Raw genomic sequence first — 230,686 nt, 5'->3', positions numbered from 1 at the left:
TCTTAATTATTCAGCCGGATTTTGGAATGCTTGTAATGATTACGGCAGTTTTCGGTATTCAACTGTTTATTGCGGGTATGCCGATATTTTGGATTGTTTTAGCCGGTTTTTTAGGAATGATAGGAGTAACTATTGCTTATTTTTGGTTACCGCACGTAACGCAAAGAATTAATTCGTTTTTAGATCCAGATAGTAGCGAGAATTATCAAGTTAGTAAGTCTCTTAAGGCGTTTGAGCATGGCGGGTTATATGGACGAGGTCCAGGGGAGGGGGCAGTAAAGCAGGTACTACCCGACTCGCATACGGATTTTATTTTTGCTGTAGCAGGTGAGGAGTTTGGAGCTATTATTTGCCTTATTGTTATAGGTATATTTGCTTTTATAGTATTAAGAAGTCTTATTAAGTTATTAAACGAAACAGATAAATTTGTACAATTTGCTGCTAGCGGTATAATTGCACAATTAGGGCTTCAGGCAATAATTAATATGGGCGTGACTTTACATTTACTTCCTACTAAAGGTATGACATTACCGTTTATTAGTTACGGTGGTTCTTCAACGCTTGCAATAGCTATCGCTACCGGTATGCTTCTTGGCTTTACAAGATACCGAACGCCGTTAAATTCGTACAAAATTCGTAATATTGAAATATGAAAAAAATCATTTTGGTAGCAGGAGGGACGGGGGGACATTTTTTTCCGGCAGTTGCTCTTGGAGAAGAATTAATCAAACGTGGCTATGAAGTTCATTTTATTACTGATTTAAGATGCAAACAATATATAAAGCAGGATATGAAAGTAATTTTTCATATCCTAGATTTAAAACGCTCAGGTAATATTTTCTTGTTTTTACCTAGGTTATCAATTGCAGTTTTAAAGGCTATTAAATTATTATATAATATGAAGCCTTCCGTCACTGTAGGGTTTGGCGGTTATCCTGTTATAGCTCCAATGTTTGCGGCAATTTTTTTAAGAGTACCGATTATAATTCATGAACAGAATTCTTACCTTGGAAAAGTTAATAAATTTTTTGCAAGCTTTGCTAAAAAGATAGCTATTTCTTATGAAAAAATAAAGAATTTACCGGAATTTGCAAAAAGTAAAATAGTAGTTACCGGTGGGGTAGTTAGAGAGAATATTAGGGAATTAAAGGTTATAGAAATGTCGTCCCGTGGCTTGACCACGGGGGCCAAAAAGTCTTTAATAAAAGCACTGGACTCCGTGGTCAAACCACGGAATGACAAGCTTTTTACAATATTCATCTTTGGCGGTAGTCAAGGAGCTAAGTTATTTTCAGAGCTGATACCTGCAAGTATCCAAATTTTGATGCAAAAACAGCCAAGTCTTGCATTAAATATAATCCAGCAAGCAGCATTAGATGATCAAGTAAAAATAAAAGATATATACTCGAAATTAAACATTACTTATGAGTTTGCTGAATTTTTTGATAATATGGCATTGCAATATAAAGAAGCCGATTTAGTGATTTCAAGAGCAGGAGCATCTACTATAGAAGAATTGACCTATATAGGGTTGCCGGCAATCTTTATTCCACTGCCTAGTGCTGCGGATAATCATCAATATTACAATGCACAATTATTGGAAGATAAAAAAACAGGATGGTGTTTAGAGCAGAATAATATTTCTGCAGGAAAATTAGCAGATAAAATACTCGATTTGATAAGTAATCCAAAAATATTAGAGGATGCTTCACAAAATTTATTAAAAAGAAGAAAAGAAGGGCATAAGCTATTAAGTAACCTCATAGAAGAGGTGATTGCGAGGAAAGACTGTAAGTTTTGATGAAGCAATCTCGTGCTAAAGTCCTGAGATTGCCACGCTCCTTTTAGTTGCTTGCAATGACGGGGTGGAGACATACAACAATACCAAAAATACCTCAGAATAATAATAATTTAATTAAGCACATAGCAGTTCAGCTCTTTATCCTTGCAAGTTTGGCTATTATGTGGCATTAATCATATTAGACTTTCTGCATAACTTGCTTCTAAGGGTAATTTGTGCGTTGATCCGGTACTCGCATCCTCACGTACCAAAGCGTACGCTGCGGTGCTGCGTTCCGTGTCTTCTACAAATTCCTTCTTATTAGCTAAGTTGTACAGGAAGTCTAATAAAAGTTTTGGAATAATATAAATATATGTTAAAAAAAATTATAATATTATTTTTAGGAATGTTTTTACTTTCAGCTTGTACAGATAATTTTAGAAGCTATTTTCAAAGATCAGCAAATAACAGATTGGTTGATAGCAAAGGTGCTAAAGGCGGCAAGAGAAAACCTGTATATAATAATAAATATATTACTTTGGCTAAAAAGAATATAGTAGAAGATAATCTTGATTATGATAACGATGATGATGACTATGATAGCGATAGTCCTTTAAGAGGAGAAAGAATCGATCCTGTAAAGAGAAATCGTGAAATGTATCTTAAGATGATTAAAAGGGATATAGCAAGGCAAAAAGCGGAAGCCGGTTTCGCTGAATCCGATGATGATATGACTTTAAGTAGAGCGAATAAAAAGGTTAGAAAAGACGATAGTGATAAAGAAAAAAAGATACAAGAGGAATTAAATCAGATAAAAGCCATGCTTAGAGAAACTAAGCGTGATATATCAAAATATACTTGTCCAAATGCTGTAGTAAATCAAAATTATGCCCCGCCCGTTACAAATTATGAGCCTGTAAATTATCCACCGGTAAAAAATAGTAAGCCGTATAATAACAATTCTAAGGTAAAGCAAAAATTTATCCGTGAAGATGATGATAACGGCAGTAATGCTTGTTCGATATAATAAGGCTATTCTTAGCTAAAAGCAGAAATCTCCAGTCTTTAGATATATACAGCAATCTCTGATGTGATATATTTATCACTATCAATAGGTTTATTATTTTTAAGTAAATTTATTAATAAAAATTAATATTTGAATATAGAAATATGTTAAATTATTAATAGGTATATTATGAAAAGTAAACTCTCAGCAAGTACTGCTAGTCTTACCTTTATAAAAGGCCTTCAAAACCCTATTGTTACTGAAATAAAAGAATTAACAAAAAAATTACATTTTTAAAAGATCAAGAGCTTGAAAAAGCTTACGGTATGGCTTCAGATGATGTTTCTATTCAAGCAACAAGAGAACAGATATTATATGCTTTAAGAGCTGTGGAATCTACAAAACAACATTCAACAGACAAGACACAAGCATTTATGAAATGACTACGGTATTTGTGTTGCTTACTCATTTGCTAATTATAAAAGAAGCGGTAAGGACATACTAGAATTTGTATCACCTTATTTATTAAAAAACGTATCTGATATGGAATATATTAAGGTATATATTCCTGGAGCATATATAAAAGAAAGTAATAAAAATGATGCTATGGAATTGCTTGGTAAACGAGAAGTAAGAGACTATTTAGATCAAAAGTCTTCTGAGTTAGTAAGCACATCGCTTGTACCGTCTACTCCTTCTACAACGGACACATTTAATTATGAGAGTGATGAAATTACGGTTGCTGGAGAAGAGAAAACGACGCCGAATACTGAATACGCTTGATACCACTATCACGCTGTGGCTTGTCCACGGGATCTAGTTAAAAATACTAATAATATTAGTATTGTTAGTTGTTTTCTGGATGTCGTGGTCAAGCCACGGTATAACACCGAACGAGTTTCTCGTGCCATACAAAAACATTAAGATTTCTAATTTAATTCCGGATAGTTTCTAATTTCAGCTTTATAATTGCTGTGCTTTAACCATTTCTTAGCTGTTTCTAAATATAGGCAAATTATCGGTGTGATGTAAAGAGTAAGTAATTGCAATTTGAGTAAACCTCCCACTACTGCAAGCCCTAGTGATCTTCTCTCTGCTCCTGTTGCTCCGACTCCAAGCGCAATAGGCATACTCTCATTAAGGCAGCTAGGGTAGTCATCGTAATCGGTCTGAATCGTATTATACATGCTTCATAAATTGCTTCATGCCGAAGATTTATTGCCAGTTCTCTCAAGTTCTAAGGCAAAATCGATAATCATGATAGCGTTTTTCTTCACTATACCGATTAACATTATAAGTCCGACAAATCCGTACATATCAAGTTCGCTATTAAATATTAGTAGAGTGAGTAATGCTCCCAATATAGCGGTATGTGGTCCTAAAAGTATAGTTATAGGATGCACAAAACTTTCATATAACATGCCAAGGATGATGTAAATAACTATAACAGCCAGTCCAAGCAATAAGCCAAGATTGGAAAAAGACGCCTGATATGCCTGCACTGTTTCTTGGAAGTTTCCCGTAATCGTAGCCGGCATTTGTAACTCCCGTATTGTTTGATTAACTTTTGGAACGGCATCACTAATTGAATATCCATCTTGCAGGTTAAATGATACCGTAACTGAAGGTAATTGCCCGAAATGTGAAATACTAAGCGGGCCAACAGTATTAACAATTTTAGCAAGGGTAGTTAGCGGTACTAAATTGCCGCTTGCGGAGTTAATATTGACTAAAGATAACATTGACGAATCTGTTTGATATTTAGGATCTAGCTCTAAAATAACGTCATATTGAGCTGTGGGGGTATATAATGTGGAAATCTGCTCAGCACCGTAAGCTGCATATAAGATATTTTGGACGTGCTCGACTGATATACCGAGTTTTGCAGCCTTATATCTATCAATCTGCACTAAAGTTTATGGCTGTGCTATTTGTAAATCCGAAGTGACGTCAATAAAACCTGGCAGCCAGCCGTGCGAGCTTGTCCTTTAATTTCGGTGCAAAGCTAAATAGCACATCTTGATCGAGTTCTTACATGGTGTATTGATATTGGCTTTTGGTTGCTTGTCCGTCGATCGTAATAGTAGGTACGTTCTGGATATATACCCTTAAACCTACTAAATGATTTAGTTTTGAACGTAACTGATCTATAACGGCGTCAGCTCCTATTCTTTGATCACGAAGTTTTAAGCTAATCAAAATCGTACCCTGATTTACGGCAGAGTTTCTACCTGAAACACCTACGGAATTTATTAAGTAATACATCACTTACTTGTTGCTGTTCTTGCACCATCGCATCAAAAGAAATAATTTGAGCGGCGTCGGTAAAAACTAAGATTTGTCCCGTATCGGAATAAGGCATAAAGCCTTTACATACTTTCCCAAATAAATAAGCCGTTGCGATGATTACTAAGAGAAAAATATAAGCATAGTAGTTTTTGAATGCTCTACTACTGTTTTTAGACTGTTACCATATTTTTGTTTGACATATTCAAAGGCTTTTTCGGTTAGTGGTAGGTCGTCATTGCGAGGCGTCAAAGACGCCGTGGCAATCTCGGTTGGTTGCCCTGAGAGTGCTTAGTCACTATGTTCCTCGCAATGACGATCCCTCAAAAACACATTACATAACATAGGAGTTACGGTTATCGAGATAACTCCCGAAAGCAAAATAGCGGTCGTAATAACAACGGCAAGTTCGTGCAGTAGCTTCCCTAAAATTCCGCTCATAAATAATATTGGGATGAATATCGTCATTAGGGATAAAGTCCTTGAGACGATAGAAAATCCTATTTCTTTAGTACCGTTAATACATGCTGCTATTTTACTCTCGCCTTTTTCCATATGTTGTGTGATATTTTCAAGCACTACTATTGCATCATCCACGACAAAACCCATCGCAAACGTTAGAGCCATTAAAGACATATTATCGATGCTATAACCGAATAGATACATAAAGGCAAAAGTACCGACAACTGATACAGGAAGGGCAATAGTTGGAATAATCACGGACCGTCAGTTATGTAGAAAGAGAAATATAGCACTCACTACGAGTATTAAAGCGAGTAGAATAGTAAAATTGGTATCATTTACCAATGCTCTGATATAGAAATTGATCTATCAAATATGATATTAATATTAATAATGCCTTCAGGGATTTGCCTGCGAAGCAACGGTAATACTTCTTTTATAGAGTCGACTATTTCAATAGTATTAGTATCCGGTTGTTTTTGAATAGCAAGTATTACCCCCGGCTTATCCCTATACCAAGCAGCTATTTTATTATTATTATCAATGGCTTTCCCGATATTTTTAAGAAAAAGCGGATTACCGTTTTTATAAGTTAATATTAACTCATTATATTCTTTAGCATTTTGTCATTTGCCCAGGGGCTCTAATGCTTGAGTAGATATCTGTACCGTATAAAGCTCCGGTCGGTAAATTAACGTTAGCAGAGCTTATAATGTTTGATACTTGGTCAAGCCCTATATTATTTGCTGCCATTTTAACAGGGTCAACCTGCACACGCACTGCATATTGCTGTGAGCCGTAAACTTGTACCTGTGCAACACCCGGCAGCATAGATAAACGCTCAGCCATAATTGTTTCGGTGTAATAGTCCACGGTATATAAGGGGAAGAGTCTCAGAGGTTAAAGATAAATAAAATATAGGTGCGTCGGCAAGGATTTACTTTACGATATGAGGGGCGGGGTAGGTAAGTCGTTCGGTAGCTGCTTGTACGTCTTGTGCCGCTGCATCTATATCTCGGTCTAAATTAAACTGCAAAGTAATTTGAGTAGTACCGTTACTATTAACCGAACTCATCGAGTCAATATCTGATATCGTCGAGAATTGCTTTTCAAGCGGTAATGCAACTAAAGACGCCATAGTAGTAAGGTCAGCAGCTCCAGGCAAGTTTACTGAAACCGGAATAGTCGGGCAGTTGATGTCAGGTAAAACGCTTACCGGTAATATCCTATAGCTGCATGCTCCAAACAGCAAAATAGTTGCCATGAATAAAGTAGCAAGAACCGGATGCTTAATAAATATTTCTGAAATACCAAATTATTTTTTTCTTGTTTTATGGATTTTTTCCGTCATACATATTGTCATTGCAAGCGACTGTAAGAAGCGTGGCAATTTCATGAAATAATGACAAACTCCTAAGATTGCTTCGTCAATTACTTTGTAATTTCCTCGCAATGACGATTTGACACTACTCCTCCCTAACACTCACCTCTGCTCCGTTAGATAATCGTAGCTGCCCGTTGGTGATTACCGTTTCTCCCTCATCTATACCGCTTTAATAACAATAAAATCATCATTAGAAAACACTATATCTATATTCTTGACTACGGCTTTATTATCTTGATCGACAACAAATATATAAGGACCTTGATCGTTAGTTTGCATGGCTTTAGATGGAACTATTAAAGCCGCTTGTTCGATGTAAATCGTTAGGGATACACGAACACACTGTCCCAGCCATAATATTTCGTTTTGGTTAGGTAGTGTTGCTTTAACTTTGATAGTGCCGCTATTTGGATCAATCGAATTATCGACAAAAACGATCTCACCGTCTTTAATTTCTTGGTCGCTTACGGTTCTAACCGTCAAAGCTAAATCATTAGATTTTTGAGATTTATTAATACGATCGAGATATTTTTCAGGTACGGAGAAGCTGACATAAATAGGCGAGCTAGTATTGATAGTTACTAGACACACAAAATCCGGCGATACTAAATCACCTATATCCACATTACTCTCACTAAGTTTACCATCAAAAGGAGCTACTATTTTTGAATACTCGATTTGTAAATTAGCGTCTGCAATAATTGCTTTATCGCGTTCCATGGTGGCCCTAAGCATATTCATATTAGTTAGCATTTGTAAATACTGCTCCTCCGAAACGGCTTTTTCCTCGTATAAAGCACGATATCTTGCCTCTTCTTTTATAGCATCTTCAAGGTTATAAGTATCACTTAGTAAATTTGCTTGTGCTTGCTGTAATTGATTTTGAAACGGACGAGAATCGATTTCATATAATAAATCACCTGTTTTTACTTCTTGTCCGTCATCAAAATTTACACTTAATATTTGGCCCGTAACTTGAGATTGAATATCGGCACTTTGGTAAGTTTCAGCTACTCCTGCAAGTGCTATCACATCAGGTACGTCTTTTCTGATAACTTGTGTTACCTCAACCGGAGCTGCTATAGTGATTTGTTTACTGCTTTTATGATGATGTTTTATTACCCAAACCTAATATTACTATTAGTACTAGTAATGTTATCAATATCAAATTCTGCATTATTGTTTTAAGCATTGTTATTTGCCAAAATCAAAAATAGGTCCTGCTATGTTGCCGCCTACCTGCCAAGTCTCAGTTGAGTTAGTAAACAGAGTATTAAGTTTATTGCTACCGAATCCTAATAAGCCTGTTAAAGAAATTTGTGGAAAATAAGTAGCTTTTATTGTTTTTAAGTTTACATCTGCTGCTAGTAAATTCTGCTCTGCTGCTTTAATATCCGGTCTTTGCTCTAAAAGCTCTGATGGTAATATTTTAGGTAATACCGGTAGAGCAGGGAAGTAATCTATTGGTTTATCACGATAAATTAAGCCGTTTACTATATTTTTAGGTCTACCTACTAAAATTTTTAAAGCGGTTTCCTGCTCATGTCTTTGTTGTGTTAAAGGCGGCAATGATCACTTAGTAAGTGCAAACTCGGAAGCAGCTTCACTAACCGATATTAAATCACCTATGCCAAGATTATATAATTTCTGATTTAATTTATAAATTTCCGTTTGAGCCTCAATTAGCTTTTCAGTGAGATAGATTTGTTTGTCTAATGCTAAAAGATTAAAGTAACTTATAGTGACGTTACTTATAACTGATAAACGTACCTCTGCCTTGCTATACTCACTTGCAAGGAAAGTTTTTTTAGCCGATTCGCTAGCGTTGGCGGCTGCCTCCATAAATCCAGCTCGTAATTAAGCACGCTTGCTAGCCCAAAATTATTAGAGAATTTCGGTTCATTCGGTGCTTTTGTTTCTTTACTGTTTTTTGTGCGATTTGTTCCGCCTTGTAAATTGATTTGTGGAAATCTATAAGAATTAATAAGGGTAAGCTGTGCTTGCGCTGCTAGCACATTACTCATTGCTAAGCTCAATATCGGAGTTACCGGTTAAAGATTCTTCGATTAGGTTATTTAACACCGGATCGTTAAATTGCAGTCACCACTTGGAGGATGCATTATTATTTTGTTCTAGAGAATAATTATTCCAAGTAGTAGGTAATGAGAGTTTAGGGGGGCATATTATCGTGTTTTGCATTACAACCACATAGAAGAAATGATGAAATCGATAAAACTAGAATATATTTTAAGTAAATGAAAAATCGGCATACGAAGTTCATAGATTAGGTTCATTAAAATAAATTCATATTACTTAATATTAATTATGAATCTTTAAACCGTTATGTCAATATAGACTATTATTTTTTCAACTAAATATTTTTATAATTACGTAATAATGTTGCTACAGCATATTTTAGAAAGCTTGATATAAGTGAATTTTACAGGATTCGCTTGTGTTCACGTATTTTTATAAGCTGTGTAGGCTCACCCTTAAATTCATCTTATCTGAAGCTTTCTAAAATATGCTGTAACTTTTCAGAAACAACTTTAACGTCATAATTTTGTTGGAGAGTAAGGTAGGCGTTTTTAGAAAATTCTTTTGCTTTTATAGGGTTCTCTATTAGATAAACAATTTTTGCTGCTAAATCTTCAGCAGAGCCGGCTTTACAAATAAGCCCATCTTGCATGTCGTTTAAGATTGCTGCAGGCCCTTCAGTATCTGTACTAACGATAGGCATGCTTGCCTCCATTGCTTCAAGCACTATAATTCCAAACGGTTCATGAAGAGACGGTAAGCAAAAAATATCTATTTGTTTAAAGAATTTATCTCTATCGTTAACCCATCCCGTAAATGATATTTGATCTTGTAAATTAAGTTTATGTGCTAAAGCAATTAAATTATCTTTTTCCTCGCCGCTGCCACCTATAATTGCATGAAGATCATATTTTTTTTCTTTTAAAATTTTGATAGCTTTAATAAAAACATCAACACCTTTCTTAGCTACAAATCTTGCTAGTACACCAATTACGACAGGTTTTCTATATGTTTTATTTGGAATAAAGTCTTTAGCAATATTTATCATATTCGGTAGGATGCATATCCTAGATTCGGCAAAGTTATTTTTTAGTAAAAATTCTTTCATATGATGAGTCAAGGCAATAACAAAATCACATTTACGTAGTCCTTTTAAACTATAATTATGAGCGATACCGATTAATTTTATATTGTGTGATTTAGCAAATTTACTAAAATTTATTGCTCTATTACCGTGTGCTATAATTATATCGGGCTTAGTCTTATGAATTATATACTTAAGAATAAGTATCGAGAGTAAAGCAAACGGTACTATATTAGGTAGTTTTAAGCTTTGTTTGTGTAGAAAGGAATTTATTTTTGCCTTGTAAGAAGTGATATTTATAACCTCAATTTTTTGCATCTCTAAAGCAGTGCTATAATCTAAAAATGCTTGTTGAATGCCACCAAGGTCACGACTTAGCATAATATTAAGGATCTTCATTACTTTAATTGCTCGATTTCTTTTTCTGTTAAACTGGTAAAATCTATAATTTTATCTAAAGGTTTATTTTTTGCTAACATTTTTTTAACTATAGAAATTTTTTGTCTTGCTTCCCCTTTAGCTTTAGCATCCATAATTTTCTGCTCCTCTAAGGCTAGATTATCCATGTCGGTTTTTATCATTTTTTCATAAGTATTTAACTCTTTTTCAGACCAACCAGCTTGATCCAAAGCATAAAAAGCTTTTTTAATAATAAAATCATGACCTATCAAATTCTCCATTTCGTCTAGAGTGCTTTCATTTGCATGTTTAAAGAAATATGCCTATTTTTCTTGAAGGTTCTCTAATTGATCTAATTCTTTATTAAATTTCTCAAGCTCTAAAAAGATAAAATAAAAATCTTGTAAGTCGTTCTCATAAGTTTTAGTATCAAGTAATCTATGATCTGATCTCCAATCTTTTTTATCGGGCAATAAAATAAAATCGGCAATAGCTAAGAATATTACTCCTCGAAGTTTTGCATATACTGCCATTTTTTTTATGATCTTCATCTTCTTTTATTATTTATCTTGAATAGGCCTTTGCTGTATAAAGCTGAACTCGTTTTTCAAAACCTGGATGTTTGCTGACCTGCATCTCTACAATAAATTGAGTACCGTATTTATCTCTACATAATACGTCAACTATAGATTGTCTATAAGTAGCGATATCGGGATCTTAGATTGTTTTTAAAAAAGTAACTGCGGTAATTACTTCTTTTCCCGTATAATCTAAAATGTTATTTAGAAAATGAATAAGTATATCCTTATTTTTTTCTGTACCGAAAATTTTTAAAAATGCATAGTTATTTTTAGGGTCTAAGAAACGTGAAATTAGCATAATAGTCTATATTTTTATATATCATCACTTCATTATAGCAAATTCCAAGAAATTTGCTATAATACAATTTCCTAATATGTAAAACATTATGATTAGTAAAATTAATTTTGTAAAAATGCATGGTCTCGGTAATGATTTTGTTATTGTTAACAAACGAGATTTATCAAGTTCATATGATTTATCGCAGTTAGCAAAAAATATGGCTGAGCGTCATACAGGTATCGGTTGCGATCAGTTCATTATTTATGAAGAGCATAATGATTTTTATGAAATGATTATATATAACATAGACGGCTCTAGTGCTAAATTATGCGGTAATGCTACAAGATGTTTAGCCAAGTTAATTTATCTTGATACGGGAAAGCAAGATATTACCGTAATGGTAGGCAATAAAAAATTGCTATGTAATGTCAATGATGAAAATAATATTAGTGTTAATGTAGGAAGCGTTAGTTTTAATGAAGCTTGGATGCCAAGTCGTGATAAAGTTTGGGAATTTGCAGAGCGTTATATGATTGATTTAAAGGAAACTATTTGCGTTGATATAGGTAATCCGCATGTAGTTATTTTTAGTAAGTTAGAACCTCAAGATCAAAAAATTGTCGGTGCACAATTGCAGGCTAAGGAATTATTCGCAGATGGGGTAAACGTTAATTTTGCTGAAGTAAAAGATAATAAAATCTATTTATCCGTTTGGGAGCGGGGGGTAGGGTTAACGCTTGCTTGCGGAAGTGGAGCTTGCGGTAGTTTTGCTGCCGGTTTAAAGCGCGGTTTTATCCATTCACCAAGTACTATAGTCTTTAAGCACGGTAACCTTACTATGAAAGAAGAAAACGGTAATATAATAATGCAAGGTGCAGCTACGCTTGTAGCACGTGGGGAATATTATTGTGAGCAATAATTTAAGACAAGACGTAGTAACATTTGGCTGTAGACTTAATATTTACGAAAGTGAGATAATACGAAAAAACTTGGAATTGTCGGGTATCGATAATGTAGCAATATTCAATACTTGTGCGGTAACTAAAGCAGCTGAGAAACAAGCAAGACAAGCTATACGCAAGGCTAAAAAAAATAATCCTGATTTAAAAATTATTGTTACCGGCTGTAGTGCTCAAACAAGTCCGCAAATGTACGGTAATATGCCGGAAGTTGACAAAGTTATAGGTAATGAAGAGAAGTTATTACCTAATTACTACCAAATTACCGATGCAAAAATAACAGTTAACGATATAATGTCGGTGAAAGAGACGGCAAGTCATTTAGTAAGTAGCTTTGACGGTAAGTCTCGTGCTTTTATTCAGGTACAAAACGGTTGTGATCATTTTTGTACTTTCTGTATTATCCCTTATGGTAGAGGAAAAAGTAGATCAGTAGCAATAGGAGCTATAGCAGAGCAGGTAAAGCATTTGGTATTAAACGGCTTTAAAGAAGTAGTTTTTACCGGTGTCGATGTCACGGCTTACGGTAGTGATTTGCCAGGAAGTCCAACATTCGCACAAATGATTAAACGAGTGTTGAATTTAGTCCCTGAATTAAAGAGGCTTAGATTATCTTCAATAGATGTTGCAGAAATAGATGATGAACTTTTTGAGCTTATAGCTTATAGTGAAAGGATAATGCCGCATTTTCATATTAGCTTGCAAGCAGGCGACGATATGATATTAAAACGTATGAAAAGACGTCATAATAGAGCAAACGTAATAGAGTTTTGTCGGAAGCTGCGGGCAATAAGACCGGAAGTATCTTTTGGTGCGGATATTATAGCTGGTTTTCCGACTGAAACCCCTGAAATGTTTGAAAATACAAGAAAATTAATTTCAGAAGCGGAATTACAATATTTACATGTTTTCCCTTATTCGGAAAGAGAAGGAACGCCTGCAGCACGTATGCCACAAGTACCTCAAAATATAAGAAAAGAAAGGGCAGAAATTTTAAGGCAAGAAGGGCAAAACCAGTTGACCGAATTCTTTAAAAAACATATAGGACAGAAAGTGGAGTTATTAGTAGAGAATAATAATATTGCCCATACCGAAAATTTTATTCCGGTAAAGCTAGATAAACCTTTAGAAATAGGGCAGATATTTAAAGCGAAGTTGGTGGGGATAGAAGAGAATTATATGAAGTGTATGTTGGTTTAACGTCATTGCAAGGAGGTATTGTTGTGTAGATACTGAAGGTCGTCATTGCGAGGATCCGTAGGTGACGCGGCAATCCAGAAAATAATTAAAAAAATTCTGTAAATCAGAATTTTTAACTGGATTGCTTCATCAATTGCTATGCAATTTCCTTGCAATGACGGATAAATAGGTCCACGCAACAATGCCCACTCGCAATGACGTTCTACCGTACAATAAAAAATCAAAAACAAAAAAACAATCATGGAACATATAGAAACAATATTAAGGCTTGCTGAGGACAAAATCTTATTAGTACAAAACTTAAAAGCTCTGCAAGAATATAAAGTAGAATTTTTAGGCAAGAACGGTATAGTGACCGGTGAGCTTAAAAAATTAGGTAGTTTAAATGAACAGGAACGTAAAGAATTTGGTTTAAAAATCAATAAATTAAAAGATAAAATACAGAATATAATAAAAGCAAAAGAAGAAATTTTAGAGGAGCAGGAACTAAATTTTAAACTTGCTGCTGATAAAATTGATTTAACAATCCCTGCACGGAGATATAAACAAGGTTCTATTCATCCAATAACACAATGTAGTGAGGAGTTAATACAAGTATTTTCGCAGTTTGGTTTTACTATAGAAAACGGACCGAATATCGAGAATGATTTTCATAATTTTACCGCTCTCAATTTTGAAGATGATCATCCCGCAAGGCAAATGCATGATACTTTTTATTTGAAAAGTCAGGAAAATAATAAGCCGCTGTTATTACGTACTCATACCTCAACAGTGCAGATTAGAGCTATGAAAAATGGCAAACCGCCTTTTAGGTTTATAGCACCGGGTAGGACTTATAGATCGGATTCAGATATGACGCATACGCCAATGTTCCACCAAATAGAAGGGCTTGTTATGGATAAAAATATCAATATGGGACATTTAAAATATGTTATCACGGCATTTATAAAAAGCTTTTTTGAAAATTCTAATATTGAATTACGTTTTAGACCCAGCTTTTTTCCATTTACCGAACCTTCTGCCGAAGTTGATATTCGGATGAATAAAAACGATAAATGGCTTGAGGTCCTCGGTTGCGGTATGGTTCATCCAAACGTGCTTAAAAATGTTGGTATCGATAGCAGCGAGTATCAAGGTTTTGCTTTTGGGCTGGGAGTAGAGCGTTTTGCAATGTTAAAATATAATATCAAAGATTTAAGACAATTTTTTGAAGGAGATATGCGTTGGCTTAAACATTATAATTTTGGGAGCTTTGATATACCGAATTTAGCAGGAGGGCTTACGAAATGAAATTTACGTTATCATGGTTAAAACAATTTTTAGAAACATCGGCTTCAGTTACTGAAATTGCCGAAGCCCTAACAGCTATTGGCCTTGAAGTGGAAGAGGTGATAGATAAAGCGACGGAATTACAAAAGTTTGAAGTAGCATATATTACAAATATTAAACCTCACCCGTCAGCTGAGAAATTAAAGCTTTGTGATGTTGAGACTAAAAGCGGTATGCTGCAAATAGTTTGTGGTGCGCGTAATGCAAGAGCAGGTATAAAAGTAGTACTTGCAAATATCGGAATAGAAATACCAAACGGCAAATTTAAGATTAAGGAATCTGTTATTAGAGGCGAAAAAAGCTGTGGTATGCTTTGCTCTGAAGAGGAATTACTGCTAGCTTCAGAGTCTGAAGGGATTATAGAGTTATCTGAAGATGCCGTAGTTGGAGAGAATTTTACTAAATATTACGGTTTAGATGATCCTATATTTGTTATTAACGTTACTCCTAATCGTGGTGATGCACTTGGAGTTTACGGCATCGCAAGAGATTTAGCAGCTAAAGGAATAGGAATACTTAAAGAGCTAGAAATTTCGGCAATAAAGAGTACATTTTTTTCTAAAATGAAGCTTAAAGTGCAAGATAAAGAAGCCTGTCCGTTATTTACTTTTAGAGAGATAAGAAATTTAAAAAATAAACCAAGCCCTGATTGGTTACGGAAATTATTAAAAAATGTTGGGGTAAAAACTATTTCAAGCTTAGTGGATGTAACAAATTATATTTCCTATAGCTTTGGGCAGCCGATGCATGCTTACGATGCAGATAGGATAAAAGGGGGAATTACTGTAGCACGTCATTGCGAGAAGCGTAGCGACGAAGCAATCTCAGGACAACAAAATGAGATTGCCACGGCTGCTTTGCAGCCTCGCAATGACGTAGCTAAATGCCACGCCCTAAACGGCAAAGAATATTTACTTACAGAAAATGATTTAGTTATAAAAGATGAAAGCGGTATTCAAGGTCTGGCTGGTATCATTGGCGAGGCTGATAGTAGTTGTACTGATAGTACGACTAATATAATACTCGAGGCTGCTTGTTTTAATGCTAAAATGGTTGCAGCTAGCGGGCGAAGATTCCAAATTGATACGGATGCTAGATATCGTAATGAGCGTAATATCGATAGAAATTTTACGGAAAAGGCTTTGGATATAGCAACTAATCTTATTTTGTCAATATGCGGAAACGGTGAAGTATCGGAAGTAGTGAAAGTCGGTGAAAAAGAGTCACAAAAAAAACCTTTAGATTTTTCAGCATGTTATTTAGAAAAAATTACAGGAATTAAACTAAATATCAAAGCGATAGAAGCCATATTAAATAAACTAGGATTTATTACGGATGTTAAAGGTAAGATTATAAAGGTAATAGCTCCTTCTTGGCGTCACGATATAACTATTTTAGAAGATATAGCTGAAGAAATCGCTCGTATTTACGGCTATGATAAAATAGAGAGTATAAAATTACCCGAACTAGATCAAGATAATAATAAGCTAAGAGCGCATAAAAGAATATCTAGTTTTAAAAGGATATTAGCAAGCAAAGGCTATGATGAGGTAGTAACTAACTCTTTTATGAGTAGTGAAGATGCAAAGTTGTTTGCTGAATTAAAAGAAGAGTTATTTTTGCTTAATCCTATTAGTATAGGAGACAATTATATGCGTCCTACTATACTGCCGAATTTGTTAAGTATAGTAAGTAAAAATCTAGCACGCTCTATAAAAGATATGGCTTTTTTTGAAGTTGGACCAAGTTTTATAGATTTAAATACGGAAGCAACTTATTTGACGGCAATTATAAGCGGTTCATATAATAATAAAAATCCTCATTCGCTTGGACGAGGCTATGATGTTTTTGATCTTAAAGGCGATTTAGAGTTGGTAGCTGGTTATGCAGGACTATCTATAGATAAATGTATAGCAACAAATGGGACAGTATTGCCACAATATTATCATCCAACTAGAGCAGTAAATATAGGGCTTGGTAAAAATTTATTAGGTCATTTTGGGCAGATACACCCTAAAATATTGAAATATTACGATATTAATCAGGAAATATTTGCATTCGAGCTAAATATTACGAATTTGCCGTTGATAAAAGCTAAATTTGGTAAAAGAGACAAATTTGCAGTATCGGATTTCCAAGCTAATTTTAGAGATTACGCATTTATTGTTGATCAAGATCATAGAGTCGGTGAAATAATATCATATATAAATAATTTTAATAAAAAGCTTGTCAAATCAGTTATATTATTTGATATTTATAGCGGTGATAAATTACCTGAAGGTAAAAAATCTATAGCGGTTAAAATAGAGCTACAAGCAGATGATCGGACGTTATCTGATACTGATTTAAATTCGTTCAGTAAAGATTTAGTTGCTGCCATCTCACAAAAATTTCAAGGAACATTAAGAGAATAACAATATGTTAAAATTAATAGTTGAAACAAAAACGTTAGTTCAGTCCCTAGGGTTTGCAAGTTCCGTTGTTGAAAAACGTAATGTAATACCTGAATATGCAAACATTAAATTGTCGGCAAAAGACGGCAATCTAGAGCTTAGTTCTACTAATATGGATTTGTACTTAAGTCAAAAAATAGCAGTACAGGTAGTAAGTGAAGGTGAATGTACCGTTTCTACGAAAACTCTAAATGATATAGTCCGAAAACTTCCGGATTCCGAGCTTACATTAACAGATCTCGGTACAACGGGACTTGAGATCAAAGGAAAAAATTGTAAATTTAATTTATTTACTTTGCCGGTTAGTTCTTTTCCTGCAATGGATAGTATTAATCCTGAAGCAAGTTTTAAAATTTCCTGCACGGATTTTGCTAAAATAATCGAATCGACAAAATTTTCGATTTCTTTAGATGAAACTCGTTATAATTTAAATGGTGTTTATTTACACATAAAAGACAAAGAGTTTTGTTCGGCAAGTACCGATGGGCATAGACTTTCGATTTCATGGGTAACATTAGAAAAACAAATAAAGAATTTTGGAGTTATATTACCGCAAAAAAGTGCAGAGGAAATTTTAAAAATCGTTAAAGATCCTAAAAATATAAATGAAGATATAGAAATTTTATTAAATAGCAATAAGATTAAATTTATATGTAATGAAAATACTATTATGCTATCAAAGCTTATAGACGGTACTTTCCCTGATTATAGTACTTTTATTCCGGAAAGCAGCAGCTCAAAATTAGTAATTAATCGAAAAATGTTTGCAGATAGTATAGAAAGGATAGCGATAATAACCGTTGAAAAATTTAGAGCAGTAAAATTATCGTTATCTCGTGAAACCTTAGAGATTAGTGCCGTCAGTGAAGCAAGAGGTAACGCAAAAGAGGTTATTAATTCTTCACAAGATAAGGAAAGTTTTTATGAATATAATAGTGATGAGTCTTTAGCTATAGGCTTTAACCCGCAATATTTGGAAGATGTCTTAAAAGCAGTGAAATCGGATTTAGTAGAACTATATTTTTCAGATGTTTCAGCACCGGTACTTATTAAATTTCCTGAGAATCCTAAAGATACTTTTGTCGTCATGCCTGTTAAGGTGTAAGTTTTATGAGAACCGGAATATAAATATATAAGCATTACAAAGAAAAATTATATAAAGTTATAGATACTGTAAAACATAAACTTTGCAAGAGTTATATGATAATTTCCAGCTTTTGGGTAAGGCCGCTTGAAATGTTTAACGAAAAGGTTTTATTACACGGCAAAAATATTCCACGTTTTGAATTTATTTCTGAGAAATAATTAAATCTGCCCTATGTCATTCCCGCGTAGGCGGGCATGACATCGAGTGGGTTTTTTGAGCCATATAACAATGCCAAAGAACGGTGGGGAGAAATATTTTTTGACTAATAGCTAAAGCTTCTCTATTATTTACCTCAAGCACACTAATTAAATATTGGTTATGAAGAAAATTACCGGATTATTTTTTGTAATTATACTTAGTGCAATAAGTACTAGTATCTTAGCGGGTGATTATCCAAAAACAGAACGAGAGCAGAAATGGGACGAAGTAGGTTCTATAGCAGGTGAAGAAGGATTAGTTTTTAGACCGGGTAGGGTTAAGAATGAATCTACTAAAGCTGTAGGAGGTTCAGTTAATAAATATCTCTGGCAAGCAGCATTAGAGACTATAAGTGTCGTGCCTCTTGCATCAGCCGACTCAAACGGTGGCGTGATTATTACGGAATGGTATAGCCCACGTTCTAATCCTAATTTTCGATTTAAAATAAATATATTTATTAAAGACGATGTAATTAGCCCTGATTCAATCGAAGTGAAAGTATTTGAAGAAATGCTTAAAAATAAACAATGGGTACTTAATGAAAACACCTCAAATCTTGCTATCACGCTTGAAGATAAAATTTTAAGAAAAGCTAGAGATATATATATTAATAGTGTGAGGTAATAACAGTATTGCCGTCATTGCGAGGAAATTACGGGGTAATTGACGAAGCAATCTCAGGATATTTGATGAGATTGCCGTGCAGTCTACGACTGCTCGCAATGACAATGCAGTATATAAATTAAAAAAATATGAACCAAATAGAACAAAAATGGCAGTACATTTGGCAAGAAGAAAAAGCTTTTGAGGTATCAAACGCGAGTAGCAAGCCAAAATATTACGTACTTGAAATGCTGCCTTATCCTTCCGGTAAAATCCATGTAGGTCACGTACGCAACTATTCTATAGGTGATGTTATTGCAAGGTTTATGACTATGCAAGGTTTTAATGTGCTTCATCCGATGGGCTGGGATGCTTTCGGGCTACCTGCCGAAAATGCCGCAATAAAAAATAATTCTCACCCAAAAAAATGGACATATTCTAATATCGAGAATATGAAAAAGCAGCTAAAATCTATGGGCTTTTCTTATGATTGGTCTAGAGAGATAAATAGTTGTGATCCTGAGTATTATAAATATGAGCAGAAATTCTTTTTAGAGCTTTATGAACGAAATCTTGCTTATCAAAAAGAAGCATTTGTTAATTGGGATCCGGTTGATAATACCGTGCTTGCGAATGAACAAGTTGTAGACGGGCGTGGTTGGCGTTCAGGTGCAATAGTTGCAAAACGTTATTTAAAGCAATGGTTCTTAAAAATTACCGATTATGCTGAAGAATTATTAAACGAAATTCAGAATTTAAAAGAGTGGCCTGAAGCTGTTCGGTCTATGCAAGAGAAATGGATAGGTAAATCGATAGGTGCTAATTTTCATTTCAAAATTAAGGATAATGAAGAGACTACTATAGAAGTATTCTCAACCAAACCTGAAACCATTTTTGGTGCTAGCTTTATAGGAATTGCCTTTAATCATCCAATAATAGAGCGGTTAGTTTCTAAAACACCTGAAATACTCGCTTTTATAACTAAATGCTCGCATATTACAAGAAGTAGCGAACTAGAAAAGGCTGAAAAGGAAGGTGTATTTACCGGTCTTTTTGTTACTCATCCTTTCGATTCAAATATAGTTTTACCGGTTATTATTACTAATTTTGTGCTAATGGATTATGGCACTGGTGCAATATTTGGTTGCCCTGCTCATGACGAACGTGACCATGAATTAGCTGTTAAAATGAATTTATCTATTAAACAAGTAATTAAAGCAGATATGGATGTACAAAAGAGCGCTTATACGGAAGATGGAATTTTAATTAATTCGGATTTTCTAAACGGCTTAACTAGTAACGAAGCAAAACAAGAAGTCATCGGAGAATTTGAGAAACTAGGCATAGGTAAACGCAGCGTAAATTATCGTCTAAAAGATTGGGGGATTTCAAGGCAGCGCTTTTGGGGATGTCCTATTCCTATGATTCACTGCGAAACTTGTGGCATAGTGTCCGTACCTTACAAAGACTTACCCGTTACTTTACCTGATGATGTAAATTTTGATGGCCACGGTAATCCGCTTGATCATCATCCTAGTTGGAAACATGTTAATTGTCCGAAATGCGATAAGCCGGCTGTGCGTGAAACCGATACTTTTGATACATTTTTTGAATCATCTTGGTATTTTACGAGATATTGCAATAGCAATGCTACAGAGATGACTGATAAAAAAGCTTGTGATTACTGGCTACCGGTCGATAAATATATAGGCGGCATTGAACATGCGGTAATGCATTTATTATATGCAAGATTTTTCACAAAAGTAATGAACGAACAGAATTACGTAAGCGTTCGAGAGCCTTTTAAAGGGCTATTTACTCAAGGTATGGTGCTGCATGCCACTTACAAAGATGAACATAATAATTGGTTATATCCTGAAGAAGTAGTGAAAAAGGGTAATGAATTTTTTCATAAAGAAAGCAATAATAGAGTAGTGCAGGGACGCATTGAAAAGATGAGTAAGTCTAAAAAGAATCTCATCGATCTTGAGACAATACAAGAGCAATATGGGGCAGATGCTATTAGGCTTTTTGTACTGTCCGATAGTCCGCCTGAGAAAGATCTAGAATGGTCGGCAAGCGGTATTGAAGGCTGCTCACGTTTTATTAATAAGCTTGAGTATATGTTTAAGGCAATAGATTCTTTAAAAGATGATGTGAATAGCGAGATTAATAAAGAGCTTAATAGGTTAGTACATTTTACAATAAAGCACGTCGCCGAAGATATAAAGCATTTTGCCCTAAACAGAGCAATAGCACGTATGCGCGAGCTTTCTAATGTTATATCTGCTGAAATATCCAAAGATAAAATTGATGTTAAAACCGTAAGGCATGGCTTTAATGTTTTAGTACAGCTACTAAATCCTTTTATCCCGCATATTACGGAAGAAATTTGGCAGAAGCTTGGCAATAAAGAGCGATTATATAATTTGTCTTTTCCTGCATTTGATGAATCAATGCTAGAGTTAGATACATATATTATGGCAGTGCAGGTTAACGGCAAACTCCGTGACACCTATGAGTTTAAAACGTCCGTAAGTGAAGATGAAATAAAGCAAGTTACCGTCAGTTTGCCAAAGGTACAAAAGTTCTTAGAAGGGAAAGAGCCGAAGAAGATTATCCTCGTTCCTCGTAAAATTGTGAATATACTCGTTTAATTTGGAAAATTGGCTACGTCGTTTTGGTAAGTCTTCGGATGCTCACGTATTAAGTATACGCTCCGCTCCTCGGCTTACAGACCCCTTGTTCTTTCCAAATTAAACTGCGTCTATCTACTTTTCATTTATCAGAAGTATATTATTTTTTGAATCTGTCATCCCGCGACTTGATCTAGTTTAAAATGCTAAAATTATTAGTACTTTAAGTTGTTTTTAAATACCGTGATCAAGCTGCAGTATGACACCTAGCATACTTTTATTGTATTACCACCATACTAACCCAAAAAAAGTAGTAGTATGACCTAAAACGACCTCCTTATGTTTATCTAATGAAGCGTCATAATGCTGCTTCATCTCATTTATAAAATTACTGCAATTATTATGGTAAGTACCTTTTGAAGCACCCTTATAACTCTGATAAGATGAAGTTTCATAATGCCTCTTCTCTAAGGTAATAGTAAATATTGTTTATTAGCATACTTTATCTATTATATAATTGGCTGCCTACCAAAATGCGGCAAAAACACCGCCATCAATACTTAAAGTGTCTGCTTCTGTTTCACAAGTTATAATCCTAGTATAACAGAGGTTTGCTATACTATCTAGACTTAGATTTAAATCTGACTCTGAATCTAGCACGTCTATTTTTTTTCTATTAGTCATAAAGATCCCTTTTTAATTACTAATTAATTAAACTTTTTGTATAACTTGCGTCAAATTTGTATGTCAATCCGGTACTCACATCCTCACGTATTTTTATGTATGCTGCGGTGGCAAGTGTTTCCGTGTTTCCTTCAAATTCTTCCTTATTAGCTACATTATGCAATAAGTCTATTGTAGGCTCAGTAATTTAAAAAAATCAATTAGCTACTAATAGACTGTCTGTAATAAATTTTAACCGGTAATTTAATTTTTTTTGCTGTAAATTATAAGATTTTTTTGGAATAGGAACTGCTATTTCTGCAAAAATCTTCAATTATTAATTAAAATTTATTACAGATAGACTATTAAATAGTGCGCCTGATTTTATACCTGAAGTCAATAAATAGTATTAATAAATTAATGCATGAAAATATCGATTTCATTCCAACCGATAAGGTCTAAATTAGCTCTTATCGGTAAAAAACGGAAAATATCTTGGGCAAGTTCATACCTATTTTCTTTAAGTAGCATTTTTTGTAAAATATCCTTTAACTGATGCAAATAAAGCACATCTTTTGCTGCATATTCTTTTTGTTCTGAAGATAAATTATCCGCACCCCAATAGGAAGATTGTTGTTGTTTTGAAATATTTATATTAAGCAATTCTCGGCACAAATCCTTAAGCCCATGACTATCGGTATAAGTTCTAACTAGTTTTGAAGATATTTTAGTACAAAAGATATTTTCTAAATCTATATTTAAATATTTTTTTATGGATGCTAGATCAAATCTAGCAAAATGAAATATCTTGCATCTAGTTTTATCTAGTAATAATGCTTTTACATTAGGAGCTGTATAATCTTGAGTTGTAAAATGAACAAGATGAGCTTCACCATTGCCATTACTAAATTGTAGCAAACATAGTTTATCTCTATGTAGATTTAGTCCCATTGTCTCGGTATCTATAGCTAGATCTCCTTCAAGTTCAAAATTATTCGGTAGGTCGTTTTGATAAATTTTTATAGTCATAAATGATTTTTAATTCCTTTTAATCAATAATGTTGTTGTGCGGATCGAAAAACGCGTTCTGTGTCATACCGTGGCTTGACCACGGTATCCAAAAAAAATTAAAACAGACTGGATCCCGCGATCAAGTCACGGGATGACAACAAAGTTTTGTTATTGGTGATTAAACACCTGCTCATTTGGAGCAGCTACTCCTAAAACTTTCTTTGCTTGTTCTTCTAACATATCTTTATTTAGAGATTCCGTTCGAAGTAATTTGACGTTATGCTCAAGTTCTACTCTTTCTGCTCGTAAGCCTTTTAGTTCATCATAAGCTTTTTCAAGCTGCCTATTTACTTTTAAATATGCAATAATCCCTTTGTTACCATATATGCAATGAAAAACAAAATATCCAAGCAGTAAAGCTAAAAAGATATTTAAAATTATTTTTTTAGAATGATTATTTAAATGTATTATCATAAATATATCTTCATAAGAAATAATATCAGAGCGGTTAAAATAATACTATCAAATCTGTCTAGCACTCCTCCATGACCGGGTATTATATGACCGCTATCTTTAATATTAAATTTTCGCTTAAAATATGAAATAAATAAATCACTTAATTGAGCTATTAATGCTAATATGCAACTAATTATAAACAAATAAATTTTATTTGAAAAATAGTAATTTTCAATATGAAAGTTTGGTATAAAACTAACTAATACCGCAACTAAACCTGCTGATAATACTCCCGTCACTAAACCGCTCCAGGTTTTTTTAGGACTAAGTTTCGGAGCAAGTTTTGCTCCTTTAAAAGTTTTGCCGCCAATCATAGCGAAAGTATCTACCGACCACATTATGCAAAAATAAAGCATAATAAGCCATCTATTGGTATCTTCCATACTTAAAAATATTAATAGGCTTATAGGAATCGGAATAATAATGAGCCCGATTAATAGATCAGGAATAGAAGAGTAGGTCATATTATACCATTCACTTAACATTCCCGTACCTACTAATATCATTAGAATATAGAATAAAGGCTTACACCATAATATAGCTGTGACAAATAACGGAACTAAAACTATACTGGACAGGATTCTTAAATATATGTTTGATTTTTGTTTATCTTTTGCCAAATGTTCTTTTTCTTTTTGAGTAATCATTTATAGCTTCTTGTATATCATATTTATTAAAATCAGGCCAATATTTGGGTGAGAAATATAATTCAGCATAAGCTGCTTGCCAAAGCAAGAAATTACTGATGCGATAAACCCCGCCCGGTCTTATTAATAAATCTACATCCGGCATTTCAGGATCATATAAAGCGTGTTGTATATCGCTGTCACTTACTGCTTTTTTACCGCTTGTAATAATTTTTGTGCAGGCATCAACTATTTCTTGACGACTTCCATAACTAAAAGCTATACAAAGCGTTATTTTATTATTATTTTTTGTTAATGCTATAGCATTATTTATTTGTTTTTGCAATGAGCTACTTAATAAATTAAGCCTACCTATTACTTTTATTTTAACTCCGTTTTTATGTAAATTATTTAATTCGGTTTTTAAATAAATACTTAATAATTTTATTAAGAAATCTACTTCCGTGCTTGAGCGTTGCCAATTTTCGGAAGAGAAAGTATATAAAGTTATATAAGGTATGTTAAGGTTAATAAACTCAGGCAGTAATTCACGAATTTTATCGGCTCCTGCTTTATGCCCTTCAGATTTTGTTAAGTTATGCTGATCTGCCCAACGAGCATTACCGTCCATTATTATTGCTAAATGTTTTATGTTAGTCATTATTTTATATTTTAGATGTTGCTGCATGGATCGATTTTTCCGTCATTGCGAGCGACTGTAAGGAGCGTGGCAATCTCATGAAACAATATAAAATTTCTGAGATTGTCACGCCCTCGGCTTTGCCTATCCTTGTAATGACGATTTGGTATCTACACGGGAATGACATCGGTAGTCATATTTTAGGTATTTCGATTCTTACCGATAGCCCGCCTAAATCCTTGCTATCTTCTAAATAAATAGAGCCTTTATGATCGTTTATTATTTCTTTAGTAATAGCAAGCCCAAGTCCTACGTTACTTGCATTATCAAGCTGTCTTGCTTTATCCGATCTATAAAACGGTTTAAATACAAGGTGTGTTTCCGTATCATCTATACCGGGACCGTTATCCTCAATAATTATAGCTACGGTAGATGAATTATCTTTTGAGGATATCTTAATTTTAGTTCCATATTTTATAGCGTTACCGATTAAATTAGACAAGGCTCTTTCAAAAGAATTCGGCTTAATGCATACTTCTAGTTTATCTAAATTAGTAGATTTTATAAATTCAATATTTACATGTGACCATTTGTTAAAAAAACGTTCCATCCAAGGTAATAATAAAATGTCTTCAAATTCTTCTTTACTTTCACCTTTAGCAAAATCTAAATAAGAATTTATCATTTGCTGCATAGTTAATATATCTTGTTTTAACCCTTCTATTTCTTCGCTTTCTTCCATCAATTCAAGTTGTAGCTTCATTCTTGTTAAAGGAGTTCTAAGGTCATGAGAAATCATAGCAAGCATAGTGGTTTTTTTAGTAATTTGTTTTTCAATACGAGCTTTCATTTTTAAAAAAGCAAGCCCTGCTTTTCTTATTTCTAAGGCTCCTGAAGGTTTGAAATTTTTTTCTTTTAAAACACCTCGACCAAATTTATCCATGCTATCCGCAAGAGTAAGTATTGATTTAATTTGATTTTTGGAGAAAATAATAGAAACAGAAAGTAATATAACAGTTAAAGATATAATCCATAAAACAAATATATATACTGTAGGATTAAGTAGTAACTTTGCAGGAAAAGTAATATATAATACTCCATCTTTTAATTCTAAAAATACTTCAATTTTATTTTCCTTATTTAGTTTAACTATATTTTTTTCATGGATTTTTGTAGCTAAAATATTTTTGAATATAGTTAAAGGTTCACCTAATTTAGGCTGTTTTATAGATAACTTTTTATTAAGCTGAAACTGATAAGATAAATTAAGATAATTTTCCGATAAATGGGTTATCTCTCTTGAATTATTTCTATGTTCTTTAATCAATGATTCTATTTCATTGATAATAATAGTACTAGTATAATATGAAACATTATACCAATGACGATCGTAAAACAAAAATATAGCAACGATTTGTCCTATTAAAATCGGAATGATTATAATAAACATAAACCGTACAAATAATGTTCTCGGTAAAGCATATTTCAAAGAGCTTGATACAAGCGAATTTTTCAAGACTCGTCTGTGCTCACGTATTTTTATACGCTGTGTAGGCTCGCTTTTAAATTCATCTTGTCTGAAGCTCTTTGAAATATGCTGTAATAATTTAGATATAAAGTGCATAGCCCTCATTACGCACGGTTTTTAAATATTTCGGCTCTTTTGGGTTGTCTTCTATTTTGCTTCTTATTCTTGTAATTTGTACATCGATAGAACGCATGCTAAGCCCTCCCATTATTTTTGACAGTTCAAAACGACTAGTAGATTTACCGGAATTTTTTATTAATATCTCAAGTAATTTTTGTTCAGTAGAGCTAAGAGATACAATTTGATTATTCTTGGTAAATTCTTTTGTATCGGAATTATAAAAATTATTGCCGAATTTAATTATATTCGTTTCTTTTGTAAAGTTATTATAATTATTGATTAAGTTATTTATCCGAAGTAATAATTCTCTCGGTTCAAAAGGTTTAGTTATATAATCAGAGGCACCGGCTTCAAGTCCTTTAATACGGTCATCGGCTTCCGATAAAGCAGTAAGCATAACTATAGGAATATTATTACCGGCATCCCTTATAGTAGTAGCAAAATCAAGCCCTGTTATTTCAGGTAACATAACATCTAAAATAATTAAATCATAATTAGAAGTTTTTAATAGATTTTTAGCTTCTATGACTGAACTTGCCGTTGATACTAAAAACGCATTTTTATTTAAAAATTGCTTTAAAAGTGCTAATATTCTGCTATCATCATCAACGATTAAAATATGTGCTTTGTATGTATGCATGTATACTCGTTTAATTTAAAAAAATTGTATTTCACTATTGTCATCCCGTGGCTTGACCACGGGATCTTATGTCTCAGGCTGTGTTCTGAGATCCTGTGATCAAGTCGCGGGATGACGTTAAATACTACTGGATTCCCGCCTACGCGGGAATGACATAAGAACTACGGCCGTATAGCTCATGACGATTGACAATACTTTAATATAAATATAGGTTAATGACAATGATAAAACTAGAGCAAATTGTTTGGCATGTTTGGATTAACGGTGATTTAGTTCCTTATCAATTTGCAAGGATTCATGTTTTGACTCATAGCCTGCATTATTCAGGATCGGTATTTGAGGGTGAGAGAGCTTATAACGGCAAAGTTTTTAAACTAAAAGAACATACGGCAAGATTAATAAAATCAGCAGAAGCATTAGGTTTGAAAGCACCTTATAATGTAGACGAGATAATAAAAGCTCATGAACTTGTAATAAAACAAAATAATATTAAGGATGCATATATAAGACCGCTTATTTGGTGCGGAGACGAGTCGCTAAATATCACTAATCAGTATTTATCTACTAATCTTTTGATTGCTGGTATTCCATCTATGCCGAGGTCTTTTGAGAAAGGTATAAATTTGCATGTAAGCCGCTGGCGTAAAGCAATGCCTGATAGCACCCCGGTACAATCTAAATCCGCAGCTCAATATAATATGGCAATAACGAGTAACAAAGAAGCTAAGGCTCTTGGCTATGATGATGCATTATTACTTGATTATGAAGGGTATATTGCTGAATGCACTACAACAAATATTTTCTTTGTTAAAGATAAAATATTATATACTCCAATTGCCGATAGGTTTTTAGACGGTATAACAAGACAGACTATTATTGACATTGCACAAGATTTAGGTCTAGAAGTAAAAGAAGAGCGTTTAAAATTAGAGCAAATAGAGGATTTTACCGGATGTTTTGTTACAGGCACGGCAATTGAGGTACAAAATATTGATTCTATAGATCTTGGCAATAAAAAGATTATTTTTGATGATCATAAAATTGCAGATCGTTTGAAAGAAGAGTATAGGCGTGTTGTTAGGGAGTAGAAGAAACATCATTGCGATGAGGTATTGCCTTTGTATGGATACCGAGTCGTCATTGCGAGCAGTCGTAGACTGCGTGGCAATCTCATGAAATAATAACAAACTCCTGAGATTGCTTCGTCGAATTACTACGTAATTCTTCTCGCAATGACGATTTAATAAGCTAAACAATTAAAATCAAAAAAATCATGCATAACATATTTAAAGGTTTAATTACCGCACTTATAACACCTTTTAAAGATAATAAGTTAGACTTATATGCTTTAGAGAGAATTGTAAAACATCAAATAAAGCATGAAGTCGATGCAGTATTAATTGCAGGCTCAACGGGAGAAAGTAGTAGTTTAAGCTTTGAAGAATATAAATTATTACTGCAAACTAGCGTAGAAATCGTTAATAAGTGTATTCCTATAATAAGCGGGTGTTCATCAAATAATACTACTTATGCAAGAGCACTTGCAGCGGAATCTACAAAAATCGGTGTAGATGGTTTTATGGCTAGTCCACCATCTTATGTCAAACCTACCCAACACGGGATTTATAAGCATTTTGAAGCATTGCATGAAGCGTGTAATCTACCTATTATGTTATATTCAGCTCCAACTAGAAGCGGAGTAGATTTTTCTGATGAGACAATATTGAGACTTAGCAAGCTACCGCGTATTTTAGCATTAAAAGATTGTGGTGTAGATTTAGAACGTCCATTGCGGATCAGAGCAACAGTTAAAAAGGATTTCAATATTTTAACCGGTAATGATGAAGTAGTCTTAGCTTTTAACGCTCAAGGTGGGGTAGGGTGGACTTCTGTAGCCTCTAATATTGTTCCTAATATATGTAAAGAGCTATTAGAAAAATGGAATAAGAACGATACTCAAGGAGCATTAGAAATCCATCAGAAATTACTACCTTTATATACAGCATTATTTGTAGAATCTAATCCGATTCCGATAAAATATGCTGCACATTATTTAGGTTTATGTGAAAATGAAATTAGACCCCCATTAACTGAAGCAAGCGATAGTGCCAAAAAACAAATTGAAAACATCATAACATCACTATCTATAAAGATATGACCGAATATAAGAAAGTTATTGCACAAAATAAGAAAGCCCTTTTTAATTATTTTATTGAAGAAAGATTAGAAGCGGGTATTGTATTAAAGGGTAGTGAAGTACAGTCTCTGCGTCAAGGCAAAGCTTCTATAGAAGAAAGTTATGCGGCAGATACCGGACATGAGGTATTTTTGTATAACTGTCATATTGCAGAATATGAAAAAGCGAATAGATTTAATCATGTTATTCGTAGACCGCGTAAATTATTGTTGCATACTAAAGAGATAAAGAAAATTATCGGTAGAATTAGAATAAAAGGTTATACGCTAGTAGCTCTTTCTATGTATTTTAATAAAAAAAATAAAGTGAAAGTTGAACTTGGTATTGCTAAAGGTAAGAAATTACATGATAAAAGAGAGTCAATTAAGGAAAAAGACTGGAAAAGAGATCAGAGCAGATTAATAAGACAGAAGTAATGGACTTTGCTACACCAGATGACAAGCCGGCTTTGTTACATAGCTCGTTTTATGTCATTCCCGCGAAAGCGGGAATGACATATAGAATTACTTAGACTTTAGGAAGATATAAAATTTTTAAAAAAGGTATTTATGCAGCATATTATAGGTAAAATATTGGTTATATTTATAGTTGTAATAGGAGTTTTATTTGTTTTCAAAACAATGAAAACTTATTCTACAAATCCGGTTTCCGTTGAGGTTAAACAAAGCGAAGATGCAAGAAAATGTGAAGAGGAAAGAGTACAAGAAATAATCAAAGATTATTTGCTTAAAACTCCGGAAATAATAATAGAATCAATAGAAGGGTTGCAAAAACGTAAAGTACAGGAAAATGAGACTAAAGTTAATAACTATCTAAAAGATAATAAGTTAAGTATTGAAGATAGCACAAGCTTTCCTGTTATAGGAAATAAAGACGGTGATGTAACAATAATTGCTTTTTATGATTACAATTGTTCTTATTGTAAAAAAGGCGATGTTTCTATAAATGAATTATTGCAAAACGATCCAAAAGTTAAAGTTGTATTAAGACCGCTTCCTATCCTGGGAGATGCTTCCGAATATCTTGCAAGAATAGTTTTAGCCGTTTATAAGGTTAATCCAAGTAAATTCAAAGCTGTTCATGATGAATTAATAAAAATAAGAGATGTTTCTAAGGAATCTATAAAAGAATTATTAACTGAGAATGGCTTAAATGCTACGGAAATTGAAGAAATTGCCGATAGCAATGAGATTAAAGATTTAATTACTCAAAATATGAAAATAGCTAGAAGCCTTAGAATGCAAGGAGTACCTGCGTATATAATCGATTCAGAATTAATACCTGGGTTAATAGATTTCCCACAATTACTAAATATAGTTAAAGAAATTAGGTATAATAAGAGTTCTTAAGAAGTGTTGTGTAGACCAGTAAATGCTTTTTATGTTATTCCCGCGAAAGCATTGTTGCATGGATACCAAATCATCATTGTGAGGAACGAAGCGACGTGGCAATCTTGTCAAACATCCTGAAATTGCTTCGTCAATTACTTACGTAATTTCCTCACAATGACGACCTTCAGTCTCCACGCAACAAGGCCTAGTAGGAATGACAGCAATTGCTCTTGAATAACTTTAGCCTTTATTTAGTAGATCTAACATAGTTTTACCGATATCGGCAGGGGATCTAGTGATAGTTACGCCGGCACTTTGTAGAGTTTCAAGCTTATCTTCGGCACTTCCTGTTCCTCCGACAATAATAGCTCCGGCATGTCCCATTCTTTTACCTGGAGGTGCTGTAATACCTGCAATAAAGCTTACTATAGGTTTCTTGATTTTTGACTGCTTGATAAACTCAGCGGCATCTTCTTCTGCATTACCGCCAATTTCACCGATCATAATAATTGCTTTTGTTTCATCATCTTTCAAAAACATCTCAATACAATCAACAAAATTAGTGCCGTTAACAGGATCGCCGCCTATACCGACACACGTAGATTGTCCAAGTCCTACTGCTGTTGTCTGTGCTACTGCTTCATAAGTTAGAGTACCTGATCTTGAAACAATACCTATCGTTCCTCTTTTATGAATATGCCCAGGCATAATACCGATTTTACATTCACCCGGTGTGATAACTCCAGGGCAGTTAGGACCGATTAATCTAGTTTTAGAACCGACTAAAGCACGTTTTACTTTCACCATATCAAGCACCGGAATTCCTTCCGTTATACATACTACTACTTCAATTTCGGCATCGATTGCTTCTAATATCGAATCAGCGGCAAAGCTGGGCGGAACATATATAACGCTTGCATTTGCACCGGTTTTTGCTTTTGCTTCATGTACGGTATTATATACAGGTAAATCAAGGTGAGTATGACCGCCTTTGCCGGGTGTAACACCGCCAACCATGTTAGTGCCGTACGCTATAGCTTGTTCAGAGTGAAAAGTTCCTTGTGAACCAGTAAAACCCTGACAGATAACTTGTGTTTTTTTATTTATTAATATTGCCATGTTAAATAATGTTTATTGTTTTTATTTGACTTTGATGTCATCCCGTGACTTGATCGCGTGATCCAGTCCTTTTTTAATTTTTTTATGGATAGGTCAAGCCACGGTATGACACTGAACTGGTTTTTCGAGCCATACAACAAGGTCAATGCCTGCATAGCTTATGACGGTTATCTACCGTATCGCTTCAACTATTTTATTTGCCGCATCTGCTAAATCATGTGCCGGTATTATTTCTAAACCGGAATTTGATAAAATTTCTTCGCCTTTTTCAACGTTTGTACCGGCTAAACGAACTACTAACGGTACTTTTATACCTATGTCTTTTGCAGCTGCAATAATCCCTTCTGCTATAATATCACAACGCATGATACCGCCGAAAATATTAACTAGAATCCCTTGTACTTCTTTATCAGATAAAATTATTTTTAAAGCTTCTTTTACACGCTCACGATCAGCTCCACCACCGACATCCAAGAAATTAGCAGGCGAAGCACCGTAAAGTTTAATAATATCCATAGTGGCCATGGCAAGACCGGCACCGTTAACCATGCAACCAATATTACCGTCCATTTTTACATAGCTAAGTCCTGCATTTGCTGCTCTAGTTTCTAGAGGATCTTCTTCATCATGATCACGCATTGCCGTAATATTCGGATGCCGAAATAAGCCGTTATCGTCAAAAGTAATTTTTGCATCTAAAGCTAATAAATTCCCGTCGCTATTTACAATTAATGGGTTGATTTCAATTTGTGCTGCATCGGTTTCAATAAAAGCATTATAGACTGATTTTACTATTTCTTTCATCTGTTTGGCTTGGTTATCCTTAAAGCCTAACTCATAAGCTATGCCTCGCATATGAAAATCTTGTAAACCGGTTGCAGGATCAACGGAAAATTTAATAATTTTTTCCGGAGTTTTTGCTGCTACTTCTTCAATATCAACTCCTCCTTCTGTAGAAGCTATGAAAGTAATACAGCTAGCCGATCTATCAAATACTATACTAAAATAATATTCTTTTAAAATATCACAACCTGATTCGATATAAAGACGATTTACTTTTTGTCCTTGAGGTCCTGTTTGATGCGTTACTAAATTAATACCAAACATGTCATGAGCAACTTTTTTGGCTTCTTCTTTACTCTTAATAACCTTAACACCGCCTGCTTTACCTCTACCGCCGGCATGTATTTGTGCTTTAACCACATATACTTCCGTATTTAATTTATCTATGGTTTCATTAATCTTTTCGGTTTTCGTAACAACTAGCCCGGTGGAAGTAGGTACGCTGTATTTTCTTAAAATCTCTTTTGCTTGATATTCATGAATATTCATTTTAAATAATTTATTTAAATTGCTATTAATTTTTATGGATAAGATGCATTTTTAACTTCTCTTACTATGTCTTTATCAAAAGTGATAAACTTATTAGCACTATTGACTTCTCCTTCTGCAATAATCATATAATCGGCAAAGTCTGCTTGACCTTGAAAGCTGATATTATTATGTCTTGATACCCAATGATAAAGCTGGAATTATCAATAAGATTAATTACTGCTTCATAAATTTCCTGGCGAGTAAATTTATTTACTTTTAGCACCCATACAAATTCAAGTAATGCATATGATGCAATAAAAATCTTATTAGTGATGTTATTTTTTAAGAAATTTTGAGCTGCTTTACCTTGTATTGCATCATCTGCAAGAAAAGTACGAGTTAAGATATTAGTGTCAATGCCTATCATTTTCGATAACCGCAATACTAACAGCTTCATCTACATCTACCGGACTGTTTTTAGCTTTATATTTACCTTTACCAAAAAAGCTATAGATATCTTTTTTTATAGGAAGCAATTCTAATGTTTCATTTTTTTTGTAGTTAATTATTAACTCAGAGCCTGAATGTAAACCAAGTTTATTTCTTATATATTTAGGTATAACTACCTGTCCTTTCGATGAGATTACTACTCTGGCACTTTTACTCATAATACTAATATAGTAAGTTATCTGATCTTACTTTGTATATAAAACACAATTTATTATATGTCAATAAGTTTATAATGAGGTTACTCATTCAATATCCTCAAGCAGCCTTTTTATGGATTTTTTTTAAAGATTTTGGCAAATTGTAAATCTGGAGCAAAAGAATTTATAGTAAACAAACCATAAAAATCAATATGATGGTTTGATAAAATAGTTATTAGAAAGCCGCTTATCGGCATTAATAACATTAAAAGCTATAGCAAATTTATATTAATATTAGCGGCTTTTTTTGCCAATTTGGCATATCTTCCGGTAGCAAAACATTAGCATTATAGAATTTCCATAAAAGCCTTATTATTACTAAAGATAAAACAACTATACCGGTTGCTTCATGTATCCCGTATAATTTTTTAAAGGAAGTTTTACGAAATTATCCATTAAGAAACCGACAACGAGCATTAATAAATATAATGCTCATGATCCAGTGAAAAAGTTTTGCAGTTAAGCCGTAAGAATTTTCAGTATTTGTAAGTAGCATGATAGTACTCAAACTTACTTAATGTCATTGTCGCTCTTCTATGTCATTCCTGCGAAAGCAGGAATCTAAAAAACAATAAAAAATACTAAAATTATTAGTATTTTTAACTAGATCCCATGGACACGCCACGGGTGGACACCGAGTCACGGTATGACAGTTTCTTCTTAATGCCCAACTGCCGTATCTATAATCTTTTCTGCCTCTGTACCGCTAATTTTTTCTTTATCATTCAGAATGAGATTAGCATTCTTTAAGTCGTCTCCTATATGTTCCGCTCTTCCTTTTAAAATCTTAGCTAAAAACTGCTCGGCAAGAGCATAATATGAGATTCTATTACCGGGTTTTGCAAATCCATGGCCTTCATCTTTGTAAAGTGCATAAACTACCGGTATATGCTTTGCTTGCATGCTGTTTACAATCTGTTCTGATTCTGCCTGCACGACTCTCACATCGTGAACACCTTGTGCTATAAATAAAGGCTTTTTGATATTATCAACAAAATTAATCGGTGATCTTTGTCTTAAAAACTCTTTTTCTTCTTCAGTATCCCAAGGTCCTATACGTGTTTTATATATACTTAACAATGGTGTCATATAAGGAGCTTTAGATTGCACATGAGTTAATAAATTAGACATACCGACAACGTCAACACCGCAAGCAAATACGTCAGGCGTCATGGTAAGACCTACAAGCGTTGCATAACCTCCATAGCTTCCACCCATAATACAAACTTTGTCAGAATCAACTATATTATTCTTAATAGCCCAGTTAACACCATCAATTAAATCGGTGTGCATTTTACCGGCATATTCTAAATTACCGGCGTTTAAGAAATCTTTCCCAAAACCGGTAGAACCACGGTAATTTATACTTAAAACTGCGTAACCACGATTTGCAAGCCACTGATGTTCAGGATTGTATCCCCAGCTATCACGTACCCACGGACCGCCGTGGACATTTAAAATTAGAGGTACTTTTCTATCGGGTATATTATTTTTATCGAGCTTTACATCATTTGGAAAAGTGATATAGCTAACTAAATCAAGACCGTCACGTGACTTGATAATTATCGGTAGCATCTTAGCAAGATTATATTGCTCAAGTTCTTTGCGATTAGTAAATAAAAACTCAGCTTTTTTATTTGCCCTATCATATTTATAATATTTCACCGGTGCATTATCAGCCATATAAGCAACGACCCAAGTTTTATCGTCTAGCGTCCTACTATTAATAATTAAATCACCGCGATCAATAGATTGCAAATATTTAATATCATCTTCAATATCTTTATCTAATATTTTATATGAGACTCTATCATAATCTATAGATACTGCTTGCGGAGTTTGTTTTGTGGGATGAACTGTAAATAAACCGATATCGGCTTTTGCATCTTCAGCTAATATTTCTTCACTACCTGTAGCTAGTGTTATAGCTTTAAGTGCGGAGGTATTACGATTACGTCCCTCTAGCATATATAAAGTTTCACCGCTAGCATCAAAACCAAGTATGGAAGTGTTAAAAGAATCTTCCATTGATATCTTAGTAAATAACTTTGGTTCTCCGTCTTTGAATTCATAATATTCAACAGCTCCATCTTTATCTAGTAAGCTACCGAATCTTAAATTTAAATTTTCATCAGTTACATAATCAGTAAATCTATCATTTTTATAAATCAGTTCTTTTTCTAGAGTATCTAGATTTAATTTGTAAATATCAAAATATTCAGGATTACGCTCATTTAAATATATTAATATCTCATTTGGCTTCTTATGACTTGCTCCGGCTATTCCGGCTTTAACTCCTTTTTCGGGAGTAAGTAATTTTGTCTCTTTTGTCTCTATGTTATAGCTATAAATTCGGTCATTTTCATCACCGTTAAAATCTTGGGTATATAAAATATTTTTATTATTATAAGCTTTAGCATAAGACCAAATACCGCGTCCTGTGTCATGAGTTATGGCTTCTGCTTTACTAATATCATCTGAGGGTGCTAGCCAAATGTTTAATACACCGTTTTTCGGTGCAACATATAGAATATATTTGCCGTCGTAGGTTAGAGAAACCCTTGCTTTATCAGGGTTACCGAATAAAACTTTTCTGGGGATTATTTGATTGTTATCCGTTATCGTTTGCGTTTGAAACATAAAAATACCGACACTTATTATTAATATAGTGCCTATAATATAGAAAATTTTACTCATTACTAATAGTTTGTGATTTAGTTTTATAGTCTTTTTATGTCATGCCCGATTCCGCGGAAATGACATTCAGGTCATAAGATATAATTGCTACACTCTCTCAATATTGCTTAAAAACCAATCAACTTCTTTGGTATTAGCATTACGTGTAAATGTCCATTCTTCTTTTAAATCTTCGATTTTGTCAACTACATTTTTACCTTGAAATAGTAATTTAATAAATATGTTATTACCGAACATGTAAATTTCTGAATATTTTGCACTTAAAGCCGATGAGTCAAAAAAATCACCATAGGATGGTGTTATTTTTTCAAATTCTTCTAAGTATCTTTTATCTATCAGCTCAGATAATTCTTTAGTATCTTTTTTATAAGCAGCTTCTATAATCATTTGAAAAGCAGTTTTAGCATTATTTATGAATTTAACCGGATCAAAGGAGTAAAGGCGTTTATGGACTTGTTCCATTCCATCTACGACCGCAGTTATATTATGTTCTACTATTATATCTTTAAAAACTTTAATATCTTGGGCTGTTGGAATATTTTTTTCTTCTTTATTAGATTTAACTGTACTGTAAGTTACGTCCTTAATAACCGGTTCGCCAAAATAAGATTTTTGCTTTGTCTGTTCCTCTTCTGAAGTAGAACCGAGAGTCGTCATTAATTTGTTGATAATGTAAAAGGCAATAATGGCAAAAATTAATAACTCTATTATTTGAGGAGACATTTTCTATTTATTTTTATTAAAAGATTATTCTTATATTTTAATATAAAAAAATAATCTTTTAAAGTTATTTAATAAAAATAAGGATTTATTTTTATTTGAGTTATACTTAAAATTTAAAAAATAACTAAAATATCTTGATTATTTTAATTATTATGATATTATCGTTTTGTAAATGATGTTTACACTCCATCATTGCAAAACATTTATAGCCTTTAGTCCATTTATGCTAGGGGGCTGTTGTACTAAAGCTTAATTTTTAAGTGTTTTTAGTATAATATTGTTTTCAATGATTGAGTTTATCCCCTAGCACCTATCTATCTATTCACTTTTAATTGACGAATGAACTGGTGAGCTGGTAATTCAATTATATAATGCAAAATAGTAGCTATTGTAACCGAAGTAGCAAATTTAAGCCATAAAGGAGTTGGATAAATCCAGTAATATTATGCTACAAAAAATTCTGTAGTTAAAGCAGAAAGGTATAAAGAATATGAAATTTGACCTAGAAAATATGTTATTGGATTACCGACAATAAGTCTACTTAATCCTGAATCATTAGATGTTCCAATAATTATTAAGGATGAGCCAACTGCAAGCCACCAAAGTGTTTTTGCATTAATTGTAATAAAAATATAAGCAAAAACAGCAATTCCTACAAATGTAATAATATCATAAATAATATAATTAAGTTTCAAAGATTTTATATATTTTGTAATAAAAAATGTTATACAACCAAAAATAAATACACCTAAAAACATTATTAAGCTTTTACCGTAAGCAAATTGTACTCTTTTGTTACTAATATGGGTCTGCAGCCATTGAAAAGCATAAGGAGCAGAAATTATCCCATAAGGTATAAATAACAAGATTATCAATAACTTAATTATTGATAATCTTTGCATTAATGATATTAAAAAAGGAAATAATTAATATGCAAACATTGCTGTACTTATTGAACATGAAGGTTGATTCCAAGATACTAAATCCGTGAACCCCCATGCTTGAATAAGGAACACATTAAGAAGAAAAGTATAAGAATTATCGTAGGGTGAAAGAATTTCTAGCAAAATCGACTCTGCATTAATACGCATAAAAGCATAAATAAATGTAAGGGATAAACTCTGGCAATACGTAAAAAACTTTTATAACTAACGATATGCGTATAAAATCTAGTATTATACATAACATAAAATAAAGCCGGATAACACAAAAAATATTACAACCCCAAGACTGCCAAGTCTTGCTATATTCATTATATCCGCGTAAACCTGTTAATCCTTTTATTTCTTTTAAGTTATCTATTTTGTTATGCCATATTTAAGTTATAACATTACTGATTAAAATATGGTATGATAATAATTTTTTTAATAAATTATTAGATTCTTATATTCAGAGATCTTTTAATAAGTGTGCCACTTTTATAGCATTATCAAATCCGTGATCGTAATGAAATCTTATATCAGGCGAGAATTTCATATTTATTTTATTAGTAATAAAATTTCTGATAGCATTTTTAGAATTATTTAATGCATCCATAATTTCATCTATTGTTAGTTTAGTATTAAAAGGCAAGAAATGACAATTAGCTATTTTGAGATCAGCAGTAACTATAACTTTTGTAATAGTGAGAGGATAATCCAAAAGTCTGCTATCCAGCATTTTGCCACGCCTTAGAATTTCTATTAATGCTTCATTTATAATGCTTGCTAATTTTTGTTGTCTATAAGAATTAGTTTTGGTTAATTTTTTCATGCGTTAAAATATATACAATTCTAAGGCATAATAGCATGCTTTTGCCAAACAACCAATACCTAAAAATTTTAGAAATTTTGTTTTAAAAAAACCGGAGAACAAAGAAATAAAGCTTCCCCAAAAAGGAAATGCCATTAAGAAAATTATAAATATCTCATATTTATAATATAGTTTTGTTAAATTTTTATGTCTTAAAATATTTTGTGCATTTTTGGAAGCATAAAAGATATTTAAAACTATTTTTCCAAAAATATAATTGATTGCATTACCGCTAAGAGAAGCACAAATAGCTACTAACAGCATTATTAAACTATTATAGCCTCCGAACATTTTCATAGAATGAAATATTAATTCATTCTGAAAACCTATAACAAGATTTGAGACAAAACTATCAACAAATAATAAACTATATGCTTCAAATTGATTCATGAATGTAATATATTGAATTTTGATTAGGGGTATTAATCGTCATTACGAGGAAAAACTGTAAGTTTTGATGAAGCAATCTCATGCCAAAATCCTGAGATTGCCATAACCCTTACTATCTAACACCAAAATAAAGTAACTGGCAATGAAAAAGCAAATTATTTATCCTGATTTTATAGCACGAATTTTTTCTACGGCACTTGATTTATCAGTATTTGCCTTTATAGCAATCCCAATATCACAATTTTGTTCTTTTAATTTATTATGGTTGTTCTTTAATGATTATTTCCTTAGCAATAACATTAATCTTCATAATCCCAATGAAATGTTTAACTCGGTTATGAGTCAGGAATTTTATGAATATCTTAAAGCAGGAAATTTTAATAAATATATTTTGTTTAATATTTCAATTTTTGCTACTAATATATTAGTAATAGGCTCATATTTCATAACGCTTTGGTATTATAAAGGTGCAACGCTTAGTAAAATGTTTTTACGTATGAAAATCGTAGATGCCGTAACATTAAAGCGTCCGACCTTAAAGCAGTTAATTAAAAGATTTTTAGGGTATATGACTTTTCCTATCGGTATTTTTTTCATACTTTTTTCTTCTAAAAAACAAGCATTACATGATAAAATAGCTGGAACCGTCGTTATTAAGTCTTAAATATACTCCTAAGTAATAGACGAAGTTTAATTTGGAAAAGAGCAAGGAGTATATAAGGCGAGGAGCGGAGCGTATACACTTAATAGGTGAGTACCGCAGTTCTATAATACGACGTAGCTCATTTTTCAAATTAAACGAGTATATTTATGAATGAAACAAATGATAATGATATAGATCAGCTAATTTATCTTTTTTCAAAATTACCCGGCCTTGGTAGTAGATCGGCAAGGCGTATAGCGCTTTACCTATTGCAAGATAAAGACGTAAGGTTAAAAAGCCTAATTAATAATCTTGTAGAGATAGATAAGAAAATAGTAAAATGCGAGATTTGCGGTAATATGGATACGGAAAATATTTGCCGTATTTGTTCTTCTGAATATAGAGATAAATCAATTATTGCTATTGTCGAAACTGTGGCTGAATTATGGGCAATGGAACGTAGCGGTAATTTTAAAGGTTTATATCATGTACTCGGTCATAATTTATCGGCAGCTAGTAGACAAAACCCTAGCATACTTCGGTTACCTGAACTACTCACAAGATGTTTTGCAGAAAATATTAAAGAAGTTATTATTGCTACTAATTCTACTTTAGAAGGTCAGACTACTGCTTATTTTATTACAGAATATTTAAAAGAGCATCCTGCTAAAATTTCTCGCCTTGCTAGCGGTATACCTATCGGAGGTGAACTTGATTATTTAGACGAGGGTACCGTATCTGCCGCTATTAACCTACGCCAACCTTTTGAGTAAAAATTAATAATTTTATTAAAGTTATAGTGAATCTTGATGAAATTCTAGATGATGTTCGCCGGCGAATTTTATTACATCATTATGATTTCCTTGATGATCAAAATGTATCAGTAATTCACCTTGTTCGTTTGAATGTAATATATTTGTGAATAAACGCTGGTCACCATCAATTTTAATGTCAACTACTTTTTTACCGATAAATTTAACGCCGTTATCTCCCTGTTGTCTATATATTATATCTTTCTTTAAGGTATTTATAAATTTATTACATTTATTCTTATCTAATTTTTCTTGTAATTTTGCGCTAATTCTTCCATAACATTCAAGTCCTTGATATTTGACTAAAGCAGTAGTGTTATTACTTGTAATTTCTCCTTCTTGATTAACTTTCCAACTGCTGTAACTAGGAATAACCTGTCCGATAGTATGAAGTAAATGTGCATTTTTTATTGATTGATAATATTCATGAATTTTTATAGGATTTTGATTTTCATACTGCTCTAGCTCTTCTTTAAGTGATAATAAACCAATATATGCCTGTATCTTTTCGTGATCATTAGTTAGCCTTGCAGCTGTGAATCCATTCTCAATGGCTTCCTGATTTTTATTATCATATTATAAAATTTCCTCAACTTTCTTTAACGCTAAGTTGTATTTCTTAATTGCGATTAAACAAGTGATAATCTTATTAATTTTTTCTATAGCTTGTGCTTGTGCAAAATTAAGGTTGCTAACAAGAGCTTTGATATGAATTTGGTTAATATATTCTTCATCTTCAGGATTTAATAAAAATTCTATTGCCTGGAAGATATTACTGAGATATGGAGTTATTTTATTTTTAGGTATTTTTTGTATAAATTGTTTAGCTAATTCATATTGTTTGGTATATAAGGCTGTTGTAGATAGTAATATAACACCACTAATAGAGTTACTAATTTCGATTCACTCATCCTTTAGGTTTTCTTCATTCACAATTTTCTCAGCATCAGAATATTGATTGTATTTGGTAATATATTGAAAACATCGAAACTGTTCTTTACTATCTTTAGATAAATTGTCTTGGTTAATTAGATTTAATTTAGCTTCAGCAATGTCAGCTAAATTAAATCTCATTGCTGTCAAAGTTTTGATATCTGTAGGAGCATTTTTGATTAAATTTTTTGTTTCTGTTGCCCTTTCGTTAAGTAGTTAAGTAAATAAATATTAAATAAGCTATAGATTGAATCGCTATAGTTTGGTCGATCCTTTAAAATGCGTAATAATTGCTCTTCGTCTAATGATAATTTTCCTGTATTATTAGGCTACTAATAGATTATAACGGCAAAAATAGATGAATTTACTTTCCTGTTTTTGCTCATTGTTTACTAGATTTGCTAGTCGTGGTGCAAGTAATGTTATTATTTCATCATATTTTTTGGTAGCAAGCAATATTTCAGAAAAAGAGCATAGAATAGCAAAATCTTCTATATTTGCTAATTGTTTAATAATATCAGGTTGAAATTCAGGTTTTACAAATAATAAAATTTCTGCAATAAAATTTAGATATTTTTGATACCATTCTCCTTGAGTTTTGAGTAAATTTAAAACTATAGGTGCTGATTTATTGAAGAAGTATATCTTTAGCTACTTCTTCAATTAATGCAATATTCTTTTCTACTACGGCTAAACGAAAAATATTTTCCTTAGCGATAAATTTATTGATAATCTTAGTGATAGGGTTAGAAGAATTGGAGCTAGGTTTGTATTCAAAAAATATTTCTACTTTAGAATTTTTATTAATTAAAGCATTATATTCACTAATCTCATAATCTTTAAATAACTCATGATTTTTAAGTTCTGCGTAACTGTATTTTTTAATACACATTCCAATAGCTTTTTTGGGGTTTTTACCTCTTTTATCTTCTTAATTGCTAAATTAGCAAATTCTGGAGCTAATTTTGAATTTTTTATTTCTTCAATAGTTCTTAAATAATTATTTTTTATATTAAAATCCTTAACTATTGCTGAGTACAATTCTATAGCTGTATTTAAGGTAATATTGGAGCTTCAAGTAGTAACCATAAAATATGGTTATTTTCAGAGAAGTTAATAGAAGACTTTTTTGATTTCATATATGATGCCCAGTTATTTTTAACAAGGCATCATACATTAGTTTAATTCTTAGTAAAAAAATTATTAATATTTTTTAATAATTACCCACCGAATTGCTCTTTAATAATTCTATCTTCCAGCGTATGGTTTTTATTAAAGAGCAGTTTGACAGGCTTATCCTTAGTAGATTTAACGGTAACATTTGTGATATTATTAAACTCCTGAAAGTCGGCAGTAGCATTTACCGGTCGTTTATTTGTATTAAGTATTTCAAATTTAATCGTAGCAGATGAAAGCAGTAAAGCACCGTGCCATCTACGCGGTCTAAACGAGCAGATAGGGGTTAGGCATAACATGTTTGACTCAAGCGGTAAAATAGGACCGCTGGCAGATAAATTATAAGCACTACTTCCGGCAGGTGTTGCAACTAAAGCTCCGTCTGCTACTAATTCGCTCATTCTCTCTATCCCGTTTACGTCTATTCTAAATTTAGCAGCTTGATTAGTTTTACGAAATATCGATACTTCGTTAATAGCAAGTGCCGTATATATTTGACCGCTCGTATCTTCGACTTGCATAAGAAGAGGATTTAGGATAGAAACCGTACTTTCGTGTATATTTTGTAATAAGTTTTTGGTATCTAAAGGATTCATTAAAAAGCCGAGGCTTCCTAAATTAACTCCGTAAAAAGGTATATTAAGATGCATATAGCGGTGAATATTATGTAGTAATTCTCCATCCCCGCCTATTACGATAATGACCTCCGCTTCCTCTATTTTACAATAATTATAGAGTTTTTTTATTTCCTCTATAATAGCTAAATGTTTGGAATTTTGGTTATAAATCAATGCTATTTTATTTATATTCATTATATGAATTTCTTTTTTAATATATAGACGCTTAACTAATAATAAGTTATAAGAATAAAGTAATAAAATAAATATTAAGTTAAATTATGTCATCATTCAACATCAAAAATCATAAAAATGATCTGCTATTTGTACCGCTAGGGGGATCTAATGAAATAGGTATGAATCTTAATCTTTACCATTATCAAGGTAAATGGTTAATGGTTGATTGTGGTAGCGGTTTTGCCGATGATTATTTACCCGGTGTTGATATGATAATTGCTGATAGCAGCTTTATCGAGAAATATAAAAAAGATATAGTAGGTCTGATTTTAACTCATGCTCACGAGGATCATTTAGGTGGAGTCCAATATTTATGGAATAGCCTTAAATGTCCTATTTATACTACTACTTTTACAGCAAATTTTTTAAAAATTCGTTTAAATGAATATGATTTTGCTAAAAATATAAAAATTCATGAAGTAAAACCCGGTAGTAAAATAAATCTAGATCCTTTTTCCTTAGAGATGGTGCCACTGACTCACTCGGCTCCTGAAATGCAAGCAATTATGATCCGTACGGATGCAGGTAATATTTTACATACGGGGGATTGGAAATTTGATAACGATCCGATACTTGGGCAAAAAGCCGATGAGGAGCTTTTAAAATCTTACGGAGATGAAGGGGTTCTTGCACTTGTTTGTGATTCAACTAACGTATTTAATAAAGGAAGCTCAGGTTCTGAGGGGGATGTTAGAAAAAGTTTAGTAGATATTATAGCCGGTTGTCCTCAAATGTTAGTAGTTTCAACCTTTGCCTCTAATTTAGCACGGCTTGATACAATAATTCATGCTGCAGGGCTTGCGGGTAGAAAAGTAGTCTTAACCGGTAGAAGTTTGCACCGTATGATGCTTGCTGCGCAGGAAAGCGGCTATTTGAAAGATATTGCTCCTCTAATTAGTGAACGTGATGTTAGCAGATTTAGAAGAGAAGAATTATTAGTAATTGCTACCGGTTGTCAAGGTGAGCCTATGGCTGCCACCGCAAAACTGGCTAGTAATTCTCACCCGTCTATAAAGCTTGTTCCTAAGGATACAATGATTTTTTCTTCAAAAATTATTCCGGGTAATGAAAAGAAAATATTCAGGCTATTTAATATATTTGTTAAAGCCGGTGTAGAAGTTATTACCGAGCGAGACCATTTTGTACATGTTTCAGGACATCCATCGATTGACGAGCTACAAAAAATGTATTCTCTAATTAGACCGAATATTTGTATACCTGTTCACGGCGAGCCTGTACATATTCATGAACATGTTAAGCTTGCTAAGAAAAACGGCATAAAACAGGCAGTAGAGGTTGAAAACGGTAGTGTAGTACTGCTTGAACCTAATAATGCAAAAGTAATTTCAAAGGTTGAAAACGGTTATTTAGCTGTTGACGGTAATTATTTGCTGCCCGTTGAATCTCCGATTTTCAAAGCTAGAAGACGTATGCGTGAGTCGGGTATCGTGGTAGCATCAGTAGTCATTAATAAAAAAGGACTGCTTGCTGCAAACCCAATGCTGTCTATGCCCGGGCTGCTTGATCCGAAAGAGGATATGGCATTAGTTAACCTCATTAAAAACGACATTAAAGAACTTGTTACCATTCAAAATAAACAGGCAAAAAAAGCATTGTCGGATGAACAAGTAATCGAGGCAATAAAAGGAACAATTCGTAAAACCTTAAAACAAGAAATTAATAAGTCACCCGTTATAATAGTAAATCTTGAGAAAGCTGTGGAGTAGTGAAATTGTTATTGTGAGTAGTATTGTTTTATGGCTCAAGCAATTCGCTCGATGTCATTCCCGCCTTCGTGAGAATGACATAAACAAGCCAAGCAACGATACCTACAAACCTGCAAGTGACAAAGAAAAAATAAGCACATGAACAAATTTAAAAATATTGCGGTTTATGGGGGAGGGAGTTTCGGTACTAGCCTTGCTTCTTTAGCAGCACAAAACTGTAATAACGTTACTTTATTTTTACGTGATGAGGCAATAGCAAAGGAAATTTTACATAACAAAACTAATGTAAAATATTTAGGGGATATTAAATTACCTGCTCATTTACATGCTACTACAAACTTAGATATAATTAAGGATTTTGAACTAATTATTATTGCAGTGCCGTCTTACGCTTTTGATGACTCAATCAAATTATTAAAAACTCACAGCATTTCTAAAGACAATACTCTTCTAATTGCAACAAAAGGCTTTGCCCGTAATCCTACCGCATTATTTTCAGATAGGTTAAAAACTCTATTACCGCATAGCCCTACAGCGTTTTTTGTAGGTCCGAATCTAGCAAAAGAACTTGCTAAAAATTTACCTGCTTCGGCAAGTATTGCAAGTTTAGATATAGATATAGCAAATAAAATAGCTTATAACCTAAGTTCAAAAATTTTTACTACTAATGTGTCAAGCGATATTGTAACATTACAGGTAGCAGGAGCTTTAAAAAATATTTTTGCTATTAAAAGCGGTATTGATTTAGCAAGAAAGCAGGGCGAAAATGCAAGAGCAACGCTTATAGTAGCTGCCTTAAAAGAAATTGCTATTTTGTCGAAAGCTTTAGGTGGTATGCAAAAAAATTCTGATATTTTACTAGAGGGTGTAGTAGGTGATTTAGTGCTTACTTGTTATTCGTTAGGTTCACGTAATACAAAATTTGGTTATGAACTTGGAATTAGTAGCGATAAAAAGAAATTTTTACAGGAATATAAAGAGCTAGTAGAGGGAAGAGAAGCATTAAAATTAGTTTTGGATTTGATAAAAAAATATAATTTATGTATGCCTATAATTTCCGAAGTAGCTTCGTGTGTTATTCCTTATGTCATTCCTGCGAAAGCCGTAATCCAGAAAAAAGTATAAATACAGCAAATTTTTGAAATTAAAAGCTCGATTCATCTCGCTTTATGCTAGATTCCTGCTTTCGCAGGAATGACATATGACTCCACGCGAGCAATACCAATCAAGTATTACAGCAATCTCTTCATCTGTTCTTGCTCTAATTTTTCTTCTTTATCTAGTTTGTTTAAAAATTCTTTATAAAAACCGTTTGTTATATATACAAGTTCCATTTCGGTATTTAAATTCAGAAGATTTAAGTATGATTACACATTCACCATCCTTGAAAGTAACCACTTTATCATTTTCTTCTTCTAAACTATATTTATCTTTTAAAATGTTATAAAACTCTTCAAATGAAGAGTTTTATAACATTTTAAAAGATAAATTTTATTTTGATCTATAGTTAAAATAACGGCTTTAAAATCATTACATATCACTAAAGCTTTATATATAGTTTTTGTATTTGGTTCTATATAACTATATAATAATTATATCCTTGCCAATAATTAGGTTCTTTATTGATGATTTTGTATTTTTTTGTTAGATCTATATTGGTAGTTTTATTTAATTCAAGCCCAAGTGGTATAGGATTAGAACAGATATTTAAACAAAAAAATATAATGAATAAGGATAATAGATTTTGCATAAATAATATGAAAATTTCATATCTAATCCTATACCACTTAAATTTAAATAACATAAAATTTTTAAAGTTTCAATTAGAAATTTATTTTGGTCTGATGAAGTAAAAATCTTTACAAAATTTAGTGAAAAAAAATAACACCTCATATATTATAAGTAATTATATCTTTAGCTCATTACATGATAATCTTTAGTATAGTTTTTTTTAAAACCGTTTCGGTATTATTAAGTTTAGTAATAGGATTTTTAGCCGGTAAATATTCAAATGTTGAAAAAGATAGTATCTCCTCGTTACTATTCTATTTTATATCACCTATAGTATTTTTTACGATACCTGCTAGTACAACCTTAACACTTGCGGCATTAAGCGTTACGGTTGTAACATTTGTAATTGCAACACTCTTATCACTCTTTTCTTATTATTTTTTTGGTAAATTTTGGCAGGATCATACACGTAATATTATAGCTTTGTCTGCAGGTACGGCAAATGGCGGGTATTTTATGTTGCCTATAGCTGCAGCACTTTTTGATGATTATACATTAAGTATTTACATGATGGCTGTTATAGGAGTGAATATTTATGAATGTTCCGTCGGCTTTTATATTTGTATGAGGAGCTTTGCTAATACTACCGATAGTATATTAAAAGTAGTAAAATTACCGATTTTAAATGCTTTTTTCTTGGGATGTTTATTTAGTTTTTGTGGTTTTACTTTACCGGATTTTTTAGATGATTTTATATATAATATGAAAGGCTCTTTTTCGATACTCGGTATGGTGATGGTGGGTCTTGCTCTTTCGTCTCTACAAAAATTTGAAGTCGATATCAAATTTACTCTTGCTACTTTTGCTGCTAAATTTCTATTCTATCCTTTGGGAGTAGGGTTATTTATCATGTTTGATCATTTTGTAACAAAATGGTATAACAATGATTACTATAATGCCCTAAAACTACTTTCTACGGCACCGCTCGCAGCAAATACTATAGTTATAGCGAATTTACAGAAATTTTACCCTGAAAAAGTTGCAGCTACTGTGTTTTTATCTTTGCTTTTTGTAGTTATATATATGCCGACCATGGTCAGTATATTTTTAAGTGACTTAAATTAATAACATGATGACAATGATTTTTTTTACAATTTATTCTAAATTGGTATTAATAGGTTCATATGAAAATTAATTCAATAAAAATTGGTCCCTATATTAATTTATTACCTCTTCAATATATACCGAAACATAAAATTTCTTATTTGGAATTCGGTGATCCTAAAAATAAAAATATAATAGTATGTGCTCACGGTTTCACTAGAAATGCTCATGATTTTGATAAAATAGCTAAAGAGTTGAGTAAAAATTATAGAGTAATTGCAATAAATTATCCCGGTCGCAGTGATAGCGAAAATTTTAAAAAAGCTAATCATTATAACTATACGACTTATATTAAAGATACGTTATTTTTTTTAAAAAGGCTCAATATCAAAAATCCTATTTGGCTTGGTACTTCAATGGGCGGTATTATAGGTATGGTACTTGCCAGTAAATATAAAAATATTTTTAAAGCCTTAATATTAAATGATATAGGGGCGTTTATTGATGCTGCTCCTTTAATTAAAATTGGAGGTTATGCTAAAAAAACGATACTCTTAGATGATTTGGCTAGTGCAAAAGAACATTTAAAACTTATTTATGCACAAAGCGGTATTAAAGATGAAGAAGATTGGGATTATTTAACAAAATATAGTGTAATTTCTACATTCGGCGGAAAATATAAAATGAATTATGATCCTGCTATAACAAAAGGAATGAAAAATGCTAGTAACCAGGAAGATATTAAACTATGGTCTGTATGGAATAAAATAAAATGTAGAATATTAGTAATTCATGGGATGAAATCTCAAATTTTAACAAAATCTACTATTAAAAAGATGAAAGAAACAAAAATTTTTGATCTTTATGAAATAAAATATGCCGGTCATGCTCCTTCTCTAATGAATCCTGAAGAAATTAACTATGTCAAATCTTGGTTAGAAAAGAAGTCTTAGATTGTGTGACTTTGTATTGTACGAACGTTCAGGATGTCATTCCCGCAGAAGCGGGAATCCAGAAAAATAACCTTAATCTTGGTACAAAAATTACATATTTAATAAAATAAACATATAAAGAAACTGTTTTTTATATGTTTTTCTGGATTCCTGCTTTCGCATGAATGATATAGGCATCATTTAAATTAATAAATAATAATTATGAAAATTACTACTAAAGTACTAATAATAGGTTCAGGACCTGCGGGCTTAAGTGCCGCTATTTATACAGCTAGAGCTGCTTTAAAACCAATATTAATAAATGGTATGCAGCCAGGCGGGCAGCTTACAATTACCACCGATGTTGAGAACTATCCAGGATTTGCGGAAACGGTGCAAGGCCCTTGGCTTATGGAGCAGATGTCTATGCAGGCTAAAAATGTCGGTACGGAAATTGTTAGTGATTACGTAGAAAAGGTGGATTTATCAAAAAGACCTTTTAAAGTATTTACAGGAGCAGGAAATGAATATAATGCGGAGAGCATAATAATTTGTACCGGTGCGGAAGCAAAATGGCTTGGTATAGCTTCAGAGCAGAAATTTCGTGGTTTTGGTGTTTCGGCATGTGCTACTTGCGATGGTTTCTTTTTTAAGAATCAAGAAATAGTTGTAGTAGGGGGAGGAAATAGTGCAGTAGAAGAAGCTTTATATTTAACCAATCATGCTAACAAAGTCACTATAGTGCATAGAAGAGATAGTTTTAGAGCTGAGAAAATATTACAGGATCGATTATTTAAAAATTCTAAAATATCAGTAATTTGGGATCATGTAGTAGATGAGATTGTAGGTAGCAATAAACCAAAATCCGTTACTGGAGTTAAAATTCAAAATGTTCACACCAAAGAGATTAGTTTATTGAATTGTAGCGGTGTATTTATAGCTATTGGGCATGCACCGAATACGGGGCTATTTACCGGACAAATTGTAATGGATGACGATAATTATATCATCACGAAGTCAGGCACTACTAGAACTAGTGTAGAAGGTGTTTTTGCTGCTGGTGACGTTCAGGATAAAATTTATAGACAAGCAGTAACTGCTGCAGGAACAGGCTGTATGGCGGCTCTTGAGGCTGAAAAATTTCTAAATAAATAATTTAGATTTTTTAGCTGTAAATTAACATATAAGTTAATAAAAAATTGTTGCATTCAGTAAGACACTTATTATAGTCATTGTGTATTAATTTAATTAGGTACAAATATATAATGACTTGGAACATAATAAATATACCACCACAAAAACAAAATATTGATACATATCCATTACTTATGAAATTTTTAGTTGGATGAGATAGTTTTAACATACAAAATTTAGAAGCATTGAAAAATGCTAATTTAGAAATAGAGCTAGCAGAAGCCGCATTTTCACAAAAATTTTTAATATATTCTGCAATAAAATTTTACTGAAATCATTTTTATCCAAATAGCCAAAGTGAAAAATTTATAAAGCTAGAAATAACCGGAGTTAGATATGATCAAGTAATAAAGGCTCCTGATATTAGGTTAGCTACTGATAAGCCTACGACTACTAATATATTTAAAAATTTGACTTTTGACTCAATGTTACATCAGAATTGGATTTTTAATGGAAATGACTCAAGTGGTTGGCTGTTAGCAAATATAAATCTTAATAAAGGCGGTTATTTAATAACTTAGAAAAAGTATTTCTCTCAGCTGTGATCTCTTTAGAGTCACAATTAATAAATCCTAAGAAAAAATATTACTCTGATATTTCATCTGAGGTTATTGAGTATGCATGGGGAAATATTAAAGGAGTTAAAGGTAATGATTTAGAGCCATTCAAGAATTTAATAGCTTTTGGCAAAGAAGAAATGAAGTCCCTCTGAGTTATGGGTTAAAATAGCTGAGGCTATAAAAGTAGGTAAAGTATCAAATTTATTGTGAGAAAATATTCTAGAAGACTTAAACAAGGCAGGTGTATAGACTTTAATTATAATATAACTGAAAACTCTGCTATATTATCTGACATTGGATATAAATTTCCTCAAGAAATATTGAATCTTATATTAAACGCAATAGCTCCTGAAGATATCATTAATATTATAAAACATGCTAATTTGGAAAATATTTCTTATGATGTATTAGAAAGCCAAATGGGTGGTGAAGATTTTAGTATAAATAATTCATTATAAATATTTTTCTTGTTAGTATTGCCGTATAATTTTAAGATAAGTTTGTAACACTTTTCGCGAGCCATGCAACAACGCCAATGTTCGTTCGCAATGACGATTTTAGTATCCACGCAGGTAAAAATATATGAGCTTACTTAAAAACATTACGGGAAAGAATTATATAAACGGTGAATTTATAGAGTTCGGGAAGCAAATATCCGTTATTAATCCTGCGACCTTAAAAGAAATTGCTACAGTTCCGAATTTAGGATTATCTGAGATTAATTCAGCGATTAATAATACGGTGACTAGTTTTTCTTTATGGTCACAAAGCTCATTTGAAGCGAGAATAGCGATTCTTAGAAGATGGTATAATTTAGTAATAGAAAATATTGAGGAGTTAAGTCATATATTAACCCTAGAGCAGGGTAAAATACTTGCTGAATCAAAAAAAGAAATTTTATATGGAGCCTCTTTTATTGATTGGTATACATATGCTATACATAATATTCATTCGACTATCAAACCCGGTAATAGTAAAACTCATAAAATTGTTACGCAATATGAGCATGTAGGACCGTCTGCTGCTATAACTCCTTGGAATTTTCCAAGTGCAATGATTACTCGCAAGGTAGTACCTGCAATAGCTGCGGGTTGCAGCGTTATATTAAAACCGTCAAGTCTTACGCCTCTATCAGCTTTAGTACTTGCGAAATTTGCAAGCGATGCCGGTTTGCCTGCCGGAGTATTTAATGTAATTACAGGTAGTGCAGATATTATAGGTAAGGCTTTTTGTGAAGATTTTAGGCTTCGGAAATTATCATTTACCGGTGCTACAAATGTCGGTAAAATTCTATATCAAAATGCCGCAAATACTCTAAAACGTTTATCTTTGGAACTTGGCGGCAATGCTCCTTTCATTATAACGGCAGATAATAATTTAGAGAAAGTAGTAAGTGATTTAGTAATCGCTAAAACTAGAAATAGTGGACAGTCTTGTATTTCACCTAACAGAACATTTATAGAAGAATCTATATATGAAAAATTTATAGAAATTCTAAAGGCTAAATTTACTAAGCTTAAAGTCGGTGACGGATTTGATAAGGAATCGGATGTAGGTCCGTTAATTAATTCTGCTGCCATAGAAAAAATACAAAAGTTACTCGCTGATGCACAAAGTAAAGGAGCTAAATTAATTTGCGGCGGTAAAGCTGTTGATAATTTTATTGAGCCTACTATTATTATTGACTGTTTGGATAATATGGATATCTTTAGAATAGAAATATTCGGTCCGGTAGTTGCTTGTTATAAATTTAAAGATTTGGATGAAGTAATAGAACATGCAAATAATACCGAATACGGCTTGCAAGGATATGTATATTCAAATAATATATCCGTGGCACAAATGATAGCGTCTAAGCTTGATTTTGGTATGGTATCGATTAACGACCCGTTACCTGCAAATGCAAAAGCACCTTTTGCAGGACGTAAAGCGTCAGGTTTTGGAGTTGAAGGCTCATTTGAAGGGATATTTGAATATCTAAATACGAAATATATAAATTTACAGAATTAAGAATGCCCGCATGGTTCCTTTTATGTCATTCCTGCGAAAGCAGGAATCTAGTAAAGAATATAAAAAATTATTTTATATGCTTATTTTATAAAAAAAATAATTCTTTGTAGCAGTATTAAGATTATTTTTTCTGGATTCCCGCTTTCGCGGGAATGACATGGAAAATATAATAATCTTAACAGTAAAAATTATGCTAGTGCTTGTAGATAATATTGAAGTACAAATTGAAAAAATTTATGAAGTATTTGATTTAATAGATAATGAAAGAGCTGATCTTTTGTTATGAGCAGTATCTGATTGTCTTGCCAAGCTATTAGTATTAGATCAATATAAAGAATCGTTAATAATTGAATATTTTGATCCTTTGATGCAACTAATTAAAAGGTTTGAAGAGCAAAATACTATAATACCCAAAATGCTTAATAATGCTTTAAGCAATATATTATTAATCCTTGAAGATGGATGTAAAGCTGAAGAATCATCACTAATAGAAAATATAATTAATAGTTTAAATACTCTTGATATGTTAGGAGGACATGCATAGTAATCTTCCAAAAATCTCAATAGTTTTACCAGTTTATAATAGAAAGAAGCTATTACCTTTTGCTATTGAGAGCTGCCTTAATCAAAGCTTTAAAGACTTTGAGCTTATTATTATTGATGATTGCTCAAAAGATAATAGCGTTATAGTAGCTAGGACATATGCAGAGCAGGATTCACGTATTAAGGTAATAGTAAATGAGACCAATAAAAGATTACCGGCAAGTCTTAATATTGCTTTTAAAGAGGCCAAAGGGGAGTATTTGACTTGGACTTCGGATGATAATCTTTTCCATGAAAATGCTTTAGAAAAAATGGTTAAGATACTTGATAATTCACCTGAGATAGGGCTTGTATATACTGATTATACTTTGATCGATGACCACGGTAAAGTAGGAATAAGACTTTATCAAGAACCTCCTGAGTTTTTACCGATTAGAGATTGCGTCGGTGCATGTTTCTTATATAGAGCCGATTTAGCAAGGCAAGTAGGTGGATATAATGAAAATATGCAGTTAGTGGATGATTATGAATATTGGCTAAGGTTTGGGCTTGTTACGAAATTTGCTCATATACCGGAATCTTTATATTTCTACCGAGTACATGATCAAAGCTTAACAATAGAGAGTAAAGTAGAAGCAAAACAGGCAAAAAGAGTTTTAAAAGAATTATTTAAAGATCAATATATTATTCCTGCTGAGATTAAACCTATAAATGATTTATATAATTGGTTTATTGAAGATAGAAATTTAAGCTCTTATTTTAGGTTATTGAAAATAATTATTTGTAGTCCGATAATTACTATTTCATATATTATTAAAAATCTAAGAAGAATAAGGTGATATTTTAATGCTTTAATGTCATTCCCGCAAAAACGGGAATGACATAGTAAAGCCATAGCACAACATCCTTAAAACAAATGCAAAATCAAGATTTCATACATACATTAAATCCAGAGCAGCAACAAGCAGTTCTTCACACTGAAGGACCGCTTTTATTGCTTGCAGGTGCAGGGACAGGTAAAACAAAGGTACTTACCTCAAGAATAGCTAATATTATTCACCAAAATTTAGCTTCACCTCAAAATATTCTAGCCGTTACTTTTACTAATAAAGCTGCTAAAGAAATGGCTGAAAGAGTTAATAGTCTAATTAATTGCTATGGTCTTAATATAGGCACTTTCCACTCAATGGCAGCTAGGATATTACGTGACCAGATTGAGCATTTAAATCTTGGTTTAAATAATAGGTTTACTATTATTAGTCATGATGATCAATTAAAACTAGTGAAAGATATAGTAAAGCTAAAAGATATTGATACTAAAAAATATGCTCCTAAATTAATACATATCATAATTTCTAGATGGAAAGATCAAGGATTATTACCAACTAAACTATCAGTATCAGATACTAATTTACCGCTACAGAGGGTTGCAAAACTTGTATACGAAGAATATCAGAAAAATTTACTTATTTCTAATGTTTTAGATTTTGGAGATTTGCTACTTTATAATAATGAGCTTTTTATTAAAAACCCTGAAATACTAAGATATTACCAAGAAAAATATCGATATATTTTAATCGATGAATATCAAGACACTAACGTTGTCCAGTATTTATGGGCAAGAATGCTCGCAAGTTTATATAAAAATATTTGCTGTGTAGGGGATGATGATCAATCTATTTATGGTTGGCGAGGAGCAGAAGTCGGGAATATATTACGTTTTGAAAAAGATTTTGCAGGTGCAACAATTATTAAATTAGAGCAGAATTATAGATCAACTTTGCCAATACTTGCTGCTGCTTCCAATGTGATCAATAATAATAAAAACCGTCACGGTAAAACGTTATGGACGGATAGGGAAAACGGTGAAAAGATAAAAATTATCTCTTGTTGGAGTGATAAAGAAGAAGCAAGATATATAGCCGGTGAAATAGATAAGTTAGTGCGAGAAAACCGGTATAATGCCGGTAATATTGCAATATTAGTACGAGCCGGATTTCAAACAAGAAGTTTTGAGGAAGCGTTTATAAATAGTGCTATGCCTTATAAAATTATAGGCGGTTTGCGGTTCTATGAACGTATGGAAATAAGAGACGTGCTTGCTTATATCCGTATATCTTTGAATCAAAATGACAATCTAGCACTGGAGCGTATTATAAATGTGCCGAAAAGGGCAATAGGTGCAGCTAGCTTAAATAAAATTAGAGTCTATGCACTTGAGCGAAATATTTCTAATTTCGCAGCCATTAAAGAAATGCTAGCAATAGGTGAGATTAAAGCAAAATCATATGAAACTCTAAAAGATTTGATTACTAAAATCGATAATTGGTACGAAAGATTTAGTATAGATGCTCCAATAAACGTAGTTAAAGCAATACTTGATGATTCCGGTTATCTTGAAATGCTTCAAGAAGAAAAAACCGAAGAAGCATTCGGTAGAATCGAAAATATTAACGAAATGCTTAGAGCTATTGCTGAATTTAACGATGTTCATGATTTTATCGAACATTCAAGCTTAGTTATGGAAAATGAAGTGCTTGAAACCAATTACGGTGGCTCTGTTACTATAATGACCCTGCACGCAGCTAAAGGGCTTGAGTTTGACGTGGTATTTTTACCGGGCTGGGAAGAGGGGGTATTTCCATCTCAAAGATCTCTAGACGAAGACGGCGAAAAAGGCTTAGAAGAAGAACGCCGCATTGCTTATGTTGGCATTACGAGAGCCAAAAAAGACCTCTATATTACTCATGCTGAAAGCAGAAAAATATTTTATGAAATAGTCCGTTCTTACCCTTCAAGGTTCATAACCGAAATCCCTGATGAAATTACGATCAGGACCTCTTCTATGAAAAAATACAATTCTTTTTATAAGTTTTAATTAATTTTCATTCATAAATTTTAAATTGGTTTGCCATAGATTTAAGTGAGTCTCAAGTAGAGCAAATGAACGACAAAAAACGTAATGGTTTAAGCGAAGATGAAGTGATGGATATTAAAAAACCATTAGAAAAAGCTATGTTAGAATTAGCTAACCAAAAAATATATAAAGAACAATATAGAGAGAAATTAATAGATAAAACATTAGATAACCTTAAAGAAAATGTTTCAGAAACAACATTAGGTAACTATAGAAAATTTCTTACTAAAAATACTACCCCTAAACTTGATAAACAAGAGCAAATTAATGATCCAAAACAAGTAGAAGCATTAACACAAGCAGCATTAAAGATATCTGAATTTTTAAAAATTACTTTTCAAACAAATGAAAAAGAAGCAAAAGCTTTATTGTCTATTAATGAGTTAGGAGTAAATGAGCCTAATATAATTAAAACTTTATTACCAGCGATAAGTAAACGACCGTCTGAAAAAATGATAGAGCAAGGTAAAGAAATTATCAAGAATTTTGCCCCATTACTTGAGAGCAGCAATTCTGCACTTGTTAACGGTACTAAAAGAGTATTAGCAGAGTTAAATCCTGGATATTTAAGGAACACACGGATGGGGGGGAAGTATAGCATTAGAATTACAAAGAGTAACCAAACCTAAGCTATGGCAAAGAATAGTAGCAGTTTTTACCGGTACGGATTATGCTCAAAAAAAATATAGATCAAGCATTTGCTAACTTTGAAAAAAGTAATAGTCTACATATAGAAACGAAAAATTTGTCGGAAGAAATACAAAGAGAAAAACAAGCACCAAATATTGTAAAGCAAAATAAAACAATACCCCAAGGCTATAAGTCTTCTATATCAACCCCTATATCTCATGTTGAAAACCCTAATAAAAGTAGAGAGAGTGGGCAACAGTCAGGGTATAGTAAGTAGTGATTTATATGATAATATAGTTGCGAATTTTTAAAAAGTTTGATAATTTAGTTCATTATATCAAATAACTTAATAATGAATATTATATGGCAGAGATTATAACTAATATAGATGATACTATTAAAAAAAACGATGAAGTGACTGAGATATCGGCTGCAGTAAAAGATAAAATAGTTGATATAAAAAACGTAGATAGTAGATTAGATACTTTGAATAAAAATATTGTTACTACCGATCCTATTCAACAATATTTACAATCTGAAGAATATATCACTAGTACGCTTGAAGTACTTGCCAGTAAAATTATTAGTGAAGTTGTAGAAAATAAAGATATACAAAAATTAGTAGATAACTTGCATATCAATTTAGAACAAGATATAAAACTAATACCTAGTGTAGCAGATAAGCTAAAGTTTGATGTCGCAAGGGCTGAAGCAGCACTTAAGGGTTTTGTACTTCCTCTAAATAAAGGGGGACCTTTTGATGAATTATTATTGATGGGTATAGAAGATGAAGAAGAAATCTTTGCCAATCCTATAAGAGCAACTAAAGAAGCATTAATAGCCGTAAGCGGAAAGTCTATACCTAAAGAGCAATATGCACAGGCTGTAAAAGATCAAGCTATAGAAATCTTAAAACAAGATCCTAAAAACACTCCAGACAAACTTGAGAAATATGAAAAATTTATTATGCAAGGGGATAAAAACCAGAAATTTAATGAAGATAGTAAGCAGTTTATCCCAAGAGTAAATCAATTATCTCAAGTGGAATTTAAGGAATTACAAAAGGCAGCCACTTATACGGTGCAGCAGATTAGTAATAGATTAGAAAAAAATAATAAAATTAGTAAGCAATTAGAACAAACTATTATACTGACTAACTCATCAGGCATAAAGAATCCTGAAATAATAAGGGAATTAAATAAGTTAGATTCTACTTATCTAACTGAGAATAGTACTAAAATAGCCACTGAATTAAAAGATATTAATGATAGAGGCATGTCTTTATGGGAAAAATTTAAGCAGATATTTACAGGTAGAAACTATTTGGAAAAAAGATTAGGAAAAGTTGTAGATAAATATATTACTCTGAGTGATGGATATGTAGTGAAGACAATTAATGATAAAATCTTTTCAAATGCTTTAACAAATCCTGAAATTACTGCAGGTCTAACAAAATTTTTAAATGACAATAAAGCTAAAGTAGCAACTAATCCTGAATTTAAAAATTTAATTCCTGTTACGGGTGAGCCTATTATAGTTCAACCGCAACAAATGAATAATTTTAATTTAGCGGAACTCAGAAAAATCAATCCAATAGCATTTGATAAAACCATATTTGAAGATTCAATAAAACTAAGAAGTGCTAATATAAAAATTCCGCAAATCACTCCTAATACTTCTACTAAAAATCAAGCAGCAGTAAGAAGAAATGGTTAAATTTTAATATAACTTCATCATTGTGAGGAGGCTTTGTTACATTACTTCTCTGTCATTCCCGCGAAAGCGGGAATCTAGATTTTTTATTGTCACCCCGTGGTGTGACCACGGGGTCTTGTATTACCAGCTGAGTCCTAAGATACCGCGATCAAGTCGCGGTATGACATTAAAGGTTACTAGACTGCTGCTTTCGCAGAAATGACATCAGAACATAAAGATTTAGGTGAGATGCTTAAATACTCCTCTTTCCATAATTCATTATAAAGAATAGGATCGATATTACCGCCTGAGATTAGTACTAGTAATTTTTGAGGTTTGGATTGTGTTTTTAAAAAATTTACCACTGAAATCATATTTATACTACTTGACGGCTCGCATATTACTTTAAGTAAATGAGTAAGCCACGCAGTCCAGTAATATATTTCATATTCTTCTGCTAAATAAAAAGCATCAAGTTTTTTCAGATATTCAAATGTACGAGCTGATATACTCAAGGTTTTAAGACCGTCCGCAATAGTATTCGGAGCATAGTTAAATCTATATGTTTTATTATCTTTAACAGATAAATAAGCATCATTGGCATTTAAAGGTTCTGAACCTATTAACAAGCTTGTCGGTGATATTAATTCTTTGGCAAGATATGCGCCGGAAATTAAACCGCCGCCACCGCAAGAGGCAAAAATAGCATCAGGACTAAAACCTAGCTGCTGTAATGCTTCATAGCATAACGTGCCTGCTCCTGCTATTGTAGAATCACTATCGGAAGGATGCATATAGTAAAATCCTTGCTTTTCATCTTCTTTTGCTTTTTCTTCTGCTTCTTGTCGAGTATATGTATATATAACTTCACCGCCGTAATAAAGAGCTGCTTGTTGTTTTACTTTTGAAGTATTTAACGGTAAATAAATCCTTGTTTTAATACCGAATAATTTACTCGCATAAGCAAGACCGATTCCATGGTTACCCGTACTATAACCGACTATTTTATCAGGTAATTTTCCTTGCTCTTTTAATTCTAATAAATGATTTAACACGCCTCTAACTTTAAATGCACCGGTTTTTTGTAATGATTCAACCTTAAAAAAAATCTCATGACCGAGCATCTCATTTAAGCTTTCAGAGTGAACGATCGGAGTTAAATGTAGATATTGTTTTATTCTATTATGTGCGGCTGCTACATTTTGAGGAGGTTGTAGTAATAAATTCATAAATATAATTAATAATGGTAGCTTGAAATCAGGTTGATCCTATATTATATAGTTAATAATTAGAAAATTTAAAAGGTTTTAATTGATGAATAAAAAATCCCTTCCGTTAATGGCACTGAGAGATATGGTAGTATTCCCGGGAGTAATTGCTCCTATTTTTGTGGGTAGGCCAAAATCGTTGCAAGCACTCTCTCATACTACCATTTCCGAGGAAGATAATAGTAAATATATTTTAGTAACTTTACAGAAAAAATTTGATCAAGAAAACCCTAGTACACACGAACTTTATAACACAGCTATACTTGCCAAGATTATCCAAATAGTGAAGCTGCCTAATAATACGGCAAAAATCTTAATAGAAGCAGTAGCAAGAGTAAAGTTAAGCAATATCAAAGGCGAGGAAGCTTTTGAAGCAAATTACGAAATTATTCCAGATGAAGAAATATTTGACGTTAATAACATGCGTTCACTCGTTGATAATGCAGTACAACTATTTAGTAAATATGCGATTAATGATAAGAAAGTTAATGCAGAAATTATTGAAACTATCAATAAAGAAATAAGTAATAGCACTAATTTCATAGATATTATAAATATATTAGCCTCACATTTGATAACTTCACTTGAGGCAAAGCAGCATTTATTAGAAGAAACTAGTCCTTTTAAGCGTATCACTACGGTTATTAGTACGCTTACTTCCAATATAGTAAATTCAGAAACCGAGCAGGCATTGCAGCAAAGAGTAAGAAAGCAAATCGAAAAAACGCAGCGTGATTATTATCTGCACGAACAAATGAAAGCTATTCAAAAAGAGCTTGATGAAGATAAATCAGAACTTGCCGATATTGAGAAAAAAATTAAAAGTTTAAAATTATCAAAAGAAGCAAAAGAAAAAGCTGAGGCTGAACTTAAGAAACTCCGTACCATGAACCAAATGTCAGCGGAGTCGGGAGTAACGCGTAACTATCTTGAGACATTGCTTAGCCTGCCTTGGGGTAAGTATGATAATAGAAAAATAGATATTAACCAAGCAGAGAAAATTTTAAATCGTGACCATTTTGGACTCGAAAAAGTTAAAGAACGAATTATAGAATATTTAGCGGTATTACAGCGTTCAAGTAAAATTAGAGGACCTATATTATGTTTAATAGGTCCGCCAGGGGTCGGTAAAACTTCACTTGTAAAATCTATTGCCGAAGGAATGGGCAGAAAATATACTAAACTTGCGCTCGGCGGTGTTAGAGACGAAGCAGAAATCAGAGGGCATAGAAAAACTTACCTTGGATCAATGCCCGGTAAAATTTTAGGTCAACTTAAGAAAGTTAAGACTAGTAATCCTGTAATGCTGCTTGATGAAATCGATAAAATGAGTTCTGATTTTAGAGGTGATCCTGCATCCGCTTTGCTTGAGGTATTAGACCCTGAGCAGAATAGTCACTTTGTTGATCATTATCTAGAAGTAGAATATGATCTATCAAATGTAATATTTATTGCTACTGCTAACTCTAATGATTTACCTAGAGCTTTAAGTGATAGAATGGAAAAAATATATATTTCCGGTTATGTAGAGGAAACAAAGCTCCAAATTGCCAGAAATTATTTAGTTCCAAAACAATTTAAAATGCATAAAATCAAAAAAGATGAAATTACTATATCCGAGACGGCAATTTTGGATTTAATTAGATATTATACCAAGGAATCAGGTGTAAGAGCTTTAGAGCGTGAAATAGGGGCATTAACTAGAAAAGCATTAAAGCAGATTTTAGCAGGTAAAAGTGTTAAGCATATCGCCATAGATAGTAATCATCTTGAAGAATTTTTAGGAGCTAAGAAATATAATTTCGGGCTTGCCGAGAAAGAAGATCAAATAGGAAGTACTACGGGACTTGCTTACACTGAAGTAGGAGGAGAGCTTTTAACTATAGAGGCTTTAGCATTTCCAGGGAAAGGTGAAATAAAGACCACCGGAAAACTCGGTGATGTTATGAAAGAATCGGCAATGGCTGCCTATAGTTGTTTTAGAAGCAGAGCAACAAATTTTGGATTAAAGTACGATAATTATAAAGATTTTGATATTCACATTCACGTACCGGCCGGAGCTATTCCAAAAGATGGACCGTCTGCCGGTTGTGCTTTGTTTACGACTATTGTTTCGTTGATGACTAAAATACCCGTACATTGTACTGTAGCAATGACCGGTGAAATTACTTTAAGAGGCAATGTTTTACCTATAGGTGGTCTTAAAGAGAAGTTACTTGCTGCAAGTAGAGGAGGTATTAAAACCGTGTTGATTCCTGAAGAGAATGTCAAAGATTTGAAAGATATACCGCCGAATATAAAAGAAAGCCTAGAAATTATATCTGTATCAAATATTGATCAAGTACTTAAGCATGCTTTGGTAGGAACACCGATAAATAAATAGAGATTTGTTAATAGTTAAAATATCATATATTAAATTAATGCAAGCTATAGTAAAGTAATTCTTTTTGACTTTTCAATCAAACTGCGATTTTTCTTGCTTAATTCCTGACTATCTTGAACTCGCCTATTATATTATAGACTCTCTTCCTTACGCCTGTCACTCAATTGGGCTGAATTGACTATATTGTTGAGTGGATCAATTTCACCTCTGTCATACCGTGGCTTGACCATGGGATCCAGTTAAAAATACTAATAATTTTAGTATTTTTTATTGTTTTTATGGACCCTGTGGGGGGTGACACAGTAATGCTGCTACTACTGCGGCAGCTACTCAAAGCGGCGTATTTGAGGTAGTAAAATCCATGCCTACAATAAAAGACAAAACAGCTTAGTTTATCTTTCTGCTTTCCAACTTTCATTGAGAAATTCCTTTAACTTAATTCTAAATACATAATTAAATTTCTACACTACCAAGTAACAATATTTTTTTGGTACAGCGTCGTTCAGAAAGTTTGATACAAGTGAATTTTCTGACATGCGCCTTTGCTCACGTACTGTTGTACGTTCCGCAGGCTCAGTAGTCCATGCATCTTGTCTAAAGCTTTCTGAATCTAGCTCTATCTGCTTCTATTTTATTATTGTAAAAAAGTTGCTACAAATTATTAATTAAATGTATTGGGGTTAATATTAATGAAAGAATCACAAATATTAAGAAAATTTTTAGCAACGGCATCATTATGCGGAACATTATTCACTAGCTCTAATACTGCAGGAGCAACAATTCCTAATCTCGGTAGCGTAAGCTTGAGTACCGGTGCTGGTCTTGTAGGAGGAGTATTGAATAACGGCAGTATTTATTCAAAGGGCTTGGAATTAAAATATCGGCAGATAAAACAAATGCTGTTATTGGCGGGATAAATACATTAATAGCACTACCTGCTTTTGGTGGGGGTGAGGTAAGTCAAAATGTATCAATAGGTGCTCTTAGTGAAACAGTAGGTCTTACTCCTAATTTCGCTCCTCTTAAATTTATTAATAATAATGTTACGTCAATTGTTACCGGAGTCGTTAATCAAACATTTAGTAATATAGATTGCGCCGGTAAGAATTCTACTTTACAAATTAATAACGGTTTAAATATTACAACTCAGATAGATAATACGGTAGCTGGCAATAACTGTACAATAACATTTGTATATCAAATCACATAGGTCTAACTAACTCTCTTTCCGGAATAAATGTAGGAAACGGGTAATATAAATAATACTACCGGCGTTGACGGTCAAGGGATACTAAATCTAGCTCATGATCTTGGTAGTAGTAACATAATAACAGGCGATATAGGTAATATGGGCTCATTAGCTGCAGTACATTTTTTTTGGGCGGCAACACTTAATTCTACAATATTAAAAGCTACTAATATTAATTTACAAAGTAATACGTCCGTACTTAATTTATATGACGACATAACGGTTACGGGTAATATAGACGGTGCTAACGGAGTAAACAGAAATTTTATAGGGAATGCTATACTTAACGGAAATATAAATAATTTCAATATACTTCAGTGTAATGGAGGTAACGGTAAGATTCTTGATTTACAAGGTAATACTACGGTAAATAGTATTGTTTTTGCAGATAGTGTTTTAGCTTCGGGAACTATAAGTGTTAATGGTCTATTAGATGTAGGAGGTATTACTTTTAATAATAGTAATGCTAGCGGCGGTACTTTAATAATAAATACCGAAAATACAATCAATGTTGCATTATTAAACGCTATAAAAGCAAAAATACAAATAAATGCTAATTTAACAATCAATGATCCAAGTGCCGGAGATATAGGTGATATTAGAATAGCAGATAATACGACATATACAATAGATGCAGCAAATGGGAATGTAAATTTGCTAAAATAATAATTTAAACAAATCTGGCAATGATGAATATGGAATAGTGAGAATAGGAACAATCACAAAATACCTAACTATAGCAAATAACGGTAGACCTTATACTATAGAATACCCATCGCCTTAAGAATTTCATAGTAGACGGAGCAGGTGATATCGTAGTCGATAATACGGTATTTACGAAGACTTAGTATGAATAGCAGGTAACATTTAACCAAGCTTTAGACCTAGGAGCGGGTGGTAACATATTATTTAGGGCAGATGGTGAGTTAATAGTAAATGGTGTGACCAGTTCAGTTTACGACCTCTGCAAATAACCAAGGCACACTGACAATACAAAGTGGTAATGTTAACGGTACGATTGGAGCTAACGGCAGCAGCTTAAAACTCGTAAATATCGGAGCAAACCCCATTACGTTCTCAGCTAATGTATTTGTTCCCGTAGCTTTAAATAAGAATGGCTCTATCTTAGCTTTAGCAGATGGGGGTACGCTAACCGGTAACGTAGGAGCAAATGGAGCAGTACTTAGCACCGGCGGTGTAGGCGGTACATTGAATTTTATAGGTGACGGTAATGTAACTCATAGGTACGGATGCTGCAAATAGCCCTGCTAATATAAATATCCCTAACTTTACTTAATTCAGTAATATCCATTGCGGCAATTAATTTTTGTGTTTCTGCGGTATTTTCTTTCTATATAGTTCTTATTAATTCTTGATTTGAGGGTTGAAACCATCTAAACATAATTATTTTCTTATTAAATTCTATAAATTTTAATATTTTGTTAAAAATGAACTTATAGATAGAATCACAATAAAAAGTTTTAAGGATACAATAGAAATTTAACTAAAAGTACGAAAATGAGTTGAGGTTGCTTTAAGGAATATACAAAGTTAGTTTTTTATAATATTTAAAATTCGGAATTGAAAAGAGTTTAATATAACAATTAAAACAAAAGGCGAATAAAAGGAGCATATGAATTTTTTAGAAAATGACAGGAAATCCCGAAACTCTGAAAGGGCTTGGCGAGAGTGACGGGACTCGAACCCGCGACCTTCTGCGTGACAGGCAGATGCTCTAACCAACTGAGCTACACCCCCTTGTATACTCTTCTGCTTTTAAGAATTGCTCTTTCATTTTATCAAGGATTGCATCCTCATCTATTAAGTATAGGCTGCGGGTGCTCACCTCTCAAAATAAAATTCAATTCTTGAAATCATTTGGGTGTACATAAGAGATAACAATGTATATAACAATTCTTCTATTTCTGCAAGAGTAAAATATCGTATTTTATCAAAAAATATACAGAACCTAACGTTTAGATTTTATAGCTTATTCCTAATATTATAATTACTAGATATCTCTATTAATCCAAATTAGTCACTACTAGTTGAAGCCTTGAAAATTATTATCCTTTTTAAGGGCTTTGTTAAAAAAGAAAAACCTATTGGTTACATTTATATTAACAAGATCTTACTTTATTAAAAATTATTATAGATTTTATATGACTAAACCATATGTCATTAAATGAACTACTCCTTTTGAGCGTATTAAACTTTATAATCCTATACCCAATATTGCTCTTAGCAGTGCTATTATTATGCAGGCAATAATAGATGCAATACTTCTACCAAGAAAGAGGCAACAAAAGCAGAATATAACGCTAAAAAATGTTTTTTTGAAAATAATGAAAATTTTAATGCTACCTAAATCAGCATTGAGACTAATTATGTAAGAAAGACTGCTAAAAAACTAATTAAATCGCAACAAAATAAGGATAAGCGTCCTAAACTCTACGGCTAAAGTTTAAATAAATTAATTTGTAATAAAACTTGAAATTACTCTAAATATAAATTAATTGTATAGGTGTTACTTAGTAACGCCTATATATTAATTATTTTCAGATTATAAAGGTTATTTATGATTATTTCAGTTTCAGGTCAACATATTTCTATCGGTAATAATTTACAAGAATATTCAAAAGAGAGGGCTACGCAAGTCGTTAAAAAATATTTTACCGATATAATAAATATAGATATACATTTTTCAAAAGAGGGAATTAACTTTAAATGTGATATTATAGTAAAATATGGTTCAGGTAAACATAATATAGTCAAAAGTAATGATAGTTGTAGCGATATATATGTAGCTTTTGATAAAGCTATGTCAAAACTAGAAAAACAGCTTAGAAAATATAAATCAAAATTCAAAAATCATCATGCGGGTAAAGTAAAAATATCAGAAATTGCTTACGAAGGTACCAAATATATTATTAATCCGCAATCTGATAGTGAAACTTCTAACGCCGAAGATAATGATAATCCGGCAATTATTGCTGAAAAGCCTTTAGAAATATTAAAATTATCAGTAAAAGAAGCGGTAATGAAAATGGATTTAGAAGATTTACCTGCAGTAGTATTTAAAAATATAAATAATGATCGTATCAATATAGTTTATTATCGTAAAGATGGTAATATTTCTTGGGTAGATTATAATTAATGCTCATTATCCCTTACAAAGGGGTTACACCAAGAATCGATAAAAATAGGAAATAATACTAACGTACAAGACGGTAGTGTAATTTATACTTCAAGATTTAATAGACCGGTAGAAATAGGCGAAACTATCGGTCATCTCTCTCTTATTCATGCCTGTACAATACATAATAATGCTTTTATCGGTATGAGTGCTACGATAATGGATTATGCAGTAATAGAAGAATATGCTTTTATTGCTGCAGGCAGTCTTATCCCGCCAAAGAAGATAATTAAATCTCAAGAATTATGGATGGGATCCCCTGCAAAATTTGTTAGATATTTAACTGATCAAGATTTAGAATATATGCAAGATAATATAAGAAATTATGTAGAACTTGCAAATGTTTATAAGATACTCGTTTAATTTGAAAAATTGGCGTCGTCTATCTACTTTTCACGTATCAAGAGTATATAAGGAATCCTTAAATGCCTTAACCGTATTTTTAAGTAAAAACGCAATAGTCATAGGTCCGATGCCGCCTGGTACGGGAGTAATATATTGTACTTTAGACTGAACATTTTCAAAATCAACATCACCGATAATTTTATTGTCGCTAATTCTATTAATGCCTACATCAATTACTATAGATTCAGGATTAAAATATTCTGCAGTTAATTTTAAAGGTGAGCCTATTGCAGCAACGACAATATCGGCTTTAGAAGTAATAGAGCGTAAATTGTGTGTCTTAGAATGACAAATAGTAACGCTGCAATTTTCTTTTAACAGTAAAGCACTTAAAGGTTTTCCTACTATATTTGAGCGTCCAATAATTACAACGTTTTTACCGGTTAAATTAGATTCGTATTTTTTTATAACTGCAAGACAACCAAGAGCAGTGCAGGGAATAAAGCCTTGACTAATTCCGCTATGCAAGTAACCGACATTTAAAGGGTGGAAACCATCGATATCTTTGGAAGGTGATACTGCCGATAAAATTTTATTTTTATCTATGGAGCTTGGCAAAGGAAGCTGAACTATAATTCCTGAAATCTCGTTATCAAGGTTTAACTCATTGATTTTTGATATTAAATCATTAGTATGAATAGTAGCAGATAGATTTATTAATAAAGTATAAATTCCTATTTTATGTGCATTTTTTATTTTGTTTCTTACATAAATAATGCTTGCCGGATTATCGCCTACTAGGACTATAGCAAGCTTCGGTGAAGCGTTGGTTTGGCTTGTAAGTTCTTGAATTTCTAGCTTTAAGTCTGCTAGTATCTCATTGGCTAATGCTTTACCGTCAATTATATTATTCACTCTTATTTTTGTCTCCGTTCAGTTTTAACGTCATTGCAAGGAAATTACGTAAGTAATTGACGAAGCAATCTCAGGAGTTTGTTATTGTTTCATGAGATTGTCACGCTCTCTACGGTTGCTCGCAATGACGATCTCTTTATTTAGTAACGCTCTTACTTCTTTTTCCCGTATTTTTGGTAGTAGAATACTCAAAATGTAGAGCCTTGCCGTCAAATACTCTACTATAAGCATGATGAAGACTGCTTGCCGCTTCAGCAAAACCTGTAAGAATCAGCTTAAGCTTACCAACATAATGAGCAATATCGCCAATGGCGTAAATACCTGCTATATTAGTTTGATAATAGGAAGAGTCTACTTCAATATGGTGAAGTTGAACATTTAACCCCCAATTTGCTAAGCTACCTAAATCTTGTTTTAAACCAAAAAAAGGTAGTAATATATTGGCATCCAATTTGCGAGTATTATTTTGTAAATCTTTAACTATAACCGATTGAAGTTCACTATTATTACCATCTAAAGCATTTAATTGATAACCGGTTACTAACTCGATTTTATCGGTTTCTGCAATATGCCTTAATTGCCTTACGCTTTCAGGAGCTGCCGTAAATTTATCCCGCCTATGTACTAAATATATTTTATTTGCAATATCTGAAAGAGAAATAGCCCAGTCAACAGCCGAATCCCCGCCGCCTGCTATAACTACATTTTTACCCGCAAATTTGCTTTTATCATTGATGAAATAAAAAACCGACTTGCTTTCAAAGTCTTCAATATTCGCAAGGGGCGGTTTGTTTGGACCGAATGAACCTGCTCCTGCTGCAATAATAATAACTTTGCTTTTAATAAGAGTGTTTTTTGAGGTTTTAATTTCAAAAAAATCATCTTGTTTATTTAGCTCTATAGCTTGCTGATTTAAATGATATATAGGGTTAAAAGGAGCTGCTTGAAGTTCTAACTGTTTTATTAGCTCTTCTGCTGCAATTTTAGGATATGCCGGTATATCGTAAATAGGCTTTTCAGGATATAGGGTAATACACTGACCACCGATAACTTCTTGTGCATCAATAACATGACATTTCATGCCAAGCATTCCTGCTTGAAAAATTGCAAATAATCCAACCGGACCGGCACCTATTATTACAACATCAGTATTATACATACTTTTTATATTTAAATTTTAAAAAGGATTTTATTGGATATTGAGGAAATAATCAATGGTTATATGAGTATATTTATAGAAATCCAATACTTTCGCAGGGGGATTTTTAAAAACTGTCGGATATTATACTAGACAAGATGCATTTAAAGGTTGTGCTGCATTCCACTTTTCTTCTATGGGTTCTAATATATCCGATTTTATCTCGGCTTTGTTTTTTAGCATACCGAATAATGAGATTTTTTTAGTATTTATAGGTAATATTTGTGCTATTTCCCTATCTCTTTTGGTAATTATAATAGATTCTTTATCTGTTTGTAATTTTTCTATTATTGCAAGGCAATGAGATTTAAATTGACTGATTGCTATTTTAATAGTCATTTTATAACCTGCAAAAAATAAAAGCATTATTATACTATAATAGTCAAATAAAGTGGTCAATTATATTTCTATTTATAGCTAATTTGGGCTATATTCATTATATTTTAATGTAAAAATAAAATTTAAAGAAAAACCAAAACAAATTCTGTGGGGAAAATATCATCAATTCATATTTAAATATAACCATTTCTTAAACTAGCCTTGTAAAATCGTTAAACTTTGTAAAAGATTAATAATAGAAATTAATTATTTTTATTATAAATTATGAAAATTAAGATTCTACAAAATATTATCGGTTTTATTATCTTAACTATAAGTACGGGCAATAGTTTTGCCTCCTCCGCCAATGTTTTTTCCTTGTTAGTGCGATGGTTTTACCGTCTTGTATAGTTCGGCTACTCCTTTAGCTTTCGGTACGTATGTTCCAACTGTCTATACTCTGCAAACAAATACAATTATAATAAAGTGTACTTTAGGCACTAATTATACTCTATATTCTTGACTTTTAATTCTTTTGCCAGTTCCACTATCGTACCTGTCAATATATAGATAAACAAAGGTAATAGAATAGCAACTATGACGATACAAAATAATGATTATGCACCTAAAAAGTTTCAATTAATTCGTTTAAAGTATACATATAAAGATGGTATAGAAGAATATAAAGAAACTAAAGATTTAGTGGCAACTCCGGTAACATTTACCTTACATGATGATAAAATAATACAATTGATACGGGTAGCTTTAAAAAACACACAGAATTATTCTACTAAAGCAAAAGACTATAGAATTTTTATAAAAGAATTACCTCGTAGAGTGAAGTTAGAGAATAGTGTTACCTCCACCGTAGATCTTGTTGTTCAGCATAGTATACCTATAACAATATCAGGTTAAAAATCTTTAAAACTAAATAAATTAAAGTAATGTGCTTTTTAAATACAATAATATCGGTTTTTATAGGTATTATTTTTTTATACCGGTGAGTTTTGCAGATGGAGTTATCTCTGAATCTCTTGGCGATACTTCGCCTTGAATCGCAGCGGATACAAACGTACATGAGGATCAGGAGTTAGGGTTATTGCCCCAATTACCTCTAGCAGTAGAATTTGAGAATAGCGCTAATGAAATTGCGGGTGAGGGTGAATTGATGGTTTCGTTAGAAGTGAAGTATAACGAAACCGATATATTGCCGACTATAGTACAAAACGCTCAAGGTCATTATTTAATTCCTCTTGAAGATATAGAACATTTTGATGTTCAAGAAGATGATCTTAAGCAGGGTTTAGTGAATTATCATGATACTGCATATATTAATTTAGATTTGCTTGAGGGTACTAAATATGATTTAAACTTTGAGAATTTAAATTTAAATATTACTTTTCCAGCGGAAAAAATGCAACCTCAATCATTTGATGCTTCAGGTGGTCCTATGAAGAACGTCGATACTAAACTTATTAGTGGGGTATATTTAAACTATGATGTGACTCTTAGTCCAAATGATGATATTAATTATTTAGCCGGAGTAGAGGAACTCAATTATTTCACTTAAAACGGTGTATATAGTCATAGCTTCTTATTTTAAACTGAAGCCGTTAAATCAAATTTTTCTAAAATCACAAATACCACAAAAAACCAAAATAAATTTACACGTTTAGACACAAATTGGACATATGAGAATGTGGATAAGATGACTAATTGGTGGGTAGGGGATCATAGCATAACTAAAGTGTCTTCTTGGTCTAATTCAACTAGATTTGCTGGTATTCAGTATGCTACTAATTTTGCAGTTAGACCGAATTTAGTTACCTATCCATTACTGGATTTTAGAGGGAAATCAGAACTTCCAAGCAGTATAGAGATATTTTCAAATAGTATACCTATATATAATGCTAAAGCTCATATGGGGGATTTTGATATAACCAATATTCCGGTTATCACCAGTAGAGGTGATTTAATAGTTAAAACGCAAGATATAACCGGCAAAGTTCAGACAATTACTATGCCTTATTACGCATCACCGAGTTTATTACGTCCCGGGCTTTCACATTTCTCTTACGAAGTAGGTTGTCAAAGACAAGATTTTACTATATATAGCAATGCTTATAAATATTTAGTTCTAAATACTGATTATATGCTTGGTATGAATGATTATTTAACAAGCGGCGGACATTTTGAATTTTTAAAAAATAATGGAGCAGTAGGGGCACTAATAATTTAAAAATCGGAAATTTTGGCATTATAGGCATTTCAGCTGCAAATAATATCAAAAATTTCGGGCGCTCTCAAAGAATTAATTGCGGCTATACTTATGAATCGGAATATTTTGATATTAATAGTAATTTAGATTGGAATAATAGTAATTATCAGGACGTATATAACTATCCCGATAAAATTTTCTCAAGTTTAAATTATCAGATTGCAGCTAGCTGTGGTAATACCGATTTTGGTAATATAAGTGTTAATTTTGTGTCTTTTGTCGTAAATAACACAATGCAAAAAGGTAAACGCTCAAATATATTATCATCAACTTATCAAAGAAATATTACTAAAAAAGGTTTCTTAAGTTTTACTATAGGTACCGATTTAAACAGTAAACGTCAAAATAATTTTGCCTATATACCATTTAACTTAAATTTAGATTCCAATAAAAGCATTTCAGTGACCGATTTATATCAAAATAAATATAATACGAAGCAACTTGGTGTTTCCTCACCGATTACTTCAAATATGGGATGGGGATATAATGCTAACCTGATCAAAGCTAAAGCTACAAATTACAATGTACAAGTTAACCGTAACGGTAAAAATAATGATATTGGAGTTTATCTGCAGAAAAATGATACCGAACATAATGAAACAGTTTAATATCAAAGGAGGAATTTTCTCTATTGATAAAAGCTATTATGAGACAAGACCGATTAACGGAGGTCTTGCTTTGATTAAAGTAAATAGTTTAAAGAATGTCGGGGTTTATAATAATAATCTATTAGCGGGTGATACCGATGATAAAGGTAAAATGCTTGTACCTCACTTAACACCGTATGTTCCTTCCAAAATAAGACTAGACGTACTTTTTAATACAGAGTTTGAAGAAATGGCTTTGAAAGTTGCTCCAAGAACAAAATCAGCGGTATTATTAGACTTTAATATTAAAATAATTAAAAGCATTGAAATGACAGTATTTGATAGTGATAAACATTTTATTCCATTTGATAGTACGTGAGTATTGAAGTTTTAGATGAAGAAATATTTGTAGGCTATGACGGTAAGATACATATTAAAGATCTTGAATTATTAAACGGTTCTATTTGTGACGAGAATGAGGAGAATAATAAATGCTGTCATTTTAGCGTACCGGTTAATAGAGATTTAAATGACCCTGTAATTGATTTAGGCGAAGCAATATGCAAATGAAGACTTTATTGTTGCTCCTGTGTGGACTAAAAACGCTCCGTTGTCATACCGTGGCTTGACCACCACGGTATGACAAATTCTTTTTAAGCAATGTCAAGAAATCAATAATAATATTATTAATCAACATGATTATATCAGGAAATGCTATGGCGTTACTTGCAACATGTAATCCTTCAGTTCCAACCGTAAATTTCGGTAGTTTTAATGTCGGTGCCGTTAGCACAAATTCCGTTACTGCTTCAGTTACTTGTAGTACTTTATTATCACTACTTGTTAGTTATACCATAACTTTTAGTACAGGAGCTGCTAATATTTATAACCCAAGAAATATGATTAATGGGGTACGTAAGCTGAATTATAATTTGTATAAAGATGCCGGTTTTACTCAAATCCTCGGTCACGGTACTAGTAGTACTGTAACATTTACCGATAGCTATACACTAGGTCTTGAACCGGTCACAAAAAACTATACCGTATATGCACGCCTGCCGTCACAACCTCTTGCTGCTGCCGGCACGTTTCAAGACACTATTACCGTAACCCAGCCATGGCTATATAATAAAAAATCTTTAAAATCAAAATTCTTCAGCCTAGGTTCTAACTTTGTTGCTTGCATGGATTGACTCCTAGGGTGCTAGACATTGTTGTCCGGTATTATGAAGCTGTATTTTTATTATAATATCAAAAACAATTTAATAGTATTTTGTAGTTACTTAATATTTTTAACTTAAATAAAGGTCGAATTTATGAAAAATGAAGCACAACACAATTTTACACAATGGGAAAAGTTTGTGTAGATAAGAAGCTAATAGATGAAGAGTGGAAACTTAACGAATTTGAAACAGGGAAAGGGAGTGATGAGCGTTTTGGAAATGATGTCGCAGGGGAACCGCTACCACTAGATGGGCATATTCTTAATGGTGGGCGTACAGATTACAGATTGGGTCAATGCTACTAATCAAGAAATAAGAGCGGAATTAAAAGATCCAACGTTTAACTGGATAAACTATATCATTAGAAGGTGAGAAAAAACTTACAATAGAATGGGATTATACTGCGTCACATAAAACTTGCGGTTATATAGTGCAAATGACAAAAGCAGAGTGTACCTTTGAAAATAGACTGAAACACTATGCAACACTATGATTTAGAAGAAATTTATAGTGAACTTTCTGATAAATTTCCTTACTGGGATCATACATTAGCTCCTTCTAAATGGAATCGATCCTTAAACTTATGTCTACGCGAAAATGCAACCGGGAACCACGCAACGTTGCCTTACTTCCGCAGGATAAGACTGTTTGTGCCTTAAGAAAGCATAATATTTGTACAAACTATTCTATATAGTAATCAATAGTGATTTGTGTCAAGTTAAAAATCTAAAAAAAAATAAATATTTATATTGAATAAATTATTATTCTCGTGTCTACTTAAGTGAAGATTCTATACACTGAATATGGTGTCATTTTTTCAAAATAAGCATTATAAATAACGCCTACAACCCCATTAGTACCTATAATGAACACGCTTAAAAAAAATAAATTTCAAATCACTATAAACAACAACCATAACAATTTACTTACTCCTTTCGGTAAAGCTATTCTGCGAGATCGATATCTTATGAAAGGTGAGGATTTTCAAGATTTATTTGCAAGAGTTTCTAGTTATTATGCCGAAAATAAACAGCATGCTCAGAAGTTATATGAATATATGAGTAAAATGTGGTTTATGCCAGCAACACCAATCTTAAGTAACGGCGGAACGGATAGGGGGCTTCCTATTTCATGCTTCTTGAATGAGACCGATGATAGCTTAGACGATATAGTAAATTTATGGACAGAAAATGTTTGGCTTGCTGCACGCGGTGGCGGGATTGGTAGTTATTGGGGTAATGTTCGTGCTATTAATGAAGGGATTCGTGATAAAGGTCATTCATCCGGTATTATACCGTTTATTAAAGTAATGGATTCTATGACTCTTGCTATTTCGCAAGGTTCTATTAGACGAGGTTCATCGGCTGTATATTTGCCTATTAATCACCCTGAAATTGAAGAATTTATCGATATAAGACGTCCGACAGGTGGGGATGTTAACCGTAAAGCTCTTAATATTCATCACGGTATAGCTATAACCGATGAATTTATGAAAGCAGTTGAAAACAATACGGATTTTGACCTTGTTAGTCCTGCTACCAAAAAAGTCGTAAATAAAGTTAGAGCAAGAGATTTATGGGTTAAGTTATTAACTACTAGAATAGAAACAGGTGAGCCTTACTTGTTATTTATCGATAGTGTTAATAAATCTATCCCTGAGCATCATAAAAAATTAGGGCTTCAAGTTAAAATGTCTAATCTTTGTAGCGAAATTACATTGCCGACGGGAATTGACCATCTAGGAAAGTCAAGAACTGCTGTTTGCTGCCTTTCCTCTTTAAATTTAGAGTATTATGAAGAGTGGAAAGATGATAAAGAATTTATCCATTCTATTATGTTGTTCCTTGATAATGTTTTGGAAGACTTTATTAATAAAGCACCGGATACTATGGCAAGAGCTAAATATTCGGCTTTACGTGAGCGAAGCGTTGGACTTGGCGTAATGGGCTTCCACTCATTTTTGCAAATGAAAAAAGTACCGATAGAATCGGTTATGGCAAAAGTTTGGAATAAAAAAATATTTGAATATATATCTGCTGAAACTGATAAAGCCTCAATAGAAATCGGTAAAGAAAAAGGAGCATGTCCTGATGCTCTAGATGCAGGCAGTAATGAACGATTTAGTAATAAAACCGCAATAGCACCTACCGCCTCAATTTCGGTAATAGCAGGTAATGCCTCACCCGGAATAGAGCCGTTTGCCGCTAATAGCTTTGTACAAAAGACTTTAACCGGTTCTTTTAACGTGCGTAACAAACATTTAGAAAAGTTATTAGAGGAGAAAGGATTTAATAATGATCAAGTTTGGTCTTCGATTGCAACACATGAAGGATCAGTACAACATTTAACATTTTTATCCGAAGAAGAAAAACAGGTTTTCAAAACCGCTTACGAAATTGATCAGAATTGGCTAATTGAACTGGCAAGCGATCGTACTCCTTACATTACGCAAGCACAATCTTTAAACATCTTTTTACCGGGGAATGTTAGTAAGAAATATTTAAATAATATTCATTTTAAAGCCTGGACAAAAGGAGTAAAAAGTTTATATTACTGTAGATCTACATCAATACAGCGAGCCGATAAGGTCTCGCATGACGTATTAAAGGCCGATTTTAAAGATTTAGAGGAACAAAACGATAAGTTATCAGAAGCCGGTAACTACGAAGAATGCTTAGCTTGTCAGTAAGTATAATATAACTATTCAAAGATATTTTTAGACCCAACAAATGATGTAGCATTTAAAAAATTGTTTACGGATAAAACAAGGTGACTAGGCTTTCTCAATAATATTATGAGGTTACCTGAAGAGTTAAGGATTATCGACCTTGAATATATTTCAAACGAACAAGTGCCGGATTTAGGACAGAATAAAAGGAGTATAGTAGACGTAAAAGTTCGAGATAACTCCGGCAATATTTATATTGTTGAGATGCAAAACGGCTATGCCGATGCTTTTTTAGCAAGAGTACAATTTTACAGTTGTATAGCATTTTCTTCGCAATAAAAAAGAGGAAAAGAATATGCTGATCTAGCTTCTGTAGTAATGGTAGTAATTACTTCTGGATTTCAGGCATTGCCCGAGGAAAAAGAATGTATTAGCTATCATCAAACTATTAATGTCGGCAACGGTAAGCATCAACTGAAATGCTTGTCTTACGTATTTGTTGAATTAGACAAATTTACCAAAGAAGCAGATGAGTTAGAAAGTTTAGAAGATGATTGGTTATATATGATGGCTAAATTCGATAGAGCAAAAGAACCCCCGCAACATACAAAAGATGAAAATAGTACTATCAGTTTATAAAACTATTGAATAATTTAACTGGAGCGAAGCAGAATATGATAATTATATTAAAGTGATACTGGATACTCAAACGGAAGAGTTAAATCAAAAAAGTAAATATAATGAGGGGGGAAAGCTGAGGGTATTGAAATTAGAGACACTAGAAGAAATACAGAAATAGCAAAAGAAATGTTAGCGGATGATGAGCCGATAGAGAAAATAATTAAGTATACTAAGCTTTCAAAAGAAGAAATAGAAAAATTAAAAGAAGAAAAATTATGTCACTACTTGATGCAAAGCCAATTTATAAACCGTTTTCATATCCATGGGCATATGAAGCTTGGCACACTCAACAAAAAATTCATTGGCTACCGGAAGAAGTACCGCTTGCCGACGATGTTAAAGATTGGAAATATAACTTAACTCCAGGGGAAAAACATCTATTAACGCAAATATTTCGTTTTTTTACACAGGCAGATATTGAAGTGAATAATTGCTATATGAAGCATTATTCACGAGTATTTAAACCGACTGAAATATTAATGATGTTATCGGCATTTTCTAATATGGAAACGGTACATATCGCGGCATATTCACATTTACTTGATACGGTAGGTATGCCGGAAGTAGAATATTCAGCATTTCTTAAATATAAGGAAATGAAAGACAAGTATGATTATATGCAGCAATTCGGAGTGGATGCCAAAGAAGATATAGCAACTACACTCGCAGTATTTGGAGCTTTTACTGAAGGATTACAGCTATTTGCTTCTTTTGCGATCATGCTTAATTTCCCTCGTTTTAATAAAATGAAAGGTATGGGACAGATTATTGCTTGGTCAGTGCGTGATGAAACACTTCATACTAACTCAATTATTACTCTGTTTAAGACTTTTGTAAGAGAAAACCCTGAAGTTTGGACAGAAACTTTACGTAAACGTATTTATGCAGCTTGTACGACTATTGTGCATTTTGAAGATGCCTTTATTGAACTTGCTTTTGAAGTTGGCGGTATTGAGGGATTAACGTCATATGAAGTAAGACAATATATTCGTTATATTGCCGACCGTCGTTTAATGCAGCTAGGACTCAAAGATGTATATTTGGTAAATCATAATCCCCTTCCTTGGCTTGATGAAATGCTAAACGGAGTCGAACATACGAACTTTTTTGAAAATAGAGCAACTGAATATTCAAAAGCAGCGACTACCGGTTCATGGGAAGAAGTATTCACTGAGATAGACGCCAAAAGCGGAGGCTAAATAATATACTCAGATAGCACTTGAAAAATTGGCAGCCATGTCTTTGTAAATCCTAGGATGCTGAACATGTTGTATCGAAGTATACATATTAAAAACAACAATAACAAAAAATTAAAAATACCTGATCTTTATTTTTAAAAATTTTTTAAAATAGATTTAGAATATTTAAACATTTCGAGTAATTTTATGGCTGTTATAAATAATAAAAACTATCAAAAAGTTATAGAAAAAGTTTTATCTTCTTCTAAACTTAATAAAGTACTAAAGAGTGTAATTCAGGACTTATCATCTTCAAAGAGTATAAGCTTAAGAACGATATTACTCGGAGCAAGATTTATTTTAACTAATCCTATAAATACTTATAATCTTGTTAAGCTTGCTAACTCTTCTGAGATATATCTTGATCCGGAATTTCAAAAATCACTTCTTAAACAATCTCCAATATGGGAATTTTTAAAAAAACATTCGGATGATTTGCCTAAAATAGGTCAAATCTTAGCAAATGTGGGCTTTAGAGAATTTCAAGATAAAAGTGCTTTAGATAAAAAGGGACTCAAAATACTAAAAGAATGTTTTAAAAATGAACAAGTACTTAAAAAACTTCAAGAAATTGCAGTTGAAGTAAAGCAAGAGCTACCGAACTGGAATAAAGTGACTTCTAGAACTTTAGATATGCTGGTTACCGATAAAAACTTCCAAAAATTCTTTAACGAAAAGAGTGAAGATATTACGAAATACATACGTACAGGAGCAACTGAAATACTTCCAAGCGATTATATAAAAACTTTTGATGATATATTACAAAAACCCGAAAAGAAAAATTTATTAAAAATATTTAATGAACATCCTGAGTTTAAACAAGAGCTGGCTAAAAATATAAACAATCCTAATACTCTAAAAAGATTTAATAAGTTATCTCCTGAAACACAAATAATTATTGAAAATTTCTTAGAAGAAGCAAAAGAACAAGCTAAACCTTTCTTAAAAGAACATTTTGAAACCTACAAAATTGATCTTAAAATTTTAGATATTATTCCTACTTTATTAAATAAAATGCCTGAGACAAAAGAGATTTTTGATACTCTTAATGCTCCAAATCAAGGTGTAATGATATCTCTTGAGAAATCCTTAGAAATGGTAGATGGTGATGATAAATTAAAAAGTTTTTTTGCTAATAATAAAACAATCTTACCAAATATTGCTTTAGGTATTATTGAAAATACTCCTAGCGTACAAAGCATAACAAAAGAATATTATTTTGATAAACAAATGCTTAGTATTGTAGGCGAAGTTATGTCAAAACCAGAAATTGCTCATGAGATTATTGCAGACTTAAATAAAGGCGATTATATGAGTTTAACCGGTAATATAATCTCCGCCCTTAATGATCCTTCATTTAAATTAAAAGATATATTAGTAGAGCAAAATAAAGAAGGTCTATTTGATAATTTAATTACAGGAGTTTTAGAACAAGATGCAAAAAATAGCCAAACTATAAAACAACAACTTATAAATTATGGTCTGGAAGCGAGTGATGTTACAAAACTAACGAGCATCATGCCTATATTACTTGATAAATCTGAATCATTAAAAAAGGTTTTTCGAGATTTTATTAAAGGTGATTATACGGGAATGGCAAAAGAGTTAATAGCTTTAACTAAAGATAATCCTGAAATTAAAAAATATTTAAACAATAATAGAGAAATATTTGCAAGTATTTTAGATAAAACTTTAGTAGAAATACCAGGTATAAATAACCTTGATAAGAAAGAATTATATAATGTACTTCCATCAATGTTAAACCATCCTAATGAATTAGTTAAAGTTATAGAAGAGGTTGAAAAAAGTAATTATCGTGGGGCTGCTAGTGCTATATATAATCTAGCTCAAAAAACAAATTATTTGGAAGGGCAATTGCCGAATATTATAAAAGCAGGTTTTAGCTATGCTACTGAAAAAGTAAAAGACGTATTTAGTCCATCACAAGATTTTAAAGATAAAACTATAGATGAAATTACTCTTAGAAATAATTTACATAAAATACAAAATGGAAAATTCAGCTTAGAGGGAGCTATATTAGTAGGTAATTTATCTAATATCGACTTCTCAGGCATATCATTAAAAAATGCAGATTTAACTAAAGTAACTTCTTTAAAAGATTGTAATTTTAAAAATATTAATTTAGCAGAGGCTAAATTACCTGATAATTTAATGCTACTTACTGATACTTACAATCTTGATAAGGCTATCCCTCCTTTAGTACCTAAACTAATTAAAGAACAACAAGCAAAATTAATTGATAAGGCAGTTGATAAAGTATTTTTACAAATACAAGCTGAAGGAAAAAGAAATGTACTTAGTAAAAAAAAAATTGCTCAACAAGTAAAAAGATTATATGAAGAAAATCAAACGATTCAAGACTATATTATAGAAAAACTAAATTCACTACCTATGAATATGGTTACTAACCTAGCTACTCCTAGAACAAATCAATATAAACATATTACAAATCATGTACATTCTCCATTACAAATATTGAACCCTTTATATGAAAATATTACAAATAAACAAAATATTAAAAGTAATTTATTGGCAAATATTTTAAGCGAGAAAATATCACAAAAACTTTTTGATAAAGGTGATAATAGAGGTGAAGATTTTTACATGATGAATCAGATGCTAAAACCTATCGTTTCTGAATATTCTAAAGAAAATCCTGATAATATAAATAATTTTTTAGAGCCAAAAAATCTAGAAAAGTTAGCAAGTAATATTGCCTCTACTTTATATTCTAAATCTAAATATACTGGGGTAGGCACTATCACCGGTGGAATTTATTTACCAAAAGAAATCTTCAATGAACAGTTAAAAGATAACTTGAAAAATGAGTTCAAAAATATTAATAAATTAAATGTTTTAAAAGAAGCAAAAAATATAGTTTCAAATTTAGATAGTAAAGTGCATATAGTAGATAATCACGATAAACCACATACTTACGCATCATTACCTACAAAAAGTAAACAAATACAAAGATAACTCCATACATCTTAGATCAAATTGATTTAATTACCATATTATGTAATATAAATTAAAATATTTAAGTAGTGCTTAATTTATTTCTTTGAATCAATTTTAAGATAATTTAATGTTTATGTAATTAAATATATTTCATTATTTTTATGGCAGTTACAAATTCCATTAAAGATATTAAATTAAAGAATTTTAATAAAACTGTTAAAAGGACATTATCTTCTCCTGATGCAGAAAGGCATTGACAAACTTTATTTATGACCTTGCATCTCCAAAGTAAAAAATATTACCAGTTAGTATAGGAGCATTATTAAAAGGCGCGAAGTTTGCCTTCACTAATCCCGTAAATAGTTATAATCTTGTTAAACTTGCAAGCTCCTCTGATATATATCGTGATTCAAAGTTTCAAAAATCTGTTCTTGAAAAATCCAAATATAGGATTTTCTAAAAAAGCATGCCGATGATTTACCAAAAATAGGACAAATCTTAGCAAAAGCAGGTTTTAGAGAATTTCAAGAAGGTAGTTTTCTAGATCACAAGGGTCTTACAACATTACAAGAATGTTTTAAAAATGATGCTGTACTTAAAAGCCTTCAAGACATTGCACTTGAGATACAGCAAGAAGTACCGGACTATAATAAAGTAACTTCTAAAACATTAGGAATGTTATCCACGGATAAAAATTGCTTAAAATTTTTTAATGAAAAAGGTAACGATATTGCGCATTACATAACTGAAATACTTCCAAGCAACTATATAAAAGCTTTTGATGATATATTACAAAAACCTCAAAGTAATGACACATATGCAAAAGTTATAAAAATATTTAATGAACATCCTGAGTTTAAACAAGAGCTGGCTGAAAATATAAACAATCCTAATGCTCTAAAAAGGTTTAATAAATTATCTCCTGAAAAATAAATAATTATAGAAGGTTTCTTAATAGAAACTCAAGAACAAGCTAAACCTTTCTTAAAAGAATATTTTGAAAGCTATAAAGTTGATGTAGATACTATTCCTACTTTATTAAATAAAATGCCTGAAACAACAGAGATTTTTGATACTCTGAATGCAAATCAAGGAGTAATGGTGGCTCGTGAGAAATTTTTAGAAATGGTAGCGGGTGACGATAAATTAAAAAGTTTTTTGCTGATAATAAAACAGTCTTACCAGATATTGCCTCAGCTATTATTGAAAATACTCCGAATATACAAAGCATGACGCAAGAATATAATTTCGATAAACAAATGCTTAGTATAGTAGGTGAAGTTATGTCAAAACCGGAAATTGCACATGCTATTATTACAGATATAAATAAAGGCGATGATATGACAGTAACAAGCCGTGTAATTACTGCTTTTAACGAACCTTCATTTAAGTTAAAATATATTAGTAGAGCAAAGTAAAGAAGGTTTATTCGATAATTTAATTAAAGGCATTTTAGAGCAAGATGAAAAAAATAGCCAAACTATAAAACAGCAGCTTGAAAATTATGGACTAGAAACAAAAGATACTACAACACTGATGAATGTAATGCCTATATTACTTGATAATCCTGAATAATTAAAAAAGGTTTTTGATGGATTTGTTAAAATACGGGAATAGCTAAAGAATTGGTAATGTTAACTAAAGATAATCCCGAGATCAAAAAATATTTAAACGATAATAAGGAAATATTTACAGGTATTTTAGATAAAACTTTAAAAGATGTACCCGGTATAAATAAGCTCGATAAGAAAGAATTATATAGTATACTAACACCTATGCTCAATCAACCGGATAAGCTGATTCAAATCTTAGAAAATATTGAAAATAAAAAATATATTAATGTTGCTACTAGTATAGGTAGTTTAGTTTGGAAAGAAGGGCAAGCACTAAATATTATTAAACAAATACTAAATGTTGTTAAAGCGGGAGTTGGTTATTGTAATCAAAAATCTGATAAGAAACCAGAATTAGAAAATAAAGTTCCGGCTGATGTATTAAAAAGAAGCACAAAGTATCGTCTCAAATTTAAATAGTAAGATTAATATTGTAGGACCTAAGACAAATACAATTTCCATTACTCCTATTTCCAATAATAAAAAGAAAGAAGAAATACATAGATAAGCTATATAATTTTAAAAGGGTTTTTTAAAGTTTGAGTAAATTCTTCTTGGTTAGCATATTCCAATGTGATTTTATCTTGTATCTGATTTTTAAACCAAGTAACTTGTCTTTTAGCATACTGACGGGTTCGTATTTGAGCTGCATTTAAAGCCTCATCTAAAGTGAGATTGCCTTTTAAATAAGCTAAAATTTCTTTTATCCCTACAGCTTTCAAATGCGTATAATCTTTAGGAGCAAATTGCTTTTTTATTAAAGCTATTTCGTCAATTGCCCCTTCTTTAAATATCTTATCTAAACGCTCATCACATGTTTTATATAAAAACTTTCGCTCAGGATTTAAGAAAATAATTTTGAAATTAAAATCAGATAAGATTTGTTCTTTTGGCAAAGTTTGAAAAGAAAAGATAGATTTACCGGTTTGCATGAATACTTCATAAGCTCTAATTAAACGCTGAGTATCATTTTGGTTTATTTTAGAAGCAGCAAGCGGGTCAAGCTTCTCTAATTTTCCCCATAATTCTATATTGCCTATTTTAACATATAAGTTTCTTACCTGTTCTCGTAAATCTTCTGATATATCAGGAATATTATTATAGCCAAAAACTAAAGAATTAATATATAAACCCGTTCCACCTATTAATATAGGTAGCTTACCCTTGTCGGTTATTTCTTTTATTTTTTCTGTCGCAAGTTTTAGATATTTTATTACCGAGAAATCTTCTGTCATTGATAAGAAGTTATATAAGTGATACAAGATTTCAGTTTTGTAGTTTTTCGGAGGGGAGGCAGTAATAATAGGAATTTCCTTATAAACCTGCATTGAGTCGATATTAATGATTTCGCCGTTATAAGCTTTAGCCAGTTCATGACCTAAATAAGACTTCCCGCTAGCAGTCGGCCCGCATAATATAATTATACTCTTCTGCTTTGAAGAATTGTTTCTGCAAAACTTCGGATCACCTATTAAATATAGGCTGTGCGTACTCGCTCCTCGTTTTACATTCCCATTCTCCAAATCATTTGAGTATATTTCTTTCTTTATCATTTGTTTAACTAATAAATACGAACTTGTATCGTCATTGCGAGAAGGCATTGTCTACAAAATCGTCATTGCAAGTCAGCATTTATGCTGGTGTGGCAAGCTCAGGAGTTTTTTTATATTATCTTATAAGATTGCCGCGTCGTTGCTAACGCAACTCCTCGCAATGACGGAAAAACCTATCCATGTAACAACGTCTCGCAGGAATGACCTCATACCCTTAAACGGTTTCATCAGTATTAATAGTATTTCCTAAAGTCTCAGTATTAGCATTACCATCTGCTGGTCCACTAAATATTATTGTACCAAGTTTGTTGTCATAACTAATAGTTGGACCACTAAATAAGCCCGCATCACTGTAGTCAATGGTCAGACTATTTAAACCGTTAGATGCGGCTATGTCACTATTAAGAGGATTATCAGTAGGCTCAAGGTCTTTATGTTTTATTACTAATGGTGCCTCAATGTTAATATTTAATGTATTTGCACCTATTGGCGTTATTGTAACTAATTTAGTATCAACAAATGAGTGATTGATATCTGAGATTTTTCATATTATTTTTCTTTATATTAATTTAATGTAAGAAAAATATATAAAATAATATTTTAGAAAGCAATAATGTTTTAATAATTAATTAATAACCCGTATTTTTCAAGATATTTATTAATTATAGTGATTATTTCCTCTAAACCATTCTTACTATCTGATTCAGCCCTTGCAACTATAATAGATTCGGTATTAGAGCTACGCAAGAGCCACCAACCATGTGCAGTATTTACCCGTACACCGTCTATATCATTAAACTCTATTTTCTCTTCTAATGATTTTTCTTTAATCTCTTTAATAATTTGTAATTTTAACTCTGAAGGAACAAAAATTTTAATTTCCGGTGTACTATAGCTTTTCGGTACATCCTCTATTATCTCATCTAGAGTTTTACTTGATCTACTAAGTAAATCTAAAAATCTAAGAGCTGCATAAATTGCATCGTCAAAACCAAAATATTTATCGGCAAAGAATATATGCCCGCTCATTTCGCCAGCGAGTAAAGCCTTTGTCTCAAGCATTTTGCTTTTAATAAAAGGATGACCTGTTCGCCATATTATAGGATGTCCTCCATATGATTTTATTTTAGCGACTATAAATTGGCTGACTTTTACATCAACTATTATAGTTGCGTTTGGATTTTCCTTTAAAATATCCTCAGCAAAAATGCATAAAATTTGATCACCGAATAATATTTTACCGCTTGAGCTTATAATACCGATTCTATCACCGTCACCGTCAAAAGCTATACCAAGGTCACAATTTTGTTCTTTAACCACTTTTATTAGCTCCTGCAAATTAGCAGGATTTGTAGGATCAGGATGATGGCTTGGAAAATTCCCGTCAATCTTACTATGTATGATTATATTCTTGTTTGAGAGATGCTTTTTAAGTTCTTCAACAATATTGCCGGTTGCTCCATTGCCACAATCCCAAGCTACTTTTAATTTTGGATTAATGTTTATTCCATCTAAAATACGTTTTAGGTATTTAGATTGTATATTATGGATTCCTGCTTTCGCAGGAATGACATAAGGGGATGCTGGTGTGGTATTGGAGTAGTTATCCAAAATCTTAGTCAATAACTCCTGTATCTGATCACCAAAAAAAGGTTTACCGTTTTGTAGTATTTTAAAGCCGTTATCGTCACGAGGATTGTGTGACCCCGTGACCATAATACTACCGGCGGGCGTAAAGTGTTTATCGGCAAAATATAAAACTGGTGTTGGAACTACGCCAATATTTATGATTTCAGCCCCTGCATTAGTTAATCCTAGTTCTAAAGCTTTACAAAGGTTAGGGGAGCTAAGCCGACCGTCTAAACCGACACAGATTTGATCGTTATCTTTCGTTATAGTCATCTCGGCAAAACCAAAGCCGATTTTATAAGCTACTTCTTCTGTTAAATCTTTAAGGCTATTGCCTCTTATATCATAAGCCCTAAAAATTTCTTTGTTAATTTGCATAGAAAACTGTTTTGAATATTATTACATTGTCATTCCTACAAAAGAGCCTTGTTGCATGGCTCAGAAAACCTACTCGATGTTATCCCTGCCTACGCGGGAATGACATAAAACAATCCATGCAACAACACCTGCAAGTCGCTCACAATGACGAATTTGCATAGTCTAGAAACTAAAGCTCTCACCTAAATACACTTCCTTAACTTTCTTGCTATTCGCTATTTCCTTAGCACTTCCTTCTAATAATACTTTACCTTCAAAAATAACATAAGCACGGTCGACTATATCTAGAGTATCACGTACGTTATGGTCGGTAATTAATATACCTATATTAAATTCCCGTAAATAAGTAATTAGATTTTTGATATCGGAAATAGCAAGCGGGTCAATACCGGCAAGCGGTTCATCAAGCATGATAAATTTAGGCTCTATTGCAAGTGCACGTGCAATCTCAAGCCTACGCCTTTCACCGCCTGATAAGCTAGCAGCGGATAAATCTTTTAAATGAACTATCGAAAACTTCTCTAACAAATTATGGGTTTTTTGTTCAATTACTTCTTTATCATTGTCAGATATCTCAACTACAGCCTTAATATTATCTTCAACCGACAATTCCCGAAATATCGAAGGTTCTTGAAGAAGATAGCCGAGTCCAAGCCTTGCTCGTAAATAAATAGGCAAGTTGGTAATATTTATATCATTTAAAAGTAATTGCCCTGAGTCCAGTTTCATTAAACCGATAATAATGTTAAAGCAAGTTGTTTTACCGGCTCCATTTGGACCGAATAAACCAACTATCTCTCCTTGTTTTATATTCAGAGATATATCAGTTAATATATTCCTTTTTTTGTAGGATTTTGATATATTTTTAACGTGTAAGCTGTCCATCTTTTTTATTTGTTAAGATTTTGTTGTGTGGATTAATTTTCAACGTCATTGCGAAAAAATTACGTAAGTAATTGACGAAGCAATCCAGTTAAAAATATTAATCTTTAGCATTTTTTAAATTATTTTCTGGATTGTCACACTTCTTGTAATCACTTGCAATGACGTACCAACGGTAAATAGCTCTATTTTTTAATAATATCTACATAGTAGATTAGTTTATTAGTTTTTAACACATTATCGTCACGCTGTAATATTACATTACCAAGTAGAATAAGTTGTTTATTATCGCAAAAATATTTAGCACTATCTGCAAGTAATAATTCATTATTTATTTTTCTTTCTACAGTCAATTTAGTAGGGACAACTATATGATCAATAGTTTGCTTTTCATCTATTGTTTTATAAAAAATATATAATTCTTTCGTTCTAAGTATCGCATTATCGAAGTAAACAATAACATTTCCAAGATATGCTGCTTTTTGTTTGGTTCTATCAATAATTAAACTATCAGATGTGATATGTAAATTTGAAATATTTTTATCATTAGCATATATTATGGTATTAATTATAAGAAGTAAAACAAGTTTAATAATAGAAATCTTTCCAAACTTCGCTTCTAGAGGTAATTTATACATCAAGCCTAGACTCGTATCCTCACGTACTAGTGTATACGCTGCGGTGCTGCGTTCCATGTCTCCTTTAAATTCCTCTCTATAAGCTGGTTTGGCAAGATTTCTAATCCGATAAATCGATGATTGTAGAGACATTGCCTTTAAAAATTATAATATTATTTTCATCTTTTGTATTAAAACTATCCGAAGTAATTGAAGAGTTTTTGTAAAGTAACTTAGCAGGGGAATGACCGGTTATATTCTTATTTACTAAATCAATCCTTGCATCGTTAGTGTTAAATATGATCTCATCAAAAAAAAGTTTTACATCGTTTTTTAAATCTAATATGTTTGATTCTTCATCTAAAAAGCCTTCTTTCGCATTGATAATAAGAGTTTGGTCTTGATTTACGTTATAAATAGCATTTATTATATCTAGTTTATATTTGTTATTTGACTCTTTTATAGCTCGTTCAGTTTTAATCTTATACGCATTTAAATTTTTATTTACTCCTTCAAAAATTGAATCTTTCAATATAATATTATACTTTAAATCAAAATTTTTATTACCTTTTAAACTTTTTTTTGTAACGTTAATATCGTTTTCTTCATGAATATAACCGCTTTTAATTAATATATATCCTATATACAAAATTCCAACTGTTATTAAAAGATATACAGATTTCCAAATTTTTTTTCGCCGTTTATAAGAAGAGGGCATAGATTTTAGCTAACCCCTATGCGTAGTAAATCATGAATATGAATAATGCCTATAATAATATTATCATCAACAATCGGTATATTAGTGATATTCTTGGCTTTCATTAAATTTAAAGCCTCTTTTGCAAATATTTCCGATGAGATATGAATAGGATTTTTGGTCATAATGCTTGATGCTGTTTTTAAGTAAATTTGATCGTTAATATGACAACGTAAATCCCCATCGGTTATAATTCCCACCAAATTTTGGTTTTTATCTGTTACAAGTGTACAACCTAAATGTTTTTTATTCATAATAATTATAGTTTCGGCAAAGGAAGTATCTTCATATACTAAAGGTATTTCATCACCGCTACGCATTAGGTTTTTAATTTTTGTTAAATTAGCGCCGATTGTACCTCCCGGATGATAAATTTTAAAATCATCTTTAGTAAAGCCTCGTTTTTCATGTATAACAGTCATTAAAGCATCACCGAGTGATAGCATGATTAAAGATGATATAGTAGGAGCTCCAATTACAGAAGCTTCCGGGTATTCAGGTACTATTAATAAAAAATCGCTTCTTTTAGCTAAAGTAGAATTTTTATTCATTGTCATTGCAGCAATTTTTATGGAAGAGTTCTTGCAATATTCAATTATATTAAATAGTTCTTTAGTTTCGCCGGAATTAGATAACATAATTACTAGATCATTTCTCGTCACCATACCTAAATCGCCGTGACTTGCTTCTGCTGGATGTAAATAAAAAGCAGGCATACCGGTTGAAGAAAAGCTAGCAGCTATTTTTCTTGCAATATAACCGCTTTTGCCTATACCGGTTAGGATTATCCGTCCTTTGAAAGATAGTAAAAATTCTATAATTCTGTTAAAGTCTTCAGGGATATTTTCGGATAATTTTTCTAAAGCACTTGCTTCACTAGAAATAACCCTCTTTGCGATGATTCGGTAATTATTTGTGTTGGTCATTTATTTACTCATTGTCATACCGTTGCTTGTCCACGGTATCCATCAAATTATTAGTATTATGAGCTATTTTTGTAGATACCCGAACCGTCATTACGAGCAGCCGTAGGCTGCACGGCAATCTCATGAAATAATAACAAACTCCTGAGATTGCTTCGTCAATTACTTCGTAATTTCCTCGCAATGACGATTAAGCTTCATATCAATTAAAATACTTACGTTCTGTAATTACTTCAGCAGTTTCAGCATTATTGTCTTTATTCCAAGCTCGTTTTTTACTAGAATCACGTCGCTGCTCAGGTTCTGAATTGTCCTTAATATTATTAACATTAGTTTTTGGCTTTGTATTATTTGAAGATTTATCTTTATCGGCATTTTTAATAGTTAATTTTGCTTTGCCTTTATTATCAAAGCCTATTAGCTTAACTTTTACTATATCGCCTTGTTTTAAAACACTGCTAACCGTTTCTATTCTTTCTTCTGACACTTCACTAATATGAACAAAGCCGTCTTTATTACCTAAATAATTAATAAAAGCACCGGAATCTAAGACTTTCATTACCGTACCGTTAAATATTTCACCGATTTCAGGTTCAACGGCAATAGCTTTAATTTTATCTAAGGCAACTTTTAGCTTATCTCTATCTGAAGCATAAACAGACACCGTACCGTCATCGCTTATATCTATTTTAGCACCGCTAGTTTCACAAATTTCCTTTATTACTTTACCGCCCGGTCCTATAATATCTCTAATTTTATCCTTATCTATTTTTATAGTAGTAGTAGAAGGAGCATTTTTACTTAGTTCGTTATTTGGTTTACTGATCACTTTATTCATTTGCTCCAGTATATGCAAACGACCGAGTCGTGCTTGCTCTAAAGCTACTTTCATTATTTTAAAATCTACTCCAGATATTTTGATATCCATTTGTAATGCAGTAATCCCTTCGCTAGTTCCTGCAACCTTAAAGTCCATATCACCGAAATAATCTTCATCGCCGAGAATATCCGATAATACGGCAAAATTTTTACCTTCCTTAACAAGTCCCATAGCAATACCCGCAACCGGTGCTTTTATCGGTACGCCGGCATACATTAAAGCAAGAGAACTACCGCAAACAGTTGCCATTGAAGAAGAACCGTTAGACTCCGTAGTTTCAGCAACTACTCTAATAGAATAAGGAAATTGTACTTTATTAGGTAATATTGGATTAATAGCACGCCATGCAAGTTTACCGTGTCCGACTTCACGACGACTAGGTGCTTTCATCGGCATTGCTTCATTTACAGAGTAGGGCGGAAAGATATAATTGAGCATAAAACGCTCTTTATACTCACCCTCTAAACTGTCAACTATCTGCTCATCTAAACTAGTACCGAATGTAGTACTAACTAAGCTTTGCGTTTCACCTCTAGTAAATAAAGCTGAACCATGTGCGGAAGGTAGTAAACCTATTTCGCAAGCAATTTGTCTTATATCCGTGGTACTTCTTCCATCGATACGTCTATTTTTTTCTAAAATCTCGTTACGTAATATATCTGATTCAATAGCTTTTAAAGCTGATTCGATTTGATAATTACTATATTTTTTATTTTCTATGTTGCTTACAAAGTGTGTAAGAACTTTTTCAAGTATTAAATCTAAATTAGTGCTACGTTCTTGTTTAGATTTAATTGCAAAAGCTTGTTCAATTTCTTTTACAAATAACTTCTCAATTTCTTTCTTTAATGAAGCAGGATATAAAGCTTGCATTTCAAGTTTTGGTTTTTTAGCTTCTTCTGCTAGTTCTTTAATTATCTTTATTACCGGCTGAAAGCTTTCAAATCCAAATTTTACGGCTTCTAACATTTGTTCTTCAGAAAGTAAATGAGCTTCCGATTCAACCATCATTACTGAATCTGATGTTCCTGCAACTACTAAATCAAGCTGACTTGTTTTTAATAATGCAAGTGTCGGATTTAAAACAAATTCACCATTGATTAAACCTACTTTACTTGCCGCAACTATTTCTAGATAAGGAGCAGGGGATAGGCTAAGTGCAGCCGATGCACCGATAATTGCAAGTATATCTACCGGAGCTTCAGGATCATATGAAAGAACACTGCAAGTTACATGCGTTTCATTCATAAAAGCCGGATGAAATAATGGTCTAATCGGTCTATCTATTAAACGAGATACTAAAACTTCTCTATCTGATGCTTTTCCCTCATGTTTTAAAAATCCCCCTGGTATCTTACCGGCAGCATATGCCATTTCTCTATAATTAATTGTTAAAGGAAAAAAACCTATGTCCTCTTTTGCTTTGTTAGCTACTACTGCCGTACATAATAAAACGGAATTACCCATTTTTACCGTAACTGCCCCGTCAGCTTGCCTTGCTATTTTACCTGTACTAAGCTCAAGAACTTGTCCGTTCCATGTAACACTCTTAGTTATTTCGTTAAACATCTATTTATCTCATTTCATAATTTATATTTTATTGTATTCTACCACGTCATTGCGAGGAAAATTACTAAGTAATTCGACGAAGCAATCTCAGGATATTTGACGAGATTGCCACGCAGCCTACGACTGCTCGCAATGACGATTATCCAACTACTTAATCTTTCTAATTCCTAGTTTACTTATTAAATCTAAATATTTGCTAACATTATTCTTTTTAATATAGTTAAGTAATCTGCGGCGGCGCCCGACTAAAATTAATAATCCGCGTCTTGAAGTATGATCTTTATGGTTAGATTTAAAATGCTCGGTTAAATTATTGATTCTTTCAGTTAAGATAGCACATTGCACTGCACTTGAACCGGTATCATTTTCCGTTATAGCATATTCTTTAATTAATTGTTGTTTACGTTCTGTAGTAATCGACATCGATAATTTCTCCTTAAATATATAGACTTCCAGTTTTAAAAGAAGTCTTGTGTTAAATTAAATACTCGTAAAGAATTAAAGCAACTCTTGTTTAAGCTACCTATTGCAAGCAAAGTGCCTTTATAGCGAACCCATAAAAGATCAACAGACATCTGGCCAAACTCTACTTCTAGAGGTAATTTGTACGTCAATCCGGTACTCGCATCCTCACGTACTAAAGTGTACGCTGTGGTGCTGCGTTCCGTGTTTCCTTTAAATTCCTCTCTATAAGCAAATTTGGCCAGATGTCTAAAGTCTTTTTCATAATTAAATAAACATTTCTGTCCATATTTAATTTGCTGCGCTTGGCTGTCATTTGCATCAAGAACCAGGATGTCGTCCAGTATTGCTTCTATCTTTATACTTTTTTCCTCTAGGGAATTTTTGGTAATTTCGTCAGGCGATTTAATTCGGATAGCATTTTCTTCTTTAAATATTCCAACCTGAGTACGGCGTAATTCTATCACAAATCCTAAACTTTGCAAGGACAATGCCAAATCTTCTGCTAAAGTCCTTATATAAGCACCTTTTGAGCATTCCGTATAGTATGTAGCGGTAGCATTTTTCTCATCAAAATTTAAACATTTTAGATCATAAATAGTTATATTTCGTGGCTTTAATTCTACTTTTTTTTCCTCTCTAGCCAATTTATAAGCTCTTACACCGTTAACTTTAAGAGCTGAAAAAGCCGGCGGTATTTGTGTTACGTTACCGATAAATTTAGAACATACGGCATAAGCTTCTTCTTGAGAAGGGATACAATCTTTTGTTGCTATTACTTTACCGGCATAATCGCCGCTATTGGTTTGCGTTCCGAATTTTACGGTAAAAATATAGGTTTTTCTAGCATCAATTAGCAGATGTATTAGCTTTGTAGCTTCACCTACGGCAAGCGGTAATATTCCTTCCGCTTCTACGTCTAAAGTACCGGCATGTCCTATCTTGGTTTTACCGAGTATTTTTTTTACTATGCTAACAAGTTGAGCAGAACTTATACCTCTTGGTTTATAAATATTTAACCAATAATTACTCATTTTAATTTGATTTTAACTTGACTTAAATTTAGAAAATCTTTAATATAGAACTCTAGCCAATAGCAAGATAGGTTAGACCAAATAATGACGATTAACCCCAGTAATATAGAAAATTCTTCCTCTAAAATCAATAACTGTTTTTCCAAACTTACCGATTATATCTGGCCTATAAAACGCCACGAAGTTTCTAAATTTTTATTCATCACTTTATTAATGTTCTGTATTTTATTTATCCAAAATCTAATCAGAGCTTTAAAAGATAGTATTGTTACTACTATGATCGGTGCCGAGATTATCTCGTTTTTGAAGTTTTGGGGAGTGATGCCGTCAGCTTTTTTAATGACTGCTATATATGTAAAGCTTGTTAATAAGATGAAAGCAGAAAATATATTTTATCTTATTATATCAATATTTTTAACATTCTTTGCTCTTTTTGCTTACGTTATTTTTCCAAATCATGAAATGCTGCATTTCAGTCCTATAACCGTTCAAAATTTAACGGCAAGTTTACCTAATTTAAAATGGTTTATATTGCTTTTATCAAAATGGAGTTTTTCGTTATTTTATATAATAGCCGAATTATGGCCAAACGTAGTGTTCGCATTACTTTTTTGGCAGTTTGTTAATAATATTACTACAGTAGAAGAATCTAAAAGATTTTATCCGTTATTCGGTTTACTTAGTCAAACAGGTATTTATTTAGCAGGGCAGTTTTTAGAAAATCTAAGTAATATTAATGATTACGTAACTAATAAATTTGCATTGCAATCGTCTTTTCATACACTTTCTATACAAATTATACTAACTATAGTATTAATTTTAGGAATAATAGCTATTAAAACTTTTTGGTTGCTTAATCATAAAGTACTAGACAAAGAGCATATGGCATTACTCAGGTTTAAAGCAAAGAAAAAATCTATGACTATTGCCGAAAGTTTTCAGATGCTTCTATCGTCAAGACATATTAGATTAATTGCAACTTTGCTTATCTGCTATGGCATTGCCATTAATTTAGTAGAAGGTCCTTGGAAAGCAGCAGCTACTAAAATTTATAAAACTCCAACCGAATATGCAGCTTTTATAGGAAGTTATTTGAGCTATACCGGAGTATTTACTATTTTATTTGTCGTACTTGGTTCAAATATAGTTAGAAGACTTGGCTGGTTTACGGCGGCTGTTATCACTCCTTTAATAGTTTTTATTACCGGTATATTATTTTTTTCCGTTAATAATTTTGAAAGATTTGCCGGCTTAATAATAGCAAATTTTATTCTAACCGATCCTGCTTTAATTGCTATAACAATAGGTGCTATTCAAAATGTGCTTAGTAAATCAAGCAAATATACCTTATTTGATTCAACAAAAGAAATGGCCTATGTTCCTTTAGATCCGGAAATAAAAATAAAAGGCAAAGCTGCTGCTGACGTGATAGGTACAAAACTCGGTAAATCTGGTAGTGCATTTTTACAATCATTGGTATTTATAATATTACCTTCCGCTAGTTATCAATCTATTTCCATCTGTTTAATGATTATATTTATAATTACTTGCTTAACCTGGCTTTGGGCAACTAAAGCACTCAATAAAGAATATAAAAATTCTATTAAATTTTCTCAATAATATTAGTTTTTTCTTGATATTACTAAAATCTCTATATACTATCTTTGACAGTATAACACAAACTGTGAAAAAAGGATATGTTATGTCATTCCCGCGAAAGCGGGAATCCAGTCACTAAAAAGTCTAAGCACACTAGATTTTTAAATTAAAAGCTCGATTTATTTCGCTTTTTGCTGGATTCCCGCTTTCGCGGGAATGACATAGAGGGTAAAAATCAATGTCACAACATCGGCTTGACTACATATCACTTACAGTTTATGCTAATTAATTTTTGGTTAAATGAGAGGTTTTATGAGTAAAGACGGTAACCTAGATACAAGTGCATTTGATCCTTTAGCAAATAAGGAATATACAGAAGAACAAAAGCAAACATTAGAACAAGAGCAAAAAGAATTTTCATCTCAAACTACAACCCCAGAACTAGAAGCTGACGATGGTTTTATCGTTACTTCTGCATCTTCTGCTCAATCTACCCCTTCAATTAGTGCTTTATCGGGCAATATCTCTCCTGACAGTCAGACATCAGACCCAATAACTAAGGCTGTAAGAGAAACAATTATACAACCGCAAAAAGATAATTTAATAGAACAAATATTAAAAGACCTGGCAGCCCTTACAGACCGTGATTTAGCTGAACAAAAAAGAAAAGAAATAGAAGAAGAAAAAGATAAAACATTAAGTACTTTTTTCGGTAATCCGGCTAATAGAGAATTTATTGATAAGGCTTTAGAAAATCCTGAGCTTAAAAAGAAATTAGAATCAATAGAAATAGCCGGCTATAAAAATGTTCATAATACATTTAGTGCCGCTAGTGGATACCCTGGTGGATTTAAACCGGTACAGTGGGAACATCACGTAAGTGCAAGCGATCTTAGAGCAACAGTAGTTAAAAATGATACAGGTGATGAACTCTGTACCTTAAATGAAACAACTGTTAAAACTAAGCCTTTTACTTTAGCTAAACAAGACGGTACTCAGGTTCAGATCAGCTCATATAGGGAAATAGATTTTCCTATAAAACTTGATAAAGCCGATGGGTCAATGCATTTATCGATGGTAGCATTAAAAGCTGATGGCACAAAGCCCTACAAAGATAAAGCCGTATATTTCACTGCCCACTACGAAGAAGGACCAAACGGTAAACCTCAACTTAAAGAAATAAGCTCACCAAAACCTTTAAAATTTGCCGGAACCGGAGATGACGCAATAGCTTATATAGAGCATGGTGGAGAAATTTATACACTTGCGGTAACACGCGGTAAATATAAAGAAATGATGAAGGAGGTAGAACTAAACCAAGGGCAGAGCGTTGATTTATCGCAAGCTGAAGATATTATAATAGGACAAGGACAAAGTAAGGAACAACCGCTAATAACTCCACAGCAAACAACCAGTTCATCGGTTGAACCACCTCAGTATAAACAACAAGTACCGCCAATTACTCCTACTAACCAACCACTGAAACCTGAGACTTCACAAATGCCACAGTCGCAACAAGTAAATCTAAACCTTCTTAATGCAGTTACGGCTTTATCAGGCAGCATGCAAGATTTATTAAATTATGTAAATGCAGGTTTAACAAAAGAAATTGATTTAATTAAAGAAGCAGTCACGGCAATTCTTAATAATGAGAAAAGTGATATTGCTGAAAAGCAGGCTAATATTATTGCTTTAGCTGAAAATACGGTCAATAATAAAAACCTCAAACCGGATGCAAAAGTAGCTGGAGTCAATGCAGTATTAGAAACCATCAAAAATGATCAGAATACTCCAGACCTAGAAAAATCAAAAATGCTTGAAGCTACAGTAGCTATCGCTTTAAATTCAGAGAATCTTGAGCCGAAGCAAAAACAGCAGATGTTAGAAAAGGCAGTAGATGTCGGTTTAAGTCTTAAAGATGATTCAAGTAGAGCTGCAGCAATTGACTGTATTACGGATGCTGTAATAAAAAGTCACCTTTCTACTGAAGATAAAGGGACAATGCTTATAGCAGTAGGTGATAAGGTTAATGTCTCTGAATTAAGCAATGCGGAAAAACAAAAATTATTAGGTTCTGTACTAAAGAAAGGTGTAGAAGCCCAAGTTCTCAGTCCAGCACAACAACAATTGATGCAGCAGAATTTAGATAAGATTACGGCGGAACAAACTAAAAAAGATACAATAAAAAAAGTAAATGATATTTTGTTTGATCCTCTAAGTAATACTGAATTAAAAACAATAAACATACAAGCCATTACGTCTAATGTTTTAGATGGTCCGGCTACAGCAGAAGTCAAAGGCGAAATAATTCAAGAAATTACTAACACAGTTGCAGGAAGCTCGCTTGAAGCTCACGACAAAGCAGCGATTGTTAAAGGGGTAGGCGAGACTATAGCTACTCATAGTGATACCTCTTTATCCTTACCTAATAAAGCACTTATTATGGCATCAGCGGAAAAAGGTATTGCAGAAAGTCAGACCAATTTGCCTGATAGAGAGCTAATGACTAAAGGGTTAGTAGACGGTATTTATGAAGGCAAAGGAGGTCCTGAAATAACTAAGGCAACTTCTAGCGGGATCGATAATAGTAATATTAATGACTCTGAGAAAGAGGCACTTAAAAAAGCTAAAGATGCAGCGAGTGAGGCAGCTTTAGATAGAGAAACTCAAAATTTAACTGAAGGGTTAAAAGGACAGAATATAGAAGAACACAAGCCTCACGATGATATATATAATAAAGCTCGAGAAGTAATTAACGCTGTTAATCCTGTTATAGAAGCATTAGAAAAATCTAAAGAACCGGTAGTGTCGGCAGAAGAAAGAATTGTACAAGAAACTTCTAGTATATTAAATAATATCTCTAAGCTTGCAGTTGAGAAAGTCAATAATTTTCGTGCTATGCTTTCTCCAAATGGTAACCTTAAAACTCTTGAAGAAAAAAAAGAGGAATCAATAAAAAAAGTAGATGAGCTGGTAAAGGCATTTGGTACTAAATCTTCTACTGAAGAACAGCAAAGTTTCATTAAAGCTAATTTAATTGATGATAAAACTTTATCTAAAGAGATACGTTTACAAACTATAGATAAGTTATTACAAGAACAAAAACGAGCAGAAGCAATTGAAAACCCTAGTGTTAAAACGGAAGATGTAAGGGTAGTATCAGGAAAGTCTAAATTAAAACCTATAAGTAAAGATAAGCCGGATATTGAAAAAGCTAAAATGGTAGTAGGAAGAGATAGAGTTAATATCAAAGATAATATAAAAATTATGGGAGCATTAATGAATGCAAGAGATAGCATTCAGTCGGAAAATTTAAATAAATCAACACCTATTAAAAGAGAGTCGCCCCCTCCACAACGCTGATCAAGATTTATATTCTGTATATTATCAAGGCAAGCAATGTTATTCCCGCTTCTGCGGGGATGACATAAGTGATATCACAACATAATCAGGATGGTAGCTTGTCTTTATGCATTAGTTTTTCTTTCCAGCTAAACATTTTACTAAATTATTAATGGCTTGTTGTTCTTCCGTGCTATTAATTTTCATAAAATTTCTTGAAACTTCAATGCACATACGTTGATGTTGAGTATGTACGGGCTGCGGTTTATTAGCTTCTTCTAAACCTTCAAAGAAATAATCAATATTTCTATCTAAAGCTTCTGCGATTAGTACTAGCCTTCCTACAGAAATTCTATTAATTGCTTTTTCGTATTTTTGTAATTGTTGATGCGTAACATCAATTACTTCAGCCAGTTGTTGACGAGACAACCCCTTAGCGAGTCTTAAAGAATAAATTTTCTTGCCGATAAAACTATCGATTTTTTGTATAATATCGTTTTTTCTACCCATTATCCTCTCCTTGGTTACTAATTATATCTATATTTAAAAATTTTCTTTGAACAACAATGATATTATCCTATATTATTATAAAACATGTGGTTATTAGTAATTTAATACCATTAAACTTATCCAAGTGTAGGTAGAAATAATACCATAAATTAATATTACAAGCAACTATAAAATAACATTTTTTAAGTTTTTTGTAATCATTTGGTAAATAATTATTAAAGAATAAAATTATTCCTTATCAAATAAAAATATCATAAGAACTTTAAAATTATTTTTAAAATATGAATACCTTATGTTTTAAAAACTTATTTACTGAAGCATAAATTAACAATTTATAAAAAATAAAATTTTGGTGCATTATAGAAAAATATAAAATGAATGCAAGGAAAAATTTCATTTCTATATTAGTATTTCAAATCAAGGATAAAGTATAGTTTCATTTTAATTGTAAATTAATTATTTACAGCGAACTTATTTAAGATTAAATATAAAATTAATAATAACAACTTAGCTTTTATAATGAGAAAAATTTTTAATTGTCTTTACGTAGCCTTATTTAGAACAATAGAAGATGATGGCGTTGAACATTCGGGATATATGTCATTCATGATACTTTTATCTATTTTCCCTTTCCTAGTATTCTTATTAGCTTTAACAAGCTTTTTAGGAGCTTCAGAACTTGGTCAAAATTTTATACAAATTTTTCTAGAGAGTCTTCCGGAACAAGCAACGGAATCAATAGAAAAAAGAATACGCGAATTACTAAGTGCTCCTCCTCAAAGTTTAATGAATCTTGCCATAGTAGGCAGTATTTGGACTGCTTCTTCTTTTGTAGAATGTTTAAGGACTATTTTAAATCGTGTATATCAAATAAAATCTCCACCCCCTTATATAAGAAGAAGATTACTTAGTATTATACAGTTTCTTATAATTAGTGCCTTGATTACCTTTACTATGTTTCTTTTAGTGGTGATTCCAATATTATTTACAAAAATTCCGATAATACTAGAGACCATTGAAAAATATAAGATCATTTTAAATTTTATAAGATATTCTTTAATTTTAATTTTATTATTTTTAGGTGCCTCATCTTTGTATTATATATTACCTAATGTAAAACTAAATTTTATTGATGTATTTCCAGGGGCTTTATTAACTGTGATATTATGGATAATAAGCGGCTATTTGCTTTCAACTTATATAGTCTACTATAATCAATTAAATCTAATGTATGGTTCACTTGGTAGTATAATAGTTACATTAATATTCTTCTATATTATAAATATGATATTTATCTATGGTGCGGAATTTAATTATCTAATGAAAAATTATGAAAATATAGAGTGAAGTGCAGCTTAAAGCACTTCATCAGTATTTAGTTTTACAAAAATAAAATAATTAATTGAAACAATTTTCAGCAGTTTTATATTTAATATTTTATATCAATCTTTATTTTAGTTGTAAAAAACAATTATTGTTTAGTTTTTAGGTTTTGTAAACAAAATACAAATTATTTAAAAAAATCCGGTTTAAATAACATAAAGCTCTCCTGAGATGATGTTGGTAATGGAGTTAAATTATATTGTGGATCGAAAGCATTCCCGTAAATTTTTTCTATTGTTTGGAGCGAACTTGGAGATTTTAAAGCCAACAATATTGACTTTAAAATAGTAAAAATTGCTATATATGGATCGGTTTCGGGGGAAGATAAGCGATGTTCTAAACGTTTGGGAAAAGCATTTGGAGTTCGTACGGCTACGCTTCTATTATTTCCACCGTACGATATATGCGTAGGAGCCATAAATTTTTTATTTATCCGTGAATAATCTAGAGTAGTAGGCATAAAAGCGAGTAGGGTGTCTAACATATAGTGACATAGCCCTTGTGCTGCTAAAATTATATAATAATCATTGAACTCGGAATTAAAATTAATATGAAAATGCATACTATTACCATAATCATCCAAAAACGGCTTAGGCGAAAAATCTATATAACCGTTTAACTGCTGTGCCATTTTTTTTAAAATAGTTTTAACATCTAATATATTTTTTATATATTGTATTAAGTTTACAGAAGGGGGAAGATCTATTTCAAATTGGTTATTGCCTTTTTCTTTTTTTATTTTAGCAATTTTAAATCTAGCTAAGTATTTTCGTGAAAGTATTTCAAATTTAGCTATATCAATATTGTGACTTAAATAAAACTCTATTTCTACGCCGATAATAGGGATTAGGTTATAGTCTTGATGAAATTGTGCTATTATTTTTTCTAGCTGTTTATTTTTTTGTAAACGACCGGATAAAGTGTTAATAAAACTATTATAATTAATATGGGATATTTTCATGGAAGGATTAATAAACGGATCAGTTTATTATAAAATTTTTGATAAAACATTCAATAATTCTAGTCATAGATATATAAAAAAAAATAACTCTATAAATGAAATAGAAATAGTTGAAAACAAAAAATCTATTACTACTTATTTTAAAGCACAAGATATTTTAATTTTAAACCAAGTACATGGCAATCAAATTGTTAATGCTGATGAGTCCATAATTGCCTTACCTGAAGCAGATGGCAGCATTACAACTAAGAAAAATTTAGTATTAGCGGTACAATCGGCAGATTGTGTACCGGTATTACTTGCAAGCGGCGACGGTAAAATAATCGGAGCGGCACATGCAGGTTGGAAAGGAAGTATAAATAATATTATTAGTAATATAGTTACTAAAATAATAGAAAAAGGAGCAAAGAATTTAATAGCAGTGATAGGCCCTGCTATAGCTCAAAGTTCATATGAAGTTGATGATGAATATTATAAAGCTTTCTTAAGTAAGGATATTAACAATAAACAGTTTTTTATAAACTCTATAAAAGAAAAGCATTATATGTTTGATTTACCGGCTTTTGTAGAGTTAAAACTTAAAGAAGCAGGCGTCAAAGATATAAAAAATATTGCTGAAGATACTTACACAAATCCATTAAAATATCCAAGTAAAAGACGCTCATATCATTTGCAAGAACCTTATAATCAGAATATATTATCAGCTATCGTAATGAAATAATGGCATTGCTAAATAAATATTGATGGTTTGAAAAAGCTACACCATTGCAAGGAGGCGTTGTTGCATGGACACTGAGTCATAATTGTGAGCAGCCGTAGGCTGCGTGGCAATCTGGATTGCTTCGTCAATTACTTTATAATTTCCTTGTAATGATAGGAAAACCGGTCTACGCAACAATCGCAATAACGATATCTATCTTTATGTAGCAATGCAAAAATAACTCTTCATTTATCGGAGTATATTAATGAATCAAGATAAACCTTACTATCAAATAGTTTATGCACCAAACGATATTTTTAAAAAACAAGCAGAATATATAGACATTGTTGATGATAATATTCGTACTATTGTCGATAAAATGCTTCAGAATTTACATATAGAAAAGTGGGCTTGGGTGCTAATATGGTAGGAATATTAAAGCGTATAGTGGTAGTTGACCTACATGAAAATAATAAATCATCGCCTATAGTTTTTATTAATCCGGACATAACTTATTTTTTGGAAGAAAAACAAACTTTTATTGAGGGTTCTTTATCGTTTCCAGGCATTGAAGCATCTATTACACGATCAAAAGCAATCAAGGTAAAATATCTTGATTATAACGGTAATAAGCAAGAACTAGCAGCAGAAGGCTTTTTAGCAACTGTAATTCAACAAAACTTTCTTAGATTATTTATCAAAACTTAAGCGTGATACACTACTTAAAAAGATGCTAAAGCATATAAAACTCCATCCTCCACATATTCACGGTAGCGGTTGTAGGCATTAGACATTTTCTTAAACTTCGCTTCTAGAGGTAATTTATACATCAAGCCTAGACTCGTATCCTCACGTACTAGTGTATACGCTGCGGTGACAAGTGCTTTCGTGTCTCCTTTAAATTCCTCTCTATAAGCGTTTGGAAAGATTTCTATTAAAGTTTTTGACATTTAAATTTAAAATATGTTATAACTGACTAGTTAATTAACTAGTTAATTGTATGAAAAACACAATTACAGCCTTTGATGCTAAAACCCATTTTTCTAAATTATTAGACCGAGTTAGTAAAGGTGAAGAAATTTTAATTACTAAAAGAGGAAAAGCTGCTGCAAAAATTGTTCCTATTGATTCTCATAATAATATTGAAATAACAAAGATTGCAGCTCTTAGACTTCGAAAACTTGCAAAAGAAATTAATTTACAACCATCGGATTTAGAAGTATGGCTAAATTACAAAAATGAGGGTAAGAAGTAAAAAATGGTCTCTTTTGTTTTAGATTCTTCAATTGCTTTATCATGGCTTATGCCTGATGAAGTAGCAAGCTTGGATATACTAGATAAAACCATAACAGAAGAAGCAATTGTCCCTGCTATTTGGGGGCTTGAGATTGGAAATGTATTATTATGTGCAGAGCGTGCAAAACGTCTTACTGCAAATCAACGTCACCAAGCAATTTATACTTTAAAGGATCTTTACATCAAAATTGATCAAATAACATTGGAACATATATGGTTTGAGACAATGGATTTAGCCGTACAATATGGATTAACACTTTATGATGCTAGCTATTTAGAGCTAGCATTACGCTGTGGGTTACCAATAGCCACACTTGATAAATCCTTAAAACAAGCAAGTAAAGCCGCTGGGGTCATAGTATTGTGATCACATCTTCACAAGTCGTAGCCAAGCTACCCAGTCACGTTTGCCTAAATCTTCTTCAAACGATAATAAGTCCTTTACCGTCTGCTTACATATTTCTACGGAATGGATTATAAGTTCTTATTCTTTTGTAGAATTTAGTAGGCATTGCGTTTTACAAACTTGTTCTAAATGGTAAGTATAAAACATAGCTTCATGCATAGTTTTGCCGCAGGTAATAGCACCGTGATTACGAAGTAACATCACATAATTCTGTTTAAGGTCAGTAACAAGTCTACTACTCTGTTTGTCGGCATCTAGTACTAGAGCATTATAATTATGATATTCTGTCGTAAAAATGTAATACCCATTGACTGATCGGTAAAAGCCCGCATTTTAAAGCAGAAACGGCAATAGCTGCAGGAGTATGATAATGAAAAATGGCAGAAATATCAGGGCGTGTTTTATAAATACTACCATGAATAAAGTAACCGGTTTTATTATATTGCTATTCTTCTCCTTCTAAAATTTGTCCGTCTAAACTAACTTTTAAAAGATTCTCTGTAGTTACTTCTTCAAATCTTAGTCCAAAAGGATAAATACAGTAAAAATCGGCATTTTTAGGTCTTGCGGATAGATGCATATAAGTATGATCATCCAGCGATAAATACGCCATTATTCGGTAAGCGGCAGCTAAATTATATTTATTGTTAAAATCTATATTGGTTTTATGTTATTCTTGCGTGATGTTGTTGCGTGAATCAGCTTTCCCGTCTGAGCTACGGCAATTGCATAGCATATATACATAATTGATGAAGCAATCTCAGAAGTCTGTTATCATTTTATGAGATTGCCACGCAAGTACTACAACTGCTCGCAATGATGGGGTAATATCTACACAACAAGGCCACACAGGAATGACATAGGAGCTGTGCAACAAATCCTCCATGCTATTTAAAAGGAGTGTATACCGCTTCTTCCTTTGTTTCTATAATCGCTTCTTTAGGAGCTTTTATGCATTCTTGTAAGGATTTCTTACCTAAATACGGTACTAGATTATAATTTAATATATAACATTGTAAATTATCTTTCTTACCGCTAAAGTTAAATTCAATTTTATTGCCTTGCTCTAATAGCTTTTTAACTTCTGTTGTTTGCTGGATAAAATTCTTTTGTTCTAAGTTTAAGTGTTTGATTCTTAGTATATTTTTTACTACGGAAAACGTAGAAACAGCAAGCAGCAGAAGGAATATAAATAACTCTTTATTACTTTGCTTGTGTAAGAAAATACTATTTTTAACATACGAAGCTGCAATCATTCCGATAGCTATAACATAACATCCAAGATATCTAAGTAACGATGCCCCTCTAATTGCCTCTTCATAACTAAAGTTAAAGAAATATAAATATAACCGCCACAAAGCAAAAATTATAAAACACGCAAACGTATTTATCAGGAAAAATTTATATTCTTTCAGCAAATCCGGTTTATATTTACGAATTCCGTACCATGCAGCTATACAAATAGTATATACAACTAAACTTCCTTCTTTTAATAAGAATAACAAGAGAAATTTACCGTAATTTAGTAATAATGATCTATGCTGTTCATTAAAATTTTCAGCAATATATACTAAATTGCTAAAACTATGTTCGAATCTGTCAAAAAAATCATGGGTGTTTTTAAAATAACTCATCCAAATAAAATTATACAAAATAGGTAAAGTAAGTAAAATCAGATACGTAATATAATCACTTGATCTTTTAGGCTTTTTATAAAAAATTGTATAATGAGCTATAAGAATTATCGAAGCAAAAATAGCAAGCCATGTTCCAATTTCTCGGAAAGAGGCAAGTAATATCGTAATAGGTAAAATAAGCAATAATGCTTTTTTCTTGTCTTCCGCAAGGATATAAATTGCAAAAATAGCTCCGAACATTAAGCCAATAGTACTATCGTTATATATTGAACGAATTCCGGTCGTATATAATACTACGCCGCAAAGTAAAAGTGAAAACAACATTCCGGTTTGCCACAATTTCTTATTTGCGGCTAAAGGAGCTAGAAATGCTAAATGTAATAAGAAATGAGCAAATAATACGTTACCGTCCGAATAACCTGAAAGTAGCAGCATAAAATAATGATAAACAGCAGCTCCTCTTGGATAATGGGCATGAGTAGTAATAATGGAAGTTAACGAAGACTGATTTTCAAAAACACCGAAATATAACAATTCTTTAGTAAATATTCCCCAATGTGAGAAATCATCATAAGCATGCAACGATGCATCTCTGGTATAAAGAAAAAACAAAAGAATCAATAAAGTAAATACAATGATTTCAATTATATTTTTTCTAGATTCCTGCTTCCACAGAAATGACACGAAGGAGGTATTATTGCGTAGATCAAGAAATGCGTGCGGTGTCATACCGTGGCTTGACCACGGTATCCAAAAATATAACTTAAAAATACTAAACATTTTTAACTGGATCCCGCGATCAAATCGCGGGATGACAGGAGCGGAGCCACCCCCTACAACAACGCCTATGAAATGCAAGAATGACATGAAAGCTAAAAATATACCGATGAAATAATATATATATGTTACAGCCGGTAATAGCTTTAACATAGCAAAACAATATAAAATTGGTACTAATATGCTGATTATTACGGGAATAGCGAAAGTCAATCTTGTTTTGAAATATTTGGCAAAAAAAGATGAAAACCCAAAAATGCTTAATATCGGTATTATGATCATATTAATTTGTAAATAATTTTTTGATCATTGCGTGGACCGGTAAAACCCACTGTGTCATTCCGTGGCTTAACCACGGGGTCCAAAAAACAATAAAAAATACTAATAATTTTAGTATTTTTAACTGGATCCCGTAGTCAAGCCACGGTATGAAAGAGGTGAAATTGATTCACACAACAAGGCCACACGGAAATGATATAGAACGAAAATGTCCGGTACTATAGGTATCTAATACCCGATCGCAACAACGCCTTTATCACCCGTGTTTAATTTTAGCTTGTGCTGCGGCGATTCTTGCTATAGGGATACGGTATGGAGAACAAGAAACATAGTTTAAATTCATTCTATGAAAAAATTCTATAGAGGCAGGGTTCCCTGCATGTTCTCCGCAAGCTCCGAGTTTCAAATTAGCATTACTGCTTTTTCCGCGTTTTATAGCAATTTCAATTAATTCTCCTACTCCTTCTTCATCGAGAGTAGTAAATGGATCGGATTCAAAAATCTTTTCTTCTAAATAATATGGAAGAAAAGAGGCAATATCATCTCTAGAAATTCCATATGTAGTCTGAGTTAAATCATTAGTGCCAAAACTAAAATAGTCAACTTCCTTAGCTATTTTCTTACTGCCGAGTGCTGCCCTGGGTAGTTCTATCATAGTACCGAGCGTAAAGGAAAACTTATATCTATAACGTTGCTCTAATTCCTCTATTACCGAATAAATATCCATTTTAAGCTTTTTTATTTCACCTACATTGCTAATTAAAGGGATCATTAATTCTAAGTTACATTTTATATGTTCTTTTTTATGTAGCTCAAAAATAGCTGTAAAAATTGCTTCAATTTGCATTTGGTAAATTTCCGGCGAACATATACCAAGTCTACATCCACGGTGACCGAGCATAGGATTTACTTCATGCATAGCATGAAGACGTTGATTAATCATGGATAAAGGTAGATTTAAGCTATTGGCCAAATTCTTTTTATCTTCTTCGGTGGTAGGTAAAAACTCATGTAACGGCGGATCAAGTAATCTAATATTTACCGGTTTATCTTTCATTACTCTGAATAAAGCTTTAAAATCCTCAGTTTGCAGAGGTAATAATTTCTGCACGGCAAGCTTTCTCCGTTCTATATCAGGAGCAATAATCATGTCTCTTACTAAAGGAATTTTATTTTTATCAAAAAACATATGTTCGCTACGACACAAACCTATACCTTGAGCTCCAAACTTTATAGATACTAAAGCATCGTTAACTGTTTCAGCATTTGCACGCACTTTTAAGCTACTAATCTCGTCTGCCCAATCTAAAATTAATTTTGATTCCTCACTGAAAGTAGGTTGAATTAACGGCATTTCACCTAAGAAGATTTTACCGCTACCTCCGTCAATCGTTATAATATCACCTTGTTTAATAACTATGTCGCCTGCTGTTAATATTTGCTTTTTCTCATCTATAGATAAATTACTTGTACCGCAAACACAAGGCTTCCCCATACCTCTTGCCACAACTGCAGCATGTGAAGTCATTCCCCCTCTAATAGTTAAAATACCTGAAGAAACATGCATTCCGTTAATATCCTCAGGACTAGTATCATGGCGTACTAAAATTACTTTATGATGATGAGATAATTTTTCGGCATCATAAGGTGAGAATACTGCAATACCTGTTGCAGCCCCAGGAGAAGCAGGTAGCCCCTCAGCAATAGCAGTAAGCCCCTTACTGTAATCAATTCTTGTATGTAATAATTGATTTAATGATTCCGGATCGATTCGCATTAAGGCTTGTTCTTTAGAAATAAGCTTTTCTTCTACCATTTGTACGGCAATATTAATAGCAGCGATGGCTGTTCTTTTTGCAGTACGTGTTTGCAAAATATATAGCTTATTATTTTCTATAGTGAATTCTATATCCTGCATATCTAAGTAATGTTCTTCAAGCTTTTGTGCAATTTGTGATAACTCCTTAAACACTTCCGGCATCATTGCTTGCATAGAATTGGAATCATTTGCAATAATAGGCATAGGTGTTCTAGTTCCCGATACTATGTCTTCACCTTGAGCATTTATTAAAAACTCTCCAAAGAGCTTTTTTTCTCCTGTAGAAGGTGATCTAGTAAAAGCAACTCCCGTAGCTGAAGTTTTACCTAAATTACCGAAAACCATTGCTTGGATATTAATAGCCGTACCGAAATCCTCCGAAATATTATTGATTTTTCTATATATAACAGCTCTATTACTCATCCAAGAATGTAGCACCGCTTTAATTGCCGATTCTAACTGTTCATAAGGATCATTAATTAGTTGCTTAGTATACTTAATATGTAACCGTTTGAAATCATCAATAATTTTTTCTAATAATTCTACGGTAATATCGCTATCTTTATGAATATCGGCTTGTATCTTGTGCTTTTCGTAAATTTGTTCAAATAGATCACTAGGTATAGATAATACCGTTGAACCGTACATTTCTAAAAATCTTTTGTAACTATCAAGGGCAAATCGTTTATCACCGCAGGAATCCGCAAGAGCATTACACACTTCGTTATTCATTCCAAGATTAAGGATAGTATCCATCATTCCAGGCATTGAAATCGTAGAGCCCGAACGCACCGATAACAATAAAGGATTGCTTGTACTGCCGAAAATTTTACCGGTAATTATTTCAAGTTCAGTGATAGCTTTTTTTAAGTCGCTTTGAAAGTTTTTAGGAAAGTTATTATTGTGGGTATAAAAGTAATTACATAGCTCTGTAGTTATTGTAAAACCATCAGGAATAGGTAGTTTTAGGTTGGACATTTCGGCAAGACCAGCACCTTTGTTACCAAGTATATTTTTCATGCTAGCGTTTCCATCACTACCATTACTGCCAAAATAATAAATTAATTTTTTCATATCATATATCAAAATTTGCTAACAATTTATGGGTTTAGGAGTATTAAATACATATTTATACAGTATGAAAAAAATAGTAGCAACGTTAAATTAAGAATATCTTTAATAAAATAGTTGAAATTTTAAATTTGTTATTATACTTACTAATTTAATTATATCCTGTGTACAAAAGTCAAATGTTCAAAAAAAAATCTTATTAATTTTCGCTAAAAAATATCTCAAAATAGCAAATCAATTAGAAACCTTCACAGAACCTAATAAGTTAATTGAACTTATTCTAAATGTTATTGACTAATTTAAGAAAATTGACCATAATTCTAAATGGTCGTGCAGTTGCGTGATGATATAGCAAAGCTATAGATCACGAGGAAAGTCCGGACTCTATAGAGGTATGGTGCCGGTTAACCTCCGGCAGAGTATTATTACTTTAGGGACAGTACCACAGAAAATACACCGCCAAGTATGAATACGAAGATCAACTTCAAAAAGCGCTAGGAGTTCACAAGAGGAGGAACGGAGCGTATACTTAATACGTGAGTACCGTAGTACTTGTGAAATGACGCAGCCAATTTTTGCAGTTGATCGAGTATTTTTGGTAAGGGTGAAAAGGTACGGTAAGAGCGTACCGGTAAGTTGGTAACAAATTACGCATGGTAAACCCCACCAAGAGCAAGATCAAATAGGCGTTACAGAACTTATCAAGTTCCCGGGTTATCTCTAACCGGCTTGTAATGCGGGTAGATCGCTTGAGGTAAACGGTAACGTTTATCCTAGATAAATAACTGCAATGAATTCATATTCATACAGAATCCGGCTTATAGACCTTATTGTCATCCCGCGACTTGATCGCGGGAGCTTAGACAACAGCTTAATAAATATTGATAGATCCTGCGATCAAGTCGCGGAATGACTAGGACTGTAAAACAATTTAATGAAAAAGTTATATCATAATCCTATTTGTCCTCTTTCAAGACAAGCCCGTGTCTTCTTAAAAGAATTAGATATAGAATTTACTACGATTAAAGAAGATTATTGGCAATTCAATAAAGATTTCTTAAAAATAAATCCTGCCGGAACTTTACCTATTTTAGCAGAATCATACGGCTTATTTGTGGTAGGTATTTATCCTTTTGTTGAATATCTTAATAGCAAATATCCGAATTTTAATTTTTTAGATGAAGATATTGATATTTGTTGCGAAATTAGACGATTATTCTTTTGGTTTAACGATAAATTTTATCGTGAAGTTACTAAGATTATTATCGATGAAAAAGTTATAAGATCAATTGCTAAAATGAGCAGCCCACGAACCGAGTTTTTACGTGTTGCAAAAAATAATTTAAATTATCACTTAGAATATATAACTTCTTTACTAGAAAAAAGAAGTTATCTTGTATCGGATTCACTAACTATGGCCGATATTGCCGCAAGTTGTCACTTATCGGTACTCGATTACTTCGGTGAGATTTATTGGGATAAATGGATGCTTATCAAACATTGGTATTCACTAATTAAATCAAGACCGGCTTTTAGGTTATTACTACAAGATAGAATCCCTGGCTTTACCCCTCCAAACTATTATACAGATTTAGATTTTTGAATAGACTTCTTCGGAAACTCTACTTCTGGAGGTAATTTGTGCGTCAATTCGCTGCTCGCATCCTCTCACGTACTTCTATGTACGCTGCGGTGCTGTGCTGCGTGTTTCCTACAAATTCCTCTCTATAAGCACGTTTTCGAAGAAGTCTAATATATAATTTAATAATTTGATTCTTTCCGTATCATGAGCTTTTAGTATTTTATGAATATTATTAAGAGATTGATTTTTTATGAGTGCAGGCTCATATTCAAGATGAACTCCACTTAAAATAGCTGTCCCGTCGCCGTAAGTACATCTTATTATTGCAGCCTGAGAATCCTCATAACGTGCTATTATTTCAGTATCTTTGGTATTTTCTGCATCAATAAAATATCCACCGCCATTATAAAAAGCATAACAATCCTTAATATTTAAATTAAGTGTTGGATTTATTTTTAGATAAGCAGCTCTTGCTCCTTTATGTGAGTTATAATAATAAGGAGCAAGCAATGGTCCTCTAACCGTTCCATCGAAAATCTTTAATTCTCTTTTACTTATAACCTCTATATTTGTTCCTTTAGCGAATTCTACATAGTTACCGCTGTAGTAACTGCCTGCACATATCCCAAGAAAATTACCACCGTTTTTAATATAATTCTTTATATTAGCATTTCCTTTGCCTTGCAATTTTTGTACATAGTATAAATCTCTTCCACCGAGTAAAATAAGTAATAAGGTATTTTGAACCCACTTTTCGTCTATAATTTCTTGTGCAGTAATATAATCTACGTTATACTTTGGAGCATAAAGTCTTAAGGTATGCACGCAATGCTTAATACTTTCTTTTGAAACTCCTAGATCATTATAAATTTTTATTTTCATTTTTATATTCTTGACAAGGACATTATATAATTCTATTTAGTTTAATTACTTAAAAATAAATCATGCGGTAATTTTATGCAACTTAATTCAATCCCACTACCGTTAACCACAAGGCAAGCAACAGAAATAGTTTTAGGAGTGGCATTACTTACTATTTGTTCACAAATAGTAGTACCTATAAAGCCTATATTTATTTCATTGCAAACCGTTGCAGTGATATTCATCGGACTTACATATAATAAGACTACCGCACCTTTAACAATATTATCTTTCATAACTCTTGGAGCAATGGGAATCCCTGTGTTCGGAGAATTTTCAAGCGGTTTACGAATATTATTCGGTCCTACCGGAGGATATCTAGCAGGTTTTGTAATTGCCGTATATGTTATGGCTAGCTTAAAAGATAAAATTTTTACTTCTAATCAATGGTTAAATCAGATATCTTTATGTTTGATCGGTAATATAATTATTATGAGTTTAGGCTGGATGTGGCTCTCTACACTCTTAGGAGCAAGCGGTGCATTTTACGGCGGCGTATTACCTTTTATAATACCGGGAATAATTAAATCAGTATTATTAATTGGACTTATCAATGCAGTAAAACCAAAAACTCGATGAACTTCAGTATTGCCTAAAAACAGTTGATCTAAAGTTTCGATGTCATTCCCGCTTGCGCGGGAATGCGCTACTTTTAAGCTTTCTAAAAGCTTGATTTATCTCGCTTTACCCTGGATTCCCGCTTTCACGGGAATGACATAGAGTAGGTTTTTCGGACCATGCAAAAACACCACATTTGCAGGAATGGCATCGATCTTTAAGTTGACCACAAATATTGTATAACTCTATCATTCATGAAAAAAATCAATAACAATGCTAATACCGCATTTTCCGGTGCCGACCTGGAAAAATAACATTAAATATGACCTTGAAAATATAACAAGACTTTTAAGAGCCTTAGGTAACTCTCATTTAAGACTTCCTCCCGTCATACATATAGCAGGTACAAACGGTAAAGGTTCAAGTAGTGCTATGCTTAAAAGCATCTTTACGCTTGCCGGTTATAAGGTACATTGCTATACATCGCCTCATTTATTAGAATTTAATGAACGAATTGTAGTAGCAGGTGAGAAAATCTCGGATAATGAATTATGGCAGGTTTGTGAGCAGGTGAGGGTAGCAAGCAAAAAATTTAATATTGAACCTAGCTTCTTTGAAGGTACTACGGCAGCAGCATTTCTAGCATTTGAGAAAACAAAAGCCGATATATTAATTTTAGAGACGGGACTAGGCGGTCGGTTAGACGCAACAAATATAGTAGAACAACCTTTAATTACTTTAATTACACCTATTTCATATGATCATATGCATATGCTGGGTAATACATTACCCCTAATAGCAGTTGAGAAAGCTGGTATTATGAAGTCTTGCGTTCCTTGCGTTATAAGTATGCAAGTTTTGGAAGTTTATGAAACATTATTTGCCAAGGCTGAAGAGTTAGAAGTACCGAGTTTCTGTTATGAATATGATTTCGGTATTAAAAAGACGGACAACGGATTTATTTATTCATCACGAAATTTTACCTATGAGTTTCCGACTCCTTCGCTACTTGGTGATCATCAATTAATAAATGCTGCAAGCGTTATTGCCTTAATAAGCCTTATTAACAAACAATTTAATATTAATAATGAGGTTATTGCTAAAGGATTACAAAATACTATTTGGCCTGCTAGAATCGAAAAAATAGAACCGAAAAAATATTCTAAATTAATAGGTGATAATGTTCAAATTTGGATAGACGTAGCTCACAATAATAGCGGAGCTCAAGTTTTGGCAAATTGGATGCGTGATAATTTAAAATCATCGATATATTTAATACTCGGTATGACTAAAAATAGGAATATTGAGGAATTTTGCTCTTACTTTAAGGGTTTGACAATTAAAGGTTACGGCGTTAAAGTTTTATCTGAACCGCTAAGCCATAGTGCAGAAACAATAAATTTGGAAGGCAGAAAGAGTGGTATTGATTTTAGCGCAAGCGACTCACTCGAAGAAGCGATTAGTGATATAAAGAAGATAAACGGCGATAATAAAGCAAATATTATAATAACCGGATCGCTTTATTTAGCTTCCGATTTTTATAAGTTACTATGATGTCATGCCTGCGTGGATACTAAATCGTCATTGCAAGCAACTGCAAGGAACGTGGCAATCTCATAAAGTAGGACTCCTGAGATTGCTTCGTCAAAATTTTCAATTTTTCCTCGCAATGACGTATTGATTCTCGCTATAAATATATAAAAACCAACATAGGAGAAAATAACATGACCTATTGCAACAAATCTAATCAAACCTCATATCCTTTTATCTTACCTGATTTACCTTATGAGAAAGAAAGTTTTAAACCACATTTTACTCTCGAGACTCTTGATTATCATCATGGTAAGCATCATAATACTTATGTACAAAATCTAAACAATTTACTCAAAGATAAAGAAGAATTACAAAAAAAAGATTTAGAAGAAATAATAGAATGGTCATCACAAAACTCAAATGCGGCTATTTTTAATAACGCAGCCCAAATATGGAATCATACCTTTTTTTGGCATTCAATAAAGCCGCAGGGCGGAGGTAAGCCAAGCGGTAAAATATTAGAACAAATTAATAAAGATTTCGGTAGTTTTGAAGAGTTTTGCGAACAGTTTAAGCAAGAGGCAGTAGGGCAGTTCGGTAGCGGCTGGGCATGGCTTGTATATCACGATAATAGGTTACAAATTATAAAAACCGCTAATGCCGGTACACCTATAGCAAACGGTATGAAGCCGCTTCTTGCATGTGATGTATGGGAACATGCTTATTATATTGATTATCGTAACAAACGACCTGATTATGTTGACATATTTATTAAGCATATGATTAACTGGAAGTTTGTAGAAGATAACTTAATAAAATAAAACTATGGCTGATATAAAGGTAAGAAAACATCCTATTATTAATAATCTGAAGCAAGAGTCAAAAACTCCTGTAGTTAATGAGCAATCTGATATATTAGAGGAGTTAAAAGACCTAAAAAAATTCAACAATCTTCTAGCAATCAAACAAAAACATTGCAGGAGTTAGAGCAAGCACAGAAAGCTCCTATCGAATATATAGCTTTTAGTGGAGGAGGAGCTAAGGGAGCACAATATATTCCGGAGCTTATGAGGCAGCAAAAAAAGCTGGTATTTTAGATAATGTCAAGGCGGTAGCAGGTTCTTCCGCTGGTGCTATAACTGCCACAGTGGTAGCTCTTGGGACACTCGCCTGAGCGATTTGAAGAAATTTCTAAAAATACAAATCTGCAAACTTTACTTGGAAAAAAAGGATTTTCTGCGGATATAGTACAGTTAAATAAAGACGGTAAACCTTTATATGCTCTATTAGAACTTGTTATTAAAGAAAATATAGGAAATTTTTTACAGAGATCAGATATAGTAAATGTTAAATATTATAAAGCTCTTGATGAATTAAGAGAAAGATACAACCAAAAAAACGGTAAAATATATTTTAAGGATATAGCGTTACTGCGAAAATACGATCCAGTGCAGTATAAAGATTTAGTAATTATGGCAACTCAGCAAGAGACAAGTGAACTAACTATTTTCAATAGCTTTGATACGCCAAATGTTGAAATTGCTTTAGCTTGCCGTACTTCTGCTTCTATACCGCTTGTTTTTAAGCCGGTAGAAATTGACAGTAAAAAATATATAGACGGCGAATATAGAGATAATATACCAACAAAATATTTTAAAGGCAATGAACTGGAATTTGATACAAAAGCAGAACTGATAATATGGAGGAGATTACCTTAGCTAAAAAACAAGGTAGAACTCTAGCTATGGCGTTTGGTACGGGTATGGAAGCTGATGCAAATATTGCTATATATAGTGCAAAAAAATTTGACAGCCCAAGTGATATCGTAAAGTTTTTAGCTGATATATTATTTAAGACGCTTGCAAAAGTAGGAGGAAAATTTAAATATACTGAAACTCTAAGAGCAACTAATGAACAGTTACGTGAAAATGCTTTAAACACTGTTGTTTTAGATACTGCCGGAATAGATACTTTGGATTTCAAAGATGCACCAAAATATTCTAATTATTTGCATATTAAAGGATATTGTCAAACTAGAGAACATTTGAATAATCATGACCTTGGCAAAGAAGCAGATAAAATATTTGACCATCAAAAATTTCTACTAAATGTTTATGAAGTTTATGATAATAAAAATCTACATAAAACATTTGGCACTAAATTGTTAGAAATGTTTATTCAGTCAAAAGAAAATAATACTTCTAAATGGCAAGAAGGAGTTATTGAAAATCATGATGGTAAAGCAAAGATGTTATTATCATTTTGTAAAACCGGAGCATTAAACAAAAAAGAATTAAATGAAAAGCTTATTGAACACTTTATTGTATACCTTAAATGATACTGCTGCTTCAAGTAAAATAAAAGATAGTTTCATCGAGGTACTTGGAATAGATAAAAATAAAGATGTAAGATTTGATAAAACTAAAACCTTTGATGAAAATATTGCTAAGTTTAAATTTACTAAACAAGATTTAGAAAGCTTTATAACTAAGAGTAAAAGCGAAGCACCAAAAATTCAAAGCAAACATAGTGTAGCTACAAGTCATGTCAGTAGGGGGCAAGTTAGGTGTTTTTATGTCATTCCCATGAAAGCGGGAATGACATCGAGCGGGTTTTTCGAGCCATGCAACAAAGCTCGCCTTTCCTCGCAATGACGGATACTAAAAAAATGAATATCGGTAAATTTAAACTAATTGTTTTTGACAAGCTAGACAGTACAAACTCTGAGGCTATGAAAATGGCTCAGAATGCTAAAGTTGATTCAAACTATGCAGTACTTGCCAAATCTCAAACTAATGGACGTGGTAGAAGCGGCAAAAACTGGCAGTCTAGGTCAGGTAACTTACATGTAAGTTTACTAATAAAGCCTGATAAAGAGCTAGAATTATTGCCGCAATTATCTTTTGTTATGGCACTTAGCGTTTATGATAGTATAACCTCTTTATGTCACTCCCATAGTTCTATATGTCATTCCCGCGAAAGCGGGAATGACATAAGGAACGAAAATAACATTATACAACTAAAATGGCCCAATGATGTATTAATTAACAGTCGGAAAATTGCTGGTATACTTCTTGAATCTGTTAAAGTAGAAAATAATTATTACCTTATTATCGGTATCGGCATTAATATTACCTATCAACCTGATAATATCGACCAGCCTACTGCTAGCTTAATAAGCGAAAATCTACCACCTATAGAACCACAAGCTTTACTTGAGATATTAATAGAAAATTTTGAAGAACATTATCAAATTTGGCATAATAACGGTTTTCCTTTTATTAGAAAAAAATGGTTAGAACATGCTTATAAGTTATATGAAAATATTAGCGTTAAATATCAAAATGATATAGTAACCGGTCTTTTTAAAGATATCGATAATACCGGCAGAATAATATTGCAACTACCTTCCAAAAAAATAATCTCTTTTTCCACTGCTGAACTTTTTTTTAGTAAAAATATTACTAAATTTAAATTGTAGATTTATTTAACTTCTACTTAAGCTCCAATTTAACAGGGTAATAAATATATACCCCAAGAGAATAAAAACCCAAGTTATCTGTCTCAAGAACAATTTATAAATACCTCCTTATTGTCAGTAAATATTAATGAAAAATTTCTCAAACCAAGTGTTGTTACTCAAGTAAAAACTATTGAAATATGTCAACAGCAAAATAGTGAAGATCCTTTCGCAATTAACGAGTCAGAAATATTTAATCAAAAATGCAAGGTTAAGCAGTACGGAATTTGAGCAATTTAATAGCTTTTTTAAAGCAAGATGTGGAAGTAATTCTACTTTGAGATTTAGGAATTATGCAGATTATAGAGGAATTAACGAAGTTATTGCTAAAGGGGACGGTAATTTAAATAAATTTCAGCTAAGGAAGATATATAGCGATCCTATTGTTCCTTACGAACGAGTTATCACTAAACCGGTTAATAATAGCGTAATTCTATATATTAATAATGTAAGAACTATGGGCATTGTAGATTACAACGATGGTATAGTGACCTTACCAAGTCCCTTAGGTCAAGATGTAATTTTAACTGCTGATTTTACTTTTGACGTAGTAGTTAGATTTAGTATAGATAGTTTTGAATATTCTTATTGTAATGACGGTTCTATAGCGTTATCCAACATAGAGTTAGTGTAGGTGATTATATGAGTATTGCGATTGAAGAGGTAATTACAAAGCTTACGAATTTTGTTTATTGTTTTCAAATTAAGTGAGCTAGCGGTGAGGAATTAAACTTAACAAATAGCGATCATGCTATAAAAAGTGAAGAGAGAGTTTTTTTACCGAATTCCAGTTTAGATTTAAAAGAAGCGGAATTTAACGATTCCGCACAAAACCATATAATCATTGAAGGTATTTTTGAGGACAACGGCATTACGACAACAATCGATTTAAATAATGCTATTGTTAAAATAATAATATATATTGACAAAGTTTTTGAGCATTTCGTTACATATTATTGCACTTTATATACAAAATACGATTTAAACTTTTAAATACATTTAAAACCCGAAACGGTAAAATATAATCAGACTATAATTAATCGATATAACAAAACATGTAGAGCAGTTTGCGGAGATAGTCAATGTAAAATAGATAAAGCTTTATATAGTGGCATATATAAGGTTAAAGAAATGCTCAAGGACAGTTTAAGAATACTAGATTTAGATAAAGAAAACGGCTATTATAACGGCAGTCAAATTATATTCAGCGAAAATCGTTTTAACAGTAAAGTTCTAAGCAATTTCGGTGATTTGATTATATTAGAGGATATTATACCGGATTATGTTAAAGATGCCGAGGAAGTAAAAATTACTGCCGGATGTGATAAAAATTTTATAACCTGTTGCAATAAATTTAATAATGCTATAAATTTTAGGAGCGAACCGCTAATACCAAAAACAGATTTTATAAATTTAGTATAATCAATGAAACAAAGTTTTATAAAACTAGTATATGCAGAGCTAAAGAATATAATAAATATGAAAAGCTCCAAACAACAGCAAAAAAAAGAAACGCAATTAATTGATTATTTTAAAATAGTTGAAAGTAATATATTATATACATTTCAAAAAATAAAAAAGGAATATGAAAGAGACTAAACGTTTTTTTAACAAAAATAATAGATTAAATAAAGGTTATGCTAAGACTTTTAGTGTAAACGAACCTGATAATAATTTTTACCGTAAAAAATTTGAACATATATTACCGCCAATTGATTTAATCAGTGAGTATGAGAGTATTTATCCCGGTACTTTACAGGAATTAATGCATATGGCACAACAAGAGCAAGCTCATAAGCATGCTATAGACCTAAAAAACTTGAAAATACAGGCAAGAGTCGCTAAATTAACACGAATCTGTTTATTAATATTTGGAATTTGCCTTGTAGTTTCAATTTTTTTAAAACTGTCTAAATAAAATTAAAGATAAAATATTTTATTTACTTGTAATTTTAAATAAAATAAGTTAAATGCAATATATATTTATTTATAAACATAATACGGAGAAATTTTATTTCTAAAAATAATTTTCCTAAGGCTAATAGAGAAATCAGAGCTAGAGAAGTTCGTTTAGTAGGCGAAAACGGCGAAATGCACGGCGTCGTAAATATTAGAGAAGCATTAGATATGGCGGAAAGAGCTGGTCTTGACTTAGTCGAGATATCACCGAATGCTGTACCCCCTGTCTGTAAAATTCTAGATTTTGGTAAGTTTAAGTACGAAAGCAAAAAACGTTTGCATGAAGCACGCAAAAAACAAAAAATCGTCGTACTTAAAGAAATGAAATTTAAACCTAATATTAGTATCGGTGATTTTGAAACTAAATTAAGAAAAATAAAAGAATTTTTAAAAGATGGAGATAAAGTAAAAATTTCTTTATGGTTTAAGGGACGAGAGATTCTTCATAAAGAGGTCGGTCAAGAACTATTTAAACGTATAGAAGTAGGGCTCGAAGGACTCGTTAAAATCGATCAGCATGCTAAAATGGAAGGTAAACAGATGATAATGATCGTTAGCCCTGATATTAAGGTACAATAGCTACTCAAATCGTCATTGCGCGCGAACGTAGAGAGTGTGGCAATCTCAGGAATTTTACTGTTTCATGAGGTTGCCGCGTCGAGGCTTTGCTTCTCCTCGCAATGACGTGTAATAACAACAATAAAAAGTCAAATCTAAATAAGTTATGCCGATTAAAATTTTAATGCCTGCTTTATCTCCAACTATGACGGAAGGAAATCTAGCTAGGTGGTTAAAAAAAGAAGGGGACAAAGTGAATCCTGGAGAAGTAATTGCTGAAATTGAAACCGATAAAGCAACGATGGAAATAGAAGCGGTAGACGAAGGTATACTTGCCAAAATAGTTATCCCACAAAATAGTCAAAATGTACCTGTTAACTCTTTAATTGCTGTGTTAAGTGAAGAGGGAGAAGAAAAAACGGACATTGATGCGTTTATTGCAAAAAATAATAGTGTATCACCGTCACCGAAAACAGATGCTAATCTTCCGAAACCCCGCGAGAATATAGCTAATGTAGAAGAACAGGTAACAGTTATAAAACATGATGCTAGTAAAATATTCGCCTCACCGCTTGCAAAAAGACTTGCAAAAATGGGAAATATTAGATTGGAGAGCGTGAAAGGTAGCGGTCCGCACGGTAGAATAGTCAAACAAGATATCTTATCATATACTCCTAGCACTGCTCATAATAAAATAGTTAGCAGAAATCCTGAAGAATATCGTTTAGTACCAAATAATAATATCCGCAAGATTATAGCCAAGCGTCTGCTTGAATCTAAACAAACAGTTCCACATTTTTATTTATCTATAGAATGTAATGTCGATAAATTGTTAGATATAAGAGAAGACATGAATAAATCTTTTTCTGAAGATAAATCAACAAGGATATCGGTTAATGATTTTATTATTCTAGCAGTAGCCAAAGCTTTACAAGAAGTGCCAAATGCCAATGCTAGCTGGGGAGAAGATGCAATTAGATATTACAATAATGTCGATATTTCAGTAGCGGTAGCGATTGAGAACGGGCTTGTTACACCGATAGTTAAAAATGCCAATCAAAAAAACATTCTAGAACTATCTCGTGAAATGAAAGCATTAATAAAGAAAGCAAAAGATAATAAATTAACCCCTGAAGAATTTCAGGGCGGAGGGTTTACCATTTCTAACCTCGGTATGTACGGTATTAAGAATTTCAATGCTATAATTAACCCACCGCAAAGTTGTATAATGAGCGTCGGAGCTAGTGCAAAACGTGCTATAGTCAAGAATGATCAAATAACTATAGCAACAATTATGGACGTAACTCTTTCTGCCGATCACCGAGTAGTAGACGGAGCAGTCGGTGCTGAGTTCTTGGCAGCATTTAAAAAGTTTATAGAGAGTCCCGCTTTGATGTTGATATAAGTCGTCATTACGAGCAGCCATAGGCTGAGTGGCCATCTCGTCAAATATCCTGAGATTGCTTCGTCGAAACTTTCAGTTGCTTCTCGCAATAACGTTGAAATCTCACCCATAAACAAATCACAATAAAATAACATGCGTTTTTCAGATAATTTAGCAAAAATTTTAGATAAATACGAAAATTTAGGCAACAAACTATCTTCCGGCATTATGGGAGACGAGTTTGTTAGGGCATCTAAAGAATATGCAGAACTTGAAGATGTTGTAACAAAAATTAAAGAATATAATAAGGCTAAATCTGAGCTTGAAGAAGCAAATAATTTTAAGCTAGAAGTGGGACTTGATAATGCCACTTTAGAAATGATTGAAGACGAAATATACACTCTTGAAAATTCGTTACCAAAACTTGAAAGAGCCGTAAAAATTGCTTTATTACCAAAAGATGATGCGGATAGTAAAAGTGCTATTATTGAAGTTAGAGCAGGAAGCGGTGGAGAAGAAGCTGCACTTTTTGCTGCCGTACTTTTTAATATGTATCAAAGATATGCTGAGTTAAAAGGATGGCGTTTTGAGATATTAGCAATTTCCGATACGGGAATAGGCGGTTATAAAGAAGCATCAGCATCAATAAAAGGCAAAGATGTATTTTCTAAGCTCAAATTTGAGTCAGGCGTTCATAGAGTACAGAGAGTACCGGAAACGGAATCACAAGGACGTATTCATACTTCGGCAGCAACGGTTGCAGTACTTCCTGAGGCTGAAGAGGTTGATATTAAAATTGAAGATAAAGACTTAAGAATCGATACTTATAGAGCTTCAGGGGCTGGTGGACAGCACGTTAATACTACCGATTCTGCCGTACGTATAACTCATATCCCTACCGGTATTACCGTAGCCTTGCAAGATGAGAAGTCACAGCATAAAAATAAAGCAAAGGCGTTAAAAATTCTACGTGCTAGAATTTATGAAGAAGAACGACGTAAAAAGGAACAAGAAAGATCCGATAGCAGAAGAGGGCAGATAGGTTCGGGAGATCGTTCGGAGCGGATACGTACTTATAATTTCCCACAGGGAAGAGTATCCGACCATAGAATAAACTTAACACTTTATAAGATAGACGAAGTAGTTAAAAACGGACAATTAGATGAGTTTGTTGAAGCTTTAATTGCGGATGATGAAGCTAAAAAACTTTTGGAGATATAAGTGTATATTGTCATTGTGAGTAGGCATTGTTGCGTGGATCAATTTCACCTCTGTCACCACGTGGCTTGATAAAGGTGAAATTGATCCACGCAACAATGCCTACTCACAATGACAATATACAGCAAAAATACAACCTAATAAACAAATGAAACCACAAGCATCTATAAACGGTAAAATCTGGCAGCAGAAAATGATTAACGAAGATATAGTCACCGAGTTATGTCGTAGTTTCAAAATTAGTGATTTACTTGCTAGGATAGTATCATTAAGAGTAAATAATCTAGAGGAAGTAGAAAATTTCTTGAGACCGAAAATCAAAAATTTATTACCTGATCCTTTTCATCTACTTGATATGGAAAAGGCTGTAGATAGAACCGTTACAGCTATTTTAAATAACCAAAAAATATGTATCTTTGCCGATTATGATGTAGACGGTGCTACTTCAGCCGCTTTACTTAAAAATATTTTTAGAGATTTAAATATACTATGTGATATTTATGTTCCTGATCGTATAGCTGAAGGATACGGTCCAACTCCTTTTGCTATACAAAAAATTAAAGATAACGGCACAGAATTATTAATTACGGTTGATTGCGGTGCTATGGCACATAAAGCCCTAAAATACGCAAAAGACGTTAACCTTGATGTTATAGTAATCGATCATCATATAGCTACGGAAATATTACTGGATGCAGTAGCTATAGTAAATCCAAATCGTATTGATGAAAAAAGCGAATATAAACATTTGGCAGCCGTAGGAGTTGCTTTCTTATTTGCAACTGCAATATTATCGAATTTAAAGAAGCAAAATTATTTCACACAAACAATGCTTCAGCCTAATCTAATGCAGTATCTAGATTTAGTGGCTCTTGGTACTGTTTGCGATATGATGAAATTAACAGGCTTAAATCGTGCATTTGTTGCAAGCGGATTGAAAGTAATGCAACAAAGGCAAAATATAGGGATTAAAACATTATATGATATGGCAGGGCTTAATGAAATACCAAAATGTTATCATTTAGGGTTTATTCTAGGTCCGCGTATCAATGCGGGCGGTAGAGTAGGAAAGTCAAGTTTAGGGGCTAATCTCCTATCTACTAGTTGTTCTAATGAAGCAAATAAATTAGCTAAAGAACTTGAAAAACATAATAATGAGCGTAAAGTAATTGAGTTATTAATGATAGAAGAAGCGATGGAAATTGCTTTGACACAACAAGATAGTAGTTTATTATTTATCGTAAAAGAAGGATGGCATCCAGGCGTTATAGGAATCGTTGCCGGCAAATTAAAAGAAAAATTTGATAAGCCGGTGGCAGTTATAGCTTTAAATGATGGGATTGGTAAAGCTTCATGCCGTTCTATTTTAGGTATTGATTTTGGTGCTGAAATTATCAATGCTAAAAGCAAAGATTTGCTAATAGCAGGCGGAGGTCATGCTATGGCGGCAGGTTTTACCGTAACGGCTGAAAAATTACAAGAATTGCAGAATTTTTTTAATAATGCTTTTAGAATTAGTATAAATAAACTAGAAAATTATAAGCATGCGGAATATGATATTGATTTAACGGTTAATAGTGTGAATTTCCCTTTAATGGAGGAATTAAACACTTTAGAGCCTTTCGGTCAAGGAAATCATGAGCCTATATTTAAATTTGATGATTTATTTGTATTAAAAGCGGATATCGTTGGAAGTAAGCATATTAAATGTATGCTTGTTCCAAATAAGCGAGGCTTTGGTAATAAAGCCTTATCTGCTATTGCTTTTAATTCGGTAGGAACTGCATTTGAAGATGTTTTATTAAGCCCTAAAGCAAAAAATATTGCCGCAATAGGAACGTTAAAAACTAATAATTGGCAAAATAATTATACTATTCAATTAATTATAAAAGATATACTTCTAAAAGAGTAGAGATAGACAAGTATATATAATAACAACTTAAAAAATAATAATTTATGCGAAATTTAAAGAAAACAAAAAATACTACAATTTCTAAAGACGTAGCAGAAGTACAAGAGCATTATCAAGGTTATCCTTATCCTTTCAGAGACCCAAATCAAGAAAAAGAATATTTACTTGCAACATGTGGTGAGTTCTTAGGAGAATTAAACCATTTTCTATATCAAGGAAAAGAAAATTTTAATAATAATTTTAGATGCTTAATAGCAGGCGGCGGCACCGGTGATTCGACTATTTATCTTGCCGAGCAGTTAAAAGATAAAAATGCCGAAATAATATATCTAGATTTCAGCAAGCCTAGCATGGAAGTAGCACAAAAACGTGCAGAAGTACGAGGTCTTAAAAATATTAAATGGATTAATGATTCAATATTAAATATACCTAATCTAAAACTTGGAAAATTCGATTATATAAATTGTACCGGCGTGCTTCATCATTTAGCAAATCCTGATGAAGGTTTAAAAAATCTAAAAGATTCTTTAAAGCCGACCGGCGGTATGGGTTTAATGGTATATGCTAAATACGGACGTACCGGTGTTTATCAAATTCAGGATTTAATGAAAATGATAAATAAAGATACTAAAAGCCGTGTCGAAGAAGTAATGAACGGGAAGCTAATTCTAGATAATTTGCCTGCTACTAACTGGTATAAAAGAGGTTGGGAATTATTTTCAGATTACCAAAATTTCGGTGACGTCGGAGTTTATGATATGTTCCTGAACAAACAGGATAGAGCCTATTCCGTTCCTGAGTTATATGAATTCGTAGAAAAAGCAAGCTTAAATTTTGTTGATTATCTTGATCCTTTAGAGAAAATTTTATTAAGACCGGAAAATTATATAAAAGATTTTTCACTTCTACAAAAAGTTAAAAAGATGGATAAAGTAACTAGAGAAGCAATTTCCGAAATACTTACCGGTAATATTATTAAACATTCATTTTACGTATCAAATCAAAAAGATAGTGTAGCCTCTCTTGATGACCTTGATAATATACCGTACTTCCATAATATTGCCAATTTTGCTAAACAAATTTATGAGCATTTGGAATCTAATCCTTCAGCAGTAAATAATGCCATTAATTTTACTATTAATAATGGGATATTAAATAATGTTAATATCTCAATGTCGATATTTAGAAGCACTAAATATATTTTTAAATATATGGTAGAAGAGAAAAGTTTAAGAGAAATATTTGATGCGGTACGCAACGAATTAAACCAAGAAATAAGCAATGAGGCCTTATTAAATGAAGTTAAAAACGTATGCATGCCATTACTTAATACAAATGTGTTATTGTTAAAATCAAAGGATTGCTAGAGTTACGTGGATTGATTTATCCGTCATTGCGAGAAGAGGTTACCAGGGTCGTCATGAGCTACGCAGCCGTAAGCTGTGCGGCAATCTCATAAAATAATAATAAACTCCCAGGATTGCTTCGTAATTTGCTCGCAATGACCATTTACCGATTACCTGCTCGCAATGACGATTTGGGTTGACAATATGCTATTAACGTTGTTAGTATGCTTTTACATACATAGCCAGCTCTTATAAACTAACAAGATAAATAATTCTTTAAACCGCAAGAATAAATAAAACTTTCTAAAAATCTAATTTGATTCCTAACTTAAATAAGTATATTACTTACCTTTAAACTTGATTGCTAACTCAACTTTTCAATTATAATCTATTAATAATAAAATAATGAACACAACTAATAAAGAATCCACAGCAGAACTTAACAATACCGAATCCAATAACAATTATAATAATTTTGCAGAGAACGGTAATATTATTAATTTAAAACAATTAAAACGTAAATTACCGGAGGAACTACAAGCTCAAGCAGAAGAATTAAAAATTGAAAATATTAATTCATTACTTAAACAAGAATTAGTTTTTGCAATTTTGAAAAAATCCGTAGAGCAGGGAGTTTTAATAGTGGGAGAGGGGGTACTTGAAGTACTACCTGACGGATTTGGTTTTTTACGTTCGCCGGAAGTAAACTACTTAGCAGGCCCTGATGATATTTATATTTCTCCTAGTCAGATTCGTCGCTTTGGTCTGCGTACCGGTGATACTGTAGAAGGTCAGATCAGAGCTCCAAAAGCCGGAGAACGTTATTTTGCTTTACTGAAAGTCAATAGAGTAAATTTTGAAGACCCTGCTAAAGCTTATCATCGTGTTCATTTTGATAATTTAACCCCCTTATATCCTGATGAAAAATTAGGATTAGAACTTGAAAATAATAGTAAAGATAGTAAGGATTTTAGTACAAGGGTTATTGAACTTGTTGCCCCTATGGGCAAAGGACAACGTGCATTAATAGTAGCACCGCCTCGTACAGGTAAAACCGTATTATTACAAAATATAGCACATGCAATTACAACCAATAATCCGGAAGTATTTTTAATAGTACTGTTAATAGACGAAAGACCTGAAGAAGTAACCGATATGCAACGTTCCGTGCGTGGGGAGGTTGTTAGCTCTACTTTCGATGAACCGGCAAGTAGGCACGTGCAGCTTGCAGAAATGGTTATCAAAAAAGCAAAGCGTTTAGTAGAACATAAAAAAGACGTGGTAATTTTAGTAGATGCGATAACACGTTTAGCTCGTGCTTATAATACCGTAGTGCCGTCATCAGGTAAAGTATTAACGGGCGGTGTTGATGCTAATGCTCTTCAGAGACCTAAAAGATTTTTCGGAGCAGCAAGAAATATTGAAAACGGCGGTTCGCTTACTATAATCGGTACGGCTTTAATTGAAACCGGTTCTCGTATGGATGAGGTAATTTTTGAGGAGTTTAAAGGTACAGGTAATTCCGAGATAGTTCTAGATCGTAAGATTGCCGATAAGCGTATTTATCCGGCTATTGATATAACTAGATCAGGAACTAGAAAAGAAGATTTATTAGTAGATAAAATAATATTAAATAAAATGTGGGTTCTTCGTCGTATTATCGATCCGATGGGTAGCAGTGAAGCAATAGAATTTTTACTCAAAAAACTTGAAAATACTAAAACTAACGGTGAGTTTTTTGAGATGATGAAGAGTCCTGAACGTCCTAAGAACGGTCTATAGTCAATTGATACCTATATTGTGATTCGTTGTGCGTCGGCTTGCCTATTATATTATAGGCTGCGCTCCTCACGCCTGTCACAGTATAGGTCTGCATTGACTATAGTATTCTAAAAAAGTATATAAGATCATGAGTATAACACCTGATTATTTAATTGAAAGAAGACAAATAAAATCTCATTTGTTAATTTGGAAGCTAGTAGCTATTATTTTAATTGCGATCGTATTCTTACTAGTCGGTAAAGATTTTGCTCTAAAAGAGGTGTTACCTATTAATAGTAATGAAGACTATATAGCTTCCGTATTAATAGACGGAATAATTCTTGAAGACGAAAAGCGTGACAAAAAGCTCAAAAAAATAATCGATGATTCTCATATTAAAGCGTTAATAGTTAACGTAAATTCTCCCGGCGGTACGGTAGTCGGCGCTGAAAAAATTTATAATATTCTGCGTAAAATATCCGCAAAAAAGCCGGTAGTGATCGTTATGGGAACAATGGCTGCAAGCGGCGGTTATTTAATCTCTCTTGGAGGTGATTATATTATCAGCCATAACGGAACTATTACGGGTTCAATCGGTGTAATACTACAAACAGCCGAGGTAACGGAGCTTGCTCAAAAATTGGGGATTAAGTTTAATAATTTCAAATCGGGTGAATTAAAAGCTGTCCCAAATCCTACCGAAAAACTGACGGAAGCAGTACGGGTAGCCATTATGGAAAATATAGAAGATACTTATAATTTCTTCCTTGAACTTGTTTCAAAGAGGCGTAATCTTCCTATAGAAGAAGTAAAAAAGCTCGCAGACGGACGAGTATATTCAGGTCGTCAGGCTTTAAAGTTAAAGCTTGTAGATGCTATAGGCTCGGAAGATACTGCATTAAAATGGTTACAGGAAGTTCAGAAAATTAATGTTAATCTACTAGTTAAAGATTATCAATTAAAACCAAAACCAAAATTAATGGACATAATACTTGAAGATTTTGATAGTATAGCACCTAGTTTTTTTAAAAATAGTTTTAACGGAATCAAAGCGATTTTTTAATAATGATTACTAAGAATTATTTAATAGATAAAATACATGATAAGCTGAACTATCTTTCTAAAGAAGATGTTAAAGATTCAGTAGATTTAATTTTAGATTATTTAAACGAATCTCTTAAAAAACAAAAGCGTATCGAAATCAGAAATTTCGGTAATTTCTCTATCCGCAAACGCAAATTTCCTGACAGCGAAAAATTCTATAATACGGTTTATTACAGAATGCCTAAAAATTTATTTAAGGAGTAAATAATAATATTCCATGGCTCTTCATATTGAAGATTTAGAACTCTTCAAAAAAATATTATCGATAGATGGGAAGCTGATTATTCAAGCACTTAATATAGACTCTATATATCACGATTATAGGTAATGGGAAATATGATTCTTTTTTTGAAGCATTATATAATTACTTAAATGATAGTACACCAACAATCATGCCTTTAATATCTGAAAGAAAGAATATTATCCTATTGTTGAAGAATTATGTAATGAATCTTTAAAGGAAAAAACATCATCAATAATGATATATTTAGAAAAAGAATCTGATAATCACCCTCACCTAGATGGGAATATGAAGACACTTTAGAATATTCTTTAAAAACTAGAAAAAATTATGATAAGCTTAAACCTGAACCCGAAATAGAAAGAAGCGAAGATGAACCTAATTTAAATTATGCAGAATTAGATTTAAAATATTATGGAGAATCTTTAGACTATTACTGAAAGGTTATAGGGTAGGGTAATAAAATTTTCCTCTCACTTGACATTATAATAATAGGCAGCTATCTTAAGTGTAAAATTAAAACAGGGTATTTATGATAAGGTATTTAATAATTTTATTTGCTTCTATAGCTTTAATTGGCTGTACCGGTCAAAAAACTACAAAACCCAAAGAAGTAGTAGAGCTTGACGGTGATCCAAGCTATGCAATTATGCAAACAATCGATAGTACTAACAGAAATATCGCTAGCACTACTTCATCTCTTCCGAGTACTCCAGCTAGATAGAAATGCTTGCTATTATTTCTTCTGCTAAAACTCTAAATTTCGAGAAGTTAGCTCCCAAGACGGAGCTGACGACTCCAATGTCCCTTACGTTAACTAATCAACTACTTTCTACACTCCAAAGATATTCTGAGAATCAATTATCGAAAATAATGAATATAAGTGCAAAACTTGCACATATAAATAAAGAAAGATTTAAGGATTTTGATAATCAAGAGAGTAAAGCGGCTATTTTTGCTTATGCAGGAGATGTTTTTAATAATATACATATAGAAAAATTAACTAATCATGAATTAAATTTCCTGCAATCACATTTGCTTATTATATCAGGACTTTACGGAGTCTTAAAACCGCTAGATACTATTAAGCCGTATAGATTAGAAATGGCAACAAAATTAAATGAAATAAATTTAACAAACTTTTGGCAAGATGAAGTCACTAATTATATTAATAAAATTCTTGCTAAACAGGAAAATAAATATTTACTCAACCTAGCATCACAAGAATATGCATCTGTAATAAACCCAAATAAACTTAAATATCAATTAGTTAACGTTCATTTTAAAGAAAATAGGAACGGTAAATTATCAACAATCGGTATAAATGCTAAAAAAGCTCGAGGGACGATGGTCAAGGTTATTGCTAACAACCTAATTGACTCACCTGAACTACTTAAGAATTTCTCATATTTAGGTTATGCATTTAGTACTAAACACTCATCCGATAACGAATTGGTGTTTATTAAGAGTTAAAATAGCAGGGGTGAAATACCAATAGGAATGCTTCAAGCTATTAACTTTAATTAAAAAATTAGTATTTTCTTTACAAAATAGTGAGTTTACTTTATAATACATGCCTATGTATTAATAAGTATTTATTATGATAAAAAATCCTAAATCTTCAGCACTCTCAAAATTTAATCCTATAGCATTGTCACACAATAAAATAATAGAGTCTAAATCAAAAAAGTCTTGAATTGTAGCGGGGGCATGAATAGAACCATTAAAAAATGTAAAAAGTTCTATAGATGCCAGTGCAGCAATAGCAACAACTCTTTTAAACTCTTTAGATAGCAAAACAACAAAAAAATTGGGTATTCCACAAGTAACAAGCCTAAAACTTAATACACTAAAAACTTTATTTGATAATTATGAATATAAAAATATTCAAGAACATAAAGTGCTGAAAGAAGCCTTAAGCAAATATCATGTTGCATTAAAAGCGAATAAAGAAATTAGCATTTTCAAAACTTATAGTACTCCTATTGTAAATAAAGAACCCGAAACTATTAATTTTATAAATATTTTTCTTCAACTTCAAGGGATGATCACTGCTATACATTGTAGTATAATGAATAACCATGTGGAAGTAGCAGAAAAATTATTTATAGATATATTGTCAAAAGCAAATTTAATATATTCCCAATACGAATTTCAAATTCATAAAGCTTATACCAATACTTTATTTGAGTTAGTCAATCATTTTATATCATGGAGTATGGAGATAAAATTATTAAAGATTTAACGCCTCATATAAGGCATTATTACAATATTACATATACGCTCTCTACCATGTTAATTAATAATAATCTTAAGCTCTGATGCTGCTTTATGAGTAGGAGCAAGTCCTATAATATTTTGCCCATGGTTAGTGGCAATTTTATAAGCTTCAGCAAGTACTTGCGACTTACCAGTGCCGGCTCTACCTTGAAGGGTTCTAATACCTTGACTATTAATTAAAATATGCTGCAGGCTTGCCCTTTGTGCTTCATTAACACTAGCAAGATTATCGATAGCACTCTTAAGCTTAATAATGTTATTAAAATGAATCTGACTATTGATCTTATCTGCTATTCTTAGTATCCTTAATTCTTCATGCCGTATGTCTTGAGTAGTATAGTATTTAGTATCCGTGCCATCTTCATTATATAGTTTGATTAATCTATCAGAATTTAATACCTCCCTTATTAGTTTTTGCTTTTCTGCTTCTTCCGGAATCTCTTTTACTGCTTTTTCTATATCCAATTTAGTAAAAATAGCTTGATGACGAATAATACGATTTAATACTCCATCTGCTCCTTTGATAATTTCAAGATGGGCTAGCCTGCATATTTTATTTTGCTCAGATATTTTATTGATAATACTTCTCATTCTAGTAGGGCCAACATGCTGCTCAGGGCTAAAGCTTATCGGATCTACTCTGATTTCTAAACCTAATTTAGCAAAATATTTACTTCTTTAGAAATATATTATTGAATCTATTAAATTTACCCATTAAAGAATTTGGTGCTGCTTCAACTAACTGCATCGGTAAACTAGCAAGCACTACTGCTAAATGATCATATTTACAAGGGACAAAATACCAGCCACTTCGACGAAGCTGTGAGCAAAACTGTGATGCTGATCCTTTTGCTTTATTCTTCTGATCCCACATAATGACATTTAAGTGGATATTTACTACTCTATCACCGCTTTGTAAACACGCTACTGCCCCTGCTAAATCTTGTGCTTCACTAGCTAAGTTAGGAAAAAACTTACCCATCCCAGCATTAATATTTCTCTCTAAAGCTTCTCTTTTAGTAATAGCAGCTGTTTTGGTCACTAGCTGATTTGGTATAATCTGCAAACCAAAATGAATCAGAAAATTTGATCTAATATATTCATCTCGTCTTAGCAAGGATTAAGTTCAGGATGTTCTTCTTTCCTCCAACCAAATATTAAACGGACAAATTTTAATAGCAATGTTGCCTCAACATTATAAGTAGTAAGACCAATTGATTTAAATGTATCTTGCAATATTTCTCTTCTTCGTATCATCTCATTAATATCAATCGTCAGCGTCGGAATAGTAACTGAAATTAATAAAACTATATCTTTGATATTGCCCTCTGCCTTTGCTTTTTGCTCTAAAAATTTTGCTCTTCCACTAGCAAGCTCAGCAAAGATGCTGCCTTTTCTATGTAATTGCCAATTATCTAGATATTCTCTTATATGATCAGAGCCAATCATCAATATTTGAAAACTACTTCCTGCAAGTAATAATCATTATCAATGGACTACTCCAGAAAGAATCGTTTCACCGCAATATTTCCGTGATCATCATATCCCTCTAAAGCAAGATAATGGAATAATCAGTTGTGGAAATCCAGTAATTACTTTCTTTAATAATCAGTTACTCATTTTTAGTAAAATTGGACCTTATCCAAGAACATGGAGTGGAATATTATCTCGTTCTTATGATCAGGGATTAACATGGCAAAAACCAGAACTATTACATGGTATTCTAGGACCAGCACGTAATAAGCCACTAATTTATGAAAATAATATTTTATCTCCGTGTTCTCGAGAAAGTTGTATTGATGATTTTTCATATATAGAATATTCATCAGATTTACATACATGGAATTTAAGTAATCCTATATTACCATCCAACCCTCAAATTTTTCAAAAAGGTTACAGAGGTTTTATACAGCCAACTTTAGTTAGTAGTAATTTACCAAATAAAATCATAATGTTAGTAAGACCTAGAAAAACTGGTTCCTTAATGTCTACTTACATACACAGATCAATATCCATAAATAATGGAATATATTGGAGTAATTTAGAACCAGTAAACTTATTAAACCCTGATAGTGCCATTGATGCCATTAATTTAGGTGATGATACATTACTACTTACATATAATCGAGTAATCAATAATCATAAATCACGAAATATATTAAGTGTAGCTACATCCTATGATGAGGGGTTAAATTGGCACCCTATCACTATTAGAAATTCTATCTATCCTGAAGGGGATATAGAATATAATAACATTCTGTCTGAAGAATATTCATATCCTGCTATTATTATGAGGCCTGATAACAATGAAATTCATGTAATATATACATTTAATAGAATTAACCTAAAGCATAAAGTATTTCAATTACTACCAAAATAATCTATTCTATAAATAATCAAGTAGTATGCTAAATTATATTTATAGCTTCAGTGTTGTGTTTAAAATAACTCCAAAAGTTATACTTAAGATTACTAGTTAATAATGTATTTTCTACTAATCTATTTTTATGTGTAATATTAAAACATAAACGATAAAAGTGTTTTTCTAATGATGAAATTCCAAGGTAAGGCATCAAAACAATAAAACTTATCAAAGTTTCATTTATAATTTTTTTAGCTTTTTCAGGAGATTTAGCACCTATTGTCTGTATATTATGCAGTCTATCAAATAACTTTATCAGAAGTACATCATATTTCTTCTCTTTGTATAACATCTCTACCATTTCAGCAGAACTAATCTTTATACCATTCTCCTTAATCCTCGTCAAATCCATTACTTGATTGGCTATATTCGCTCCAAATTCTTGTAATATTTTCTCCTTGGTAAGTTCTGTATCCTCTATAGTATCATGCAATATACTAGTTACTAGTATATCTGTTCTAAATAAGTAATCAGATATCATATATGCTACTTCTATCGGATGTGAATAAAATGGTTCTCCTGATTGACGCATCTGACTACCATGATATTTCTTAGCATAGTATATAGCTTTCTTTACCTCCAATACACCCACTGGTGGTACTTTTACTACACTATTTAAATATATTACTTTATCTAATAACTTCTTAGCATAAATACATATCTCAAAATTTGTTTGATAATCTTCTATCTTTTTCATTAATGCTTATTAATTATTTTCAATACTTTTTACCTAAATTTTCCAAGTAATCCTATATCTTTTAATTATATGATTATATATATAACAGCTGTGATTTCTCCACCAGCATATGATCCAACAAAAAAGCCAGTTTTTCATACCTACCACTATGCTCGTTCAGCAACATTGTTATCAATCTCTATTTTACCATTATCTAAAAACCTCATTACAGAGTTGCCTCATTATTTAGAGAACATAAGCAATAGCTCTATTCTTGGCACTTTTTTAAGTAGTATATGATACAATATCTCCTGTTAACTCTGTTGGTTTTATAAAAAAGTTATCTTGTTGAACCGTAAAAACAAATTCATTATTAACAAAACAGTTATTTTATTGTTGTTTATCTTGTATACCAACATCATAATTATTGAGTCTTGTTAAACCATCTATTGGTATAACAGCATCAAAGGATTTTATTATTATTAGATCTCTTGCGAAACTGGAGTTTAAAGAATAAAAGTTAGTTGTAACTTCATATACTTTGATCTTACATTATAACTATGTCTATAAATCACACATTTTTTCCATTTAACTGATACGTAAATCACCGCACAAATTGATTATACTGTCTGTCTGATCATCTGGTAACATTGTTTCTAAATTAATGTCTGCACCGCCTAATATGAAAGATTTTAAAATATTACAATTGTTAAACTCCATAATACTGTTTAATACTGTTTCACCACTATTATTTTTAGTATTGACATCAGCACCACTGTGAATTAGCAATGGTACTAAATCTAAGCTATCAAACATAATAGCATAGTGTAATGGTGTTTCACCACTATTAGTTTTAGCATTAACATCAGCACCATTTTTAGCTAATAATTTCGCTAAATCTAAGTTACCATTCTTAGCAACACAGTGTAATGATATTACACCATGACAATTTGTAGCATTAGGATTAGCACCATGTGTGATTAATAATGGCACTGATTCTACACAGCCAAGTTTGAAGTCCAAGATTTAATAACTGGTCCTTATTACTATCTGATATATCATTTATTCTCTTATTCAGCTCTGATGGATCTACTAATAAGGTTATTATAGGAAGCATTTGAGTAATGTTTGTGTTTATAGTAGTTGATAAAAATTCCTTTTGACCATATTGTTCCAAAACAACTTTATCGTTTATGGTAGCCAATAATGTATTGTATGTTGTGTTAATTATATCTGTTTTTGGTGAGGGTGGCTTAAATATTGATCTGATATTGGAATCTTCATGTCTCTTTGTATAAGTTATAGTTGCCGAAAAAGCACATTCAGCTAATATTGGTTTGTAAGTGATGTTAATAAAAACACTATTATGTTCGAATAATAGATTACTTACCGGAATCTGTACTACTGCTAAAGGTACTAATTTATATTCTAAAATATTATGCAAATTGAGATTTATATTTAGAGAAAAGTTGTAAGGTATAGTATTAGTGTCTTTTATCAAAAGTGATAAATTATTATTATAATACGTTATATATTCTGGGGTGGTGGTCCGAGACAATGTACATGTTGTAGTGTTATTGACAACAAAATGAGTACTATGTTGAGTGTGGGTAAATGAAGCAAAAGTATTATAAGTACTCACGTTATTGATTATTTTACTGGTAATAGTTACGATGCTTATATCAATATTGAGTATCCTATTACTATAACTTAATGTAATATTACACTGACATTATTATTAGTACGAGATACATAATACTTATTTGCTTTATAAGTGTGATGTGCACTACCGTATTGTGTTTGCCTATGCATAGTGGTAGAGCGTATTTGAAGTTCAATATTACCTTTATTACTACCACCTGATATGACTAAATGTATTGATTGATATCCATTATTCTTAGGATATCTAATATAATCAACAAACTGTGATGTTATGGTATTATAATGTAGATGAATTAATTTAGAAAAATTGTAACATGCTTTTTTATTTGGTACAATTGCTCTAAAAGCCAAAATATCATTAAGTGCTGTAATATGGATATCTTTAACAAGTGTTTTTATCCATATAGAATATGGGGACTTAATTCTGTAGCTTAGGCTTGCTTTTATATTTAGTTTTCTAAATATATTTCTGAATTGCTGTTCTATATTGTGAATTATATTATCTATGTCAGGATATAGCCAATGTATATAATGAAGAATTCTATTACGTTCTTCAGGATATTGAATCTTAAAACATAAATCTTGTAAAAGATAAGCAAGGTCATTGTGTGCTGTATATGATAAAAGATAAGGGATATAACAATTAGTGATGATCTTTGATATATGCTGAGCATCGATATTATTATACTCAAGGTTAAAGATACTAACCTTATGTAATAATGGAACAAGTGAAGTTAATATTGCCGTTTCCTGTAGTTTGGGATTAATAGTTAGTAACAGCTCATGAAAATGAATATATTGCTCAGCATATGGTTTATAGTTAATAGTAGATAATTTATTAATAACATCAACTAGATATATAATATTATTAAAATGATTATAATCTTCTAGATTAAGATGTTGTATATTTTCATGTAATAGTACTGCTATGAATGAGGAAGAATCTAGTTGTAATGGTATGTATTTGGTCAGGATAGGTTGTTTTATCAGAGCAGTATTGATGGTATAACTCTAAAGCTTGATTAATGCATGAATTATTGGTGATATTTTGATATAACATATTTACTTAAGCATCTGTGAAAGTGTTGCAAGATAAAAAATTTTTAACCACACTATAAAATCTATCAGGAGTTTTGCACTTGCGTAAAATTAGTTGCAATATATTAATACTAACGCACCTTAAAGGTATAAAAATTGCATAAATTTATTACTGTGGATGGAAATAACTATAAATATTTCTATCTAATTTTAACAAGTGCGAAACTCCTATCTATATCCGAAATCGTAATACTTTCATTCTGAAATAAAAGTTTTATCTTGCAACATTCTCAGTACATTTAATTTTTTGTAATTTGCAGCTATATTAAAGCAATGTGTATATAATTGCCTTGCAACTCTCGGTACCTTGAGATAAGTAGCAATAGTTAAGAAAAATTGTAAAGTCTCTAAAATTATTTTCCATCCTTTCTCAGGAATTTTAGCTCCGATTGTTTGTATATTATGTAATCGATCAAATAATTTAATTAATAGCAACTCTTTTTTCTTCTGCTGATATAATATTTTAACTATTTCTGCTGAACTAATTTTTTTATCATTTTTAACTCGTGTTAAATCTTCAACTTGATTAGCAATCTTATGGCCAAATTCTTGTATAATCATTTCTTTAGTAAGTAACGTATCTTCAATACAATCATGTAATATGCTAGTTACTATAACATCTGTCCTAAATAAATAATCAGAAACCATGTATGCTACTTCTAAAGGATGTGAGTAATAGAATTCTCCTGTTTCTCTCTTTTGCCTGCCATGATACTTTTTAGCAAAATAAATTGCTTTTTTAATTTTATTAAGATCAACCATGTTCTTAGAGATCTTATTAATAAGCATGATCTTCGTTAATAGCCTTTTACTATATCGGCAATTTGATAGAGCTGTAATTTTTACTTTTTCTAATTCAAGATATATACCCTTAGGTTTTAACTTTCCTATAATAGGATCTATAGTTTTTTGATGATTTTCTTGACTTCTTGCCATATATCTATCCCTACTATAATTTTATTTAAGTGTAGCAAGTGAAGCACAATAATCAAGAAAATCATCATTATTAATTAATACATAATCATCAAAACCTTATCAATATCAACATTATGTATCATAAATCAGATCATCAAGAAGAGGTAACTTAATTGGTATATTACAGACAATAGTAGTACTTTTACCTTTTTCACTTGTTACTTCAATCTCTCCATTTAACTCACCAATTAGACGCTTTACAAAACTTAATCCTGATCCAAGTCCATGATATTGCATAGCAACATCAAATTTATCAATCTTTTCATGAAGATGTTGCCTGATTTCTTTAGACAGACCAATACCACTATCATGCACCATAAATTGGAATACCATTTCTCTGTGTTGTTGTTCTGATTCTGAAACGGCTGGACTAATAGCAAACATGTTCACTGTTACCACAACTTTACCTTCTTTAGTAAATTTAATAGCGTTATCTATTAACTGCTCTAATATTGCCCCTATTCGATAAGTATCACTAATTATAGCATTTGTTAAATCATACTGAAAATTACAAGATAAATTTAATCCCTTACGTTGAGCTATTGGCATCGCTTTATCAATAATCTTATTTACCAACTGTTTTGGATCAAACTTATTTAAAACTATAGGAGGTAATCCAGAATTGTTCTGTAGATAACTAAGTATATTGTTATAATAATCCAGTAATTCTTCAGCACAACTTACCACACTAGCTAAATAATCCTTTTTTTCAGGATTATCTTCTATTTCATAAAGAGCTGTTACTAATGAAAAAATCCCATTACATGGAATCTTTAATCCATGTACCATATTTTGCACCACATCTCTTTTAAATAACTCAGATTCTTTCAATTTATTATTTGCTTCTTGTAATTCTAATTTATATTTAATTATATCAGTATAATTTGTGATCGTCGAGTTAATGATATTCTCTTCTTGCTGATATGGTATTAATGTGACAGATATGGGAGATAATTGAAGATTCCAATTTGTTTTAGTAAGATTATGATTATCTTTTTGTTGATTTTGGTTATTAATTGTCATAGCATTTCCTTGCTGTTAAAGTTAAGAAAACAGCTCAGAGGTTAAAGAGATAAAATTTTGCAGTTTTAACTTAACCTCTGAACTAGAGTTGCACCACGGCCGCTCTTAACAAGGACAGATATCACCACAATTCTTTGAAGTAAAGAGGGTTTAAGAGCTTTTTTGACAAATTTTGCATAATCTAACAAAGAGCTGTAAAAAAGAGACAGAGCTAAATTGTATTGTTTGTTAGCTCAACTCTTTATCTATTACATACAAATCAAAACTAGCATTAATGATGCTAGAGAAAAATCAAGAATTCCTTGAAAATCTCTTGTAATACAGTATTTTGCTGGCATTTAAGCCTATTTTATACTATAATTATAGTATAAATATTTTAATCATAATTTCATGTCAGTAAATAACTCAAATAAGGCACAACCATTTCTGCAATGGGTTGGTGGTAAAAGAAAAATAGTTGATCAATTAGTTAAATTTAGTCCTGCAAAATTAAATAACTACTATGAACCATTCCTTGGAGGCGGTGCTTTATTTTTTCAAGTTAGAGATAAATTTAAACATTGCTATTTATCTGATATTAATCTGGAGCTAGTAACTAGCTATAACGCGGTTAAGAAGAATCCAGATAAAGTTAGTAAATTACTAGACTCCTATAAAGAAAAACACTCTAAAGAACATTATTATCAAGTTAAAAGTAATAATGACAGTAATGACCCAGCAAAGATTACTGCAAGATTTATCTATCTTAATAGATATTCATTTAAAGGCATTTACCGGATTAATATTGATGGCAAACCAGCTCAAACTTTCTCTGGTAGGAATTATAGTAAATCTGATATTGCTTCTCGATTAAAACAATGTAGCAGCTTGCTTGCTGGCACATCTATTTGTGCTATGGATTTTTCTTTCATTGAACCACAAAAAGATGATTTTGTTTATTTTGATCCGCCTTATCATAAATCAGGTGAGAAATTTTATACCAGATTACCCTTTGATAAAAATGAGCAAATGAGACTTAAAGATTTTGCAACAGAGCTCAATGATAAAAATGTTAAAATAATGATTTCTAACAGTGACACTCCCTTTATTAGAAACTTATACAAAAATTTTAATATTAGTACTATTAAGGTTAAATATTCTATCCTTAAGCACAATAAAATATCTGATGAGGTAGTTATTACCAATTATTAAAAGAGCACTAAAAACTAAATTTCTATAATTAATCTGTACTAAAAATACCTGTTCTTTATCCTCTATTTGAATCAAAACCTTGATTATTTTGAAATCTCATTAATTCAAAAGTAAAGTTCTGAGCTTTAAAAGCTTCTTCTAGATCTTGCATATGACGATTCCTCACATAATAATCATTAAAAGCTGATATTGATTTGAGAATTACCCTTTTGTTGACTATATCTTCCTCGACCACTACTAATTTACTTAATACCCCAAAATCAATATGTTGGTTATAACATTCAATAAGAAATTTCCTCACTTTATACCATATTGAATTAGGATTTAATTGCTTGCTAAGCTGCAATAGATCATTTTGTTGTTCATCTTCAGTATTATTCTGCTTCGCTTCAAGCTCAGCAAATTGTATGATTTTCAACTTCTCAATACTACTGCCATAAATCATTTGTACTTGCTGCAATATTTTATCTTGTGCATTTTCTGAAAGCGTAATATTTTTAAGCAATTTTATTTGATAGCTATTACCTACTACCCCAATAAAGGAGCAAGAGTTTAGTAATTCATAAGCTGTATCAGGATCAAAAATACCGGCGATTTTACGTTTTAACTGAGCTTGTTTGCTAGTATCAGTACTACGTTCTATTTTATCTAAATATTGTTCCTGAATTTTATGCACATTGCTAGATTTAAACTGAAACTGCTGACAATTAGCTTGAGTAGTTTCTCTTAGCTCATTAGCTAAAGCTTTAGCCATATAATTTAAAAACACTTTTTTATGACCAAAATGATGTTCTGGGTATTGTTCTGCTAGTTTCAATAAGAGCTTGTTAATGAAATTAAGATTAAATTCTCGATTTGATTTTACCTGTAATAAATCAGCCTCTTCTTGGGTTAAGGGATGGAAATCTGTTAATTTTTTTCTTTTGAACCAGCTTTTATGATTAACGGCATTAATTGCTGCATTATTGCTATTTGATGGTGTAGAGTCATATTTTTTAGAGATTTTATTAATAACTGCTTGTAGTACAGTATTAATCCGTGTAGCACCTGTTGTGATATTAGCACTAGAGAAATTAGTATTATCATCTTGTTGTTGATCATTGATTGAGCTTGTTGCCTTGAATTGTGAATCTGCTGCAAGTTTTTGTTGTTGTAACTGTTGTTGGTTATTGTGGAGAGATGCATTTTTTTCATTTTGAAAAATTGTAGATTCGCTAGATCTAGATTTATTAGATATATTTTTATTATTATCTATATATATGTACTGGTCCACACTTTTTTGGGGTTGAGGCAAAATTTCTTTGGGTTTGACCCCAAAGTTTTTTGGAGTTGGTAGAAAATTTTTTTCATGTTCATGGGTAATTTTCTGAGAAAATGGTTGGAAATTTCTAGCCAACTTAATACAAGGAGTATTGCGGCATTTAATGCCATATTTCACGACTGTTGCGTTGTAAACTTGAATAAAGCCACTTTTTTGTAACTCAAGTAGGCACTGTCTTACACGTTCTTGACAAACTCCCAAGTGTTGTGCAAAGAAATGATAGGTTTCTTGAAGTTCGTCAATGCTGTTGTTATAGTAGATTTGCATGCGAAAGACTATTAGAGATAGCAGTTGTCTTGAGGTTTTACTTAATATCCTACCATTATGAGAGGAAAGAGTACTCCATTCAGGAGGGATAAAATTACCAACAAAATTGTAGAAGATAGTGGAATTATTATCTTCATTATTAATATCTATTTTACTAGAGGTGGAAAAAGAGGAGAATATATTATGCATAATATTCCTCCTGAATCTCAGTTATAGAAGAGATTTGAAAGCAGTTATAGCTCTGATAACTTAATCTCAAAGGAGAAATAAGGAGCATATAAATTTTTTGTTAAAAATACTAAACTGTGAAAAGCTAGGAGTTAGTGTGGTGGGTGATAGTGGACTCGAACCACTGACCTTTACGATGTCAACCTAAAAGTCGCTTTTACCACATTTTTTTGTTCTTTTCTTATATACTAATTTATAGCTCATAACTCTTTATATGTTAAGGGTTTTTCTTACTACCAAATAGTTATAGCTTAACTGTAGTAGAGTTGTAGTGATTTGTCAATCTTTAAAAAATATTACAAATTTGAAAATAACATGTGGATATGATGAGCATATAGTTAGTTCAAACTAATTGCTGACTTTTATCTTGTAAATCTACTTGGACCTTTTGAATTGTTAAGAAATTATTACAATTATTGGTTGTTTGAATTATATATGGTAGAGCAGATTATGATTTTTGAAGGTCCAATTTTACTCAGTATAAGATTTGCTATTACAAGCAAAGCATATTACAGTTTAATTATATATGAATAAGCTGTGGGAGGATTTATGTCAGTTAAATCACTATTGTTTACTAAAGAAGCATTACATGAAATTAAAGCTCCACAGGTAAAACGAGATGTATATAAAGATAGCAAAGAAAAAGGATTATTGCTAATTATATCATATGGTGGTAGTAAAATATTTTACTTGGGCACAGTACTGAGTAAAAAGTATCATAGAATCAAAATAGGAGTATTTCCTGATTTATCAATTCATGATGCTAGAGCAAAAGCATCTGAATTAAAGGGTGAGATCGCCAAAGGCTATAATCCTGTAGAAGAAAAAGCTAAATTATCCAAGGAACTTACCTTTAAGGAGCTTTATGATAAATACCTCAATGAATATAGTAAAATTAATAATAAAAGATGGAAAGATTATGCCGCTTCTGTAGATAGATATGCAAAACATTTATATAATAGAAAAATATCTAGCATTCAAAAAGCAGATATTCAAGAGTTGTTTAATAATTTAACTAAAACTGGTAAATATGGAGCTAATAGATTTATTGAAATATTAAGACCTGTGTTTAGCAAAGCAATAGAATGGGAATTGCTTACAATAAATCCAGTTATTGGAATAAAGAAGCACAAGGAACAATCCAGAGATAGGTATTTAACTAGAGAAGAAATTCCACGATTTTTTACAGCAATAGCAGGCGAGCAAAACCAGGTAATGAAGGACTTTTTCTTAATAGCTTTATATACATCAGTTCGTAAGGATAATATACTTACTATGAAATGGGAACAAGTGAGTTTTACTGACAAACAATTATATCTACCAGAAACAAAAAATGGTGATCCTCACCGTTTACCTTTACTAAATCAGGCAGTAGAAATATTACAAGCAAGAAAAGAGCAATCTATAAGCGAATGGGTATTTCCAAGTGAGACCAGCAGTAGTGGTCACCTGCAAGAACCAAAGAAAGCATGGAAGAGGATTTGTAAAAAGGCAGGAATAGAAAATTTAAGAATCCATGATTTAAGAAGAACAATACCAAGCTGGATGGCTATGACTGGAGCAAATCAATATGTAATAGGACAGCTTCTAAATCATAGAGATCCAAGATCAACGGCAGTTTATACTAGACTTGCCACTGATACTGCTCGAGAATATATGCAAAAAGCCGTAAATGCCATTATAAATACAAAATCATAAATATATTACTAATGAATATTAAAGAAAAAGATAAAGTACTGAGCTGTTTTGATGTAGCTAATTATTTTTTGGTATTAGTTGATAGAGAAGCAGGGGATAGTATAACCCAGCTAAAGCTACAAAAATTAATATATTTTGCTCAAGGCATTCATCTTGCTTTATTTGATAAAGTGTTGTTTGAAGAAGAGATCAAGGCTTGGAGACATGGGCCAGTAGTACCGGCTTTACGCTCAATATTTGGCAGCTTTAGAGATAATGTAATTCCTTTGCCTGGTGAAATAGATTTTGCTATTTATACCGAGCAACAAAAAAGATTAATTCATAAAATATATTCTTTTTATGGTGAACATTCAGCTGCTTATTTACGTAATCTAACACATAGACATTCTATTTGGTATGAAGCTATAGAAAATGCAGATACTACTAATTACTAAAGAAAAGATACAGGAATTTTTTAAAGCTAATATAATCAATGATATTAAAGATTATATTTTATCAATTACTAAAGAAGATATTGCTCAAATAGAAAATGCTGAAGACGTCTGGTGGATGAATTATGATAGTGGTATACCAGCTGAAGATATTACAGAATATCTTTTAAAGGTAAAGAAGAAAAAAGAAGGTAATAAAAGCTGAAAGTCGCTTGGTCTGATGAAACCCTAGAGCAGTTGCAATTTTGGAAACATACCAACCCTAAAATGAGTAAACGTATTAGGCTTTTAATAGATAATATTATTCTAACCCCTTACACCGGAATAGGGAAACCCGAACCTTTAAAATATGAAGCTAAAGCTCTATTCTTGGTACTAACTTATCTTAAAAAAATACTCGCTCAATTTAAATTAGCTTTATTATTCACAAAGAATTGCACTGGCATATTTTTACTATTTTCTATAAGGAAATGATAATATTGTCTTGCAATATCTACAGCATCACAACTACAGCAGGATTGGATAGCAAGTTTTAAACATTCTAGTTTTAACTCTAAATCACTTCTAAACATATACAACTCACCAATAATTTATTTCGTTAATACTAGCAAAATTACTGTTAGTTATCAACAAATTCATAGATAGAGCTATAGATTCTATCTCCAGATAGACGCACTTTTATATGAATTACAGTTTTTTTTATTATGGCTTAAAACTCCACTGGCAATGTCCAAATTAGGATGTTAATGTCACCATCTGTAATTTCTATTAAGCTCGTTAATATGAATAATAATTGCTCTAATCAAAGATTATACTGGTCATTATCTACCCCCTTAAAATATATGGGATTAAGCTTAGATGAGTGGTTTGTAGTACTACTTGGTATAGTGCCTGGCATAGTTTTACTTAATAGCGCTAATGCTAAGCTTGGGGTCATATGCATTATTATAGGTATTACGCTCTGCTATATATTTAAGAAGTTTAAGAAACTATCAGAGTATTTTGTACTAAAAAGTTATTTAGTAGCTAAGAAATTACTACCTGCTCCTACCTCTTATCCAAGTCTTCTTGGTAAAAAAGTAGGGAAGTAATTGGAAAAAAGTAATGGATCATTTATTTAAGCAAAGCTCTATTCAGGAATTAGTGCAATATAATAAGAGATTATTGCTGATTACATTATTACTTGCACTTACTTGCTTACTTAGCATGATCAAAATAATTACTAAAGAAGAGCAATGGTTATTAATTCCAGCCATAGAGCCAGATCGCAGGATGATAGTATCATCAAAAAGCTATCATGAAACATATTTACGAGAATGGGCTGTTTTTGTGATGAAAGAATTATTTACTACTTCACCTGAGGAGGTAGAGCGTCAAATAGCTGATCTGAAAGTGGTATCTAGTAATACGGAGCAGCTAGATAAGTTTTTTAAAGAGCATTTAGATTTTGTTAAAGGCTCAAATGTATCATCAGTATTTTTTCCTAAGAAAACAAAAATAACTGAGCAAGGAGTAATTATTAGTGGCACATTTCGTTATTGGTTTTCTGAGAATAAACATATCTCAGCTGATAAGACATATCTTATATCTTACAAGCGAGGAGCTAATCATTTGTTATTACTAACTGGTATTAAAGAGGAGGAAAATAATCATGAGAAGTTTTAAATCACATTTTAAGATTTGGCTATTATTTACTTCTGCTTTGTTAAGCTTTAATAATGCTTATGCTATAGGTTATATGTTACATGATGATTCTGTGTTAGAGCTACAAATAGCAAAAAACTCCCCAACCAGGATTAGTATTGAAGGTGAGAAGATTAACGATATTATGATTCATCCTAAAGAAGCAGCAGAAATAATAGTCCATGATTCAGGCTGCATATTTGTTTTGCCGCAACAAGGCAACAATAAAGTTTATGTCAGCATAGTTGCTGAAAGTGGCATGGTGCAAGATCTAGCTTTAAGTTTTACTAAGGATAAACCAAGCCCGATCAGATTGTTAAAATATAATTTTAAAACAGCAGAAATACCGCAGTTTAGTAAGCCGCCAATTAATCAAAACTTACCGGCATATAAGGGATATAAAATAAAGCAAGAGGTTAAAAAATAGAGATATGTTGAACAAAATAATAAGAAAGATATTTAATAAACAGCATATAGGTTACGTAGTATTAATCACATTTTGCTGTTGCTTATTTCAAGAGATAGTATTTGCTAATAGTTTAGAGGGGCAATTAGATAAAATTGGCGGTCTTTCTACTGGTAAGCTTAAAACTATAGGAATATCAGGGGCGACGATTTTATCTTCCATTTGGGCAGTAGTAAAGGGAAATTTACGACTTGCTGGAGCAATTGTAGCTATTGGTATTATTTTAGGTTTTTATTTAGATTGGGTCTCTGCTGGTATGAAAATCAGTTAGAGGCTACCGGTTAAAATTTGTTTACTGATAGCCTCTTAAAGATAAATAGATGCTAGATGGAATTGATTAAATATATAAGTTGGATAATAAGCTATGGATCAAGAAGATCAAAAAGATATAGCAGGAAGCAAGCATAGTGTCGCAACTAGTAAATTATATTCTAAGTTCACTAGTGTAAAGTTACAGTTATTAGAATTGATAGATCGAGTCAAAACTAAACCTATCATCTCTTTAGCTGCTTTGGGGGTTGTTATTACCTTAATATTTTATTATTTTTCTGATAGCAATGAGCCAAATGAATTAAGAGCAGAAGAGCGCACAACAAGGGAGGTAATATCGGGAGTGGAAAAGGCAGTAGATCCAAGGGCAAAATGGACAGAAGAAGTGTTAAATGAAGTAAGAACTATAAAAAACCAATTAGAAACTGTCATAGAAAATAAATCTTTAGAGAGTAAATCAAAGATTGATGAGGTTAATCAAAAATTAGAATCACTAGAAAATAACATTAATGACAAGCCATTACTTTATGACGCTCTACCTCCTGACTTGCAAAAAGAAAACTTGCCACAAAAAGAGCTAGCAATAAAATCTAAACCACTCACATCCTCAAGAAGAGAATTTGGCTACGCCACAAGATCAAACTCTAGAATAAAAAAAGAGGTGAAGGACTATATTACCACTGGTAGTTTTGCTCGAGGATTACTTCTTACTGGAGTAGTAGTTGGCACTGGTACTAATAACGCCGCCTCACCTGAGCCAATAATGCTAAGGCTTGTTGATACAGCAAATTTTTCTAAAGGCTATAAAACAAAGCAGATAAAAGAAGCAATATTAATCGGTTCATGTAGCGGTGATATTTCATCAGAGCGTGCTAAATGTCGATTAGAAACAGTATCGCTGATAAATAATAAGGGAGACATTATAGAAAAGAATGTAGAAGGCTGGTTAATAGGAGAAGATGGCAGATTTGGTATTAAAGGTATAGTAGTTGATAAATCTTCAGATGTCGCAAGAATGGCAGTACTTAACGGAGTACTTGGAGGCATCGCACAGTTTTTCCAGAACCAGGCCACTAATGGTATATTTCCGGTGTCACCGATTACAGGTCAGCAAAATGTCTTAAAAGCTCAGGACGCGTTAAAAGCAGGAATGTACTCAGGCACTGGTAATGCTTTAGAAAAATTAGCTGATTTTGCGATAAAGCGAGCAGAAAGTATGAGTCCAGTAATTGTGGTTGGATCAGGTAGAGTAGTAGATGTGGTATTTAGAAAAGGTTTTTATTTAATAGATAGTGGTGAAGAGAAGCAATTAATTGCTTATAGAGGTAATTTTGAGCAAGAAAATTATCGCAATAATCAGAATCATCATGGCATAAATAATACAAACAGAGTTGATAACTTTGCTAATAATAATTTTTCTAAAACAAATCAAAAATTAAGGGAGCGATTTCTTAAAGATGATGAGAATTGGCAGCAGCAATTGGATGAAGAATTTACAGCCAATAATAATATCCTAGAGCAAGAAGGTGGCTTTTAATGAAGAGATTACCCCAGATTCTATTGTTATTGTTACTTGCCATAAGTATTAGCAGCTGTAAATTAATGCCATATCGTAGTGACTTTGATTGTCCTATTCCTGAAGGTATAAAGTGTAAATCTTTATATGAGGTTAATAAGATGGCAGATCTAGGCATGTTTGATCCAAATAAGCAAAATAATCTAGAAATATGCTGCCACAAAAAACATAAGGACAATAATCAAAGAGGTAGTTAGATAGGTTAAATAAATGCAAGCTAATATCCATAAAGATTTTAATAGAGAGAGACTATCTAAACATTTTGTTTATGAGTCATATGATCAGGATTCCGGCTTATTCTTTAATAGGGCTTCAGTAGGATTTGTATTACTTGGCTGGCCGCTTGTTGGAGCAAGCTTGCTAGCGCAAGGTGAGATTGCTGAATTTATCAAAAGTGATGAGAATTTACCAGCAGGCAGTAGTTTTCAAGTGCTAATGATTGGCTGTGATCATATAAAGGAATATTTAGATAATTGGCAATTACATAGAAAGGGAGGCATTTTTGCTGAGCTGAGTCATAAAAGAGCAAAGTTTTTCCAAGATAAGGCTACAGAAGAAGGAAATATCAAAGATATAGTTTTATTAATTTCAGTAACTATTCCAACTATTACAATTGATATTAATGAAATGATTCGCAGAAAAGAAGTACTGCAAGATACATTTAAATCAATTGGCATGTTAACTGAAGAGGTGGATGCTAAATTATTATTAAAATTACTGCGTTTAATTTTTGGTTGGAATATAGCAGAACATCCTGAGCTTAATCCTTATGAGATATTATCAAAGCAAATTTTACCTGGTGATTTTTCGTTGTTTGAAGAGGACAATTCTGTGCGTCTTAATAACGAGCAAATATTTATATCTTTAGAGGCAAGTAAAAGACCATTAGAGTGGCGATTATCAGCCATGGATTTATTTTTAGGGAATGAAATGAGGCGGGATGAATATATCAGATCAAAGTTCCTGATGCATTTTGGTTTGCAGATAGCAGCTAATCAAATGATGGCAAAAACAGCAGCGATTACTAAAAGAGAGGCATTAGAGAGAAATATTAATGCTGGCATGGGTAAGTTTTTTCCAAATTTAGCACATGAAGCGGAAGATTTAGCAGGAGTAGTAGCAAATTTACAAAATGGCGATAGAGTAATAAATATCCACTTCAATGTTATTATGTATGGAGGTGCAGATAAAACAAAAATATCAGCATCGCAGTTTTGTGCATACTTAAGAAGAAGTGGTTGGTATTTTATGCCTTGTAAATATGATCATTTAGCTGTGCTGCTTGCTAGTTTACCGATGCAGTTAGTTGAAGAGGTGTCACATTTTTTCACTAACAAGTTTGAAGCCATATTATCACCTAAAATATCAGGAGTTGGAGTAGCATTAACAAGTCTTGGTAGAGGCATTAAAACTATTGCTGCAGAAAGTAAAGTATTACTGCCGATCATTGGCGAGTGGAAAGGAGATCTTAGCTCCCCCGGTATGCTGCTTGTTGGCAGAAGAGGACAGATAATGTACTGGTCACCTTTTGGTAGTGCTTTGGTAGCAAAATTAGGACAAAATACTAACTCCACACCAAATGAGAATTTTAATCTTTGTATAGCAGGAGTACCTGGCTCTGGTAAATCAGTATTTATGCAAGAGCTAATGCTGTCGGTGCTTGGAGTTGGGGGCCGAGTATTTGTGCTTGATTATGGTAGATCATTTAAAAGAACCTGCTTGTTACTTAGTGGTAATTATATAGAGTTTGATGTCAAAAACCCTATTTCAATTAATCCATTTTCTGAAGTGCCAGAAGGGATAAATGAAAAATCAATTGAAGCAAGAGCAGATTTTTTAGCAAGTTTCCCGTCGATTTTAGCAACCATGGCAGCACCAAAATATGGAACAAATGATTTACAGCAACCAATGCTGCAAAAAGCCTTAATAGCTGTGTGGCAAGAAAAAGGAAGTAAAGCTGAAGTCACTGACATAGCAGATTGGCTGCTTAAAAGGGAGGAGTCCTATGCACAAGAACTCGGTAATATGTTGTTTCCATTTGCCAGAGATGGGCAATATGGCAAGTTCTTTAGCGATAAGGCAAAATTATCCTTAAACTCAGATATAGTAGTAATTGAAACTGATCATTTACGTAGCAGCCCAGCACTGCTTGCTGTTGTAGTACAAATTATGATTGTCCATATTAACCAGAGCATGGTTAAAGGCAATAGAGATCGTCCATTTCTAATCATGATTGATGAGGCATGGAAGTTATTATCTGGCAAGAGATCAGGAGAATTTATTGAAGAGGCGGGTAGAATTGCAAGAAAATATAATGGCTCAATTACTCTTGCTACTCAGCAATTAACTGATTATTTCAGAGAAGAAGGATCAGCAGCAGAAAAGGCTTTTGAGAATTCATCGCATAAAGTGATTTTAAAACAAAATCCAGAAAGCTTTAAAGCCATGAGAGCAAACCCGAAGCTTGCAGGTTTTGTTGATGAGGATTGGAAGCTCAATTTACTGCAGTCAATTCACTCAAATCCGCCTTATTATAGTGAGGCAGCTATTTATGGACCAAATGTTTCTGGAGTGGTAGCAAGGTTAATGTTAGATCCGTTTACTTTAATGCTAACATCTACTAATGCTAGAGATTATAAGGCTTTAGAAGATAAAATGATTGCAGGAATGAATGTCACAGATGCAATTAATAATATACTGCAGATAAGAGGTTTAGCTTAAAAGTACAGCGGGTAAATATGATAGGGTATTTAGTAAAAATTGTTATTATCAGCTCCTTTATTGTATCTGTGATTGTATTAAAGGTCAGTTATGTAAATGCACATAATAATATTTTAGAGATAAGCCTAGATAATAATTCTAAAATAGAAATTAAAGATTATGGCATAAGAGGTCATGTATTTCCAATTATTGAAGAGTCCTTACTCGAGGTAATTATGTCAAGACTTAAAATAGCAAAAGAAAATGGCACATTAGAAAAGATGCAGGCAGAATTTACAGAAAAAGTAAGAAAGAAAATATCAAGACCAACGCCGGTCTTAGCTCTAGCAAAAGCAAATAAAAATCGCAGTTGGAGCTATAACCCTAGTTTTGTGCAAAGAACCGATATAAAAGATCAAGCAGGAAACATCGTAATAAAAGCCGGAACAAATGTAAATCCTTTAGAGAAAATAAGCTGGGGGGAGCTATTGATATTTATTGATGGTGATGATAAAGAGCAGATTAGCTGGGTCAGATCAAGGATAGGAAAATTAGTATTAATTAAAGGTAATCCTGTGGAACTTGGAAAAGAATTAGATAGGCAGGTATTTTTTGATCAAGGGGGCGTGTTAACTAGTCGTTTTAAAATAAAGGCAGTACCTGCTATTGCCTGTCAGGACGGTAAATTACTTAAGATTAGTGAAGTAAAGATTAATTAAAATTGACAGTTAGTATTAAAGAAAAGAGCAAAGATTAAACTGTAAATAAAAACTAATAAATCAGGGATAATCTATGAAAAGATGGTCATTACAAGAAGCAAGGAAATATTTAACTGTAATAGTCGAGGATGTTTTGCAGGGTGCGGTACAAGCTATTGTCAAATCGAGCGGTGAAGTAGTGTATTTAATACCAGGTGAGAAATATTTACCTACAAAACATACTACTGATCTATTGCGTAATAAAGAAGAGGTAAGCATGGTATCTCCTAACATCAGCCTTCAATGAAGTTTATCATGTTTATTATAATTATTATGCTTGGTCATTATAGTTATGCATCGATTGGCTGCGTAGGCAGGTTTGTAAATCCAATCACTGATGTTTGCTGGAAATGTTTATTTCCAATTACTATCGGAGGAGTAAAAATTGTCTCAAGTTCTATGGCTGATACTAATAACCCAAAACAGGTAATCTGTTTTTGCCCTAAGCATTCGATTCCGATGCCAGTGCCTGGAATTCCTATTGGTTTTTGGGAGCCAGTACGGTTAGTAGATGTAACAAAATCCCCTATGTGCATGGTAAGCCTTGGAGGCATTAATCTTGGGACTAGCATGCAAAAAGGTGTTAAGGATGATATAGAGGGAAGTAGCTTTTATCATGTACATTGGTATATTTATCCAGTGATTTACTGGCTTGAGATATTACTTGATTTTGCCTGTTTAGAGATGTCGCAAGTAGATATCGCATATTTAACTGAATTTGATCCATTATGGGGGGATGATGCTAAATCTGCGATTTTAAATCCTGAGAGTTTATTATTTGGAAGTATTGCGGCTGGGTCTGCTTGCATAGCTGATTGTATTAGTACTAGTTTTGGTAACTTATCTAATGATACGATGTTTTGGTGCGGGGGCTGTCAAGGCTCTCTTTATCCATTTACCGGCACTACCTCTCATCATAATGGAGGAGTTGGAACTTCGCTACTAATAGTTGCTAAATTTATGGCTAAGTTACATAGGGAATTATTATTATGGGGTTATATGGGAAGAGAAGGATTATGTTCTAAATATCCAATGCCCATAATCAAAAAAAGCCAATATCGGTTGCAGATGACCTATCCTATACCAGAAGTAGATTCGTGTAAAAAGATTGGTGAGACTGAAGTTATTTGGCAGAAGGCACGAGAATTTCCAATTAAAGGAGAAGATTTTGGTTATTTGATTTGGCGCAAAAGAAACTGTTGTTTAAGTGCAATGTGAGGTTATTGATCAGGCTAATTAAGTGAAATATATGAGATGAGATTAAATTTAAAAATGATAATTTTAACTATTTTATTAGTTGTTAGTACTAATTCAAGTAGTGCTAATATTTTAGCAGAACAAGAAAATTTGCTTACCAATATGTCGCAGTCTCAAATTTATATTTTTGTTTCATTTTCAATGCCTGATTCAGCATTAAAGAGTTATGCTGCTGAAGCAGAAAAAATAGGAGCAATATTAGTCATGCGAGGCTTAAAAAATAATTCTTTTATCGAGACTAAAGTAAAAGCTGATGAGATTGGTATTAGTTTTGATATTTATCCAAATTTATTTGAGAAATATCAAATTACTTCTGTACCAGTAATAATAGTAGATGATACACAAGGAGAGATAAAGAAACTTACAGGTCATATATCACTGCAAAATGCTTTAGAAATTATGGAAAAAGAATGAGCAAGAGAATTAATGAAATTTCAGTTTTTAGCGATAATTATTATATTTGTCAGTTTTAATGTGATTGCTAACATTCAAGATAGCTATAATGGGGCTAAACAATATCAAAATAGTATTAAGCTTGGCAATCCTGATCAAATGGGCAATAAAGTAATATTTGATAAAGATGTAGATATTTCAAATTTAAGTAATATGAGTGATCAAGATTTAACTAATAGGGGAGGAAATATTTTAAATAATAGTGAAGAGGGTAAATTTATCCAACAAACTGAACTAAAGAAAATAAATGCTTTAAAGGAATATGATTTAAATCATCAAAATCCTTTACTAGTTAATGCAAAGAGGATTGAAGAAAATCCATTAAGACATACTGAAGGTAGTCATTTTAGTTCTAGTCAATCTGTAACTAAGACTAAAATTAATAAGAGTTGCAGCGAAGGAGTAGAATTTGAAGTAGATATCATCAGAAATCTTATACTAGATGTAGAATTAATAGATAAATGGGGAGATTTGCAGGATCGCAGTATAGCATTTTCAGGCATTGAAATAAGTAATAGCTATCGTCACTGGCTTTATCCTGTTTTTTGGAAAAAGAAAAGACATTTTGGTAGGCGGAAAACAATATATAGCATGCATATGCATAATAACGAGGCAATAATGCTTGATGTAAGAAGAGCAATTGCCGGTAAGTTAAATATTTCTCTTGATCATATTGATACATGAAGGCTGGGATGGCGATATAGTAAAATGGGATAGATATGTTTTTGCTTATAAATATCGTGATAAAATCAAGGAATTTAGAGAAAAAGGCCAGTACTGGCAAATAGTTAATGAGGATAGCGAGAAATTAGTTGAGGAAAATGAATGTCATGAAATAAAACGGACATGTCTTGAATCTGGTAATAAATTGTTTTTTAATCAATATAATGTCTACCGTCCATGCTTTCGAGAGCAAATTAACTATCAATGTAGTAGTGAGCCAAAAGATGGATGTCATAACTTAAAGAAGCAGGCTTGTGAACTTGCAAGTAGTAACTGCATTAAGCAAACTGCGAGTATCTGTTTGCAGTGGAGTCGAAATTATATCTGTTACATTGAGAAAAAAGAATTCAGCTCTTCTCTTGCCGGAGCTAGGATGTTTTGTTTAGGAGGGGATTGTCATACTGCAACTATTGTGCCTAATACTGATATGGGGAATGTTGGGTATTTAGCGATGTTAAATGAAATGAAAAAGGATATGCAAACAAATCCGATTATGGTTTTTAAAGGTACAAGTGATAATTGTCGTAAAACAAATATTGGTAATTTTCTTAATTGTTGTTCTGGGTTTAAAGGTTGGGGACGGGATTTAGGATTAAGTAGGTGCAGTGCAGAAGAAAAAGCTTTAGCCTTAAAAAGGAAAAAAGGTCAGTGCTATTATGTTGGTACATATTGTGCTAAGAAAGATAAGATATTTAAGACATGTATTACAAAAAAATCTACTTATTGTTGTTTTAATTCAAAGCTTGCAAGAATATTTCAAGAACAAGGCAAAAAACAATTAGCTATTGGTTTTGGCACAGCACAATATACTAATTGCAGGGGGTTTACAGTAGAAGAACTACAAAGAATAGATTTTTCTAAATTTGATTTAGAGGAGCTATTTAGTGAATTACTTGATCAAGCCAAAAGCAAAATTAATAAGAGTTTTCCGCAGCAATTTAAAAACCAGATGCCAGAAATGCAACAGCAACGAACAACTAAAGATGGCAACTTATCTTATTGAGAGTTATAATGAGGTTAAGAGAAATAGTAACTTTAGTAATGATTTTTGAGCAGATAATGTTTTGTCAAATAGCTAGTGCAGATCCTAAGCCACAAGGGTTTTTATGGTATAACGAGCAATTAGAATCTAAATCAAATAAATCACAATTTTCTAAATCCAAGTTATCATTAAAATCAATAGAGCCATATGATCAGAGAATAGAGGCTTTAAAGCAAGAATTTTCTAAAGCTCAACGTAAAGCTCTTGATAATCCTACTCTTGAAAATGTTATTGTTGCTCAAAGACTGCAAAAATTAATCATGGATAAGGCCCAAAAGTTTGCAACTATTTGGCAATTAGCTACCCTACTTGATTATAAGCTAACAGACATAGATGAACCTACTAATTCCTTACATAAAAAATTATATGAGGAAAAATTAGAGCATAGGAATCAGCTGAAATTAAAACAACTTGCTAAGAATTGGGGATTAATTTTACAAATAGATAATATTTGTTCTTACTGTAAGGTATTTGTGCCTATTGCACGCCAATTTGCAGATAAATATAGATTCCAGCTGTTATTGGTCTCTAATGATGGAGAAAATTTTGCAGATGTCAGGACTACTAAAGATACTGGACTACTCAGTAACCTTAATCCTGCAAAACTTGTACCGGTATTATATTTAGTCGATAGCAGCGGCATACAAATATATCCAGTTGCAAGAGGAATTATTAGTGAAGATAAAATTGCTGAAAATATTTTATTGGTAGTTCAGCACCATAATGGACTAAAGGTTAATGATTATGATCAGTAACAATAAGTTTAGAAGAGTTATCTCTATAAGGCATGTGATGCATATTTTCATGATAGTTTTATTGATACAAGCAACAACTTATGCTTGGGATTTACAGGATGTATTTGAAGGGATGAGTGTTAATGTAACTAAACCTGGTTCATATCAATCCCAAGCTGCCGGCTATTATGCAGCAGGAGGGTTATCAATACGGACTAATAAAACATCTTTCAATCCTATTTCTATTACTCCTCCCTCGTTAAACATGAGCTGTAGCGGTATTGATTCTTATCTTGGCAGTTTTTCGATTATCTCAGGAGATGAGCTAGTCCAGCTAATGAAAAATATTGGTACGCAAGCAAAAGCTTATGCATTTTCATTGGGTTTAAAGACCTTTGCTCCGCAAATAGAAAATGCCTTAAAAGATTTAAGAAATCTTGCTATGGAAATGAATCAATTTGCTAAGGGAGATTGTGAAATGACTAAAGCTATATTTGCTTCCATTTTGCCTAAAGATTCAGCTATGAGAGAATCAGTTTGCAGAAATTTACAATCCAGTTCTGGCTTTGATTATTTTGCCGCAGGAAAAAGATGCCGTAGTGATTTAGAACAAAAACAGGCCTTAATCAAGGCTCAAAATAAAGATCTAGAATTAATGCTTACGGATTATAATATCTTTACTAAAGCAGCAGAAAAAGTAGGAATTCCTGAAAATATGAGAAATGCCCTTATGTCAATGCTTGGCACTATTATAGTTAGAGATAATAATGTATATTTCCTTGAGTCACTTGCTCAAGATGAAAAGAGCTGGATTACCCATTTAAAAGGCGGAGAATCAGCCTCAATTTATAATTGTGATAATAGTAATTGTTTAAATCCAGTAATAAGACGTAATATTACTATTGCTCCAGATCAATCATATCAAGGCAAGGCTAAAACCAAGCTAGATGAATTAAAGAGTAAACTGGCAAGTAACAATGAATTTAATAATGCAGACATATCTTTCCTATCTTCAATAGGGGAAGCATTTCCAATATATGATTATATTACTTTAGAAGCAATATCAGGAGTAACTATTTTAGATAGTTCTTCAGAATTAGTTGCAAGTTACAGTTTATTGCAGCATTTAAAGGAGGTAATCTTAGAAGTACGTAAAGCAGTAAACATGCTAAAACCAAAACAAGTAGCAGATCATCATTTAACTGCCTACTTAAAAGCTTTAGATCGAGTACAAGTTTTTGCTCAAGGAAAATGGAGTAATATGCTAACAAGTAGTGATCAGATTGATAGAAGAGCAAGATTAATAGAACAACATTTAATTGCTAAAGAGAGGGCTTAATTATAAATTAAAATTAGATGAGCAAGCAGATAAGCGGGTACAAAAATAAGCAAAGCAGATAAAAATTAAAAAGAATATGGCAGATTACGTAATACATACATTTGGTGGAGGAGATATATTATGGCAAGTTTTTAATGGCATAGGTAGAGTCTTTGCCTCAAATAGTGAGTATTTTACACCAGTAGGACAGTTTGCTTTGACAATTGGTGGTATTTGGGCAGCAACAAGAGCTATTTTTAGAGGTAATATTGGCATTTTTGCCATGGAATGGTTTTTCCCATCTTTATTTATTTTTATCTTTTTATTTGCTCCAAAAGCAAATGTGTGGCTCAAAGATGAAATATCCATGCAAGCTCCAGTTAAAATTGATAATATTCCAATAGGCATTGCTTTATTTGCATCAGTATCATCTAAAATCAGTTACGCAGTATCTGAAATGCTAGAAAAACATTTACTTCCACCTGATGACGGTTTATCTAGCAGAAAGAATGGGATTATGTTTGGGGCAAAAGCAATTGGTAAAATCAAAGATATTCAAATAGAAGATCCGTTCACCTTAAGTAATACCAAAGAATACTTAAGGCAATGCTTTATGAAGCCCTACATTATTGGCAATATTTTAGGCAAGAAAGCAGAAGCACAAAGAGCAAGCGATATAATAGCGTTTATAGAGCAAAATATGCCGAATAATTTTGGTATTTATTATAAAGACCCAAATAATTCTACTATTTCTTTTAAAACCTGCAGGCAGGTAACAGCTTTAATTAAGACAGCTATTAATAAAGAATTAAATGATGGCTTATTAACTAAATTTGCAAGTAGTATAGGTATTAGCTCTAATAAGCAAGAGCTATTAGCAACTAGATTAAAAACTATGAGTTCTGACACTCTAAAATATCTGAAAAAAGAACAAACAGATATTCATCAGTGGATGAGACAAGCAATGCTGCTAAATGCTAATCGTGAAGCTTATGATGACTTGCGAGAAAAATTCTCACTTTCTAGAATATATCCTCAGTTAGTTAGTATGAATGCGACCCGCGGGTTATTCCAGCAATCATTTTCTTATCTGGTTGCAGGAGAGATGGCAGCAAATATCATACCCATCTTACAATCAGTATTTTTTGCCTTGGTGATTTGCCTCATTTTCGTAGTATTTCCAATGTCGATGCTGCCAGGCGGTTATACTATCTTTAAGACCTGGATAACCTTGATTATCTGGGTAACTAGCTGGCCAGTATTTTTTACTGTGATTCATTGTTTAGGAATGATTAGCCTAGCTGGTAAATCTAGTGCAGCTTACTTTACTGGGTTAAATATCTTATCGCAAGGTAGTTTTTCAGAAAATGTTTTGCATTGTTATGCAACGTTTCAGATGTTAGCAGCTTCAGTTCCAATGTTATCCTGGGCAGTATTAAAGGCTTGCGCTCATGCAACTACTACTTTGGCCAATCAATTTTCTCCAGTACCGGTTGCAAGTAATATTGGCACTAATATTGCTGATAATAACCTCTCTATGGATAATTACAATATCGGTAATAGAACAATTGCCCAGCAAAATCTCGCCCCATTACTGCAAATGGCAGGAGGAATTATTGATGATGGGGGAATGAGGGTGGCTACTACTTATGAAGGCAGACAGGTACTTACTGAAGCAGTTGATTCACTGGTTAACAATTACCGCTCATCTAAATTATTGCAGGATAGTTATCAAGCTCAGTTCATGAGTTCACAAAGTTACCTTGATTCATTAAATAATAGATATAGTGATTTAACTACTACAGGAGATTCTATAGCAACTGAAATAGGCAAGAGATTAAGCTATGAAGAGGCAAAATCTATCGGTATTACTGATAGCCAGTATTTAGCTCTGCAACAGATGAATTCAGATAGCATCGCTGCTACTGATCATACAGGTAGTAGCAATAGAAAAGGAACTAGTACTAGTACTGAAGGAAGTATAGGCTTGAACACTATTGCTGGTACTGCAATGACTAGAGTTACATCAGGTAATGATCAAGGTCAAGATCAAGGTAAATCAGTCAACCAGCAACAATCATATAATGAAGCATTATCCAAAATTAAGAGTGCTACTAAAGATGGCAGATTAGGTCACACAAATAGTGATCTACATTCGCTTAGCAATAATCTAAATAGTAATTTTTCTGAGCAACAATCTACAGGACAAGAAATAGCAAGAACCAAACAAAATATGCAGCAATTAAGCTATAATATGAATTATATCACGCAAAACTCTGCTGCTATTGACCGCAATTTAAATGAACCAGTATTAAATAGCATAATTGCCAAAAATATTCCTGGGGTAAATAGTAAAGAACAAGCTGCTATATGGGCAAGTACTCACAGACAGGAGGCAGAGCAAATAGCTTTAGATGTAGCTAAAATCAATAATACTATACCGCAAAACTTAAGTTCTGCAAGTAGCATAAATATTCCATCTAAAGAAAACTTGCGGTCAAGTTTTGATGAAAATAAACAACGATTAAATGATCAAGCTGTTATTAGTAGTATTGATAACAGAAGAAATAATATTTATGATAAAAATGTAGAACAAATGCTAATGCACAATGCAGATAATAATGAAGTAGAAAAAGTAAAGATTCTTAAGCAATTATCTGATAAAGTAGAAGATAAGAAGGTACAAATTCAAGATGAGTTTAATAAAACTCCTGAATCAACGATTGTAAGAACTGCTGAGCAAATAGCAGATAATATTGGTATAAGTGATAAGGCGATAAAGAAAAGAAATATTAGACTACCAAACCATAAAAATGAAAATAATTGAGAAGAAATTGATGCAAAATATAAAAAAATTAGCACTTATATCTATCTTACCATTAATGTTTTTTAACATTGTTTTAGCAGAAGGTGTCACTAATCATGTTAATGAAAAACCACAACCAATAGATCAACAGAGCAAAATTCAAGATCCGAACATTTTAGCGGAAGAGCATTTTAATATTGGAAGATCTCTTTATAAATTGGGTAAATATCGGGAAGCTATTAAAAATTATGATTTAGCTCTTAAATATAAACCTGATTATGCCGATGCTTATAACTATAAAGGCATGACTTTAGCTAATTTAGGAAAATATCCAGAAGCAATAAAAAATTACGATTTAGCTCTTAAATATGATGCTAGTTTTGCAGAAGCATATAATAATAAAGGAAATTCTTTAAATAAATTAGGTAGATATCTGGAAGCAATTAACAATTGTGATTTTGCTCTTAAATATAAGCCGCATTTTGCATTAGCATATAATAATAAAGGCAACTCTTTAAATGGTTTAGGAAAATACCAAGTGGCAATAGAAAATTATGATCTAGCTCTTAAATATAATCCTAGATACCCAGAAGCATATTATAATAAGGGTATATCTTTGATAAACTTAGGGCAATATCAAGAAGCAATAGAAAATTGTGATCTAGCAATTAAATATAGACCTGATTATGCATATGCTTATTATAATAAAGCTACTTCTTTAATACGCTTAGGAAAATATCAGGAAGCAATTGAAAGTTTTGACTTAGCCATCAAATATGAACTTGATGATGAAGCAACATATAATTTAAAAGCTTATTCATTAAGTATATTAGGTAAGCACCAAGAAGCAATTAAAAATTATGATTTAGCTATTAATCACAAATCAAACTATGCAGCAGCACATTGCAACAAAGGTACATCTTTGAGAAAATTAGGTAAATACCAGGATGCAATTAAGAGCTATGATCTAGCTATTAAGTATAAATCTGATTATGCTGAAAGTTACTTAGAAAAAGGGATTGCTTTGATTAGCATGGGAAAAGAAAAAGCAGCTAAAGCAAATTTTCACTTAGCTCTTAAATATAAACCGGATCTTATAGTAGAATATGAAGCAATAATTAACGCTCTAAGAAAACTAGGTAATAATCTTATGGCTGATGAATTTGCAGAAAAATTAAAAATATTGAAAGATAATTTATAAACCTAATTTATACAAGGTTATTAAGATTATTGCAATACTGTCTAGACAATTTTAGCAACAAAATTATCTATGAGCTACCAAAATCAAAATAATTTTACTCGTGGTTCACAAATTTTTGCTCATCAGCTTAGAATGTTTGGGCAAGGAAGTATAAATGCCCTAATAGCTGGGGTGGTGTTTACTGTAATTTGGCTTATATGGCGAGCATTTCAGAAATTATCTTTGATCAGCCTATATTATTTTATCATAGAGCGATACGCACAATTAAAACTTGCCATAGGAGAACATTTTTATCCTATAAGCCAAATCGGCATCAAATTCTATTATATAGAACAAAAAGCTTGGATTTACCGTAATGCTAAAGAATTTGTTCATAAATTTTGGTATGTTACACCGCATTCGCATAATATCAATCAAATTAAGGAGTTTCTATTACATTCAGCTTGGCAAGAAATAATTATTGTTTTTATTATAGGGATAATAATCTCTATACTATTTTTTGTTTGTCATGGCAGAAAAGCTTTAGTTAAAGATAAAATCAGAGGTGCAGATTTTATGGAAGCTGAGTTTCTTGCTAAAAACCTTAAAAGATCCAATAAAGCTTCAAAAATTACATTTGCTGGCCTGCCATTAGTTAAAGATAGTGAGAGAAAACATCTTCTAATTACTGGCACTACTGGTAGCGGTAAAACTAATATGTTAAATGAGCTATTACCTCAGATCAGAAAAGAGCGTGGTAGAGCAATTATTGTTGATATGACAGGCGGCTTTACTGATAGGTTTTTTGATTATAGGTGTGATAAATTGCTTAATCCATTTGCAGCAGGGAGTGAGCATTGGTTGCCATGGAATGATTGCAAAGAGCTTTCTGATTTTGATGATATAGCTAGTAGTTTTAGTAACTATAACCCTAAAATAGATGATTTTTTTGCTAAAACTGCTGAACTTGTGTTAGCTGAAGGATTAAGACTATATCAAGATAGCAAAGATATCGAAAAGTTAATCAATGCTATTACCTATTCAAGCAATAAAGAATTTGCTAGAATTTTTAAAGGAACTGCCGTATCAGGAATTATAAGCAGCAGTGCTCCTGAAACATCTTCAGGCATTCAAGCAACTATTGGTAAAAACATTGCTGCTTTAAGATATTTAAAGCCTAATGGCAATTTTAGTATTAGAAAATGGTTTACTAACGAGGAAGGCTGGTTATTTATAACTAGCTCTCCTAATCAAAGAGTAACGCTGCGGCCACTTATTGCTGCATGGATTAGTATCGCTATAAAAGCATTAATGGATAGAAATATCAATAATAGCAATCAAAATATGTGGTTTGTGATTGATGAGCTGTCAGCTTTACAAAAGATATCTGCCTTACCTATAGCATTAGCTGAAAGCAGGAAATATGGTGGCTGCGTTGTTGCAGGCATGCAGAATATTCATCAATTAGAGGAGATATATGGCCATGCAGGAGCAGCTTCAATGCTTGATCTATTTGGTAGCAAAGTTATCTTCCGAGTAAGTGATCAGCAAACCGCCTATAGATCTGCTTTAATGCTTGGTGAGCAAGAAATTATTGAAACTCAAGAAAATCTCTCATACGGAGCTAATACCATGCGTGATGGGGTAAATATGAGTCATTTAGAAAAAAGAAAATTATTGGTTATGCCTTCTGAAATCATGAATTTACCAGACCTTACCTGTTATGTGAAACTTGCAGGTAACTTTCCCATTACCAAATTACAAATGAATCTACAAACATAATCAAATCAGCAAAAATTTAGTAAGCCATTTTAAAAGCGTTTTTAAGAGCTTTTAGTCATTTAACGAAAAAAAAGGTGTATCCTAAAAAAGAAAAATTGCCCCAAAAACAAGCTTAAATCGCTAATTTAAATAGATCTTTATAGAAGCTAAAGGATCTATATACATAAAATATTACTTAAACTTGGAAAGAGAATAAATAAAAGACTCATCAAGGCCAGTAACTTTAGAAATAGTCGCAGGAGCAAAACCCTCAGATAACATATTTTGTGCAATTTCAGCTTTACCTAATTGCATACCTTCAGCTTTACCTTCAATCTTACCTTTTTCGATACCTTTTTCGATACCTTTTTCGATACCTTGTATTATACCGTGTTGAATTCCTTCATCTATGTATTTTTGAGCTATTGTTCTCATAATATTATCTTTCTCTTCTATTGATAAATGTTTGACTATTATTCTTTCTAACTCAGGTTGTTTCTCTTCCGCTACCTTAGTATCAGTATACCATAAAAATGATCTTAAGTAAATATACCCTAATTCCTTATCCTTTATTATACTTAGTTTAAATTTACTTAAAAACTCATCCCAAAGTTTTAGCATATCTCTTTGATGTATGTGTTTTAAAAAATATTCCATCATTCCAAGACGTTTCTTCCTCTCTATCTCATCATCAGATTGATTTTGTAAATCAATTAACTTATATTCTTCTGTCATTAATTTCTTTGCTTGCTCCGGTCTTGCAAATAATGCCCATAAATTTCTTGGAGCGCTATATACTTCAGAACCATTATAGATCAACAGTGGACAGATTAACGGCAATCTATTTTTATCCTTTGCATGACGCTCACATAACAATAACATATATTTCCATAATCTTAGTGCCATCCAATGATCACAAGTAGATTGTGCCTCTATCAAAACATATACAAAAGCCTTCTCATTATCCTTAGTTTTTACTGAATAAATTATATCGCTATATCTTCTTTTTAAATCATTTTCAACAAATGATTCTTTTTCTACTTTAATTTTTGTTAAATCTACTAAACTTTTAAATTCTATTGGCAGATAATATTCTAAAAATTCCTGGGCTGCTATCTTTTCAGTCAGAATCTTCTTTACTAAAGCGTCATGTTTTAATTTTTTTACCATAAACTTTTTTAATTGATTATAAGGCATATTTTATTTTGTACTACACTCGTTATGTGAGGCAAATTTAATTTCCTTCATACAGCCTAAACTCTTATTCCTTGATTTATCTTTATCTCGGATGTTTGCTTTATCCCGCTGCTTATCGCTTTGCCTATTTCTGAGCTGGGATTTATATACTGCATTACTTGTTTATCTTTTCCTATGGCACTTAAGTAATCTTCAGCTGTAGCATGGCTTTGACCTTTAAAATCACGAACTAATATATCACAAAATTTGATATTACCAAGATTATAATTAGGGTCAAACTTGTTATGCATAATTTGTAGATCTTTCTGTATCTTCTGCTCTATTGCTGCTATGCAAATCTTGTGACTATAGAGCATACAAGAATCTAGACCTTTTTCTCTATAGAGCTGCAAGGCAGTATTGATATTTTCCGCTGTGCCAAACTGTGCTAAAGCTTTTATTTGCTGCTGCTGAACATTATTTAGTCCGTTATTACTGTTATTTGCAAATAATGATTCTATAGACTGAAATTGTGATTTTCTATTATCATTTGTTTTTAATGATGCTTTAAGTTCAGCTACATTGTTAGCTACTGTTAATTTTGCTATTTCAGGCTCTATAAGCTTTTTCACTGATTTTGCTCTTTGTGATTTTAACATATCATTAAAATCACCTTTTTCTGGTGGTCTTATTATTGATACCACAGCTCCTTTGCTAATTAATTCCTCCTGAGCCTTAATTATGGTGCGAACTGATACTGCGTCTTTGCCATCATTATCAGCAGCAATTATTATTCTCTCACCCTTGATAGGTTCATGATTTCTGATGTTACTTACGCCTAAACTACAGAGGATTTTTCCTTTAATGCCAGCTTCCCCAATGCTTAAAGCTGTTTCTACCCCTTCTGCTATAATCGTTACATTACTAACTGAATTGTTGATTTGTTTATTGCTTTGTTTGGTTTTTTGTTCATGATTTTTACTGATCTCAACAAAAGAACCTCTAATCTTCCCAAAAGAACGTTTATTAACCTCAATTTCAGCTTTATTATTTGTGTCTTTGTTTAAATAAATTGCTTGTCCTCCAGTAATTTTACCATCTTTACTTCTAGCAAAGGCAATTAAGGCGGGATAATATTGTTTGCTATTACTATCCCACATCATATCAGTTCTAAGATCCCGGCTTAGTTGATATCCTGTTAATATTTCTTTAATTCCACGATGTTCTGATAAATATCTTTTGACTACATGATCTGGCATGACATATTTTACAGCATCTGATTTTTCATATAACTCTTCAGCTCTCTCAATTTTTGCAGCTTCAGTATATTGTTCTTTATATTCCTTTTTTTGATCCTGAGTTTTAACTTGTTGATTTTTGTGTTGATTTCTATCTTCTGCCAAATTTGTTTGTAAATCTTTACTACTTGATATGCCAACCATATCTTGCAAATATTTCTTAGCTTCTACAAAATCACAATTTTTTTCTCTTTGTACTAAAGTAAATAAATCTCCTCCATCTCCTATACTAAAATCATGCCAGATACCAGCTTTACTGCCATTTATCTTCATCGCTATTTTACCATCTTGCTCCCAGCGTAACACTTGGCCATTTGATAAATGCTTGTTTGGCAACCCAAGTAAGTTTTGTCCTATTTCTGCTGCTTTTAATGATAATTTTTGCTTTAATTCTAATGCTTGTTGCTTATTAATAGCATGATAATTTATTTTATTTTTGGCCATAACCTCCTCTGGTAATTTAGCGCTTATTGCTGTATCTTGCTTATTACATTTCTTGAGATTATCAGAAGAGCTTTTTTGCTCTTCTTGGGCTTTATGGTTTGTTACAGGATTTACACTAGTGTTTCTGACAATTGCTGCTACTGTTGCAGATGGTTCTGACTTTATTATTTCAGCTGGTACTAATTTGACCTTTAAGTGGTAATAGTTATCATTACTATGTAACCTATCCTTAATATCTTCTACTACCGATTTAAACCACTTACCTACTTTATCCATGATATTAGGATTTGTGGATTTGGTTTCTTGAATCGCTACCAATTCTTCTAAAGTCTTAAAATTAATACTGGCTAGCCTATTATCTATTTTGCTAAGTTGCGATATTAAACTTGCCATGTTTCTAGTACTTTCTCTATTATAATAAAGTTTTACTTCTTCTATGTGCCTGGTCATTGCTACATAAGAATTTCTACTATTGCCAGCTAAATTATGCAAAATATAAACATCTTTAATTGATGCTCCTTGAGCTTTATATACTGTAGAAGCATAACCATGCTTAAAGCTTACCTTTTGAGGATTAAATTCTATTTCTTTTCCACTGCCTGTTTTAGCAATAAATCTATTATTACTTACTGAAACTATTGATGCAAATGCACCATTTTCTATCTGTAAATCCTTATTAGTAGATTTAAATACAATACAGTCGCCAACCATATAATCTTCATATTTCTTAGGCGATACATAGCGTCTATATTCTTTACCAGTAAGAAGACCTTTAGCTTTTAGTAACTCCCTGATCCCTTGATTAATACTATCTACTTCAATATTACGCATGGTAATTATTAAACGCTCATCTAACTTAAACTTGCTATTATTCCAGTCATTAATTAATCGATTTATGGATTCTTCTAAAGTATGATCTACCCTTAAAGCATTGTGACGTTCCAATAACATTAAACCAGCTGCAATCTCTGATTTTGCAAAACATAATGCCATCTCTCTTGCCCACTGTTTGCTTTGCCTTCTAATATCACTTAATTCATATGAGCCAAACCGACTTGCAAATACTTCAAACATTCCACCTCGCTCAATTGAGGTTAGTTGTCTCTCATCCCCTGCAAGTATCAGATTACAATTATATTTTCTTACTACTTTCAGTAATTCCAAATAATCACTATTACCCACCATCCCTGCTTCATCTACTACCAGCATACTACCATTTGGTAAGTTTGCTTTGCCATTATACAGTTTAAATAAAAACCCTTTTACTGTATAACTCTCTTGATAACCTTTGTTTTTAAGTTCTGATGCTGCTTTATGGGTAGGGGCTAACCCTATGACATTTTGTTTATAATTGTTAAGAATCTTATAAGCAGTCGCAAGTATTTGTGATTTACCAGTGCCAGCTCTTCCTTGCAGGATTCTAATGCCTTGATTATTAACTAAAACATGCTGTAATGCTTCTTTTTGCGGTTTATTAAGATCTTGAAGCTTAGCTATATCTTCTTTGATCTTAATAATATTATTAAATAAATTATTATAACAAATCCCATTATTTATCCTTTCAGCTACCCGTAGTAATCGTAATTCTTCATCCCGCACATCGATAGTAGTATAGTATTTAGTATCCTTACCATCTTCACTATATAATTTGATTAACCTATTTGAATTTAATACTTCCTGAATCAAATTTTTCTTTGTTTCATTATCTTGAATTTCTTTTACTGCTTTTTCTATATCCAATTTAGTAAAAATAGCTTGATGACGAATAATGCGATCAAGTACTCCATCTGCTCCTTTGATAATTTCAATATTAGCAAGCCTGCATATGTTATTTTGCTCAGATATTTCATTGATAATATTTCTCATCCTAGTAGGGCCAACATGCTGCTCAGGGCTAAAACTTATCGGGTCTACTCTGATTTCTAAACCCAACTTAGCAAAATATTTATTGATTACTTCTTTAGCTCTTTCATGAATTATCTGATCTTCAGGGATAATAAATGCTTTGCCACTTACTTTGGCAAATTTAGGATTTAAATCTACTGCCTTAGCTCCTAAAGATTTACCATCCTCTGTAAATCTTCTAGTAGTAATAAGCAAATGGGCATGCCAATTTTTCTCTCCATCATGTGGCTTGTGGATATCAACCTGAACTCCAAGTCCATTCTTTACCCATCCCATTTCTTCGATTATTTCATGGGTAATAGTTATTCTATCTTGTAAATCTAATTCTTTATCATCCGGTAGTGCTATTACTATATCTTTTAATAATTGACTATTTTTTCTCTTCTCTATACGCTCTACTTCATTCATCAAGACTCTTGGATCTTTAAATTTTTGATCTACGCGAGTAGGCAACAAAACTGCATGGTAAACATTATCGCCTTTTTTACTAAAATTATAAGTAACATTAGTTCTCTCATCTTTTACCACCATCCTCGCATTATAAGCAGCTTTACGGCAGCTATTGCCTCCTGAGCTTCTACCTACTATTTCTATTCTTGCAAACTGTATCGCCATAGTTTGTTAATTCTAACAATATTCAATCCATCATTGACATTAGCATGAATGTTTTTCATCATCCATTGAATCAGCAATAAATTAGCAAACAATAAAAATAAACCTTCAGGTTTATATATTGCGTAGTGCGACACGATGGCACTAAAATAAAGTCTGCAAGTATATTGCGTAGTGCGACACGATGGCACTAAAATAAAGTCTGCAAGTATATTGCGTAGTGCGACACGATGGCACTAAAATAAAGTCTGCAAGTATATTGCGGCTAGGTTGCATTTAGACCTAATTACTATTATTGCGGTGCAAGGTTGGTAACGATCTTGTGCTAAGCGCAATAAGAAGCCTAACTAAATTACTAATCTGGATGGGAAATAGGGGCAAGGTAAAGTTAAAATTGGTTAAACGAAAGTGAATCTTTGTTTGGAAAATATCGTAAATATAAAAGTAGATACTCCAGATAACATCTATTATAGGGATAAAGCTGAAAAGCTTAACTGTAAGAAGGCATACGCGACCTTCTTTAAAAATGCCAGTTCCCCGGTATAAAGAAGGTAACCAACTTAACGCATCTTTAATTAGTGAAACGTGGTAAGCCTATTACTTGGCAACTGGTAGTAGGTAAAAGAGGTCTTAAAAAGCTAATGACACTAAGCTGAAAGGTTACAGGAATAAATAACTGGGTGTATAGGCACTATGTGCTAATCAGAAATGATGCTGACTTAAGACTGGTGATTTACCCTAGGTAAGTAAACAAGATTATGAATTATATTGGAAAAGTTAGATGCGAAACGCAAATGTAACAAATAAGACCGATAATAATGACTTTGAGAAAATTTATTGGTATGCAATAAATTGGCAGGAAGTTAATAAAAAGGTTAATAATCTTCGTAGACGTATCTATAGGGCATCTGCAAATGGTAATATAAAACTAGTACGTAGTTTACAGAAATTGATGTTGAGGTCAAGATCAAATAAATTACTTGCTATAAGACGTGTTACCCAAATCAATCGAGGGAGAAGAAACCCTGGTATTGATAAAATAGTAGTTAATACAGATAAAGAAAGGAATTTGTTAATGGAGAAGTTAACAAATAATAATCTATCATCTGTTAAGCCGATCAAGTGTGTATATATTCCCAAAAGAAAAGGCAAACTTAGACCTTTAGGTTTACCAATTATTTTGGATAGATGTATGCAAACTGTTGTTAAATCAGCACTCGAACCATATTGGGAAACTAAGTTTGAAGGGAGTAGTTACGGCTTTAGACCTGGACGCAGCACCCACGATGCAATACAGAGAATTTCTGCTATTGTCTGCCCTGGCACAACCAGGGGATGGATACTGGATGCTGATATTAAAGGTGCATTTGATAATATTAATCATAATTTTCTTTTGAAAATTATAGGAAATTTTCCAGCTCGAAATTGGATTAAAGCATGGCTTAAATCTGGCGTGATGGAAGAATATCAACTCACCAAAACAACAGTTGGAACTCCTCAAGGGGGAGTAATCAGTCCCTTACTTTTAAACACAGCTCTTCATGGAATGGAAGACATACTTAACATAACTTATGATAAATATGATCATCTCCATCCAAAATCTGAATATGCTTTAGTAAAATATGCTGATGATTTTATAGTTTGTGCAAAATCTGAAAGCTCTTGTACTAAAGCAAAGCAGATAATTAACGATTGGTTAAATATTAGAGGATTAACATTATCAGAGGAAAAGACCCAGATACTCCATATTAAGGAAGGGTTTGACTTTCTGGGATTTAATATTCGTCAATATAATACCAAAAGTACAAGAAGAGGTGTAACATTATTAGTTAAACCATCCAAAGATACTATAAAATCATTCAAAAAGCGAATGATGATAGAATGGAAAAGAAGTTTCTCATGGGAAATTGATAGGATAATTGAAAACCTTAATCCTAGAATAATGGGATGGTGCAGTTATTTTAACAAAGTTATCTCTAAAAGAACTTTTATCCAATTAGATCGTTGGATGTGGATGCGACAAGCAAGATTTGCTTATAGAAGACATCCTAATAAATACTGGTGGTGGCTTAAAGAGAAGTATTGGGGCAGAATCAAAGCTCGAAATGATAATTGGGTTTTTATGGATAAAAGTAAAGATCTATATCTATGGAAATTACAATGGACAGCAATCAAAAGGCATATTCTAGTTAAAGGCAAAGCATCTCCTGATAATCCAGAACTTAAGGAATACTGGCAAAAACGTCAAGCTAGTAAACCAAAGTACTTCTTTAAAATCAGACAGATTCTTTGGCGTAGACAAGAAGGTAAATGCCCTGTTTGTTTAGATTCAATAGATAATGGGGAAAATGTGCAAGTCCATCATAAGAGACCTACAAGGTGTGGCGGCACTGACCATATTAACAATTTGTGCTTATTGCATACAAACTGTCATAGGCAAGTACATAGCAAGCGAGGTCAACTAATTTCAGCTGTTAGTAAATTGCTTGAGCCGTATGCTGGGTAACTAGCTTGTCCGGTTCTTTGAGAGGAAAGCACGCTAAGTGCCTACCTACCCGCTAACCTCGCTCTAAAGAGCTTAGTTAAACCTTTGTTACTTACATTTCTTAATTACCATTGATCAATGGTAATTATCTTTATTTGTTTTGGTTGCTGCTAGTTATGCTGATTCGGTCTAGGTATGGAAATTATTTTAATAAATTTACACTTATTCTCATAAATGGTGACAACAAAGTCCTTTATTATCATAAATTGACTTTTTCGATAATAAATGTATTTGACTTCCAAAATTTATTGGTCATTCATGATGATTTTAACAATAAAAAGTTAAAATTATTTATATGGATAACGTCATAAAACGAAGATTAAAATTAGAACAAAAAAAAGCTAAAATTATTACTGAAGAAGCAAGACTTAAAATTCAGGAAAGGAAAACTCGTACTCGTCATTTAATTGAAATGGGCGGCTTAGTTGTAAAAGCAAAACTTGACTATTTGCCAAATAATAGCTTACTTGGAGCTTTTATCTCTTTAAAAAATGAGTTAGTAAAACATCCTGATATTTTGGATCAATGGACCAAAATCGGTAAAAATGCTTTTGATAATTCTCTGTCTTAATTTCTAAGTGTGTTTTAGTGCTTATTGGCAATGGTTACGATTGATAATAAACTACTTTTTTCTTTAAAAAATCTATTTTATATAATCATACTCAATCCATAATCATTTAAAGAAAAAATATACGATATTTTTTATGAATTTTGCATATCCCATAATTTAGCATATAAACCATGCTGCTGTAAAAGTTCTGTGTGAGCACCTTGTTGGATGATCTGACCTTGGTCTAATACTAAAATACGGTTGGCATGCCTGATAGTATTAAGTCGGTGGGCAATGCTAATGACAGTACGGTTATGGCAAATACTCTCCATATTAGCCATAATAGCCGCTTCAGATTCATAATCAAGTGCTGAAGTTGCTTCATCTAAAATCAAAATTTTGGGATTTACCAATAAAGCTCTAGCTAATGCTATTCTTTGCCGTTGACCACCAGATAAGCCGCTACCTTTTTCTCCTAATATGGTTTGATACTTTTGTGGCATATTATTAATAAAATTATCTGCCCCAGCTAGTTTTGCTGCCTGTATTACCTCATCTTCACTTACTTCGGGACAACATAATTTAATATTATCTGATATTGAACCAGCAAATAACATATTATCTTGCAGTACTACACTCATGTTACAACGTAATGAGGCTGGATCAGCAATAGCTATGTCCATACCATCTACCAAAATTTGACCATGTCTTGGAATATATAGGCGCTGCAATAATCTAGTCAGGGTACTTTTACCAGAGCCAGATGGACCAGTAATGCCGATAAATTCTCCAGCTTGGATAGTAAAGGATAAATCTCTTAAAACTTCTGGTGTATCTACTTGATAGCGAAAATTCACCTGCTGAAACTCTATCTTACCTTGTAGTTTAGGTACAGAAGCCACACCTTTACTACCTGCTTCTGACTCAGTATCTAAAATATCACCTATACGGCGCAAAGCTATTAAAGTATGCTGAAAATCCTGCCATACTTGCACTAAACGTAAAATTGGTTGAGTTACATGACTAGCTAGCATATTAAAGGCTACTAATTCTCCAACAGTAAGCTCACCTATCAGTACTATTTTTACTCCCCACCATAATAATAAGGCAGAGGTAAGTTTTTGGATCAGGCTAATGGCTTGACCGGCAGCAATAGCTACTTTTTTAGCTGAAAATGTTGCCCGCAGTTGAAGAGCTAAAACTTGTTGCCAACGTTTTAAAAAACTTGCTTCAGTAGCTGTGGTTTTTAAAACTTCTATACCAGTAATAGTTTTAGTTAAATAGGCGGTAGCTAATGCACTAGCATCATATTCCTTGTTTACTCGATAACGTAATACTGGACCAACCATTAACCAAAACAACGCATATAGTACCAATGATCCAAGTACTAACCAAGCTAATATGTGAGAATAGTTAAACATCACTACTATAAACATTAGGATAAAAATACTATCCAATACTAACATTAAAGCTGAACCAGTAAGGAATTGTCGTATTTGGTTCATTTCTCGTACGCGAGCTATGATTTGACCAGTTTGTCGCTGAGTAAAGTAATCTAATGGTAAGGTTAGCAAATGACGATATAATCTAGCTGATAGTTCAGCATTAACTTTACTGGCTAAGTTGGTAAAGATTTTACTTCGCAAGTAACTATACAAAGGATCAATTATTGCTAGTGATAACATTGCTAGTGCTAGTATGTGCAAACTGGATAGTCCTCTACTAACTAATACTTGATCAATAATATTTTGAAATAATATTGGACTTACCAGAGCAATTAGTTGTAATAGTAATGATAAAGCTAGTACATCACGTAATTGGCCTATATGACGTAATATTGAAGGTAGAAACCAGTGTAAACCAAATTTTACATCAGCAACTTGTATTTCTTGCTCTGCTAGCAATATTATAGGAATATTAGTATGTATATCACTATCTATATTATCATCATTGATAGGATCAGTAAGCTTGGGGGTTGTAGTTTTGATGGTAGTAGTAAAGGTAGGTAATGGTTCCCGGCAGAGTTGATTGCTAAAAAAATCATAGCGTAGTAGGTATCCTGATTCTATCTTTTCAATAACACTCCATCGACCATTAAGGCAGCATAATATTGGTAGTGGTAAGTCTTCAATTGCACTATTTACTCCCTCCTGATAGCATTTAGCCCTCAAGCCTGCTTGCCTAGCCGCCCTACAGACATCTAAAGCTGTTAATTGCCGGCAGTCTATTCCCAGTTTATGACCTAATGATTCTTCAGTAACTACCACCTGAAAATGCTTTGCAGCTCTAATAACCGCCGGCAGACCATATTCCCCTGTGACCAATGCTCCTTTAATCATGGTTCCCGCCATGCTTCTGCTTTATATTCCCGAATAGGGCTAAGTAAATAATCAATAATCCGGCGCCTACCAATTTTAATTTCAGCAGTAATAGTCATCCCTGGTGTTAAGACCACTGATTCATCACCTATCAAAATATAATTTTGTGCTAGTTCAATCTGGGCTGGGAATACTAATTCAGGATTAGATTGTTCATTGCGTTTTACTGAATCAAGTGATACACTTAATATTTTACCTTCAATAGTACCATAACGACTATATGGAAATGCTTCCACCTTGACTGTTACTGATTGTCCAGGTTTAATAAAGCCGATATCTTTATTGGTAATATCAATTTCTGCTTGCTGAGGAGTATCATGTGGGGTAATAATCATCAAAACTTGTGCTGCTTGAACAATACCACCAATAGTATGCACAGATAATTGTTGTACTATACCATCTAATGGGGCGTGTAATACTTGCAGCCGAGCTCGATCTTGGGCTTTGCTTAGCTCCTGCTGCGCTATTAATAGTGCAGATTCAGCTTTATTTAAATTATCATGCCATTCTCGATGTTTTTGCGCTATATAACTAGCTCTGCTTTCTAGTATGGTATCAGCACGAGCTTGTAATATTTTTAATTCTTTTTGTTTGACATCTATCGATAATTTAGTCTCTAATTCTTCTTTTTCTCTAGTTAATAATTCTGTCTTTGATACAAAGTTAGAACTTGCTAATTTACGGCATGGTATCAAACGTTTTTGGATATTATGTTGTAACTGTTGTAAACCATCTAAACTTGTTTGGTTAGCTATTTGCTCATGTTGATTAGTTGTTAGTTCTGTATCAAACTTAGCAAGTATTGCTTGATGTTCTTGCCAGGTGCTAGCAAGCAATGCTCTAGTCCTTGTCGCTGTAGATTCATCAATATCATTTGGTATTTCTAGAGATTTCAGAGGATCATCACTAAGCAATGATCGATAACGTGCTAGCTCTAACTGTTGAAAAGATTTTTGTTCTAGGTAGCGTTGAATATCTTGGTCTGATCCTACTATATTTAACACTAATAACTTATCTCCAGCTTGAACATGCTGACCATTTTCTACTGGAATTTCTACTATTTCACTTAATTCATAAGATTGTATAATTTGCGAACGACTAGGTAGAATAAGCCGGCCGCTAGCAGTAGCATGAATATCTAATTGACCAAAATAAGCCCAAATAAATGACAATAATACTATGATACTAATAGCAATAGCTGTTACCCTAGCAGTAGGTGAAGGAGGTCGCTCCATTAATTCAAGATAAGAAGGCAAAAATTCATATTGCTGATAACTATTACAACTATCGCGACTATGATGGTTAAAATGACAAGCAATACGTAACCATTCTAGCCATTTATGTATCCACTTGGATATGGTAGCAGATAGTTTAACAAATAATTGTCGTATTAATTGAAAAACATCTGTCATCAGCTAGCCTCTCGCTGCAAATCCTGTTGCAACTGCCATAAATGAGCATATTTACCACCTAACTCTAATAATAGTTGATGGGTTCCTTGCTCAATAATTTTTCCCTGTTGCAACACAATAATGCAATCACAATGTTTTACAGTAGATAAACGATGGGCTATAGTAATTACTGTCCGGTTGTTAGCTATTTCAGCCATGTTAGCTTGAATGATAGCTTGTGATTGATAATCCAGGCTACTTGTTGCCTCATCGAGAATTAATATTCTTGGTTTAGTTAATAAAGCCCGGGCGATAGCAATACGTTGTCTTTGTCCTCCCGATAAAGAACTACCACCTTCTGCAAGTAATGTGTCATAACCCATAGGTAGACGGAGAATAAACTCATGAGCGCCAGCTAGTTTGGCAACTTCTACTACTGATTCCAAAGAAGCTTCTGGAAAAGATAAAGCAATATTATCACGTACGCTGCGGTTAAATAACAAATTCTCTTGTAATACTACTGCTACTTGCTGACGTAAATTAACTATGTCCAGTGTATTTAATGATTCTCCATCAAATAATATTTGTCCTTGTTCTGGTAGATAAAGCCGTAACAATAAATGAGCCAGAGTACTTTTACCAGAACCTGACTCACCTACTATACCAATTTGTTTTCCAGCACGAATATGCAGGGAAATATCTTGCAGTACCAGTGGCGTTGTTGGTTGATAACGAAAAGCTACTTTCTTTAAAATAATCTCGCCTGTTAATTCCTGCTGTTTACCTGCTGTTTCCTGTTCTGTTGGTAAATTTAGTATATCACCTAGTATATCCACTGCTACTTGAGCCTGAATAAATTTTCTCCATAGCTCAACTAGTTTAGCTATAGGTCCTAAAAAATGTTGTGATAACATATTAAAGGCAATTAATTGACCAAGAGTAATGTCAAGATTAATCACAGATTCAGCGCCATACCATAAAATTACTATGCCAGTTAATTTACCAAGACCTTGTACACTATGATCAGATAAAGATGATAATATTTGGTTATGATAACTAGCATTTACTAGATCCCTGGTTTGCGTTTCCCAGCGCTGCGCTAAACGTGGTTCAACCGCTAAGCTCTTTACTGTTTCAGCTCCTGCAATGCTTTCAGTTAAAAAAGCAGTATTGGCTGCCATATATCGAAACATAGTTTCTAATCTAGCTTGCAATGGTTTAGTAACACACCAGGCAATAATTGCGTAAAAGGGCAAAGATGCCAGTACTACCAAAGTCAGTAAAGGTGATATTATCCACATTACTGCTAGAAATATTCCCATAAAGCTAATATCTACAGCTAAAGTAAATAAAGAACTGCTTAAAAACTCCCTGATACTATCTAATTCTCGTACTCTAGCTACTAATGATCCAACTTGCCGATTCTTAAAATATAGCAAAGGTAATCCTAGCAAATGTTTAACTAGTTTAACTCCTAGTAAAATATCTATCCGATTAGCTGTATGAATATATTGATACTCCCGTAATCCTCTTAATATTACTTCAAAAATACTGGTAACAAGCAAACCAAAGACTAATACATCTAGTGTAGTATAGGTTTTATAAACTAATACCTTATCCATCACTACTTGAAAGAATAAAGGCAATACTAGAGCTAGTAGCTGCAAAATAAGTGAGAACAGTAATATTTCAGCAAGCATCCTGCGATGTTGCCAAAAAGCCGGTATAAACCAGGCTAAATCAAATTTTAACAAGGGAGCAGATAAAATAATTACTTTGCCACTCCAACTATGACGCAACTGATCTTTAGACCAAAGCTCAGCATTAGATTTAAATGGATGTTGCACTAAACCATTATCCTGATCCATTTTAGCCAGTACTCGGTACTCTCCATCAGTTGCCAAAAATGCTAACGGCAGACTCTTAACAGTTAGTTTTTTATATGTTAGCTTTTTCTGCTTTAACTTTACACCATAAGTTTTACTAAGTTCTTTTAAACTAGAATCAATACTTGAAGAAGAAGCATGATTATACAGCCTATTATTAGACATATTAGATAATGGTGCTGTATCTTCAGTAGTCTTGATCCCTGCTAATTGTAATAATAATTGACTACAACCTATGGCGGTTCTTACTTCCTCTGTCATACTACACCATACCTTAAATGACCAAGAATAATAGTTAAATACTTAACAACATATAGTATTGTAATTGTATTAGACCTCTTTCGTATAACTACTTATTAATGTTATTTTTAATCCCCCCTTCAAATTCTTGAATCAGCTGGAATTTGACTTAAGCACGCTAAAACTATGTTAACAGATTCTGCAGTAAACGGTCCAGGCCCAATATTGTTACTACTGCTGCTATTATTCATTGCTGACATTGCTTCTATTAAGTGATCTGCTCTTACTTTAGTAGTCTCAAAAACTGGAATAAAATTTTGTCCTCTTGTTTTTACATTATCCTCATCTTCATTTAATTGTTGCATAACAAATAATTCTGGTAGAGGTTTTACTTCAAATTGTCTATACTTTGCTGTCCCATTAGTTGTATGTTCTACACCCGCTTTAGCATGATTGCTTTCCATATAATTTTGCTTTGTAATAAGAATACTAACATTTTTTTTAATCAATTGTACAAAATGAGCTTTACCTTTTATCTGAGAAAAATCTTTATTGTATTCAATATCCTCAGCAAGGTGCGAAGAAAATGTTAATAAATTTTCTTTTAATTCTGATATTTTTGTCAATGAAACCTTTTGACCATTCACTTCCATAGATTGTTTTATCTCACTGATATCATCAGCACGTATTTCCAATACTTCAGCATAGTGCTCTAAATCAGATATTTTATATTTCTTTAATCCTTTGATTAATTCTTGCGAATTATTAATATAATCTTGCCATAATTCTATTATTGCAGTATCAATTTCTATAAGCTGTGGATAGTCCTCTTTAGCAACTTCTTCTTTTCTAAAATATTTCTTCCATAAATGAGTCATAAATAGAATTGATACTGATAGATCATTTACTTGTTGATAAAGTTGAGGGACATTATATTGACAATCTGTAAAAGTTCTATAGTAATATTTAGAGTTACCGCATTGCTTGCTATCTTTTGTACCAAAGTTATAGATAATATTACCTATTGTAGAAGCAGTAGCGTTAAGGTAATATGATGCACTATTTTTTATGTTTAGGACAACATCCTTAACGTTAACAAACGGTTGTTTAGATTTGTTGATATTACTTGATACCTGATTGGATGCATCATACTGTACTTTTCTTGCAATTGACTCATCGCAACCTAAAGTATTTTCACTCTTATCATAATTTTCATACTCATCATATTCAACATCTATACTAACCCCATCATCGTCTAGACTGGTAATTTTACTTTTTACTAGTATAGTTTGTTCTTGACTAGATACTTTGCTATATAGTTCTGTTATCCAACTGAAGGGATTTTTCAAAGATACTATATAAGTATTAAACCAATTTGCTGATAAATTAAAGATATAATTAATTGGTGATGAGATACTAGAAGCTGTGCTACTAACTACATAATCATTTGTTGTTTCTTCAACTTGATTAACTGCACGAACTACACGATGATGCTCAGCATCAGTGTTTGAGGTAGGTAGCTGTTGTGTATAAGACACTATTTGATCTATAATATTATCATAGGTGAGATGTTCATTTATTATGTTACTATATTGTTTTATTTTATCAGGAGCATAACCTTGCAACTGTAAGTTATACAATAACTTATTTTTATATAAATCAATATTAAAACCACGCTGATATTGTACATTAGCTGCAAATTGATTATTTTCAACCCTAATCTGATCTCGTATTCTAGTTAATTCAAAAAGATCAAGATTACAATTTTGAATAAAGTGAATCTGATCATGTAATGATGCAAAACCCCATGCCATATAAGCGTCAGTAGCATTTAAAGCGCTAATTGACATTATACATTTTAGAACATATTCATGTGAATTATAATACTCATTGACTTCTAACTGTTTATTTACATCATATAATTTTGTAGCAGTAGAAATCTGTTCTTCCAAATATGATATAGAACAATTTTTTTTATTTAATCCATTGATTCTTATTGGATTTAATCCTAAATCAAATTCAAATGCAGAGATTGCATAAAGCTTAGATTTACACCAATTGAATATTTGAACAGTATATTCAGAATGTTTGTCACTTATTACTATATCATCATCCATAATATCAATTTTTAATCGCTCTGGAGAAATGTCTTTAAATATAATAATACCAATTCTTTCTTGACCTTGTGTTACTGGATGCAAAGTATCATTGACTATTCTATGATTATGACTAATACGACTAGGTACATTAAAGTCTACAACATATTCTTTGATGATATTTTTATAGTTATACTGTTTATCAAAAATTAATGCTCTACGAGATTTTTGTAATAAATCGACATGATGAGTATAATCACCATAACTACCTGTATAAATTTGGTGATCTTGCCATTTTAATGGATCAAGATAAAAATCCTTAAGAACTACAACTAAAGGATAACTATTCTTACCTTCATTTTTCTTATCCAACAATAAAAGGTCATTACTATCTCTATAGAATTGCATATTATCTAAATCACTATCAGTTACTACTTGTTTAATATCTACTGGTGATATAAAAACATTTTTTCTGCCGCTAGCATGATAAAAAGGCAACAATGTTAGATCTTCATCTAACTCAAAAGGTATAAAACAATCTCCATTTTGATCCATTAATATTAAATGCTGATATTCAGTACCTAAAAAGTAATTTTCTATTACAATGTTATCTACTTCAGTAATACTACTACTTCTTTTAGTAATCGATAATTTTAAATTATAACTTTCTCGATTTAATGAAACATTATCTTTTGATGATATAGTTAAAACATCAAGTTGTTTATCCTCTGACTTATTACTAATAAGTATACTACCACTAATATCATCACTAACTATATATACATCACTTCCTTCTCCCCCTTCAGCAAATACAGTATCTTTATCAATACTAATAATATCTGAACCTAAAGATCCAAAAAATACATGAGACAAAGTATTATTATTTTTTTCTGATTTATCCCTAATCACACCAAACACTTCATAATCTTTTTCATTATATGAAATGTCTTCATAATAATCTCTTACATCACTTAAAGAATCTAAGGAGTATGATGTATATAGTTCAAATCTTTTAATATTAACAGTAGTAGTGGAATTATCATTTAAATTTAACTTAGGAATAATATTACTACCATACTTATCTATTAATATAAAGCTAGGCTTATTATCTATACCCAAATAGTTTTGCACATCAAGAGTGAATGTACCATTTTGACCTGATACTATCTCAAAAGACAATGTGTTATTCACTGAATAATAAGTTATTTGGTTACACTCTTCCAATAAAGAAATTTTAGGAAAAACAATAGTACCCTTTCCTTGTACATTGATTTCTGAATTTGAATTCTTCTCTTCATATCCTTGCACTTCTACATAGAAAGTATAAGTACCATTACCACCCATAACTTCAGTATAAGGTCTCACCACAATCTTATTATAATTACAATTTTTAATTACATCTTTTCTATCATTACTATAACCACCACCACTATCAATAAAAACGTCTATAGAGATAATACCTACTCCTGTTATCACATTATAGGTTTTATAACCACTTCCCCCTGTTGTACTACAAGTAATCTCATCAACTTTATTTTTTCTTCCAATATAACGCAATTTACCACGATCAATTAACTTGTTACAATCTTTATGTGCTACCGGTCTTCCTTTTATGGTTTTCTCACCAAAAACATTTATATAATAATAACTATCATTATTTATATGATAACTAGCATTATATATACAATTAAAATGAAAATTGAGATTAAATTCTACAACATCACTTGTTAATGCTCTCATGTCAAGTGTATTAGTAGCATTGTCCCCAAGAATAATAGCCCCCAAAAAAGTATCATTGTTGAAAATAAATTCATTGTTTACATTGTCTCCCCCTATGATTATTGGAGCACCTTCAAAAAGTACAAAAATGTTATTAAGGATATTACTGCCACCTATTAGACCGTTGTTTATGAGTCTTAAATCAAATATACCCCACTGATCACCATCATTACTTTGTTGCTGCTTTCTATGATCATGAACCATAACCACTGCATTATTGCAATAGTGTACAGCTGTTGAAACTGATTTTTTGATACCTTTTTCATAATCTGCACCAGTGATTTCTGGCAAACAAACCATGGTAGCATTCTCAATAGGCTTAGGTAAAACACGCGACAGATTGCCTGTATCAGCATTTTGTTGATACATATGAATTTTTGAAGTTGCTGGATGATTAACTGGTACTTCTCTTATTTCACATATTGTTTCATTATAAAAGCCTCTATATGCTTTTACTCCCAGTTCTTCATCCGGGAAAGGTTGATATGCTAACCTCTGTTCTGTTCTACACTGCGTAATACTACTAAACTTAATAGCTCCCAACCCTATACCATAAGCAACTATATTATTAGGACTAGCTTCTAAATTCTTCCATGCCTCTAACACTATGTTGTTTACTGCATCTTGCCTAGCTGCTAGATGCAGTAAATCACGTGGTGGCTTTTGCAGAAGAAAGGTATGCCAAAAAAGTCTCCAATTTTCGTCATGTGTTGTATCATATTTCTCTTCATATTCTATAATATTGCTTACACCACTATATATTCCATAACCTATCATTAATCCCAAACCAACTCCTGTAGCTGCTAATGGAGCACCTGCAGCTGTAAGTATTATTCCTGCGACAAATGAAACACTGGAAAAAGATATAGAAGCTATATTATCCCTTATTTCTTTATCACTACATGGGTCATTTGTGTTTGCTCTCTTTGTACAGTTTGCAAGTGCAGCACCAGAAATTCCTATCTCAACAATGTCAAAAATTCCTGCTGCAGCGCCTGCAACACCTTTAGCTATTCTTGTACCATATTTTGCTCCTAAGAAATGTACAGCAAATTTTGTATTATGTCCTAAAATACGTGGCACAAATTTACCAGCAAACTTTCCAGCACTACCTACAATTTTTGGTGTAACCTTGACCATTACATTTTCAATCGGTTGTGCTAAAAAAGCATAACCAAGCCCGCTTACACTTAACGCACAATCTCTTGTGGTCCCATCTTTACAAGAAACAATAGTACCATGTATTCCTCTTATTAATTGAATCCTACCAGCAGCATTGAATAACTTTTGCTTTAATCGTGAATTTACCCCTGGAACATTATTACTTAAAAAATCATCTGCTAAATATTGAATACGTTCATTTCGTTTATAATTCTCATACCCGCCATCTGAGACAACATCACTTAATAAGGGCTTATATTCCCCAACAATGTTATCACTACTTGCAGCAATTCTCTCACGAGCTAAACTCAGCAACTGAGCATTCTTACTTTTATCGTTAACATTTTTTGTATATTCTAGAAACTTTTGAGCATCAATTGTTATTTCATCTACATTTCTTGGATCTTTTTTATTAGCATTAAAATTATCTACATCTTCCCATGAATACAGACAACCATTAACACTTCTCCTACTTCTACCTCCACTTAGACATCCCGCTGAAGACACCTGTGAATCTACTGAAGATCCTGCACCTATTATATTTTGTACGTTATTTCTTCTTTCCTGATCTGCATCTAATCTTGTTGAAATATCTTGTCTCTTATTCTTAAAATACTCTTCACCACGTTCACCACTTTTATCTAATTGCTTTCTAGCAAATTCCAACGCTACATCCATATCTTCTTGTAATATAACATTAATATCTCTAGCATTCTCTAGTGCCCAAAGACCACAATTATGACCATCTGTTTGTTGCGGTCCAATTCCAATATCCTTATAGTTTACTTGAGATTGTTGTAATACTTGCTTAATATTATCTTGAACCGGAATACCTAATGAATCTATGTAATATCCATTATATTGTCCATTTTGACGAGCAATAACTAGAGTTACCCAATGATTATTATTTAAATTAACAACCAATGTTAAAGGTCTCTTCTCTCCTTGTTCTACTCTGGTTTTAAATTGTTCTATTTGGTTATTCAAATGTTCTGGTGCTCCAACTACTTCAAATATAGTATTAGCCGTATCTGTTCCATAACCATATTCTATCCTTGCAATATCAGCTACGTCATGTTGTTGTAACCAGTAATCATATGTCCCTTCTCTTGTTGCTTTTTCAAGATATAGTCCCTGCGTGTTATCTTGTGACATGCTCGCAATAGAAGACTGACTTATTCTTCTTCCAACATCTGCTACATTTCTATGACTAATAACAGTTAGAGAACTATGAGAAACATCGTACACAACAAACTTTTCATTTGTTATTATTAAAGAATTAGAATCTTTAGCATCTTGAGTAAAGCCAACAGCTAATGTTGCTACTTTATTTTCTTCTGTCATTGCTTTTATATTAGGACTTTTTCCATACCATACTATTTGTTCACTGACAGCTTCTTCAATTAGCTTTCTCACCTCATTTACAGTAATACCATATTTTAATTCCAGTCCAATTAAAATATCATAAGCAGAAGAGTCTCTACCTATTATACTGATTAATAGATCAATTCTTCCACCTCCTCCTACTTGGAACTCTCGCCTTATGTTAATTCTAAAGTCTCCTTGACCAAAGTTCAGATCACTATAACTGTTAAGCAATTCAGATACAACTGCCTGAAATTCAGCTTCACTTTTAATTAAAGATTTAAGAGGAAATAAAATTTTTCCCATATCAGCAAATAGTTTTTTATAATCTCCCAAATCCGCTTTATTATCTGTATCTTTCCTAATTTGATATTTAACTGCTGCATCAAATGCGTTTCTTAGATTTTCAACCTGATTAGAATCTGGCATATTATGCATTTTCCAATGTCTAGCATTATTTGCTCCAAAATAATCATTTACAGAAGAAGTCACATCTCTAATTCTTACCTCATTACCTTCTCCTAAAAACTTTAAGGAACTCTTACCATCAGATCTGGCATCAACATATACTTCTATTATTTCTTTGCAATTAGCTTGTATTAAGCCCTGTATTCTATCTAGAGGAATTTTTAGTATAGCATCATCAATATCACTCCGTCCTGATTCATGAAAATGCACAATTAACACCCTATTATTTCCCGCATTTCTTCCTTCTGTTGTCCTTTCAACAAATACAACTGTAGTAATAATAGGGTCAACAGGTTTCCTGCTTGCACTTCTCTTTAATTGATGATGGGTAAATACGCGTTTTTCTATCTTTTTCCCTATGAGTTCTACTGAATTTAAGATTGAATGTCCAATGAACGACCTACTTAAATGTTGCCCTTCACCTGAACCTGTTGTACCTGGTAATAAGTTATAAGTTTTCTTTAACTGATCTATAATAATTGTTTTTATATCATTAAGTCTTTCTTGTCCTACATTACCACTATTAATGCTCTCAAAGATGGTTCTAATAATAGGAGTTGGTGGTTGTAACGAAGCAACACTTGCTTCAATTGGATGTGCATAATCCATATTAAAACCAATACGCACTACTTGTTCAGCATATGTAACAAAAGGCATACTATTTTGTTGCAAACCCTTAGAATAACTTTCAGCATCCATTAATGCATGTTTGGGATTTGCTCTTCCCCTTTGTGCCTGTCCAGTTCTCATTTCAATAAGGATAGGAATAGCATCCTTAACGCGTTTATTTCCACGTACTAGTAAAACAATATCAATATAACCTTTCTTTCCTAATAACAATTCTGAATATATTTTTACATTATAGCGATATTTAAAATTCATTAAAGCGCCAACCGTAAAACCATGATCTGCTGCTTCTCTCGCTCCTGAAACATAAAGTAAATTTGTATTGTATTTTCTATTAATATCATAGACATATTCAAGCAATTTCTTAGAATTCTTTTCTACTTCTTGTACATCATTTACATGCATATTCTTTACAACATCTTCTAAAAGATTTGACTTATAATCACCTATAACATGCTTGCGATGTTGTTCTATTCTTCTAAACGGACGTTTAAAACTTGCAGGAATTTCTTTATTTGTGAGCTTATCTACTATTTGAATACCTAACTTATCTTTACCATTTAATCTGCTTATTATTACTGATGCTCCAAATTTAAAATCCATTTCATTAGCTCTGGTATGAGCTCTTGAACCACCATGAAACTGACCATCACGTGTGCTAAATAATATTTTACTTTCTTTTAACCACTCATTATCATTTGTACTAAATAGTATCTCTTTATAATTGTTATCATATCTCTTCTCAAAAATAACAAAAATATATTCTTCTAATCTCTTAGTAGTAGGATTTTCTTTAATAGCTACAACTTTTAAAATTAATGGATCATAAAATTTGAAATGAAGCTCTGCCAATCCTAACTTATCAAAAAGTTCCGTATTTTTTAAAGTGGTAAACATACCAGCAAAGGCATGAGTATAAAACCCCTTTTTAGCTGGTGCCGTGCCTACACCGCTCGGCCTTGGTATCTGGTCTATAAATGACTGAAACCTTTCCTGAAAATTGTTATTTTGATTTGCTTGAAATAGGTGTTCAACTAATTCAGCTTGATATAGCGTTTGGCTCAGCTGAGAGCCAGTATGTCGAGCAGCATCCTGATAATTACTAACAATATTTCTTTCTAAACCAAAATTGTAATGATTACCACCAGCTTGAATTCCACCTGTATTTACATGATATAATTGTATTGGTATACTACCATCTCCGTAAGGAGAATGGCTTACTCCACCAGAATCTACATTAATAGTTGCATCAAGTATGTTACTCATTGCTCTTATTTCAGGTTCACCACCCCAAGAGTTTCGATTTCTCATACTCCTTAAATATTCATCAAAATTACCTGTAACAAAGTTTTTAAATCTATCTTTATTGACTGCAATATAATCAACTACTTTATTTCGTAATCTTTCTGTAACTAATCTATTAAAAATTTCATTACTACGAATAGCATCACTATTTGAAAATGGGTTATATTCTTTAATTAAATTCCTTACATGTTCTACATTGTTTACCTCTCCTTCTCCAAACAGCTTCTTAAATCTTCTTAAAAATTCAGCATCGTTATCTTTCACAGGAATTAAATAATCTAAAGTGGTAGCCCAAAATAAACAACTACCATCTCCTGGTACATTAATTTGAGTAAATGTATCTTGTAATTGATTGTTAGCGTCAGAACGACGATGTCTTATAAGATTCTGTGGATTTTTTTGTTCTAAAAATTTAATAACTCCTGGGTTAGTGTTAAGACTATTTTTCTTAGTAGGGCTTAATGACAACTCCCTACCATCATTAACAATATTTCCCTTCTTTAGATGCCATTTCCTATTCCAACTACTTTTCTCTGATGTCTTCATAACTACCTCAAGATATTTAACATAGCTTTAGTACCACTGTACAAGAAAATTATACTTAATTATATACATAATCTAATTGTCACATAAATTTTATAGGGGTGCAACTTAATTTTTTAATAAAAAAATAATACCAACTTAAAGTTATAAAACAAAACCACCATACTACTACTGAAAAAACAAAAATAGATACGTAAGCTTATTAAAAATAACTAAAACTTTTATTAAAAAGCTATAATGTTTTTTATCTAAATCAGTCAGTTATTATCAACTGCTAGTAAATTCAGAATTATCTCCTTCTCCCATTACTAATACTGAAGAATCTGATAAATCACTACTATCATCTTGTGGATTATCATGATGGTCACTATCACTAGAGTTATAAAATAGAGATTCTTTGTATGATTTTTGAGTGTTAGAAATCATATTGTTTAATTTACCTAACATAGCTTGATCTATTTTTTGTAAAAGTTTTTCTCCTTTAGTATCACCAAATGCATTATATAATAGTTTCTCTAGTGATTGCCTATCATATTGTTTATAAAAATTAAATGCCTGTAAAGAAACTGAGACATCATCACCTGAAATGTTGATGTTTTTTTGTTCTTGATTATCAGATTTGGCAGCTTGTTTAGTTAATACACTCTCTAACTTCTCTAATACTTCTTGATCTGATTTTTCTAAAAACTTATTAGTAGATTTTTTGATAGTGGTCTTAATAGAACCTAAAAGCTTTTGTAATAATTCTTTCTCATTTTGAATATATAGGCTGTAACAAACATTACCCCCTTCAGAACATGTTAAAGTAAATAATTTGGTATGAAGAGTATCCATTGAGTCAAGTATCTTATGGACCGGTTCTAATACTCCAATATTTATAAGATCACCTAATGCACTAGATGTTGTTTCCACAGAATCTTGGAAATGTTGCCTATGACTTTCAAACCCTGGCAAATCCCACAACCAGCTTAAAAACTGTACTGCTTGATCAAATAGAGCTTTAGGACCAGAAACTATATTCTTACATGTACGCCAAGTTAACATCTCATATTCTTCCCTAGGAAAATCACTTGGCTTCAAATATTTAATTACTTTTTCCAGATGTTCGTAAAAACCCTCTCTTAATCTAATCATGACATGAGAACGTCCATGAGCACTCTTAATGAAATCCTCCCTCATAAGTTTCCTAAAAAGCTCCGGTTGTTCATACGAATCTAATTGGTCAATGCAAAAAGCTACAATATAAGAATCATCAGGTCCATAATTATTTGGAGTCTTTATTGCCGCCTCAAATAAAATCTTAGGGTCTTTATTAGGTAGTTTTTTCCAAAAAAATTCTACTGCCTCCTTACTGCCTACTGCTACCGCAGAATCAATTCCATATTTATATAAAACTTGCTTATCATTGATATCACCTGCTAGTTGTTTAAACTTATTTACAAGATCTGGATTGGGGGTTTCAACGTTAACAATATTTGTATAGTAACACCAAAAAGCCGACAATTTATTAGAACTAATAGCAAGATGTATAAACCTTTCTATAGTCCCTATCTCCTTTCTGCTATCAAGTATTCCATTAATATCACTCTCTAAACAGAATTGACAAGCAATATGATAACGTTTTAAACTATCTTCTAATGGTTCACCATCCCATCTTTTAGATATTATTAATTTTTTTGCAACAGCAGCTCTATTAAGTTCAGAACCACTCCAACACTCATTATAAGATAGTATTTTATATATAACTTCAACTGTATAATCACTTGGATACGTTATGCGTTTATTAAGAAAACCTGTATAATATTCAAACCATTTTTTAATTTCAAAACGTTTTACATCACAATATGGATCATCCTCTGCTACTGAACTTGCTAAAAACCTTTCAACTACACTCCACTTTTTATATTCACTATTACTTGGAACAAGTGCGTCTGCTTCAGCTAGCTTATTCTTTACCTCATAAAATTTAGCTTCTACTTCCTTATTATATTTATCATCAGCTTTAGCTATTGCAAGTTCCCATGCTTTATGCAACATTTTTTTTGCCTCTTGATATAACTTATTAGCGGCTTGCTCTTGTTTCAAATTCGCCACCATCTCTGCTCTTTTCATTATCCCCTCCTAAAAATAATTCTGGTTACTGAATGTCAGGTAATTAGCAATTGGTTTTAATGCTTTTTGTTAACGCTTATTAACTTAAATACAAAATCACTCATTAGTAAAAATACCAAATATAAATAAACATCAAACGTCTTTAATAATCCCTAGATATTCACTTAAATATCTATTTATTTAATGGGTTCAGCATACTATTATATATTACTTAATTAATACTGATCTAGAACTTAAGACCATATACATATTAAATGTAACTCAATATCAATGAAATATAAAATACTTTATTTTTACAATTATAATTTCTATTTTGGATGAATAGGTTCTTTGCTTACTTATTTTCTTAAATCTCAATACCTTAAATCATTGCATTCTTGTAACAACAATTTATTTTGCAACATTTTATAACTGGAAATCACGTTCCAACAATGTTGTTCTAATTGCTGAGCAATTTTAGGCATTTTTAAATAAGCGGCTAAGGCTAAAAATATTTGTAAAGTTTCAAACGTTGTCTTCCACACTTTCTCAGGAGATTTGGCTTTGATTGTTTGCATGTTATGCAATCGATCACATAGCTTAACCAATAATAAATCTTTTTTATTTTGTTGATATAATATTTTAACTATTTCCGCTGAGCTTATTTTACTATTTTGTTTGATTCTAGTTAAATCTTCCACTTGACCCGCAACTTTATTGCCAAACTCTTGTGCAATTATTTCTTTAGTAAGTATCGTATCTTCTATGCAATCATGCAGTATAGCTGTGATTATTACATTTGTCCTGAATACGTAATCAGCTACAATATAAGCTACTTCTAGTGGGTGGAAATAATATGGTTCTCCTGTTCCTCGCTTTTGCTTGTCATGATATTCTTTAGCAAAATAAATAGCTTTTTTTATTTTATTAAAATCAACCTTAATTTTAGATTTTCTATTTATTGATAGCAGTTTATCAATTAACCTCTTGCTGTAACGACAATCTATTATGAACTTCTCTTTACTAGATTGAGTAACCATATTAGTTCCACCTTGGAAGGTTAAGTAGATTTAAAAAGTTATAACCTATTAATGTAAATAATTATATTATTTTTTATTTAATTATCATCATAAAGAACATCATCAAGCAGAGGTAATTTTACTGGTATATTACATGTGATAGTAGAACTTTTACCTTTTGTACTTGTTACTTCAATTTCTCCATGTAGCTCATCAATAAGTCGTTTTACAAAACTTAATCCTGAAACTAATTCTTCATATTGGATATCAAACCCATCAAATTCTTTACGTAAATATTCCTGTATTTCTCTGCTCAAACCAATTCCTGTGTCATGTACGATAAATTGCAATACCATTTCTCTCTTATTTTGTTCTGATTCAGATAAAGCGGGACTAATGGCAAACATGTTTACTGTTACTACCACATTACCTTGATTGGTAAATTTTATAGAATTATCTATTAATTGCTCTAATATTGCCTGTATTCGATAAGAATCACTAATTACAGAATTAGTTATATCATATTGAAAATTACATGATAAATTTAATCCTTTATGCTGAGCAATTGGCAGCGCTTTATCAATAATTTTATTTACTAATTGTTGTGGATCAAATCTCTTTAATACTATAGGGATCAGTCCATTATTACTACATAAATTGTTGCTTAATTTATCATAGTAATCCAGTAATTCTTGAATAAAGTCCACTATACTTGCTAAGCAATCCTGCTTTTGCAGATCATCTTCTATTTCATGAAGTAGTGCTACTAATGCAAAAATCTTATTACATGGAATCTTCAAACCATATATTATGCTTTGAATTAAATCTCTTTTAACACATTCCACTTGTTTTAACTTATTTGTTACTTCTTCCAACTCTAATTTATATTTAATTATATCAGCATAATGTGTTACCAGATCAACTTGAGTAGCTTTCTGATTGGATACTGATTCGGATGATGGTATTAATGTGACAAATATTGGGGATAATTGAATTTGCCAATTATGTTTGATAAAATTCTCGAGCTTATTGAGATCTTTTTGTTGATTTTCGTTGTTAATTGCCATAATTTTTCTCTACTGTTTTTGGTTACAAAAATGGTGGCGCAGAGGTTAAAATAATAAAATTTCGTAGTTTTAACTTAACCTCTGTGCGATACTACATTTATGCAGTATCACCTCACAGATATTACCGCAATTCTCAGAAGTACAGAGGATTTTTGAGCTTTTTTGACAGATTTTTGCATAATATGACAAACAGCTGCATAAATGAGACATGATTAATTAGCTTATCCATCAACACAATTCTTTACCCATTACATAAAAATTAAAACTAGCGTTAATTATGCTATAAAAAAACACTTAAAAACCTTTGAACTACAGTATTTCGCTAGCATTTAAGCATGTTTTGCACTATAATTTATGGTATAAATATTTAATAAATAGCTCTATGTCAGTAAATAACTTCAATAAGGCGCAACCATTTCTGCAATGGGTCGGGGGCAAAAGAAAAATCATTGATCAATTAGTTAAATTTATTCCTGCAAAGTTAAATAACTATTATGAACCTTTCCTTGGTGGAGGGGCTTTGTTCTTTCAAGTTAGAGATAAATTTAAACATTGTTTCCTATCCGATATTAACCTAGAGCTAGTGACGTCCTATAACGCAATCAAGAAGAATCCAAATGAGGTTAGTAAATTGTTAGACTCCTATAAAGAAAAACACTCCAAAGAACATTATTATCAAGTTAGAAACAATAATGATAGCAATGATCCGGCAAAAATCACTGCAAGATTTATTTATCTTAATAGATATTCATTTAAAGGCATTTACCGGATCAATATTGATGGCAAACCGGCTCAAACTTTTTCTGGCAGGAATTATAATAAATTTGACATTGCCATTCGATTAAAACAATGTAGTAGCTTACTCGCTGGTGCGTCTATTTGTGCTATGGATTTTTCTTTCATTGAACCACAAAAAAATGATTTTGTATATTTTGATCCTCCTTATCATAAATCAGGTGAAAAGTTTTATACTAGATTACCCTTTGATGAAAGTGAGCAAACTAGACTCAGAGATTTTGCTGCAGAACTCAATGATAAAAATGTTAAAATAATGATTTCTAATAGTGATACTCCTTTTATTAGAAACTTATACAAAAATTTTAACATTAACACTATTAAGGTTAAATACTCAATGCCTGAACATAACAAAATGTCTGATGAGGTAATCATAACCAATTATTAGAGGAAATTTTCTGCCTGCATAATTATTCTTAAGCTTTAATTATCTTTGAAACTTAATCAATTCAAAGGTAAACCCTTGAGCTGCAAAAGCTTCCTCTAGATCTTGCATATGACGATTTCTAATATAATAATCATTAAAAGCTGATATTGATTTAAGAATTACCTTCTTATTAATTGCATCTTCCTCTACCACTACTAATTTACTTAATACACCATAATCAATATATTGGTTATAACGTTCAATAAGAAATTTCCGTGCCCTGTACCATACTGAATCAGGATTTAATTGTTTGCTTAGCTGCAATAGATAAGTTTGTTTTTCATCTTCAGTATTATTCTGCTTCACTTCAAGTTTAGCGCATGGTATTATTTCCAACTGTTTAACAGCTTGTCCATAAATCATTTGTACTTGTTGTAGTATTTTATCTTGTGCATTTTCTGAAAGCATAATAGTTTTAAGCAGTTTGATTTGATATCTATTACCTACTACCCCAATAAATAAGCAGGAGCTTAATAATTCATAAGCTGAATCAGGATCAAAACTACCAATGATTTTACGTTTTAACTGAGCTTGTTTGCTAGTGTCAAAGCTGCTTTCTATCTTATCTAGGTACTGTTCTTTATTCTTATTTACATTGCTAGATTTAAACTGAAACTGCTCACAATTAGCTTTAGTAGTTTCTCTTAGCTCATGAGCAAGAGCCTTAGCCATATAGTTTAGTAACACCTTCTTATGGCCAAAATGATGATTGGAATATTCGCCTGCTAGCTTGAGTAACAGTTTGTTGATAAAATCTAGATTAAATTCACGATTTGATTTTATTTGTAATAAGTCAGCATCTTCTTGGCTTAAAGGGTAAAAATCTGCTAATTTCTTCCTTTTGAACCAGCCATTATGCTTTGTATCTCTTACTGCTGAATTATTATTAGCCAATGATGCTTGTTCACATCGTGCATGATTAACCTTATCAAGAATTGCTTGGAATGTCTTATTAATCTGCAGTGGACCAATGATAAAATTATTTCCAGATGTTGCGGGTTGTTTGCTCTCTTGCTGGTCATTTACTGATTTTTTTGTTGCAAATTGTGAATGTTGTGATAATTGCTCATTTTGATCAATTTCATTTTTTAAAATTGTAGATTCACTAGATCTAGATTTATTAGATATATTTTTATTATTATCTATATATATTGTCTCATCCAAAGTTTTTTGGGGTTGAGGCAAAATTTCTTTGGGTTTCACCCCAAATTTTTTTGGAGTTGGTGGAAAATTTTTTTCATTTTCAGATGGTATTTTGCTAGAAGCAGGTTGAAAATTTTTAATAAGCTTAATACAAGGAGTATTACGGCATTTAATGCCATATTTTACAATAGTTGCTTTGTATACTTCAATAAAGCCACTCTTTTTTAGCTCAATTAGACACTGTCTGACACGTTCTTGACAAACTCCCAAATGTTCCTCAAAGAAATGATAAGTTTCTTGAAGCTCATTAATACTATTATTGTAGTAGATTTGCATACGGAAGACTATTAGAGATAAAAGTTGTCTTGCAGTCTTGCTTAATATCTTACCATTATGAGAGGAAAGAGTACTCCATTCAGGAGGAACAAAATTACCTACAAAATTATAGAAAATGATTGAATTTTGATCATCAAAATTATGCGTTGCACAATCAGAAGTAAAATGTGAGCAGCATATAGTGTGCATAAGACCTCAACTTAAACATCAGGTTTAATCGAGGTAGTAAGAGGATTAAAGCGCCATTTTTAAAAACGCGATGAGCATATAAGCAGCATATGGAGTAGGGAGGTAAAATTAGTAGATTATGAAAAGCCTGATTGTGAGGTGGTGGGCGATAGAGGATTCGAACCACTGACCTTTACGATGTCAACGTAATGCTCTAACCAACTGAGCTAATCACCCTTATAATTTTTTTAATCTTTATGTAGTTTTGGCTTTATCGAATTATGGACCTTATAATATTTACAATTAAGATAAGTGTCAATTGATTAGTTCAAGTTATATGTTAATATATTGATAAAAAATAGTTATATTGCATACATTTATTAAAAAAACAGAAAAAATTCCTAAAACAGCTATTTCAATAGCTAAAACTTAAGATTAAAGGAAGGTTTAATAAAAAACTTTGATGAATTTAAAAAAGAGTTATAAACCCCGAAGTAAAAAAAGCTTATGAAGAACGAAAAATGGAATTTGAGATAGCAAGCACTTTAATAAAGGCTCGTCTTGCATCTAATATGACTCAGGCGGATGTTGCTAAAAAAATGTCTACTTCTCAAACTCAAATAGCAAGAATGGAAAGCGGACATCATATTCCTAATTTCTTAAGCCTTCAAAAATACGCTAAAGCTGTAAATCAAAAAATTAATTTGTTGATTACCCCATCATAGGGTGTACTACTAAATCTATATGTAGTTTTTAACCCTTGTTTTTTTAAAAAATTCATTAATGTACTAGATTTCAAGCTTTATTTCCATTATTTATAATATTTTATTATTTAGTCTATAATTTTATGGTGGATTTAAAAACTAAAGCCTTTGATATTTCTCAAAATTTCACTATTTCTCTTGACGGTCCTGCTGCTTCAGGTAAAGGGACTATAGGTTTAATACTGGCCAAGAAATTTTCTCTTAAATATTTTCAGTCAAGTATTGTTTATAGGCAGCTTGCGTTTGACTGTATTAGTCAAAAAATAGATGTCACTGATATAGATGCGGTAATTGCTTTATCTAAAGAATTAAAACTCGACAATAATTTTGACTTAGAGAATGAGAATATAGGAAATATAGCATCGCAACTTGCCGTAATAAGTGAAATTAGAAGTAATCTAAACAAATACCTGATTAATCTAGTAAAAACAACACCTAGAATGATTATGGAGGGTAGGGATATAGGCACCGTTGTTGCACCTGACGCCGATTTAAAGATTTTTATAACCGCAAATCCTCAAATTAGGGCTGAAAGACGATATAAGCAGTTGCAAGCAAAAGGAAAAACATGTATACTCGATGAGATTTTACGGCAAATAATTTTGCGAGATAAAAGAGATAAAGAGCGAAAAGCTGCACCGTTATTACCGGCTTCAGATGCTTTAATTATCGATACTTCAAAGCTTTCGGCTATAGAAGTCGTAGAAGAAGTAACAAATTATATAAAGAATAAAATAACTTGAAAAAGTGCTAGGTTATTTTATTCGATTTTATGGCGTTATTGCATGGCTAGTATGTCATTCCCGCGTAGGCGGGAATTCAGTAACTAAAAGGTAAAAACGCACTTGGTTTTTAATATTAAAAGTTATAGTTTTGCTTTTTCTGGATTCCCGCCTACGCGGGAATGACATAGAACGCTTTTTTTAGCCATGCAAGAGCATCCAATTTTATTAACCTTTCAAAAAATTTTTATTAGCCTAGGCACTTTAGCTAATACTACGAGAAGAATATGTCAATAAAACTAAAACAACGATTTGTTCCACAACTTGCAGCAATGAATCATGAATTTGCAGAAGATTTCTCTAAAATGCTTGAAACCGTTGATACAAGTCATATAAAAGAAAAAACGGTAGTTAAAGGTCAAGTAGTCGAAATAAAAAACGATATAATTATTGTTGACGTTGGATTAAAAAATGAAGGTAGAATACCTAAGTCTGAATTTTTAGCTTTACCTAAAGTTGGGGACGTAGTTGAAGTTTTCATCGAGAAAATTGAAGGACGTAACGGCAGAACAATATTAAGCCGTGAAAAAGCAGTTAAAGAAGAATTATGGGGACAACTAGAAATCATGTGTTCCAAGGGCGAATTTGTCGACGGTACGATTTTCGGTCGTGTAAAAGGAGGCTTTACCGTGGATTTATCCGGTGTAGTGGCATTCTTACCAGGAAGCCAAGTTGACGTTAGGCCTATTAAAGATCCTACTTCTATAATGAATATCAAGCAACCGTTTAAAATTTTAAGTATGGATAAAAAGCTTGGTAATATAGTAGTTTCAAGAAGAGCTATTTTAGAAGAATCACGTTCTGAAGCTAGAGATGAGATGCTATCTAAAATTAAAGAAGGCATGGTATTAGAAGGAACCGTAAAAAATATTACTGATTACGGTGCGTTTATCGATCTTGGAAGTGTTGACGGTTTATTACATTTAACCGATATTTCTTGGAGAAGAGTTAACCATCCTTCAGAAGTGTTAGAATTTAACCAAAAGGTTAAAGTAATGGTTATTAAGTTTGATGAAAAAACCAAAAGAATATCACTCGGTATAAAACAACTTGATTCTAACCCATGGGAAGCAATTAAAGAAGAATTCCCCGTCGGTAAACAAATGACCGGTAAAGTTACAAATTTTGCTGATTACGGCGTATTTATAGAATTAAAAGACGGGCTTGAGGGACTTGTTCATTCAAGCGAAATTAGTTGGTTAAAATCTAATCAAAATCCTAGAAAAACGCTAACTATAGGGCAAGAAGTAGAATTCGTAGTTTTAGAGGTCGATACTGAAAAGCATCGTGTTTCTTTAAGTATTAAACAATGCCAAGAAAATCCTTTAACAAAGTTCGCTGAAAATAATCCTGTTGGTACTATAATTAAAGCACCGATTAGAAATATTACGGATTTCGGTATTTTTGTTGCACTCGGTAATAATATGGACGGCATGATTCATGAAGGTGATATTAGCTGGGAAGATAAAGGAACGGATCTATTAAAATCATACAAAAAAGGTGACGAAATAGAATGCAAAGTTCTAGCCATTAATATTGAAAAAGAACAAGTTAGTTTAGGTATAAAACAATTGTCGCCGAATCCATATCAAGAAATCAGTAATGAATATAAAAAAGGCACAATAGTTAAAGCCCTTATAACAGAAGTTAAAGATGAGGGACTCGAAGTATTATTAAACAATAAAGTAGCAGGTTTTATTAAAAGAACTGAACTATCGGATGAAAAAGACGAGCAGAAGCCTGAAATGTTTCAAATAGACAAAGAAATAGAAGCAAAAGTTGTTTCTATCGAGAAATCAACCGGTAGAATTTTATTATCGGTAAAAGCTCATAAAATAGCAGAACGTCAAAAAGCTCTCAAAGAATATGGTTCTAGTGATAATACTACCAATATGGGAGATATACTTGCTAATGCTTTAGAAGATAAGAAGTAATAATCTATAAGTCATTGCGAGGAGAAACTGTAAGTTTCAACGAAGCAATCTCAGGAGTTCTATGCTACTTCATGAGATTGCCACGTCGGTTATTAAAATAACCTCCTCGTAATGACGAAAAACTATTTAATTCATCAATTTCAGGAGAAAATATTAATGTCGTATGTACCGATAGTAATTGAACCAACATCACGCGGTGAACGTGCTTATGATATATATTCAAGATTGCTAAAAGAACGTATAATCTTTGTATGTAGTACTGTTGAAGATCATATGGCAAACTTAATTGTTGCACAATTATTGTTTCTTGAAGCAGAAAATCCTAAAAAAGATATATATATGTATATCAATTCCCCAGGAGGAGTTGTAACCGCAGGTCTTGCGATTTATGACACAATGCAATATATAAAACCTAAAGTGGCTACATTATGCATAGGTCAAGCTTGTTCTATGGGTTCACTTTTACTGTGCGGGGGCGAGAAGGGGATGCGTTATAGTTTACCTCACAGTCGTATTATGATCCATCAACCATCAGGAGGTTATAAAGGGCAAGCTACCGATATAGAAATCCACGCTCAAGAAACCCTAAAAATCAAAAGGTTACTTAACGAATTGTATAGTAAACATACTGAACAAGAGTTAAAACATATCGAAAAAAGTATGGAACGTGATAATTTCATGTCACCGGAAGAAGCAAAAAAATTTGGATTAGTAGATAATATAATGTCTTCTAGAGATGCTATGGCATTGTTAGCAAAATAAAGATTAAATTTTATAGATTTAGTTTTATTATTATAGTATAAGAGAATTAATTTGTTATAGTCAAGTCAGTGGGATTTGCACACCAGAAGCAAGGAGTTAAGCCTAACTAATAGGAGAACGACTAATGATGATGCAGGCGAGTCCAAATCAATTGACTATATTGGGGTCATAGCTCAGTTGGTAGAGTGTTTGAATGGCATTCAAAAGGTCGGGGGTTCGACTCCCCCTGGCTCCACCATGTCTTATTGCTATTTCAATTTATAAATATTTCACACAGTAAACATATCATAAACTAAGGACTTTTTGCTTTTCAAAAAAAGTTAGATAATATTCAAATCTTATTATAATTCCTTTTTAGATTAGTTTTAACTTACTTAGTGAATTAATAAGAGGCTATAAAATGCATAAAGTAATTACACAATTATCAGAAATTAAATTAATTGGTATTACAACAGGTTGGAGAATATAAGGCTCAAAGCGGGGCATTTTAAAGGTAATACAAGTTATTTAATGATAAGAAATATATTAACATAAGCTTTACCCCACTTTCTACTTCTCATTTTTTGCTTTTTTTAAAATGGCTAGAAATGCCACATATAAAACTATGGTGGAATAAGAATATAGAATGGAGTTTAGAATTGATCGAACAAAAATACTCAAGCTATATTAGAGGGTATAAGCTAGAAAATAATGAGCCTAAAAATATACACGCTTACATTATAGAAGCAGATTGTACTCCTATAGGATACATCCAAATTTACAATGCTTATGATTTTGAGCGTTCAGACCCATTAATAAACTTACCTTCAAAACTTGCAGCACTTGATTATTTCTTTAATGCTTAGGTTCTGTGGACATTTAATAGAATAATCATAATTATGACTCTTTTTTGCTGCACATTATAAGTTTTTTTGAAAGAAATATGAATAACTATTCCTTCAAAAATCTTATTAATTTTCGCTAAAAAATACTTCAAAATAAAAAATCAATTAGAAATCTTCACAGAACCTAGATATATTAATATAGATTAAGTGTAAAAAGAATTAGTGAGAAAATGCTAAAAGATCAGAATTTAGATATAGAAAGAAAGCAAGACCATATTGAAATTAATCTTACGAAAAACGTTGAATCTACACTTAAAAGCGGTTTTGAATCTATTCAATTTATTCACAATGCATTACCGGAAATTAACTACGATAGTGTAAATACAACTACTACTTTCCTCGGAAAATCTTTACAAGCACCTATCCTAATTTCTAGTATGACCGGAGGCACGACTAGAGCTAGAGATATTAACTATAGACTTGCACAGGTCGCTCAAAAAGCCGGTATTGCTATGGGGCTTGGCTCTATGCGGGTTTTGTTAACGGAACCGGATACAATCAAGACATTTGCAGTAAGGCATATAGCTCCCGATATCCCTTTACTAGCCAATATCGGTGCAGTACAGCTTAATTACGGAGTGACACCTAAAGAATGTCAGTATTTAGTGGATGCTATTAAAGCCGATGCCTTAATTTTACACTTAAACGTATTACAGGAACTGACTCAGCCGGAAGGTAATAGAAACTGGGAAAAGCTGTTACCTAAGATAAGAGAAGTGGTTAATTACCTCTCTATCCCGGTAATTGTTAAGGAAGTAGGATACGGTTTATCTAAAAAAGTTGCTGAGCGTCTTATTGACGCAGGGGTTAAGGTTCTTGATATTGCAGGGAGCGGTGGGACATCTTGGAGTCAAGTAGAGGCTTATCGTGCTACAAATTCGTTACAAAACCGTATAGCTAGTAGCTTTATTAACTGGGGAATCCCGACTTTAGATTCTCTAAAAATGGTGCGGGAAGTTTCAAAAGATATTCCGATTATTACCAGTGGCGGGTTAAAATCCGGCATTGACGGTGCAAAAGCAATTCGTATAGGAGCTAATATTTTTGGACTTGCCGGTCAATTTTTAAAAGCGGCAGATACTTCTGAAAGCTTGCTTTTCGAAGAGATACAATTGATAATCGAGCAGCTTAAAATTACCATGCTATGCACCGGATCACGCACTTTAAAAGATTTAGCAAAAGCAGAGATTAGGTTTTAGTAAAATTTATATTCATAATATATTGGCACCAAATTCAAAAATAACTCTTTCGGCCTTATAATCACTAATTTGAACAAGTTTAACTTCTTCAAGATAATTACCTTTGGTAAATTCGTTAATGACTTTCCGCCAAAATATTAATGCCGGTTTATTGTCAGGAATAACCGCAACTTCCCATAATCTTTTATGCACTTGCCAAATTTGCTTAGCTACTTGCCTACCAACTCCTTTATTTTGAAATCTTGCTATAATAAAAAATTCCCCCATATTCCAATCGATTTTATAATGCGTTCCAACCTTATTAAGCAATATAAAACCTGCTATTTCGTCATTTACTTTAATTCAATAGGCTTTCCTATTCGTTTCTATAAAATATTTTTTGTAATCATCAGCTTCATATAAACCATCTCGTGGCAATGTCCAATCATATTCATCTGATTCAAACCCACAATAACGCGATATATCATATATATAAAACCGTACCATATTGTGGATTAGAGGGTAATCAGCAACGGTTGCAGTGGTTAAACGTATATTCTGTACAGATTCATTCTTCATAACTCTTATCTTAAATATAATTTAGCCATTTCTCCGGAATTATGATAACCTAGCACTTCATAAAATATATGCGTACTGTCTTTAGCACGTCGATAACCAGAAGTAAGATCAACGATTACGGGGCTATATTTGGAGCTATATTTTTTTGCTATTTCTTCTAAATATTCCATAAGCTTTTTACCTATTATAAAAGTAAAAATAGAAATTAAAAGACTATCAATATTGAGGTAATTAGTAGACGATAAGCTTTGTAAAAAGCTTTTAGACTTTATAAATGTAATAACAAATGCATATGAAACTTTTAAATACTCGAAAGTGGAAACCTTGATTACTATTTGGCTTTCCGGTTCGATAAACTACAAAAATTGGCTAACTGTCCAGACTAGAGCGTGGTAAGTTAGTATTACAAAAGATATTTTTGTTTAGGTAAAGTTGATGGTAATATTTTAACAGGCCGTTTTACGTTCCAAGATAATCATATAAGAATTTTTAGAGCAGGATACTGGCGCAAAGGTAAGAGAATTTATGAGCAAGAGAATAAAATACACTGATGGGGAAATATGGGAAGTAAAAATAGTAAAAGATTTCTTGCCGCACCCTAGAGAACTTTTATTAAAAGATGATTCAGTAAAAGTAACCATTTCTTTAAGTAAAGAGAGCATAGAATTTTTTAAATCAGAAGCAGCAACTGCACATGTTCCTTTACTAGATAAATATACTAAGTATTATAAAGAAAATAAACGAGCATAACATACTCTTCTGCTTTTAAGAATTGCTCTTTGTTATCTGCATGAATTCACATACTCACTTATCAAGTATAAACTGTACACACTCACCATTTGATAACAAATTCAATGCTTGAAATAATGCGAGTATACCATAAACTGAGCTGGCGGAGAGAGGGGGATTCGAACCCCCGACACGTTGCCGTGAACACGCTTTCCAGGCGTGCGCCTTAAACCGCTCGGCCATCTCTCCCAAATTTTTAGCATTGCCTGTATGGCTACCTATGTCATGCTCACAAGGTATTGATGTTGTTGCATAGAGTAAAAAGCCTACTCGATATCATCCCAGCGGAAGCAAGGATCCCAAAAAATAAACCTATAAAAACAAGTTTTTTATAGGTTTTACTGGATTCCCGCTTTCTCGCGGGAATGACATAAAACGATCTATGCCACAAAGCCTTTAGTCGCTTGCAATGACGACTTGGGTATCCATACGACAAAGCTAAGACTTATTCTGAGAAAAAATATTATTAGCTTCTTCTAGCTCATTTTTAGTATTAACACCAACAATTAAATCATGATCAGTAGATAATAAATATGAAACTTTTTCACCGTGATTTTTACATATTTTTACTATTTCAGTTAAATAAACTTCCTTATGACCGTTAGTATTAGTAGCAAATAAAGGTAAGTATTTATTTAAAATTTCGCTACTGAAAGCCATAATACCTGAATTACAAAGCTTTATGTTTTTCTCTTCTGCGCTTGCATTTTTATGTTCGATTATCTCTAAAAATTCACCATTTTTATCAGTAGCTATTCTCCCATATTGAACCGGATTTGCTCTCTCAAAGCTTAAAGTCACTAATGCAGAATTAGTAAGGCTTAAATAAGCTATTAATTCATGCATAAGTTTTGGAGTAATAAGAGGATGATCAGCGTATAAAACTAATATTGTTTTATTTTTATTAATTAAATCTATTGCTGCATAAGTAGCATGGGCTGTGCCTTTAGGTTCTTCTTGCAGTACAAAGCGACACATATTTTCATAGGACGTTAAATATTTTTTAAGTTCTTCTGAATAAACTATAATTACATCATTTGTAACATTAAGCGAATTCTTTAATACCGTTTCAAGCATTGGAACTCCACCGACTTTATGCATTACTTTCGGTAAATCGGACTCCATTCTAGTACCTTTACCGGCTGCTAAAATAATTATTTGATAATTTGCATCGTTATAAGTCATGGTTCTCCTTGTATTATTTCGTAAACATCATCAGATAACTCATAATTCCCAAAAACTCTTTGCACATCATCGCTTTCTTCTAAAACTTCCACAAGCTTTAGTAATTTTTCAGCTTTTTCCTTATCATCTATAATTATTGTATTTAATGGGATCCAGCCTATATACGAATCTTCAGGTATACCATATTTGCCAGTTAAAAATTCTAGAACTTTAGAGAAATTTTCAATATCCGTATAGATTGTATGGGTGGTATCATCTGATATAATATCATACCCCCCGGCCTCTATGACTGCCTCTAAAACATCTTCATTAGATGCTATATTTATTGGATACTGAATAACTCCGCAATGGTTGAATAAATAATTGACACTACCGGTTTCGCCTAAACTCCCACCATATTTAGTAAAACTAGAGCGTACTTCTGCAGCAGTGCGGTTTTTATTATCGGTTAAAGCTTCAACTATTATAGCAATACCATTCGATGCATAACCTTCATATCTAATTTCCGTATAATTTTCGGTATTAGAAGAATCATTAGCACTATTAATAGCTTTATCTATTCTTTCTTTAGGGAGATTTTGACTACGTGCAGCGGTTAAAGCATTTCTAAGACGTGGATTATTTTCAGGGTTATTAGAAGAACCGGTTTTAGCTGCAGTAACTATTTCACGAATTAATTTAGTGAAAACTTTTGCTCTTTTTTTATCTTGAGCCCCTTTACGATGCTGAATATTTTTGAACTTTGAATGACCGGCCATATTTATTTCTTTTCTTTCAAAAGTAGTATTATATACTCTGAAGTAAAATGAAAAGTAATATACGAAGATCAACTTGAAAAAGAGCAAGGAGTCTGCAAACTGAGGATCGGAGCATATAATAAATACTCAGCATCCGAGGACTTACAAAGGCGACGTAGCTAATTTTTCAAGTTCATCGAGTATATTTTTTTTCTCCAAAAACGATTAATTAACCTTGTTTTGCTTTAAATCTTTTATTCTTTTTATTTATTACAAAAATTTTGCCTCTTCTTTTAACGATCTGACAATCTTTATCACGTTTTTTTAACGATTTTAATGAGCTAACAACTTTCATAAAATATACTTTTACATTTAATTTGGATTGATAATAAACATTTTTATTTAATCAGTCAATTAGGTACTGTACTCTTGTAATAGAATAATCATAATTATGGCTATTTTTAGCTGCAAATTATAATCATTAATCAAAAGTGTACAGTACCTAACAATTTAAAGCATTTTTAAAAAATACCATGCTTCGTGGTTTTTTAAATATAAATTTAACCAATAATTACAAACGGATCAAATTATGAATAAATATTCATTATATAACTTTACTCAAGAAACTATAAATGAAATCAAGCAAAATGGAAGAGAATGGAGTTTAAACAAACCATATTATGATGAATTTCTTGTGGAATTACCGAAATTAGTTCAAAAATTTGATCTATCTGAAATCATTACAAAAGTAGATTATCCAGGTAAACATGTATCCATATTTAATGCAATAGGGGAGCTAGCATCATATGCTCAACTTGCTAAATGGGCTGAGAATGCTATTAAAGATGAGCAGCAAGGTGACAATGAAAAAGCTAATAATCAATGGAAAGCTATAAAAGCAGTATTAGAGCATGCTAAAACATTAGGTATAGATTATTGTAGTTTAATAAGAGGCTGGGAAAATAATACAGGGGCAGCACAAGGTGATCAGATACTGAAACTTCTTTTAAATAAAGTGAAACAAAATATTGACTTAAGTATAGATGAGCTGAAGATAGCTAAAATCATAATAGACGAAGCAGATAAAGGAGAATACGGCTTATACACTATTCCAAATAATTATAAAAATAATGAAAATGCAAAACATGCAGCTAACGAACATAAAAAATGGTATGAAAGCATAATTAAAGATGAGGATTTTTCAATGTTACAAGCTTTAAGCTATAGTGTGGATACAAGCTCTATATTGCAAGAAAAAGATCTAATTGATCTATCTGAGGATGATTCTACTATATCTCCCGAAATGTCAAAGAAACAAAATAATCTTAACGATCAACAACTTGCAGCTTTGGTTCATCAAGCAACTGCTCACGCTAACAAAGAGGAAATACCACATATACAACCTTCTACTAGTTCTAATAGGGGAGAGAGCGGTACAGAAGATACTATTTTAGGTATGCAAGCCTTAAGGATTTAGTAACATTAATTAATGCCGGAGTGCAAGCTTTAGATGGGACTACTAATCCTCAAGATGCTCAAGGTAGCACTGCTGAAGACGTTGTAACACAAGTAAGTAATCTTTTGCAAGCGACAGGAGGCAATATTAATAATTTGTTGGATATGGTACCCGATATATTAGGTAATCCTCAAAACACTAATGATGCTGCTTGGGATTTAGATCAAATCCTTACCTCTTAAATGCTATAACTTCCCTTGCTTCATAAGATAAGTTATGGTAGGCTAGTTTATCTTATTGTAACTCAAGTTATTTTAGCATTGCCGGTATGGTTTGGGAATTATGCCAAAATTGTTATTGCGAGCGACTACAAGGAGCGTGGCAATCCAGCAAAACAATAAAAAAATTCTGTAAATCAGAATTTTTTACTGGACTGCTTCGTCAATTACTCAGTAATTTTCCTATCAATGACGTTAAAACCATACTACTCCTATTATTATCCTTTATCCTCTTCTCTAAGCCGGCTATTGCCGATCCTGAAATAGCTGAATCCTTTAAATGTTCAAAACTTTTTCCTTACTTTGAAAAAAAATTTAATATCCCATCTAATACGTTACATTCAATAGCTTTAAAAGAATCGGGAAAAAAACATACAACCCGTAAAATTAGAGTAGTATGGCCTTGGACGGTAAACGTTGAAGGAAAAGGCTATTATTTTAACACAAAGAGAGCAGCCGTAAGTTTTGTTAGAATAGAGCTTATAAAAGGGAGAGAGAGTATTGATGTCGGATGCATGCAGATTAACTTAAGGCATCATTTAGGGGCTTTTAATTCCCTTGAACAGGCATTTGATCCAAATAATAACATTCGTTACGGTGCAGAATTTTTGCGTTCAAAATATGATCAGCTAGGGAGCTGGCACAAGGCGATAGCTCATTATCATTCGGCTACACATTCTTTAGGGTTTAAATACAAACAAGATGTAGTTAAAATAGCAAGTAATATGGCTCTTTATAAAGCATCCTTACATAGTTATCTAAATAATAATGAAGGGGCTTTAGAAGATACAATTCCAGTAAATAATAACAAAGTTCAAAAAAAATCACTTTTTAGTGGCAATAAAAGATACAGAAGTAGTATTATGATACCGGTTCCTGCTAAAATTAATTAATTCTATGAATATTAAATTAATTACATGTTTTTTAATATTAGTAAGTGCGGTAAAAGTAAATGCCGATTTTAACAATATTCAAGATAATTTTGAATATCAGGAAGAACAATTAATAATAGAATTACCTTGGAGTGATTGTACCGAAATTCATAAATTATTAGAGGAAAAATTATCTTTTTCAGAACAACAAATAAAAAAAGAAAATAAAATTCATGAGAAATATAAACAATTTTATTTAAAACATAATAACCCTACTAATTTTTCTATGCAATTTCTTGAGAAAAAATCTAAGACTAATGGAGTAGAAACTTTAATATCAGGTTTTTTAAAATTTTGTGAAGATAATTTTCAAACTAGTAAAAGTAAATCTAATTCCCTAAATTATTATATTAAAAAACAACAAGACCAATGGTTTAATTATATAAGAAATGAGAATTACAAAATATATTATAGAAAAAAATACGAAGATAATATCTTTAGAAATAATTAATTAAGGCAACTATATATCTTGTATAACCTAAATTGTTTCGATATAATAATTTTATATAAAATTGTGTTAGTATAGTTAAGTGTTAGATTTTAAAAGTGTTGTTGATTTATTCGAACAATTGCATAATTATTTTACTGATATACGTTGGGCTAACGGAGCTTATTGTCCGTATTGCAGCAACCAAAAGATTTTTCATTATGCGGATGGAACGAATCACAAATGTTCGGCATGTAAAAAGCGTTTTAGTATCAAAGTCGGCACAATGTTTGAAAATAGTAAGATTTCTTTAAAGAAATGGTTTACAGCAGTTTTGCAAGTTACTACGCAAAAAAAAGTTTATCATCGTTACAGCTTTCAAGAGATATTAATGTTACCCAAACAACTGCATGGTTTATGCTTCATAGGATTAGAGAAGTGACTCAACTAGAAAGTTTTAGTATTCCTTAAAAAGCACTGTAAAAATAGACAAGACGTATATTGGTGGTAAAGAAAAGAACCAACATCAAAATAAAAAAACTAAAGGTACACAAGGTTGCAGCACAAAGACAAAAACCGTTGTAATCAGCATGATAGAGAGAAACGGTAACGCTAAGGCTCAAGTTATAACAAAGGTTAATTCAAAGACCATAAAATTGCAATAAATAATATTCTAATAGGGTCAACTATTTTATCTGATGAATTGGAAGCTTACAAGGTATTAGAAAAGTTATATAATCATGAATATATAAATCACGACTTAGGTAAATATATAAGAGAGTCTGTGTCCACAAACACGGTAGAAAGCTTTTGGACGGTGTTTAAGCATGGTATAATCGGGACTCTTATTCTATTAGCAAAAAACACATAGAGAGATATTTAAGCGAGTTTGTATTTAGATGCAACCATAAAAACTATAATATAAGCAATATGTTTAATGCTATACTTTTAAATACAGGTAATTATTTATCTTATAAAGCCTTGGTAGGTCGGTATGAAACTCACATTAGTTAAAAACGGAGAATTATCTTTTAACGAGGTTTTAGCAGTGGTAGGTCAAGCTCCATTAAAAATTAATTCTCCAGAGATTGAAGAAGATAAAATCCTTAAACCATTTATAAAATGGGCAGGGGAAAAAGAAGCCTTATCAAAGAGTTGCGCTTACGCTTACCTGCTAGTGACAATAATCATTATGAGCCTTTTATAGGAGGAGCACTTTTTTTGCACTCGTTCCAGACAAAGCTATTATATCAGATATAAACTTAGATTTCATACAAGGCAGTTAAGGATGAAGCTCGAGCATTAATTGAGCTGTTAGCTAAGCATAAAGCTAATCACTCTCAAGATTATTACTATGCTGTTAGAAAGAACACAAATAGCGATAACCCTATTGAGATAGCAACACGTTTCATATACCTTAACAAGGCTTGTTATAATGGTCTTTATAGAGTAAATGCAAAGGAGAGTGCAATGTCCCGATGGGAGCTTATATGAATCCTAATATTCTTGATAAGGATAACATACTTAGTAAAGCTTTACAAAATGCTGAAATAATATATCAGGATTTCAGCAATATTTCACCTAAGCCTAAAGATTTCGTGTATATAGACCCGCCATATCAACCTATTAATAATACTTCATTTACAAAATATACAAAGCTTGGCTTTACAGAGGCAGATCAGGTTAAGTTTTATGAAAAATGCAGAGCATTAAATAAGAAAGGTGTATATTTTATTTCAAATTCAGATAGCGATTTTATAAAGAACTTATACAAGTTTTTTAGTATAGATATAGTAAATGCACCAAGAAGCATAAATTGTAAATCCGACAGTAGGCAAGGAGCTAATTAAGTTTTAATAAGAAATTATTAGTACAATGGTAAAACAAATTGCAATTTTACAAGCTAATAAAACTGGAAACGAACTTGAGATTTTTATACATGATCGACTAAAAAGAGAAGGATATTGTTTTGTACCTAATAAAAGATTTAGTGCAGCTAGGATCCTTAAGCAGCCTATTTATACTAGACAGTTTGAAGTTGGCAAAAATATTTATGATACTAAATGGAAATGCGATTTTATATTATATCATCCAGAACGTCACTCTAATTGCCTAGTTATAGAATCTAAGTGGCAACAATCAGGAGGATCGGTTGAGGAAAAATATACTTATCTTGTGCTAAAAAAAACAAGGAATTTATGATACTATAATAATAATTGATGGTGATGGATATAAAAAAGAAACTTTAAAATGGCTCAAGGATCAAGTTGGCAGTAATTTAATAGAAGTGTTTAGTATGTCTGAATTTACATCTTGGATAAATAAACAGGAAATATAGGTTATACAAGTATATAATTCCCTTAATTTATTTCAGTACTTGATGCATATATTATTTAATTTATATTAACTGTAATAATATACAGGGTATTTATGTTAAAGAAATTTATATTAGTATTGTTGTGTTTTATAAATCTCTAGGAGAATCTAATAAGACCGAGAACAATGTTTCAGCGATAGAAAGAAAAAAAGTTTCTAGTAATGATAAAAAACTAAAACCTTTCTACTTAGAGCATTTTGATCTAACTTCGGATTTAAATCCTACAGAAAAAAGCCTGTTGAGTTTAGAACCTTTATCACCTAATAATAATACGCAGCCTATAATTGTAGATATTCAGGAGAATTTTGAAGGACTAGATAGAGTTAAAGGGGATGATATTCGCACTGCAAGACAGAAAGAACTTGTTCAAAATAGTTTGCTAGGAGATTTTTTAGGGGGTTTTATTTCTCGACCGCCACCAACAATTTTAGGAGAGAAAATTCAAGATAGGAGAGGATTATATATTCAACAGACTAAAGCTAAAAAATCACCGAAATAATGCAGTAGAGGGGATAAGTAACAGCTTATTTATCAAGCATGCAGCTAATGATATAATAAGTCGATTAGGAATGATTGATAAGGATTTTTCGGATATTCTAGAAATATCGGCTAAATGCGGTTATCTTACGAGCTTACTAAAAAATGCTTATCGAAGTGCCGATATTACCGTAACAGATATGTCGCCTTTATTGCTTGATTCTTTTGAGCATAATCATAAATTATTAATCGATGATGAAGATTTAGAATTGCCAAAAGACTCTTTTGATTTAATTATTTATTCATTAGGGTTACACTGGATAAATGATGTACAACGCTTTTTATCTAATATAAGAATATTTTTAAAGTCTGACGGTATTTTTATCGGTCATTTTGTCGGAGGAAATAGCTTAAAGAATTTACGTAAATCCTTAATAGATGCCGAAATAGCAAGTGATTTTAAACACTCTCCTCATATTGCTCCTTTTATTCATTTTGATCATGTTCCGATTTTATTTTCGCAAGCAAGATTTGCCGAAGTAATTGTTGACTATGAAAATATAGAGCTAAAATTTGATAATCCTTTAGCTTTAATGAGAGAAATAAAAAATATAGGTGAGGCAAATTCACTAAATGCTAGTCATAATTATGCTATTTCTAAAAAGATGTTTTCTTTACTACAAAATTATACAAACGGCTTTGAAGATAATATTAATTTAATTAGTTTTATTGCTTCACCAAATAAGAATAGTATAAGATTAAAGTTGTTATAAAGGTGATAATGGTGTATTTTTAACAGTATTACATCATTGCGAGGAAATTATGTAAGTAATTGACAAAGCAATCTCAGGATATTTGACAAGATTGCCACGCAGCCTATGGCTGCTTGCAATGACGATCCAACAATTTATTAAGGTCAAACAAATATGCAAGAATTTGATTTAGTGGTAATAGGTAGCGGTCCAGCCGGTTATACAGGCAGTATTAGGGCTGCTCAGCTTGGTATGAAAGTAGCGTGTATTGAGAAAAGCGATACTCTTGGCGGCACTTGTTTAAATATAGGATGCATACCATCGAAAGCTTTACTTAATTCTTCCGAAAAATATGAAGCAGCTCTAAAACATTTTGAGAATATAGGTATTACTGCAGATGTAAAACTAGACTTACAAAAAATGCTAGCTAATAAAGATAAAGTAGTTCGTGATCTTACAAAAGGTATAGAAAGTCTATTTGCCAAAAACAAAGTTACTAGGATAAAAGGTGAAGCTAAAATTAGCTCTAGTAATATCGTTGAAGTAAATAAAGAGCAAATTAAAGCCAAAAATATCCTAATTACTACAGGTTCCAGCGTCATAGAAATACCGAATATCAAAATAGACGAAGAATTTATTGTTTCATCTACCGGTGCTTTGAAACTTTCTAAAGTACCTGAGAACTTAATAGTAGTCGGCGGAGGGTATATAGGATTAGAACTTGGTTCAGTTTGGCGTCGTTTGGGAGCTAAAGTAACGGTTATTGAGTATACACCGAGCATTGTACCTATGCTTGATAAAGAAATTGCTACACAATTTATGAAACTACAGCAAAAACAAGGTATAGAGTTTAAACTGAATACTAAAGTGCTATCTGCTGAAGTAAAGTCAGGAAAAGTAAATCTGACAATAGAGGAGGGCGGTAAGAGTTCAGTAGCAACAAGCGATGTTGTGTTGATGGCGGTAGGCAGAAAAGCCTATACGCAAAATCTAGGACTTGAGTCTGTCGGTATTATTACGGATAAGCAAGGTAGCATTGAGATTAATGACCGGTTCCAAACAGCAATTTCAAATATTTACGCAGTCGGTGATGTGGTAAAAGGAGCTATGCTTGCTCATAAAGCCGAGGAAGAGGCTGTAGCTGCCGTGGAAATTATGGCAGGGCAGGCAGGACATGTTAACTATCACTTAATTCCAAACGTAATATATACTTATCCTGAAGTAGCAAGCGTCGGTGAAACGGAAGAACAGCTAAAAGAAAAAGGCATTAATTATAAAGTCGGTAAGTTTCCGTTTTTAGCAAATAGTAGAGCAAGAGCAATCGGTAGTACGGAAGGGATGGTTAAGATCCTTGCCGATAGTAAAACCGATAGGGTTTTAGGAGCGCATATTATAGGAGCTGATGCAGGTACATTAATTGCCTCGCTTACGGCTTATATGGAATTCGGAGCAGCTTCAGAAGATATAGCAAGAACCTGCCACGCTCACCCAACTTTAAGCGAGGCTATAAAAGAGGCAGCACTTAGTGTAGATAAGAGGACTATTAATATGTGATATATTGCGACGTCATTGCGAGGAAAAACTGTAAGTTTTGACGAAGCAATATCAGGCGTCCTGCTTTATGAGATTGCCACGCTCCTTGCAGTCGCGGCGTTGTTGCATGGCTTGAAAAACTAGTTCGGTGTCATACCGTGGCTTGACCACGGTATCCAGTAAAACCACTCAAAATACTAATATTATTAGTATTTTTAACTAGATCCCACGAACAAGTCGTGGGATGACAGATATGAAGCAAACCATACCACAAGGCCTTCAGTCGCTCGCAATGACGAATTTAAGGATATTTATGACCAAACAAGAGCTGCGTCTTTATTTCAAAGAATTTTTAATAAAAAACCAAGATAAGATTAATTCCGATTTAGTCAAAAACTCTCTAATCAATAAAATTAGCCGGTTATTACAGGAGTTAAAAGTAAAGACAGTAGGACTTTACTTTCCTCTAAAATACGAAATTAACTTACTTGAAATAACAAACTTACATCCTAAAATAAGATTCTTCCTACCGAAAATCATAAAAAATGAGATAAAATATTGTTCTTATCATTATAACGATCAATTGGCTTTAGGGACTTTTAAAACCTACGAACCTATAAATAATGATTTTTTTATTCCTGAGTTAGTTATTATCCCAGGGCTTGCGTTTAGTAAGGAGGGTTATAGACTTGGATACGGCAAAGGACATTTTGACCGATATCTCAATAATAACCGAAATATATTAACCGCCGGAGTTTGTTTAAAAGAACAATTAATAGATAATTTTCTGATTGAATCTCATGATCGTAAGCTTAAATTTATGATGTCGGTATAATAACCTTAATTTTTTTAACTTTGGGCAAAATGGTTGATATAATAAAAAAAATTGTCGTATTGATCGGTGTACCTTTTGCTTTTTTTGCACAAGCAGTGGGAGATTGGCTAGAAACAGGACAAATATCCGGCGATACTCAGACTGGAGATATTTGCTTTCAATTAGCATTAGTAGGAGTAGGGACACTTATCATAGCCCAGGCATTTAGTAACTTGCCTGATGATGTATACAACGAATATGTTAAAGTAGTACAAGATAGTGAGATACAAGTTACATTAGTTGGCTAATTTTTTTCTATTCATAATAGGCTACAAATTATTCGATTTATAGCTTTTTTCTTATAAGTTATTACACAAACTTATTATTTCATCTTTATATTTTTGTTTGTGTAAATATTTGCTTTTTAAATTTAGATTTTTAAAATCCTTGTGATTCAATGGCGGGTATTTACTAAGCTTTATTAAATCTTCATCTAAAATAAAATGCTTACGAGGAATATTTATAGTTTGTGCATTCTCTTCACGATAAGCTGCAAGCATTTGAACTTTGTAATTAAAACTCTTATCATCACTTCTATATTTTATTTTTTTCCAAGCATCTTTCGGCTCAACCTTATAATTTCTAACATCTAATAAAGTACTAAGAGTAGTTTGATATTTATTAGTTAAATTATTTCTAATAATTATATTATTTAACTCTTTATATATCTTATACAAATACTCCACGTCTAACATTGCATAATTTAACATATCACTAGTAATAGGGCGTTTTAGCCAGTTAGATTTTTGGTGGGTTTTATCGATAGTAATACCGATTAGCTTATAGCAAAGGTCATCATAGCTTAGCTGTTTACCAAATCCACAAATATTTGCTGCAATTTGTATATCAAAAACATTAGCAGGTAGTGTTTTAAATAAATTATAGAAAATCTCTAAATCTTCACGAGGAGCATGAAATATTTTAGTAATATTATTATCTGCAAGCAGCTTATTTAAAATATTCAGATCTAAATTGCTTAATGCATCAATTATTCCGCAATATTCTTCTGCTTTAACTTGAATTATACTAAGCTGAGCATAATAAGTATAGCGACGCTCAAATTCCGTATCTATGCTTAAGCATGCCTTATTTGCTAACCGGTTACAAAATTCTTCTAATGTTTTTTGATTATCGATAATTTGCATAGAAGCTATTTATAAAGCTCCGATAATTTTTAAGAAAAGATTAGTATGAGATAACGACAGAACCACTTCAAGACCGATTAAAATAATAATAATCCACTCAAGTTTGGTGGAATGTTTATAATTAAGATCGTTTGAAAGAATGTCTAAAAGCTCGTGAATCATATTAAGACGATGATTCATTATATTTTGCCGTATTTCTATGTCTTGAAACTCTGCTGTCATGAGATATAGAGGCTCATAACTCGGACGACGCCAAAAGAATTCTGGAGTATCGAATATATCGCTATGCAAACTGATTGAATAACGCTCGTTAAATAATATACCTATTTGCTGTAATATCTCCTTTTTAGAAAGCGATACGCTACCGGTTCTAGCTAGTTCCTGTTGTATAGGGGTTGTCTGAACAATCAAGTTACTAACAGATTGCTCAAGAACGCTAAGTTTAACCGATTGTGCAAGCGCATGGGAAATAGAAAGTTTAACAAAAACTGATTTATCTGCCAAAATTATTTTATTTTTTTCTTCATCAATAAATGTTTTCTTGACCTCCGTATTATATTCAAAATAAATATAATCGGATACCGGCTCTTTAAGCTTATTTACTGGTACTAAATCAGTATCGCTTAAAACTATTTTTTCTTGAATTTCATCGCCGCCCCAAATAGTTACACAACCAAACGGAAAGAAAAATATCTCTATAAAATCAGAATCTTTATTTATCTCTTTCCGAATATATAAAACATCGTCAAAATGTTGAGGTTCAAGACCAATCTTTTTTAAATTAGTAACTAGATCACTCATCTTATATTCGGAAGAAGTACAGTAAGATGAACATCTCATGATTATTAAGTTTAATTTATATAAATTTAGAGTATAGTAGTTAGGAACCTATAAAGTCAATAATATTATAATTATGTATGAAATATTAAGTAATAGAGAAGTTATCAAAATAATAGGTTTTGATTCCGTAAAGTTCCTACAAAATCTCATTACTAACGATATTTGTAAGAGTATAGTCAATTCAGTTGAATTCGGATACAAGGAGCGAGGAGCGAAGCCTATAATAATAGGCGAGACGACGAGTAACGCAGTAGGCGAGTCCAAATCAATTGACTATAATTATTGCTATACTTATTTGCTTAATAATCAAGGAAGATATTTATTTGATTTTTTCGTGTATGTTCATAACCCTGAGGAAATTTACCTTGATATTGATAAAAGTAATAAAGCTGCTTTGATAGAGTATTTAAACTTCTATAAATTTCGCTCAAAAATACAAGTAATAGATTGTAGTGACGAATATAAAGTTATCTACTCACTTCAAAAATTAGATATAGACTCGCTAATTACGGTTCGTGATCCTCGTTATGCTAAGCTTGGTTTCCGCTCAATAAATAAGCTCGATGTCATACCACTGTGCGGTATCCAAACAATAATTAAAAAAGACTGGGCCCCGTGGTCAAGCCACGGGGTGACAGAGGGGGAACCGCCCCCCTCAACAACATCTCCCCGCGAAAGCGGGAATCCAATATACCTAGAAGATAAATATAATTTTGCAATAATAGATGGTGTGGAAGATTTAATCACAGATAAATCTATTCCAAATATGTATGGTGCTGAGGAGTTAAATGCAATTAGTTTTGATAAAGGTTGTTATGTCGGGCAGGAAGTGATTTCAAGGGCTAAATATCAAGGAGTTATAAGAAGAAAGATATATAAAATTACAGCAGATGAAGATTTATCTTCATTAGTTAAAGATGAAGAAATACTCGCAGATAACAATAAAATCGGCGTAATATGCTCAAGTTATCACAATAAAGCAATCGCCTTAATCAGAGAAGAAAAATATCTTGCCGATAAAGGAGCTGATGTTACCGTTAAAGGGATTAAAATAAACTTATCTCTCGCACCTTGGTATTAAATAATAGTTAATTTTTTAATAATTACTTGATATTTATTAAGTTTTCATGTATTATAATAATTATAAATAGATATAAAGATATAAACCATATTTCATGGTATTTTTTTATAAAAAATTAATATAAATTGGAGACTTTTATTTATACACCTTTTCAATTATTAACTTCAGGAAACATACAATTAATACTGGCTATATTAAACAGAACTAATGTTAACAACAAACTTAATATTTTTGAAGCGCTTTGTAGTTTAATACCTCAACAATAAGATCAGAATGTTAAAAATGTTTTAGAAAATACTGCTGTACAGATATTAAACAAAATGATCCTCATCCCTGACACTAATTGGGATAAGAAAGATATAAACGGTAATACTATACTTGAATGGGGTATTTGTAGTAATAGCTCCAATGTTATTGATGTATTTCATCATAACCCTGCACTTATGGCAAAATTTGTTTCAACTGAGAAAGCACAAATTCATAATTTTTTCCGTGTTGCTATGGAGTCGCATATTTCTGATGATTTCCGTAAGACACAAATTGAAAAATTTATACAATTAGGTTTAGATATTAATGATCTTGGTCAAAATAATCATATTGCTTTATATTCTACAATCAATATCAGCTTATTGCTAATAATCCGAGTAATCAAAATATAAGTTTATTTCAAACTCAAATGGATAAATATTATAAAATAATTGAGAATCTAGTTAAATTTGGTGTTAATCCTTCGCTTGAAGCAAATAATATATTAAAAATATATTAAATTTATTAGCTACCGGTACTTTACAAATACAAAATACAATATCTAAAATGTCCGATAACGGTCATAAATATTTAGCTCAAGCAGGTTTTAAAACTTTAATAATGAATGCAAAGGAATTAGTAGAAAAAACATTAGAAAATTGTAACCTTGGACATTCTACCGGCGGTAATAATATTATTGCTACGCTTGGTAATATAATATGGTCTATTAAACAAGATATTTCAAAAGCATCCGGTCAAGAAAAAACATTGTTAATCAACAATTTTAAAGAACTGAAATCTTTAGCTGAGCCTATAATAGAAAAAATAGTAAAAAAGCAAGGATTTAATCCTAACATTATGGATCAATTGAATTCTAATACAATAGCATGGTTCGGTGAATTTGGAGCCGCATTCTTAGAAAAATGCATAAAAAATACGCATACAAAACCTGATATAAATTTCTATGATAAGAGTGGTAAAACACCACTTGATTGGTATAGCGATTATAATGCTACTAAAATCGTAGAAACTTTAATAAAAAATGGCGGTAATGTAAATCTTCAGTGTACTCAAGATGCAGCTACTCCTGGCCATAGATTATTTTTAAATAATTCAAAAGTATAATGCTAGCACCCCAAAACTGCCAACTCTAAAAGCATTATTAAATAAAGAAAACAAGCCGCCGTTTGATCCAAGTATCAAGATGGTAGGTAATAAAAACTGCAGCAGATGTATTAGAAGAGACAAAACAGCTATAGTTGATGACAATGATTGTCATAATGCACTTGATGAGTACACAACTTGGTATAATAACGATTATACTGTAGCATAATTAGGTCAGGCAGTAGAAGTTTAATCTTTATGAATAAAAATGAGTCTTGTATTTCATTCATAGCTAAAAGCGGCCTTATTGCATGGCTCGTTTACATCATGCCCGCAGAAGCAGGAATTTCAGCATAAAGCGAGCTTTAAAAAAATCTTTTAAAAAGTTTTGAAGTACTGGATTCCCGCCTACGCGGGAATAACATTGAGTCTTATGACACCCATGTGTATTCGTAGGAATAACATACTTTTTTCACTCCACAAAAATATTGTTTGTTTCTTTTTTTATCTTTATTATTATTTGCATAGAAAATCCCTATAACTTAACTCTATGCCAAATATAGATCTCCTTATTTTTACTAGCTTTTTAGCGATTAATTTGCTAGTTGGACTTCTAAATATCAAAAATATTTGCGAATATGCGATAGAAACAAGGAATTTTTCTACAGGTACAATAGTCGCAACTCTTATTGCTACTTGGATCGGTACTAGTACTTTTTTAATCGATAATTCAAGAATATATACGGACGGATTATTGTACTTATTACCTAGTATATTCGGTAGCGTTGTTAGTTGGTTATTAATTAGTGACTTTATAGCTCCTCGTTTTGAGAATTTTTTGGGTAGCTTATCGGCAGCGGAAATAATAGGGGAGGCGTACGGTAACAAAGTTCGTATTCTTACGTCGATAGTTAGTATATTAATGTCTATAGGTATGATTACCATGCAATTCCACGTAGCAAGTTTAATATTACAGCTATTCTTTAACATTTCAAATTTTTACATAGATTTATGTATTGCCACTGTAAAATAATAAGCTCTTCTGCTTTTGGCGGTATAAAATCGGTTACTTTTACCGAAGCCGTACAGTTTTTTACTTAATAGTACAATTATTCCGGTAATAGGAATTGTCGTATGGAATGTTTTTAGTGATCCGCATATAGTTATAGACTCAAATGTACACACTCGTCTTACTGATTTACAAGGATTGTTTCACTATACTAGTCCTAAATTTTGGATTTCTTTAAATATTTTTATATATTTTGTGATTCCGTCATTTGGTCCTTCAATTTTTCACAGAATATTGATGGCAAAAAACACAAGTCAAATATCACGAACATTTTTTATTTCGGCAGTTATTTGTCTTTTTTTATCCGTTTTATTCATTTGGATTGCAATATTATTATTGTCTCAAGATCCGGTAGTTAACATCAATGAATTGTTTTTACGGATCATTAAAAGTTATATAGGATTTAAGGGGTTAATAGTCGGCGTTATTATGGCAATGATAATCGCAAATACGAACTCTTATATTAACGTTGCAGTGGTAACTTTTACTAATGACATCATTAAAAATTATATAACCGCAATTACTATAGGATTAATAGGTTTTATTATATCGCTCTACACTAAAGATTTAATAAATCTATTTTTATTATTGACTAGCATCTATTTACCGCTAAGCACTTTGCCGTTAATTTTGTTAATATACGATTTTAAATCAAGTGCCAAAAGTTTTTTTATCGGTATGATTACTGCAATATTAACTATTATATTGTGGCAAATATTTTCTTTAAGAGCAGTTCTAGGTATTTATCCGATACTACCCGCAACTATTGTAAATTTACTCTTTTTCCTTGAAAGCCATGATATTTTACAGCAACCCGTAGGGTTTAGTTCTTTAAAAGAGCCGCTAGCCGTTAAAATAATAAGGCAAGAGAGAGAAAGAAAAAGTTTGACTTTATTTCGTGATCTTAAGAATTTTAACATCTTTAAATATTGGGAAAGTACCCTACCAAATCAAAAAATTACTTATAGTTATGTCGGTATATTTATTTTAATATTGATGTTCTCATCTTTATATACCACATCAGGTAGCAGAATAATGAACCATTTGGAGATATATAATATTATTTCCACACTTATAACTACTGCAATATTAATTACTTATCCTTTATGGTCTTTAAAGTTTCAAAAGAATTATATTATATCTTTATCTTGGTTTGTGGCTACTTTCGTTATATTAATATTTTTCAGTAGTTTACTTGTTATATCAAGTAGTTTTGATCAACTGCAATTGAATGTGTTCGATAATTAACTTACTTATAATTGCAACGATATTCAGGTGGCAAGCTACTTTACTTATGACCGTTACAGGCGTGTTTGCTAGTATAGAGTTTTATAAATATTTTATGGATGAGAAGTTATTAATTAGCATAAATAGTTTTCAATTCAAAGTAGTATATTCCTAACCTTATTTAGTAGCCTTTTAATAGTATGCTTAAAACCAAGGCAGGAGCAAGAAAAATTAGTTAACCTAAAAAATACTCCTTTAGGTAATAGAGTTAATTATAGAGAGCAGGAATTAGAGAAGTGACTTGATTTGAAACATTAGTTCTTACGTAATATAAACCATGAAATCAATACGCCGCTAACCGGTATTATTAGCCTTGGTGAAACCTTATGGACTAATTATGATACATTTAATGAAGATCAGCGTCACAATGCAGTAGAGATTATAGCTAAAAGCTCTATTAAATTAAATAGCTTGATAAATAATATTCTAGATTTTTCAAAATTGTCCAGTCTTAATGATGAACTAAATAAAAAAGATATAAACTTAAGCGAATTGCTACATGAAAGGATTAAAATATGTAAGAAATTATATCTAAACGGCAAAATCTTAAATTTTGTATCTGATATTGAAAAGAATATAATTATATTCTTTTCAATTTTAACTGTGATCCTCATTATATTAAACACACGTTCGATAATCTAATAATAAATGCTATCAACTGTGTACGGCAGGAGGTAGAGGAGTAGGACTTGCATTATGTAAGAAAGTAATAGAACTGCACGCCGGAACAATTTGGGCAGAAAACGATAAACAGGGCAAGACTACTTTTATTTTTACGATGCCTTTGTAATTGAAAATGTCATTCCGTTGATCACAGGAATCCAGTACTGTTTGCTGTCATACCGTGGCCCCGCCACGGTATCCCAAAAACAACTTATAACACGCATTTTTTAACATTTTTACCGGATACCGTGGCAGGGCCACGGTATGACATTATTATGAAAAAAATTATTTTTAATAAACAACGAGATTTTATATCAATTATAGCACCGGCGTCAAGTTGTCCAGATGCACAAGATAAATTAAAGGAAGCTATTAAAATACTAGCGTTGCATGATTTTAAAACTTTAGTAGATGATAAGATTTTTTCAGGTGATGAATTGCCTTTTTTCGCTGCTTCTAAAGAGGAAAGGTTGAGAATGTTTAAAGACGCTATGGAAAATGAACAGGTTAAAATAATTTGGGCTTTTCGCGGCGGATATGGATGCAGTGAATTTGTAGGAGATTGTTTTAATATAGAACAAAAAGGGGATAAAGTCCTGATAGGCTATAGCGATATTACTGTTTTGCATTTATTACTAAATAACCATTATAATATCCCAACTATTCACGGTTCAGTGTTAACTTCATTACTACCGCCTACTAATCAGGATATTATGCCTATAATAAATGTTCTTAAAGGAGAAAAGAGTGAAATACAACTTATACCTATAAAGAAAATTAGTGAGGAAAATATAACAGGTACAATAACAGGCGGAAATTTAACGGTTTTAACTAAATTGATTAGTACTGGTTTGCAAATTCATTCTCATTCCTATGCTTCTTTATGTCATTCCCGCAGAAGCGGGAATCCAGAAAAAATAATACTGGATCCCCGTTTTCACGGGGATGACAATAAAATTCTATTGCTTGAAGACGTTAATGAAAAAGCCTATGCCGTGCATCGTAATCTAGTGCAATTAAAAAATACCGGTATATTTGAATGCATAAAGGCAATAATCTTTGGTGATTTTACTAAAGGGGATGAGTTTGTAGAACAAGCTATAAAAAGTTTTTGTTTAAATCATATTCAAAATATTGGAACTTATAAAGCAGCAGGAATAGGGCATGGAGAAGTAAATCATCCGGTTATTATGAATCATGAAGTAATTATAAACAGTAATGTTTTAAGTTTTACTAGCCCTTTTGAAATAGCAGAAAACAAATGACAAATTCTATCAGAATAGGTACAAGAAAAAGTCCACTTGCTTTAATACATACTAATTTAGTTATTCAGCAAATCACACAATTTTTTCCTGATATCAATTGTGAAATAGTGCCGATTATTACTAGCGGGGATTTAATCCAAAATAAACCACTATACGATATAGGCGGTAAAGCTTTATTTTTAAAGGAAATAGAGCAAGCCTTGCTTGATAAAAAAATTGACTTAGCTGTTCATTCTTTAAAAGATGTACCGGGTAGAATACCTGAACCGCTAGTAATAGCTGCTGTTTTAGAGCGTGAAGACCCAAGAGATGTTTTTGTTTGTCTAAAATATAAATCTATAGAAGAGCTGCCGCAAAATGCCGTAATAGGTAGCTCGGCAGTACGAAGAAAAGCATTTATCCAAAAAATAAGACCGGATTTAAAGGTAACGGTTTTTAGAGGGAATGTTGATTCAAGAATAAAAAAGCTAATGACCGGCGAAGTTGACGCAACAATTTTAGCATATACAGGTCTTAAAAGGTTAGAGGTGTTTAATCCGGAGTATTGCCATTTGATAGAGTATTCACAGATGTTACCGTGTATAGGGCAGGGAGTCATTGCAGTTGAGATTAGAAAAGACGATAATGCTATGCTTGAGATATGCAACCAAATTAATCATCTTCCCACTTTTGAACTCATAAAACCTGAAAGAGCATTTTTAGAGTATCTAGATGCTAATTGCCGCACCCCGATTGCTGCTTATTCACAATATCTAGATGCAGATCCTAGACATCTTTCCAAACTCGCTTATAGGGAGGCATTTGAAGGAAACACAGAAGCACTCGCCACCGCAGCGTACAAAAGCAATCGCACAGATGCGAGTACCGGATTGACTTACAAATTACCCCTAGAAGTAGAGTTTGGGAAGATGTCTAATATACAAACCAATTTTATGCTCGGTAACCTTGACGGCAGTAAAATAACTTTCCATACCGAAACTACCAATATAAAAACTTCAACAGAAGCAGGCATAAAAGCCGCTAAAATGATGTTGGAAGCTATCTGTAAATAAATTTTAATCGATAATTTAATTCTTTTTTGCTGCAAATTATAAGATTTTTTTGAAATATGAATAACATCCTATCAAAAATCTTATCAATTTTTGCTAAAAAAGCTCTTTACTTGCTAATTACAATTTATTTACAGATAACCTCTTAAATCAACTAGATAAATAGATATTTAGGGAATATACTCCTAAAATATCTAAATTTGCAAGATATTATCATGACAATACAAAGATTTTGAGACTTAGAATTACCAAAAGGACAGTCCTGTTTTTTGTGGGGAGCACGTAAAACTGGTAAGTCAACATATCTGAAACAACGTTTTCCGGATATATATATATTTATTACAAACTGATATCTATAAAGTTTACTTTCAAAATCCTGAACGTTTAAGAGAAGAGCTTAAGTTAAAAGACGGCAATCTCAACTATTATTATTGATGAGGTGCAAAAAATTCCCTTACTGTTAGATGAGGTTCATTATTTAATAGAATCTAATAAATCTTCGCAATTTATCCTTTGCGGCTCCAGTGCTAGGTGCTTAAAATCAACAGGTAGCAATTTACTTGGCGGAAGAGCTTGGAGATATATGTTTTTGCCGCTCTATGCTATTCTGAGATAAAAAAGAGCTTGATTGGCATAAAATTTTTAATCATGGACTAATACCTGATCATTATATTGCATCAAAAAAGATTCATAAATATCTTGCGTCCTATTTATGACTATATTTTACCTGAAGTACAGTTTGAAGCAAATTTAAGAAAACGCGAAGCATTTGCAAGGTCTCTAGAGATTATAGGCATTTCAAACGGTGAGATGATAAATTATAGTAATATAGCAAGAGATTGCGGTGTTGATGCAAAAACCGTTAGAACATATCTTGAAATATTAAAAGATATATGTATTTAGGATATCATCCTTATCCGTATAGATCACTTAGTAAAAGGCAAATTATTACGGAAATGCCTAAATTTTACCTTTTCGATACCGCACTGAGCAATTACCTAAGGAAATATGAATATCAGGAAATGACAGGGTTTGATGCTGGTAAATCTTTTGAGCATTATGTATTCTTAGAATTAATAGCTTATAAATATTTAAACGACAAAAGATATGAATTATTTTATTGGCGTACTAAAGAAGGATATGAGGTTGATTTTATATTTTAAAATAATGCATTTGAAGTTAAAATTGCTTCTTCTATACAAAAAAATCATTTAGAAGGTCTATTAGAATTTAGTAAAGATAGTGATTTTAAATTACATGTTATATCTTTTGAAAAAGCAAAACGTATAATTAATTTAGAAAATAAAAAAATTACCATTTGGCCTATTCAAGAATTTTTAGATACTCTTTGGAATGGCGATAAAATAATTAATAAATTTTTTCTTAAATTTTAATTTAAAACTAAACAGCATGGTTTATTACCCATATAAATATATGGACATTTAGTATAGAGCTAAGTATTATTAAATTAAATCGATTAAAGGCTAAAAATGCATTCTTCTTTTGAATGGGATGAAGAAAAAAATAAAATTAATATTGGTAGCATAACGTAAGCTTTTATGAAGCTCAAAAAGTTTTTCTAGATATCAAAAGGATAATCCTTCAAGATGTAGACTATAGTGTTACAGAAAAAAGATATTTTTGTTTAGGTAAAGTTGATGGTAATATTTAACAATCCGTTTTATGTTCCGAGATAATCATATAAGAATTTTTGGAGCAGGATACTGGCGTAAAGGCAAGAGAATAAAATATACTGATGGGGAAATAGGGGCAGTAAAAATAGTAAAAGATTTCTTAGCACATCCTAGAGAACTTTTATTAAAAGATGATTCCGTAAAAGTAACCATTTCTTTAAATAAAGAGAGCGTAGAATTTTTTAAATTAGAAGCAGCAACTGCACATGTTCCTTATCAAAAAATGATTAGGATTTTACTAGATAAATATACTAAGCACTATAAAGCAAATAAAAGGGTATAATACTATAAACTGAGCTGGCGGATAGGGTGGGATTCGAACCCACGGTACGGTTGCCCGTACGCCAGTTTTCAAGACTAGTGCCTTAAACCACTCGGCCACCTATCCAAGAAGATTCATACCAAATAATCTTATATATTTCAAGGGAAATCTTGCAATATATGAATTTAAATTACAAATCCGAATTGTTCTTTCACTTCATTAACCGTTTCAGAAGCTCTAATTCTTGCTTTTTCTGCTCCTGTGTGAAGTATTTTTAATAAATATTCTTTATCATTCATTAATTCTAAATATTTATCACGTATCGGTTGTAGATTTGTAATAATAATTTCTGCCAAATCTTCTTTAAATTTTGCGAAACCTTGGTTCTGATAATTACCGATTATTTTTTCCAAGCTTTCTTCGGATAAACTGCTATAAATATCTAATAAATTACTAATTTCCGGTCTTGTTTCTTGATCATAGCTCACAAAACTTAAATGATCGGTTTTGGCTTTTTTTATTTTTTGATGAATAAGATCGTTATCGTCTTTTAAATTGATACGGGAAAAATCCGAAATATCAGATTTACTCATTTTCTTTAATCCATCCCGTAAGCTCATGATTCTTGTGCCTGTTTCACTAATAAAAACCTCAGGAACTTTTAGAATTTCTTTGTTAAATTTTCTATTTATTACCCCTGCAATATCTCTTGTTAGCTCTAAATGCTGCTTCTGATCCTCACCTACAGGCACTATATCGGCTTTATATATTAAGATATCCGCTGCCATAAGTACCGGATAGGAAAATAACCCAAGACAAGCCTTGTCTTGATCGCTATCTTTAAATTGCGTCATGCGCTTTAACCATCCAAGCGGTGTAACGCAATTTAGTAGCCAAGCAAGTTCAGTATGCTCTTTCACCATACTTTGGGCAAAAATCGTTACTTTGTCGGGGTTAAGCCCTGCTGCTAAATAAACAGCAAGCACCTCCATAATTGAATTGTTAAGTTCTGATGGCTTAATATCAACCGTGATAGCATGCAAATCTGCTAAGAAGAAAAAACAATTATATTCTTCCTGCATTTTAACCCAGTTTTTAATTGCACCAAGATAGTTACCGAGATGTAAAGAACCGGTTGCTTGCACACCGGAAAGAACAGTTTTTTTCATTTAACACCTTTTTATTTTACTCATTGTAAAATTATGTTATAAATACCATTTTAATTAATATAATTATCTTAATAATTATGCTGTGGCGTTTAAGAATTTTATCATTTTACGGATTATTATCGTTATTTACATTTATTTTTTTTCTTATATGTTACATACCAGTAACATTTTTCAATGTCAACTATCAAATAAGATATAGAATTGCCATTATCTTTTCTTATGCTTTTGTGTGGCTTGCAAAAATTTGTTGCGGTTTAAAATATGAAGTAGAGGGGCTTGAGAAATTACCGAAGACTACTTCAATAGTCGTGTCTAATCACCAATCCTTCTGGGATCAAATGTTTATGCAACTGATTATTCCTAAACATTCTTGGGTATTAAAGCGTGAATTATTTAATATACCTCTGCTTGGTTGGGGACTTCGGATGGTTAAACCTATTGCGGTTGACCGTGGTACTAATAGCTCGGTTGCTCAGATTTTAAGAGAAGGTCAGGAAAAAATAAAAGAAGGATTATGGTTAATAATATTTCCGGAATCAACTAAAGTTCCGCCTGATAGAACGGTAAAATTTAAACCAAGTGCCGTAAAGCTTGCTTCAATTACTAAAGTTCCAATTGTGATGATAGCTCATAATGCCGGTTTATTTTGGCCTAGAGGTTTTTGGTTTAAGCAACCTGGCACTATAAAGATAAAGATTATAGGTGTAATAGAAAAAGAAGAAATAGAGCAAACAGACGTACGTATACTTAATGACAAGGTTGAGCAATTGATTAACAGTGAAAAGCAAAAATTATTAAATTAATATTAGATTTTAAAAATAATTAGTATTATCATAAAATTACAACTTAGTTCTTATGGAGGTATTTATGGTAAGGACAGCACCGTTAAAATTAATTGCGGTTATCGATAGTAAGCAAATGATGCTTTACGACGCTCAAGGAGTTAAAATTACTACTAATACACCTTTAAAATTATCTTTGGATTTAGAGGCACATCACCACCATAGAGAAAAAAGACAAAGCCTTTACCAAAATAAATCTACACCGGCTTCGTTGTTTGAGCCGCATACTTCGCTAAAAGATATAGCACATAAAGAAGCAGCAAGGAGCGTTATTAAACATTTAGAGAAAGTAACTACTGCTGATCAAGCTAAATATAAGGAATTGATTATTGTAGCAGAACCGCAAATGCTTGGATGTGTTAGACAAGAACTTAAAAACGGTCTAAAAAAGATGATTACTAAAGAAATTGCTAAGGATTTAGTGCAACATAGCGTAGATGCAGTGGAACGAGCAGTATTTTCTTAGATAATCTTTATATGTCATTCCCGCGAAAGCGGGAATCCAGTAAAACCTATAAAAAACTTGTTTTTTTAGGTTTATTTTGTCAATAATCTGTAATTTTTATACTAGTATTAAGGTGATTCTTTCTAGACTCCAACTTTCGCGGGCATGACATAGAAGTCGTACAACAAGGTTCTTAGTTGTTTGCAATGATGATACAAATTAGGTGCCTAACTTATTAAATATTTCTTTTGTATTATTTGAGATAGTTAAACCAATTTGCTTATCTGTATCCTCAAAAGTTTTTATAGTCTTTTCATTAGAAATCTTAATATGTGGTTTGAAAGGCAAACCACTGCTATTTATACATTGAGTTAGGAAAATATCCTCATGGCTTCTGACATAGTCATCCCCATTTGCTTAAATATTTCTGCTGCTTCAATTTTTATATCTGCTGAAACACGTAATCTAATATCTACTGTATTCATAATATAGCTCCATTCAGTTATTATTATCCGCTATAGTCAAATGATTTGAATTCACTTACATCGTCTCTCGTCGCTCTCCTATTAGGCTGCGCTTCTCACTCCTTGTAATTTACATCCAACTGATTTGACTACATTTGAGTATATATGGTGGCATGCGTCAATACACTCATATTTTAATTAAGAATAGTTGCACTAATAAGAAAAAGTGGTAAAATATCATATCGAACAAATTAAATATTATGAATAATTATGCCGCAAATTTATTTTAACGGTCCGGAAGGACGAATTGAAGGAAGATATGCAAAAGCTACCTCGCCTAACGCCCCTATTGCATTAGTGCTTCATCCTCATCCTTTATATGAGGGTAATATGAATAATAAAGTAGTTTATAATGCCTATAAGATTTTAGCAGATAACGGTTATACCGTCTTACGTATTAATTTTAGAGGAGTAGGGGGGTCACAAGGTAAATTTGATAACGGAGTCGGTGAAGTGGTTGATGCGGGGGCAGCTCTCGACTGGTTACAGCAGAATAACCCAAATGCTCAGTCTAATCTGATATTAGGATTTTCTTTCGGAGCATGGATAGCTATGCAACTTGTAATGCGACGTCCGGAAATAAATCATTTTATTGCTATTTCGCCGCCGGTTAATACAATTCATAAATATGACTTCTCATTCCTTTCACCTTGTCCTATTCCAGGGTTTATATTACAAGGAGATAATGATAGTATAGTATCGGCAGATGATGTAAAAGACCTAGCAAATAGATTATCTAAGCAACAATCCCATATTAAAGTTGATTATAAAATTATCAATGGAGCTGACCATTTCTTTCGTTATAAAACTGAAGAATTTTCTAAAGCAATAAATGCTTATTTAATAACAATTCAATCTCATTATCATCACCATAATAATAATGTAAATGAAGAAATTAGTAAGCACCCAAAGAAATTATTTTTATATTAGTTTTTGTTGTGTGGCCGTCATTGCGAGCAGGCGTTGTTGCGTAGGTACCCAAGTCGTTATTGCGAGGAAATTGCGTAGCAATTGACGAAGCAATCCAGTAAAAAATTCTGTAAATCAGAATTTTTTTTATTATTTTTCCGGATTGCCAAGCAGTCTACGGTTGCTCGCAATGACGATTTGCTATCCACGTGGGAATGACATAAAAGAATCCATATCACAACGTCTACAATTCTAAATAAGCTTCTATTGCCAAAATTAATATTTCATCTTTTTTAGCATCTAACTCTTGAGTTAATTCTTCGTAAATTTGCCTATCTGATAGAGAAGTAAATTTTTTAAATAGCTGCACTAATTTTAAAGAGGGGATAATACGAAAAGCATCTTTTAATATTTTGATCTTTTTATTAACATTAAGCTTATTATTTAAATTAAAGTAAAATTCTAGTAATTCGTCGTTATAAAAATTTAAATCTACAGCCGTTGCCAAATAATCTATAGCATTAGCCGTATTATTACTTTCTACTTCTTGCTTCGCTGCTAATAAATAATACTCAGCAATTTCCGGCATAGACTCATGTTTATGAAATTTTGCGAGCTTATTCGTTATAAAAATAAATTTCGTCCATAGAGAAAGTCTAGCATAACAACGCATTAAAGTAATTAAATTGTCAATATCAAGTTCATTGAAATTATAAGCCTTTGTTGCGTAATTTTCTGCTTTCTCATAAAAAGATTTATAATAATAAAGTTTTGCTAGATTTTTGCTACCGTAAAAAACAAATTCTTTAGATGTAATAAGTTTTTGAAAATAGGAAATTTTTCTATCTACATCCTCTTCAGTTACGGCTAAGATTAAATTATGGAATTCTTGTGCATCTTTTAGATCTTCAGAAGATAAATTTTTGCGAGCAATAGAAGCAGATTTAGCTTTATTATTCATAATATATTCGGCAAAAGCTAAAATTAAAGCATATCTATCATGATTAATTTTGTGTTTACTAAAAATATTATGTATTTTAGATGGTAAATCGATAATTAATATTAGAAATCTAATGACAATAAAACAAGAAATTAGTAATAAAAGCCCTAAAATAAGACTAAAGAACAAGGTAGTCTCTATATTATAATCATATAAACTAATAAAAACTTTTGAATCAAAGCTCTCTATAAAAGTAAACCCGAAATAAAGCAGTAAAAAAGTAGCACATATTAATAATAACCTAAACATCTTTATTTACAAACTCCTGCATAAATTTTTCTGAATAAAGACAATCGATTAGATAGTTTAAGTTCTCTAAAATTAGAGGTTTATCTTGTTCTTTTATCATCATAGCAGAAGTTTTTTTTTCAATTTTGATAAACTTCTCCAGCCACTTATGGTTGGTAGGAAAAATTACTTCCGTACTACTTGATTTAGAAAAAAGATAATTATTATATGCTTCTAAGTTATTTAAAATATTCCTTATATCTTGAGGCAGCAGGCGGGATTTTACTATTCTTAGTTCTTTACTATAATCCTTATCTTGCATGAAATTATATACTAATAGATTTACATTTAATAAGTAATTAATATAGTCAAGTGATACCCATACGCCTACCTCGTCACTCGTCGCTCTCCTATTAGTTATAGGCTTCGCTCCTTGTTCCTTGTATCCGAATGAGGCCAAATTGACTGCAGTTTCTAATTTTGGTTCTACTAAATTAGTCGGTGCTTCAGGAAACTTTAAAGAACTTACGTAATTTAAAAGCGACTTGGTAGATAATAGAGGAGCTGCTTCCTTTTCTTCCAGGGTAGTATTTTCTTTATTTCCTACTGCTTGATCAGAAATTTGGCTTAAATCCTTATTTTCACTTTTAAACAGTTTTAAAATATCGGATCTATTATGATAAAGAGTAAAAGAAGATAAGACAAATATTACTATTGCTATAAAAAAGATATTTTTGCTTTTAAATAAACTATCGAATTTGTGCATTTTCAGATAATAACTTGATTATATCGTTAAGGTTTTGATCATCACAATAAACCACATTTTTTATAAAAGGTCTAACTATATTTGCG

The 230,686-nt window shown here is 32.2% G+C and carries 217 protein-coding genes, 5 tRNA genes, 1 other RNA gene and 33 pseudogenes (2 of these 256 only partly in view); 156 read left to right on the top strand and 100 right to left on the bottom strand.

All coding sequences use genetic code 11. The features are described 5' to 3' along the window. From ftsW to GCO76_RS01960, 4 genes are all read left to right on the top strand, one after another. Positions 1–653, top strand: the 3' portion of a protein-coding gene (ftsW, locus tag GCO76_RS01975; RefSeq protein WP_410955999.1) for a putative lipid II flippase FtsW. Its footprint begins 481 nt before the window's first position; 653 of the gene's 1,134 nt are visible here — the last part of the coding sequence; its start codon lies beyond the left edge, outside the window; its stop codon occupies positions 651–653. After that, entirely contained in the window at positions 650–1,801 is a 1,152-nt protein-coding gene (gene murG, locus GCO76_RS01970) for an undecaprenyldiphospho-muramoylpentapeptide beta-N-acetylglucosaminyltransferase (protein ID WP_410955998.1), read from the top strand. Before ftsW ends, murG begins: the two co-directional genes overlap by 4 nt. Before the next feature lie 352 nt (positions 1,802–2,153). Then, positions 2,154–2,807, top strand: coding sequence for a hypothetical protein (locus tag GCO76_RS01965; RefSeq protein WP_014014259.1), 654 nt, complete (start codon positions 2,154–2,156; stop codon positions 2,805–2,807). 522 nt (positions 2,808–3,329) lie between these two features. Next, entirely contained in the window at positions 3,330–3,569 is a 240-nt protein-coding gene (locus GCO76_RS01960; protein WP_410956481.1) for a hypothetical protein, read from the top strand. A gap of 36 nt (positions 3,570–3,605) precedes the next feature. Here the strand turns inward: GCO76_RS01960 and GCO76_RS01955 are convergent. The 15 genes and pseudogenes from GCO76_RS01955 to GCO76_RS01885 form a co-directional block, all read right to left on the bottom strand. Then, positions 3,606–3,707, bottom strand: a pseudogene (locus GCO76_RS01955) (permease); the annotation flags it as partial. Positions 3,708–3,715: 8 nt separating this feature from the next. Next, the gene (locus GCO76_RS01950) at positions 3,716–3,973 is read right to left on the bottom strand and encodes a hypothetical protein (RefSeq protein WP_410955997.1); all 258 of its coding nucleotides are present in this window, start codon (positions 3,971–3,973) and stop codon (positions 3,716–3,718) included. A 15-nt stretch (positions 3,974–3,988) separates the two neighbouring features. Next, positions 3,989–4,696, bottom strand: coding sequence for an efflux RND transporter permease subunit (locus tag GCO76_RS01945; protein ID WP_410955996.1), 708 nt, complete (start codon positions 4,694–4,696; stop codon positions 3,989–3,991). 6 nt (positions 4,697–4,702) lie between these two features. After that, positions 4,703–5,190 (bottom strand): annotated as a pseudogene (locus GCO76_RS01940) (efflux RND transporter permease subunit). A gap of 5 nt (positions 5,191–5,195) precedes the next feature. Further along, positions 5,196–5,792, bottom strand: a pseudogene (locus GCO76_RS01935) (efflux RND transporter permease subunit). Positions 5,793–5,872: 80 nt separating this feature from the next. Beyond that, positions 5,873–6,226: pseudogene (locus GCO76_RS01930) on the bottom strand (efflux RND transporter permease subunit). Beyond that, positions 6,150–6,383: an efflux RND transporter permease subunit gene (locus GCO76_RS01925; protein ID WP_410956452.1), complete on the bottom strand. Its 234-nt coding sequence runs from the start codon at positions 6,381–6,383 to the stop codon at positions 6,150–6,152. The pseudogene GCO76_RS01930 and the gene GCO76_RS01925 overlap by 77 nt, the downstream one beginning before the upstream one ends. Positions 6,384–6,471: 88 nt before the next feature. Beyond that, positions 6,472–6,798 (bottom strand): efflux RND transporter permease subunit, encoded by a 327-nt coding sequence (locus tag GCO76_RS01920; protein ID WP_410955995.1) that lies wholly within the window; start codon positions 6,796–6,798, stop codon positions 6,472–6,474. A gap of 279 nt (positions 6,799–7,077) precedes the next feature. Continuing rightward, positions 7,078–7,950 (bottom strand): efflux RND transporter periplasmic adaptor subunit, encoded by an 873-nt coding sequence (locus GCO76_RS01915; protein ID WP_410955994.1) that lies wholly within the window; start codon positions 7,948–7,950, stop codon positions 7,078–7,080. 162 nt (positions 7,951–8,112) lie between these two features. After that, positions 8,113–8,487: a TolC family protein gene (locus GCO76_RS01910; protein WP_410955993.1), complete on the bottom strand. Its 375-nt coding sequence runs from the start codon at positions 8,485–8,487 to the stop codon at positions 8,113–8,115. A gap of 3 nt (positions 8,488–8,490) precedes the next feature. Next, positions 8,491–8,760 (bottom strand): TolC family protein, encoded by a 270-nt coding sequence (locus tag GCO76_RS01905; RefSeq protein WP_410955992.1) that lies wholly within the window; start codon positions 8,758–8,760, stop codon positions 8,491–8,493. 661 nt (positions 8,761–9,421) lie between these two features. After that, positions 9,422–10,438 carry a glycosyltransferase family 4 protein gene (locus GCO76_RS01900; protein ID WP_410955991.1) on the bottom strand — a complete coding sequence of 339 codons (1,017 nt, stop codon included), beginning with the start codon at positions 10,436–10,438 and terminating at the stop codon, positions 9,422–9,424. Then, positions 10,438–10,719 (bottom strand): hypothetical protein, encoded by a 282-nt coding sequence (locus GCO76_RS01895; protein WP_410955990.1) that lies wholly within the window; start codon positions 10,717–10,719, stop codon positions 10,438–10,440. The genes GCO76_RS01900 and GCO76_RS01895 overlap by 1 nt, the downstream gene beginning before the upstream one ends. A gap of 42 nt (positions 10,720–10,761) precedes the next feature. Beyond that, positions 10,762–10,989, bottom strand: coding sequence for a PD-(D/E)XK nuclease family transposase (locus GCO76_RS01890; RefSeq protein WP_410955989.1), 228 nt, complete (start codon positions 10,987–10,989; stop codon positions 10,762–10,764). A gap of 13 nt (positions 10,990–11,002) precedes the next feature. Further along, positions 11,003–11,317, bottom strand: a pseudogene (locus GCO76_RS01885) (PD-(D/E)XK nuclease family transposase). 88 nt (positions 11,318–11,405) lie between these two features. On the opposite strand from GCO76_RS01885, the gene dapF reads away from it, so the two are divergent. The 8 genes from dapF (at position 11,406) to leuS (ending at position 21,845) form a co-directional block, all read left to right on the top strand. Beyond that, positions 11,406–12,218, top strand: a complete 813-nt coding sequence (dapF, locus tag GCO76_RS01880) for a diaminopimelate epimerase (protein ID WP_410955988.1) — start codon at positions 11,406–11,408, stop codon at positions 12,216–12,218. Then, positions 12,193–13,458, top strand: coding sequence for a tRNA (N(6)-L-threonylcarbamoyladenosine(37)-C(2))-methylthiotransferase MtaB (mtaB, locus tag GCO76_RS01875; protein WP_410955987.1), 1,266 nt, complete (start codon positions 12,193–12,195; stop codon positions 13,456–13,458). Before dapF ends, mtaB begins: the two co-directional genes overlap by 26 nt. Positions 13,459–13,698: 240 nt before the next feature. Further along, positions 13,699–14,748, top strand: coding sequence for a phenylalanine--tRNA ligase subunit alpha (gene pheS, locus GCO76_RS01870; RefSeq protein WP_410955986.1), 1,050 nt, complete (start codon positions 13,699–13,701; stop codon positions 14,746–14,748). Beyond that, the gene (gene pheT, locus GCO76_RS01865; RefSeq protein ID WP_410955985.1) at positions 14,745–17,201 is read left to right on the top strand and encodes a phenylalanine--tRNA ligase subunit beta; all 2,457 of its coding nucleotides are present in this window, start codon (positions 14,745–14,747) and stop codon (positions 17,199–17,201) included. The genes pheS and pheT overlap by 4 nt, the downstream gene beginning before the upstream one ends. A 4-nt stretch (positions 17,202–17,205) precedes the next feature. Next, entirely contained in the window at positions 17,206–18,345 is a 1,140-nt protein-coding gene (gene dnaN / locus GCO76_RS01860) for a DNA polymerase III subunit beta (RefSeq protein ID WP_410955984.1), read from the top strand. A 23-nt stretch (positions 18,346–18,368) separates the two neighbouring features. Then, a complete protein-coding gene (locus GCO76_RS01855; RefSeq protein WP_410956451.1) occupies positions 18,369–18,545 on the top strand; it encodes a DUF1653 domain-containing protein in 177 nt (58 codons plus the stop codon). Positions 18,546–18,705: 160 nt separating this feature from the next. Next, positions 18,706–19,209: a DUF3576 domain-containing protein gene (locus tag GCO76_RS01850; RefSeq protein WP_410955983.1), complete on the top strand. Its 504-nt coding sequence runs from the start codon at positions 18,706–18,708 to the stop codon at positions 19,207–19,209. A gap of 128 nt (positions 19,210–19,337) precedes the next feature. Beyond that, positions 19,338–21,845, top strand: a complete 2,508-nt coding sequence (gene leuS, locus GCO76_RS01845) for a leucine--tRNA ligase (RefSeq protein WP_410955982.1) — start codon at positions 19,338–19,340, stop codon at positions 21,843–21,845. Here the strand turns inward: leuS and GCO76_RS01840 are convergent. The 8 genes and pseudogenes from GCO76_RS01840 to GCO76_RS01805 all read right to left on the bottom strand — a co-directional run. Next, positions 21,842–21,938: pseudogene (locus tag GCO76_RS01840) on the bottom strand (palindromic element RPE5 domain-containing protein); the annotation flags it as partial. The gene leuS and the pseudogene GCO76_RS01840 sit on opposite strands and share 4 nt — an antisense overlap. 411 nt (positions 21,939–22,349) lie before the next feature. Beyond that, a complete protein-coding gene (locus GCO76_RS01835) occupies positions 22,350–22,508 on the bottom strand; it encodes a hypothetical protein (protein ID WP_410955981.1) in 159 nt (52 codons plus the stop codon). A 396-nt stretch (positions 22,509–22,904) separates the two neighbouring features. Next, complete coding sequence (locus GCO76_RS01830; protein ID WP_410955980.1) at positions 22,905–23,516, bottom strand: ribonuclease D; 612 nt, start codon at positions 23,514–23,516, stop codon at positions 22,905–22,907. Between the two features lie 150 nt (positions 23,517–23,666). After that, positions 23,667–23,972, bottom strand: coding sequence for an FtsB family cell division protein (locus GCO76_RS01825; RefSeq protein WP_012150781.1), 306 nt, complete (start codon positions 23,970–23,972; stop codon positions 23,667–23,669). Further along, entirely contained in the window at positions 23,969–24,661 is a 693-nt protein-coding gene (locus GCO76_RS01820) for a phosphatidate cytidylyltransferase (RefSeq protein WP_410955979.1), read from the bottom strand. Before GCO76_RS01820 ends, GCO76_RS01825 begins: the two co-directional genes overlap by 4 nt. Further along, a complete protein-coding gene (uppS, locus tag GCO76_RS01815) occupies positions 24,621–25,328 on the bottom strand; it encodes a polyprenyl diphosphate synthase (protein ID WP_173018740.1) in 708 nt (235 codons plus the stop codon). Before uppS ends, GCO76_RS01820 begins: the two co-directional genes overlap by 41 nt. 145 nt (positions 25,329–25,473) lie before the next feature. Beyond that, positions 25,474–26,904 (bottom strand): palindromic element RPE3 domain-containing protein, encoded by a 1,431-nt coding sequence (locus tag GCO76_RS01810; protein ID WP_410955978.1) that lies wholly within the window; start codon positions 26,902–26,904, stop codon positions 25,474–25,476. After that, positions 26,888–27,568, bottom strand: coding sequence for a response regulator transcription factor (locus GCO76_RS01805; protein ID WP_410955977.1), 681 nt, complete (start codon positions 27,566–27,568; stop codon positions 26,888–26,890). Before GCO76_RS01805 ends, GCO76_RS01810 begins: the two co-directional genes overlap by 17 nt. 215 nt (positions 27,569–27,783) lie before the next feature. Here GCO76_RS01805 and GCO76_RS01800 point away from each other — a divergent pair, with 215 nt between their 5' ends. From GCO76_RS01800 to GCO76_RS01785, 4 genes are all read left to right on the top strand, one after another. Continuing rightward, a complete protein-coding gene (locus GCO76_RS01800; protein ID WP_410955976.1) occupies positions 27,784–28,656 on the top strand; it encodes a branched-chain amino acid transaminase in 873 nt (290 codons plus the stop codon). Between the two features lie 185 nt (positions 28,657–28,841). Next, positions 28,842–29,726, top strand: a complete 885-nt coding sequence (gene dapA / locus GCO76_RS01795; protein ID WP_410955975.1) for a 4-hydroxy-tetrahydrodipicolinate synthase — start codon at positions 28,842–28,844, stop codon at positions 29,724–29,726. Then, complete coding sequence (smpB, locus tag GCO76_RS01790; RefSeq protein WP_410955974.1) at positions 29,723–30,181, top strand: SsrA-binding protein SmpB; 459 nt, start codon at positions 29,723–29,725, stop codon at positions 30,179–30,181. The genes dapA and smpB overlap by 4 nt, the downstream gene beginning before the upstream one ends. A gap of 132 nt (positions 30,182–30,313) precedes the next feature. Further along, positions 30,314–31,114: a DsbA family protein gene (locus tag GCO76_RS01785; RefSeq protein ID WP_103896924.1), complete on the top strand. Its 801-nt coding sequence runs from the start codon at positions 30,314–30,316 to the stop codon at positions 31,112–31,114. A 222-nt stretch (positions 31,115–31,336) separates the two neighbouring features. Here the strand turns inward: GCO76_RS01785 and sucD are convergent, their stop codons facing one another. The 11 genes and pseudogenes from sucD to GCO76_RS01730 all read right to left on the bottom strand — a co-directional run bounded on the left by sucD (position 31,337) and on the right by GCO76_RS01730 (position 39,837). Further along, entirely contained in the window at positions 31,337–32,215 is an 879-nt protein-coding gene (sucD, locus tag GCO76_RS01780; RefSeq protein WP_410955973.1) for a succinate--CoA ligase subunit alpha, read from the bottom strand. Between the two features lie 171 nt (positions 32,216–32,386). Continuing rightward, on the bottom strand, positions 32,387–33,547 hold the full coding sequence (sucC, locus tag GCO76_RS01775; RefSeq protein WP_410955972.1) for an ADP-forming succinate--CoA ligase subunit beta: 1,161 nt from the start codon (positions 33,545–33,547) through the stop codon (positions 32,387–32,389). Between the two features lie 32 nt (positions 33,548–33,579). Beyond that, positions 33,580–33,956: pseudogene (locus GCO76_RS01770) on the bottom strand (PIN domain-containing protein). Continuing rightward, positions 33,943–34,197, bottom strand: a complete 255-nt coding sequence (locus GCO76_RS01765; RefSeq protein WP_410955971.1) for an AbrB/MazE/SpoVT family DNA-binding domain-containing protein — start codon at positions 34,195–34,197, stop codon at positions 33,943–33,945. The pseudogene GCO76_RS01770 and the gene GCO76_RS01765 overlap by 14 nt, the downstream one beginning before the upstream one ends. A 262-nt stretch (positions 34,198–34,459) precedes the next feature. After that, a pseudogene (locus tag GCO76_RS01760) lies at positions 34,460–34,732 on the bottom strand (cytochrome b). Positions 34,733–34,896: 164 nt separating this feature from the next. Beyond that, positions 34,897–36,933, bottom strand: a complete 2,037-nt coding sequence (locus GCO76_RS01755) for a S9 family peptidase (protein WP_410955970.1) — start codon at positions 36,931–36,933, stop codon at positions 34,897–34,899. Between the two features lie 87 nt (positions 36,934–37,020). Beyond that, positions 37,021–37,656, bottom strand: coding sequence for a Tim44/TimA family putative adaptor protein (locus GCO76_RS01750; protein WP_410955969.1), 636 nt, complete (start codon positions 37,654–37,656; stop codon positions 37,021–37,023). A gap of 443 nt (positions 37,657–38,099) precedes the next feature. Further along, positions 38,100–38,558: a hypothetical protein gene (locus GCO76_RS01745; protein WP_410955968.1), complete on the bottom strand. Its 459-nt coding sequence runs from the start codon at positions 38,556–38,558 to the stop codon at positions 38,100–38,102. Positions 38,559–38,716: 158 nt separating this feature from the next. Beyond that, positions 38,717–38,909 (bottom strand): annotated as a pseudogene (locus GCO76_RS01740) (hypothetical protein). A 136-nt stretch (positions 38,910–39,045) separates the two neighbouring features. Continuing rightward, complete coding sequence (rbfA, locus tag GCO76_RS01735; RefSeq protein ID WP_103896915.1) at positions 39,046–39,408, bottom strand: 30S ribosome-binding factor RbfA; 363 nt, start codon at positions 39,406–39,408, stop codon at positions 39,046–39,048. Between the two features lie 3 nt (positions 39,409–39,411). Next, positions 39,412–39,837: a DedA family protein gene (locus tag GCO76_RS01730; RefSeq protein ID WP_410955967.1), complete on the bottom strand. Its 426-nt coding sequence runs from the start codon at positions 39,835–39,837 to the stop codon at positions 39,412–39,414. A gap of 142 nt (positions 39,838–39,979) precedes the next feature. On the opposite strand from GCO76_RS01730, the gene GCO76_RS01725 reads away from it, so the two are divergent. The 3 genes from GCO76_RS01725 to GCO76_RS01715 all read left to right on the top strand — a co-directional run bounded on the left by GCO76_RS01725 (position 39,980) and on the right by GCO76_RS01715 (position 42,751). Beyond that, a complete protein-coding gene (locus GCO76_RS01725; protein ID WP_410955966.1) occupies positions 39,980–40,501 on the top strand; it encodes an RDD family protein in 522 nt (173 codons plus the stop codon). A 146-nt stretch (positions 40,502–40,647) separates the two neighbouring features. Further along, positions 40,648–41,253, top strand: coding sequence for a recombination mediator RecR (gene recR, locus GCO76_RS01720; RefSeq protein WP_103896913.1), 606 nt, complete (start codon positions 40,648–40,650; stop codon positions 41,251–41,253). Between the two features lie 1,330 nt (positions 41,254–42,583). After that, complete coding sequence (locus GCO76_RS01715; RefSeq protein ID WP_410955965.1) at positions 42,584–42,751, top strand: hypothetical protein; 168 nt, start codon at positions 42,584–42,586, stop codon at positions 42,749–42,751. Positions 42,752–42,853: 102 nt separating this feature from the next. Here GCO76_RS01715 and GCO76_RS01710 read toward each other — a convergent pair whose 3' ends face one another. Both GCO76_RS01710 and GCO76_RS01705 read right to left on the bottom strand, forming a co-directional pair. Beyond that, the gene (locus GCO76_RS01710) at positions 42,854–43,117 is read right to left on the bottom strand and encodes a hypothetical protein (RefSeq protein WP_410955964.1); all 264 of its coding nucleotides are present in this window, start codon (positions 43,115–43,117) and stop codon (positions 42,854–42,856) included. 328 nt (positions 43,118–43,445) lie between these two features. Next, a complete protein-coding gene (locus tag GCO76_RS01705; protein WP_410955963.1) occupies positions 43,446–44,213 on the bottom strand; it encodes an NAD kinase in 768 nt (255 codons plus the stop codon). A gap of 86 nt (positions 44,214–44,299) precedes the next feature. Here GCO76_RS01705 and GCO76_RS01700 point away from each other — a divergent pair, with 86 nt between their 5' ends. Continuing rightward, entirely contained in the window at positions 44,300–45,982 is a 1,683-nt protein-coding gene (locus tag GCO76_RS01700; RefSeq protein ID WP_410955962.1) for a ribonuclease J, read from the top strand. A 138-nt stretch (positions 45,983–46,120) separates the two neighbouring features. Beyond that, positions 46,121–47,107, top strand: a complete 987-nt coding sequence (locus GCO76_RS01695) for an NAD(P)H-dependent glycerol-3-phosphate dehydrogenase (RefSeq protein WP_410955961.1) — start codon at positions 46,121–46,123, stop codon at positions 47,105–47,107. Positions 47,108–47,555: 448 nt separating this feature from the next. Here GCO76_RS01695 and GCO76_RS01690 read toward each other — a convergent pair whose 3' ends face one another. After that, positions 47,556–47,732 (bottom strand): hypothetical protein, encoded by a 177-nt coding sequence (locus tag GCO76_RS01690; RefSeq protein ID WP_410955960.1) that lies wholly within the window; start codon positions 47,730–47,732, stop codon positions 47,556–47,558. A gap of 176 nt (positions 47,733–47,908) precedes the next feature. Here GCO76_RS01690 and GCO76_RS01685 point away from each other — a divergent pair, with 176 nt between their 5' ends. The 13 genes and pseudogenes from GCO76_RS01685 to GCO76_RS01625 all read left to right on the top strand — a co-directional run bounded on the left by GCO76_RS01685 (position 47,909) and on the right by GCO76_RS01625 (position 59,319). Next, positions 47,909–48,838 (top strand): AEC family transporter, encoded by a 930-nt coding sequence (locus GCO76_RS01685; protein WP_014014308.1) that lies wholly within the window; start codon positions 47,909–47,911, stop codon positions 48,836–48,838. A 59-nt stretch (positions 48,839–48,897) separates the two neighbouring features. Continuing rightward, positions 48,898–49,770, top strand: a complete 873-nt coding sequence (locus GCO76_RS01680; protein ID WP_410955959.1) for an alpha/beta fold hydrolase — start codon at positions 48,898–48,900, stop codon at positions 49,768–49,770. Between the two features lie 201 nt (positions 49,771–49,971). Next, positions 49,972–50,904 (top strand): thioredoxin-disulfide reductase, encoded by a 933-nt coding sequence (gene trxB, locus GCO76_RS01675; RefSeq protein WP_410955958.1) that lies wholly within the window; start codon positions 49,972–49,974, stop codon positions 50,902–50,904. Between the two features lie 224 nt (positions 50,905–51,128). Beyond that, positions 51,129–51,423, top strand: a pseudogene (locus GCO76_RS01670) (hypothetical protein). Between the two features lie 61 nt (positions 51,424–51,484). Next, a complete protein-coding gene (locus GCO76_RS01665; RefSeq protein WP_410955957.1) occupies positions 51,485–51,655 on the top strand; it encodes a hypothetical protein in 171 nt (56 codons plus the stop codon). A gap of 54 nt (positions 51,656–51,709) precedes the next feature. Then, positions 51,710–51,961 (top strand): hypothetical protein, encoded by a 252-nt coding sequence (locus tag GCO76_RS01660; RefSeq protein WP_410955956.1) that lies wholly within the window; start codon positions 51,710–51,712, stop codon positions 51,959–51,961. A 124-nt stretch (positions 51,962–52,085) separates the two neighbouring features. After that, positions 52,086–53,513, top strand: a complete 1,428-nt coding sequence (locus GCO76_RS01655; RefSeq protein ID WP_410955955.1) for an NAD-dependent succinate-semialdehyde dehydrogenase — start codon at positions 52,086–52,088, stop codon at positions 53,511–53,513. Between the two features lie 190 nt (positions 53,514–53,703). Next, positions 53,704–54,057: pseudogene (locus GCO76_RS01650) on the top strand (hypothetical protein). Then, positions 54,050–54,895: a glycosyltransferase gene (locus GCO76_RS01645; protein ID WP_410955954.1), complete on the top strand. Its 846-nt coding sequence runs from the start codon at positions 54,050–54,052 to the stop codon at positions 54,893–54,895. The pseudogene GCO76_RS01650 and the gene GCO76_RS01645 overlap by 8 nt, the downstream one beginning before the upstream one ends. Positions 54,896–54,972: 77 nt before the next feature. Next, positions 54,973–56,934 (top strand): DNA helicase PcrA, encoded by a 1,962-nt coding sequence (pcrA, locus tag GCO76_RS01640; RefSeq protein ID WP_410955953.1) that lies wholly within the window; start codon positions 54,973–54,975, stop codon positions 56,932–56,934. 65 nt (positions 56,935–56,999) lie between these two features. Beyond that, positions 57,000–57,602: a hypothetical protein gene (locus GCO76_RS01635; protein WP_410955952.1), complete on the top strand. Its 603-nt coding sequence runs from the start codon at positions 57,000–57,002 to the stop codon at positions 57,600–57,602. 41 nt (positions 57,603–57,643) lie between these two features. Beyond that, complete coding sequence (locus tag GCO76_RS01630; RefSeq protein WP_410955951.1) at positions 57,644–57,880, top strand: hypothetical protein; 237 nt, start codon at positions 57,644–57,646, stop codon at positions 57,878–57,880. Positions 57,881–57,966: 86 nt separating this feature from the next. Continuing rightward, positions 57,967–59,319, top strand: a complete 1,353-nt coding sequence (locus GCO76_RS01625; RefSeq protein ID WP_410955950.1) for a hypothetical protein — start codon at positions 57,967–57,969, stop codon at positions 59,317–59,319. A gap of 176 nt (positions 59,320–59,495) precedes the next feature. On the opposite strand, the gene GCO76_RS01620 is transcribed toward GCO76_RS01625, so the two are convergent. Continuing rightward, complete coding sequence (locus tag GCO76_RS01620) at positions 59,496–60,527, bottom strand: serine/threonine dehydratase (protein ID WP_410955949.1); 1,032 nt, start codon at positions 60,525–60,527, stop codon at positions 59,496–59,498. Positions 60,528–60,612: 85 nt separating this feature from the next. Between GCO76_RS01620 and lon the strand changes: the two genes are divergently transcribed. From lon to GCO76_RS01605, 3 genes are all read left to right on the top strand, one after another. Further along, the gene (lon, locus tag GCO76_RS01615; RefSeq protein ID WP_410955948.1) at positions 60,613–62,949 is read left to right on the top strand and encodes an endopeptidase La; all 2,337 of its coding nucleotides are present in this window, start codon (positions 60,613–60,615) and stop codon (positions 62,947–62,949) included. Positions 62,950–63,638: 689 nt separating this feature from the next. Then, on the top strand, positions 63,639–63,866 hold the full coding sequence (locus tag GCO76_RS01610) for a hypothetical protein (protein ID WP_410955947.1): 228 nt from the start codon (positions 63,639–63,641) through the stop codon (positions 63,864–63,866). Between the two features lie 431 nt (positions 63,867–64,297). Then, positions 64,298–64,864 (top strand): hypothetical protein, encoded by a 567-nt coding sequence (locus GCO76_RS01605; RefSeq protein ID WP_410955946.1) that lies wholly within the window; start codon positions 64,298–64,300, stop codon positions 64,862–64,864. A 284-nt stretch (positions 64,865–65,148) separates the two neighbouring features. Here GCO76_RS01605 and GCO76_RS01600 read toward each other — a convergent pair whose 3' ends face one another. Beyond that, positions 65,149–65,388, bottom strand: a complete 240-nt coding sequence (locus GCO76_RS01600; RefSeq protein ID WP_410955945.1) for a hypothetical protein — start codon at positions 65,386–65,388, stop codon at positions 65,149–65,151. Positions 65,389–65,879: 491 nt separating this feature from the next. Then, positions 65,880–65,956, bottom strand: a tRNA-Asp gene (locus GCO76_RS01595). 449 nt (positions 65,957–66,405) lie between these two features. Here GCO76_RS01595 and GCO76_RS01590 point away from each other — a divergent pair. The 3 genes and pseudogenes from GCO76_RS01590 to GCO76_RS01580 all read left to right on the top strand — a co-directional run. Further along, positions 66,406–66,659: pseudogene (locus tag GCO76_RS01590) on the top strand (hypothetical protein). Positions 66,660–66,776: 117 nt separating this feature from the next. Beyond that, positions 66,777–67,355, top strand: coding sequence for a ribosome hibernation-promoting factor, HPF/YfiA family (gene hpf, locus GCO76_RS01585; RefSeq protein WP_410955944.1), 579 nt, complete (start codon positions 66,777–66,779; stop codon positions 67,353–67,355). A 33-nt stretch (positions 67,356–67,388) separates the two neighbouring features. Then, positions 67,389–67,757, top strand: a pseudogene (locus tag GCO76_RS01580) (gamma carbonic anhydrase family protein); the annotation flags it as partial. Between the two features lie 30 nt (positions 67,758–67,787). On the opposite strand, the gene folD reads toward GCO76_RS01580, so the two are convergent. From folD to GCO76_RS01565, 3 genes are all read right to left on the bottom strand, one after another. After that, positions 67,788–68,654, bottom strand: coding sequence for a bifunctional methylenetetrahydrofolate dehydrogenase/methenyltetrahydrofolate cyclohydrolase FolD (gene folD, locus GCO76_RS01575; protein ID WP_103897050.1), 867 nt, complete (start codon positions 68,652–68,654; stop codon positions 67,788–67,790). 136 nt (positions 68,655–68,790) lie between these two features. Further along, the gene (locus GCO76_RS01570; RefSeq protein WP_410955943.1) at positions 68,791–69,813 is read right to left on the bottom strand and encodes an NAD(P)/FAD-dependent oxidoreductase; all 1,023 of its coding nucleotides are present in this window, start codon (positions 69,811–69,813) and stop codon (positions 68,791–68,793) included. Positions 69,814–69,936: 123 nt separating this feature from the next. After that, positions 69,937–70,191 (bottom strand): type II toxin-antitoxin system Phd/YefM family antitoxin, encoded by a 255-nt coding sequence (locus GCO76_RS01565; RefSeq protein WP_410955942.1) that lies wholly within the window; start codon positions 70,189–70,191, stop codon positions 69,937–69,939. A gap of 264 nt (positions 70,192–70,455) precedes the next feature. Between GCO76_RS01565 and GCO76_RS07920 the strand changes: the two are divergent. The 16 genes and pseudogenes from GCO76_RS07920 to GCO76_RS01490 all read left to right on the top strand — a co-directional run. Continuing rightward, positions 70,456–70,684, top strand: a pseudogene (locus GCO76_RS07920) (spore coat protein U domain-containing protein); the annotation flags it as partial. 83 nt (positions 70,685–70,767) lie between these two features. After that, on the top strand, positions 70,768–71,085 hold the full coding sequence (locus tag GCO76_RS01560) for a fimbria/pilus periplasmic chaperone (protein ID WP_410955941.1): 318 nt from the start codon (positions 70,768–70,770) through the stop codon (positions 71,083–71,085). A 184-nt stretch (positions 71,086–71,269) separates the two neighbouring features. Further along, a complete protein-coding gene (locus tag GCO76_RS01555) occupies positions 71,270–71,740 on the top strand; it encodes a hypothetical protein (RefSeq protein ID WP_410955940.1) in 471 nt (156 codons plus the stop codon). Between the two features lie 138 nt (positions 71,741–71,878). Next, on the top strand, positions 71,879–72,409 hold the full coding sequence (locus tag GCO76_RS01550) for a fimbria/pilus outer membrane usher protein (RefSeq protein WP_410955939.1): 531 nt from the start codon (positions 71,879–71,881) through the stop codon (positions 72,407–72,409). 248 nt (positions 72,410–72,657) lie between these two features. Beyond that, positions 72,658–73,056: a hypothetical protein gene (locus GCO76_RS01545; RefSeq protein ID WP_410955938.1), complete on the top strand. Its 399-nt coding sequence runs from the start codon at positions 72,658–72,660 to the stop codon at positions 73,054–73,056. Continuing rightward, positions 73,043–73,414 carry a hypothetical protein gene (locus tag GCO76_RS01540; protein ID WP_410955937.1) on the top strand — a complete coding sequence of 124 codons (372 nt, stop codon included), beginning with the start codon at positions 73,043–73,045 and terminating at the stop codon, positions 73,412–73,414. The genes GCO76_RS01545 and GCO76_RS01540 overlap by 14 nt, the downstream gene beginning before the upstream one ends. After that, positions 73,411–73,605 carry a hypothetical protein gene (locus GCO76_RS01535; RefSeq protein WP_410955936.1) on the top strand — a complete coding sequence of 65 codons (195 nt, stop codon included), beginning with the start codon at positions 73,411–73,413 and terminating at the stop codon, positions 73,603–73,605. Before GCO76_RS01540 ends, GCO76_RS01535 begins: the two co-directional genes overlap by 4 nt. Positions 73,606–73,730: 125 nt before the next feature. Continuing rightward, on the top strand, positions 73,731–74,228 hold the full coding sequence (locus GCO76_RS01530; protein ID WP_410955935.1) for a Csu type fimbrial protein: 498 nt from the start codon (positions 73,731–73,733) through the stop codon (positions 74,226–74,228). Positions 74,229–74,377: 149 nt separating this feature from the next. Continuing rightward, a pseudogene (locus GCO76_RS01525) lies at positions 74,378–74,630 on the top strand (chitin-binding protein); the annotation flags it as partial. Between the two features lie 64 nt (positions 74,631–74,694). Next, positions 74,695–74,821, top strand: a pseudogene (locus GCO76_RS01520) (chitin-binding protein); the annotation flags it as partial. A 302-nt stretch (positions 74,822–75,123) separates the two neighbouring features. After that, positions 75,124–76,947 carry a ribonucleoside-diphosphate reductase subunit alpha gene (locus GCO76_RS01515; RefSeq protein WP_014014333.1) on the top strand — a complete coding sequence of 608 codons (1,824 nt, stop codon included), beginning with the start codon at positions 75,124–75,126 and terminating at the stop codon, positions 76,945–76,947. 105 nt (positions 76,948–77,052) lie between these two features. Further along, on the top strand, positions 77,053–77,265 hold the full coding sequence (locus GCO76_RS01510) for a PD-(D/E)XK nuclease family transposase (RefSeq protein WP_410955934.1): 213 nt from the start codon (positions 77,053–77,055) through the stop codon (positions 77,263–77,265). 39 nt (positions 77,266–77,304) lie between these two features. Beyond that, positions 77,305–77,565, top strand: coding sequence for a hypothetical protein (locus GCO76_RS01505; RefSeq protein WP_024704552.1), 261 nt, complete (start codon positions 77,305–77,307; stop codon positions 77,563–77,565). Positions 77,566–77,822: 257 nt separating this feature from the next. Continuing rightward, positions 77,823–78,806 carry a ribonucleotide-diphosphate reductase subunit beta gene (locus GCO76_RS01500; protein WP_410955933.1) on the top strand — a complete coding sequence of 328 codons (984 nt, stop codon included), beginning with the start codon at positions 77,823–77,825 and terminating at the stop codon, positions 78,804–78,806. 186 nt (positions 78,807–78,992) lie between these two features. Continuing rightward, a complete protein-coding gene (locus GCO76_RS01495; protein WP_410955932.1) occupies positions 78,993–81,842 on the top strand; it encodes a pentapeptide repeat-containing protein in 2,850 nt (949 codons plus the stop codon). A 143-nt stretch (positions 81,843–81,985) separates the two neighbouring features. Continuing rightward, positions 81,986–83,773 (top strand): annotated as a pseudogene (locus GCO76_RS01490) (pentapeptide repeat-containing protein); the annotation flags it as partial. 173 nt (positions 83,774–83,946) lie between these two features. On the opposite strand, the gene miaA reads toward GCO76_RS01490, so the two are convergent. The 10 genes from miaA to truB form a co-directional block, all read right to left on the bottom strand. Continuing rightward, positions 83,947–85,038, bottom strand: a complete 1,092-nt coding sequence (gene miaA / locus GCO76_RS01485; protein WP_410955931.1) for a tRNA (adenosine(37)-N6)-dimethylallyltransferase MiaA — start codon at positions 85,036–85,038, stop codon at positions 83,947–83,949. Positions 85,039–85,204: 166 nt separating this feature from the next. Then, the gene (locus tag GCO76_RS01480) at positions 85,205–85,531 is read right to left on the bottom strand and encodes a hypothetical protein (protein ID WP_103897150.1); all 327 of its coding nucleotides are present in this window, start codon (positions 85,529–85,531) and stop codon (positions 85,205–85,207) included. A 77-nt stretch (positions 85,532–85,608) separates the two neighbouring features. Beyond that, entirely contained in the window at positions 85,609–86,997 is a 1,389-nt protein-coding gene (locus tag GCO76_RS01475) for a phosphomannomutase/phosphoglucomutase (protein ID WP_410955930.1), read from the bottom strand. A 162-nt stretch (positions 86,998–87,159) separates the two neighbouring features. Beyond that, complete coding sequence (gene lptB / locus GCO76_RS01470; RefSeq protein ID WP_014014342.1) at positions 87,160–87,882, bottom strand: LPS export ABC transporter ATP-binding protein; 723 nt, start codon at positions 87,880–87,882, stop codon at positions 87,160–87,162. 182 nt (positions 87,883–88,064) lie between these two features. Beyond that, a complete protein-coding gene (locus tag GCO76_RS01465) occupies positions 88,065–88,517 on the bottom strand; it encodes an LptA/OstA family protein (protein ID WP_410956450.1) in 453 nt (150 codons plus the stop codon). A 100-nt stretch (positions 88,518–88,617) separates the two neighbouring features. Beyond that, positions 88,618–89,214, bottom strand: coding sequence for an LPS export ABC transporter periplasmic protein LptC (gene lptC, locus GCO76_RS01460; RefSeq protein ID WP_410955929.1), 597 nt, complete (start codon positions 89,212–89,214; stop codon positions 88,618–88,620). Positions 89,215–89,219: 5 nt separating this feature from the next. Beyond that, complete coding sequence (locus GCO76_RS01455) at positions 89,220–90,179, bottom strand: KpsF/GutQ family sugar-phosphate isomerase (RefSeq protein ID WP_410955928.1); 960 nt, start codon at positions 90,177–90,179, stop codon at positions 89,220–89,222. 199 nt (positions 90,180–90,378) lie between these two features. Next, positions 90,379–92,625 (bottom strand): polyribonucleotide nucleotidyltransferase, encoded by a 2,247-nt coding sequence (pnp, locus tag GCO76_RS01450; RefSeq protein ID WP_410955927.1) that lies wholly within the window; start codon positions 92,623–92,625, stop codon positions 90,379–90,381. A gap of 147 nt (positions 92,626–92,772) precedes the next feature. Further along, positions 92,773–93,048: a 30S ribosomal protein S15 gene (gene rpsO / locus GCO76_RS01445; RefSeq protein ID WP_004995678.1), complete on the bottom strand. Its 276-nt coding sequence runs from the start codon at positions 93,046–93,048 to the stop codon at positions 92,773–92,775. 35 nt (positions 93,049–93,083) lie between these two features. Beyond that, positions 93,084–94,121, bottom strand: coding sequence for a tRNA pseudouridine(55) synthase TruB (gene truB, locus GCO76_RS01440; RefSeq protein ID WP_410955926.1), 1,038 nt, complete (start codon positions 94,119–94,121; stop codon positions 93,084–93,086). An 84-nt stretch (positions 94,122–94,205) separates the two neighbouring features. On the opposite strand from truB, the gene tlc4 reads away from it, so the two are divergent. Both tlc4 and GCO76_RS01430 read left to right on the top strand, forming a co-directional pair. Continuing rightward, the gene (gene tlc4, locus GCO76_RS01435; RefSeq protein WP_014120818.1) at positions 94,206–95,741 is read left to right on the top strand and encodes an NTP/NDP exchange transporter Tlc4; all 1,536 of its coding nucleotides are present in this window, start codon (positions 94,206–94,208) and stop codon (positions 95,739–95,741) included. 291 nt (positions 95,742–96,032) lie between these two features. Beyond that, entirely contained in the window at positions 96,033–99,083 is a 3,051-nt protein-coding gene (locus GCO76_RS01430; protein WP_410955925.1) for a Sca4 family spreading effector, read from the top strand. A 111-nt stretch (positions 99,084–99,194) separates the two neighbouring features. On the opposite strand, the gene GCO76_RS01425 is transcribed toward GCO76_RS01430, so the two are convergent. Further along, positions 99,195–99,572 carry a helix-turn-helix domain-containing protein gene (locus tag GCO76_RS01425; protein ID WP_014014350.1) on the bottom strand — a complete coding sequence of 126 codons (378 nt, stop codon included), beginning with the start codon at positions 99,570–99,572 and terminating at the stop codon, positions 99,195–99,197. A gap of 519 nt (positions 99,573–100,091) precedes the next feature. Between GCO76_RS01425 and GCO76_RS01420 the strand changes: the two genes are divergently transcribed. Beyond that, on the top strand, positions 100,092–100,919 hold the full coding sequence (locus GCO76_RS01420; RefSeq protein ID WP_014014351.1) for a YihY/virulence factor BrkB family protein: 828 nt from the start codon (positions 100,092–100,094) through the stop codon (positions 100,917–100,919). 163 nt (positions 100,920–101,082) lie between these two features. Here the strand turns inward: GCO76_RS01420 and GCO76_RS01415 are convergent, their stop codons facing one another. Then, the gene (locus GCO76_RS01415; protein WP_014120820.1) at positions 101,083–101,916 is read right to left on the bottom strand and encodes a type I glutamate--ammonia ligase; all 834 of its coding nucleotides are present in this window, start codon (positions 101,914–101,916) and stop codon (positions 101,083–101,085) included. On the opposite strand from GCO76_RS01415, the gene pgeF reads away from it, so the two are divergent. After that, positions 101,915–102,637, top strand: a complete 723-nt coding sequence (pgeF, locus tag GCO76_RS01410; protein WP_410955924.1) for a peptidoglycan editing factor PgeF — start codon at positions 101,915–101,917, stop codon at positions 102,635–102,637. The two genes, GCO76_RS01415 and pgeF, sit on opposite strands and share 2 nt — an antisense overlap. A gap of 244 nt (positions 102,638–102,881) precedes the next feature. Further along, a pseudogene (gene def / locus GCO76_RS01405) lies at positions 102,882–103,406 on the top strand (peptide deformylase). Here the strand turns inward: def and GCO76_RS01400 are convergent. Further along, positions 103,339–103,566, bottom strand: coding sequence for a palindromic element RPE1 domain-containing protein (locus GCO76_RS01400; RefSeq protein WP_410955923.1), 228 nt, complete (start codon positions 103,564–103,566; stop codon positions 103,339–103,341). The pseudogene def and the gene GCO76_RS01400 overlap by 68 nt on opposite strands. Before the next feature lie 50 nt (positions 103,567–103,616). On the opposite strand from GCO76_RS01400, the gene GCO76_RS01395 reads away from it, so the two are divergent. Then, entirely contained in the window at positions 103,617–103,871 is a 255-nt protein-coding gene (locus GCO76_RS01395) for a type II toxin-antitoxin system Phd/YefM family antitoxin (protein ID WP_410955922.1), read from the top strand. A gap of 3 nt (positions 103,872–103,874) precedes the next feature. Then, on the top strand, positions 103,875–104,279 hold the full coding sequence (locus tag GCO76_RS01390) for a type II toxin-antitoxin system VapC family toxin (protein WP_410955921.1): 405 nt from the start codon (positions 103,875–103,877) through the stop codon (positions 104,277–104,279). Here GCO76_RS01390 and GCO76_RS01385 read toward each other — a convergent pair. The 3 genes and pseudogenes from GCO76_RS01385 to ppdK form a co-directional block, all read right to left on the bottom strand. Then, a pseudogene (locus tag GCO76_RS01385) lies at positions 104,280–104,931 on the bottom strand (class II aldolase/adducin family protein). A 274-nt stretch (positions 104,932–105,205) separates the two neighbouring features. Further along, the gene (locus GCO76_RS01380; RefSeq protein WP_410955920.1) at positions 105,206–107,014 is read right to left on the bottom strand and encodes a hypothetical protein; all 1,809 of its coding nucleotides are present in this window, start codon (positions 107,012–107,014) and stop codon (positions 105,206–105,208) included. A 253-nt stretch (positions 107,015–107,267) separates the two neighbouring features. Further along, a complete protein-coding gene (gene ppdK, locus GCO76_RS01375; RefSeq protein WP_410955919.1) occupies positions 107,268–109,904 on the bottom strand; it encodes a pyruvate, phosphate dikinase in 2,637 nt (878 codons plus the stop codon). Between the two features lie 317 nt (positions 109,905–110,221). On the opposite strand from ppdK, the gene rnpB reads away from it, so the two are divergent. Together rnpB and GCO76_RS01365 are read left to right on the top strand one after the other, a co-directional pair. After that, positions 110,222–110,738: RNase P RNA component class A (gene rnpB, locus GCO76_RS01370), an RNA gene on the top strand. A gap of 97 nt (positions 110,739–110,835) precedes the next feature. Further along, a complete protein-coding gene (locus tag GCO76_RS01365) occupies positions 110,836–111,504 on the top strand; it encodes a glutathione S-transferase family protein (RefSeq protein WP_410955918.1) in 669 nt (222 codons plus the stop codon). On the opposite strand, the pseudogene GCO76_RS01360 reads toward GCO76_RS01365, so the two are convergent. Together GCO76_RS01360 and GCO76_RS01355 are read right to left on the bottom strand one after the other, a co-directional pair. Then, positions 111,492–111,670, bottom strand: a pseudogene (locus GCO76_RS01360) (palindromic element RPE1 domain-containing protein); the annotation flags it as partial. The gene GCO76_RS01365 and the pseudogene GCO76_RS01360 overlap by 13 nt on opposite strands. Continuing rightward, positions 111,613–112,365: a BPL-N domain-containing protein gene (locus GCO76_RS01355; RefSeq protein ID WP_410955917.1), complete on the bottom strand. Its 753-nt coding sequence runs from the start codon at positions 112,363–112,365 to the stop codon at positions 111,613–111,615. The gene GCO76_RS01355 and the pseudogene GCO76_RS01360, both read right to left, overlap by 58 nt. A 75-nt stretch (positions 112,366–112,440) precedes the next feature. On the opposite strand from GCO76_RS01355, the gene GCO76_RS01350 reads away from it, so the two are divergent. The 22 genes and pseudogenes from GCO76_RS01350 (at position 112,441) to GCO76_RS01245 (ending at position 130,971) form a co-directional block, all read left to right on the top strand. Further along, positions 112,441–112,983: a biotin transporter BioY gene (locus tag GCO76_RS01350; protein WP_410955916.1), complete on the top strand. Its 543-nt coding sequence runs from the start codon at positions 112,441–112,443 to the stop codon at positions 112,981–112,983. A 252-nt stretch (positions 112,984–113,235) separates the two neighbouring features. Beyond that, on the top strand, positions 113,236–114,516 hold the full coding sequence (locus GCO76_RS01345; RefSeq protein ID WP_410955915.1) for a folylpolyglutamate synthase/dihydrofolate synthase family protein: 1,281 nt from the start codon (positions 113,236–113,238) through the stop codon (positions 114,514–114,516). Positions 114,517–114,686: 170 nt separating this feature from the next. After that, positions 114,687–115,316: a superoxide dismutase gene (locus GCO76_RS01340; RefSeq protein WP_014014364.1), complete on the top strand. Its 630-nt coding sequence runs from the start codon at positions 114,687–114,689 to the stop codon at positions 115,314–115,316. A gap of 4 nt (positions 115,317–115,320) precedes the next feature. Continuing rightward, a pseudogene (locus GCO76_RS01335) lies at positions 115,321–117,053 on the top strand (patatin-like phospholipase family protein); the annotation flags it as partial. Positions 117,054–117,163: 110 nt separating this feature from the next. Continuing rightward, positions 117,164–117,976: a biotin--[acetyl-CoA-carboxylase] ligase gene (locus tag GCO76_RS01330; RefSeq protein WP_410956449.1), complete on the top strand. Its 813-nt coding sequence runs from the start codon at positions 117,164–117,166 to the stop codon at positions 117,974–117,976. Positions 117,977–118,024: 48 nt separating this feature from the next. Then, on the top strand, positions 118,025–118,246 hold the full coding sequence (locus GCO76_RS01325) for a hypothetical protein (protein WP_410956448.1): 222 nt from the start codon (positions 118,025–118,027) through the stop codon (positions 118,244–118,246). After that, positions 118,173–118,649, top strand: coding sequence for a phage distal tail protein, Rcc01695 family (locus GCO76_RS01320; protein WP_410955914.1), 477 nt, complete (start codon positions 118,173–118,175; stop codon positions 118,647–118,649). Before GCO76_RS01325 ends, GCO76_RS01320 begins: the two co-directional genes overlap by 74 nt. An 8-nt stretch (positions 118,650–118,657) precedes the next feature. Next, positions 118,658–118,885, top strand: a pseudogene (locus tag GCO76_RS01315) (hypothetical protein); the annotation flags it as partial. Positions 118,886–119,008: 123 nt separating this feature from the next. Beyond that, positions 119,009–119,437, top strand: coding sequence for a phage BR0599 family protein (locus GCO76_RS01310; RefSeq protein ID WP_410956447.1), 429 nt, complete (start codon positions 119,009–119,011; stop codon positions 119,435–119,437). A gap of 3 nt (positions 119,438–119,440) precedes the next feature. Beyond that, positions 119,441–119,614, top strand: a complete 174-nt coding sequence (locus tag GCO76_RS01305) for a hypothetical protein (protein WP_008580225.1) — start codon at positions 119,441–119,443, stop codon at positions 119,612–119,614. Then, positions 119,601–119,933 carry a DUF2335 domain-containing protein gene (locus GCO76_RS01300; RefSeq protein ID WP_045805780.1) on the top strand — a complete coding sequence of 111 codons (333 nt, stop codon included), beginning with the start codon at positions 119,601–119,603 and terminating at the stop codon, positions 119,931–119,933. The genes GCO76_RS01305 and GCO76_RS01300 overlap by 14 nt, the downstream gene beginning before the upstream one ends. A 59-nt stretch (positions 119,934–119,992) precedes the next feature. Further along, positions 119,993–120,553, top strand: coding sequence for a translation initiation factor IF-3 (infC, locus tag GCO76_RS01295; protein WP_081497909.1), 561 nt, complete (start codon positions 119,993–119,995; stop codon positions 120,551–120,553). A 145-nt stretch (positions 120,554–120,698) separates the two neighbouring features. Continuing rightward, on the top strand, positions 120,699–121,937 hold the full coding sequence (locus tag GCO76_RS01290; protein WP_410955913.1) for a pyruvate dehydrogenase complex dihydrolipoamide acetyltransferase: 1,239 nt from the start codon (positions 120,699–120,701) through the stop codon (positions 121,935–121,937). A gap of 132 nt (positions 121,938–122,069) precedes the next feature. Continuing rightward, the gene (gene prfA, locus GCO76_RS01285; RefSeq protein WP_410955912.1) at positions 122,070–123,137 is read left to right on the top strand and encodes a peptide chain release factor 1; all 1,068 of its coding nucleotides are present in this window, start codon (positions 122,070–122,072) and stop codon (positions 123,135–123,137) included. Between the two features lie 145 nt (positions 123,138–123,282). Then, entirely contained in the window at positions 123,283–125,046 is a 1,764-nt protein-coding gene (gene recJ, locus GCO76_RS01280) for a single-stranded-DNA-specific exonuclease RecJ (protein ID WP_410955911.1), read from the top strand. 44 nt (positions 125,047–125,090) lie between these two features. Continuing rightward, complete coding sequence (locus GCO76_RS01275) at positions 125,091–126,413, top strand: class I SAM-dependent methyltransferase (RefSeq protein WP_410955910.1); 1,323 nt, start codon at positions 125,091–125,093, stop codon at positions 126,411–126,413. A gap of 384 nt (positions 126,414–126,797) precedes the next feature. Beyond that, positions 126,798–128,174 carry a transcription termination factor Rho gene (gene rho / locus GCO76_RS01270; RefSeq protein WP_014014376.1) on the top strand — a complete coding sequence of 459 codons (1,377 nt, stop codon included), beginning with the start codon at positions 126,798–126,800 and terminating at the stop codon, positions 128,172–128,174. Between the two features lie 127 nt (positions 128,175–128,301). Then, the gene (gene sppA / locus GCO76_RS01265) at positions 128,302–129,216 is read left to right on the top strand and encodes a signal peptide peptidase SppA (protein ID WP_410955909.1); all 915 of its coding nucleotides are present in this window, start codon (positions 128,302–128,304) and stop codon (positions 129,214–129,216) included. A 2-nt stretch (positions 129,217–129,218) separates the two neighbouring features. Then, a complete protein-coding gene (locus GCO76_RS01260; RefSeq protein ID WP_014014378.1) occupies positions 129,219–129,461 on the top strand; it encodes an HU family DNA-binding protein in 243 nt (80 codons plus the stop codon). Between the two features lie 13 nt (positions 129,462–129,474). After that, positions 129,475–129,667: pseudogene (locus GCO76_RS01255) on the top strand (hypothetical protein); the annotation flags it as partial. 363 nt (positions 129,668–130,030) lie between these two features. Further along, on the top strand, positions 130,031–130,222 hold the full coding sequence (locus GCO76_RS01250) for a hypothetical protein (RefSeq protein ID WP_014014380.1): 192 nt from the start codon (positions 130,031–130,033) through the stop codon (positions 130,220–130,222). 2 nt (positions 130,223–130,224) lie between these two features. Beyond that, positions 130,225–130,971, top strand: coding sequence for a YaaA family protein (locus tag GCO76_RS01245; RefSeq protein ID WP_410955908.1), 747 nt, complete (start codon positions 130,225–130,227; stop codon positions 130,969–130,971). A gap of 111 nt (positions 130,972–131,082) precedes the next feature. On the opposite strand, the gene GCO76_RS01240 is transcribed toward GCO76_RS01245, so the two are convergent. After that, positions 131,083–131,295 carry a hypothetical protein gene (locus GCO76_RS01240; RefSeq protein ID WP_410955907.1) on the bottom strand — a complete coding sequence of 71 codons (213 nt, stop codon included), beginning with the start codon at positions 131,293–131,295 and terminating at the stop codon, positions 131,083–131,085. 13 nt (positions 131,296–131,308) lie between these two features. On the opposite strand from GCO76_RS01240, the gene GCO76_RS01235 reads away from it, so the two are divergent. Continuing rightward, positions 131,309–131,743, top strand: a complete 435-nt coding sequence (locus GCO76_RS01235) for a hypothetical protein (protein WP_410955906.1) — start codon at positions 131,309–131,311, stop codon at positions 131,741–131,743. Between the two features lie 65 nt (positions 131,744–131,808). Here GCO76_RS01235 and GCO76_RS01230 read toward each other — a convergent pair. After that, positions 131,809–132,453: pseudogene (locus GCO76_RS01230) on the bottom strand (AAA family ATPase); the annotation flags it as partial. After that, positions 132,452–133,257: pseudogene (locus tag GCO76_RS01225) on the bottom strand (TraC family protein); the annotation flags it as partial. The pseudogenes GCO76_RS01225 and GCO76_RS01230, both read right to left, overlap by 2 nt. 13 nt (positions 133,258–133,270) lie before the next feature. Here GCO76_RS01225 and GCO76_RS01220 point away from each other — a divergent pair. Further along, positions 133,271–134,158: pseudogene (locus GCO76_RS01220) on the top strand (exo-alpha-sialidase); the annotation flags it as partial. A gap of 28 nt (positions 134,159–134,186) precedes the next feature. Here GCO76_RS01220 and GCO76_RS01215 read toward each other — a convergent pair. The 7 genes and pseudogenes from GCO76_RS01215 to GCO76_RS01185 all read right to left on the bottom strand — a co-directional run bounded on the left by GCO76_RS01215 (position 134,187) and on the right by GCO76_RS01185 (position 139,634). Continuing rightward, the gene (locus GCO76_RS01215) at positions 134,187–134,897 is read right to left on the bottom strand and encodes an HD domain-containing protein (RefSeq protein ID WP_410955905.1); all 711 of its coding nucleotides are present in this window, start codon (positions 134,895–134,897) and stop codon (positions 134,187–134,189) included. 146 nt (positions 134,898–135,043) lie between these two features. Then, a pseudogene (locus GCO76_RS01210) lies at positions 135,044–135,106 on the bottom strand (hypothetical protein); the annotation flags it as partial. 358 nt (positions 135,107–135,464) lie between these two features. Continuing rightward, positions 135,465–135,869: an ankyrin repeat domain-containing protein gene (locus GCO76_RS01205; RefSeq protein ID WP_410955904.1), complete on the bottom strand. Its 405-nt coding sequence runs from the start codon at positions 135,867–135,869 to the stop codon at positions 135,465–135,467. Beyond that, positions 135,841–136,518 (bottom strand): hypothetical protein, encoded by a 678-nt coding sequence (locus tag GCO76_RS01200; protein WP_410955903.1) that lies wholly within the window; start codon positions 136,516–136,518, stop codon positions 135,841–135,843. Before GCO76_RS01200 ends, GCO76_RS01205 begins: the two co-directional genes overlap by 29 nt. Before the next feature lie 68 nt (positions 136,519–136,586). Further along, the gene (locus GCO76_RS01195; protein ID WP_410956446.1) at positions 136,587–136,910 is read right to left on the bottom strand and encodes a nucleotidyltransferase family protein; all 324 of its coding nucleotides are present in this window, start codon (positions 136,908–136,910) and stop codon (positions 136,587–136,589) included. Between the two features lie 921 nt (positions 136,911–137,831). Beyond that, on the bottom strand, positions 137,832–138,572 hold the full coding sequence (locus tag GCO76_RS01190) for an HD domain-containing protein (protein ID WP_410955902.1): 741 nt from the start codon (positions 138,570–138,572) through the stop codon (positions 137,832–137,834). Positions 138,573–138,683: 111 nt separating this feature from the next. Next, entirely contained in the window at positions 138,684–139,634 is a 951-nt protein-coding gene (locus GCO76_RS01185) for a sensor histidine kinase (protein WP_410955901.1), read from the bottom strand. A gap of 390 nt (positions 139,635–140,024) precedes the next feature. Here GCO76_RS01185 and GCO76_RS01180 point away from each other — a divergent pair, with 390 nt between their 5' ends. Next, positions 140,025–140,825: a DNA adenine methylase gene (locus GCO76_RS01180; protein ID WP_410955900.1), complete on the top strand. Its 801-nt coding sequence runs from the start codon at positions 140,025–140,027 to the stop codon at positions 140,823–140,825. Between the two features lie 55 nt (positions 140,826–140,880). On the opposite strand, the gene GCO76_RS01175 is transcribed toward GCO76_RS01180, so the two are convergent. After that, positions 140,881–142,602, bottom strand: coding sequence for a hypothetical protein (locus GCO76_RS01175; RefSeq protein WP_410955899.1), 1,722 nt, complete (start codon positions 142,600–142,602; stop codon positions 140,881–140,883). A gap of 588 nt (positions 142,603–143,190) precedes the next feature. Between GCO76_RS01175 and GCO76_RS01170 the strand changes: the two genes are divergently transcribed. From GCO76_RS01170 to GCO76_RS01155, 4 genes are read left to right on the top strand one after another with little or no spacing between them, the layout of a single operon-like run. Continuing rightward, on the top strand, positions 143,191–144,339 hold the full coding sequence (locus GCO76_RS01170) for a tyrosine-type recombinase/integrase (protein ID WP_410955898.1): 1,149 nt from the start codon (positions 143,191–143,193) through the stop codon (positions 144,337–144,339). An 11-nt stretch (positions 144,340–144,350) separates the two neighbouring features. Continuing rightward, entirely contained in the window at positions 144,351–144,773 is a 423-nt protein-coding gene (locus tag GCO76_RS01165; protein ID WP_410955897.1) for a Panacea domain-containing protein, read from the top strand. Next, the gene (locus tag GCO76_RS01160) at positions 144,751–144,975 is read left to right on the top strand and encodes a hypothetical protein (RefSeq protein WP_410955896.1); all 225 of its coding nucleotides are present in this window, start codon (positions 144,751–144,753) and stop codon (positions 144,973–144,975) included. The genes GCO76_RS01165 and GCO76_RS01160 overlap by 23 nt, the downstream gene beginning before the upstream one ends. Next, a complete protein-coding gene (locus tag GCO76_RS01155; RefSeq protein ID WP_410956445.1) occupies positions 144,972–145,244 on the top strand; it encodes a type II toxin-antitoxin system YoeB family toxin in 273 nt (90 codons plus the stop codon). Before GCO76_RS01160 ends, GCO76_RS01155 begins: the two co-directional genes overlap by 4 nt. On the opposite strand, the gene GCO76_RS01150 is transcribed toward GCO76_RS01155, so the two are convergent. Continuing rightward, positions 145,172–145,342 carry a hypothetical protein gene (locus GCO76_RS01150; protein ID WP_410955895.1) on the bottom strand — a complete coding sequence of 57 codons (171 nt, stop codon included), beginning with the start codon at positions 145,340–145,342 and terminating at the stop codon, positions 145,172–145,174. The genes GCO76_RS01155 and GCO76_RS01150 overlap by 73 nt on opposite strands. Positions 145,343–145,552: 210 nt before the next feature. On the opposite strand from GCO76_RS01150, the gene GCO76_RS01145 reads away from it, so the two are divergent. From GCO76_RS01145 to GCO76_RS01060, 18 genes are all read left to right on the top strand, one after another. Next, positions 145,553–145,861, top strand: a complete 309-nt coding sequence (locus GCO76_RS01145) for a hypothetical protein (protein ID WP_410956444.1) — start codon at positions 145,553–145,555, stop codon at positions 145,859–145,861. Between the two features lie 13 nt (positions 145,862–145,874). Further along, positions 145,875–146,435: a TraE/TraK family type IV conjugative transfer system protein gene (locus tag GCO76_RS01140; RefSeq protein WP_410955894.1), complete on the top strand. Its 561-nt coding sequence runs from the start codon at positions 145,875–145,877 to the stop codon at positions 146,433–146,435. Then, complete coding sequence (locus GCO76_RS01135) at positions 146,422–146,880, top strand: hypothetical protein (protein ID WP_410955893.1); 459 nt, start codon at positions 146,422–146,424, stop codon at positions 146,878–146,880. Before GCO76_RS01140 ends, GCO76_RS01135 begins: the two co-directional genes overlap by 14 nt. A gap of 4 nt (positions 146,881–146,884) precedes the next feature. Then, positions 146,885–147,190 (top strand): hypothetical protein, encoded by a 306-nt coding sequence (locus tag GCO76_RS01130; protein ID WP_410955892.1) that lies wholly within the window; start codon positions 146,885–146,887, stop codon positions 147,188–147,190. 93 nt (positions 147,191–147,283) lie between these two features. After that, the gene (locus tag GCO76_RS01125; RefSeq protein ID WP_410955891.1) at positions 147,284–148,726 is read left to right on the top strand and encodes a TraB/VirB10 family protein; all 1,443 of its coding nucleotides are present in this window, start codon (positions 147,284–147,286) and stop codon (positions 148,724–148,726) included. Then, positions 148,726–148,962, top strand: a complete 237-nt coding sequence (locus GCO76_RS01120) for a conjugal transfer protein TraV (RefSeq protein WP_410955890.1) — start codon at positions 148,726–148,728, stop codon at positions 148,960–148,962. The genes GCO76_RS01125 and GCO76_RS01120 overlap by 1 nt, the downstream gene beginning before the upstream one ends. 13 nt (positions 148,963–148,975) lie before the next feature. Next, positions 148,976–151,486 (top strand): TraC family protein, encoded by a 2,511-nt coding sequence (locus GCO76_RS01115; RefSeq protein ID WP_410955889.1) that lies wholly within the window; start codon positions 148,976–148,978, stop codon positions 151,484–151,486. 17 nt (positions 151,487–151,503) lie between these two features. Further along, the gene (gene traW, locus GCO76_RS01110) at positions 151,504–152,184 is read left to right on the top strand and encodes a type-F conjugative transfer system protein TraW (protein WP_410955888.1); all 681 of its coding nucleotides are present in this window, start codon (positions 151,504–151,506) and stop codon (positions 152,182–152,184) included. 73 nt (positions 152,185–152,257) lie between these two features. Continuing rightward, positions 152,258–152,470 carry a type II toxin-antitoxin system Phd/YefM family antitoxin gene (locus tag GCO76_RS01105; RefSeq protein WP_410955887.1) on the top strand — a complete coding sequence of 71 codons (213 nt, stop codon included), beginning with the start codon at positions 152,258–152,260 and terminating at the stop codon, positions 152,468–152,470. Continuing rightward, positions 152,467–153,441: a conjugal transfer pilus assembly protein TraU gene (traU, locus tag GCO76_RS01100; protein WP_410955886.1), complete on the top strand. Its 975-nt coding sequence runs from the start codon at positions 152,467–152,469 to the stop codon at positions 153,439–153,441. Before GCO76_RS01105 ends, traU begins: the two co-directional genes overlap by 4 nt. Before the next feature lie 36 nt (positions 153,442–153,477). Next, the gene (trbC, locus tag GCO76_RS01095) at positions 153,478–153,894 is read left to right on the top strand and encodes a type-F conjugative transfer system pilin assembly protein TrbC (RefSeq protein ID WP_410955885.1); all 417 of its coding nucleotides are present in this window, start codon (positions 153,478–153,480) and stop codon (positions 153,892–153,894) included. Positions 153,895–153,906: 12 nt separating this feature from the next. Next, positions 153,907–154,617, top strand: a complete 711-nt coding sequence (locus GCO76_RS01090) for a hypothetical protein (protein WP_410955884.1) — start codon at positions 153,907–153,909, stop codon at positions 154,615–154,617. Next, entirely contained in the window at positions 154,598–155,659 is a 1,062-nt protein-coding gene (gene traN / locus GCO76_RS01085; protein WP_410955883.1) for a conjugal transfer protein TraN, read from the top strand. The genes GCO76_RS01090 and traN overlap by 20 nt, the downstream gene beginning before the upstream one ends. Before the next feature lie 38 nt (positions 155,660–155,697). Continuing rightward, a complete protein-coding gene (locus GCO76_RS01080) occupies positions 155,698–156,453 on the top strand; it encodes a conjugal transfer protein TraF (protein WP_410956443.1) in 756 nt (251 codons plus the stop codon). After that, positions 156,443–157,771 (top strand): conjugal transfer protein TraH, encoded by a 1,329-nt coding sequence (locus GCO76_RS01075; protein ID WP_410955882.1) that lies wholly within the window; start codon positions 156,443–156,445, stop codon positions 157,769–157,771. Before GCO76_RS01080 ends, GCO76_RS01075 begins: the two co-directional genes overlap by 11 nt. 76 nt (positions 157,772–157,847) lie before the next feature. Then, a complete protein-coding gene (locus GCO76_RS01070) occupies positions 157,848–160,577 on the top strand; it encodes a conjugal transfer protein TraG N-terminal domain-containing protein (protein WP_410955881.1) in 2,730 nt (909 codons plus the stop codon). Between the two features lie 10 nt (positions 160,578–160,587). Then, positions 160,588–161,757: a tetratricopeptide repeat protein gene (locus GCO76_RS01065; RefSeq protein WP_410955880.1), complete on the top strand. Its 1,170-nt coding sequence runs from the start codon at positions 160,588–160,590 to the stop codon at positions 161,755–161,757. Between the two features lie 69 nt (positions 161,758–161,826). Beyond that, on the top strand, positions 161,827–163,518 hold the full coding sequence (locus GCO76_RS01060) for a type IV secretion system DNA-binding domain-containing protein (RefSeq protein ID WP_410955879.1): 1,692 nt from the start codon (positions 161,827–161,829) through the stop codon (positions 163,516–163,518). A gap of 171 nt (positions 163,519–163,689) precedes the next feature. On the opposite strand, the gene GCO76_RS01055 is transcribed toward GCO76_RS01060, so the two are convergent. After that, positions 163,690–164,667, bottom strand: a complete 978-nt coding sequence (locus tag GCO76_RS01055; RefSeq protein WP_410955878.1) for an Rpn family recombination-promoting nuclease/putative transposase — start codon at positions 164,665–164,667, stop codon at positions 163,690–163,692. An 83-nt stretch (positions 164,668–164,750) separates the two neighbouring features. Beyond that, positions 164,751–168,935 carry an AAA family ATPase gene (locus GCO76_RS01050; protein ID WP_410955877.1) on the bottom strand — a complete coding sequence of 1,395 codons (4,185 nt, stop codon included), beginning with the start codon at positions 168,933–168,935 and terminating at the stop codon, positions 164,751–164,753. A 778-nt stretch (positions 168,936–169,713) separates the two neighbouring features. Between GCO76_RS01050 and ltrA the strand changes: the two genes are divergently transcribed. Both ltrA and GCO76_RS01040 read left to right on the top strand, forming a co-directional pair. Next, positions 169,714–171,438: a group II intron reverse transcriptase/maturase gene (gene ltrA / locus GCO76_RS01045; RefSeq protein WP_266264185.1), complete on the top strand. Its 1,725-nt coding sequence runs from the start codon at positions 169,714–169,716 to the stop codon at positions 171,436–171,438. A 334-nt stretch (positions 171,439–171,772) separates the two neighbouring features. After that, positions 171,773–172,048 (top strand): conjugal transfer protein TraD, encoded by a 276-nt coding sequence (locus GCO76_RS01040; RefSeq protein ID WP_266264187.1) that lies wholly within the window; start codon positions 171,773–171,775, stop codon positions 172,046–172,048. Positions 172,049–172,179: 131 nt separating this feature from the next. Here the strand turns inward: GCO76_RS01040 and GCO76_RS01035 are convergent, their stop codons facing one another. The 7 genes from GCO76_RS01035 to GCO76_RS01005 form a co-directional block, all read right to left on the bottom strand. Continuing rightward, positions 172,180–174,378, bottom strand: a complete 2,199-nt coding sequence (locus tag GCO76_RS01035; RefSeq protein ID WP_266264188.1) for a type I secretion system permease/ATPase — start codon at positions 174,376–174,378, stop codon at positions 172,180–172,182. Beyond that, positions 174,363–175,817, bottom strand: coding sequence for an HlyD family type I secretion periplasmic adaptor subunit (locus tag GCO76_RS01030; RefSeq protein ID WP_266264189.1), 1,455 nt, complete (start codon positions 175,815–175,817; stop codon positions 174,363–174,365). Before GCO76_RS01030 ends, GCO76_RS01035 begins: the two co-directional genes overlap by 16 nt. Continuing rightward, entirely contained in the window at positions 175,817–177,943 is a 2,127-nt protein-coding gene (locus GCO76_RS01025) for a peptidase domain-containing ABC transporter (RefSeq protein ID WP_323135643.1), read from the bottom strand. Before GCO76_RS01025 ends, GCO76_RS01030 begins: the two co-directional genes overlap by 1 nt. A 119-nt stretch (positions 177,944–178,062) precedes the next feature. Beyond that, positions 178,063–187,269 carry an OTU domain-containing protein gene (locus tag GCO76_RS01020; RefSeq protein WP_323811226.1) on the bottom strand — a complete coding sequence of 3,069 codons (9,207 nt, stop codon included), beginning with the start codon at positions 187,267–187,269 and terminating at the stop codon, positions 178,063–178,065. Between the two features lie 264 nt (positions 187,270–187,533). After that, complete coding sequence (locus GCO76_RS01015) at positions 187,534–189,378, bottom strand: hypothetical protein (RefSeq protein ID WP_266264193.1); 1,845 nt, start codon at positions 189,376–189,378, stop codon at positions 187,534–187,536. A 353-nt stretch (positions 189,379–189,731) separates the two neighbouring features. Continuing rightward, entirely contained in the window at positions 189,732–190,397 is a 666-nt protein-coding gene (locus tag GCO76_RS01010; RefSeq protein WP_266264194.1) for an HD domain-containing protein, read from the bottom strand. A 77-nt stretch (positions 190,398–190,474) separates the two neighbouring features. Further along, a complete protein-coding gene (locus tag GCO76_RS01005; protein ID WP_266264196.1) occupies positions 190,475–191,443 on the bottom strand; it encodes a sensor histidine kinase in 969 nt (322 codons plus the stop codon). Positions 191,444–191,825: 382 nt separating this feature from the next. Between GCO76_RS01005 and GCO76_RS01000 the strand changes: the two genes are divergently transcribed. After that, positions 191,826–192,626 carry a DNA adenine methylase gene (locus GCO76_RS01000; RefSeq protein WP_266264215.1) on the top strand — a complete coding sequence of 267 codons (801 nt, stop codon included), beginning with the start codon at positions 191,826–191,828 and terminating at the stop codon, positions 192,624–192,626. Between the two features lie 39 nt (positions 192,627–192,665). On the opposite strand, the gene GCO76_RS00995 is transcribed toward GCO76_RS01000, so the two are convergent. Next, on the bottom strand, positions 192,666–194,333 hold the full coding sequence (locus GCO76_RS00995) for a hypothetical protein (RefSeq protein ID WP_266264198.1): 1,668 nt from the start codon (positions 194,331–194,333) through the stop codon (positions 192,666–192,668). A 139-nt stretch (positions 194,334–194,472) separates the two neighbouring features. Further along, positions 194,473–194,549, bottom strand: a tRNA-Val gene (locus tag GCO76_RS00990). 121 nt (positions 194,550–194,670) lie between these two features. Between GCO76_RS00990 and GCO76_RS00985 the strand changes: the two genes are divergently transcribed. The 8 genes from GCO76_RS00985 to fni all read left to right on the top strand — a co-directional run bounded on the left by GCO76_RS00985 (position 194,671) and on the right by fni (position 200,637). Continuing rightward, positions 194,671–194,745 carry a type II toxin-antitoxin system RelE/ParE family toxin gene (locus GCO76_RS00985; protein WP_109559329.1) on the top strand — a complete coding sequence of 25 codons (75 nt, stop codon included), beginning with the start codon at positions 194,671–194,673 and terminating at the stop codon, positions 194,743–194,745. 88 nt (positions 194,746–194,833) lie between these two features. After that, complete coding sequence (locus tag GCO76_RS00980) at positions 194,834–195,037, top strand: helix-turn-helix transcriptional regulator (RefSeq protein WP_410955876.1); 204 nt, start codon at positions 194,834–194,836, stop codon at positions 195,035–195,037. 122 nt (positions 195,038–195,159) lie between these two features. Continuing rightward, positions 195,160–195,819, top strand: coding sequence for a (d)CMP kinase (gene cmk, locus GCO76_RS00975; RefSeq protein WP_410955875.1), 660 nt, complete (start codon positions 195,160–195,162; stop codon positions 195,817–195,819). A 266-nt stretch (positions 195,820–196,085) separates the two neighbouring features. Continuing rightward, positions 196,086–197,792: a 30S ribosomal protein S1 gene (locus tag GCO76_RS00970; protein ID WP_410955874.1), complete on the top strand. Its 1,707-nt coding sequence runs from the start codon at positions 196,086–196,088 to the stop codon at positions 197,790–197,792. A 156-nt stretch (positions 197,793–197,948) separates the two neighbouring features. After that, positions 197,949–198,554, top strand: coding sequence for an ATP-dependent Clp endopeptidase proteolytic subunit ClpP (clpP, locus tag GCO76_RS00965; RefSeq protein ID WP_004998361.1), 606 nt, complete (start codon positions 197,949–197,951; stop codon positions 198,552–198,554). 162 nt (positions 198,555–198,716) lie between these two features. Beyond that, positions 198,717–198,792 (top strand) — tRNA-Ala (locus GCO76_RS00960). Between the two features lie 349 nt (positions 198,793–199,141). Further along, positions 199,142–199,399 carry a GNAT family protein gene (locus GCO76_RS00955; RefSeq protein ID WP_479725307.1) on the top strand — a complete coding sequence of 86 codons (258 nt, stop codon included), beginning with the start codon at positions 199,142–199,144 and terminating at the stop codon, positions 199,397–199,399. Positions 199,400–199,608: 209 nt separating this feature from the next. Further along, positions 199,609–200,637 (top strand): type 2 isopentenyl-diphosphate Delta-isomerase, encoded by a 1,029-nt coding sequence (fni, locus tag GCO76_RS00950; RefSeq protein WP_410955872.1) that lies wholly within the window; start codon positions 199,609–199,611, stop codon positions 200,635–200,637. A gap of 12 nt (positions 200,638–200,649) precedes the next feature. Here fni and GCO76_RS00945 read toward each other — a convergent pair whose 3' ends face one another. The 3 genes and pseudogenes from GCO76_RS00945 to GCO76_RS00935 form a co-directional block, all read right to left on the bottom strand. Next, on the bottom strand, positions 200,650–200,979 hold the full coding sequence (locus GCO76_RS00945) for a GNAT family N-acetyltransferase (RefSeq protein WP_410956442.1): 330 nt from the start codon (positions 200,977–200,979) through the stop codon (positions 200,650–200,652). Then, positions 200,980–201,195: a hypothetical protein gene (locus GCO76_RS00940; protein WP_410955871.1), complete on the bottom strand. Its 216-nt coding sequence runs from the start codon at positions 201,193–201,195 to the stop codon at positions 200,980–200,982. A 5-nt stretch (positions 201,196–201,200) separates the two neighbouring features. After that, a pseudogene (locus GCO76_RS00935) lies at positions 201,201–201,383 on the bottom strand (GNAT family N-acetyltransferase); the annotation flags it as partial. Between the two features lie 337 nt (positions 201,384–201,720). On the opposite strand from GCO76_RS00935, the gene GCO76_RS00930 reads away from it, so the two are divergent. Beyond that, positions 201,721–201,945: a CopG family transcriptional regulator gene (locus GCO76_RS00930; RefSeq protein ID WP_410955870.1), complete on the top strand. Its 225-nt coding sequence runs from the start codon at positions 201,721–201,723 to the stop codon at positions 201,943–201,945. Positions 201,946–202,085: 140 nt separating this feature from the next. On the opposite strand, the gene GCO76_RS00925 is transcribed toward GCO76_RS00930, so the two are convergent. The 4 genes from GCO76_RS00925 to ykgO form a co-directional block, all read right to left on the bottom strand. Beyond that, positions 202,086–202,173: transfer RNA gene (locus GCO76_RS00925), tRNA-Ser, on the bottom strand. A 249-nt stretch (positions 202,174–202,422) separates the two neighbouring features. Further along, complete coding sequence (locus GCO76_RS00920) at positions 202,423–203,169, bottom strand: sugar phosphate nucleotidyltransferase (protein ID WP_103897708.1); 747 nt, start codon at positions 203,167–203,169, stop codon at positions 202,423–202,425. Next, positions 203,166–203,927 carry a YebC/PmpR family DNA-binding transcriptional regulator gene (locus GCO76_RS00915; protein WP_103897709.1) on the bottom strand — a complete coding sequence of 254 codons (762 nt, stop codon included), beginning with the start codon at positions 203,925–203,927 and terminating at the stop codon, positions 203,166–203,168. Before GCO76_RS00915 ends, GCO76_RS00920 begins: the two co-directional genes overlap by 4 nt. A 208-nt stretch (positions 203,928–204,135) precedes the next feature. Further along, positions 204,136–204,261, bottom strand: a complete 126-nt coding sequence (gene ykgO / locus GCO76_RS00910) for a type B 50S ribosomal protein L36 (RefSeq protein ID WP_004998227.1) — start codon at positions 204,259–204,261, stop codon at positions 204,136–204,138. Between the two features lie 849 nt (positions 204,262–205,110). Between ykgO and GCO76_RS00905 the strand changes: the two are divergent. From GCO76_RS00905 to GCO76_RS00835, 15 genes and pseudogenes are all read left to right on the top strand, one after another. Further along, a pseudogene (locus tag GCO76_RS00905) lies at positions 205,111–205,604 on the top strand (hypothetical protein). Positions 205,605–205,690: 86 nt separating this feature from the next. Further along, the gene (locus tag GCO76_RS00900; protein ID WP_410955869.1) at positions 205,691–206,533 is read left to right on the top strand and encodes a lytic transglycosylase domain-containing protein; all 843 of its coding nucleotides are present in this window, start codon (positions 205,691–205,693) and stop codon (positions 206,531–206,533) included. Positions 206,534–206,537: 4 nt separating this feature from the next. Then, positions 206,538–207,023, top strand: coding sequence for a DUF2532 domain-containing protein (locus tag GCO76_RS00895; RefSeq protein WP_103897713.1), 486 nt, complete (start codon positions 206,538–206,540; stop codon positions 207,021–207,023). 79 nt (positions 207,024–207,102) lie between these two features. Further along, positions 207,103–207,441, top strand: a complete 339-nt coding sequence (locus tag GCO76_RS00890; RefSeq protein WP_410955868.1) for a transposase — start codon at positions 207,103–207,105, stop codon at positions 207,439–207,441. Positions 207,442–207,478: 37 nt separating this feature from the next. Then, positions 207,479–207,664: pseudogene (locus GCO76_RS00885) on the top strand (transposase); the annotation flags it as partial. Further along, the gene (locus GCO76_RS00880; protein ID WP_423246763.1) at positions 207,655–207,870 is read left to right on the top strand and encodes a transposase; all 216 of its coding nucleotides are present in this window, start codon (positions 207,655–207,657) and stop codon (positions 207,868–207,870) included. The pseudogene GCO76_RS00885 and the gene GCO76_RS00880, both read left to right, overlap by 10 nt. A gap of 123 nt (positions 207,871–207,993) precedes the next feature. After that, entirely contained in the window at positions 207,994–208,206 is a 213-nt protein-coding gene (locus GCO76_RS00875; RefSeq protein ID WP_410955866.1) for a hypothetical protein, read from the top strand. Between the two features lie 59 nt (positions 208,207–208,265). After that, positions 208,266–208,759: pseudogene (locus GCO76_RS00870) on the top strand (DNA adenine methylase); the annotation flags it as partial. Positions 208,760–208,874: 115 nt separating this feature from the next. Next, a pseudogene (locus tag GCO76_RS00865) lies at positions 208,875–209,259 on the top strand (PD-(D/E)XK nuclease superfamily protein); the annotation flags it as partial. Beyond that, positions 209,260–209,337 (top strand): annotated as a pseudogene (locus tag GCO76_RS00860) (DNA adenine methylase); the annotation flags it as partial. It lies immediately after the preceding pseudogene. A gap of 121 nt (positions 209,338–209,458) precedes the next feature. Continuing rightward, complete coding sequence (locus GCO76_RS00855) at positions 209,459–209,875, top strand: hypothetical protein (RefSeq protein WP_410955865.1); 417 nt, start codon at positions 209,459–209,461, stop codon at positions 209,873–209,875. A gap of 31 nt (positions 209,876–209,906) precedes the next feature. Next, entirely contained in the window at positions 209,907–210,626 is a 720-nt protein-coding gene (locus GCO76_RS00850) for a methyltransferase domain-containing protein (protein WP_261368760.1), read from the top strand. 153 nt (positions 210,627–210,779) lie between these two features. Next, positions 210,780–212,159 (top strand): dihydrolipoyl dehydrogenase, encoded by a 1,380-nt coding sequence (gene lpdA / locus GCO76_RS00845; protein WP_410955864.1) that lies wholly within the window; start codon positions 210,780–210,782, stop codon positions 212,157–212,159. A 292-nt stretch (positions 212,160–212,451) separates the two neighbouring features. Further along, positions 212,452–212,973 (top strand): 5-formyltetrahydrofolate cyclo-ligase, encoded by a 522-nt coding sequence (locus GCO76_RS00840; RefSeq protein ID WP_410955863.1) that lies wholly within the window; start codon positions 212,452–212,454, stop codon positions 212,971–212,973. Between the two features lie 59 nt (positions 212,974–213,032). Next, positions 213,033–213,260: a hypothetical protein gene (locus tag GCO76_RS00835; RefSeq protein WP_029374947.1), complete on the top strand. Its 228-nt coding sequence runs from the start codon at positions 213,033–213,035 to the stop codon at positions 213,258–213,260. A gap of 51 nt (positions 213,261–213,311) precedes the next feature. On the opposite strand, the gene GCO76_RS00830 is transcribed toward GCO76_RS00835, so the two are convergent. Both GCO76_RS00830 and GCO76_RS00825 read right to left on the bottom strand, forming a co-directional pair. Further along, positions 213,312–214,157 carry a ribonuclease D gene (locus tag GCO76_RS00830; RefSeq protein WP_410955862.1) on the bottom strand — a complete coding sequence of 282 codons (846 nt, stop codon included), beginning with the start codon at positions 214,155–214,157 and terminating at the stop codon, positions 213,312–213,314. A 9-nt stretch (positions 214,158–214,166) separates the two neighbouring features. Further along, entirely contained in the window at positions 214,167–214,958 is a 792-nt protein-coding gene (locus tag GCO76_RS00825) for an RMD1 family protein (RefSeq protein ID WP_012150942.1), read from the bottom strand. A 112-nt stretch (positions 214,959–215,070) separates the two neighbouring features. Between GCO76_RS00825 and ygfZ the strand changes: the two genes are divergently transcribed. The 14 genes from ygfZ (at position 215,071) to GCO76_RS00755 (ending at position 224,738) form a co-directional block, all read left to right on the top strand. Beyond that, on the top strand, positions 215,071–216,078 hold the full coding sequence (gene ygfZ, locus GCO76_RS00820; protein ID WP_410955861.1) for a CAF17-like 4Fe-4S cluster assembly/insertion protein YgfZ: 1,008 nt from the start codon (positions 215,071–215,073) through the stop codon (positions 216,076–216,078). Between the two features lie 320 nt (positions 216,079–216,398). Then, positions 216,399–216,737 carry a hypothetical protein gene (locus GCO76_RS00815; RefSeq protein WP_410955860.1) on the top strand — a complete coding sequence of 113 codons (339 nt, stop codon included), beginning with the start codon at positions 216,399–216,401 and terminating at the stop codon, positions 216,735–216,737. 154 nt (positions 216,738–216,891) lie between these two features. Beyond that, positions 216,892–217,449 carry an ankyrin repeat domain-containing protein gene (locus GCO76_RS00810; protein ID WP_410955859.1) on the top strand — a complete coding sequence of 186 codons (558 nt, stop codon included), beginning with the start codon at positions 216,892–216,894 and terminating at the stop codon, positions 217,447–217,449. Between the two features lie 79 nt (positions 217,450–217,528). Next, the gene (locus tag GCO76_RS00805; protein WP_410955858.1) at positions 217,529–217,657 is read left to right on the top strand and encodes a hypothetical protein; all 129 of its coding nucleotides are present in this window, start codon (positions 217,529–217,531) and stop codon (positions 217,655–217,657) included. A gap of 321 nt (positions 217,658–217,978) precedes the next feature. Next, complete coding sequence (locus tag GCO76_RS00800) at positions 217,979–218,461, top strand: hypothetical protein (RefSeq protein WP_410955857.1); 483 nt, start codon at positions 217,979–217,981, stop codon at positions 218,459–218,461. Positions 218,462–218,734: 273 nt separating this feature from the next. After that, entirely contained in the window at positions 218,735–219,745 is a 1,011-nt protein-coding gene (locus GCO76_RS00795) for an SLC5/6 family protein (protein WP_410955856.1), read from the top strand. Between the two features lie 309 nt (positions 219,746–220,054). After that, entirely contained in the window at positions 220,055–220,426 is a 372-nt protein-coding gene (locus GCO76_RS00790) for a histidine kinase dimerization/phospho-acceptor domain-containing protein (RefSeq protein ID WP_410956440.1), read from the top strand. Between the two features lie 16 nt (positions 220,427–220,442). Beyond that, positions 220,443–220,574: an ATP-binding protein gene (locus GCO76_RS00785; protein ID WP_410956439.1), complete on the top strand. Its 132-nt coding sequence runs from the start codon at positions 220,443–220,445 to the stop codon at positions 220,572–220,574. 148 nt (positions 220,575–220,722) lie between these two features. Continuing rightward, entirely contained in the window at positions 220,723–221,712 is a 990-nt protein-coding gene (locus GCO76_RS00780; RefSeq protein ID WP_410955855.1) for an LD-carboxypeptidase, read from the top strand. Beyond that, on the top strand, positions 221,709–222,764 hold the full coding sequence (gene hemC, locus GCO76_RS00775; protein ID WP_410955854.1) for a hydroxymethylbilane synthase: 1,056 nt from the start codon (positions 221,709–221,711) through the stop codon (positions 222,762–222,764). Before GCO76_RS00780 ends, hemC begins: the two co-directional genes overlap by 4 nt. Before the next feature lie 436 nt (positions 222,765–223,200). After that, positions 223,201–223,377, top strand: coding sequence for a hypothetical protein (locus GCO76_RS00770; protein WP_410955853.1), 177 nt, complete (start codon positions 223,201–223,203; stop codon positions 223,375–223,377). An 83-nt stretch (positions 223,378–223,460) separates the two neighbouring features. Next, entirely contained in the window at positions 223,461–223,664 is a 204-nt protein-coding gene (locus GCO76_RS00765) for a DUF4143 domain-containing protein (protein ID WP_410956438.1), read from the top strand. Further along, entirely contained in the window at positions 223,655–223,924 is a 270-nt protein-coding gene (locus GCO76_RS00760) for a DUF4143 domain-containing protein (protein WP_410955852.1), read from the top strand. The genes GCO76_RS00765 and GCO76_RS00760 overlap by 10 nt, the downstream gene beginning before the upstream one ends. A gap of 520 nt (positions 223,925–224,444) precedes the next feature. Further along, on the top strand, positions 224,445–224,738 hold the full coding sequence (locus GCO76_RS00755) for a hypothetical protein (protein ID WP_103897138.1): 294 nt from the start codon (positions 224,445–224,447) through the stop codon (positions 224,736–224,738). A gap of 15 nt (positions 224,739–224,753) precedes the next feature. Here GCO76_RS00755 and GCO76_RS00750 read toward each other — a convergent pair. Beyond that, positions 224,754–224,843 (bottom strand) — tRNA-Ser (locus GCO76_RS00750). Between the two features lie 59 nt (positions 224,844–224,902). After that, positions 224,903–225,886, bottom strand: coding sequence for a tryptophan--tRNA ligase (gene trpS, locus GCO76_RS00745; RefSeq protein ID WP_410955851.1), 984 nt, complete (start codon positions 225,884–225,886; stop codon positions 224,903–224,905). 77 nt (positions 225,887–225,963) lie between these two features. Between trpS and GCO76_RS00740 the strand changes: the two genes are divergently transcribed. Next, positions 225,964–226,689, top strand: coding sequence for a lysophospholipid acyltransferase family protein (locus tag GCO76_RS00740; RefSeq protein WP_103897012.1), 726 nt, complete (start codon positions 225,964–225,966; stop codon positions 226,687–226,689). 64 nt (positions 226,690–226,753) lie between these two features. Next, entirely contained in the window at positions 226,754–227,194 is a 441-nt protein-coding gene (locus GCO76_RS00735; protein WP_410955850.1) for a host attachment protein, read from the top strand. Between the two features lie 198 nt (positions 227,195–227,392). Here GCO76_RS00735 and GCO76_RS00730 read toward each other — a convergent pair whose 3' ends face one another. Both GCO76_RS00730 and GCO76_RS00725 read right to left on the bottom strand, forming a co-directional pair. Then, positions 227,393–227,521, bottom strand: coding sequence for a damage-inducible protein J (locus GCO76_RS00730; protein WP_410955849.1), 129 nt, complete (start codon positions 227,519–227,521; stop codon positions 227,393–227,395). A 23-nt stretch (positions 227,522–227,544) separates the two neighbouring features. After that, on the bottom strand, positions 227,545–227,658 hold the full coding sequence (locus GCO76_RS00725; RefSeq protein ID WP_014014419.1) for a type II toxin-antitoxin system RelB/DinJ family antitoxin: 114 nt from the start codon (positions 227,656–227,658) through the stop codon (positions 227,545–227,547). Positions 227,659–227,907: 249 nt separating this feature from the next. Here GCO76_RS00725 and GCO76_RS00720 point away from each other — a divergent pair, with 249 nt between their 5' ends. Continuing rightward, the gene (locus GCO76_RS00720) at positions 227,908–228,627 is read left to right on the top strand and encodes an alpha/beta hydrolase (RefSeq protein ID WP_410955848.1); all 720 of its coding nucleotides are present in this window, start codon (positions 227,908–227,910) and stop codon (positions 228,625–228,627) included. 223 nt (positions 228,628–228,850) lie between these two features. Here the strand turns inward: GCO76_RS00720 and GCO76_RS00715 are convergent, their stop codons facing one another. The 3 genes in view from GCO76_RS00715 to GCO76_RS00705 are tightly spaced (each overlapping or abutting the next) and all read right to left on the bottom strand, a layout consistent with a single transcriptional unit that may run on beyond the window. Beyond that, the gene (locus tag GCO76_RS00715) at positions 228,851–229,855 is read right to left on the bottom strand and encodes a tetratricopeptide repeat protein (protein WP_410955847.1); all 1,005 of its coding nucleotides are present in this window, start codon (positions 229,853–229,855) and stop codon (positions 228,851–228,853) included. Next, positions 229,848–230,600 carry a palindromic element RPE2 domain-containing protein gene (locus tag GCO76_RS00710; RefSeq protein WP_410955846.1) on the bottom strand — a complete coding sequence of 251 codons (753 nt, stop codon included), beginning with the start codon at positions 230,598–230,600 and terminating at the stop codon, positions 229,848–229,850. Before GCO76_RS00710 ends, GCO76_RS00715 begins: the two co-directional genes overlap by 8 nt. Next, positions 230,584–230,686, bottom strand: the end of a protein-coding gene (locus tag GCO76_RS00705; RefSeq protein WP_410955845.1) for a uroporphyrinogen-III synthase. 572 nt of this gene lie beyond the right edge of the window; only the last 103 of its 675 coding nucleotides appear in the window; its start codon lies beyond the right edge, outside the window; it ends in the stop codon at positions 230,584–230,586. Before GCO76_RS00705 ends, GCO76_RS00710 begins: the two co-directional genes overlap by 17 nt.

This window comes from Rickettsia koreansis (assembly GCF_046532895.1).
GTDB lineage: Bacteria > Pseudomonadota > Alphaproteobacteria > Rickettsiales > Rickettsiaceae > Rickettsia > Rickettsia rickettsii.
This window is presented reverse-complemented; position numbering and strand designations above follow the sequence as displayed.

Bases quoted from the DNA above. Each gene is read 5' to 3' on its own strand.
- ykgO (WP_004998227.1), bottom strand. From the start codon at position 204,261: ATGAAAGTTGTTAGCTCATTAAAATCGTTAAAAAAACGTGATAAAGAT.
- GCO76_RS01920 (WP_410955995.1), bottom strand. From the start codon at position 6,798: ATGGCAACTATTTTGCTGTTTGGAGCATGCAGCTATAGGATATTACCG.
- GCO76_RS00840 (WP_410955863.1), top strand. From the start codon at position 212,452: ATGACCAAACAAGAGCTGCGTCTTTATTTCAAAGAATTTTTAATAAAA.
- trxB (WP_410955958.1), top strand. From the start codon at position 49,972: ATGAAAATTACTACTAAAGTACTAATAATAGGTTCAGGACCTGCGGGC.
- GCO76_RS01260 (WP_014014378.1), top strand. From the start codon at position 129,219: ATGATTACTAAGAATTATTTAATAGATAAAATACATGATAAGCTGAAC.
- GCO76_RS01610 (WP_410955947.1), top strand. From the start codon at position 63,639: ATGAAAGAATCACAAATATTAAGAAAATTTTTAGCAACGGCATCATTA.
- GCO76_RS01170 (WP_410955898.1), top strand. From the start codon at position 143,191: ATGTCAGTTAAATCACTATTGTTTACTAAAGAAGCATTACATGAAATT.
- GCO76_RS01850 (WP_410955983.1), top strand. From the start codon at position 18,706: ATGAAGAAAATTACCGGATTATTTTTTGTAATTATACTTAGTGCAATA.
- GCO76_RS01050 (WP_410955877.1), bottom strand. From the start codon at position 168,935: ATGGCGATACAGTTTGCAAGAATAGAAATAGTAGGTAGAAGCTCAGGA.
- hemC (WP_410955854.1), top strand. From the start codon at position 221,709: ATGACAAATTCTATCAGAATAGGTACAAGAAAAAGTCCACTTGCTTTA.
- dapF (WP_410955988.1), top strand. From the start codon at position 11,406: ATGATTAGTAAAATTAATTTTGTAAAAATGCATGGTCTCGGTAATGAT.
- GCO76_RS01570 (WP_410955943.1), bottom strand. From the start codon at position 69,813: ATGTATAATACTGATGTTGTAATAATAGGTGCCGGTCCGGTTGGATTA.
- prfA (WP_410955912.1), top strand. From the start codon at position 122,070: ATGCGTTTTTCAGATAATTTAGCAAAAATTTTAGATAAATACGAAAAT.
- GCO76_RS00930 (WP_410955870.1), top strand. From the start codon at position 201,721: ATGAGCAAGAGAATAAAATACACTGATGGGGAAATATGGGAAGTAAAA.
- GCO76_RS01890 (WP_410955989.1), bottom strand. From the start codon at position 10,989: ATGAAGATCATAAAAAAAATGGCAGTATATGCAAAACTTCGAGGAGTA.
- GCO76_RS01250 (WP_014014380.1), top strand. From the start codon at position 130,031: ATGATAAGGTATTTAATAATTTTATTTGCTTCTATAGCTTTAATTGGC.
- GCO76_RS01025 (WP_323135643.1), bottom strand. From the start codon at position 177,943: ATGACAGAGGAAGTAAGAACCGCCATAGGTTGTAGTCAATTATTATTA.
- GCO76_RS01035 (WP_266264188.1), bottom strand. From the start codon at position 174,378: ATGGCGGGAACCATGATTAAAGGAGCATTGGTCACAGGGGAATATGGT.
- GCO76_RS00895 (WP_103897713.1), top strand. From the start codon at position 206,538: ATGAATATTAAATTAATTACATGTTTTTTAATATTAGTAAGTGCGGTA.
- GCO76_RS01010 (WP_266264194.1), bottom strand. From the start codon at position 190,397: ATGGTTACTCAATCTAGTAAAGAGAAGTTCATAATAGATTGTCGTTAC.
- GCO76_RS00970 (WP_410955874.1), top strand. From the start codon at position 196,086: ATGTCAATAAAACTAAAACAACGATTTGTTCCACAACTTGCAGCAATG.
- GCO76_RS01330 (WP_410956449.1), top strand. From the start codon at position 117,164: ATGAATATCGGTAAATTTAAACTAATTGTTTTTGACAAGCTAGACAGT.
- trbC (WP_410955885.1), top strand. From the start codon at position 153,478: ATGAGATTAAATTTAAAAATGATAATTTTAACTATTTTATTAGTTGTT.
- GCO76_RS01455 (WP_410955928.1), bottom strand. From the start codon at position 90,179: ATGACCAACACAAATAATTACCGAATCATCGCAAAGAGGGTTATTTCT.
- recJ (WP_410955911.1), top strand. From the start codon at position 123,283: ATGAAACCACAAGCATCTATAAACGGTAAAATCTGGCAGCAGAAAATG.
- GCO76_RS01475 (WP_410955930.1), bottom strand. From the start codon at position 86,997: ATGCAAATTAACAAAGAAATTTTTAGGGCTTATGATATAAGAGGCAAT.
- GCO76_RS01380 (WP_410955920.1), bottom strand. From the start codon at position 107,014: ATGATCATAATACCGATATTAAGCATTTTTGGGTTTTCATCTTTTTTT.
- GCO76_RS01140 (WP_410955894.1), top strand. From the start codon at position 145,875: ATGGATCATTTATTTAAGCAAAGCTCTATTCAGGAATTAGTGCAATAT.
- GCO76_RS01730 (WP_410955967.1), bottom strand. From the start codon at position 39,837: ATGAATCAATTTGAAGCATATAGTTTATTATTTGTTGATAGTTTTGTC.
- GCO76_RS00800 (WP_410955857.1), top strand. From the start codon at position 217,979: ATGCCAAATATAGATCTCCTTATTTTTACTAGCTTTTTAGCGATTAAT.
- smpB (WP_410955974.1), top strand. From the start codon at position 29,723: ATGACCGAATATAAGAAAGTTATTGCACAAAATAAGAAAGCCCTTTTT.
- GCO76_RS01275 (WP_410955910.1), top strand. From the start codon at position 125,091: ATGCGAAATTTAAAGAAAACAAAAAATACTACAATTTCTAAAGACGTA.
- hpf (WP_410955944.1), top strand. From the start codon at position 66,777: ATGATTATTTCAGTTTCAGGTCAACATATTTCTATCGGTAATAATTTA.
- miaA (WP_410955931.1), bottom strand. From the start codon at position 85,038: ATGCCTTCTCGCAATGACGATACAAGTTCGTATTTATTAGTTAAACAA.
- GCO76_RS01605 (WP_410955946.1), top strand. From the start codon at position 64,298: ATGGGCTCATTAGCTGCAGTACATTTTTTTTGGGCGGCAACACTTAAT.
- GCO76_RS01905 (WP_410955992.1), bottom strand. From the start codon at position 8,760: ATGGAGGCAGCCGCCAACGCTAGCGAATCGGCTAAAAAAACTTTCCTT.
- GCO76_RS00900 (WP_410955869.1), top strand. From the start codon at position 205,691: ATGGTTTGGGAATTATGCCAAAATTGTTATTGCGAGCGACTACAAGGA.
- traU (WP_410955886.1), top strand. From the start codon at position 152,467: ATGAAGTTTATCATGTTTATTATAATTATTATGCTTGGTCATTATAGT.
- ltrA (WP_266264185.1), top strand. From the start codon at position 169,714: ATGCGAAACGCAAATGTAACAAATAAGACCGATAATAATGACTTTGAG.
- GCO76_RS01645 (WP_410955954.1), top strand. From the start codon at position 54,050: ATGCATAGTAATCTTCCAAAAATCTCAATAGTTTTACCAGTTTATAAT.
- rho (WP_014014376.1), top strand. From the start codon at position 126,798: ATGAACACAACTAATAAAGAATCCACAGCAGAACTTAACAATACCGAA.
- sppA (WP_410955909.1), top strand. From the start codon at position 128,302: ATGAGTATAACACCTGATTATTTAATTGAAAGAAGACAAATAAAATCT.
- GCO76_RS01090 (WP_410955884.1), top strand. From the start codon at position 153,907: ATGAAATTTCAGTTTTTAGCGATAATTATTATATTTGTCAGTTTTAAT.
- recR (WP_103896913.1), top strand. From the start codon at position 40,648: ATGAATGAAACAAATGATAATGATATAGATCAGCTAATTTATCTTTTT.
- GCO76_RS01135 (WP_410955893.1), top strand. From the start codon at position 146,422: ATGAGAAGTTTTAAATCACATTTTAAGATTTGGCTATTATTTACTTCT.
- GCO76_RS00740 (WP_103897012.1), top strand. From the start codon at position 225,964: ATGCTGTGGCGTTTAAGAATTTTATCATTTTACGGATTATTATCGTTA.
- GCO76_RS01425 (WP_014014350.1), bottom strand. From the start codon at position 99,572: ATGGGTAGAAAAAACGATATTATACAAAAAATCGATAGTTTTATCGGC.
- trpS (WP_410955851.1), bottom strand. From the start codon at position 225,886: ATGAAAAAAACTGTTCTTTCCGGTGTGCAAGCAACCGGTTCTTTACAT.
- GCO76_RS00805 (WP_410955858.1), top strand. From the start codon at position 217,529: ATGGTAGGTAATAAAAACTGCAGCAGATGTATTAGAAGAGACAAAACA.
- GCO76_RS01165 (WP_410955897.1), top strand. From the start codon at position 144,351: ATGAATATTAAAGAAAAAGATAAAGTACTGAGCTGTTTTGATGTAGCT.
- GCO76_RS01515 (WP_014014333.1), top strand. From the start codon at position 75,124: ATGAACACGCTTAAAAAAAATAAATTTCAAATCACTATAAACAACAAC.
- GCO76_RS00715 (WP_410955847.1), bottom strand. From the start codon at position 229,855: ATGTTTAGGTTATTATTAATATGTGCTACTTTTTTACTGCTTTATTTC.
- GCO76_RS01530 (WP_410955935.1), top strand. From the start codon at position 73,731: ATGATTATATCAGGAAATGCTATGGCGTTACTTGCAACATGTAATCCT.
- GCO76_RS00760 (WP_410955852.1), top strand. From the start codon at position 223,655: ATGTATTTAGGATATCATCCTTATCCGTATAGATCACTTAGTAAAAGG.
- GCO76_RS01020 (WP_323811226.1), bottom strand. From the start codon at position 187,269: ATGAAGACATCAGAGAAAAGTAGTTGGAATAGGAAATGGCATCTAAAG.
- GCO76_RS01145 (WP_410956444.1), top strand. From the start codon at position 145,553: ATGAATAATAATTGCTCTAATCAAAGATTATACTGGTCATTATCTACC.
- GCO76_RS01015 (WP_266264193.1), bottom strand. From the start codon at position 189,378: ATGAAAAGAGCAGAGATGGTGGCGAATTTGAAACAAGAGCAAGCCGCT.
- murG (WP_410955998.1), top strand. From the start codon at position 650: ATGAAAAAAATCATTTTGGTAGCAGGAGGGACGGGGGGACATTTTTTT.
- GCO76_RS00720 (WP_410955848.1), top strand. From the start codon at position 227,908: ATGCCGCAAATTTATTTTAACGGTCCGGAAGGACGAATTGAAGGAAGA.
- GCO76_RS00815 (WP_410955860.1), top strand. From the start codon at position 216,399: ATGATCCTCATCCCTGACACTAATTGGGATAAGAAAGATATAAACGGT.
- GCO76_RS01835 (WP_410955981.1), bottom strand. From the start codon at position 22,508: ATGACTAATAGAAAAAAAATAGACGTGCTAGATTCAGAGTCAGATTTA.
- GCO76_RS01420 (WP_014014351.1), top strand. From the start codon at position 100,092: ATGAGAAAAATTTTTAATTGTCTTTACGTAGCCTTATTTAGAACAATA.
- GCO76_RS00830 (WP_410955862.1), bottom strand. From the start codon at position 214,157: ATGCAAATTATCGATAATCAAAAAACATTAGAAGAATTTTGTAACCGG.
- GCO76_RS00780 (WP_410955855.1), top strand. From the start codon at position 220,723: ATGAAAAAAATTATTTTTAATAAACAACGAGATTTTATATCAATTATA.
- cmk (WP_410955875.1), top strand. From the start codon at position 195,160: ATGGTGGATTTAAAAACTAAAGCCTTTGATATTTCTCAAAATTTCACT.
- GCO76_RS01900 (WP_410955991.1), bottom strand. From the start codon at position 10,438: ATGAAGATCCTTAATATTATGCTAAGTCGTGACCTTGGTGGCATTCAA.
- GCO76_RS01030 (WP_266264189.1), bottom strand. From the start codon at position 175,817: ATGACAGATGTTTTTCAATTAATACGACAATTATTTGTTAAACTATCT.
- GCO76_RS01625 (WP_410955950.1), top strand. From the start codon at position 57,967: ATGGCAGAGATTATAACTAATATAGATGATACTATTAAAAAAAACGAT.
- GCO76_RS01065 (WP_410955880.1), top strand. From the start codon at position 160,588: ATGCAAAATATAAAAAAATTAGCACTTATATCTATCTTACCATTAATG.
- GCO76_RS01680 (WP_410955959.1), top strand. From the start codon at position 48,898: ATGAAAATTAATTCAATAAAAATTGGTCCCTATATTAATTTATTACCT.
- GCO76_RS01290 (WP_410955913.1), top strand. From the start codon at position 120,699: ATGCCGATTAAAATTTTAATGCCTGCTTTATCTCCAACTATGACGGAA.
- GCO76_RS01950 (WP_410955997.1), bottom strand. From the start codon at position 3,973: ATGTATAATACGATTCAGACCGATTACGATGACTACCCTAGCTGCCTT.
- GCO76_RS01690 (WP_410955960.1), bottom strand. From the start codon at position 47,732: ATGCAAAATCTATTATCCTTATTCATTATATTTTTTTGTTTAAATATC.
- dnaN (WP_410955984.1), top strand. From the start codon at position 17,206: ATGTTAAAATTAATAGTTGAAACAAAAACGTTAGTTCAGTCCCTAGGG.
- dapA (WP_410955975.1), top strand. From the start codon at position 28,842: ATGCATAACATATTTAAAGGTTTAATTACCGCACTTATAACACCTTTT.
- GCO76_RS01120 (WP_410955890.1), top strand. From the start codon at position 148,726: ATGAAGAGATTACCCCAGATTCTATTGTTATTGTTACTTGCCATAAGT.
- GCO76_RS01350 (WP_410955916.1), top strand. From the start codon at position 112,441: ATGCAACTTAATTCAATCCCACTACCGTTAACCACAAGGCAAGCAACA.
- GCO76_RS01125 (WP_410955891.1), top strand. From the start codon at position 147,284: ATGGATCAAGAAGATCAAAAAGATATAGCAGGAAGCAAGCATAGTGTC.
- GCO76_RS01685 (WP_014014308.1), top strand. From the start codon at position 47,909: ATGATAATCTTTAGTATAGTTTTTTTTAAAACCGTTTCGGTATTATTA.
- GCO76_RS01830 (WP_410955980.1), bottom strand. From the start codon at position 23,516: ATGACTATAAAAATTTATCAAAACGACCTACCGAATAATTTTGAACTT.
- GCO76_RS01805 (WP_410955977.1), bottom strand. From the start codon at position 27,568: ATGCATACATACAAAGCACATATTTTAATCGTTGATGATGATAGCAGA.
- GCO76_RS01340 (WP_014014364.1), top strand. From the start codon at position 114,687: ATGACCTATTGCAACAAATCTAATCAAACCTCATATCCTTTTATCTTA.
- GCO76_RS01390 (WP_410955921.1), top strand. From the start codon at position 103,875: ATGGTCTCTTTTGTTTTAGATTCTTCAATTGCTTTATCATGGCTTATG.
- GCO76_RS01300 (WP_045805780.1), top strand. From the start codon at position 119,601: ATGAAAGAGACTAAACGTTTTTTTAACAAAAATAATAGATTAAATAAA.
- GCO76_RS01745 (WP_410955968.1), bottom strand. From the start codon at position 38,558: ATGCAAAGATTATCAATAATTAAGTTATTGATAATCTTGTTATTTATA.
- GCO76_RS01750 (WP_410955969.1), bottom strand. From the start codon at position 37,656: ATGTCTCCTCAAATAATAGAGTTATTAATTTTTGCCATTATTGCCTTT.
- GCO76_RS01810 (WP_410955978.1), bottom strand. From the start codon at position 26,904: ATGCACTTTATATCTAAATTATTACAGCATATTTCAAAGAGCTTCAGA.
- GCO76_RS01185 (WP_410955901.1), bottom strand. From the start codon at position 139,634: ATGACAATTAATAACCAAAATCAACAAAAAGATAATCATAATCTTACT.
- GCO76_RS01190 (WP_410955902.1), bottom strand. From the start codon at position 138,572: ATGGCAAGAAGTCAAGAAAATCATCAAAAAACTATAGATCCTATTATA.
- GCO76_RS01400 (WP_410955923.1), bottom strand. From the start codon at position 103,566: ATGTCAAAAACTTTAATAGAAATCTTTCCAAACGCTTATAGAGAGGAA.
- truB (WP_410955926.1), bottom strand. From the start codon at position 94,121: ATGAGTAATTATTGGTTAAATATTTATAAACCAAGAGGTATAAGTTCT.
- GCO76_RS01700 (WP_410955962.1), top strand. From the start codon at position 44,300: ATGTCATCATTCAACATCAAAAATCATAAAAATGATCTGCTATTTGTA.
- GCO76_RS01965 (WP_014014259.1), top strand. From the start codon at position 2,154: ATGTTAAAAAAAATTATAATATTATTTTTAGGAATGTTTTTACTTTCA.
- GCO76_RS00825 (WP_012150942.1), bottom strand. From the start codon at position 214,958: ATGAGTGATCTAGTTACTAATTTAAAAAAGATTGGTCTTGAACCTCAA.
- GCO76_RS01415 (WP_014120820.1), bottom strand. From the start codon at position 101,916: ATGAAAATATCCCATATTAATTATAATAGTTTTATTAACACTTTATCC.
- GCO76_RS01160 (WP_410955896.1), top strand. From the start codon at position 144,751: ATGCAGATACTACTAATTACTAAAGAAAAGATACAGGAATTTTTTAAA.
- GCO76_RS01000 (WP_266264215.1), top strand. From the start codon at position 191,826: ATGTCAGTAAATAACTTCAATAAGGCGCAACCATTTCTGCAATGGGTC.
- traW (WP_410955888.1), top strand. From the start codon at position 151,504: ATGATAGGGTATTTAGTAAAAATTGTTATTATCAGCTCCTTTATTGTA.
- GCO76_RS01430 (WP_410955925.1), top strand. From the start codon at position 96,033: ATGAGTAAAGACGGTAACCTAGATACAAGTGCATTTGATCCTTTAGCA.
- lpdA (WP_410955864.1), top strand. From the start codon at position 210,780: ATGCAAGAATTTGATTTAGTGGTAATAGGTAGCGGTCCAGCCGGTTAT.
- tlc4 (WP_014120818.1), top strand. From the start codon at position 94,206: ATGACGATTAACCCCAGTAATATAGAAAATTCTTCCTCTAAAATCAAT.
- GCO76_RS01895 (WP_410955990.1), bottom strand. From the start codon at position 10,719: ATGGAGAATTTGATAGGTCATGATTTTATTATTAAAAAAGCTTTTTAT.
- GCO76_RS01080 (WP_410956443.1), top strand. From the start codon at position 155,698: ATGATTTTTGAGCAGATAATGTTTTGTCAAATAGCTAGTGCAGATCCT.
- GCO76_RS00735 (WP_410955850.1), top strand. From the start codon at position 226,754: ATGGTAAGGACAGCACCGTTAAAATTAATTGCGGTTATCGATAGTAAG.
- pheS (WP_410955986.1), top strand. From the start codon at position 13,699: ATGGAACATATAGAAACAATATTAAGGCTTGCTGAGGACAAAATCTTA.
- GCO76_RS00875 (WP_410955866.1), top strand. From the start codon at position 207,994: ATGAAACTCACATTAGTTAAAAACGGAGAATTATCTTTTAACGAGGTT.
- GCO76_RS01465 (WP_410956450.1), bottom strand. From the start codon at position 88,517: ATGTATAAATTACCTCTAGAAGCGAAGTTTGGAAAGATTTCTATTATT.
- GCO76_RS01755 (WP_410955970.1), bottom strand. From the start codon at position 36,933: ATGAGTAAAATTTTCTATATTATAGGCACTATATTAATAATAAGTGTC.
- GCO76_RS00810 (WP_410955859.1), top strand. From the start codon at position 216,892: ATGTCCGATAACGGTCATAAATATTTAGCTCAAGCAGGTTTTAAAACT.
- rpsO (WP_004995678.1), bottom strand. From the start codon at position 93,048: ATGTCGATTACTACAGAACGTAAACAACAATTAATTAAAGAATATGCT.
- lon (WP_410955948.1), top strand. From the start codon at position 60,613: ATGAATAAAAAATCCCTTCCGTTAATGGCACTGAGAGATATGGTAGTA.
- GCO76_RS01150 (WP_410955895.1), bottom strand. From the start codon at position 145,342: ATGTTTAGAAGTGATTTAGAGTTAAAACTAGAATGTTTAAAACTTGCT.
- leuS (WP_410955982.1), top strand. From the start codon at position 19,338: ATGAACCAAATAGAACAAAAATGGCAGTACATTTGGCAAGAAGAAAAA.
- GCO76_RS00955 (WP_479725307.1), top strand. From the start codon at position 199,142: ATGCCACATATAAAACTATGGTGGAATAAGAATATAGAATGGAGTTTA.
- GCO76_RS01925 (WP_410956452.1), bottom strand. From the start codon at position 6,383: ATGGCTGAGCGTTTATCTATGCTGCCGGGTGTTGCACAGGTACAAGTT.
- GCO76_RS01820 (WP_410955979.1), bottom strand. From the start codon at position 24,661: ATGATTACTCAAAAAGAAAAAGAACATTTGGCAAAAGATAAACAAAAA.
- GCO76_RS01105 (WP_410955887.1), top strand. From the start codon at position 152,258: ATGAAAAGATGGTCATTACAAGAAGCAAGGAAATATTTAACTGTAATA.
- GCO76_RS01070 (WP_410955881.1), top strand. From the start codon at position 157,848: ATGGCAGATTACGTAATACATACATTTGGTGGAGGAGATATATTATGG.
- lptC (WP_410955929.1), bottom strand. From the start codon at position 89,214: ATGCCCTCTTCTTATAAACGGCGAAAAAAAATTTGGAAATCTGTATAT.
- GCO76_RS01785 (WP_103896924.1), top strand. From the start codon at position 30,314: ATGCAGCATATTATAGGTAAAATATTGGTTATATTTATAGTTGTAATA.
- sucD (WP_410955973.1), bottom strand. From the start codon at position 32,215: ATGGCAATATTAATAAATAAAAAAACACAAGTTATCTGTCAGGGTTTT.
- GCO76_RS01725 (WP_410955966.1), top strand. From the start codon at position 39,980: ATGAAAAAGCAAATTATTTATCCTGATTTTATAGCACGAATTTTTTCT.
- ppdK (WP_410955919.1), bottom strand. From the start codon at position 109,904: ATGAAAAAATTAATTTATTATTTTGGCAGTAATGGTAGTGATGGAAAC.
- sucC (WP_410955972.1), bottom strand. From the start codon at position 33,547: ATGAATATTCATGAATATCAAGCAAAAGAGATTTTAAGAAAATACAGC.
- GCO76_RS01180 (WP_410955900.1), top strand. From the start codon at position 140,025: ATGTCAGTAAATAACTCAAATAAGGCACAACCATTTCTGCAATGGGTT.
- GCO76_RS01630 (WP_410955951.1), top strand. From the start codon at position 57,644: ATGCTCAAAAAAAATATAGATCAAGCATTTGCTAACTTTGAAAAAAGT.
- pcrA (WP_410955953.1), top strand. From the start codon at position 54,973: ATGCAAAATCAAGATTTCATACATACATTAAATCCAGAGCAGCAACAA.
- GCO76_RS01500 (WP_410955933.1), top strand. From the start codon at position 77,823: ATGTCACTACTTGATGCAAAGCCAATTTATAAACCGTTTTCATATCCA.
- GCO76_RS01510 (WP_410955934.1), top strand. From the start codon at position 77,053: ATGAGGTTACCTGAAGAGTTAAGGATTATCGACCTTGAATATATTTCA.
- GCO76_RS01305 (WP_008580225.1), top strand. From the start codon at position 119,441: ATGAAACAAAGTTTTATAAAACTAGTATATGCAGAGCTAAAGAATATA.
- GCO76_RS01800 (WP_410955976.1), top strand. From the start codon at position 27,784: ATGACAATGATAAAACTAGAGCAAATTGTTTGGCATGTTTGGATTAAC.
- GCO76_RS01495 (WP_410955932.1), top strand. From the start codon at position 78,993: ATGGCTGTTATAAATAATAAAAACTATCAAAAAGTTATAGAAAAAGTT.
- rbfA (WP_103896915.1), bottom strand. From the start codon at position 39,408: ATGAAAAAATTAACCAAAACTAATTCTTATAGACAACAAAAATTAGCA.
- GCO76_RS01635 (WP_410955952.1), top strand. From the start codon at position 57,000: ATGAACGACAAAAAACGTAATGGTTTAAGCGAAGATGAAGTGATGGAT.
- GCO76_RS01060 (WP_410955879.1), top strand. From the start codon at position 161,827: ATGAGCTACCAAAATCAAAATAATTTTACTCGTGGTTCACAAATTTTT.
- GCO76_RS01825 (WP_012150781.1), bottom strand. From the start codon at position 23,972: ATGATAATACATTTAAATAATCATTCTAAAAAAATAATTTTAAATATC.
- GCO76_RS00755 (WP_103897138.1), top strand. From the start codon at position 224,445: ATGTTCCGAGATAATCATATAAGAATTTTTGGAGCAGGATACTGGCGT.
- clpP (WP_004998361.1), top strand. From the start codon at position 197,949: ATGTCGTATGTACCGATAGTAATTGAACCAACATCACGCGGTGAACGT.
- GCO76_RS01565 (WP_410955942.1), bottom strand. From the start codon at position 70,191: ATGACTATTAAAATAGCAATCAGTCAATTTAAATCTCATTGCCTTGCA.
- GCO76_RS01705 (WP_410955963.1), bottom strand. From the start codon at position 44,213: ATGAATATAAATAAAATAGCATTGATTTATAACCAAAATTCCAAACAT.
- GCO76_RS00795 (WP_410955856.1), top strand. From the start codon at position 218,735: ATGGCAAAAAACACAAGTCAAATATCACGAACATTTTTTATTTCGGCA.
- GCO76_RS00725 (WP_014014419.1), bottom strand. From the start codon at position 227,658: ATGAATACAGTAGATATTAGATTACGTGTTTCAGCAGATATAAAAATT.
- GCO76_RS01055 (WP_410955878.1), bottom strand. From the start codon at position 164,667: ATGGTAAAAAAATTAAAACATGACGCTTTAGTAAAGAAGATTCTGACT.
- GCO76_RS00995 (WP_266264198.1), bottom strand. From the start codon at position 194,333: ATGCACACTATATGCTGCTCACATTTTACTTCTGATTGTGCAACGCAT.
- GCO76_RS01245 (WP_410955908.1), top strand. From the start codon at position 130,225: ATGCTTGCTATTATTTCTTCTGCTAAAACTCTAAATTTCGAGAAGTTA.
- GCO76_RS01620 (WP_410955949.1), bottom strand. From the start codon at position 60,527: ATGAATTTATTACTACAACCTCCTCAAAATGTAGCAGCCGCACATAAT.
- GCO76_RS01695 (WP_410955961.1), top strand. From the start codon at position 46,121: ATGAACAAATTTAAAAATATTGCGGTTTATGGGGGAGGGAGTTTCGGT.
- GCO76_RS01175 (WP_410955899.1), bottom strand. From the start codon at position 142,602: ATGCATAATATATTCTCCTCTTTTTCCACCTCTAGTAAAATAGATATT.
- GCO76_RS01395 (WP_410955922.1), top strand. From the start codon at position 103,617: ATGAAAAACACAATTACAGCCTTTGATGCTAAAACCCATTTTTCTAAA.
- fni (WP_410955872.1), top strand. From the start codon at position 199,609: ATGCTAAAAGATCAGAATTTAGATATAGAAAGAAAGCAAGACCATATT.
- GCO76_RS01005 (WP_266264196.1), bottom strand. From the start codon at position 191,443: ATGGCAATTAACAACGAAAATCAACAAAAAGATCTCAATAAGCTCGAG.
- GCO76_RS01710 (WP_410955964.1), bottom strand. From the start codon at position 43,117: ATGTGTATTAAAAAATACAGTTACGCAGAACTTAAAAATCATGAGTTA.
- pnp (WP_410955927.1), bottom strand. From the start codon at position 92,625: ATGTTTAACGAAATAACTAAGAGTGTTACATGGAACGGACAAGTTCTT.
- GCO76_RS01040 (WP_266264187.1), top strand. From the start codon at position 171,773: ATGGATAACGTCATAAAACGAAGATTAAAATTAGAACAAAAAAAAGCT.
- GCO76_RS00710 (WP_410955846.1), bottom strand. From the start codon at position 230,600: ATGCACAAATTCGATAGTTTATTTAAAAGCAAAAATATCTTTTTTATA.
- GCO76_RS01215 (WP_410955905.1), bottom strand. From the start codon at position 134,897: ATGAAAAAGATAGAAGATTATCAAACAAATTTTGAGATATGTATTTAT.
- GCO76_RS00980 (WP_410955876.1), top strand. From the start codon at position 194,834: ATGGAATTTGAGATAGCAAGCACTTTAATAAAGGCTCGTCTTGCATCT.
- GCO76_RS01115 (WP_410955889.1), top strand. From the start codon at position 148,976: ATGCAAGCTAATATCCATAAAGATTTTAATAGAGAGAGACTATCTAAA.
- GCO76_RS00940 (WP_410955871.1), bottom strand. From the start codon at position 201,195: ATGAAGAATGAATCTGTACAGAATATACGTTTAACCACTGCAACCGTT.
- pgeF (WP_410955924.1), top strand. From the start codon at position 101,915: ATGGAAGGATTAATAAACGGATCAGTTTATTATAAAATTTTTGATAAA.
- GCO76_RS01540 (WP_410955937.1), top strand. From the start codon at position 73,043: ATGAAACAGTTTAATATCAAAGGAGGAATTTTCTCTATTGATAAAAGC.
- GCO76_RS01355 (WP_410955917.1), bottom strand. From the start codon at position 112,365: ATGAAAATAAAAATTTATAATGATCTAGGAGTTTCAAAAGAAAGTATT.
- GCO76_RS01960 (WP_410956481.1), top strand. From the start codon at position 3,330: ATGGAATATATTAAGGTATATATTCCTGGAGCATATATAAAAGAAAGT.
- GCO76_RS01715 (WP_410955965.1), top strand. From the start codon at position 42,584: ATGAATTTACTTTCCTGTTTTTGCTCATTGTTTACTAGATTTGCTAGT.
- GCO76_RS00915 (WP_103897709.1), bottom strand. From the start codon at position 203,927: ATGGCCGGTCATTCAAAGTTCAAAAATATTCAGCATCGTAAAGGGGCT.
- pheT (WP_410955985.1), top strand. From the start codon at position 14,745: ATGAAATTTACGTTATCATGGTTAAAACAATTTTTAGAAACATCGGCT.
- GCO76_RS01765 (WP_410955971.1), bottom strand. From the start codon at position 34,197: ATGAGTAAAAGTGCCAGAGTAGTAATCTCATCGAAAGGACAGGTAGTT.
- GCO76_RS01655 (WP_410955955.1), top strand. From the start codon at position 52,086: ATGAGCTTACTTAAAAACATTACGGGAAAGAATTATATAAACGGTGAA.
- GCO76_RS01560 (WP_410955941.1), top strand. From the start codon at position 70,768: ATGACGATACAAAATAATGATTATGCACCTAAAAAGTTTCAATTAATT.
- lptB (WP_014014342.1), bottom strand. From the start codon at position 87,882: ATGGACAGCTTACACGTTAAAAATATATCAAAATCCTACAAAAAAAGG.
- GCO76_RS01505 (WP_024704552.1), top strand. From the start codon at position 77,305: ATGGTAGTAATTACTTCTGGATTTCAGGCATTGCCCGAGGAAAAAGAA.
- GCO76_RS01365 (WP_410955918.1), top strand. From the start codon at position 110,836: ATGAAAAAGTTATATCATAATCCTATTTGTCCTCTTTCAAGACAAGCC.
- GCO76_RS01075 (WP_410955882.1), top strand. From the start codon at position 156,443: ATGATCAGTAACAATAAGTTTAGAAGAGTTATCTCTATAAGGCATGTG.
- uppS (WP_173018740.1), bottom strand. From the start codon at position 25,328: ATGCAGCAACATCTAAAATATAAAATAATGACTAACATAAAACATTTA.
- GCO76_RS01345 (WP_410955915.1), top strand. From the start codon at position 113,236: ATGCTAATACCGCATTTTCCGGTGCCGACCTGGAAAAATAACATTAAA.
- ygfZ (WP_410955861.1), top strand. From the start codon at position 215,071: ATGTATGAAATATTAAGTAATAGAGAAGTTATCAAAATAATAGGTTTT.
- GCO76_RS01130 (WP_410955892.1), top strand. From the start codon at position 146,885: ATGTTGAACAAAATAATAAGAAAGATATTTAATAAACAGCATATAGGT.
- GCO76_RS01550 (WP_410955939.1), top strand. From the start codon at position 71,879: ATGACTAATTGGTGGGTAGGGGATCATAGCATAACTAAAGTGTCTTCT.
- GCO76_RS00920 (WP_103897708.1), bottom strand. From the start codon at position 203,169: ATGACTTATAACGATGCAAATTATCAAATAATTATTTTAGCAGCCGGT.